The following is a 230,686-nucleotide window of genomic DNA, read 5'->3' on the forward strand; positions in this document are numbered from 1 at the left end:
GCCACCAGCCAGGATCTGCCCAGCCATCACCAGTTGCTGGCGCACGGCCTGCGTGTGCTGGAAAACCTGGTGCTCGACGAGGTGGCCGAGGGCGATTACGAACTGATCGCCCTGCCGCTCAAACTGACCCGGGCCGATGCGTCCCCCGTGCGCGCCGTGCTGCGCGAACTTCCCTGAAACCCAAAAACTTTAGCTATGACCACACTCCAGGACTGCCGCGCCCTTGACGCGCAAGACCCGCTGCGCACGCTGCGCCAACAATTCACGCTGCCCGAAGGCGTGATCTACCTCGACGGCAACTCGCTGGGCGTGCTGCCCGTGACGGCGGCCGCCCGCGTCGCCGAGGCCGTCACGGCCGAATGGGGCCAAGGCCTGATCCGCTCCTGGAACAGCGCCGGCTGGTTCGAGCTGCCGCAGCGCCTGGGCAACAAGATCGCCCGACTGGTAGGCGCGGCCCCCGGCGAGGTGGTGGCCACCGACAGCACCTCCATCAACCTCTACAAAGTGCTCAGCGCCGCGCTGCATATCGCGGCCCAGGACGCGCCCGGGCGCAAAGTGATCGTCAGCGAGCGCAGCAACTTCCCGACCGACCTCTACATCGCCGAAGCCCTGTGCCGCGAGCGCGGCTTTCGCCTGCAGCTCGTCGAGCCTGAGGAGATCGCGGCCGCCCTCACCCGCGAAGTGGCCGTGCTGATGCTGACCCATGTGAACTACCGTACCGGCGCCATGCATGACATGGCCGCTGTGACCGCCGCGGCCCATGCCGCCGGCGCGCTCACCGTCTGGGACCTGGCGCACAGCGCAGGCGCCGTGCCGGTGGACCTGAATGCGGCAAACGCCGACTTCTCGATAGGCTGCGGCTACAAATACCTCAACGGCGGCCCCGGCGCGCCGGCCTTTGTCTGGGTCAACCCCAAGCATGCCGACCGCTTCTGGCAGCCGCTGGCCGGCTGGTGGGGCCATGCCGCGCCGTTTGAATTCACGCCCGATTACCGGCCCGCGGCAGGCATCTCGCGCTACCTCTGCGGCACCCAGCCCATCCTGAGCATGACCGCGCTGGAATGCGGCCTGGACACCGTGCTGGCTGCCGAAGCGCTGGGCGGCATGCAGGCCCTGCGCAAAAAATCGCTGGCGCTCACCGACCTGTTTATCCGGCTCGTCGAAGAACGCTGCGCAGGCCACGGCCTGGGCCTGGCCACGCCGCGCGAACATGCCCAGCGCGGCTCGCAAGTCTGCCTCACAAGAACTGAGGGCGCGTATGCCATCGTGCAAGCGCTGATTGCACGCGGCGTGATCGGCGACTTCCGCGCCGGTGACAGCGGCGCCGGCAAGCACCTGGACATCCTGCGCTTCGGCTTCACCCCGCTCTACATCGGTTTTGAAGACGTGTGGAACGCCGTTGAGCATTTGAAGCAGGTGCTCGAAACCAGCGAATGGAAAAAAGCCGAGTTCAACCAGAAGCACGCGGTCACATGATGAATACCCACAGCAAACCCCAAGCCCCTGAAGACATCGTGCGCGACGAAAAAGCGCGGCTCGACTTCAGCAAGTCCATGAGCTACGGCGACTATTTGCAGCTGGACGCCATCCTGGGCGCGCAGAAACCGCTCTCGCCCGACCACAACGAGATGCTGTTCATCATCCAGCACCAGACCAGCGAACTCTGGATGAAGCTGATGCTGCACGAGCTGCGCGCCGCGATCGCCAACGTCGCGAACGACGAGCTGGGCGGCGCCTTCAAGATGCTGGCGCGTGTGAGCCGCATCATGGAGCAGCTGGTGCATGCCTGGGACGTGCTGGCCACCATGACCCCGCCCGAGTACAGCGCCATACGCCCCTACCTCGCCAACTCCAGCGGCTTCCAGAGCGCGCAATACCGCTGCATCGAATTCGCCCTGGGCAACAAAAACGCCGCCATGCTCAAGCCCCATGCCCACAGGCCCGACCTGCTGGCGCAAGTGCAAGCGGCTTACGAAGCCCCTTCGCTTTACGACGAAGCCCTGCGCCTGCTGGCCCGCCGCGGCCTGGCCGTGCCGGCCAGCCACACGCAGCGCGACTGGACCCAGGGCTATGTGGAAAGCGAGGCCGTCGAACAAGCCTGGCTGGTGGTGTACCGCGACCCGAAAAAATACTGGGACCTGTACCAGCTCGGCGAGGAACTCACCGACCTGGAGGACGCTTTCAGGCTCTGGCGCTTCCGGCATGTGACCACGGTGGAACGCGTGATCGGGTTCAAGCGTGGCACGGGTGGGACGGGTGGAGTGAGCTACCTGCGCAAGATGCTGGATGTGGTGTTGTTTCCGGAGATCTGGAAACTACGCACTGACTTATAAGCGCACCGTGGTCCGAACGGTAGGCAACGGGGCTTTGGTGATCAGCAAGCGCCGCCGGCGCGATGACGCACTGCGGCCGCCGTCCCGGAAATACCCCGGGTCGGTCTGGTATGCCTTTGGACTTCCTTGCCCGACAGGCGCCCCGAGCTGGCGAGGATTTCCGCCTGTTCACGCCGCAGGCTGTTGAGTGCGGCGATGGGGCCCATGCCGAAGCTTTCCGCAAACTTGCGCTGAAAAGTGCGCCGGGACATATTGCACATGTCCGCCATCGCGTCGACGGACCAGTCGTGGTCGAGCCGGGCCTGCAACAACTCGATCAACTGGCGGAAGGGCGCAGCGGCCCTATCCTGAATCCTCAGGGCCTGGCTGTACTGGCGCTGATCGCCGTCCCTGCGTAAATAGACAAGCAGCCGCCGCGCGACACGCTGCGAGATATCGGCGCCATGGTCGCGCTCGATCAGGGCCAGCGCGAGGTCGATGCCCGCCGTAACACCCGCCGTGGTCCAGTACTTGCCGCTTTCGCAGTAAATCTTGTCGTCATTGACCTTAAGGTCCGGGAAGTCCCGCTGCAACCTCCCGGCAGATCGCCAGTGGGTGGTGACCTCCCGGCCGCTCAACAGCCCGGCGGCGGCGAGCAGAAAGGCCCCCGTGCAAACGCTGCAGGTTCTGCGCGTGGACGGGTCTCTTTCCCGCAGCCAGTTGACCAGTTGAAGATCGGCACATGCGGCATGGACACCGCCGCCACCCGGCACCACCAGCGCATCGATAGTCAATGCCGCGGCAGCCCCCAGAGCATGGTCCACATGGATTTTCAGTGCGCCATCGGCGCTCGTGACGGCGTCCTTCTGTGCCACGGTGGCCAGGCGATACACGGGAACGCCCACCTCTTCATTGGCCGTGGCAAATGCCTGCCACGGTCCGGCCAGGTCAATGGGCTGGAAGCCGTCGAACAAAAGAAAGGCCACGCATTTTGGCGCACATTCGCCCGCTTTTGGCGCTGTCCCCGCGGCACTCGGCCTTACCTTCAGCGTCTTAAGGAGCGTGTTCATGAAAGTTAATATTATTCTCTTCAATGCCCTGACACAACTTGATTTGACAGGGCCTTTTGAAGTCCTGGCACGTGTGCCGGGAGTGCAGGTCGAGCTCGTGGGGAAGTCACTGGAGCCGGTCCGCTCGGACCGCGGCCTCACGCTGGTACCCACCACGACCATCGCAAACGCAGCGCCCTGCGACCTGCTGGTGGTGCCGGGGGGGCCTGGAACCGACGACGCCCTACTGGATGCCGAGTGGGTTGGTTTCACCCGCAGGCAGGCACAGTCGGCGAAGTACATCTTCGGCATCTGCACGGGCTCGCTGCTGCTCGGCGCCGCGGGTCTTCTCAAGGGCAAGCGAAGCACCTGCCACTGGCAGGCTATTGATTTTCTGCCGGCGTTCGGCGCCATCGTCACCCGGGAGCGTATGTGTGTGGACGGGAATATCTTCACCGCGGGCGGCGTGACATCCGGCATCGACATGGCCTTGAAGGTCGTCGCCATGCTGAGGGGAGACGAAGCGGCCAAGCAAATCCAGCTCCAGATCGAATACGACCCCAAGCCGCCCTTTCCAGGTGGCACACCCTTGACATCGGAGCCGGCCATCGTTGAAAAATGCCTGGCGGCGACGCAGGCGCGGCGGGCCCTGCGGGCCTCGGCCGTCGGCCATGCGGCCCTGCGCATGCCAGCTTGAAAAGCATCGCTAACCCTGGAGAAACCTATGAGCAAAAAAATGTTTTCACTGCTTGTGTGGGCCTTGCTGGCATGCGGTATGGGCGCGCAGGCACAAGGTGTTTATCCCTCGAAACCGGTGACATTGATTGTTCCCTATCCCGCGGGAGGTCCCATGGACAAGCTCGCGCGGGAGCTTGCCTTGCCGCTGGAAAAGCAGCTGGGGCAGCCCGTCATCATCCAGAACCTGTCGGGCGCCGGAGGCAACCTGGGCAGTGTCGTTGCCTTGCGTGCGCCTGCGGACGGCTATACCCTGCTGCTGAACCATATCGGGATGGCGACAGCCCCCGCGCTGTACCGCCGCCTCGGTTTCAGCCCGGAAACGGATTTCGAACCTTTGGGCATCATGGCTGAATCGCCACTGATGCTGGTGACGCGCCCACAGATCGCCGCGGGCTCAGCGGTTGAACTGGTGCGGTGGATAGCCACGCAACCACAGGTCAAGCTGGCCAACGGCGGCATCGGGTCGGCATCGCACCTGTGCGGCCTGCTGCTGCAGTCTTCGCTGGGCATCGGCATGACCACCGTTCCGTACCGCGGGACCGCCCCGGCATTGGCGGATTTGCTGGGAGGCCATGTAGACCTGATGTGCGATCTGACGGCCAATGTGCTTCCCCATGTATTCAGCGGAAAAACCAGGCCCGTCGGCGTGACATCGGCCAAGCCGCTCAACGTTCCCGGCGCCTCGGCGATCCCGACACTCGAGAAATTCGGGATTCCCTCCGTCCGGGTGGGTGTCTGGTACGGCTTGTATGCGCCGAAGAACACGCCTCAGGCGGTGCAAACCAGGGTCAACAGCGCATTGCTGGCCGCAATCCAGACGGACGCCTTCAAAAAGGCGCAACTCGCTTCAGGAATCGATGTGGTTCGAGACGCACGCAACACGCCGGCGGGCCATCGAGAATACCTGCGCAGTGAAATTGCCCGCTGGACGCCGGTGATCAAGGCGGCAGGGGCCTACGCGGACTAGGGCCTGTTAACGCTATTTATGCAAGATGCGTTGCGAGTCAAAAAGGCCTTGAGCAAGGCGCAAAACGCAGGCGGGGCAGACCCCGTCAAGGCTTTGCAACGCCGCGCAAGGCCTTTTTGATCGCAACCCGGAGGGAATGGGGTGAAAACGGCGCCACTCTGCGTTGTGCTCCTAGCGCAGACGCCCGGTCTGGGCGTCGTCGCACGCCTTGATTGGCGCCGTTTTCACCCCATTCGCATTTGCATAAATAGCGTTAACAGGCCCTAAGGCCGTGAGGACTGCGCGCTTGCGGCTCCATACAACCAGGGCAAATCCAGCAGCTTCTCCCCCAGCATCTTCATCGCCAAATCCCGCCCCCACCGAACCACGCCATCGGCATGGAAGATCTGCCCGTTGCGCAGCGCCCTCGCCTGCACGCGCGCATTGCGCTGCCAGCGGTTAAGCGCATAGCGCTGCAGCATGGTGGGCACGTCCAGGGCCGGGTCCAATGCCTGGGCCAGGGCGCGGCCCAGTTCAGCGGCGTCTTCAATCGCCATGCCGGCGCCTTGGGCCAGGTAGGGGCGCATGGGATGGGCAGCATCGCCCAGCAAGGCCACACGGCCCACGGCGTGCTGGTGGGCGCCCTGCATGGGCGCGCGGTCGTGCAGCACCCAGAGGCGCCAGCCTTCAATCGCGCCCATCACTTCGCGCAGGGCGGCGCAGCAGCCGGCCGTCGCGGCGGCCAGGTCGGCGGCGTTGGCGCTGTGGTCCCAGAGGTCGGCTTCGGCCGCGACCTCGCCGTGCACGATGGCCACCACGTTGAGTGATTCGCCGCCGCGCACCGGGTACTGCACCACGTGCATGCGCGGCCCGAGCCAGGCGGTGACCTGCTGGCTCCTGAGCAGCTCGGGCAGGTCCGCCTGCCGCACCAGTGCGCGATAGGCCAGGTGGCCGGTGCGGCGCGGCAGGCCGTCACCCAGCAATTCCTGGCGCACCGTGCTCCACAGGCCGTCGGCGCCTATGAGGGCGTCGCCCTCAATGCCGGGGCCGTCGTCGGCCTGCACCGTGACGGCTTGCGCGGTCTGGCTGAAGGATTGCAGCGGCCGGCTCAGGTGCAGCCTGACGTCGGCGTTTTGCTGCACGGCCTCCAGCAGCAGGCGGTGCAGATCGGCGCGGTGCAAGGTGGCATAGGGCGCACCATAGCGCTGGGCGATGGTGGCACCCAGCGGCAACTCGCCCAGCAGCTGGCCCGAAATGGCGCTGCGCACCTGCAGGCGTTCAGGAAACGCAGCCACGATCTGCAAGGCGCCGGCCAGGCCCCAGCCCTGCAGCACCTTGACGACGTTGGGGCCGAGCTGGATGCCGGCGCCGACTTCACTGAATGCGTTGGCGCGTTCAAACAGGCGCACATCCCAGCCGGCGCGCGAGGCCGCGAGCGCCGCCGCCAGTCCGCCGATGCCGCCGCCGGCTATCAGGGCTTGCCTGAACATCAAGCCAGCAACTGCCGCAACACAAAAGGCAGGATGCCGCCGTTGCGGTAGTAGTCGACCTCGATGGGCGTGTCCACGCGCAGGATCACGGTGACCTCCTCGCGCGAGCCGTCGGCGCGCGTGATGACCAGCTTGGCCTCGCTTTGCGGCTTGAGTTCGGGGTGCGGGATCACGTCTATGACTTCGGTGCCGGTGAGCTTGAGGGTTTGCCACGATTCGCCCGGCTTGAACTGCAGGGGCAGCACGCCCATGCCCACCAGGTTGCTGCGGTGTATGCGCTCGAAGCTGCGCGCGACCACGGCCTTGATACCCAGCAACTGCGTGCCCTTGGCGGCCCAGTCGCGCGAGGAGCCGGTGCCGTATTCCTCGCCGGCAAAAATCACCGTGGGCGTGCCCTGCGCCATGTACTTCATGGCGGCGTCGTAGATGAACATTTTTTCGCCACCGGGCTGGAACAGCGTGACGCCGCCCTCTTCGCGCGAGCCGTCGGCGCCGGGCGGGATCATCAGGTTCTTGATGCGCACATTGGCAAACGTGCCGCGCATCATCACGTCGTGGTTGCCGCGGCGCGCGCCGTAGCTGTTGAAGTCGGCCTTCTGCACGCCGTTGGCCTGCAGCCACAGGCCCGCGGGCGAACTGGCCTTGATGGAGCCGGCCGGCGAGATATGGTCGGTCGTGATGGAGTCGGCAAACAGCGCCATGATGCGCGCGCCCTTGACGTCGACGCTACCGGCCTTGCCGGCATCCATCGCGAAGTCCTTGAAGAAAGGCGGCTCGGCGATATAGGTGCTGGCGGGCCAGGTGTAGGACGTGCCCTTGACGCCCTTGATGTTTTCCCAGAGCTTGCCGGGCTCGGTTTTCACCTTGGCGTAATTGGCGCGGAAGGCCTTGCCGTTCATCGCGTACTTCATGAGCTTGTAGATCTCGTCGCTGCTCGGCCAGATGTCGCCGAGGTAGACGTCCTTGCCCCCCTTGCCCTTGCCGACGGGCTCGGTCATCAGGTCGCGCATCACCGTGCCGGCAATCGCGTACGCCACCACCAGCGGCGGGCTGGCCAGGAAGTTGGCCTTGAGGTTGGGGTGTATGCGCGCCTCGAAGTTGCGGTTACCCGAGAGCACGGCCGCGCAGACCAGGTCGCTTTTGGTGATGGCTTCGTTGAGTTCGGGCGTCAGGTCGCCGGCATTGCCTATGCAAGTGGTGCAGCCGTAGCCGGCCAATGCAAAGCCCAGCTTTTCAAGGTAGGGCAGCAAACCGGTTTCCGTGAGGTACTCGGTCACGATGCGCGAGCCGGGCGCCAGCGAGGTCTTGATGTGCGGCTGCACCTTGAGGCCCGCCTCCACCGCCTTCTTGGCCAGCAGGCCGGCGGCCAGCAGCACGCTGGGGTTGGAGGTGTTGGTGCAACTGGTGATGGCGGCGATCAACACGTCGCCGTTGCCCACCGTGACGCCAGGCGGCGAATGCACCACCTCGGTCTGTGCCGTGGCCGGTGCGTCGGTGGTGTTGCTGGCGCGGGCGTGGGCCAGCGTGGGCCGGTTGCCTTCCATCTCGACCACGGCGCGCGCGGCGCCCGCCGGTGTGGGCGGCGCGGCCGGCAGGGTGTCCTGGCGGCCTTCGTCGGTGCGGCGCACCAGGTGGCGCGTGTTCAGCATGGCCGGCGGCTGGTTGAAACCATTCTCGGCAATCGGCTTGCTGAACAGCGACTTGAACTGGCCGGCGACGTTGCCGAGCTCGATGCGGTCCTGCGGGCGCTTGGGGCCGGCCAGGCTGGGCGTGACGTCGCCCAGGTCCAGCTTGACCACATGCGAGTAGTCGATCTCGCCGGCTTTCGCCACGCCGAACAGGCCCTGGGCCTTGAAGTAGGCCTCGAAGGCTTCGATCTCTTCCTTGGTGCGGCCCGTGCCCTTGAAGTAGTCAATGGTTTTTTCGTCGACCGGAAAGAAGCCCATGGTGGCGCCGTATTCGGGCGCCATATTGCCTATGGTGGCGCGGTCGGGCAAGGCCAGCGTGCGTGTGCCTTCGCCGAAGAACTCAACAAACTTGCCGACCACCTTTTCCTTGCGCAGCTGCTCCGTCACGCGCAGCACCAGGTCGGTGGCAGTGACGCCTTCGCGCAGGCGGCCGGTCAGCTCAAAGCCGACCACGTCGGGCGTGAGGAAGTAGACCGGCTGGCCCAGCATGGCGGCCTCGGCCTCGATGCCGCCCACGCCCCAGGCGACCACGCCAATGCCGTTGATCATGGTGGTGTGGCTGTCGGTGCCCACCAGCGAGTCGGGGTAATAAACGCCGCCCGCCGTCTTATGCACGCCGCGCGCCAGGTATTCGAGGTTGACCTGGTGCACGATGCCGAAGCCCGGCGGCACGACGCCGAAGGTGTCGAAGGCCTGCATGCCCCACTTCATGAACTCGTAGCGCTCGCGGTTGCGCTGGAACTCGAGCTTCATGTTGAGGTCCAGCGAATTTTTCTTGCCGTAGTAGTCGACCATGATGGAGTGGTCCACCACCAGGTCCACCGGCACCAGCGGCTCTATGGCTTTCGGGTTCTTGCCCAGCTTGAGCGCCACGCTGCGCATGGCGGCCAGGTCGGCCAGCAGCGGCACGCCGGTGAAATCCTGCAGCACCACGCGCGAGACTACAAAAGGGATTTCCTCGCTGCGCTCGGCCCTGGGCAGCCAGTTGGCGAGCTGGCCCACGTGCTCAGCCGTGACTTTTTTGCCGTCGCAGTTGCGCAGCACCGATTCGAGCACGATGCGCATGGACACCGGCAGGCGCGCGACTTTGGGGAATTGTTTGGCCAGTTCCGGCAGGGAGTAGAACTTGCCGGTCTTGCCGGAGGCGGTCTTGAAGCTTTTGAGCGTGGAGGGAAAAGCGTGGGGAGGCGGTTTGGCCATGGCGGACTCCTTTTTTATTGACGGCAGCCCCCATTCTGGCAGGCACTGCGGCCCCGTGGGGGGCCGAGCCCGCATATCCTGCCCGCCTGCCCAGTCTTGGGCCTTGTCACCAGGCCGGTTGCGGCGCCGCGCGGCGCAGGCCGAAGTACTGCAGCTCGGCCAGCACCGCCACCGTCAGCGCCTGGACCACCACATAAGCCGCGCCCAGCATGGAAGGCGACACCCGGCCACTGGCCAGCAGCAGCACGCAGCCCAACGCCCAGCCCATATTGCCCGCCACCAATACCCAGACGATGGGCCGCGGCAAGGGCTTACGCGTTGAAACAAAAACGACGACCGCGGCGTAGACCAGCAGGAATTCGCCGGTGTAGACCAGCAAACCCTCGGGCAGGTTCAGCAAACGGGCCATCGCCGCCGGAAAGGCGACCTGCAATACGCCGCAGGCAATGCAGGACAGCGCGTCCACACGCAGCACGTTGCGCAGGAAGTTGGGGGAAGACAGCATGGAACTCGAAAACATGGCAAAACTCCTGATGCGGCAGCCGGTGATGTGAATCAGCGCGCCGGGCCGCCGGGTCGGTGCGCATGGAGGCCATCATTCCCGGACCCCGGCCGACCGTCGATAACCTGGCAGGTAATGGAAAACCGGCCACCTGCCTTTACGATGAGGGCCATGACCGCCAGCACCCACTCCCCAAGCCGCCAGGCGCCGCGCAGCGCGCCCCAGCCCTTTGGCGACCACCTGCGCCACTGGCGCCAGCACCGGCGCCTGAGCCAGCTGGACCTGGCCCATGAGGCCGACATCTCGACGCGCCACCTGAGTTTTGTGGAAACCGGCCGCTCGGTGCCCAGCCGCGAGATGGTGCTGCGGCTGTCGGAGCGGCTGGACATTCCGCTGCGCGAACGCAATGCGCTGCTGGTGGCGGCCGGTTATGCGCCCATGTACCGCGAGCGCCCGCTGGACGACCCTGCCCTGGCCTCGGCCCGGCAGGCCGTGGAGCTGCTGCTCAAAAGCCACGAACCCTACCCGGCCCTGGCGGTGGACAGGCACTGGAACCTGGTGGCCGCCAACCGCATGGTGCCTCACCTGATGGAGGGCGCCGACGCCTCGCTGCTGGAGGGACCGGTGAATGTGCTCAGGCTGAGCCTGCACCCCAAGGGCCTGGCGCCGCGCATCGCCAACCTGCCGCAGTGGCGCACGCATATCTTTGAGCGCCTGCGCCAGCAGATTGCGGCGACTGCAGACCCGTTGCTGGAGGCCTTGCTGGAAGAGCTCAAGGCCTATCCCATGCCTGAGGAAGCGAAAAGCGAACACCTCGAAGGCGAGCACCCGGGCGTGGTCATGCCCTTTTTGTTCCGCACACCCGCCGGCATGCTGAGCTTTATCAGCACCACCACCATCTTCGGCACACCCGTGGACGTGACGCTGCAGGAACTCGCGATGGAGACTTTTTTCCCGGCGGACGATTTCACGCGCCAGGCGTTGCTGGCGCTGGCCGCGCAGGCCTAGCGACGGTCAGAGTTCGACGATGGTTTTGAAGCCGCCCCAGATCATGCGTTTGCCGTCGAAGGGCAGGTTCTTCGGGTCCATCATGGCTTCCAGGCGCGGGTCGGACATGACTTTTTTATTGACGCTGTCGCGGTGCTTGCGTGACTTGTAGGTGATCCAGGAAAACACCACCACCTCGCCGGCCTTGAGCTTGACGCTTTGCGGGAAGGACGTGAGCTTGCCGGGCTGCACATCGTCGGCGAGGCACTCGGTGTATTCGATCGCGCCGTACTCCTTCCAGATCTTGCCGGCCTTGCGGGACAGCTTGCGGTAGTCCTCCACTTTCTTGGCGGGGACGGCAACAATGAATCCATCAACATAACGGGCCATGGGGAAATCTCCTGGTTAAAGGGCTTGCTGACATATTGTGTACGCCGTACACAATATAGCCAAAAACAGGCATTCCCTCTGCGGAAAAAGTAACAAAGCTTGTTGGCCCCGGCGGGTGGGCGCCCTCGGCGCCGGCCTCAGGCGCCGAAAACGTGGGCCTGGCCGGCCACCGTGATGCGCACCATGGCGCCCAGCGCCGGCGCATGCATGCTCGCGCTGTGCACCAGCAGCGGTTCATCCCAGGCGGCCGAGGGTGCCGGCGCCGTGGCGGCCGGGCCGGTGCCGCGCACCAGGCGTACCGACAGCACGCACACCGAGCCGCCGAAATCGGTGTCAGTGACCGCGCCGTAGCAGGCATCCCCACGCGCCGCCGCTTCGGCGGGCACTTCGGCCACCTGCAGTTGCTCGGGCCGCAGCATGATTTGCGCCGTGCCCCGGCGCCCGCTGTCGTTGACGGCGACGCGCCCCAGCGCGCAGTCGGCCCAGCCGCCGGCCAGTTGCGCGGGCAGCACGATGCTGTCACCCAGGAAGCCGGCCACGGCCGCATCGCGCGGCCGCAAATACAAATCAAGCGGACGGCCGGCCTGCACCAGCAGCCCCCCGCGCATTACCGCCACCTGGTCGGCAAACGAGAGCGCCTCCGCCTGGTCGTGCGTGACGAGGATGGTGGTGATGCCCGCCGCGCCCAGCAGCTGCGCCACCGCCTTGCGGGTGCTGGCGCGCAGGCCGGTGTCGAGTGCCGAGAAAGGCTCGTCCAGCAGCATCAGCCGCGGCCGCTGCGCCAGCGCGCGCGCCAGCGCCACGCGCTGCTGCTGGCCGCCCGAGAGCTCGTGCGGGCGGCGCGCCAGCATGGCGCTGTCCAGCGCGACCATGTCCATCAGCTCGGCAATGCGTTCGGCGCGCTTGGGTGTATTGCGCGGCAGGCCGAAGCCGACATTGCCCTCAATCGTGAGATGCGGAAACAGCGCGCCGTCCTGCGGCACATAACCTATGCCGCGCTCGTGCGCGGGCACGGCCTCAGGCCCATTGGCCAGTTGCCGGCCGCCCAGGGTGACACGGCCCGCGTCGGGCGCTTCAAAGCCGGCGATGATGCGCAGCAGCGTGGTCTTGCCCGAGCCCGAGGGGCCGACGATGGCGGTGCGGCTGCCGGGCGCGACGCTCAGGTCCACGCCGCCCAGCGCCTGCACGGCGCCGTAGTGTTTGCGTATGGCTTGCAATTCCAGGGAAGTCGTCATCGCGTCATCGTCCCGCCGTGCGTTTGGATTGTTGGTAAAGCAGCCAGGTCATGGGCAAGGAGAGCAGCACCATGATGAGCGCATAGGGCGCGGCGGCGGCGTAGTCGATCTCGCTGCTGTAGGCCCAGAAGGAGGTCGCCAGCGTGCGCGTGCCGTTGGGCGCGAGCATCAGCGTGGCGGTGAGTTCGTTGGTGATGCCCAGGCCCACCAGCGCCGCGCCGGCCGCAGCACTGGGCGCGGCCAGCCGCAAGGTGACGGCCCACAGCGCCTGCGCGGGTGTGCGGCCCAGGCTGCGCGCGGCCTGCTCCAGCTCCACCGGCGCCTGCGCGATGCCGGCGCGCAAGCTGATCAGGGCGCGCGGCAAAAACATCAGCAAATAGGCCAGCAGCACCGTCAGCGCCGTCTGGTAGATCGGCAGGCGCACGGTCACGGTGACCAGCGCCAGCGCCACCACCACGCCGGGCAGCGAGCCGACCATGTAGTTGCAGGCTTCCAGCACGCGCTGCAGCCGGCCCGGCGAGCGTATCGACAGCCAGGCCATGGGCACGGCGGCCACGGTGGTCAGCAGTGCGCCGGCCAACGCAAGGCCCAGGGTTTGCAACAGCGACGGACCGAGTTCATCGAAACGCCAGACGGCCGCGCCGCCCGCCAGCAGCCAGCGCCCCAGCGTGAACAGCGGCACGCCCAGGGCCAGCAGGCTGAGCAGCGCGGGCAGCAGCAGGCTCAAGCCGGCCAAGCGGCCCAGCTTGCGCTTGGATGGCATGCGCGCCGCGCCCGTGCCCACACGCGCATAACGCTCCTTGCCGCGCGCGGCCGCTTCCAGCCCCAGCAGCGCGAAACAGCAGACCACCAGCACACCCGAAAGCATGTTGGCCGCGGGCCCGTTGTAGGTGGACTGGAACTGGTCGACGATGGCGGTGGTGAAGGTGTCGAAGCGGATCATCACGTACAGGCCGTACTCGGCCAGCAAGTGAAGGCCCACCAGCAGCGAACCGCCGCACACCGCAAGGCGCAGCTGCGGCAGCACCACACGAAAGAACACGGCCCAGGGGCCCAGGCCCAGCGAGGCGGCGCTGTCTTCCATGCCCGGGTCCAGCCGCCGCAGGGCCGCCGCCACCGGCAAATACAGAAACGGGAAATAGGCAATCAAGGAAACCATCACGCCGGCTGGCAGGCCGTGCAGGCCGGGCGCCACCGTCATCCAGGCATAGCTGTGCACAAACGCCGGGACCGCCAGCGGCGCGACCAGCAGCCAGGCCCAGGTGCGCGCGCCGGGCAGGTCGCTGCGCTCGGTGAGCCAGGCCAGCGCCACCGCCAGCACCGCGCACAGCGGCACCGTGAGCGCCACCAGCAGCGCGGTATTGACCAGCAGCTCACCGACGCGGGGCCGGAAGATCAGGGCCGAGGCCGTGTCCCAGCCGGTCTGGACACCGACCCAGAGCACAAAACCCAGCGGCAGCAAGGCCAGCAGCGACACCACCAGGGCCGCGCCGCCCACCCAGGACAGGCGCCAGCCGCCGCGGCCGGCCGCCGGCGCGGGCAGCAGCACCGCAACCGCCGGCTTCAGGGCGGCATCGGCGCCGGCATCAAGGGGCAAGGCACTCACGGGAAGTGTCCGGTCGGCGGACTCAAAAACGGTTTACAGCAGGCCGGCCTGGGTCATCAGGTCGGTGACTTTTTTGCTGTTGAGCTTGGAGGGCTCGACCTTGGGCGCCTGCAGCTCGGCCAGCGGCACCAGCTTGGGGTTGGACTGCGCGCCCGTGCCGACGGCGTACTCATAGGCATCGCCGGTCTTCAGGATGTCCTGGCCGCCCTTGCCGGCGATCCATTTCACAAAGGCCTGGGCTTCGGGCTGGTGCTTGCTCGAGGCCAGCACGCCGCCACCGGAAATGCTCACAAAAGCGCCGGCATCCTGGTTGCGGAAATAGTGCAGCTGGGTGTTGTTGCTGTTCTCGCCGGTCTTGGCCTGGTCGCCGTAGTAGTAATAGTGGTAAATGACGCCGCCCTCGATCTGGCCGGCATTGACGGCCTTGAGCACCGTGCCGTTGCCCTTGTAAGGCGTGGCGTTTTCCTTCATGGCCTTGAGCCAGGCGGCGGTGGCGGCCTCGCCCTTGAGCTCAAGCAACGCGCTCACGATGGCCTGGAAGTCGGCGCCCGAGGGCGACGCGGCCCAGCGGCCCTTCCACGCGGGCGTGGCCAGGTCCAGCATGGACTTGGGCAACTGGGCCGGCGTGAGTTTGGCCTTGTTGTAGACAAACACGGTGCTGCGCGCGGCGATGCCTATCCAGCGGCCGTGCGCGGGGCGAAAGTTGGCGGGCACTTCAGACAAGGTGGCCGCGTCCAGCGGGGCAAACAGCCCGACGCTGTCGACCAGCGCCATGGCGGGCGAGTTCTCGGTCAGGAACACGTCGGCGGGCGATGCGGCGCCCTCCTGCACGATCTGGTTGCCCAGCTCGGTGTCGCTGCCGTTGCGCAGCGTGACCTTGATGCCGGTTTCCTTGCTGAAGGCATCGGCCCAGGCCTTGGTCAGGCTGGCGTGCTGCGCGTTGTAGACCACGATGCCTTCCGGCGTGGGCTTGACGCCCTGGGCGGTGGCGGCCAGGGGCGCTGCCAGCAGGCCGGCGGCCAGCGTGGCGGCGGCGGCAAGGGATGGGAGGGACAATTTCATGAAACACCTTTAGGGATGGAAAACGGCAAGCGCTGCGGGCGAGCCACGCCTGTAAGCCTACCGTAATACAAATGCGAATTACTTGCATCTGTATGGTAACCGCTTCCACAGCCCCGGGCATGTCTGGCGGGTAAACCTGCGCGTACTGTGAGGCTGTGGGCCCGCGCTGACAGGCGGCCGCGACCGAGGCTGATGCGCCGGCCCCGCATGCGGGCCTAGCATCAGCCAGATACCCGCATTTTGGAGGGAATTCCCATGAGCACACCCAAATCCGACCACGACACCCTGTGGGAGCTGATCCAGGGCATACGCTTCGGCATGCTGACGCACCGCCACGCCAACGGCATGCTGCACGCCCATCCGCTGACCACCCAGAACCAGTCGCTGGATGAGGATGCGCGGCTGTATTTCTTCATCTCGCGCAAAAGCGAACTGGCGCAGCGCCTGCAGCAGGACGGCAATGTCAATGTGTCTTATGCCGACCCCGGCGAGGACAGCTATGTGTCGCTGTCGGGCCAGGCGCTGATCGCCGAGGACCAGGACAAAAAAGAGGAGCTCTGGTCACCGCTGGCCCGCAGCTGGTTTCCCGCCGGCGTCCACGACCCGGACCTGGCTTTGCTCGAAGTGCGCGTCCACCACGCCGAATACTGGGACGTGAAGGAAAGCAAGATGGTGCAGTTGTACAAGATGGCCAAGGCGGTCATCACGGGCGAGCTGCCGCGCAAGCTGGGCGAGCACAAAGAACTGCACATTTCCTGAGAATCTCTTTCCAAGCCCTCTCAAAACAGCTACCCCCACCGGCCCACACCATGTCCTTTATCTCCTTCAATAAAGCCACCGAACCGACCGCCCCGGACGACCTGCGCATCAACACCGCCGCCGTGCTGTATGTGGAGGCCTCTCGTCCCGACCTGGTCGGCCAGACCACCATCCACATGCTGGGCCAAGGCACCACGGTCAATGCCGTCACCGAGTCGATAGGCACGGTGGTCTCTTCCATAGGCGGGCTGGTGGCGGTCAAACGCCATTACCTGGCGCCCCCGCCCGACGACGGTGCAAGCACGGTCTATGTGTTGCCGGCCAATGTCAGCCACACGCGCCCCAACCTGCCGCTGGCGCCAGAGTTCTGGTACTTGAAATTTGTCGATGGTTCGGAATTGCGGGTGGCGGACCCGCTGCCGCCGGGGCTATAGCCTCCCTCAATGAAAAAAGCCCCGCAAGAAACCGCGGGGCTTTTTTGCATGCGCACGGGGCAATCGCACTTCACTTCTTTTCAACCTGCACCGGTACATAGCGCACGGGCTCATCGCCCACACGCAGATAGTTCACAACCCCCATCACGTCGTCGACCAGCCAGACAGCTTTCTCCAGCGCCTCAGACTGCTCGCGCGTCTTGACGCAGCCTTTGAGAAACACCAGCCGCCGCTCGCCCTGCACCCAGACGCTGGTGTCGTCAAAACGGCCGTCGAGCTTGATGTATTGCGAGACGCGCGGAATGATCTCCTGGTCGTACCAATACGAGTTGGCCAGGCGGCAGCGGCCCACACGGTAGCAGCTGCCGCCGTGCTGCGCCCGCACATGCGCCACGTCGCGCACTTCCTGCTCGGTGTAGAGCGGCCCCTCAGGCACCGGGCACTGGGCGATGGCCGAGGTGACCTGCACAAAGGGGTCGTTGAAGGCGTTGGTGCGTGCCTCCTGGGCGCCCGCACCCGTGGCCGACGAAAGCGCAAAAAAAAGGAAGGAAAGAAGTGACGGTTTCATCATCACTTCATCCTTCCATTTCAGCTTGCGGGTGTCAAGCTCAGGCGGTGACGCCGTCCTTCACGGTATCGGCCATGTCGGTGTAGTCCTTGACCTGGTCGAAGTTGAGGTACTGGTAGACCTGCGCGCTGGCAGCCGTCAGCACGCCCATGTCGGCCATGTACTCGGCCTTGGTGGGGATGCGGCCCAGCTTGGAGCAGATCGCGGCCAGCTCGGCGGAGCCGAGGTAGACGTTGGAGTTCTTGCCCAGGCGGTTCGGGAAGTTGCGGGTGGAGGTGGAGAACACCGTCGCGCCCTCCTTCACCTGCGCCTGGTTGCCCATGCACAGGCTGCAGCCCGGCATTTCCATGCGCGCGCCGGCAGAGCCCAGCACGCCGTAATGGCCTTCTTCCGTGAGCTGCTTGGCATCCATCTTGGTCGGCGGCGCCATCCACAGCTTGACCGGGATGTCGCGCTTGTTTTCCAGCAGCTTGGAAGCCGCCCGGAAGTGGCCGATGTTGGTCATGCAGCTGCCGATGAAGACTTCATCAATCTTGCTGCCGGCCACGTCGGCCAGGGTCTTCACGTCGTCGGGGTCGTTGGGGCAAGCCACGATGGGTTCGTGGATGTCGGCCAGGTCGATCTCGATGACGGCGGCGTATTCGGCGTCCGCATCGGCCTTGAGCAGCTGCGGGTCGGCCAGCCAGGCTTCCATGGCGGCGATGCGGCGCTTGATGGTGCGCACATCCGAATAACCCGTGGCGATCATCCACTTCAGCATCGTGATGTTGCTGTTGATGTACTCGATGATGGGTTCCTTGTTCAGGTGCACCGTGCAGCCGCCGGCGGAGCGCTCGGCCGAGGCGTCGCTGAGCTCGAAGGCCTGCTCCACCTTGAGGTCGGGCAGTCCTTCGATTTCCAGGATGCGGCCCGAGAAGATGTTCTTCTTGCCCTGCTTGGCGACCGTGAGCAGGCCGGCCTTGATGGCGTAGAGCGGGATCGCGTTGACCAGGTCGCGCAGCGTGATGCCGGGCTGCATCTTGCCCTTGAAGCGCACCAGCACGGATTCAGGCATGTCCAGCGGCATGACGCCGGTGGCGGCGCCGAAAGCCACCAGGCCGGAGCCCGCGGGGAAGCTGATGCCGATGGGGAAGCGCGTGTGGCTGTCGCCGCCGGTGCCCACGGTGTCGGGCAGCAGCATGCGGTTGAGCCAGCTGTGGATGATGCCGTCGCCGGGACGCAGCGAAATGCCGCCGCGCGTGCTGATGAACTCGGGCAACTCGTGGTGCATCTTCACGTCGACGGGCTTGGGATAAGCCGCCGTGTGGCAGAAGGACTGCATGACCAGGTCGGAGCTGAAGCCCAGGCAGGCCAGGTCTTTCAGTTCGTCGCGGGTCATGGGGCCGGTGGTGTCCTGCGAGCCGACCGAAGTCATCTTGGGCTCGCAGTAGGTGCCGGGGCGCACGCCCTGGCCTTCCGGCAGGCCGACCGCACGGCCGACCATTTTTTGCGCCAGCGTGAAGCCGCGGCCGTTGTCTTCGGGGCTGACGGGCAGGCGGAACTGCGTGGACAGCGGCAGGCCCAGCGCGAAGCGCGCCTTGGCCGTGAGGCCGCGGCCGACGATCAGCGGAATGCGGCCGCCGGCGCGCACTTCGTCGAACAGCACGTCGCTCTTGAGCTTGAACTCGGCGATCACCTTGCCGTCTTTGAGCGCCTTGCCTTCGTAGGGACGCAGCTCGATCACGTCGCCCATCTCCATCTGGCTCACGTCGAGCTCAATCGGCAGCGCGCCGGAGTCTTCCATGGTGTTGTAAAAAATCGGGGCGATCTTGCCGCCCAGGCAGACGCCGCCGAAGCGCTTGTTGGGCACGTAGGGAATGTCTTCGCCGGTCCACCAGAGCACGGAGTTGGTCGCGGACTTGCGCGAGGAGCCGGTGCCGACCACATCGCCGACGTAGGCCACGAGATTGCCCTTGCCCTTGAGTTCTTCAATGAACTTGACCGGGCCGCGCTTGCCGTCTTCCTCGGGCGTGACGCCGGGCCGCGCGTTCTTGTGCATCGCCAGGGCGTGCAGCGGGATGTCGGGACGGCTCCAGGCGTCGGGCGCGGGCGAGAGGTCGTCGGTGTTGATCTCGCCGGCCACCTTGAAGACGGTCAGCTTGATGGACTGGGGCACTTCGGGGCGGCTGGTGAACCATTCGGCATCGGCCCAGCTTTGCAGCACGGCCTTGGCGTATTTGTTGCCCTTCTCGGCCTTTTCCTGCACGTCGTGGAACTGGTCGAACATCAGCAAGGTGTTTTTCAGGCCGCTGGCGGCCTGGGTGGCGACGCTGTCCTCGGCATCGTCGAGCAGCGCGACCATGGGGCTGATGTTGTAGCCGCCCAGCATGGTGCCCAGCAGCTGCGTGGCTTTTTCACGCGAGATCAGCGCGCATTTTTCCGTGCCGTGGGCCACGGCCGCCAGGTAACTGGCCTTGACCTTGGCGGCGTCGTCGACACCGGCGGGAACGCGGTGGGTGATGAGTTCGACCAGGAAAGCTTCTTCGCCCTTGGGCGGGTTCTTCAGCAGCTCGATGACTTCACCGGTCTGCTTGGCGGACAGCGGCAGCGGCGGAATGCCGATGGCCGCGCGCTCGGCGACGTGGTTGCGGTAGGTTTGCAAGAACTCGGATGACATGCTGGTTTCTCCTGTAATCGAAATCGTGGTGTGTAAAGAGCGGGTTTGTTTATTTGGCGGCCGAGGCGGCTTGCGCAGCGGCGGCGGCCGGCACATCGGAAACAACAGGTGCGGCGGCGGCAGGGGCCGCGGCGACGGCCGGCTTGGGCGCATCCAGCACGCTGGCGGGCGGGTTCAGCTTGATGGCTTCGGCCACCGCCAGCTGCGCCGGGCTCATGCACTCGTCGGCCAGGCGCACGCCCAGCTTCTGGTTCATCAGCATGGATTTATTCGCCAGTTGCAGCCAGACGGCGCCGGCCTTCTGGTCTTCCAGGCGGATCGCGCCGGTGGTGGTGGCCACGGGGAACATGCGGTACTTGAAGTTCTTGCCGCTGACATTGAAATAGCCGGGCGCCTTGGGGTCGGCCGTGAGGTCGACCGCCGCACCCAGTTCGCAGGGCAGCTTGCCCACATGCACGCGCTCGGCGATGGCCAGTTCGGCCGGCGTCAGCGCGGCTTCGGCGGCCTCAATGCCGGCGGCCACGTTCTTGGCGGCGCTCTTGAGGTTGGTGCGGCTGGACGGGTTGACGACGGGCTGCTTCTTGGCGGCGGGTTTTGCTGCGGGCTTGGCGGCCGCGTCAGTCTGGGCCAGGGAAAAACCGGAAGCGGCCAGCAAAACAGCGGCGGCCAGTGCGTGGACAACAGAGGGGGTATGGAGTTTTTGCATGGGGCTTTCGTACAGTGATGAGGGGGTGAACGTTCAGTGAAACGCGGTCTTGAAATAAGCTTGCGCCTCGGGGGGAAGCGCCCGGCCGGTCTGGTGCGCGCGCTCCAGGACCTGCCAGAAGTAACGGTAACTCGCGCGGTCGTGCAGCTTGCCTTCAAAGCTGGTGGGTGCCCAGTCGGCGCAGGCGGCGGCGGTGATGATTTTGGCGGCGTCCTCAATCTCGCCTTCGCCCGGCGCGAAGGCCTCCAGGATGGGACGGATCTGGTTCGGATGGATGCTCCACATCCGGGTGTAGCCCAGTTCGCGGGCGGCATGGCGTGCGGCGGCGGTCATGGCTTCAATATCGTTGAATTCCGTGACAACACAATGCGAGGGCACTTTGCCGTGGGCATGGCAGGCCGCGGCGATCTCCAGCTTGGCGCGCAGCACCAGCGGATGCGTGAACTGGCCCCGGCTGCTCATGCCGGCCGCAGGAATCGCGCCCGCATGGGCCGACACAAAATCCATGAGCCCGAAGCTCAGCGACTGCACGCGCGGGTGCGCCGCAATGTCAAAGGCGTTACGCACCGCCAGCGGCGACTCGATCAGCACATGCAGGGGCAGGTTGCCGGCGCCGGCGGCCAGCAGCGCCTCTTCGGCGCGCAGCACGTCGGCCAGCGATTCGACCTTGGGCACCATGATGTGCGAGAGATGGCGCGCCAGCTTGCCGGCGATCACCGCCATGTCGGCCTCAAAAGCCGGGTGGCCGACCGCATGCACGCGCACAGCGACGCGGGCCTTGTCGCCGGCCAGGGCCGCCAGCGCCACCACCATGGCCGCGTGCTCGGCCTCGCCGCCCACGGGGGCGCCGTCTTCACAGTCCAGCGTCACGTCGAACACGCAGGCGCCGAACTCCTCGATCATCTCGGCCTGCAGCTGCAAGCTTTTGCGCATGCGCACTTCCACGCCGCTGTAGTGGTCGCAGACCGGCAAAATCATGGCGCCGGCCTGGGCGCCCAGCAGCACTTGCGCGGGATGAACGGCGGTGGCGCTCATGGTTTGCGCTGCGCGACGATAAACATGCGCGGGAAAGCTAAAAGCAGCTTGCCATCGGTGCGCGCAGGGTAAGCCTTGGCAACGCGCCGCTCGTACTCGGCGAGGTAACTCGCTTGTAATTCAGGCGGAAGGCGGTCGACAAATGGCTTGAGGCCGGTTGCGCGCACCCATTCCACGATCGCCGCGGCCGAAGCCATGGGGTGCTGGTAGGCCGTGCGCCAGACATCGACATGCGCGGCTTTGTCGGCCAGCAGGTCGTAGTAGCGGTCTATGGAAAAAAGATCGGTGCGCAGCTTGGAATAGTCGCCTATGGCTTCGGCCCAGGGCGCCTCGGCCGCCAGCTCGCGCATCAGGCGGTGCGTGGGCTCATCGCGGTTGTCCGGCATCTGGATGGCCAGCACCCCGCCGGGGGCCAGCGCCGCGAACAGCCGCGGAATCAGCCTGGCGTGATCCGGCACCCATTGCAGGGCCGCATTTGCGTAAACCAGCTGGGGCGCGGCATCGCCGGAGGCGGGTTGCCAATCGGCGATATCGCTCAACTCGAAACGCGCGGCCGGCAGGCGCTTACGCGCGCTGGCCAGCATGGCTTCGGAATTGTCGGTGCCCGTAACCGTGGCGCCCGGAAAGCGGCGGACCAGCAACTCGGTGGAGTTGCCCGGCCCGCAGCCCAGGTCGAACACCGTGGCCGCCTGCGCCAGCGGAACCCGCGCCAGCAGCTCCTGGGCCGGGCGCGTGCGCTCGTCCTCATAGCGGCTGTAGAGTGCGGGGTTCCAGTCGCTCATGAGGGGCGGCGGTGGCGTGCGGGCAAGGTGCTGGGCGGCCTCAGTACTGGTTTACAGCAGGTGCTTGACGCCGTCCTGCTCGCCCTTGAGTTCGTCCAGGGTCTTGGTGATGCGTTCCTGGCTGAAGGCGTCGATTTCCAGGCCTTCGACCAGCTTGTACTCGCCGTTCTCGCAGGTCACGGGGAAGCCGAACATGATGTCCTTGGGAATGCCGTACTGGCCGTCCGACGGGATGCCCATGGTGACCCACTTGCCGTTGGTGCCCAGCGCCCAGTCGCGCATGTGGTCGATGGCGGCATTGGCGGCGGAGGCTGCCGAGGACAGGCCGCGCGCTTCAATGATCGCGGCGCCGCGCTTGCCGACGGTGGGCAGGAACACGTTGGCGTTCCATTCCTGGTCGTTGATCATCTTGGCGACGCTTTCGCCCTTGATGGTGGCGAAACGGTAGTCGGCGTACATCGTGGGCGAGTGGTTGCCCCACACGGTGAGCTTTTCGATGTCGGCCACGGGCTTGCCGGTCTTGGCGGCAATCTGGCTGGCGGCGCGGTTGTGGTCCAGGCGCAGCATGGCGGTGAAGTTCTTGCGCGGCAGGTCGGGCGCGCTCTTCATGGCGATGTAGGCGTTGGTGTTGGCGGGGTTGCCGACCACCAGCACCTTGACGTTGCGGCTGGCGACGGCATTGAGGGCCTTGCCCTGCGCCGTGAAGATGGCGCCGTTGACGGCCAGCAGTTCGGCGCGTTCCATGCCGGGGCCGCGCGGGCGCGAACCGACCAGCAGCGCGTAGTCGGCATCCTTGAAGGCCGTCATCGGGTCGCTGTGGGCTTCCATGCCGACGAGCAGCGGGAAGGCGCAGTCGTCGAGTTCCATCATCACGCCCTTGAGCGCTTTTTGCGGGCCTTCAACAGGCACTTCGAGCAGTTGCAGAATGACGGGCTGGTCCTTGCCGAGCATTTCGCCGGAGGCAATGCGAAACAGCAGTGCGTAACCGATTTGGCCAGCTGCACCGGTGACTGCAACACGGACGGGTTTTTTGCTCATGATCGAGGGCTCCAGGAAAGTTAAGAATCGGTTGATGAGGGGTGTGATGTGAGATGTCTGGCGCGAGCCTGGGATATTCAGGGATGGTTTGGCGGGGTCTCACCCCTCAAAATCACCGCAAAACGGCAGGCCATGCACTGGCTCAGCCCAAGATTTTACGCTTGAAAAGTGACAGGCGTCAATTTGTCTTATGTCTTATATAAGATATGATTCGGGCTTGATTCGGAGTTTATTTCCCGGGATGCCGCGCGCCCGCCGCGGCGTCGCCGCAACCTGCTGTTAACCGCCGCCAAACTGCTGCCATGGCCATCAATACGTCCTCATTGACCGATCCCGCCGCCCTCGCTGGCGATGCAGGCGCGGCGGCGGGCGTGGCGCCGGCCTTCAGCCCGCTGTACCAGCAGATCAAGGTGCTGATCCTGCAAAGCCTGCAGGCCGGCGAATGGAAGCCCGGCGAGGCCATCCCCAGCGAGATGGACCTGGCCGCGCGCTTTCGCGTGAGCCAGGGCACGGTGCGTAAGGCGATCGACGAATTGGCCGCCGAAAACCTGGTGGTGCGCCGCCAGGGCAAGGGCACCTTTGTGGCCACGCATGCCGAGCAGCATGTGCAGTACCGCTTCCTTCGCCTCATGCCCGACAGCGGCGACGCCAACAGCGAAGGCCCGGCCGAGCGGCAGATCATCGATTGCAAGCGCCTGCGCGCGCCCGCCGACATCGCGCGCCCGCTGTCGCTGCGCACCGGCGACGCCGTGCTGCAGCTGCGCCGCGTGCTGGCCTTCCAGGGCACGCCGACCATTCTCGAAGACGTCTGGCTGCCCGGCGGCCCCTTCAAGGGGCTGACCGCCGAGCGGCTGGCCACCCACCGCGGTCCGATGTACGCATTATTTGAAACCGAGTTTGGCGTGCGCATGGTGCGCGCCGAGGAAAAAATCCGCGCCGTCGCGGCCGATGAAGCATCCGCAACGCTGCTCGGTGTGCCGGTGGGCGGGCCGCTGCTCAGCGTGGAACGCACCGCCTTTACCTACAACGACCTGCCCATGGAATTGCGCCGGGGCCTGTACCGCACCGACACCCATCACTACAAAAACGACCTTAGTTGACGGGATTCATCAAGAAGCTGCAAACGTTTGTAAGCTTATTGTTGCGTTGCAATAGAATTCGGCTGTTTAGCTGTAATTGCACGCCCGGTTACCAACCAGTTACACCCCACGAAAGCCTAAAAATGACAGAGCTGGCCTCCAAACAGCGTCCCAAGCGGCCCGAGTTCCGCAACATCAACGCCCTTTCCGACCTTCCTTCCTACCGTCTGCCGCCTGCTGGCTGGGTGTCCATTCTTCACCGTATCAGCGGTTTCATCATGTTCCTGCTGATGCCCTTCATCATCTGGATGTTCGACACCTCGATCTCCTCTGAGATCTCCTTCGAAAAATTCAAGGCCGCCTTCAACATCGGCATGCTGGGCCTGCCCGGCTTCCTCTGGAAGCTCGCTGCCCTGGCCCTGATCTGGGCCTACCTGCACCACTTCATCGCCGGCCTGCGCCATCTCTGGATGGACGTGAGCCACGCCGCCGTCAGCAAGGAGTTCGGCAAGTCCTCGGCCATCTTCACGCTGGCCCTGAGCATCGCCCTGACGCTGGTGCTCGGCGCCAAGCTGTTCGGCCTTTACTGATCACAAGGAGCATCAAAAATGGCAGTTAACTACGGCTCCAAGCGCATCGTTGTCGGCGCGCACTACGGTTTGCGCGACTGGCTCGCGCAGCGCGTCACGGCCGCCCTGATGGCCCTCTTCACCGTGCTGCTGCTGGCCCAGGTCATCTTCAGCAAGGGCCCCATCGGCTACGACAAATGGGCCGGTATTTTTTCGGCGCAATGGATGAAGGTGCTGACCTTCACCGTCATCATCGCCCTGCTCTACCACGTGTGGGTCGGCATGCGCGACATCTGGATGGACTACATCAAGCCGGCCTCCATCAAGCTGGTCCTGAATGTGTTCACCATCGTCTGGCTGGTGGCCTGCGCCGGCTGGGGCATCCAGGTTCTCTGGCGCCTCTAGGCCGCCGCCCCGCAGATCCGACAAGAAGACCGACACCCCACAAAAATCATGACCGCAACTTCCCAACTCCCCAAGCGCAAATTTGACGTCGTCATCGTCGGTGCCGGTGGCTCCGGCATGCGCGCATCGCTGCAGCTGGCGCGCGCCGGCCTCAACGTAGCCGTGCTCTCCAAAGTGTTCCCCACGCGTTCGCACACCGTCGCGGCCCAGGGCGGCATAGGCGCCTCGCTCGGCAATATGAGCGAAGACAACTGGCACTACCACTTCTACGACACCGTCAAGGGCTCCGACTGGCTCGGTGACCAGGACGCGATCGAATACATGTGCCGCGAAGCGCCCAAGGTCGTCTATGACCTCGAGCACATGGGCATGCCCTTCGACCGCAACCCCGACGGCACGATTTACCAGCGCCCCTTCGGCGGCCACACCGCCAACTACGGTGAAAAGCCCGTGCAGCGCGCCTGCGCCGCGGCCGACCGCACCGGCCACGCCATGCTGCACACGCTGTACCAGCAGAACGTCAAGGAAAAAACCAGCTTCTTCGTCGAATGGATGGCGCTGGACCTGATCCGCGACGCCGCGGGCGACGTGGTGGGCGTGACCGCCCTCGAAATGGAAACCGGCGACGTCCACATTTTTGAAGCCAAGACCACGCTGCTGGCCACCGGCGGCGCAGGTCGCATCTTTGCAGCCTCGACCAACGCCTTCATCAACACCGGCGACGGCCTGGGCATGGCGGCGCGCGCCGGCATCCCGCTGGAAGACATGGAGTTCTGGCAGTTCCACCCGACCGGCGTGGCCGGCGCCGGCGTGCTGCTGACCGAAGGCTGTCGCGGCGAGGGCGCCATCCTGCGCAACAGCAACGGCGAGCGCTTCATGGAGCGCTACGCGCCCACGCTGAAGGACCTGGCGCCGCGCGACTTCGTCTCGCGCTCCATGGACCAGGAAATCAAGGAAGGCCGCGGCTGCGGCCCCAACAAGGACTACATCCTGCTGGACATGACCCACCTGGGCGTGGACGCCATCATGAAGCGCCTGCCCTCGGTGTTCGAGATCGGCCACAACTTCGCCAACGTCGACATCACCAAAGAGCCGATTCCCGTGGTGCCCACCATCCACTACCAGATGGGCGGCATCCCGACCAACATCCACGGCCAGGTCGTCACCCAGGACGCCAACAACCAGAGCCAGGTCGTCAACGGCCTCTACGCAGTGGGCGAATGCTCCTGCGTCAGCGTGCACGGCGCCAACCGCCTGGGCACCAACTCGCTGCTGGACCTGCTGGTCTTCGGCAAGGCCGCCGGCAACCACATCGTCGAGTTCGCCAAGACCACCACGCACAAGCCGCTGCCGGCCGACGCGGCCGACAAGACCCTGGCCCGCATCGCGCGCCTGGACAACGCGACCGACGGCGAATACGCGCAGGACGTGGCCAACGACCTGCGCGCCGCCATGCAGCAGCACGCCGGCGTGTTCCGCACCCAGGCCATCATGGACGAGGGCGTGACCAAGATCGCCGCCCTGCGCGAGCGCGTCAACCGCATAGGCCTCAAAGACAAGTCGAAGATCTTCAACACCGCGCGCATCGAGGCGCTGGAAGTGGAGAACCTGATCGAGGCCGCGCAAGCCACCATCGTGTCGGCCGCCGCCCGCAAGGAAAGCCGCGGCGCGCACTCCGTGGACGACTACGGCGACACGCCGGAGCACCCGAACGGCCGCAACGACACCGAATGGCACAAGCACACGCTGTGGTACAGCGAAGGCAGCCGCCTGGCCTACAAGCCGGTGCAGATGAAACCCCTGACCGTCGATTCCGTGCCGCTGAAGACGCGCACGTTCTGACACCACCGACGCACAGCCGGCCTGCGACCCCACAAGAAGCGAGAACCCCATGACCAAACGCACCTTCAAGATCTACCGCTACGACCCGGACACCGACGCCAAGCCCTACATGCAGACCATCGAGGTGGAACTCGACGGCCATGAGCGCATGCTGCTGGACGCGCTGATGAAGCTCAAGGCGCAGGACCCGTCCATCAGCTTTCGCCGTTCCTGCCGTGAAGGCGTCTGCGGCTCCGACGCGATGAACATCAACGGCAAGAACGGCCTGGCCTGCCTGACCAATATGCGCACGCTGCCTGAAGTCATCGTGCTCAAGCCGCTGCCGGGCCTGCCCGTGGTGCGCGACCTGATCGTCGACATGACGCAGTTCTTCAAGCAGTACAACTCGATCAAGCCCTACCTGATCAACGACAACGTGCCGCCCGAAAAAGAGCGCCTGCAGAGCCCCGAAGAGCGCGACGAGCTCAACGGCCTCTACGAGTGCATCCTGTGCGCCAGCTGCTCGACCTCCTGCCCCAGCTTCTGGTGGAACCCCGACAAGTTCGTCGGCCCGGCCGGCCTGCTGCAGGCCTACCGCTTCATCGCCGACAGCCGCGACGAGGCCACCGCCGAGCGCCTGGACAACCTGGAAGACCCCTACCGCCTGTTCCGCTGCCACACCATCATGAACTGCGTCGACGTCTGCCCCAAGGGCCTGAACCCGACGAAAGCCATCGGCAAGATCAAGGAAATGATGGTCTTGAGGACAGTCTGACCGTTCGCTGACCGACCCGACGATATGGAAACCGCCGACGCCCTGCTCGATGAGCGCGCCCTGAGCAAGCTCAAGTGGCGCTGCCGGCGCGGCCTGCTGGAAAACGACCTGCTGATAGCGCGCTTCTTCCAGGGCCACGAAGCCACCCTGACCGTCAGGCAGGCTAAAGGGTTGAGTGATTTAATGGATTTGTCCGACAACGACCTGCTCGACCTGCTGCTAAAACGGAAGGACGCCGGCCAGCTGGCGGACGAATCGGCCAAGGCAAGCGCCTCTACTTCTGAAGCCCATGACGTTTTAAAGTTGCTGCAGCCCTCGACCCCGGCTCCGTAATTCCCAGCCCGTCCCAATTTGACACTGATACGAAAGAAAGAAGCAAGAAATGAAGCTAGCTGACAACAAAGCCACCCTGTCCTTCAGCAACGGCAGCCCCAGCATTGAACTGCCGGTGTACCAGGGCAATGTCGGCCCGGACGTCGTCGACATCCGCAAGCTGTATGCCCAGACCGGCATGTTCACCTATGACCCCGGTTTCCTGTCGACCGCGTCCTGCCAGTCGGCCATCACCTACATCGACGGCGACAAGGGCGAGCTGCTGTACCGCGGCTACCCCATCGAGCAGCTGGCCACCAACTGCGACTACATGGAAACCTGCCACCTGCTGCTGTACGGAGAACTGCCCAATGTGGCGCAGAAAGCCGACTTCGTGCACCGCGTGACCAACCACACCATGGTCAACGAGCAGATGCAGTTCTTCCTGCGCGGCTTCCGACGCGACGCGCACCCCATGGCCATCATGACCGGCCTGGTCGGCGCGCTGTCGGCCTTCTACCATGACAGCACCGACATCAACAACCCGGAACACCGCGAAATCGCCGCGATCCGCCTGATCGCCAAGATGCCGACCCTGGTCGCCATGGCCTACAAGTACACCGTGGGCCAGCCCTACATGTACCCCAAGAACAACCTGAGCTACGCCGGCAACTTCCTGCACATGATGTTCGCCACGCCGTGCGAGGAATACAAGGTCAACCCGGTGCTCGAACGCGCGCTGGACCGCATCTTCATCCTGCACGCCGACCACGAGCAGAACGCCTCCACCTCCACCGTGCGCCTGTGCGGCTCCTCCGGCACCAACCCGTTTGCCGCCATCGCGGCCGGCGTGGCCTGCCTCTGGGGCCCGGCCCACGGCGGCGCCAACGAAGCGGCCCTCAACATGCTGGGCGACATCCAGAAGCAGGGCGGCGTCGAGAAAATCGGCGAATTCATCAAGCAGGTCAAGGACAAGAGTTCCGGCGTCAAGCTCATGGGCTTCGGCCACCGCGTCTACAAAAACTACGACCCGCGCGCCAAGCTCATGCAGGAAACCTGCAAGGAAGTACTCAAGGAAATGGGCCTGGAAAACGACCCGCTGTTCAAGCTGGCCATGGCCCTGGAAAAGATTGCCCTCGAAGACGACTACTTCGTCTCGCGCAAGCTCTACCCCAACGTCGACTTCTACTCCGGCATCGTGCAGCGCGCCATCGGCATCCCTGTGCCGCTGTTCACGGCCGTGTTCGCGCTGGCCCGCACCGTCGGCTGGATCGCCCAGCTCAATGAAATGATCGGCGACCCCGAGTACAAGATCGGCCGTCCGCGCCAGCTGTTCACCGGCTCCACGACGCGCCAGGTCCTGCCGTTGGCCAAGCGCTAAGCCAAGCCCCGCCCCGCACCTCGTGCAAAGCCCGCCTGATGGCAGCATCGGCGGGCTTTTTTACGCCCCGCCCGGAAAGCGCCCGTCGGCAAGCGGGTCATCGCGTATTGCGATGACAAAACCCGGTTCTTAGCGGCAAAATAGCGATTCACCGTCGTCTAACGCGATGACGACACGCCCTACGCCCATGAAAAGCTCAGAACGCAACTTCGCCCGCCGCATAGACCTGACCTCGCTTCAGCTCTTTGTGGCCGTCTGCGAGCTGGGCAGCATAGGCAAGGCCGCCGAGCGCGAATTCATCGCCGCCTCGGCTGTGAGCAAGCGCCTGTCCGACCTCGAAGCCACGCTGGACACCCCGCTGCTGTACCGCCACACCCGCGGTGTCGACCTCACGCCGGCCGGCGAAAGCCTGCTGCACCATGCGCGCTCGGTGCTGTTCAGCCTCGAAAAAATGCAGAGCGAACTCAGCGAGTACGCTGATGGCGTGCGCGGCCATGTGCGCGTGCACGCCAGTATCTCGGCCATCGTGCAGTTTTTGCCCGAAGACCTGGGCGCTTTCACGCGCGAGCATTCCGGCATCAAGATAGACCTCGAAGAGCACCTGAGCACCGAGGTCGTGCGCGCCGTGCAGGAAGGCGCGGCCGACCTGGGCATCTGCAACACCGCCGACGGCGCGGGCGACCTGCAGACCCTGCCCTACCGCAGCGACAAGCTGGTGCTCATCGTCCCCCGGGGCCACCCGCTACGCGCGCAAGGCGCCATCCGCTTCGAAGCGGCGCTCGACTACGACCAGGTCGGCCTGCACTCCAACAGCTCGATCTACCTGGCCATGCGCGAAGCCGCGGCCCGGCTGGGCCGCACCATCAAGCTGCGCATCCACGTGACCGGCCTGGACGCCATGTGCCGCATGATCCACAACGGCCTGGGCGTGGGTGTGATGCCGCAGCGCGCCTTTGAGCTGACGCATGGCGTCGGCGAGCTTGAATCCATACCGCTGCTGGACAGCTGGGCGGAGCGCCAGATCCAGCTCGTCGCCCGCGACTTTTCCACGCTGCCGCTGACAGCGCGGCTGCTGGTGGAGCACCTGACGCAGCCCGCGGCGCCGGCCGCCCGCGCCAGGCCGGCCCACACCGGGGCCGCCCCCGCCGGTGCGGCCGCCTAAAATCACCCCAACGACAAACACACACGGCAACGAGAGACCACGAAGGAAAACCATGGGACGCACCCTCTACGACAAGATCTGGGACGAGCACGTCGTTCATACCGAAGACGACGGCACGTCCATCCTCTACATAGACCGCCACCTGGTGCACGAAGTCACCAGCCCGCAGGCCTTTGAAGGCCTGCGCGAGGCCGGCCGCAAGGTCTGGCGCATCAGCTCCATCGTCGCCACCGCCGACCACAACACGCCCACCACCGGCTGGGAACTGGGCTACGACGGCATCACCGACCAGGTCAGCAAGGAACAGATCACCACGCTTGACAGCAACATCAAGGAATTCGGCGCGGCCGCCTTCTTCCCCTTCCTCTCCAAACGCCAGGGCATCGTGCACGTCATCGGCCCCGAAAACGGCGCCACCCTGCCCGGCATGACGGTGGTCTGCGGCGACTCGCATACCTCCACCCACGGCGCCTTCGGCGCGCTGGCGCACGGCATAGGCACCAGCGAGGTCGAGCACGTGATGGCCACACAGACCCTGCTGGCCAAAAAAGCCAAGAATATGCTGGTGAAGGTGGAGGGCAAGCTCGCCCCCGGCCTGACCGGCAAGGACATCGTGCTGGCCATCATCGGCAAGATCGGCACGGCCGGCGGCACCGGCTACACGATTGAATTCGCCGGCTCGGCGATACGCGCACTCAGCATGGAAGGCCGCATGACGGTCTGCAACATGGCGATTGAAGCCGGCGCGCGCGCCGGCCTGGTCGCCGTCGACCAGAAAACCATCGACTACGTCAAGGGCCGCCTGCTGTCGCCCACCGGTGTCGAATGGGACATGGCCGTCAAATACTGGAACACGCTGCACTCCGATGCCGATGCGAAGTTCGATGCCATGGTCGAGCTCGACGCCGGCCAGATCCTGCCGCAGGTCACCTGGGGCACCTCGCCCGAAATGGTGCTGTCGATTGACGACCGCGTGCCCGACCCCGACAAGGAAAAAGACGCCAACAAGCGCGATGCCATCGAACGCGCCCTGAAATACATGGGCCTGGAGCCCGGCAAGGCGCTGAACGACCTCTACATTGACAAGGTGTTCATAGGCTCCTGCACCAACAGCCGCATCGAGGACATGCGCGAAGCCGCCGCCGTGATCAAGAAGATCGGCCAGAAGGTCGCGAAAAACGTCAAGCTCGCGCTGGTAGTGCCGGGCTCCGGCCTGGTCAAGGAGCAGGCCGAGCGCGAAGGCCTGGACAAGATTTTTGTCGCCGCCGGCTTTGAGTGGCGCGAACCGGGCTGCTCCATGTGCCTGGCCATGAACGCCGACCGGCTGGAGCCGGGCGAGCGCTGCGCCTCCACCAGCAACCGCAACTTCGAAGGCCGCCAGGGCGCCGGCGGGCGCACCCACCTGGTCAGCCCCGCCATGGCAGCGGCGGCGGCCGTGCACGGCCACTTTGTCGATATCCGCAAGTTTGTCTAACCCGAGCCACAGGAGGAACTTCCCATGAAAAAAATCACCACCCTGCTCGCACTGTCGCTGGCGTGCGCGACCCTGCTGCTGGCCGGCTGCAACACCTTCCGCGGTGTCGGCCAGGACGTCCAGAAAGTCGGCGAGAAAATCGAAAACGCGGCGAAGAAGTAAATGAAAAATTTCACCATACACAAGGGCCTGGTGGCCCCCATGGACCGCGAGAACGTCGACACCGACGCGATCATTCCCAAGCAGTTCCTCAAGTCGATACGCAAGACCGGTTTCGGCCCCAATCTGTTTGACGAATGGCGCTACCTGGATGCGGGCTTTCCCGGCCAGGACCCGGCTACGCGCAAGCCCAATCCCGACTTCGTGCTGAACCAGCCCCGCTACGCGGGCGCCTCCATCCTGCTGGCGCGCAAGAATTTCGGCTGCGGCTCCTCGCGCGAACACGCGCCCTGGGCGCTGGACCAATACGGCTTTCGCGCCATCATCGCGCCCAGCTACGCCGACATCTTCTTCAACAACAGCTTCAAGAACGGCCTGCTGCCCATCGTGCTGCCCGAAGCGCAGGTAGCCCAGCTGTTCGACGAGGCGCTGGCCTTTCCCGGCTACCAGCTGACGGTGGACCTGGAGCGCCAGGTGATCGTCAAGCCGCAGGGCGGGGAACTCCCCTTCGAGGTACAGGCCTTCCGCAAATACTGCCTGCTCAACGGCCTGGACGACATCGGCCTGACCCTGCGCCAGAGCGACAAGATCAAGGCCTTTGAAGCCGAGCGCCTGGCGACCAAACCCTGGCTGAACCACACCGTCGCGGGCTGAACCCCGTTTCTTCTCCTTTTCACGCATACGCCGCGCGCCGCCCTCTGCGGGGTGCGCAGCCATTCAAAGACAGCACCATGAAAATCGCAATCCTGCCGGGTGACGGCATTGGCACCGAAATCGTCGCCGAGGCCGTCAAGGTCCTGAAGGCCCTGGACCTGAAGTTTGAAACCGAGAGCGCGCTGGTCGGCGGCGCCGCCTACGAGGCCCACGGCCACCCGCTGCCCGAGGCCACGCTCAAGCTCGCCAAGGACGCCGACGCCGTGCTCTTCGGCGCGGTGGGCGACTGGAAATACGACAAGCTGGACCGGCCGCTGCGGCCCGAACAGGCCATCCTGGGCCTGCGCAAAAACCTGGGCCTGTTCGCCAACTTCCGCCCGGCCATCTGCTACGCGCAACTGGTGGATGCCTCCAGCCTCAAGCGCGAACTGGTGTCCGGCCTGGACATCCTCATCATCCGCGAGCTGACCGGTGACATCTACTTCGGCCAGCCGCGCGGCCGCCGCGTCTCGCCCGACGGCCACTTCCCCGGCTCGGAAGAGGCTTTCGACACCATGCGCTATTCGCGCCCCGAGATCGAACGCATCGCCCACGTCGCCTTCCAGGCCGCCCGCAAGCGCGGCAAGCGCGTGACCAGCGTCGACAAGGCCAATGTGCTGGAAACCTTCCAGCTCTGGAAAGACGTGGTCACCGAAGTCGGCACGCAATACCCCGACGTCGCGCTGGACCATATGTATGTGGACAACGCCGCCATGCAGCTGGTCAAGGCGCCCAAGAAGTTCGACGTGGTCGTCACCGGCAATATGTTCGGCGACATCCTCAGCGACGCCGCCGCCATGCTGACCGGCTCCATCGGCATGCTGCCCTCGGCCAGCCTCAACGACAAAAACCAGGGCCTGTACGAGCCCAGCCACGGCAGCGCGCCCGACATCGCCGGCAAGGGCGTGGCGAATCCGCTGGCAACGATTTTGAGCGCGGCCATGATGCTGCGCTTTAGCCTGAACCAGCCCGAAGCCGCCGCCCGCATCGAAAAAGCCGTGGACGCCGTGCTGAGCCAGGGCCTGCGCACGCCCGACATCTACAGCGAAGGCACGACCAAGGTCGGCACGGTGCAGATGGGTGATGCCGTGGTCAAAGCCTTGGCCTGACGTTTTTTTGCCGCAAATTGCCTCAAACCAGCAGCAAAACCCAGGTTTGAGGCGGCTGTCAGCCTCGGCAAAGCCAAGCCTGGCTACAATCGACACTTATGCGCAAAAACCCCGCTTTCACCCACTGCCCCGCCGCCCTGCGCGCGGGTCATGGCGCGCCGGTTTTTGCCCAGACCACCAAAACGACCACCATTAAAGGCTAGCAAGCCTGGTTCGTCGTGCCCTGCCGGCTCGATGAGCCGGGCCCAAAAGCCATATTTTTGACTTTTTGAAGGGGCAGTTCCAATGAAACTCAAAGGCAATCTCACAGGGCTCGTCGGCTGGCGCGGCATGGTCGGCTCGGTGCTGATCGACCGCATGCAGGCCGAGGGCGATTTCGACCTGATCGAGCCGGTGTTCTTCTCGACCTCCAACGCGGGCGGCAAAGCCCCCGCCCAGGCGAAGAACGAGACCACCCTCAAAAACGCCTTTGACATTGAAGCGCTCAAGAAGTGCGACGTCATCATCACGGCCCAGGGCGGCGATTACACCTCCGAAGTCTTCCCCAAGCTGCGCGCGGCCGGCTGGAAGGGCCACTGGATAGACGCGGCCTCCACGCTGCGCATGAACGACGACGCCGTCATCATCCTGGACCCTGTCAACCTGCCGGTGATCCAGAACGCGCTGGCCAAGGGCGGCAGCAACTGGATCGGCGGCAATTGCACGGTCAGTTGCATGCTGATGGGCGTGGGCGCGCTGTACAAGGCCGGCCTGGTCGAGTGGATGACCAGCATGACCTACCAGGCAGCTTCGGGCGGCGGCGCGCAGCACATGCGCGAATTGCTGACGCAGTTCGGCACGCTCAACAGCGAAGTCCGCTCGCTGCTGGACAACCCCAAGTCCGCCATCCTTGAAATCGACCGCCGCATCCTGGCCAAACAACAGGGCCTTAGCACCAGTGAGACCGCCAACTTCGGCGTGCCGCTGGGCGGCTCGCTGATCCCCTGGATCGACAAGGATCTGGGCAACGGCATGAGCAAGGAAGAATGGAAGGGCGGCGCCGAGACCAACAAGATCCTGGGCCAGGGTGCCAGCTTCGGCACGGCCGAAACCCCTGTGGACGGCTTTTGCGTGCGCATAGGCGCGATGCGCTGCCACAGCCAGGCGCTGACCTTCAAGCTCAAGAAGGACGTGCCGCTGGCCGACATCGAGGCCATGATCGCGGCCGACAACGAGTGGGTCAAAGTCGTGCCCAACACGCGCGAAGCCTCCATCAAGGACCTCACGCCCGTGGCCGTCACCGGCACCATGCAGATCCCGGTGGGCCGCCTGCGCAAGCTGGCCATGGGCCCCGACTACCTGGGTGCGTTCACGGTGGGCGACCAGCTGCTGTGGGGCGCCGCCGAGCCGCTGCGCCGCATGCTGCGCATCCTGCTGCAGGCCTGAAATAATGGAGGTGAGCGGCTGCCAACATACAGCCGCTTATCAGTAACTACATGTCACAGGACGTTGTCGTCAGACAACATCCGAAACTTGTAAGTTGCTGCTAACTCGCTGTGTCAAAACTTAAGTGGTGTCTTAGCTTGTCAGCCTAATGCCTTGATGTTAAGGTTGTTTTTCGAAAATTCGCATCGAGGTTTTTGTGCGCATAAGCAGAATAAAGTTACATGCAGACCGAGCACTGGAGGCTCACAACCCCATGAATAATCGCGGTCGTTGGCGCATAGGCGCCCTGGCAAGTGCCATTGCACTGCTTGGCAGCCTGGCAAGTCTGGAAGCCCACGCGCTCGCGCTGGGCCGGATCACAGTTCAGTCGGCATTGGGCGAGCCCCTTCGCGCTGAAATCGAGATCGCCGACATCAGGCCCGAAGAAGCGTCCAGCCTCAAGGCCGGCGTGGCCCCGCCCGACACCTTCAAGGCCGCGGGGCTTGAATACGGCAGCGTGGTTTCCGGCGTCGAGGTCAGCCTGCAGAAGCGCTCCGACGGCCGCTCCTTTCTGCGCCTGAGCAGCAACCGCCCCGTCACCGAGCCGTTTGTCGACCTGATCCTGGAAGCCAGCTGGGCCAACGGCCGCATCACGCGTGACTACACCATGCTGTTCGACCCGCCGGTCCTGCGCTCCGGCAGCTCCGCAGCCGCGCCCACCGCGCCGGTCCTGTCGTCCCGCCCCGCGGCGCCGCCCGCCAAGGGCATTGCCTCCATTCCCTACTCGCCGCCTGCCGGCCCCAGCAGCCGGCCCGCGCCGGTCGCCAAGGCCCCCGCCGCGCCCCTCGAGAAAGTGCCCGCCGGCGGTGACAAACAAGTCACCGTCAAGACCGGCGACACCGCCGGCAAGATCGCCGCCCAGAACAAGCCCGCCAGCGTGTCGCTGGACCAGATGCTGGTGGCCCTGCTGCGCAGCAACCCGGACGCTTTCATCGGCGGCAACGTGAACCGCATCAAATCCGGCGCCGTGCTGGACATCCCGAGCGCCGAAACCGCCGGCGCGGTTGCCGCTGGTGAAGCCAGCCAGACCATCGTCGCGCAAAGCAAGGATTTCAACAGCTTCCGCCGCAAACTGGCCGAAGGCGTGCCGGCCACCCAGGTGGCCAGCGCCGACCGCCAGGCCGGCGGCAAGGTGCAGGCCAAGGTCGAAGACCGCGCGCCCGCCAGCAGCACACCCGACAAGCTGACCCTCTCCAAGGGCGCGGTCCAGGGCAAGGCGGCTCCGACGGCGGCCGAAGACAAGATCGCCAAGGAACGCCAGGCCAAGGAAGCCTCCACGCGGGTGGCCGAACTGTCCAAGAACATCAGCGAACTGAACAAGCTGGGCGCCGCTCCCGCGGCAGCGCCCGCAGCCAGCGCGGCCAAAGCCCCCGGCGTCGCCGTTCCCGCGCCCGCCAGCATGCCAGCCCCAGCGGCCGCACCGGCGCCTGCCGCGGCAACCACCCCTGCCGCATCCACCCCGGCCATCACGCCGGCCCCGGCCCCGGCTGTTGCCGCCGCCACACCGCCGGCACCCGCCGCCAGCAGCGCGCCGGCAGCCGCCGCGTCAGCGCCCGCATCGGCAGCCTCCGAGGCAGCCACCAGCGCAGCCCCGGCGGCCGCCGCTTCCCAGCCCGCGCCCGCCGCCAGCGTTGCGGCAACGCCGCCTGTGGCCGCTGCGAAAAAACCCGTGGCCGCGCCACCACCGCCACCTGAACCCAGCCTGCTCGACGAACTGCTCGACAACCCGCTGATACTGCCCATCGCCGGCGGCCTGCTGCTGCTGCTCGCCGGTTTCGGCTTTTACCGCTACCGCCAGCGCGGCGGCGCGGCCCAGGTCGACAGCTCCTTCCTCGAAAGCAGGCTGCAGCCCGATTCTTTTTTCGGCGCCAGCGGCGGCCAAAGAATTGACACGAATGAAGGCAACGCCACAGGCTCGTCCCTGGTGTATTCGCCCAGTCAATTGGATGCCGCTGGCGACGTCGACCCCGTAGCCGAAGCCGATGTGTACCTGGCCTATGGACGCGACCTGCAGGCCGAGGAAATCCTCAAGGAAGCCATGCGCACCAGCCCGATGCGCGTGGCCATCCATGCCAAGCTGATGGAAATCTACGCCAAGCGCCGCGACAGCAAGGCGTTTGAGACCGTCGCCATCGAGGCTTTCAACCTCACCCATGGCAGCGGTCCCGAGTGGGCCTACATCACCGAAATGGGCCGAGAACTCGACCCCGCCAACCCGATGTACCAGCCGGGCGGGCAACCCGCCGGCGCCGGCCATGGCGGCAGCACCTCGGCCTTCAGCCCGGGCGGCACCGTGGCCATGGTGGCGCAGCCGGCGCATGTCCCCGCGCCCACGCCTTCGGTGGATGTCGACCTCGACCTGGACTTCTCGCTCGGAGACGAACCCAGTGAGCCGACCACGCCAGCGGCCATCTCGGCCCCGCCGCCTCCGCCGCCGGCACCGGTGCGTGTCGAGCCCACGGTGGCCATGAAGGCGCCGGAACCCGCTCCCCTGAACATGGATTTCAGCAGCGCCACGGTGGCACTCCCGACGGCCACGCCGCCGGCCGCCAAGCCCGCTCCGGCCGCGGCCGACGCATCTTTCCTCGACGAAGGCCTGAACTTCACGCCCGAACCGTTCACACCGGCCCCCAAACCGGCAGCGGCACCCGCCCCCGTGAAAGCGGCGGCGCCCGCGCCGGCCCCTGCGCCAGTAGCAGCACCGGCACCGGCACCGGCGGCCGACAACGGCATGCTGGAGTTCGACCTCGGTTCGTTGTCGCTGGACCTGAACGGCCCCACCACGGAAAGCCCCGCCCATCCCGAGGAAGCCCTGTCCATGTCCGGAGACCCGCTGGAAACCAAATTCCTGCTGGCCGAGGAATTCCGTTCGCTCGGCGATTCCGATGGCGCCAGGTCCCTGGCCGAAGAAGTGATGGCCGAAGCCAAGGGCCCGCTAAAGGTCAAGGCACAGGCCTTCCTGAACGCCCTGTCGTGAGCGCAGCCTGAACGCGCTGCGTTCACTGCGTGCCCGCCTGTGAGGATCGCACTCGGCATCAGCTACAGCGGCAGCGGCTACGAAGGCTGGCAGAGCCAGCTTTCGGGCAACACGGTCCAGGACAAGCTGGAGCTGGCGCTCGGCAAATTCGCCGCCCAGCCGATACGCACCCTGTGCGCCGGCCGCACCGACGCCGGCGTGCACGGCCTCATGCAGGTCGTGCACTTCGACACCCTGCTGCAGCGCGACATCGCCTCCTGGGTGCGCGGCACCAATGCCTTTTTGCCGGCCGACATCGCGGTGCAGTGGGCGCGCGAAGTCCCGGACGAATTCCATTGCCGCGGCAGCGCCATTGCGCGCCGCTATGCCTACGTAGTGCTGGAGTCGCCGGTGCGCCCCAGCGTGGAAGCCGGGCGCGTCGGCTGGGTCTACCGGCCGCTGGACGAGGCAGCCATGCGCCAGGCCGCCGCCCATCTGGTCGGCGAGCATGATTTCAGCTCCTTCCGGGCCGCGCAATGCCAGGCCAAGTCCCCGGTCAAAACCATCAAGCGCATCACAATCTCGCACCGTGGGGAGCCGGGCGCCCGCTACTGGCGCTTCGAGTTCGAAGCCAACGCCTTTTTGCACCACATGATCCGCAACATCATGGGCTGCCTGGTCGCCATAGGCCAGGGCAGCTACCCGCCGGACTGGCTGGCCAGCGTGATGGCCGCGCGCAGCCGCGATGCCGCCGCGCCGACGTTTTCGCCGGACGGCCTGTATTTCCTGGGGCCGGTGTATGAAGACCACTATGGCCTGCCGGCCCACGCGGCGGCCTATGATTGGCTGCCATGACACCCATCCCCCCACCCGTACCCGCATCAAGATTTGCGGCCTGACCCGCGAGGAAGACGTGGATGCCGCCGTGGCGGCCGGGGCCGACGCGGTCGGCTTTGTGATGTATGAGGCCAGCCCGCGCCATGTGACGGCCGAACGCGCCGCCGAACTGGCCCGCCGCCTGCCGCCTTTTGTGACCCCGGTGCTGCTCTTCGTCAACGCGCCCGCGGCCCGCATCAGCGCCGCCTGCGCCCTCATGCCCGCGGCTTTCCTGCAATTCCACGGCGACGAAACGCCCGAAACCTGCCTGCAGGCAGGCCGGCCCTTTATGCGCGCCGCGCGCATTCCGCTGGATGAAAAAGCCGCCGAAAACACCCCGGGCAACCCGGGCGGCTTTGATCTCGTAAAATATGCCCAGGACTTCAAGGCCGCACAAGCCATCCTCCTCGACGCCCATGTCGAAGGTTATGGCGGCGGCGGGAAAACATTCAATTGGTCACTTCTTCCTCCAAACGTCAACGCTCACCTCGTTTTGTCTGGTGGATTGACGCCTGCAAACGTGATCGATGGCATTTCGCAAGTCAGGCCGCGTTGCACAACGCTGGCCGTTGATGTCAGTTCCGGCGTAGAGGTTTCCAAGGGAATCAAAAGCGCCGACAAAATCAACCAGTTCGTCGCGGCCGTGCGCGCCGCCGACGAGTTACTTGCAAAGAGTCCCCATCATGTACGAGTACCACCAGCCTGATGCTTCCGGCCATTTCGGAATTTACGGCGGCAGTTTTGTTTCGGAAACGCTGACCCACGCGATCAACGAACTCAAGGCCGCCTACGCCAAATACCAGCACGACCCGGAGTTCATCGCCGAATTCCATTCCGAGCTGGCGCATTTCGTGGGCCGCCCCTCCCCGATCTATCATGCCGCGCGCATGAGCCGCGAACAGGGCGGCGCGCAGATTTACTTGAAGCGCGAAGACCTCAACCACACCGGCGCGCACAAGATCAACAACACCATAGGCCAGGCCATGCTGGCGCGCCGCATGGGCAAGCCGCGCGTCATCGCCGAGACCGGCGCCGGCCAGCACGGCGTGGCCACCGCCACCATCTGCGCGCGCTACGGCCTGGAATGTGTGGTTTACATGGGCAGCGAAGACGTCAAGCGCCAAAGCCCCAATGTCTACCGCATGAACCTGCTGGGCGCCACGGTGGTGCCGGTCGAAAGCGGCAGCAAGACGCTGAAAGACGCGCTCAACGAGGCCATGCGCGACTGGGTCGCCAATGTGGACAACACCTTTTACATCATTGGTACGGTGGCCGGCCCGCATCCCTACCCCATGATGGTGCGCGACTTCCAGAGCGTGATAGGCGCCGAATGCCTGCAGCAGATGCCGGAATTCATCGGCAGCAAACAACCCGACGCGGTGATCGCCTGCGTGGGCGGCGGCAGCAATGCCATGGGCATCTTCCACCCCTATATCCAGCATGCCAAAACCCGGCTGATCGGCGTCGAGGCCGCCGGCGAGGGCCTGGAAAGCGGCAAGCATTCGGCCTCGCTGCAGCGCGGCCTGCCGGGCGTGCTGCACGGCAACCGCACCTATGTGCTGCAAAACGAGGACGGCCAGGTCACCGAGACCCACAGCATCAGCGCCGGGCTCGACTACCCCGGCGTGGGCCCGGAACACGCCTTCCTCAAGGACATAGGCCGCGCCGAATACGTCGGCATCACCGACAAGGAAGCCCTGGAGGCTTTTCACTACCTGTGCCGCACCGAAGGCATCATTCCCGCGCTCGAATCCAGCCATGCCGTGGCCTGCGCCATGAAGATGGCCCGCAGCATGCGCAGCGACCAGAGCCTGCTCGTCTGCCTTTCAGGCCGGGGCGACAAGGACATAGGCACGGTGGCCGACCTCTCGGGCGCCGATTTTTATGACCGGCCTTCGATGCGCGGCCTCTCCGTCAAGGGCGGCACCAAGGAAACATCATGAGCCGCATCGCCACCACTTTCTCCACGCTGAAAAGCCAGGGCCGCAAAGCCCTGATCCCCTACGTCACAGCGGGCTTTCCCTTTGCCGACGTCACGCCGGAGCTGATGCATGCCATGGTGGCCGGCGGGGCCGACGTGATCGAGCTGGGCGTGCCGTTTTCCGACCCCAGCGCCGACGGCCCGGTGATCCAGAAAGCCGGCGACAAGGCCCTGTCCTTCGGCATAGGCCTGGCCCAGGTGCTGGACATGGTGCGCCAGTTCCGCAGCAAAGACAGCAGCACGCCGGTGGTCCTGATGGGCTACGCCAACCCGGTGGAGCGCTACGACATCAAGCACGGCGGAGGCAAGACGGAAAGCGCCTTCATCCGCGATGCGGCCCAGGCCGGCGTGGATGGTGTGCTCATCGTCGACTACCCGCCTGAGGAATGCGTGGAGTTCGCCGCCCGGCTGCGCGCGCACAACATGGATTTGATCTTTTTGCTGGCGCCCACCAGCACCGACGCGCGCATGGCCCAGGTGGCTGAAGTCGCCAGCGGTTATGTCTACTACGTCTCGCTCAAAGGCGTGACCGGCGCCGGCACGCTGGACGTGGGGGCCGTCGAAGCCACGCTGCCGCGCATACGCAAGCATGTGAACGTACCCGTGGGCGTGGGCTTCGGCATACGCGATGCGGCCACGGCCAAGGCCATCGGCAAGGTGGCCGATGCCGTGGTCATAGGCAGCAAAATCATCCAGCTGATCGAAAACCAGCCGCGCGACAAGGTGGCCGCCACCGCGCAGGCGTTTTTGCAGGAAATCCGTACTGCTTTGGACTGACTTTCAAGCGGGCCGGCCTGGGGCCGGACACCGGGCAAACCGGCGCATAATTGCGCTTTTCGCCCGGCAAGCCCCAGGCGCCGCCCGACACTACAAGGACTGACTTCATGTCTTGGCTAGAAAAACTTCTTCCCCCCAAAATCAGCCCCACCGACCCGACGGAACGCCGCCAGGTGCCCGAGGGCCTGTGGATCAAGTGCCCGAGCTGCGAGGCGGTGCTTTACAAAACCGACCTGGAAAAAAACCAGAATGTCTGCCCGCAGTGCAGCCACCACCACCGCATAGGCGCCCGTGCCCGGCTGGACGCCTTCCTGGATCCGGAAGGCCGTTACGAGCTGGGCCAGGAAGTTCTGCCGGTCGACGCCCTGAAATTCAAGGACAGCCGCAAATACCCCGAACGCCTGAAAGAAGCCCTGGAAAACACCCAGGAAACCGATGCGCTCGTCGTCATGGGCGGCGCGGTGCACAGCATAGGCGTGGTGGTGGCCTGCTTTGAGTTCGACTTCATGGGCGGCAGCATGGGCAGCGTGGTCGGCGAGCGCTTTGTGCGCGGCGTGCACGCGGCCATCGAGCAAAAAGTCCCCTTCATCTGCTTTACCGCCACCGGCGGCGCGCGCATGCAGGAAGGCCTGCTCAGCCTCATGCAAATGGCCAAAACCAATGCCGCCCTGACGCGCCTGGCCAAAAAAGGCCTGCCTTACATCAGCGTGCTGACCGACCCGACCATGGGCGGGGTGAGCGCCGGCTTCGCGTTTGTCGGCGACGTGGTCATTGCCGAACCCAAGGCCCTGATCGGTTTTGCCGGCCCGCGCGTGATTGAATCGACCGTGCGCGTGACGCTGCCGGAAGGTTTCCAGCGCGCCGAGTTCCTGCAGACCAAGGGCGCGATCGACTTCATTTGCGACCGCAGGGAACTGCGCAAGACCGTGGCCAACTCGCTGGCCATGCTGCTGCGCCAGCCTGCGGATGCCGTCAGCTGAGAGACCGGCAAGCCCTGCCTCCCCCTCCCCCCGAAAAGCCCCTCAAGCAAGGCGTATTAGCCGCACGAAAAGTTCGCAGCGCGGGTCACATGGGATGATGTGGTTCACGGCACCCCAGAGCACGATGAGACCATGTCAGAAGCCTTGACCCTGAGCTCCCTTCCCCTGTTTCCGCTGGGTGCGGTGCTGTACCCCGGCGGTGTCCTGCCGCTGCGCATTTTTGAGGTCCGCTACCTCGACATGATTGGCAAGTGCCACAAGGCCGGCGCGCCCTTCGGCGTGGTGTCGCTCATCGAAGGATCCGAGGTTCGCCGCCCCGCCGATGCCGGCGCCCCGACCGGCGACGGCTTTGCGCAGGAGACCTTCAGCAGCGTGGGCACCCTGGCCACCATCACCGAGTTCTCCATTCCCCAGCCGGGCCTGATGGCCATACGCTGCACCGGCGCGCAGCGCTTTGAAATCTCCCGACGCGAAAAACTCAAGCACGGCTTGTGGATCGCCGACGTCACCCGGCTGGAAGACGACCAGCCTGTCGCCATTCCACCCGACCTGCAAGCCGCGGCCGACGCGCTGGGCAGGCTGATCAAAAGCCTGCAGGTGCGCGACATACCGCAGGCCCAGATGCCGCTGCAGTCGCCCTACCGGCTGGACGACTGCGGCTGGGTTTCCAACCGCTGGTGCGAACTGCTGCCCATCCCCCTGGAGCTCAAGCAGCGCCTCATGCAGCTGGACAACCCCCTGATGCGGCTGGAACTGGTCAGCGACATCCTGGAGCGCACCGGCATCGCGCTCTAGGGTCCTGTGGACGATCCCAAAGCCTTTTCAGGCGGCCGGGCCAAAACGCCCCTGTAAAAACTTAAAATCGACAATTCGGCGCTTTTCGGGCCCACCTCGCGTGGGCCGGGCGCCCGGCACCTTTCGACCTCTTTCCGGAAACCTTGACCTTATGTCCAACCAGCCGAACACGCCCACCGCCACCCCCGCGCCACAAGACGAGAACAAGCTGATCGTCGAGCGCCGCGAAAAGCTCAAGGCCTTGCGCAAAGACCAGGCGGACGGCAAAGGCGTGGCCTTCCCGAACGACTTCAAGCCGACCGACCATGCGGGCAAGCTGCACGCCGCGCACGGCGGCAAGGACGGCGAGGCGCTGGCCGCCGAAGCCATTCCCGCCAAGGTCGCCGGCCGCATGATGCTCAAGCGCGTGATGGGCAAGGCGAGTTTTGCCACCCTGCAAGACAGCACCGGGCGCATCCAGATTTTCCTCACGCGCGACGAGATCGGCGAAGAACTGTATGCCGCCTTCAAGCACTGGGACCTGGGCGATATCGTGGCGGCCGAAGGCAAGGTCTTCAAGACCAAAACCGGCGAGCTGTCCATCCATGCCACCAGCGTGCGCCTGCTGACCAAAAGCCTGCGCCCCCTGCCCGGCGATTTTTACGGCATGGCCGACCAGGAACAGAAATACCGCCAGCGCTATGTAGACCTGATCACCGACGAACAGGCACGCAAGCGCTTCACCGCGCGCAGCAAGGCCGTCAGCTCGATCCGCGAATTCATGGTCAAGCACGATTTTCTCGAGGTCGAGACGCCCATGCTGCATCCCATCCCGGGCGGTGCCAATGCCAAACCCTTCAAAACGCACCACAATGCGCTGGACCAGGAGATGTTCCTGCGCATCGCGCCCGAGCTTTACCTCAAGCGCCTGATCGTCGGTGGTTTTGACCGCGTCTTCGAAATCAACCGCAGCTACCGCAACGAAGGCATCTCGGTGCGGCACAACCCCGAATTCACCATGATGGAGTTCTATGCGGCCTACTGGGACTACAACGACCTGATGGACTTCACCGAGGCGCTGATCCGCGACGCTGCGCAAAAGGCCGTGGGCACGCTGCAGCTGAGCTACGGCGGCAAGGAAGAAAAAGTCGACCTCGCCAGACCCTTTGCCCGCCTGACAATCCGCGAAGCCATCCTCAAGCACACCGAAGCGGGCGACCATGTCGACGACGCCGCCTGGCTCACCAATGCCCTCAAAAAACTGGGCATGAACGAGGAAAAAGACCGCCTCTCGACGCGATCGCTCGCCGGCCTGCAGGTGCTGTATTTCGAGGAGCTGGTCGAGGAAAAGCTCTGGCAGCCTACCTTCATCATGGAGCACCCGACGGAAATCTCGCCGCTGGCGCGCGCCAACGACAGCCGGCCCGAAGTCACCGAGCGCTTTGAGCTCTACATCACCGGCCGCGAATTCGGCAACGGCTTCAGCGAGCTCAACGACGCCGAAGAACAGGCCGCCCGCTTCAACGCGCAAGTCGCGGCCAAGGACAGCGGCGACGACGAAGCCATGTTCTACGACCACGACTTCGTGCGCGCCCTCGAATACGGCATGCCCCCCACCGGCGGTTGCGGCGTGGGCATTGACCGCCTGATGATGCTGCTGACGGACAGCCCCAGCATTCGGGATGTCATCCTCTTCCCCGCTCTCCGCCGCGAGGCTTAACCTCAGTTCCAGCTGTCATACACGATGCCACGCCAGCAGGGGCCGCGGGACTGGCTTAGCCAGACCGCAGGCGCCGCCCCCTTGAGGGGGGAACAGGCTACACGCAGTGAGCCTGGACGGGGGTGAGCCTATGTCATTGAAATACCTCGCCGCTTATCCCGAAAACCTGCGGGTCCAGGTTCAGCAATTGCTGGACAGAGGGCGGCTGGGCGAAGTGCTGCTCGCCAAATACCCCCAGGGCCACGGCGTGCGGACCGACAAGGCGCTGTACGACTACGTGATGGATCTCAAAAACGATTTCCTGCGCAGCTCCGAGCCGCTGTCCAAAGTCGCGTTTGACAGCAAACTCCACGTGATCGCGCATGCACTGGGCACGCACACCACCGTCTCACGTGTACAAGGCAGCAAACTCAAGGCCAAACGAGAGATCCGCGTCGCCGCCTTGTTCAAGGAGGTGCCGGCAGAGTTCCTGCGCATGATCACGGTGCATGAGCTGGCCCACATCAAGGAAAAAGCCCATGACAAGGCTTTCTACCAGCTGTGCACCCATATGGAACCGCAGTACCACCAGTATGAGTTTGATTTGCGCGTCTACCTCACACATGTGGACGCGGTGGGGAAGCTGGCCTGGCCGGGAAGCCAGGCGGCCTGAGGCCCGGCCGCAGCGTCAGGGAATCAACCCCAGTGCGTGCATATACGCCGGCTGCACCATCAACTCATCCCAGCCAAACGCCCTGCCCTGCGGCAACAAGGCCAGGCGGCGCAATTCACTGGCTTCCATGGCTTCCCACTGGCCCTTGAGCAGCGCCTCGGACATGCCGTCCAGCAGTTCGTCGACGGGCTGGCCCTCGCCCACGGACTGGTTGCACAGCAGCACCATGTCGCAGCCGGCGTTGAGCGCCGTGACGGCTGCCTCGGTGTAGCTCACTTCCTTGCCGTCGATCAGGCGGGCACCGGCCATGCTGAGGTCGTCGCTGAAAATCGCGCCGCCGAAGCCCAGCTGGCTGCGCAGGATGAAGTTGAGCCACTGGCTGGAGAAACCAGCCGGCCTGGCATCGACCTTGGGATAAATCACATGGGCGGGCATCACGCTGCTGAGCGTGGTGTTGAGCCAGCCGTAAGGCGCGGCATCGTCGGCCAGTATGGCTTTGAGGCTGCGCTTGTCGACGGGGATGTCGGTGTGGGAATCGGCCTTGACAAAACCGTGGCCGGGGAAGTGCTTTCCGCAGTTGGCGACGCCGGCCTGCAGCAGGCCGTGCATCAGGCTCTTGGCCAGCAGGGTGACGACGCGCGGATCGCGGCCGAAAGCGCGGTCGCCGATCACACCGCTTTCACCGTAATCGAGGTCCAGCACCGGCGTGAAGCTGAAGTCGACGCCGCAAGCGCGCAACTCGGCGCCCAGCACATAGCCGCAGGCGGTGGCCGCATTGGTGGCGGCCAGCTGGTCTTTCATCCACAGCAGGCCCAGCTCGCGCATGGGCGGCAGGTGGGTAAAGCCATCGGTCTTGAAGCGCTGCACACGGCCGCCTTCGTGGTCCACGCAAATCAGCAAATCCTCGCGGATGTCCTTGATCTCGGCGCACAGGTCGGACAGTTGCCGGCGATCCTTCCAGTTACGGGCGAACAGGATGATGCCGCCGGTCAGCGGGTGTTTCAGGCGCCGGCGGTCGGCCTTGGTGAGCGCATGGCCGGCGATGTCGATGATGAGGGGAGCGTGCTGGGTCATAAGAAAAATCCGGAGTTGGGGGCTTCCGTTGAGGGGTCAGGAGAGCTTTTCCACCACGCAGAAACTGGCGGCGTAGTCGGTCTCGTCGGTCACGGTGACATGGGCGGTGAGCTGGCGCGCCTCGAACCAGGCCTTGAGCGTGCCGTGCAGCACGATTTCGGGCTTGCCGCTGGCGGCCTTGGCGATTTCGCAGGAGCGCCAGGTCATGGGCATGCGCATGCCCATGCCTATCGCCTTGCTGAAGGCCTCCTTGGCGGAAAAGCGGGTAGCCAGGTAGCTGACGCCGCGGTCCGGCCAGCGCGCGCTGCGGGCCTTCCAGGTGGCCAGTTCGCCGTCGGCCAGGATTCTCCTGGCAAAGCGCTCGCCATGCTTGTCAAGGCTGGCGCGAATGCGGCGCACATCGCAAATATCCGTGCCGATACCGTAAATCATGCGGCTGCAAACGCCCGGTCTATGCTGGCCAGATAGCTCCTGACAGTGGCGGCGTAGCCCAGCTCCAGCGCGTCGGCGATCAGGGCGTGGCCTATGGACACCTCCAGCACGCCCGGCACTTCGCGCACAAACTCCGTGAGATTGTCGCGGTTCAGGTCGTGGCCGGCATTGATGCCCAGGCCGGCGGCCGCCGCAGCCTGCGCCGCCGCAGTAAAGCGGGCCAGCACCTGCGCTTTTTCGGGGGTGGGCCAGGCGCGGGCATAGGTTTCCGTATAAAACTCCACGCGGTCGGCACCCACGGCTTTGGCGGCCGCCATGGCTTCGGGGACCGGGTCCATGAAGAGGCTGACGCGCACGCGGCGGTCGTGCGCCTGCTGGATCAAAGGGCGCAGGCGCTCGGCGTCCTCAGGAAAGCTCCAGCCGTGATCGCTGGTGAACTGGTCTTCGCTGTCGGGCACAAAGGTGCACTGGTGCAGCGGCAGGCCGCGGGCGGCCAGGTCGTGCACAAAACCCATGAGGTTCTGGAAAGGATTGCCTTCGATGTTGAATTCACGGTCGGGCCAGTCCTTCATCAGCGCCGCGAGCTCAAAGACGTCGTCGGGACGGATGTGGCGCTCGTCCGGCCGCGGATGCACCGTGATGCCCTGGGCGCCGGCCTCCAGGCACAGTTCGGCGGCGCGGAGCACGCTGGGAATGTCCAGGTGCCGGGAATTGCGCAGCAAGGCAACCTTGTTGACATTGACCGACAACGCGGTCTTGTCGTGGGCATGGGAAACGACGGGAACAGGCGAAAGGATTTTCATGGCGGTGGCTCGTTAAAAAGCTTGCAGGTCCATCATCATTTGCCGGGTTTTCAGGACCTTGACGCCACAATGGTAGTGCAGCAGGCCGCGCAGCTGGGTTTTAAGCTCATTGAAGCCGGGAATACAGGCCCGCACGGTGTCGGAAAACAGGGACTCTTCGCCCAGCGCCTGCTGCAGCGCCTGCCACTGCGCGCCGGGCAGGCTGACGCGGTCGTCGTCATGCGCCTGCCGCAGTCCCGCCTCGGGCACCAGCACATAGCGGGTGTCCGGGTCCAGCGGCGCCAGCGTGGCGGTTTCGGCGTCCAGCAACGGCAAAAGGCCGATATCGCGCAGCAGCCGCAGCTCGAAGGCGCGCAAGGCCAGCTGCAGGGTCTCGGCGCTCTGCGCGGCGAGCAACTGCACCGTGGCTGCGTAGGCGTCAAACAGCACGGGGTGCGGGTCGTCGCGGGCCATCAGGCGCATCAGGAGTTCATTGAGGTAATAGCCCGACAGCAAGGCATCGCCGGTCGGCATGACGTGCCCGCCCTGCCATTCGGCACTCTTGAGGGTGCGGATTTCGGCGTCGCCGCCGAAGGCAATATGCAGCGGCTGCAGCGGCAGCAAAATCGGCCGGAAACTGGAACTCGGCTTCTTGGCCCCCCGCGCCACCAGCGCCACCCGCCCATACTTGCGGGTGAACACCTCCAGGATCAGGCTGGACTCGCTCCAGTCGTAGCGGTGCAGGACATAAGCGGGTTCATCGCCGATGCGTTTGGTGGCCATGGTTCAGGAGGTCGTACAGGAAATGAGCTGCGAGCACTTTGCGGCCTCCCCTTTCAAGCCGGGGCCGCGGAACCGGCTTTGCCGGGCCGCAGGCGCAGCGGCCCCCTCGGGGGGCAGGAAGCTACACGAAGTGAGCGACCGTGGGGGCCACATTACTCGTAGCCAAAGGTTTTAACTCTCGCTTCATCATCGGCCCAGCCCGAGCGGACCTTGACCCAGATCTCCAGGAACACCTTGCCGCCCGTGAGGGTCTCGAGCTCATGCCGGGCTTCGGTGCCTATGCGTTTGAGCTTTTCGCCCTTCTCGCCAATGATCATGCCCTTGTGGCCGTCGCGCTCGACAATGATGGTGGCGGCGATCTTGCGCAGGGTGCCCTCTTCCTCGTACTGGTCGATAACCACGGTGGAGGTGTAGGGCAGCTCGTCGCCGGTCAAGCGGAACAGCTTTTCGCGGATGATCTCGGCGGCCATGAAACGGTCGCTGCGGTCGGTCAGTTCGTCGGCGCCGTACATCCAGGGCTGGACCGGCAGGTATTTTTCGCAGATGCCGAACAGGCGCTCGATGTCCCTGGCGTTGTTGGCCGACATGGGCACGAACTCGGCGAAATTGTGCCGCTCCTGCATCTCCCTGAGCCAGGGTGCGATCTCGGCGCGCCGGTGTATCAGGTCGAATTTGTTGGCCAGCAGGATCGCGGGCGTCTTTTCGGGCAGCAGGGCCAGCACCTTGGCATCGGCCTGGTTGAACTGGCCGGCTTCGACGACGAACACGATCAGGTCCACATCATTGACGGCGCCGACCACGGTGCGGTTCAGCGAGCGGTTCAGCGCGTTGCCGTGCCGGGTCTGGAAACCCGGCGTGTCGACGAACACATACTGCGTCGCCTTGACCGTGCGCATGCCGGTGATGCGGTGGCGTGTGGTCTGGGCCTTGCGCGAGGTGATGCTGATTTTTTGCCCCACCAGGGCATTGAGCAGGGTGGATTTGCCCACATTGGGCTTGCCCACAATGGCGATCAGGCCGCAGCGCTGCTCGCCGGCGGCCGGCACGGCCGCGCCGCGCGAGGACAGGGCCTGCGCCAGCATGGCTTCGAGCGCATCGGGCGGCTGGACGGGTTCCAGGGCCTTGGCGGGGCGCTTTTTCGGCGCGGCTGCCGGTATGGCCGCGGGTTTCTTGGCTTCTTTTTTACCTGTACTCATAATTTTGGTGTGTTGGCCCGCAGCCTCTGGGCGGCGGCAGGCGCGGAGTCAGGATTCCAGCGTCTTGACAAACATCAGCATGGCCGCAGCGGCAGCCTGCTCGCCGGCCCGGCGCGAACCACCTATGCCGCGCTCGGCCCGCCCGAACTCTGCGATTTCACACTCGACGTCGAATGTCTGCTTGTGGGCGGCACCCATGGTGCCCACCACGCGGTAGATGGGCAGGTTCATTTTGCGCCCTTGCAGCCACTCCTGCAATTCGGTCTTGGGATCCTTGCCGATGGCCTGCATCTGAGGGTTGATCTCGACATCCTTGAAGAGGCGGTGCACCAGCCGGGCGGCGGTGTCAAAGCCCGCGTCGAGGTAGACCGCGCCTATCACGGCCTCCAGCGCGTCGGCAAGAATGGAGGGCCGCTTGTGGCCGCCGGACTTGGCCTCGCCCTCGCCCAGGCGCACCATCTCGGGCAGGCCCAGCCCGACCGCCAGCTTATGCAGGGTGTCCTGCTTGACCAGGTTGGCGCGCACGCGGGACAGGTCGCCTTCGGGCAGCTCGCTCAGTTGTTCATAGAGCAGGCCGGCCACCGCCAGGTTCAGGACGGAGTCGCCCAGAAACTCGATGCGCTCGTTGTGGTCGGACGAAAAACTGCGGTGCGTCAGTGCCTGCAGCAGCAGCTTGGGGTTGGAGAACTCATGCTCCAGGCGCTTTTGCAGCGCCGGCAGGCCCGGGCTCGAGGTGGCGCTGGCTCGCACTTATTTGGATTTGCCGCTGTACTTGAGCAGCAAGAAGGCAGGGCCGGCCATGTGGATTTCCTTGTTGTAGGCGAAGGACACCACCGTTTTATCGCCGTCCTTGGTCACTTCCAGGTCCTTGCCGGTAATCGATTTGATGTCGTCAATCTGGGCCGCCTTGTCGAAGATGGTCCGGACTTCCACCACGGTGCTGCCTTCCTTGGCCTTGTTGGCGGCTTTGGTGATGGCCTGAAGCTCCACCAGCGTCGGGAAAACCTGGGCGGCCAGAATCCCCGCGCAGACCAGGATGACGCAGAAAAACAGAAGGCCGATGAAGGAAAGGCCGCGTTGCTGATGTTTCATTTTTTCTCCTGCTCTGACTAGAAAACCCTCCGGCCCGCCGCCCCGGACGGCGCTGCCGCACATATTGCTATTCAAAAGAGCCGATACGCTTGAGGTTGCCGAAATTCATCCAGACAAAAAAGGCCTTGCCCACGATATTGGCCTCCGGGACAAAGCCCCAATAGCGCGAATCCTGCGAATTATCGCGGTTGTCGCCCATCATGAAGTACTGCCCCTCTGGCACCTTGCAGACCATGCCCTCGCTACTGTAACGGCAATTTTGCTTGAAAGGAAAGTCCATGACCTCACGCTCATCCAGCCCGGCGCGCCGTGTGTCGTCATTGAGCAGGCGGTATTTCTTGCCGCCGTTGACCTCTTCGAACTGCTTGGCGTAGCGCAGCACGTCCTCGTCGAAGAAGTCCGGCAGCGGCGTCTTGGGCAGGGGTTTGCCGTTGATGGTCAGCTTTTTGTTGATGTAGGCCACCTCGTCGCCGGGCACGCCGACCACGCGCTTGATGTAGTCCAGGCTGGGTTTGGGCGGGTAGCGGAACACCATCACGTCGCCGCGCTGCGGGCTCTGGTTGTTGATGACCTTGATGTTCAGCACGGGCAGGCGCACGCCGTAGTGGAATTTGTTGACCAGGATCAGGTCGTTGATCAGCAGGGTCGGGATCATCGAGCCGGAGGGGATCTTGAAAGGCTCGAACAGGAAGGAGCGCAGCAGGAAAACCACCACGATCACCGGGAACAGGCCGGCGGTCCAATCCAGCCACCAGGGCTGCATGATGAGCCGGGCGCGGGCTTCACCGAGGTTGTTGTTGTCGACCTGGGTGATGCCCTTTTGGGCCAGCTCGGCCTGGCGCCTGGCGGCGCTTTCCTCGAGCGCCGCGGCGGCCTTGTAGCGCTGCGGCAGGAAATAAAAGCGTTCGGCCAGCCAGTAGATGCCGGTGACCAGCGATGCCAGGAACAGCAGCAGGGAGAAGTTGCCTTCAACGGCGCCGAAGTACCAGGCGGCGCCGTAACCCACAAAGGCCGCCAGCACCGCGGCCGTGATCGTGCTCATTGCGCCGCGCATCAGTCTTCCACCTGCAAAATGGCCAGGAAAGCTTCCTGGGGTACTTCAACGGAACCGATTTGTTTCATGCGTTTTTTACCCGCTTTTTGTTTCTCTAGGAGCTTGCGCTTGCGTGAAATATCGCCGCCGTAGCATTTGGCGATCACGTTTTTGCGAAGCGCCTTGATTGTCTCACGCGCAATAATGTTGGCCCCGATAGCAGCCTGGATCGCGACGTCGAATTGCTGGCGCGAGATGATCTCGCGCATCTTGGCGACCACCGCCCGCCCGCGGTAGGCCGACTGGCTGCGGTGGACGATGATGGACAGCGCGTCCACCTTCTCGCCGTTGAGCAGGATGTCGACCTTCACCACGTCCGAAGCCCGGAATTCCTTGAACTCGTAGTCCATGGACGCATAGCCGCGCGAGACGGACTTGAGCTTGTCGAAGAAGTCCAGCACGATCTCGCCCAGCGGCATCTCATAGGTCAGCATGACCTGCTTGCCGTGGTAGGCCATGTTCAGCTGGATGCCGCGCTTCTGGTTGGCCAGCGTCATGACGGCGCCCACGTAGTCCTGCGGCATATACAAGTGCACGGTCACGATGGGCTCGCGGATCTCGTTGACGCGCCCGGCGTCCGGGATTTTGGACGGGTTCTCGACCATGATGGTCTCGCCGTCGGACTTGAGCACCTCATAAACGACGCTGGGCGCCGTCGTGATCAGGTCCTGGTCGAACTCCCGCTCCAGCCGCTCCTGGACGATTTCCATGTGCAGCAGGCCCAGGAAGCCGCAGCGAAAGCCGAAACCCAGGGCTTCGCTGACCTCGGGCTCATAGTGCAGCGAGGCGTCGTTGAGCTTGAGCTTTTCCAGCGCATCCCGCAGGGACTCGTACTCGCTGGCCTCGGAAGGGTAAAGGCCGGCAAAAACGGCCGGCTGGATTTCCTTGAAGCCGGGCAGCGCCTCGGTGGCGGTGAAGGCCGCGCCGCCAGTGCCGGGCTTGACCAGCGTGACGGTGTCGCCCACGCGGGCGGCTTGCAGCTCCTTGATGCCGGCGATCACAAAACCCACTTCGCCGGGCTCCAGCGACTGGCGCGGCTCGGTATGCGGGGTGAAGACGCCCAGCTGCTCGGCGTTGTACATCGCCTCGCTGGCCATCAGCTTGATGCGGTCGCCCCTGGCGAGCCGGCCGTCGACCACCCGCACCAGCATGACCACGCCCACATAGGCGTCGTACCAGCTGTCGATGATCATGGCGCGCAGCGGGCCGTCCGGGTTGCCCTTGGGCGAGGGGATCCGGGCGACGATGGCCTCCAGGATTTCATCGATGCCCATGCCGGTCTTGGCGCTGCAGGGAATCGCGTCGGTCGCGTCGATGCCGATGACCTCCTCGATTTCCTGCTTGGCGTTCTCGGGGTCGGCCTGCGGCAAGTCCATCTTGTTGAGCACCGGCACGACCTCGACGCCGAGGTCCAGCGCGGTGTAGCAGTTGGCGACGGTCTGTGCCTCCACGCCCTGGCTCGCGTCCACCACCAGCAGCGCGCCCTCGCATGCGGACAGCGAGCGGCTGACCTCATAAGAGAAGTCGACGTGGCCCGGCGTGTCGATCAGATTGAGGTTGTAAACCTCGCCGTTGAGTGCCTTGTATTTGAGCGCAGCGGTCTGCGCCTTGATGGTTATCCCACGCTCTTTTTCGATGTCCATCGAATCCAGAACCTGCGCGCTCATCTCGCGGTCCTGCAAACCACCGCAGCGCTGGATGAGTCGATCGGCCAAGGTGGATTTGCCGTGATCAATGTGCGCAATGATCGAAAAATTTCTGATGTGATTCATCAACGAGAACGCCTAAGTACTTGAAAGTATTGCGAAGAGATTGGGTGCGATTCGCGAGGGGCCATAAAAAAGGGCGCGTCGATTAGCGACGCGCCCTGAACCAACAATCTATGGCAACTGCGATAGTTGGAACTTCATTGTAGGCAAAAAGCCAGAGCCGAACAGTCCCGAAATTGCCATATTTTTGTCGTTGCAGGCTAGCAACAGGAATCTTATACACAACTTATTCACATTTTTAAACTGCATGTCTCTGAACAACTTGTGGGTGATCTGTGGATCAGTGTGTATTACCCAAAATCAAGTTGGAAAGCGGGATTTTGGGGTCCCCGATATATCCAAAAGACACAGAGGCAAGCCCCTATTCTACCGAAATCCGTCCGTGACCCGATTTTGTTGTGAGCAGTCACTAACAAAAAGCAAGTACCGGGCCGCTGAAAAATATATTTTTGAGGGGGCTTAAAAAGGCCTGGATGCCGGCAAAACCCATAAACCCCAGCAGGGTATGGGGGCCTTCCAGGCCCGTTGGCGGCTCCCGGCGCCGGGGCGCGGGGAGGGCCTCAAGAGAACAGGCCCGGCGATCCAGCCTGGGCCCGCCCTGCGATGCCGGTTTAGCGCGCGGGCCGGATCAGCGCGTACTGCGCCCATTCGCCGCGGCGGAACAGCACGTTGATGGCCTTGGTCTTGTCGATCTTGGCAAGGGCCGCTTCGAACTCCTTGACGCTGGTGACTTCCGAGTTGGCGATCGCCACAATCACGTCGCCTTCACGAAGCCCGGCGCGCGAAGCCGCGGCTTCGGCCGTATCCACCTTGACGCCGCCCTTGATCTTGAGTTCCTTCTTCTGCGCGTCGCTCACTTCGCTGACCGCCAGGCCCAGCGCCTGGGCCGCGCCCACGGCCGGCGCCTTGGGTTCGGGACCCGAAGCCTTGCGCGCCGGTTTTTCGGGCTCGACCTCGCCGATGGTGACCGAGAGGTCCTTGCTCGCGCCGCGCCTGAAGACGGTCACCACGGCCTTGGTGCCGGGTTTCACGTTGCCGACCATGCGCGGCAGGTCGCTGGATTTTTCAATGGGCTTGCCGTCGAACTTGATGATGATGTCGCCGGCCTCGATACCGGCTTTTTCGGCGGGCGCGCCGCTTTCAACGCCGCGCACCAAGGCACCCTGCGCCTTGCCCAGGCCTATGGATTCGGCCACGTCCTTGGTGACCTGGTCGATCTGCACGCCGATGCGGCCGCGCGTGACCCTGCCGTTGCTGCGCAGTTGGTCGGACACGCGCGCGGCCTCGTCGATGGGAATGGCAAAGGAGATGCCCTGGAAGCCGCCCGAGCGCGAGTAGATCTGGCTGTTGATGCCAACCACTTCGCCGCGCATATTGATCAGCGGGCCGCCCGAGTTGCCCGGGTTGATGGCCACGTCGGTCTGGATGAAAGGCAGGTAGTCGCCGGTGTCGCGCTGCTTGGCGCTCACGATGCCCGCCGTCACGGTGTTCTCAAGGCCGAAGGGCGAACCTATGGCCATCACCCATTCGCCCACCTTGAGGCGGTTGATGTCGCCGATCTTGACGGCCGGCAGGCCGGTTGCCTCGATCTTCACCACGGCCACGTCGCTGCGCTTGTCGGCGCCGATGATCTTGGCCTTGAACTCGCGCTTGTCCGCCAGGGTGACGAGAACCTCATCGGCGCCCTCCACCACGTGGGCGTTGGTCATGACAAAGCCGTCTGCCGTCAGGATGAAACCGGAGCCCACGCCGCGCGGCTGGTCTTCGTCGGGCTGCCCGCGGTCGGGCCGCGGCACGCGCGGCATATTGGGCGGGACCGGGATGCCGAAGCGCTTGAAGAACTCCAGCATCTGCTCGTCGGCGCTTCCGCCGGCCGAGGGTTTGGCTTTTTCCAGGGTGCGGATATTGACCACCGACGGGCCCACTTGCTCCACCAGATCCGTGAAATCGGGCAAGGTGCGGGTTTGCGCCCATGCGGGCGCCACCGGCACCAGCGTGGCGACTGCGGCGGCCGCCACCAGACCGGCGGTCAGGCAGGAGCGCAGGGGTTTCCAGTTCAATTCAAGCATCGTCAGCCTCGTCAAAAATAGGGGTCGTCAGGCAATCCGGTCCATCGCCGGAACGCCAGGAGCATATTATTTCTTGCGCTCCAGGCCGTTGGCAAAGAGCTTGAGGGTGGCCATGGGAACCTCGCCCATGACGGTGACCCAATAGGCATCAAGCTGCCGCGTGATGGTCTGCGTGGCGCCCATCGACAGGCTGGACTCCCTGTCGTGGCGTTGCCGGTCGAAGGGCTCCACAAAGATCGACACCGAGGCCAAGCCGTCCGAAAAAATCCATTGCAGGGGTTCTTCGCCGGGCGCCGGGTTGGCCGTCGCCGGCCGCTTGTAGCAGCTCATGGGCTTGAAGCCGGCCACCGGCGCCTTCAGGACCCAGCCTTCGGCGCTGGCGGTGGTTTTCACCAGGACCGGTTTTTCGACCCGGTAGCCGTCGACCTTGCCCATCATCTGCAGCAGCTTGTCCATCTTGACCGGGGCATCGAGCTGCAGCTCGGAAAACGCCGCCTGCTCCAGCACCTTGCCGTCGGTGTCCAGCGTCTGCAGCTTCACGACCAAGCCTTTTTTCTGCTCGGTCCAGACGCGGTAGCCAAAGCGCATGCTGTCCTTGGGCACCAGCAGCACGATGTCGGCTTCGACGCCGGCCACGCGCTCGGCGCCCTCCTGCTTGACCTTGTAGTAATCGGCGATACGGCCGTCGGCCGACTGCAGCAGTTGCGGGAACATGCCCAGCGACTCGCGCTTTTCACTGCGGACCACCTTGTGGTCGGGCATGAAAGTGACCACCTGGTCGTTGTGGCGGAAGATGGAGCGCGGCGCGCCCGTGAGCGTTTCGACCCGCTCCATCTGCTGGTCGCCCTCGCAGACATGCCAGATCTTGGCGCTGGACATGGCGCCGCCTGAGGAGACCACAAAGGTGCCGATGTAGGAGCGTTTTCGGGAGGCCTCATGCATGCGCATCAGCCAGTCGTTGATGCTGCGGGATTCCACGGCCGATGCCGCGGGGGCAGGCGTGGCCTGCGCCGCCACATAGCCCACGGCGGGCAAGGTGCACCCTGCCAGCGCGAGAAGACGGAGTAGCTTGAGGTTCATGGTGTCGCCAAAGCCCGGTCGCGGTGCAGCCTGCGCTTAGCGCGCTGCATTGCGAGGCGTCTCAAAGGTGGCATTGCGCAGAAAGCCCGACGGCTCCTGCAGCGCCGAGGTGCCGCCCAGCTGTTTGTGCGCGGCCAGCAGTTCCTCAAGCCGCGCATCGCGCACCACCGGGCCTTGCGGCGAGGCGACCACCACCTGCTGGGCAGAAGTGGAAGGAGTGGGCGCCTGGGCTAGCTGCGGTGCGGCGGTGGGCGTCAGCAGGCCAGCGGCATTCCATGCAATGGCGGACACCGCCGCGAGCGAGGCAAAGCCCGCCACCAGCTTCCAGCGGAACTCGCCGTCGTTGGCAGCCTGGCCGCGGTGATCGTGATCAGGCAGGGCCGCGGGCAAATCCTGGACGGCCGGCTGGACGGAGCGAGGGACGGCGGCCGGCGAGGCCTCCTGTGCCAGGCGCTGGTTCAGGCGGCTCAGGAATGCCGGGTCCGCGCCGCGCGCGCCATGGGCGGAACGCAGCGCATCGCCGATCAGGTGGTAGGTATCCCAGCACGCCACCGCCGAATCATCGTGCCGGCTGGCGTGAAGCGCGGCCGCAAAGTCTTCCCCGTCCAGCTGGCCATCGGCCAGGGCGGACATGAGTTCGCTGGTTTGCATAGACGGTTTCATGATGTTCTTGGTGTTCGTGGGGTTCATGGATGGCTCCTGGGTGCCGCGGCCTTACCAGCGCTTGCCGCTCTGGTTCTCCAGCAAAGGCTTTACCTTCTGCGAAATCGCTTCACGCGCCCTGAAAATCCGGGAGCGCACCGTGCCTATGGGGCAATCCATGGCCTCCGAGATCTCCTCATAGCTCAACCCTTCGATTTCACGCAGGGTGATGGCCTGTCGGAGCTCCTCCGGCAAGGCTTCCATGGCGGCATTGATGATTTCCGCGATTTCCTTGCTGGCCAGCACGGCATCCGGCGTTTCCGAGCTTGTTAGTTCGTTTTCCAGCGGGGAAGTTTCATCGCTTTCCTCGCTTTGGCCCGATTTGAAGGCATTTTCTGAGACGGTCGGGTCCCGTTTGAGGTCCATCAGGGCCTTTTTCGCGGTATTCACGGCGATCCGGTACAGCCAGGTGTAAAACTGGGCCTCGCCCCTGAACTGCGCCAGGGCCCGGTAGGCCCGGATAAACGTCTCCTGGGCGATGTCCTCCACCAGGTCCACGTCGCGGACCATGCGGCCTATCAGGCGCTGGATGCGCCGCTGGTACTTGATGACCAGGAGCTCATAGGCTTTCTGGTCGCCCGCGACCGTGCGCTCGACCAGCATGGCATCGCTGTCGGTGGCTTTTTCCAGCGGCAAAAGTGGCAGGTCGGCGCTCATAAAGGGTTTGGCCCACCGTCTAGGGAGTGCATAGCCCCCGATACTGCCACAGCTGCTTTGTGCGGCGAATAAACCGCCCTGCGCAGGTCCAGCCAGCGATCGGGCATGCTGCGCCGCTCCATCCAGAGCCATAAACAGGCATGGGCCTGGTTTTCAAGCCGAAGCAGCAGGATATTCTGGAAATCGGCCAGGACCGACAGGCCGTATTCGGCAACCCCGGCCTGGTAGCCCGGGCTCTCCCAGCGCCAGACTTCGCCGTCCCAGGCGAGCTGGCCTGCCGGGGCGTTTCGCCAGCCGACATAGGCCGCCGCTCCGGCTGCGGCAACACAGACAAGCGCCAGCGCGATACGCCAGTCGAGCCGCCCGGTGCCCTGGAACAACCACAGCAGGGTCAGCAACAAGCCGCAAAGCCACAGGCCCAGCAAGAGCGCGCCCAGAAAAGGCGAACGCCCCAACGGATAAACAACCGGAGGGGCGTTGTGCGTGGCCAAGGGCTGCGGAGCGCGGGTAGAAATCAGGCGCGCTTGAAAACCAGCGTGCCGTTGGTGCCGCCGAAGCCGAAGTTGTTTTTCACGGCAACTTCGATCCTGGCGTCACGCGCGGTATTGGCGCAGTAATCGAGGTCGCACTCGGGGTCCTGGTTGAAGATATTGATGGTCGGCGGAATCTTCTGGTGGTGCAGCGAGAGCACGGTAAACACCGATTCGATGCCGCCGGCCCCGCCCAGCAGGTGGCCGGTCATGGATTTGGTGGAGCTGACCATCAGCTTTTTGGCATGGTCGCCGAAAGCCGCCTTGATGGCATTGGTCTCGTTGAGGTCGCCCAGCGGCGTGGACGTGCCGTGCGCATTGAGGTACTGGACCTCGTCGGCATTGACACCGGCGTTCTGCAGGGCCATCACCATGGAGCGGCGCGGGCCGTCGATGTCTGGTGCGGTCATGTGGAACGCGTCGGCGCTCATGCCGAAGCCGGTCAGCTCGGCATAAATTTTCGCGCCGCGGGCCTTGGCGTGCTCGTACTCTTCGAGCACCAGCACACCGCCGCCCTCGCCCAGCACAAAACCGTCGCGGTCCTTGTCCCAGGGGCGCGAGGCCGTTTTCGGGTCGTCGTTGCGGGTGGACAAGGCACGGGCCGCCGCGAAGCCGCCTATGCCCAGGGGAGACACGCAGGACTCCGCGCCGCCGGCCACCATCACGTCGCAATCACCGTACTCGATCATGCGGGCCGAGAGGCCTATGGCATGAAGGCCGGTGGTGCAGGCCGTGACGACCGCGATGTTGGGGCCTTTGAAGCCGAACTTGATGGACACATGCCCCGAGATCATGTTGATGATCGAGGCAGGCACAAAAAACGGGGAGATCCGGCGCGGGCCGCGATTGACCAGCTCGGTGTGCATCTGCTCGATCATCGGCAAACCGCCTATGCCCGAGCCGATGTTGCAGCCGATGCGCGTGGCCATCTCACCACCCAGCGCCTCGCCGGTCGGCAAGCCGCTGTCGGCAACCGCCTGGAAGGCCGCGGCCAAGCCCAGGTGGATGAACCGGTCCATGTGCCGGGCTTCTTTTTCGGGGATGTAGTCCGCGATGTTGAAACCCTTGACCTCGCCGGCGAATTTGCAGGCGAGGTTGCTGGCATCAAACCCGGTGACAAGATCAATCCCGGGCTTGCCGGCAAGAAGATTGGCCCAGGACTCGGCCACGGTATTACCTACCGGGCTGACGCAACCCAGACCTGTCACGACGACACGACGACGGCTCATTCAGAAATCCTGAAAAGAACCTGAAAAGGCCCTGTGGCTTTTCAGGCTTGGTGACGGCAGAGTCACAGGCGCAAACCTGCGGCCTCAGGCCTTTTGATGGGTGTTCGCGTAGTCAATCGCGTTCTGGACGGTGGTGATCTTCTCGGCGTCTTCGTCGGGAATCTCAATGCCGAACTCGTCTTCCAGAGCCATAACCAGTTCTACGGTGTCAAGGGAGTCAGCGCCCAGATCGGCCACAAAGGCTTTTTCATTGGTGACCTGGCCTTCTTCCACGCCGAGTTGTTCGGCAATGATTTTCTTAACACGTGCTTCGATATCGCTCATAGTTCCCTCTGAGGGTTGTAAATTAATCCGTGATTTTACCGCGTTAGAGTCGTTTCCCTAAGCACCGCGCCGGACGGATAAAAACCGGCTTCGATTTCCCGTGTTTTACCACTGTCAAGCCGCGGTTTTCATGAAACCGCTGCCTGACGGCCCCACGGCCTACATATACATGCCGCCGTTGACGTGAATCTCCTGGCCGGTGATGTAAGCCGCCTGCGGGCTGGCCACAAAGGCCACGGCGTGCGCAATGTCTTGCGGCTTGCCCAGGTGGCCCAGCGGTATCTGCCCCAGCAGCGCTTTTTGCTGCTCTTCGGGCAAACCGGCCGTCATGTCGGTCTCGATAAAGCCGGGCGCCACGCAATTGACCGTGATATTGCGCGAACCGAGCTCGCGCGCCAGCGCGCGCGTCATGCCGGCCACGCCGGCCTTGGCGGCCGCGTAATTGGACTGGCCCGCGTTGCCCGAGGCGCCGACCACCGAGGTGATGCTGATGATGCGGCCGTAGCGCTGCTTCATCATGGTGCGCATCACCGCGCGGCTCATGCGGAACACGGCCTTGAGGTTGGTGTCCAGCACCGCGTCCCAGTCTTCGTCTTTCAGGCGCATCGCCAGCATGTCGCGCGTGATACCCGCGTTGTTAACCAGCACCTGCAGGCCGCCGTGCTCCTTGACGATGGCCTCGATCAGCGCTTCGGCTGCGGCGGCATCGTTCACGTTCAGGTTCTTGCCGGCGCAGCCCGGGAAAGCCGCGAGGGCCTGGCCGATTTTGGCCGCGCCCTCGTCGCTGGTCGCCGTGCCTATGACCTTGAGGCCCTTCTGGGCCAGCTCGAGTGCAATGGCCGCGCCTATGCCGCGCGATGCGCCGGTGACCAGCGCAACCTGGCCTTCAAACTTCACTTCGCTCATGCCAGTAACTCCTTCACTTCCGCCAGCGAGGCGGGATCAAACAGGGGGATGCCCGTCAATTCGGGATCGATTCTTTTGGCCATGCCGGCCAGCACCTTGCCCGGCCCGCACTCGATGAGCGTCGTGAGGCCGCGCGCCTTGATGGCCTGCACGCACTCCACCCAGCGCACGGGACCGAAAGCCTGGCGGTACAGCGCCGCGCGAATGCGGTCCGCGTCTGTCTCCACGGCCACATCGATGTTGTTGACGACCGGGATTATCGGTGCCGCGAAATCGATGGCGGCCAACTTTTCGCGCAGCTTCTCGGCCGCGGGCTTCATGAGGCTGGAGTGAAAGGGTGCCGATACCGGCAGCGGCAAGGCGCGCTTGGCGCCGTTGGCCTTGAGCACTTCGCAGGCTTTCTCGACGGCAGCCTTGCTGCCCGCGATGACTGTCTGCATCGGGTCGTTGAAATTGACGGCCTCCACCACTTCGGCGCTGTTGCCGCCGAAGCTGCGCGCGGCCTCGGCGCAGCCTTCAATCACCTTGGAGGCTTCCATGCCCAGGATGGCCGCCATCGCGCCGACGCCGACCGGCACCGCATCCTGCATGGCCTGCGCGCGAAAGCGCACCAGCGGCGCGGCCTGCGCAAGCGTCAGCACGCCGGACGCCACCAGCGCGGAATATTCGCCCAGCGAATGGCCCGCCACGGCAGCCGGCGCCGCCCCGGTCTCGGCCATCCAGGCGCGGTAGGCCGCCACGCCGGCGACCAGCATCACAGGCTGGGTGTTGGTGGTCAGGGCCAGCGCCTCCTTGGGGCCTTCCTTGATCAGGCGGCCGACATCCTTGCCGAGCGCCTCCGAGGCCTCGGCCAGCGCCTGTGCAACCACGGGATGGTCGCCCCAGGCGTCCAGCATGCCGACCGACTGCGAGCCCTGGCCGGGAAAAACAATGGCAAACGATTTCAAATGATTACTCCATGGATCGAATTCTTGGATCGCCCAAAGGCGCCCGCATGCATTTTAAGAAGATGAACAGCCATTTTTGACGCGCGGCCTCTCAAGCCGAAGACGGCATGGCGCCATGGCGAGCAGCCCGCAGCCGCGCAAACACCCAGACGATGGCCGATTTGATGCACTGAAAAATCGCCGCAAGCGCGAGCCAGGGGTCTATGAGGTAATCCCATAGATTGGTGGACTCCAGCGCGCCGGCCACCCAGGCCAGCAAAGCCAAGACCACCAGCATGGGCAGCAGGCGCAAGCCCGCGCCCCAGCACGCCAGCGACAACGCCAGAAGTGCCGCCCAGAAAGCCGGCGAGCCCCAGCCCAGCCTGTAGGCATCCCAATCGCCCCAGCCCAGGGCCAACGGATACAGGAACAAGGCGCCAGCCGCGAAGGCAAGGCTCAGCGCCATGCGCTCACGCGGCGCCACGGGGGCCAGGCCGCGCAGGCGGCGGTACATGCCCAGGCAGGCGATGGCCACCAGGGAAATGCTCAGGTCCGAGCTGATGCCGCGCACATACGCGACCAGCGGCAAACGGGCAGGACCCACCGGGCACCACAGCAGCACAAACACCGCGGCACCGGCCCACTTGCCCCAGGGCGTGAGGCCGCGCCGCCAGCTCAGCAGGCGCAGGCAGCCGGCGCTGAGCACCAGGTTGATGCCGAGCAGGGCGATCAGGTCATTTGCCGGAGGAAACATGGCCGGGCGCCGCTTGCGCGGCCTCTAAGTTCTGTAGGGGATCCAGCCGCACATGCTTGATGCGCGTGCGATGCCAGGTATAGACAAGGTGCAGGTAGCCGTCGCGGCTTTGCAGCAGGTAAGGGTAGGAAAACTCCTGGGAGCAGCTCTGGCCGCCGCACAACTGGCGCCGGGCGCTGGCCACATAGGCCTGGGCCTCGCCATCGCTGGCACCGCGGGCCTTGAGTTCCTGGGTCAGCAGGCGTTCATAGTCGCCCATGGATGTGCGCGCCTGCGGATTGGCGGAGGACTCCACGATCCAGGGCGTCACGCCGTCAAATGAGCCACCCGCGGCGGTCTGCAGCAAGGCCAGTGTTTCGCGGTTGCGGGGCGCCGGGTTCAAGGCCAGCCATTGCGTGCCGCTGTTCGTCATGGTGCCGGCCAGGGCGGAATCCGGGTTGGGCCAGGCGCTTGCATGGGCCGGCAACCAGGTCTTGCCGGCATCGGTGGTGCTGGAGACCATCAGTGCCGTGGCATTGCCCGAGCGCATATAGACCTGCGCCTTCTCCGGCCCCGACACCAGGACCACCGGCTGCAGGCTGGTGCGGCTGCCGGGAATGCGAATTTTGTCGACAACCTGCCCCTGGGGGCTGATGCGCAGGACTTCACCGAACTTGGCGACGAACTCGTGGTACACCGGCAAGCCGGTTTCACCATTCTCGAAGATGACGGGTGTGCCCTTGACCAGGGTGCTGATGTTCAGGAAGGGCGAAGTCACCAGCCGGCGCGGCGCGCTCCAGCTTGTGCCTTCGTCGGTAGAACGCGCCCAGGTGATGGAACTGCCCGCCCACCCGCCCAGCGAAACATTGACCATCCACAGGTTCAGCGAACCATCGGGCGCGCGGGCAATCACCGGGTTGCCGAGTTTCTTGACATAGCGCCACAGGCCCTGCTGAAGCGTTTGCCGGTCGAACAGCGTGCTTTCCGCGCCCCAGCGCAAGCCGGTGGCGTCCGTCACGGCGCTCTGGATGGTGACGTCGCCGGCGCCCTCGCGCGAACCCGAAAACCATACCGCCCGCAAACGTCCGTCGCGCAGTTCCACCAGCGACGCGGCATGCACGGCCTGGCCGGGAGAGGACGACACAAACTGCGCGTCAAAACGAAAGCGGCCGTCGGGTGAGCGTTGCTGTGCCGGTGGATGCGCGCGAGGCGAGCCTTGGGGCGCATCAGCGGACGGCACCACAAATGGGGAAGCCGGCTGCCGCTGCAGGACCTTCCATCCGGCCAGGGCGAAGGCCAGCACCAGCAAGGCAGCTGCAAGGCGCTCCAGCGCACCGGACGGTTTGAAATTCAAGTGCCCACCTGTCTGTGAAAGCCTGGCGGATGGGTAGGGAGCCGCTCAGTATTTGAGAAGCACCGCACCCCAGGTAAAGCCGCCGCCCACGCCTTCGAGCATGAGGGTGTCGCCTTTTTGGATCTTGCCGCTGCGCACGGCCGAATCCAGCGCGAGCGGGATGGAGGCGGCGGAAGTGTTGCCGTGCTGGTCGACGGTCACGATCAGTTTTTCCAGCGGCATCTTCAGTTTTTTGGCCGTGCTCTGCATGATGCGGATATTCGCCTGGTGCGGGATCAGCCAGTCGATGTCGGCGTCGGTCAGGTTGGCTTTTGCCAGCGTGGCGCGCGCGGCGCTTTCAAGCACGCCCACGGCCAGCTTGAACACGGCCTGGCCGTCCATCTTGAGCAGCGGGTCACCCAGGATCTGGCCGCCCGAAACATTGCCCGGCACGCAGAGGATGCCGACATGCTTGCCGTCGGCATGCAGGTCGCTGGCGAGGATGCCGGGCGTCTCCGAAGCCTCGAGCACCACGGCACCGGCGCCGTCGCCGAAAAGCACGCAGGTGGTTCGGTCCGAAAAATCCAGGATGCGCGAGAACACTTCCGCACCGATCACCAGCGCCTTGCTGGCCGAACCAGTACGTATCATGGCGTCGGCCACGGTCAGCGCGTAGACGAAACCGCTGCACACGGCCTGCACGTCAAAGGCCGCGCAGCCGGCGATGCCCAGCTTGTTTTGCAAGATGCAGGCGGCCGACGGGAACACCATGTCGGGTGTCGAGGTCGCCACGATGATGAGGTCGATATCGGATGCCTGCAGGCCCGCGGCTTGCAGGGCATTTTTGGCGGCTTCCACGCCCAGGTCGCTGCTGGTCACGTCGGGCGCGGCAAAGTGGCGGGCCCGGATGCCGGTGCGCTCCACAATCCATTCGTCGGAGGTTTCCACGCCTCGGGTGGCCAGCTCGGCCGCCAGTTCGGCGTTGGTCAGTCGGCGCGGCGGCAAATAACTACCGGTGCCGGCAATGCGTGAGTAACGGGTCATTAATGAGTGGCCGGTGTTGAAACTGCTGAGTCAACTGGCATTGAGGAGGGCTTCGGCGGGCGCATCGGCGGGGGGGGCCGCCTGCGCCGCAACCAGCAAAGGGGCCGCATGGGCGATGCGTTCGCGGACTCTCTCAAGCAAATTGTTCCGAGCCGCATCATAAGCCCGATTCAGCGCCCTCTCAAAAGCAAAGGCGTCCGCCGAGCCATGGCTCTTGAAGACCAGGCCCTGCAGGCCCAGCAAGGCCGCACCGTTGTAGCGCCTGTGATCAACCCGGTTTTTAAATGCATTTAGCACCGGATAGGCAATAATGGCGGAAATTTTTGTGAAAATATTACGAGAAAATTCGGTTTTGATGAACCCGCCAATCATGCTGGCAAGGCCCTCGCTGGCCTTGAGCGCCACATTGCCCACAAAGCCGTCGCAGACCACGATGTCTGTCGTCCCCTTGAAAATATCGTTGCCCTCGACATTTCCATAAAAGTTCAAATCGCCGGAATTGGAAGCAGATCGCAGCAGTTCACCGGCTTTTTTGATCATTTCGCTGCCTTTTATCGCCTCTTCTCCGATATTGAGCAGGCCGACGCTGGGCGTGGGATTGGCGGTGATGGCGGCCACCAGGGCGGAGCCCATCACGGCGAACTGCAGCAGGTGGTCTTCGGTGCAATCGACATTGGCACCCAGGTCCAGCACGGTGGTGGCCCCCCCCAGGGCATTGGGCAATTGGGTAGCAATGGCCGGACGGTCTATGCCTTCCAGGGTCTTGAGCACGTAGCGGGCGATGGCCATGAGGGCGCCGGTATTGCCGGCCGACACGGCCGCCTGGGCCACGCCGTCCTTGACTTGGTTCATCGCAACCCGCATCGAGGAATTTTTCTTGCGCCGCAGCGCGATCTCGATGGGATCGTCCATGGTGACGATCTCGCTGGCCGCAACGATCTGGCAGCGCGGATGGGCCTGGAGCCGCGCGTGCAGGGGATGCGTCGCCAGCACTTCGGGCTGGCCCACCAGCACCACGGCGGCATCGGGGTGGCCGTCCAGGAAGGCCAGGCTGGCGGGCAGCGTCACGGCAGGGCCGATATCGCCGCCCATGGCATCGACAGCAATCCTGATCATGGGGCGACCGGTGCAGTCAAGATGTGGAATTCAGGCAAAAGAAAGGCCCGCAGGATGAGTGCGGGCCCATGCTCAAAGCGTGGAATTACGCTTCGGATTTGGTTTTCAGCACCTTGCGGCCACGGTAGAAACCGGTGGGGCTGATGTGGTGGCGCAGGTGGGTTTCGCCGGTGGTGGATTCCACGGCAATGCCTGGCACGGTGAGTGCGTTGTGCGAACGGTGCATACCGCGCTTCGAAGGTGACTTTTTGTTTTGCTGGACGGCCATGATCCGCTCCTGATGGGGTGTTAGGTTGGTAAATTACGCACCAAATTCCGAGTTCAGACAGCTGGACCTGAATATCGGTCCATGACCGCCTGGGCGCCATGTCACCGTATCCACCGCATTGGTACGCGAAGCCTTTGATTATAGCTTGATGCGGGGGCATTTTCATCACCCCGGCCTCAGACGGGCGAAATGTCCATGAATCCAGTGGTTTTTCGCATGAATTTAGTAAAACTAAATTACTACTTTTTATTCTTCAGCTGCGCCAGCACGGCAAAGGGATTGGTTTTTCCGGCAGGCTCACCCGCCGCACCCGGCTCCTCCACATCACCGGCCTGAAGCTTGGGCGCGACCGGGCATTCCTCGTGCATGGGCACCAGAGGCAAGGCCATCAGCAGTTCATCTTCCAGCACGGCGAGCAGGTTGAACTGGGGCTCCATCACCAGCAAGTCTTCTTCGGACTGGTCGTCCTCGGCCATTGCGATGTCTTCGCTGGCCACAAAACGGTACCACTGGTCCACCTCCACGGGCGTTTCGACCACGCCCATGCAGCGCTGGCAGGTCAGCGGAACGCTTGCCTGGGCCTGCAAGTGAAGCCACACCTCGTCATCGGCGCCGGTGCGCGGGCGCAACTCGCCGCGCGCCTCCCATTGAACGGCTGAATCGGCCTGCAGCCCCTGCGTTTCCTCGGCAAGGCGCTCCAGATTTTGTAGCGGAGTGGTTTCAGCGAGCGCCACGCCCTCCTGGGCAAACGCTTTCATGTTGAGCCGGCTGGGCTGAAGGGGTCTGGACATGGATGCAGTGTAAGAGAATCGGGGCCATGACCCTTGTTTCCCCTGCCGCCACAAACCGCCCTCTCGTCCTGGGTTCGACCTCACGCTACCGCCGCGAATTGCTGCAGCGGCTGCACATCCCGTTTGAGGTCGCCGCGCCCGAAGTGGACGAAACCCCGCAGCCCGGAGAAGCCCCGCAAGCCCTGGCCGAGCGCCTGGCCCTGGCCAAAGCCCGCGCGGTGGCCGCCGCCTTTCCGGGCGCGGTCGTCATAGGCTCCGACCAGGTGGCCGACCTGGACGGCAAGCCGCTGGGCAAGCCCGGCAGCCATGAAAAAGCCGTTGCGCAATTGCGCCGCATGCGGGGTCGCACCGTTATTTTCCAGACCGCCGTGGCCGTGGTGTGCCTGGAAAGCGGCTACGAGGCGCAAAGCCTGGCGCCGGTCAAGGTGAAATTCCGCGAGCTCAGCGACGATGAAATCGAACACTATTTGCGCATCGAGCAGCCTTACGACTGCGCGGGCAGCGCCAAAAGCGAAGGCCTGGGCATCGCGCTGCTGGAATCCATAGACAACGACGACCCGACCGCACTGGTCGGCCTGCCGCTGATACGCACCTGCCGGTTGATCCAGGCCGCGGGCATACGACTGCTGTCGGGGGGCCGGCCATGAGCGCCGCCGTGAAAGGCAAGCTCTACCTGGTGCCCGCGCCGCTGGATTTCGGCTGCGACACGCAGGCGCCGCTGCAGGACGTCATGCCGCTGCAAACCCTGCAGCTCGCATCGCGGCTGTCCTGCTGGATTTGCGAGAACGCCAAAAGCACGCGCGCCTACCTCAAGCGCATAGACGCGCTGCAGCCGCTGGCCGCGCCGCTGCAGTCGCTGCAGATCCAGGAGCTGCCGCGCGAAGTCCATAAAAAAGGCGACCACGGCGGCAACTTCGACGCGCGCCCCCTGCTCGCGGCCGCCCTGGAAGGCCACGACATGGGCCTGGTCAGCGAAGCCGGCATGCCGGCGATTGCCGACCCGGGTTCCTCCGTGGTGCGCGCGGCGCACGACCTGGGGCTGGACGTCGTGCCGCTCACGGGCCCGATGTCGCTGATGCTGGCGCTGGCCGCCAGCGGCCTCAACGGCCAGAGCTTCGCCTTTGCCGGCTATGTGCCGCAAACGCCGGCCGAGCGCGCGCAGCGCCTGCGCGAGCTGGAATCGCTGGCGTTGAAATCCGGCCAGACCCAGCTTTTTATCGAAACCCCTTACCGCAACGCCGCCCTGCTCCAGTCCTTGTTGCAAACACTGCAGGGCAACACCCGGCTGGCGCTGAGTTGCGGCCTGACCCTGGGCGCAGCCTGGTCGCGCAGCGCGCAGGTGAGCGTGTGGAAGCGCGACAAGCCCCAGGCGCCGCTGGATTTGCCGACCGTGTTTGCCATAGGCCGTTAAAAAAGCCGCCACAGCGCCCACAAAAAAGCCCGCACGAAGCGGGCTTTTTAGCAGGGGCGATGGATCGCTTAACGCAGCGCGGGAATGGCCTTGAAGGCCTTCATCGCGCCTTCACCCATGGCGGCGCCGAACTTCTTGGCCAGGCGCTCGGCCACGTTGTCGCGGCGCGTGTAGTCGATGATCTCGTCGGTCTTGACGACTTCGCGCGCGACGTAGTCGAGGTTGCCGAGCTGGTCGGCCAGGCCCAGTTCCACGGCCTGCTGGCCGCTCCAGAACAGGCCGCTGAACATCTCTGGTGTTTCCTTCAGGCGCTTGCCGCGGCCGGCTTTCACCACCGCGATAAATTGCTGGTGGATCTGGTCCAGCATGGCCTGCGCGAACACGCGCTGCTTTTCGTTTTGCGGGCTGAAGGGGTCCAGAAAGCCCTTGTTCTCGCCGGCTGTCAGCAGGCGGCGCTCCACGCCCAGCTTGTCCATCAGGCCGGTGAAGCCGAAGCCGTCCATCAGCACACCTATGCTGCCCACGATGCTGGCCTTATCGACATAAATCTTGTCGGCCGAGACGGCGATGTAATAAGCGGCGGAGGCGCAGGTTTCCTCAACCACGGCGTAGACCGGCTTTTTGTGTTTGGCCTTCAGGCGCAGGATCTCGTCGTTCATCATGCCGGCCTGCACGGGGCTGCCGCCGGGCGAGTTGATCAAAAGCACGACGGCCTTGGCGCCGTCATCCTCAAAGGCCGCGCGCAGGGCCGCATTGACGAACTCGGCGCTGGCATCGGCGCCCGCGGCGATCTCGCCCTTGATTTCCACCACGGCGGTATGCGGCACGGTCGCGTCGCTGGCGGGCGTGCCACGGTGCAGCAGCATCCAGACCAGGGCCACGAAAAACGCCAGCCAGGCCAGGCGCACAAAAGTCTTCCAGCGGCGCGTGGCCTTTTGTTCATTGAGCGCGGCGAAGGCCAGCTTTTCCAGCGTCGCGCGCTCCCAGCCGGGGGCGTTGGTCGGGTCTGCCGCGGATTTTTTCGCCTGGTTCACCGGGTTGTTATAGGGCGGAAGGGATTCCGGCTGGTTGGGCCGGAAGTCCGATTCGCGCAGCAAATCGGGATCGGTGGAGGGATCAGGGCGTTGGGGATCGTTCATGGTCACTAGTTTAGAGAGGTATTAGAACTGTAGCGGTTTAAGGTTGTAAGCAGAATGCCAATAAACAACCCCCTCAGCTTCGGAAAGCGTGATTTTGATCAGGCCGCCCTGGCAGGGCCCGCCCGCGCACTGGCCGGTGTCGGGACGGTAGGCGGCGCCATGGCTGGCGCACAGCAGCCACTGGCCCTGGTCGTCAAACACCCGGTTGGGCTGCCAGTCGAGTTCCATCGCGACGTGGCTGCAGCGATTGAGGTAGGCATGGACCACGCCCTCGAAACGCACGGCGAAGGCGCGGCAGGTCTGGCCGGCAAAGACCACGTCAAACGGCACGGCCAGCCCGCCTTCGAGCAGGTCGCGGCTGTTGCAGAGGGCTTGCCGTTCGTCCATGGCCTTTGGTGCCTCTTAATGCCGAATTTCAGCCATGGGCCAGCAGCCAGTCCTGCAGTTCCGGCACCGAATGCGCGACGTGGCGCGGCGCCAGCACGGCGAAGGTATCGGGTTCGTGCGCGCCGTAGCTCACGCCCACGCTGGGGCAGCCGGCATTGAGCGCCATCTGCAGGTCGTGCGTGGTATCGCCCACCATCAGCACGCGCTCGGGCGCGACGTCGAACTCGGCCATCAGCTCGTGCAGCATGCGCGGGTCGGGTTTGCCGGCCGTCTCGTCGGCGGTGCGCGAGCCGTCGAACATGCCCTTGAGCTCCACGGTGCGCAGCACCTCGTCGAGGCCGCGGCGCGACTTGCCGGTGGCCACCGCGAGCAGGTGGCCGCGCGCCTTCAAGGCGTCGAGCAGGGGCAGCACGCCGTCAAACAGGCTCAGGTCGTCGTAGTGCGCGGCGTAGTGGTGGCGGTAGCGCTCGCCGAGCTGGGGATATTTTTCAGGCGGCACGTCGGGCGCGGCATGGGCCAGGGCCTGCATCAGGCCCAGGCCTATGACATAGCCGGCCTCCTTGTCGGTAGGCACCGTGCCGCCCACGTCGCGCACCGCAGCCTGGATGCAGCGCACGATGATGCCGGTCGAATCAAACAGCGTGCCGTCCCAGTCAAAGGCGATCAGGTCGAAATTTCGGGTTTGCATGGGGATATTGTCTTAGGGACGGCCCGCATATTGGCGCATAGGGACAAAAGCCGCAATGCGCACGTCAGTTGTCCCGGCGTTGATTGAACCACCACGATGAGAGCCCGTACGCCGCCCCCAACAAGGCGCCGGCCAGGCCAAGTACAACAAGGTGGAAAAGTTGCCCGTATTTCTCAAGGAATCCCCACGCCGAGTCGTCGTATGAAGCCCGAATGTGGGGATTGTAAAAATACAGCGCGTCCCATCCCTGCGTCACTGTCGCCGGATTCAAGGCCACAAAAGCGCACACGCACACCAGCAGGCCGGCCACCGACCTGGACAAAACAAGACGAAAGGGGGACATGGCGCCCACAGAAGGCATCACCCTCTTGTTCAAGAGCCAGAAAACCACCGCAGCCAAAACGGTAGGCAGCGAAACCTGAAGCACCGCGTCAAGGCTGCCCAACGACACCCAGAACAAAAACTCCATCAGAAGCGGCCAGAACACCACTGAAGGCAGCTGGCTCCCGCGGAATTCGCCGCGCCCGAAGTCACCCGCCACCAGGTAATACGCCACACCGTACAGCGCGGGACCGGCAAAGACGAACATCAGCACCGTCGCGCCCAGGCCGCCGAGCTTTCCCCGAATCGGCCCGACTGCGCTCCTGGAATCAGGCGCCTCAGGAAGGTCATGAACCATTTGAATACCTATGCCGGCAAAAACTGCTGCAGCTCGGGCGGAAGGGGCGCCTGCAGGTGCACCACCTTGCGCAGCTTGGGGTGGTTGAACTTCAGGCTCCAGGCATGCAAAAACATGCGCTTGAGCGGCACCGCGCCGCCCGCGGTTTTCTGCAGCGCCCGGTTCAGCTCGAAATCGCCGTATTTGTCGTCGCCGGCAATCGGGTGGCCCTCGTTGGCCAGGTGCACGCGGATCTGGTGCGTACGGCCCGTCTTGATGGTGACTTCCAGCAAGGTAAAGGGCGTGGCCGGCGCCAGCGGGCTGGCGGGCACGGCCGCCCTCACCTTCACCAGCGTCACCGAACGCATGCCGTCGGGATGGTCGTTGTCGACCACCTTGACGCGCCGCTCGCCGTCGGGCAGCAGATACTTGTGCAGCGCCTTGTCAATCACGCGGTGTTTGGCCGGCCAGTCGCCACCGACCAGCGCGAGGTAGACCTTGTCGGTTTCGCGCTCGCGGAACTGCTCCTGCAGCAGCTTGAGCGCCATGCGCCGTTTGGCGATCAGCAAAATGCCGCTGGTTTCGCGGTCCAGCCGGTGCACCAGTTCCAGGAAGTCGGCCTCCGGCCGCGCCATGCGCAGCTGCTCGATCACGCCAAAACTCACGCCGCTGCCGCCGTGCACGGCCACGCCGGCCGGTTTGTCGATGGCCAGCACGAAGTCGTCTTCAAACAGGATGGGGAATTCACGCGAGGGCGCATAGCCCCCGGTGGTGGAACTCGCGCCGTGGCGGGCGATTTCCTGGGCCATGGCCTCGGCTTTCTGGCCGGCCCGCTCGGAGGTGCGCACCGGCGGCAGGCGCACCACGTCGCCGGCCTCCACACGGGTATCGGCCTGCGCCCTGCCCTTGTTCACCCTGACCTCGCCGCTGCGGATGATGCGGTAAACATGGGTTTTGGGCACGCCCTTGAGCTGGCGGATCAAAAAATTGTCCAGCCGCTGGCCGGCGTAGTCCTCGTCCACGGTCACCAGCGTGGCCTGGGGCGCTGCCGGGGCCGGCGCCTGGGGAATGGGCGGGGCTGAGGCGGCCTGAGGTTTGGGCCTGGCGGCGGCCGCGGGTGGGCGACCCGGTGTTTTCCCGGGTTTCCTTGCCAAGCCCCTGGCTGACCCTATAATGTGTTTCACTAGCGATGCGCTGTAAGTGGTTGATTTGTCTGGAGTTTAGTCCACACACGTCCCCGGCCCTGAAAAGGCGAACAAGCAGCCTCGCTGGAAGGTCGATGCCCACGCCGGCAATTGCCCGCAAGCGACGAGTGCCAGGCACCTCGCGGCGAGCGTCTTGCACGGTAGACGAGTCGACGTTTTGCGAACACAACTACGGAATACCATGTGCGCAGCCCAAGTCACGAACAACAGGCTGCTCACGGATCCAGCCGAGATCAAGTCCTTTAACGGGTAGCCCTCTGATGACAACACTGGTCAGTCTGATTTATATATGCCTGCGGCGCCTCACGACATTCGTGGGCCCCGCATTCGGCATGAATCAGCCGCCAGCCTTTGTGCAGTGGGCGCCAGCAGCCGCGCTTTGCGCGGCACCCACCCGTTTGACCCCTGCTCGCTCCATCCACGCGCCTACGCCCAGACCACGTCGCTGACCGATTCATTTCGGTCGGCCGCGCGCCGTCAAAAGCTCTCCGGCAATTCCTCCACGTTCGCACTGCGTCCCTCCGGCGTCGTTAGCCCATTTTGGGCATGTGATTGATGTTCGAGACACGACATCAAAACGAAGAACGATAAGGAAGGCTACCCATGAAACGGATGCTGGTAAACGCCACTCAGGCTGAAGAACGCCGCCTGGCGATCGTCGACGGACAAAAACTCCTCGACTACGAAATTGAAATCGAAGGGCGCGAACAGCGCAAGGGCAACATCTACAAGGCCGTCGTCACGCGCGTCGAGCCTTCGCTGGAAGCCTGCTTCGTCGACTACGGCGAAGACCGCCACGGCTTCCTGCCGTTCAAGGAAATCTCCAAGCAGTATTTCGCCCAGGGCGTGCCGGTCAGCCAGGCGCGCATCAACGACGTCATCAAGGAAGGCCAGGAACTGCTGGTCCAGGTCGAAAAGGAAGAACGCGGCAACAAGGGCGCGGCCCTCACCACCTTCGTCTCCCTGGCCGGCCGCTATGTGGTCCTGATGCCCAACAACCCGCGCGGCGGCGGCGTGAGCCGGCGCATCGAGGGCGACGACCGGGCCGAGCTCAAGGAGGCGATGGACCAGCTCGAGTACCCCAACGGCATGAGCATCATCGCGCGCACCGCCGGCATTGGCCGCAGCGCCCCTGAACTGCAGTGGGACCTGAACTACCTGCTCAAGCTCTGGACCGCCATCGACGGCGCCGGCAAGGGCGGCAAGGGCGCCTTCCTGATTTACCAGGAATCCAGCCTGGTGATACGCGCCATCCGCGACTACTTCAACAGCGACATCGGCGACATCCTGTTCGACACCGACGACGTCTACGAGCAAGCCAAGCAGTTCATGGCCCACGTGATGCCCGAGCACGAGCACCGCGTCAAGCGCTACCGCGACGACGCGCCGCTGTTCAGCCGCTTCCAGATCGAGCACCAGATCGAATCGGCCTACGCCCGCACCGTGCAGCTGCCTTCCGGCGGCGCCATCGTGATCGACCACACCGAAGCCCTGGTCTCGGTCGACGTCAACTCGGCCCGCGCCATCAAGGGCGGCGACATCGAGGAAACCGCCACCCGCACCAACCTGGAAGCCGCCGACGAAGTCGCGCGCCAGATGCGTTTGCGCGACCTGGGCGGCCTGATCGTCATCGACTTCATCGACATGGAAGAGTCGCGCAACCGCCGCGACGTCGAAAACCGCCTGCGCGACGCGCTGCGCCAGGACCGCGCCCGCGTGCAGTTCGGCACCATCAGCAAGTTCGGCCTCATGGAAATGAGCCGCCAGCGCCTGCGCCCGGCCCTGTCCGAAGGCGCGTCGATTCCCTGCCCGCGCTGCGGCGGTTCCGGCCATATCCGCGACACCGAAAGCTCGGCGCTGCAGATCCTGCGCATCATCCAGGAAGAGTCCCTCAAGGACAGCACGGCCTCGGTGCTGTGCCAGGTTCCGGTCGACGTGGCCTCCTTCCTGCTCAATGAAAAGCGATCCGAGATCGCCAAGATCGAAGTCAAGCAGCGCATCAACGTGCTGCTGGTGCCCAACAAGACGCTGGAAACCCCCAACTATCGCCTGGAACGCCTGAAACACGACGACCCGCGCCTGGACAACATCGCCGCCAGCTACAAGATGGCCGAGGAAGTCGAGGACCCGACCACCGTCACGCGCCGCAGCCAGGAAAAGCACAACAAGCAGGAGCCCGTCATCAAGGGCGTGCTGCCCGATGCGCCCGCCCCGGTGGCACCACCCAAGCCGGAACCCGTTGCGCATGCGGCGGCGCACAAGCCAGCCGCCCGCCCCGCACCGGCGGTGGCGGCACCGGCTGAAAAAGGCTTCTTCGGCTGGATCAAGAGCCTGTTCGGCGGCGCCGAAGCGCCGGCCCCGGCGCCTGCCGCCAAGGAAGTGAAAAAAGACGAGCGCGGCGAAGGCCGGCGCGAAGGTCGCGGTGAAGGCCGTGGCGGCGAGCGTGGCGAGCGCTCCGATCGCGGTGGTGAGCGCGGCGGCCGTGACGGCCGGCGCGGCGGCCGTGGCCGCAGCGAAGGCCGCGGCGGCGAGGGCCGTGGCACCGAAGGCCGCGAAGCACGCCCCGAAGGCCGTGGTGAACGCGGTGAAGGCCGCGGCGGCGAACGCCGTGAACGTAATGCCGAAGGCCGCCAGGAACGGCCGGCCGGTGAAGCCCGCCCCGAAGGCGCGGGCGAGCAGCCGCGCGGCGAGACGCCCAACCGTGAGGGCCGTGAAGGCGGCCGCAACCGCCGTGAACGCGGCGAGCGCGGCGGTGAACGCGGTGGCGAGCGCGGTGAACGCATACAGCGCGACGCCGTCGAGCAGGACCTCGCGCTGGCCAACCAGGCCGCCATGGCAGCCGCCATGGGTGGCGAAGCCGCCGAGCCGCGCCAGGAGCGCACACCCCAGGACGGCGAACGCCAGGGCAACCGCGAAGCACGCGGCGAGCGCGGCGAAGGCCGCCGTGAACGCGGCGAGCGCAATGGCCGCCGAGGCGAGCGCCGCGGTGCTGACCGCCCCGAAGGCGCCGCCGAAGGCCAGAATGCCGGCGCGGGCTTCAACCCCGAGGCCGCAGCGGCACCTGTGCTCGACGAAGCCGGCAATCCGGTCGCTCCCGTGCAGAACGGCCAGGGCGCCCCAGGTGATGAGCAGCGCCAGCCGCGCGAGCGCCGCAGCCGCGACCGCTACGGCCGCGACCGCCGCGACCGCGGTGAGAACGGCGAACGCGGCGAGCAGCAGCCCGCCGAAGGCGTTGACGCCGGCCAAGCCGGCCAGGCCGGTTTCGCGGAATCCCAGCCGCAGCCGCAAGCCCGCGAAGAACGCGCACCGGAAGCCGTCGCCAGCTACGCGGCACCCGCAGCCGCTGTAACGCCCGCCGCGCCTTTTGTGCCTGAAGCAGCGCCGGCGCCCGCCTACACAGCCCCCGTGGCTGTGGCCGCACCGGCACCCGCGCCCGTGGCGGCAGTGCAGCCCGCACCGGCCGCCGCGGCCATCAGCCTGCCCAAGGTCCAGTCCTACGCGCTGCCCCTCGATGAACTGGCCCAGGTGGCCCAGTCCTCGGGCCTGCAGTGGGTGAACTCCGACGCGGCCAAGATCGCCGAAGCCAAAGCCGCCATCGCCGCCGAGGTCAAGCCGGTGCACGTGCCGCGCGAGCGCCCGCCGCTGGTCGTGGCCGACGAAGGCCCGCTGGTGCTGGTCGAAACCCGGCGCGACCTGGGCGCGATGTCCCTGCCCTTTGAAAAATCGACCGGCCAGTAAGCGCCTTAGAACCTGTTCACGGTCTAAACGCGGCCGCTCCCCGAAAAAAGCCCGCCTGTGCGGGCTTTTTTTATGGCTTGAAACAAGCCCTAGAATCAGGCCAACAAAACCGACGAAAGAGGGATGACGATGGACCAGCCCACGCACGACGCGCGCTATGCGCCGCCGCAAGCCACGGTGGCGGATGTGGCCGATGCCAATGACGGCCCGCAGCTGGCCGGCCGCGTCGAACGGCTGGGTGCCGCCATCCTTGACACGGTTTTCCAGAGCCTGGTGCTCTGGCTGGTGTCGGTGCTCACCCCCTACAACCCCTGGGCCTCGCAAGGAACAGGCGCGTGGTCCTTCAACCCGCTGGGCATGGCCATCGGCGCCTTGATCTTCGTGCTGCTCAACGGCTACCTGCTCGCGACGCGGGGCCAGACGATTGGCAAGGTCCTGCTCAAGCTGCGCATTGTCCGGCCCTCGGGCGAAGCCGTTTCCCCCACGCGCCTGGCCTTGCGCTACGGCGCGGGCTTTGTGGCCGGCCTCGTCATGGCCGTGGTCTGGGTTTATTCCCTGATCGACTGCCTGATGATCTTTCGCAAATCCCGCCGCTGCCTGCACGACGAGATCGCGGACACCATCGTCGTCAAGGCCTGAGGCCCCAGCCTGTGGCCAACGCGCGCCTGGACACGATTTACACGGCTGAAACGCCCGAAGGCATCACCCTGTCCCTGCGGCCCGCCGGCATCGTCGCGCGCGGGCTCGCCTACCTGATAGACCTGGCCATACGCGTCTGCGTGTTCATCGCCGTGGCCATTGTGGTCGGGCTGATGGGCAAGGCCGGCATGGCCGTGCTGCTGCTTGCGTATTTCGCCCTCGAATGGTTTTACCCCGTGGTGTTCGAGCTGACCCGCGCGGCCGCCACGCCCGGCAAGCGGGCCATGGGCCTGCGCGTGGTGATGGATTCCGGCCTGCCGGTGACGCCCGCCGCTTCGCTGACCCGCAACCTGTTGCGCGCCGCCGATTTCATGCCCGCGCTGTTCGGCGCCGGGCTGGTGTCCATGCTCTGGCGGCGCGACAGCAAACGCCTGGGCGACCTGGCCGCCGGCACGCTGGTGGTGTTCACCGATGCCGTCAAGCTGCACGGCGAGGTGCCCCTGTCGGCCCCGCTGGCCCCGGCGCGGCCTTTGTCGGCCGCCGAGCAGGCCTCGGTACTGGCTTGGGCCGGCCGGGCCACGCGGCTCACGCCCGAGCGCCTGGGCGAACTCGCCGCCCTGGCCGAACCGGTGCTGGGCGCGGGCGCGCCGGGCAGCAGCCCCACCCAACGCCTGCTGGGCGTGGCGCAGTGGCTGATGGGCCGGCGCGAGGGAGAGGCCCGGCCATGACGCCCCTGCAGTTTGAAGCGGCCTATGCGCCGCTGTGGAACGAGCTCGAGAAGGTCATAGGCGTCGCCGAAACAGAGCGCAAGTTCGACGGCGCGCGGATGGCCACGCTGTACCGCCGCGTCTGCGAGCACCTGGCGCTGGCGCAGGCCCGCGCCTACCCGGTGCACCTGACGCAGCGGCTGGAAGCCCTGACACAAAGCGCCCACCGGCTGATCTACCGGCGCCACGACTACGGCCTGGCGCGCCTGGGCCTGCTGGTGCTGGTCGACTTCCCGCAGGCCGTGCGCGCGCACCGCGCCTACCTGCTGGTGGCGGCCCTGCTGTTCGTGGTGCCGCTGCTGGCCGCGGGCCTGGCTACTTACCGCGACCCGGGTTTCATCCTGCACCTGCTGGACGCGGGGCAGGTGCAGCAGTTCGACAGCATGTACAGCGACAGCGCCAAGTCCTTCGGGCGCAACCGCGACGCCAGCGGCGACTGGCAGATGTTCGGCTTTTACGTCATGCACAACATCGGCATCGGCTTTCGCTGCTTCGCCGCCGGCATTTTCGGCGGCATCGGCAGCGCCGGCGTGCTGCTGTTCAACGGCGTGCAGATAGGCGCCGTGGGCGGCTACCTGATCGCCTCAGGCCACGGGCAGAACTTCTGCTCCTTTGTCGTCACCCACGGTGCCTTCGAACTGACGGCCATCGTGCTGGCGGGCGCGGCCGGGCTGCGCCTGGGCTACGCCCTGATCGCGCCGGGCCGGCACACGCGCCTGGAGGCGCTGCGCCTGGCGGCGCGCCACGCCATCGTGGTGGTCTACGGCGTCATCGGCCTGCTGCTGATCGCCGCCGCCGTCGAAGCCTTCTGGTCCTCGGCGCGCTGGGTCACGCCCGCCGTGAAATACGGCGCCGGCGCGGCCTGCTGGGCCCTGGTGCTGGCCTACCTGGGCTGGCAGGGGCGGCCGCGCGCCGGCCAGGCGCCCGCCGGCGAAGGACAGCGCCATGCAGGTTGACGCGCTGGCCGTCGCGCTGCGCCCGCGGCCCATGGCCGAAGCCGCCGACCTGGGCGTCGCGCTGGTGCGCCGCCATGCCGCTTCCATCTGGCGCACTTTCCTGCCCATGTATGTGGTGGTCATCGCGCTGCTGCTGTGCACCATCGAGCTCGCCTACTGGCTGCCCGGCCTGCTGATCTTTTGCCTCAAGCCCTGGTTTGACCGCAGCCTGCTGTTCATCCTGTCGCGCGCGGTGTTCGGCCAGTCCACACACTGGAAAGACCTCTGGGAGCATCGCGCCCAGGTGTGGGGCGGGCAATTGCTGCGCACGCTGCTGTGGCGGCGGCTGTCGCCCTGGCGCTCCTACACCCAGGCCATAGACCAGCTCGAAGGCCAGCGCGGCGGCGCCAGGCGCAAGCGGCGCGAGCAGCTGCTGCGCGGGCGGCGCGGCGCGGGCGCGGGCATGCAGCTGATTTTTTCCAACGTCGAGATCGCGCTGGAGTTCGCCATTCTCTCGGTGCTGTTCTGGTTCGCGCCCGAGGGCAGCCTGTCGGAACTCTGGCGCTGGCTGATCGCCACGGAGTCGACGATGCAAAGCCTGTGCCTTGCCGTGGTCTACGCCTTCGCCGTCGGGCTGGTCGAGCCCTTTTTTGTGGCGGCCGGCTTCGCCATGTACCTGAACCGCCGCGTCGAGCTCGAAGCCTGGGACATCGAGCAGGAATTTCGCCGCGCCTTCACGCCCGCGCCGGCAAAGGCCGGCGCATGAGGGCCGCGTGCCGTGATGCCCGATGGCGGCAGGCCCTGGCCTGCGCGCTGGTCGCGGCTTGCGCGGCCGGCGCGGCCGCCGCGGCACCCGGCGAGCCGCCCTCGCGCCAGCAGGTGCAGTCGGCCGCCGAACGGGTGCGCGCCGACCCCAACCTGCCCGGCAGCAAGAGCGAAAAAAGCCTGCGCCTGAAAAACCAGGACAAAAAACCCGAGGACAAAAAGAAGGACAGCGACGGTTTCGGCTGGCTCAGGGACTTTGTGACCAGGGTCTCCGAAGCCGCGCGCCTGCTGGTGTGGGCGCTGGGCGCGCTGGCCCTGGCCTGGCTGGTGATCCGCATACGGCGCTGGGCGCTGGTGCGCGCCGGCGGCGGCCGGCACCGCATGGCGCCCCTGCCCAGCCACATCGGCAGCCTGGACATACGCCCCGAAAGCCTGCCCGACGACGTGGGCTCCGAGGTCGCCTCGCTGTGGCAGCGCGGCCAGCGCCGGCCCGCGCTGTCGCTGCTCTACCGCGGCGCGCTCTCGCGCCTGGTGCACCTGCATGCGGTGCCCATACGCAACGCCAGCACCGAAGGCGAATGCGTGGCGCTCAGCGAAGGCCGGCTGGCACCGCCCTCGCTCGATTTTTTCGCGCGCCTGGTGGCCGCCTGGCAACTCGCGGCCTACGGCGGGCGCCTGCCGCCCACGGCCGGCGTGCTGGCGCTGTGCGCCGAATTTGACGCGCGCCTGGGCGCGCCGGCCGCAGCGGTCACACCAGGGAAGGCGGCGCCATGAAAGACCGGCTGATCCTGGTCCTGCTGGGCGTGTTGCTGCTGGCGGGCGGCATCTGGCTGGTGTCGGCCACCGAATGGGTGGACGTCGACGTCCCCACGCCGGCCAAGGGTGAAGCCCTGACCAACCCGCTGTACGCAACCGAAAAACTGCTGGCCGCCCTGGGCGCGAAAGTCGTGAAGCACAAAAGCCTGGACGCCATGCCGCCGCAGCAGGCGCGCCTGGTGCTGGTGTCGCGCAACTGGGACCTGTTCCCCGAGCGCGCGCAGCGCCTGCGCGCCTGGGTGGCGCAGGGCGGGCACCTGGTCATCCCGGGCTTCCTGGCCCGGCACAAATCGCTCGCGGGCTGGCTGCCCGTCACCGAGGAAAACGCGATCAGCCCGCAGAAGATCACGCCGGCGCGGCCTTTCGACAGGGCCGCCAAGGACCTGGACTGCCGCGCGCTGGAGGAACCCGCCGAGGTGGCGGCCAGCTACGGCGACAGCCGCGTCTTTCGCGTCTGCGGCGCCTACTTCAGCCCGCAGTACCTGCCGGTGAACCGCCTGGCCGCGCCGCTGTGGTCGCTGCGCGGCACGGCCGGCACCGAGGCCGTGCGCGTGCAGGTCGGCCAGGGCACGGTCACCGTGCTCGGCGGCTGGGGCCTGCTGAACAACAGCAACCTGCTGCGCGCCGACAACGCGCAGGTGGTGGCCGCGGCGCTGCAGGCGCGCGCCGGCGCCGAGTTCTGGTTTGTCGCCGAAGAGGCCAGGGAGCCTTTCGCGCCCTGGCTCTGGCACCAGGCCTGGGCGGCGCTGCTGCTGGGCCTGCTGGCGCTGGCGCTGGCCCTGTGGCGCGCCGGCGTGCGCTTCGGGCCGCTGGCGCCGTCCGCTCCCTCGCACCGGCGCTCCATGGCCGAGCAGGTGCGCGGCACCGCGCGCTTTCTGCACATGCACGGGCCGAAAGCGCTGCACACGGCCCAGCTTCGCGCCCTGCACGCATCGGCCGCGCGGCAGCTGCCCCGGTTTTCGCAACTCGAGCCGGGGCGGCGCACCCGCGAAATCGCCAGCGCCACCGGCCTGGACGCGCAACTGCTCGAACGCGCGCAGGCCGACAGGGCGCGCAACCGCGCCGCGCTGGCCGCCGACCTCGAGCTGCTGGAAACCGCGCGCCGGCGGCTGGACGCGCGCGAGCCGGTCCAGCCGCCTGCTTCCTCCACCGCTTCATCCCCTTCCTCATCCTGAAACCGAGAAACCACCATGTCATCGATTCCCAACGACGAACTGATACGCGCGGCCGAATGGCTGCAGACCCTGCGCCACGAAGTCGGCAAGGCCGTGGTCGGCCAGAAGGAAGCCGTCGACCAGACCCTGGTGGCGCTGGTCGCGTCCGGCCATGTGCTGATCGAGGGTGTGCCCGGCCTCGGCAAAACGCTGCTGGCGCGGGCGTTGGCACAGGCCATGAGCCTGCGCTACGCGCGCGTGCAGTTCACGCCCGACCTGATGCCCTCGGACATCACCGGCCACTCGGTGCTGGACCCGTCCACCCGCGGCGAATCCGGCATAGGCACGCTGCGCGTGCACCAGGGGCCGGTCTTCACGCATTTGCTGCTGGCCGATGAAATCAACCGCGCGCCGGCCAAGACCCAGAGCGCCCTGCTCGAGGTGATGCAGGAATACCAGGTCACGCTGGAAGGCCGGGCCATGCCGCTGCCGCGCCCCTTCATGGTGATGGCCACGCAAAACCCGATAGACACCGAAGGCACCTACCCCCTGCCCGAGGCGCAGCTGGACCGCTTCTTGCTCAAGATCAACATCGCCTTCCCCAGCCACTCGGAGGAAAAGGCGGTGGTGCAGCTGACCACCGGCCAGCGCGCCGGCAACCAGCTGCCGCTGGACGCGGTCAGGCCCTGCCTGGACGACACCCAGGTGCTGGAGCTGCAGCGCCTGGCCAGCCTGGTGCAGGCGCATGAACAGGTGATCGACTACGCGGTGCGCATCGCGCGCGCCACGCGCGACTGGCCCGGCCTCTCATCCGGCGCGGGGCCGCGCGGCACCATGGCGCTGGTGCGCGCCGCGCGCGCCGGCGCGCTGATGGACGGGCGCGACTTCATCACCCCCGACGACGTGGCGCGCCAGACCCTGCCGGCCCTGCGCCACCGCGTGATGATTTCGCCCGACGCGCAGCTCGAGGGCCTGGGCGTGGACGAACTGCTGCGCAGCGCCCAGGGCAGCGTGCAGGCGCCGCGTCTCTGAGGCCGGCCCGCATGCGCTGGCTGGTGATTCCCACGGCAGGCACGGTTCAGGCGCTGGCCGGCGCCGCCGTGGCCGCTTGCCTGGCCCTGCTCGCGGGCCTCCCGGTGGGCACGCTGGCCCTGCTGGCCGGCGCCGTGCTGCTGGCGGCGCTGGCCGCCGCGCTGCTGGACCTCTGGCGCAGCCGGCGCCTGTGGCGCCAGGCGCCGCTGCGCATGGAGCGCACGCTGCCCGGCGCCTTTTCGCTGGGCGTGCCCACCGTGCTCACGCTGGTGCTGGTCAACGAAGGCCCGCTGGCCTGGTCCGTGACCGTGTTCGACGAAGTGGACCCGCGCTTTGCCTTCGAGGGCCTGCCGCAATCCCTGACCGTGCCGCCGGCCTCGCGCGCCGAATTGCGCTACACGGTGACGGCGCGCGAGCGCGGCGTGGCGCTTTTCGGCAGCACCCAGCTGCGCTGGCGCAGCCGCGGCGGCTGCTTCGAAGTGCAGCAGTCGCTGGGCCAGCCCGGCAAGCTGCGCGTGTACCCCAACTTCGCCGCGCTGGCGCGCTACGCCTGGCTGTCCGGCGACCGGCGGCTGGCGCAGATCGGCATCAAGACCTATGTGCAGCGCGGCCAGGGCACCGACTTCCGCCAGCTGGCCGACTACCGGACCGGCGATTCGCTGCGCCACATCGACTGGAAGGCCACGCTGCGCCACCAGCGGCCCATCGTGCGCGAATTCCAGGACGACCGCGACCAGTGCGTGTTCTTCCTGCTCGACTGCGGCCGCCGCATGCGCGCCGACGAAGGCGGGCCGGAGCAGGACGGGGCCCCAGGCAGCAGCCATTTCGACGAAGCCCTCAACGCGCTGATGCTGCTGAGCTACGTCGCCCTGAAAGAGGGCGACGAGGTCGGCGCCATGACCTTCGGAGTCCTGCCGGGGCAGCGCCGCGATTTCGCGCCGCGCAAGGGCGCGGCCACGCTCAACGCCCTGATGAACCGCCTGCACGACATCCAGCCCGGCGCCATGCATTCGGACTACCTGCTGGCCGCCCAGGAATTGCTGCGCGTGCAGCGCCGGCGCGCGCTGGTGATCGTGCTGACCAATTTCCGCGACGAGGACGCCGCAGAGCTGCGCCCGGCGATCAAGCTGCTGCGCCGCCAGCACCTGGTGCTGGTGGCCAGCCTGCGCGAGCGCGTGCTGGGCCGCATCGCCGGCCAGGCCCTGTCCACCCCCGCGGACGCGGTCGACGTGGCCGCCGCCCACCTGTTCACGCAGTCGCGGCGCGACGCCTTCGCGCGCGTGGTCGGCGCGGACCCGCTCTCCATGGACGTGGAGCCCGCGCAACTGGCCGTCTCGCTGGTCAACCGCTACCATGCGGTCAAGCGCGCCGGGCTGCTGTAAGAGCGGTTCAAAGAGGGGTCCACAGGCGCCCCGGCAACGGTTATCCTTCGGGTCTCAACAACAGGAGGGATGCGATGTCCGAAGCAATGAACCCGTATGCAGCGCCCAAGGCCGTGGTGGACGATGTTTTTGACAATGAGGCGGGCGTGCAGCCCGTCAAGCTGTTTTCGGCCAGGGGCCGGGTCGGCCGGCTGCGCTACCTGGCCTACAACCTGGGCGGCTACCTGCTGATGCTGGCAGCGGCCGTCGTGCTGGGCCTTATTGCCGGCGCCCTCGGTTTCGGCAAAGCGGCCGGCGTGCTCGGCATGCTGGCGACCATCCCCTACTTCATCTTCATTGTGCTGCTGAGCATACAGCGCAGCCACGACATGGGATGGTCCGGCTGGACCATACTGCTGGCCCTGATCCCGCTGGTGGGCCTGGTCTGGCTGTTCAACCCGGGCACCAAGGGCGGCAACCGCTTCGGTGCGCCTCCGCCGCCCAACACCACGCTGGTCAAGATAGGCGGCCTGGCCTTCCCCGTCATCATGGTCGTCGGCATCATCGCCGCCATCGCCTTGCCGGCTTACCAGGGTTATACGCAACGGGCCAAGGCGGCCCAGGTGGTCAAGCCTTAAACCGTCAACCGGTTTTAGATCTGCGCGGCGCGCTTGTAGGCCTGCGCGGCGGCGGCTTCGTCCTCGCGCTGCTCGGCCAGCACGGCCAGCGCGCGCCAGGCATTGCGGTGCAGCGCCACGTCCTGCAGGGCCGGCGCGGCCTGCGACAGCAGCTGGCGGGCCTTGCCCCAGAGCTGGCGGTTCAGGCAGGCCATGCCCGCCAGGTACTGCAGGTTGGCGTCGCGCGGCCGGCTCAGCTGGGCCGTTTCAATGCGCGCCAGCCAGGCGGCATCCAGCGAATCCAGGCCGGCTTCCAGCACGCCGATCAGCTTGATGCGCAGGTTGTCGCCGATGTCCGAGCGCGGCTGCATCATCGCGTCCCAGACCTGAAGCAGCCAGCTGCGCGCGAGCTCCGGCTCGCCGTGCAAGGCCATCAGGCGCGACGCGGCATGCACCACCAGCTCGGGCATGGCGCGCTCGCTCTGGTCGAGTGAAAACCAGGCCTGCTGCAGCTGCACCGGGTCATGCGCGTCGTTGAGCAGCTCCAGCGCCAGGCCGCGGATGATGCTTTGCGCCGCCGCCTGCGAAAACGCGCGGTGCTTGGCCAGCAGGCGCGCGGTTTCCAGCGCCTGCGAAGTCTGCCGCGCATGGCGCGAGGCGCGCAGCTTCATGCGCAGCGCCAGCGTGCGGCGCGAGGCACCCTGCGGCAGCTGGGCCAGCCAGTCAAGCGCGGCGCTAGCGTCGCGGTCGTCCAGCGCCCAGCGCGCCGCGCGGAACTGCACACCCTCGCGCACTTCCTGCGCATGGCGCGGCGCCGAGCTTTTCAGCGCCTGGTGCAGGTGCTGGTCGCGCAGGCCCTTGTTCTGCAGCGACTGCGCGGCCTCGGCCACCAGCAGGTGGGCCAGCGCGCGCAGCTGGGCGCCGCGGCTGGAACTGTGGCCGGTCACGTGGCTGTAGTGGTCGGCCAGCGGGCGCAGGCTTTTTTCCTGCGCCAGCGCGTTCTGCGCCGACTTGGTCGAGCGTATGTAGCGCCCGGCCAGCAGGTGGGCCAGCGAATCCATGAGGGCACCGTACATGGCGCGCTCTTTTTGCTGGGCGCGCCAGCGCCGCGCCTCGGCCGGCAGCGAAAACACCGCAGACACCGCGCGCAGCGCCAGGTAGAGCACAAAGAACAGCCCGGCCAGCAGCATCACCGCCAGGTTGAAGGAAATGTCGACCCGGTGCGGCGGCCAGAAAATAGTCACCACGGCCTGGTTGTTGCCCGCGAACAGCGCCACGGCAACCGCCACGCCAAAAAGGGCCAGTAGCCAGAGGGCGGCGCGCATGCGTGTGTCCTGCCTTTGCGAAGAATCAGCGGCCCGCGGCCGCCGTGGCCAGCGCGGCCATGGTTTCGTCAAGGCGCGGCAGCTCGCTGGTCTTGAGCTGGCCTTGCACCTGGGCCAGCAGCTGGGCCGCGGCCTGGGTCTTGCGCGAGGATGGGTCGAAATACTTGCCCAGCCAGGCGCTGGCGCTGGCGAGGTCGGCGCGCACCGAATCGGTCTGGCGCGACAGCAGGGCCAGGCGCGCATTGAGCAGGCGCAGCTTCAGGTTTTCGCGCAGGAAGAAGGACTGCTCGGGCGACAGCAGGGCCGCCTCGGGCTGCTCGATACGGCTCACGCGCAGCAGCTTGCGGGCTTCCTCGCGCAGGTTGTCCAGCGTGCGCTGCGACCAGGCGCTCAGCGAAAGTTTGTCGAACATCCCCTCCGCGGGCTTGTCGGCCGCCGGCGCGCTGGCGCGCGCGGCCGGTGCGTGCACGGCCAGGGCGGGCGCCGCGCGCAAGGGGCTGTTGGCCACCATGGCATTGGCCACCGGCAGGTCGTCGGCCAGGCGGGCCAGTTCGTCAAGTTTGAGCATCAGCACCGGCACGTCGGTCAGGGTCGCGGCCTTGATGCGGTCCATGTCGCGGGCGATGGCGCGCTGCAGCGGGTTCAGGCGCGGCTGGGCGGCGCGTGCCAGGCGCTGGTCGGCCGACTTGAGCGCGGCCAGCAGCGGTTCGGCGCTGCCGGTGAGCTGGGCCTGCTGCTGCGCCAGGCGCAGCGCGGACTCCACGTCCACCACCAGGTTTTCATCGCGCGAACGCGACAGGCTTTGCATCAGTTCTTCAAGCTGGGTGCGCTGCAGGCTGACTTCACTGATGCGGGTTTCCTGGATGGCCAGCCGCGCCGAGAGTTCGCGCGTGGCTTCCTGGGCCTGGCGCGCCAGCGCGCGCGCTTCGATGGCCTGCGCGCCGGAATCCAGGCTGCGGCGAGCCAGCTCCTCCTGGATGGTGGCCAGTTTTTGCCACAGCAGGCCGCTGGCCAGCAGGCCGCCGGCCGCCAGCGCGGCCACCCCCAGTGCCCATTTGCGCGGCACCAGCCAGGCATCAGGCGTGGGGACCAGCGGTTCGGCCACCACCAGAGCGCGCTCCAGCACAGGCTCCTTGTCGGGCGTGGAAGGCGTGGGCTGGGCTATATGGGGATCGCTCATGGATAAAGAGATTCTATCGAGGCCAATGTCTCCCTGATGTCCGTCAGGGCGGGGCGTGACGCCACAACAACACCCCAGCCCGCGGCACGCACCGCGTCCACGATACGCGGGTGCGTCGCCACCGCGCGGGCGCCGCGCCAGTCCACACCGGCCAGTGCCGGCTCGCGCAGGAGGTTGGCCAGCGCTTCCGAACTGCTGAACAGCCAGACCGAACCGTCCGCGCTGGCGGCGCGCGCGCGGGCCAGCTGCGCTTCGCTGAACCGGGGCGCGCGGCGCTGGTACACGCCGACAAAATCCACCTGGGCGCCTGCGCTTTCCCACTGGCGGGCAATCCAGTCGCGCCCCGAGGACACCGCGCCGCCCGCGGCGTCCGGGCTTTCACCGCGCAGCACCAGCACGCGTTTGCCTCGCCAGTCACGCTGCCCGACCACGGCCCACAGCGCCTCGGAGTCAAATTGCCGGGCGTCGGCGACCGGCGCATCGACCTGTGCGGCAGGCACACCCGCGGCCAGCAAGGCCGCCACGGTGCCGGGCCCGGGCGCCATCAGGCGCAGGGTGGGCGGCAAGCCACCCGCCAAAGGGGATTCGAAAAAAAACGCCACCGCATTGCCGCTGACAAACATGCAGGCCGCATAGCGGTCCAGCGTTTGCCAGGCCCGCGCCAGCGCGCCGGTGTCAAGCGCGGCCGCGATATCGATCAAAGGCAGCGCTTCGGCCGCGAAGCCGGCCTGCCGCAACTCGTGCACCCAGTGCTGCGCATCCGCCGCGGGACGCGTCACGATGATGGGGGCCGCACCGGCCGCAGGCGCCGGCATGGGCTGCATCAGGCCTGGCCCTTGCCGGCCCAGACCGCGCCGCCGGCGCGCAGTTGCGCCGCCACGGCTTCGCCCAGGGCTTCGGCCTCGGCGAAATTGCGCACCGGGGCGCTTTGTTTGACCTGCACCAGGGGCGCCAACGGGGCGGCGCTGCCGGACGGCGCCTCGGCCGTGGCCGGGTCGCCCCAGGCGGCGCTCAGCTGCATGCTGCCGCCCGCCGCCGCGCCCTGCGTGAAGGCCGCCAGCGGCATGGAGCAACTGCCGCCCATGGCGCGCGAGACCGTGCGCTCGGCCGTCACGGCCAGCCAGGTCGGCTGGTGCGCCAGCGTGGCCAGCGCGGCCAGCAGGTCCGCACGATCGGCGCGCACTTCAATGCCCAATGCGCCCTGCCCCGCGGCAGGCAGCATCTGGGCCGGCTCAAAAGTGGCGCGTATGCGCGACTCCAGCCCCAGGCGCTTCAGGCCCGCGGCCGCCAGCACGATGGCCTGGTACTGGCCTTCATCGAGCTTGCGCAAACGCGTGTCCAGGTTGCCGCGCAGCGGCTGTATCACCAGGTCGGGCCGCAAGGCCTTGAGCAGCACCAGCCGGCGCAGGCTGGAGGTGCCCACCACCGCGCCCTGCGGCAAATCGGCCAGGCCAGCGAATTGATTAGACACAAAAGCATCGCGCGGATCCTCGCGTTCCAGCACGCAGGCCAGCGCGAAGCCCTCGGGCAGGTCCATGGGCACGTCCTTGAGCGAATGCACGGCCAGGTCGGCCCGGCCTTCGCTGAGCGCCACTTCGAGTTCCTTGACGAACAGGCCCTTGCCGCCGACCTTGCTCAGCGAGCGGTCCAGGATCTGGTCGCCCTGGGTGGTCATGCCCAGCAGTTCAACCCGCCAGCCCAGGCGCGACTCGAGCAAGGCCTTGACATGTTCGGCCTGCCACATCGCCAGGCGGCTCTCGCGTGTGGCGATGACCACCTTCTTCATATCAGGGGGGTTGGATGGCTGAATCGCTGCTGACACTCGTAACCTGCTTGTAATAACTGGGGGAAGTGAATGCTAGCATGCAAGGCTCAAGACAAGACTCAGAACTAGAGGGTAGAAATGGTCACTTCCGCGCGCGCCAAGAAGGTTAAACACAACGTCAGCGAAGGCGCCAAAGACGCTGCCGCAGCCGTTGCCACCAAAACCTCCACACGTTCCAGAGACAACGAACGTCCTCTGGTGGAAGACATCCGCCTGCTGGGCCGCATCCTGGGCGACGTGATCCGCGAACAGGAAGGCGTGGCCGCCTATGAGCTGATCGAGCAGGTGCGCAAGCTCTCCGTCAGCTTCCGGCGCGACGCCGACCCCGAAGCCGACAAGGCCCTCAAAAAGCTGCTCAAGGGCCTGTCGGGCGACCAGACGGTCAGCGTGATACGCGCCTTCACCTATTTCAGCCACCTGGCCAACCTGGCCGAAGACCGCCACCACATACGCCGCCGCGCCGTGCATGAGCGCGCGGGCGACACCCAGGAAGGCAGCATCGAAGTGGCGCTGGCCCGCCTGCGCTGGGCCGGCATCTCGACCCGCACCATCTCCAATACGCTGGCGCACAGCTTTGTCTCGCCCGTGCTCACCGCCCACCCCACCGAGGTGCAGCGCAAAAGCATCCTGGACGCCGAACGCGACATCGCCCAGCTGCTGACCGCGCGCGACGACATCAAGGCGCTGGCCCTGGCCCACAACGCCGCCAAGGACGCCCTCACGCCGCGCGAACTGGCCGCCAACGAAGCCCAGCTGCGCGCCCGCGTCATGCAGCTGTGGCAGACCCGGCTGCTGCGTTTTTCCAAGCTCACCGTGGCCGACGAGATCGAGAACGCGCTCAGTTATTACGAAGCCACCTTTCTGCGCGAAATCCCCAAGCTGTACGCCAACCTCGAGCGTGAACTCGGCAACCAGCCGGTGCACAGCTTTTTGCGCATGGGCCAGTGGATAGGCGGCGACCGCGACGGCAACCCCAACGTCAGCGCCGAGACCCTCAACTACGCGCTGAGCCGGCAGGCCGAGGTGGCGCTGCGCCACTACCTGACCGAGGTCCACTTCCTGGGCGGCGAGCTTTCGCTGTCGGCCATGCTGGTCGATTTCAGCCCCGAGATGCGCGCCCTGGCCGAAAGCTCGCCCGACACCAGCGAGCACCGCAAGGACGAGCCCTACCGCCGCGCCCTGACCGGCGTCTATGCCCGCCTGGCCGCCACGCTCAAGGAGCTGACCGGCGGCGATGCCGCGCGCCACGCCGTCGCGCCGCAGAACGCCTACCTGAAGTCCGAGGACTTCCTGGCCGACCTGCGCACCATTGAAGCCTCGCTCAAGGCCCACCACGGCGAGGCCCTGATCGCCCAGCGCCTGCACCCGCTGATACGCGCGGTCGAGGTCTTCGGCTTTCACCTGGCCACGGTCGACCTGCGCCAGAGCTCCGACAAGCATGAGGAAGTGGTGGCCGAGCTGCTGGCCGTCGCGCGCATAGAGCCCCACTACGGCAAGCTTGATGAAGCCGCCAAACGCACGCTGCTGGTGGGCCTGCTCAACGACGCGCGGCCGCTGCGTGTGGTCGGCAGCGCCTACTCGGCCCATGCGCAAAGCGAACTCGCGATTTTTGAGGCCGCCCGCACGGCGCGCGCGCGCTTCGGCAAGGAAGCGATACGCCACTACATCATCAGCCACACCGAAACCGTCAGCGATTTGCTCGAAGTCTTGCTGCTGCAAAAAGAGGTCGGCCTGATGCACGGCACGCTGGACAGCAACGCGACGAACGATTTGATCGTGGTGCCGCTCTTCGAGACCATAGAAGACCTGCGCAATGCCGCGCCCATCATGCGCGAGTTCTACGCCCTGCCCGGCATCGCCCAGCTGGTCAAGCGCAGCGGTGCCGAGCAGGACATCATGCTCGGCTACTCCGACAGCAACAAGGACGGCGGCATCTTCACCAGCAACTGGGAGCTTTACCGCGCCGAGATCGCGCTGGTCGAGCTGTTCGACGTGCTCGCCAACTCGCACAACATCCAGTTGCGCATGTTCCACGGCCGCGGCGGCACCGTGGGCCGCGGCGGCGGCCCCAGCTACCAGGCCATCCTGGCCCAGCCCCCGGGCACGGTGCGCGGGCAGATACGCCTGACCGAGCAGGGCGAGGTCATAGGCTCCAAATACGCCAATCCCGAGATCGGCCGGCGCAACCTGGAAACCCTGGTCGCCGCCACGCTGGAAGCCACGCTGCTGCAGCCGACAAAACCCGCGACCAAGGCCTTTTTGCAGGCCGCGGCCGAACTCTCGCAGGCCAGCATGGCGGCCTACCGCACGCTGGTCTACGACACCCCGGGCTTCACCGAATATTTTTTCAGCGCCACGCCGATACGCGAAATCGCCGAACTCAATATCGGCTCGCGCCCGGCTTCGCGCAAGGCCTCGCAAAAAATCGAAGACCTGCGCGCCATTCCCTGGGGCTTCAGCTGGGGCCAGTGCCGCCTCACCCTGCCCGGCTGGTACGGCTTCGGCTCGGCCATCGCACACATGCTGGGCCAGGGCGGCACACCCGCCGCGCGCAAAGAGGCGCTGGCGCTGCTGCAGAAAATGTACAAGCAGTGGCCCTTCTTCCGCACCCTGCTCAGCAACATGGACATGGTGCTCGCCAAGAGCGACCTGGCCCTGGCCTCGCGCTATTCCGACCTGGTCGGCGACGCGCGCCTGCGCAAAAAAATCTTCAGCGCCATCGAGGCCGAATGGCACCTCACGGCCGACGCCCTGGCCCTGATCACCGGCGAAAAACAGCGCCTGGCCGGCAACGCCGCGCTGCAGCGCTCCATACGCCACCGCTTTCCCTATATCGACCCGCTGCATCACCTGCAGGTCGAGCTGGTGCGGCGCTACCGGGCTGGTCAGGCGGACCAGCGGGTGCAGACGGGTATTCATATTTCGATCAACGGGATCGCGGCCGGGCTTCGGAATACGGGTTAGGGGCCGGGTCTTGCTCCGGCGGGGGCGCTCTCTGCCTCCTCATCCTCCTCCTTCCTCTTCTTAGTTCTGCTGGCCGGGAGTGGCCCGGCGGCCAGTAACTTTCTTTTGCTTCGCCAAAAGAAAGTGAGTTGCCGCCGGGCAACCCCCGGCCAGCAGGCCTCAAAAGAGGTCGCATCGGCATCAACGACGCCACCCGCGCCGGGTTAGCAAACGGTAGGGGTATTCGAGAAGCGCATACTCCCCCTGTTGTGTAGGCTTTGTCCTAGACAAACTCCAGCGTCTTCCGATGGCACCTTGCGGTGCCGGGTCTTAGCATGGTGCTAGAAGCTGTTCATGGCTCCGTCTGGATCGTGAGCAGCTTCTTGAACTCGGAGCAATGCCGCATTCCGCACGCATTGCCCACCCCAGCCCGGAGCGCAAAATCATGACCACTTTGGAGATCATGGCCGACACACCGTCGGCCATTCATAACGATTTTGTTTCCACCGACGCCGCCGACCTGGCGTCGCACATGGACCAGTGCGCGCATTCGCGCGGCCGTTTCTTTACGCTCCAGAGCGGGCTGCAGTCCGCGCATTCGGTGGTCTCGCCGCGCATCGTGACGGTCGCGCTCATCATGGCGATCTGTGTCGGCTTGCTTGCCTTAGCCTGAGCGTGTGACTACGCCGGTCATCGAGCGGCTGGACACCTTAAGCGCCTACGCCCGGCACCTTCTCGCCTCCCCCCGCGGCGACATACAGCAACCCATACGCGCCGAACTGTTCGGCGCCCAGCGTTTTGAGGAACACGGCCGCAGCCTGGCCGCGGCGCAAAGCGTGCTGCCCGCCGGCAGCGCCGGCGCCGGCCCGCCGTTTTTCCCGCGCGTGCAGGAAAACATCGCCGCCATACGCCTGGCCTACGACTACATCGCGCTGACGTCCCGCAGCGGCCATTACGTCACGCCGGCGGCCGAATGGCTGCTCGACAACTTCCACCTGGTCGAGGCGCAGCTGCAGCAGATCCAGGACGGCGTGCCGCACCGTTACTACGCCGATCTGCCCAAGCTGGCCGACAAACCGCTGCAGGGCCTGCCGCGCGTCTACGGCATCGCCTGGGCTTATGTGGCCCACACCGACAGCGTGCTCGACCCCGTCCTGTTCACCGCCTTCCTGCACGCCTACCAGGAAGTCAGCGAGCTCAACCTCGGCGAACTCTGGGCCCTGCCCACCACCCTGCGCGTGGTGCTGCTGGAAAACCTGCGCCGCATGGCCGACCGCATCGCCTGGAGCAAGGTCGCGCGCGAGGTGGCCCACGCCGCCTGGGACAAGGCCGAAGCGCTGAGCCTGCGCGAGCTCGACGAGCTGCTGGCCTTGATGCAGGCCCACGGCCTGGAGCGCAGCTACCTGACCCAGCTCTGGCAGCGCATGCCGGCCGGCCACCCCGAGCCCGACGCGCCGCCACCCCTGCCGCTGGTGCGCTGGGCCGCGCAGCACTGCACCGACGGCCTGGGCATGATAGGTGAAGGCCAGACCGTGCAGGTGGCCGCCAACCTCACGGTCGGCAACATCATCACCACGCTGCGGCTCATAGGCCAGGTCGAATGGGCGGAGCTGATAGAGCCCGTGAGCCACTCGCTGCAGGTGCTGCGCCGCCTGCCGAGTTTTTCGCGCGAAAGCGAGGTCACGCGCCAGCAGATCACGCGCGCCATGGAAAGGCTGGCGCAGCAGGCCGGCAAGTCCGAACGCGCCGTCGCCGAAGCCGTGCTGGCCGCCGCACGCCAGCCCAACAACTCCATGGTGGCGCGCACCGCCGGCTACTACCTGATAGGGCCGGGCCGCCCGCTGCTCGAAGCCGCGCTGCGCCCGTCCGCCGGCCCGCGCAAGCCCCTGCCGCCCGCCCAGACACCGCGCGCCTGGCGTTTGCCGCTGTTCGCCGCGGCGTGGTTCGCCGGCACCGCCGCGCTGCTGGCCTGGGCCGCGCATCCGCTGGCCGCCCTGCACTGGACCGGCTGGGTGGCGGTACTGCTCATGGCCTTGCCGGCCTCGGAAGCCGTGGTCGCGCTGATGCACCGGCTGATCGCCGAGTCGACCCGCATACAGCCGCTGGCCCGCCTGGACTTCGGCGCCGGCATCCCGCCCGAGCACCGCGTGCTGGTGGTGATTCCCTGCATGCTCACGTCGGCAGCGGCCAACGCAGAACTGGTGCGCCGGCTGCAGCTGCACTGGCTGGCCAGCCGCGAAGCGAACGCGCAGTTCGCGCTGCTGAGCGATTGGGCCGATGCCGACACCGAGCGCGCACCCGGCGACCAGGCGCTGTTCGACGACGCGCTGGCCCGGCTGCGCGCCCTCAACGCCAGCTACCCCGCGGCCCAGGGCCAGCCCGCGCGCTTTGTGCTGCTGCACCGGCCGCGCAGCTGGTCGGCCACGGAGCGCTGCTGGATAGGCTGGGAGCGCAAGCGCGGCAAGCTCGAGATGCTGCTGCGGCACCTGGCCGAACGCGCGGCCTCCCCCTTCACGCCGGCGGGCGCCGAGATGCGGCTGGCCGAAGGCACGCCCTATGTGCTGACCCTGGACAGCGACACCGGCCTGCCCGCCGGCGCCCTGCGCGAGCTGGTGGCGATTGCCGCCCACCCGCTCAACACGCCGCAGGTGGACCGCAAGAGCCGGCGCGTCATCGCCGGCTACGGCATCCTGCAGCCGCGCGTGGCCACGCCCTTGCCGGCGCGCCGCGAGCGCTCGCCCTTTCACACCCTGTTCGCCGGCCAGCGCGGCCTGGACCCCTACAGCAGCGGTACCTCCGACCTCTACCAGGATGTGTTCGGCATGGGCAGCTTCACCGGCAAGGGGCTGCTGCATGTGCAAGCCGTGCACGCCGTGCTGGACCAGCGCCTGCCCGAAGGCGCCGTCCTGAGCCACGACCTGCTCGAGGGCAGCATCGCGCGCTGCGGTTATGCCGGCGACGTGGTGCTCATGGAGGAGCAGCCGCACCATGCCGGCGTGGCCGCCTCGCGCGTGCACCGCTGGACGCGCGGCGACTGGCAGTTGCTGCCGCTGATGCTGCGCGCCCCAAGCTTCGGCATAGATGCCCTGGGCCTGTGGCGCATGGCCGACAACCTGCGCCGCTCGCTGGTGGTGCCGGCCGGCTTCGCGCTGCTGGCCTTGGTGGTTTTCACCGGCGCGCTGCCGCCGGGAACGGCGATCGCCTTCACCTTCCTCGCCTTCCTGGTCGGCCCATTGACGGGCGCGCTCGCCGGGCTGGTGCCCACGCGGCGCGGCATCGCCTGGCTGCATTTCTTCGACATCGGCATGCGCGACGTGGGGCGCGCCCTGGCGCAGGCCCTGTGGCAGTTCAGCCAGCTGGCGGTGCAGGCCGCGCTGCTGCTGGACGCGATCACGCGCGCGCTCTGGCGCATGGCCGCCAGCCGGCGCCGCCTGCTGCAGTGGACCACCGCGGCCCAGGCCCAGGCCTCGGCGCGCTATACGCCGGGCGCTTTTGTGCGCGGCCATGCCGGCGTATCCGCGCTGTGCCTGGCGCTTGCCGCGGCCGCCTGCTGGAGCCCGCACCCGCTCATGGGCCCCGCGCTGTTTGTGCTCTGGGCCCTGGCGCCGCTGGCCGCGTGGTGGGGCAGCAAACCCAAGGCGCCGGACCCGGGCACCGTGCCCGGCGACCAGGACCGCGACTACCTGCTCAAACTGGCGCGCCAGACCTGGGGCTTTTTTGAGCGCGTCGTCGGCCCCGAGGACCATCACTTGCCGCCCGACAACCTGCAGATGGAGCCCGAGCCCACGCTGGCCCACCGCACCTCGCCCACCAACATAGGCCTGTACCTGATGGCCGCGGCCTGCGCGCGCGAGTTCGGCTGGATCTCCACCGCCGAGATGGCCGCGCGCCTGGCCGCCACGCTGGACACCGTGGAGGCCCTGCCCAAACACAAGGGCCATTTGCTCAACTGGTATGAAACCCGCACGCTGCAGGTGCTGCCGCCGGCCTATGTCTCCACGGTCGACAGCGGCAACCTCGCGGGCCACCTGCTGGCGGTGGCGCAGAACTGCCAGCTGCTGGCCGGGCAGCCGGACACCGCCGGGGCCGAATCCGCAACGCTCATGCAGCTGGCCGGGCGCTGCGAGCGCCTGTGCATGGCCATGGACTTCAGCGGCCTTTACAGCGCCAAGCGCCACCTGTTCCACATCGGCCTGCGCGTGCACGAGCAGGCGCTGGACGCGAGCTATTACGACCTGATCGCCTCCGAGGCGCGACTGACCAGCTTCCTGGCCATCGCCAAGGGCGACGTGCCGCGCCGCCACTGGCAGGCGCTGGGCCGCGCCTTCCTCACGGTGGGCGTGACGCCGGGCCTCAAATCCTGGTCGGGCTCCATGTTCGAATACCTGATGCCCTCGCTGGTCATGAGCGAACCCGATGAAGGCTTGCTGCATGTCTGCGGCCTGGCCGCAATCAGGGAGCAGCAGGCCTATGGTGAATCCCAGGGCCTGCCCTGGGGGGTGTCGGAATCGGCCTATTTCGCGCAGGACCACACGCTGGCCTTCCAGTACTCGCCCTTCGGCGTGCCGCGCCTGGCCCTGCGCCGCACGCCGCCCACAGACCGCGTGGTCGCGCCCTATGCCAGCATCATGGCCGCCCAGTTCATGCCGCGCCAGGCCGCGGCCAACCTGCGCCGGCTCGAGCAGCGGGGCGCGCGCGGCGAGTACGGTTTTATCGACGCGCTGGATTTCACCGTCGCGCGCCAGCCCGGCGCGCAGGCCCTGAGCCTGGTCAACACCTTCATGGCGCACCACCAGGGCATGTCGCTGGTGGCGCTGTGCAACCTGCTGTGCGACGAGGCGCCGCGCCGCTGGTTCGCCTCGGCGCCGCTGGTGCAGGCCTTTGACTCGCTGCTGCACGAAAAAACCCCGCGCCAGATCATCGAAAGCGCCGACCCGCGCGCGCTGCCCGAGCCCGAGGACGCCGCCGAAGCCCGGCTCTACCATTCGCGCGCGGTCGATCCCGCCGCGCCCGGCTGGCAACCCACGCAGCTGCTGTCCAACGGCCGCTACAGCGTGGCGCTGCGCGCCAACGGCGCCGGCGTCAGCCGCTGGCGTGCCGGCAACAGGACCTACAACATCACGCGCTGGCGCGACGACCCGCTGCGCGACGCCTGCGGCAGCTTCATCTACCTGCGGCTCGCCGGCCAGGACCGCGTCTCCTCGCTCACGCAGCACCCGGCGCCGCACCCGGACTGGCGCTACCAGGCCACCTTCCTGGCCGACCGCGTGCAGTTCGAGATGGCGTCAAGCACGCTGGAGGCGACGCTCACCGTGCTGGTCAGCCCCGAGGACGACACCGAACTGCGCACCGTCAGCTTGCGCAACGTCTCGGATGCCGAGCTGACGCTGGAGCTCGTTTCCTGCTTTGAGGCCGTGTTGACCGACCCGCGCGCCGACGAAGCGCACCCGGCGTTTTCCAACCTCTTCGTGCAAACCGAGTGGCATTCCGAATGGCGCGCCCTGCTGCTGTCGCGCAAAGCCCGGCTGCAGGGCGACCCGGCCATGGCGGTGGCGCATTTCCTGGCCGACTCCGAGGCCAACGTGCGCGCCATCGACTTCATCTCGGACCGGCGCGCCTTCCTGGGCCGCAACCGGGGGCCCGGCGAGCCGGCCCTGCTGGCCGAAGCCCACGGCGAGGGCGGCGCGCCCATCAACGGGCTGGACCCGGTGGCCGGCCTGCGCGTGCGCATACGCATTCCCGCCGGCGGCCTGGCCCGGCTCAGCTTTGCCACCGCCGCCGCGGCCGACAAGGACGAGCTGGCGGCACGCATCGACAAATACCTGCAACCCATGCACGTGGAGCGCGCCACCCGCATGGCCGCCACCCTGGCCCAGGTGCGGCTGCGCGACCTGGGCGTGGGCCCCGGCGAAAACGCCGCGCTGCAGGACATCAACACCGCGCTGATGTACAGCTGTGCCCGGCCGGCGGCCGGGCGCGGCCTGATCGACCAGCGCCAGCTCTGGCGCTTCGGCCTGTCCGGCGACAAGCCCATCGTGCTGGTGCTGATCCACTCGAGCGACGGCATGGCGCTGGTCCAGGCGCTGCTGCGGGCCCAGCCCTGGTGGAGTTTTTGCGGCCTGGCCGCCGATGTGGTCATCCTCAACAGCGAGGCCAACGCCTATTTGATGCCGCTGCAGCGCGACATCCTCGCGCTGCGCGACCGCACGCTGCAGCAGGCCGAGAACAGTTTCCCGCGCAGCGACGCGGGCGGCTTTTTCCTGCTGCGCGAGCAGGAGATCGTGCCCTCCGAAAAAGCCGCGCTGACCGGCCTGGCCCGCCTCATCCTCGCGGCCGACGGCCGGCCGCTGGAGCAGCAGGCCGGCGCCCTGCAAGCCTTGGGCGGCGCGCCCAGCCGCGCCGGCGCGGCCCCAATACCGCCGAGCCCGCGGGCGGCGCAGCTCCCGCAAACGCCGCAAGGCCGCTTTGACCCGGCCAGCGGCGAATTCCAGTTCGAGGCCGATGCCCTGCACCGCCCGCCGCGGCCCTGGGTCAACGTGATCGCCAACGCCTCCTTCGGTTTCCAGGTTTCAGAAACCGGCACCGGCTACACCTGGGCCGGCAACAGCCGGCTGCACCAGCTCACGCCCTGGTCCAACGACCCGGTCACCGACCCCAGCTTCGAGCACTACCTGCTGCAGGACCTGGACACCCAGCAACTGTTGCCGCTGGGCGCCTCCACCGAGCCCGGGGCATCCTGCCGCGTGCGCCACGGCCAGGGCTACAGCGTGTTGGAGCGCCTGCACGGCACGCTCAAGGTGCAGGCCACCTGGTTCGCCGACCTCCAGGACGCCGTCAAGTGCGTGCAGGTGCAGCTGCACAACCAGGGAAGCGACGTGCGCCGCCTGCGCGCCCTGGCCATGGTGGAGTGGCAGATGGGTGCGGCACGCCATGAACGCCGCACCGTACACACCTGGCGGGCCAAAGACGCCGAACTCCATGCCGTCTTCGGCCAGCAGCGCGAAAGCCGCGCCGGCTTCGGCGGCAGCACCGCCTTCCTGGCGCTGGCCGGTTTGCCGCAAGCGCCGCAATGGACTTGCGACCGCAGCGAGTTTTTTGACGCGGCCGGCCGGCTCGCGCCGCCCGCCACCCTGGGCCGCAACGCCGCCGGCGGCATAGACCCCTGCGCCGCGCTGGCCGGCGACTTCAGCCTGCAGCCGGGCCAAAGCCTCACGCTGAGCTTCGTGCTGGGCCACGCCGGCGATGCGGGCCAGGCCGGGGATCTGGCCCGCGCCTGGCAAGGCCGCGACACGCAGGCGGCGCTGCAAGAGGTCAAGGCCTGGTGGGCCGGCCTGCTGGGCAAGGTCCAGGTGCGCACGCCCGACCCGCTGTTCGACGCGCTGGTCAACCGCTGGCTGCTGTACCAGACCCTGGCGTCCCGCCTGTGGTCCAAGGCCGGCTTCTACCAGGCCGGCGGGGCCTTCGGTTTTCGCGACCAGTTGCAAGACGCCATGGCCTTTGCCCTCACCGACCCCGGCCGCCTGCGCCGGCAGATCCTGCTCAACGCCTCGCGCCAGTTCCCCGAGGGTGACGTGCAGCACTGGTGGCACGCCCCCGGCGGCGAAGGCGTGCGCACGCATTTTTCCGACGACCTGCTGTGGCTGCCCCATGCCTGCGCCTGGTATGTCGCGGTCACCGGCGACGCGGCCATCCTCGACGAGCAGATCGCCTTTATCGACGGCCCGGCGATTCCCGAAGGCGCGGAAGATGCCTATTACGCGCCGCAAGCCAGCGCGCAAAGCGCCACGCTGTTCGAACACTGCGCGCGCACGCTGGACCGCAGCCTGTCCACCGGCGCCCACGGCCTGCCGCTGATGGGCACCGGCGACTGGAACGACGGCATGAACCGCGTGGGCCATGAGGGCCGCGGCGAATCGGTGTGGCTGGCCTGGTTTTTATGCCGCGTGGTGCAGGACTTCGAGCCGCTGGCCCGCGCGCGCGGCGACACCCGCCGCGCCGACAGCTGGCTGGCCGCGCGCCAGGGCTGGATCGGCGCACTGCACAAGGACGGCTGGGACGGCGCCTGGTTCCGCCGCGCGTTTTTCGACAACGGCGCGCCGCTGGGCTCGGCCGCCAACAGCGAATGCCGCATCGACCTGATCGCCCAGGCCTGGGCCGTGCTCTCCGGCGCCTCCAGCGACGAATTCACGGTACCTGCGATGCAGGCCATGAATGATCAGCTGGTCGACCACGAGGCCGGCCTCTTGCACCTGCTCACGCCGCCGCTGCAACACTCGGCCAACAACCCCGGCTACATCCAGGCTTACCCGCCCGGTGTCCGCGAGAACGGCGGCCAGTATTCACACGCCGCCGTCTGGGCCATGATGGCCCAGGCCGCCACCGGCGACGCCGAGGCCGCGTGGGAGAGCTTCCAGGCCCTGAGCCCCGCCCACCGCGGCGCGCACCCGCTGCGCGGCCCGGCCTACGAGCTTGAGCCCTATGTGATGGCCGGCGACATCTACGGCACCGCGCCCTATGTGGGCCGCGGCGGCTGGAGCTGGTACACCGGCTCGGCCGCCTGGCTGCACCGCGCCGCGCTGGAAAACATCCTGGGCCTGCGTGTGCAGCAGGGCGAACTCTCGCTGGCCCCCTGTGTGCCGGCGCACTGGCCGTCGTTTGAGATCGCCCTCAATGTGCAGGGCCATGCGCTGACGGTTCGCTGGCAGCGTGAAGGCGCTGCGGCTCAAGACGACTTTCAGGCTGACCGCGTGGTGGCGCCAGGCCAAGTGTTGCAGCTGGCGGAGTTACCGGAACACACACGGTTGCTGGTACAAGCGGCGACCTGATCCGCGACGCGATCAGCTGCTGATGGCGTTCGTAAACATCAGCCAGTTGCCAAATGAGTCGCTGATGAACATATTCATCAAAACCCCTTGCCCTCCAATTCGATTGCCCGCCTCTTGAACGCTCGCTATCGTGCGCCCTCCACTTAGAGGATGTACCTTGAAGAAAGAGCCACCTAGAATTGTCCGATGCACAAGGGCGATTGGCCCGTCCGCAAGCCCGACAAAAATTTCACCCGAGATCAGGGCGAAATGCCATTCAATTGGTACCGTGGTCGGTATCCCCGCAATGAATATGAAAGATAAGAATGGGTAATCTGGAAGATGTATTCGGAGTCAGCGGGAAACTTGTAGCGAGCTATATCGAAAGGCCGCATGTTGACGATAACTTCAATGACGCGCTCCGCACTGATAAACAAATAATTGTGTACGGCGCGTCAAAGCAAGGGAAAACGGCGCTGGTCAAGAAATATATTGACTACGACAACAACATAGTAATAAGCCTGTCTCCGCGCACGACTCTAAAAGACATATACCAATCCATTCTCCGAAAATCAGACGTATCGCTAAAAACGTCTTACTCCGAAGGTACGGGCGATGCCAGCAAGGTGAAAGGGAAAGCATCCATACAGGGTGCAGTGGCACTTATCCTCAAAGGGGAAGTTGAAGCGGGGATAGAAAAAGAAAGAAATACGAAACTAGAAGACAAGTACGAGGAAATTGAATTCAACCTTGAGTTGCCTGATGACGTTGCGGATTTAATTACCCGAGTTGGAAACAAGAAGGTAGTCATCCTGGAAAATTTTCATTATTTGCCGGAAGATTTACAACGAGCTTTTTCCTATGATTTGCGCACTTTTCAAGACCTCAAAATAAGATTCATCATTCTTGGAATATGGAAAGAGGCAAACAGGCTTGCGCAATACAACGGAGAGCTGCAGGACAGAATACTGGAGGTTCCAGTCGAACCCTGGAGCGACGAAGATTTCAAACGGATTGCCGACAAAGGAGCGTCAATTCTGAACATATCCTTTGCTGATTCAATCATCTCGGACTGCATCAGCAACGCTTTTCACAGCGTAGGGGTATTTCAAGAATTACTCAAAACAACATGCCAGGAAAGCGGCGTGTCGAAGAGTTCCTTTGACAAAAAAAGCATTGATGATCCATCGGCATTTCAAAGAGCTGTGGCAAGAAAAACAGAGGAATATTCCGGCCGTCACCTGAGGAATCTTGAGGCAATCGCATCGGGCAATGGCGCACTCATACAAAAAGACGCGCCTCTGCCATATTTTTTGCAGTACTACATAGTGATGCACATCCTTGGAATCGGTTTCGAGGGATTTAATGGCGGAATTAGCAAGGAGGCACTCATGCACTCCATCAAGCAAATTCACCATCGAAAAGACGACCTGAAGGGCTCACAACTCACCGCCGTACTCAAGGGCCTGACGGAAGTTCAATCCAGCAAGGGCATTAGCCCACCGGTCATAGCTTATGACTCAAACTCCAGACAACTCAAGGTCGTTGACTCTACGTTCTACTTTTTTCTAAAGAATGCAAACCTGAAAGAAGTCATGGATGAAATTGTTTGTCCCATGGATGAGTTCGAAAAATAATCTATCCATGATTCAACTCATCTAGCTTTTTAGCAAAGCAGTTGCATCTGCAACACACGAGTGCTCTCGACGCTCCCGTGACATTGAAGCCCGGCGCCGCGTGGAGAGTCCGCGCGCCTGCGGACAGCATCGCGGTTGTATTCCAAGCCGGGGGCACTGGTGGTGCCGCTGTCGCCCGTGTCAGTCAGGCCGGGTTGCGGCCCAGGGCCTGTTTCTCTCGGACTCGGGCCTTCTAAATCCCATGACAAGAAGAAAGCCTCCCCCGAGCCCACCCATTCCCACGGCCATCGGAGCCCAAAAATAGACTGTCATTCCCATTAACCACCCCACCAGATCGGCGTAGTTTTTCGGAACGAGCCACGCCAAATTCGGCGGTGCCTCGCCTCGCATCACAAGCCGTGCAAGTTCCCAGTAGGTCCACGGAAGGCGCACCGCAGCGATAAAAAAATCAGCGCCAATAGCGTGAAAAGTATTTTTTTCATGGCTCGGGGATGGTTTCTTGCTTGAACGAAGCAATCAGCCGAGATACGGACCCTTGACCTCGCCCCAGCCCCAACGCGGCATGGGCGCGTCGGGATCGACAGTGGCCCCAGGCTGCGAATTGATGACCGCCAGCCGTGAGCCCCACTCCAGGTAGCCCACCAGGGCCGAGCGGAACTCGGGGTCATCGGGCATGCCCAGCTCGTCCGCCGTCTCCAGCAGCAGGCCGACCCAGCGGCGGCGCTGTGCCTGGTCAAGGTGCCGGTTCAAATGCTGGCGGATCATGTGCGGATGGCCGCCGTGCTGTTCCGAATACGTGGCCGGCCCGCCCAGCACTTCACCCAGAAAAGCGGCGACATGGGCCGGATGCTCGCAGCCCATGTGCGCAAAGACGGGTCCGAGCACATCATCCTTCTTCACATGTTCATAAAAGCGCGTGGTCAGGCGGGTCAGGGCGTCTATGCCGCCTAGCCATTCATAAAGGCTGGGGATGGTGCGATCTGGCATGGCTATTTCCTGGCAGGTTGCGGGGTACAGTCCGAAAATTCGCAGATTAACATCAGCGCTTGCTTCCGCCTCACCAGGTAGCGCCTACCAGACACCCCGCCGTGCTCATCATTAAAAACCTCAGCTTTCGCTACCCCAATCCCACGGTGGAACTCTTCGACCACCTGTCCGCCACCATTCCACCCGGCGTCACGCTGGTGCAAGGCGGCGATGGGCGCGGCAAAAGCACGCTGCTTCGCCTGATGGCGGGCGCCCTGGCTGCCGATGCGGGGCAGTTGCAGCTGAACGGCGTATCGCTGAAAGAGCAGCCTGAGGCCTATCGCCGGCTGCTGTTCTGGATGGAGCCGCGCAGCACCGACTTCGACCAGCTCACGCCGCCGCAATTTTTTGCATCCCTGGGCGACCGTTATCCCGGCTTTGATGAGATGGTGCTGGCCCCCTTGGTCGAAGGCCTGGGCCTGGAATCGCACCTGCACAAGCAGCTCTTCATGCTGTCCACCGGATCAAAACGCAAGGTCTGGCTGGCTGCGGCGTTTGCCTCGGGCGCGGCGCTGTTGCTGCTTGATGAACCCTTCGCCGCGCTGGATGCGCCTTCGATTGCCTTTGTCAAAGAACAGCTTCAGGCTATGTCGACACAAGCTGGCCGCGCGGCAGTGGTCGCGGACTATGCGGCCCCAAGCGGTGTTCCGCTGACCGGCGTGATCAACCTGGGCGACTGAACTACTTCGGAATAAAAGCCTGTTGCTGCGCCACAAAGCCGTCAAAGGCCTGGAGCAATGGCCGGTAGCGACCAGCATCCCCTTCAAGCTGCGCGAGTGCCGCGCAAGCCGCCTCCAGTGTCGACAGCTGCCCCGGCTTGTGGGCCTTGCGGATCAGGTAAGCCGACGCGGGCACATTCTCCAGCGACAGGCGCGGCAGCCGCCGCAGCAGCGGGTTGAGGTGCAGCATCTTGCGGCTCTTGCGCCAGGTCGCGTCCAGCACCACCAGGCGGACACGCGACGGGTCCTTAAGCTGTTCGGTGTCCAGGGCAGGCGCTTCATTGTCCTGCGGCGTGGGCGGGTACAGCAGCACTGTATAGGCAGGCGTTTCGGCCATCGCCGCGTGCAGGACGGCTTCTTCAAACGTTTCCCCCATCAGCATGCGGCTGCGCGGCAAACTCAGGTGCAGCAGGCGGCCGGTGTTCTTGGCATGGTCCGCTTCCATGGGGTGCTGCAGGACCAGCACCTCGGCTTCATGCGCCACCGGCGTGATCCAAGGGCAGGTGCAGGCGCTTTGCGGCCGCAGGCAGACGCCGCAGGCCGCGCGACCCGCCGGCTCAGTCACGGGGGCTGTCCGCCGCCTTATCACCCTCCGCCGAATAGGCGTTCCTCAGGTGCACAGGCTGGGCGGTCTTGCGCCGCATGCGGATATTGAGCATTTCCACCGCCACCGAGAAGGCCATGGCGAAGTAAACATAACCCTTGGGCACATGGTGGTCCAGGCCTTCGGCGATCAGCACCACGCCCACCACCACCAGGAAGGACAGGGCCAGCATCTTGATGGTCGGATGGGTGGAGACAAAGCGGCCTATGGCCGGCGCGAACAGCATCATGAGGCCGACCGAGGCGATAACCGCGGCGATCATGACCGCGATGCTGTCGACCATGCCGACCGCGGTGATGATGGAGTCCAGCGAAAAAATCATGTCGACGATCATGATCTGCACGATCACGGCGGCAAAAGTGGCCTTGACGGCGCTCGAGGCATGGCCTTCCTCGCCTTCCATGGACTGGTGGATTTCACCGGTGCTCTTCCAGATCAGGAACAGGCCGCCCGCGATCAGGATCAGGTCGCGACCCGAGATTTCCTGCTTGAACACGGTGAACAGCGGCTCGACCAGCCCGATGATCCACGACAGCACCAGCAGCAGGCCTATGCGCATGAACATGGCCATGAACAGGCCCAGGCGCCGCGCCAGCTCCTGCTTGGCCTTGGGCAGCTTGTCGACCAGGATGGAGATGAAGATGATGTTGTCTATGCCCAGCACCAGCTCCAGCGCGGTCAGGGTGGCAAAGGCAATCCAGGCTTGCGGGTCAGTCAGCAGTTCCATCATGGCATTACCTTTCTTTTCTCATTATCAGCAGAATTTCACACCAGCCGGGGCCGCGGGACTGGCTTTGCCAGACCGCAGGCGCAGCGGCCCCCTCGGGGGGCAGAGAGCCACACGCAGTGGGCGAACGTGGGGGCCACATCCATACCAGCATGAGCCGCGGAACCGGCTTTGCCGGGCCGCAGGGCGGGCGGCCCCTTTCGTGATGAAAGGGGCAGGGAGAAGCTGAAAGCTACGCGAAGCGAACGACCGTGGGGGCCCTATCCCGGCGTGGGGGCCTTCAAGACCCGAGAAATTCACCGATGGGTTTCAGGTCTTCCACCCGGTCGCAAATCGCCTTGACAATCATCAGGATGGGAATACCCAGCAGCAGGCCCCACACACCCCACAGCCAGCCCCAGGCCAACAGCCCGATAAAGACCGCCACCGGGTTCATGCGGCTGGCGCGGCTGGTCAACCAGGGTGTGAGCAGATTGCCGACCAGGGTGTGGATCAGCAGCGAGGCGCCGCCCACGGCCAGCGCCATGTTGAGCGAGCCGAACTGCAAAAATCCGACCAGCGCCGAGCCGGCCGCCGTGACCAGCGAGCCGACGTAGGGCACCAGGTTCAGCACGGCCGCCGCAACACCCCAGACCGCGGCATTGTCCAGGCCCAGGGCCAGCAAGGCCAGCCAGGTCATGAGGCCCACCAGCGCGCTGGTCAGCAGCTGCACCTGCAGGTAGCGCTGGATCTGGCCGGTGATTTCATTGAGCGCCTGCAGCGTGATCTTCTTGCTGCTCAGGCTGTCGCCCGCCAGCTTGAGCAGCTTGCGCCTGAAGGTGTCGCCCGAGATCATCAGGAAGTAGGTGAGGAAGACCACCACCGTGGCCTGGCCTATCAGCGCGATCAGGCCGACGGTGCCCGACCACAGGTAGTGCCTGATGTCGAAGCGCGCGGGCTCGACCACCACACGCATGGCGCCGCGCGTGGTGCCGGGTGCCGAGCTCTCCTGCGCGGCCTGCTCTATCTGCGATGCGGCTTTCTGCACGGTTTCCAGCGCGCTGTCGGAGCGGCCGCTGCGCGCCTTCACGGCCTGGCGGAACTTCTGCGCCGCCGCCGGCAGCGCCTCCACCAGCTGCGTCGCCTCGTCACCGAGCGACCAGGCGGCGCCGCCCAGGCCGCCCAGAATCGCCAGCAGCAGCACGGCCGCGCTGAGCCAACGCGGCACCCGCCTGGCTTCAAACCAGTTGACCACCGGCGAAAACGCATAGCTGAACAGCACGCCCAGCATCACCGGGATAAAAACGGCCTTGGCCCAGTGCAGCACGAACAGGAAAGCCAGGCCGGCCAGCACCACCAGCGACATGTTGCGGATATCGACCGGCATGTGAAGAAGCACACGCTGCGTTTCGGCGGCCAGGGCCGCGTCGGCCGGCCTCGTCGAGTCGGCTTCTTCCTGTGTCATGTGTCCCCCGTGTCCGTTCAAGTCGCCTGGCGCGAATAGCGAAACTTCCGCGATGGAAGCCCCAGGTAGTACTTACGCAGATATTCAAACCGGGCGGCCCAGGAAAACGTGTAGGACGCTTTCGCCGGAACGTACCAGCTGTTGAGGCCGGTTCGCAGCAGCAGCTGGTAGCCGTTGCGCTGCATCAGCGCATGTTTGTGGTGGTGGGTGACGTGGTCCTCGATCAGCACCAGCCGGGGCTGCCAGTGCGCGAAGTCAAAGCCCGACAGGGCGACCAGCTCATGCCCCTCGATGTCGATGGACAGCAAATCAAAGCCCACGGGCGCGCCGTGCTCGCGCAGCATGGTGTCCAGGGTTTCGCAGCGCACCGCCACGGTGGAGCGCACCACCGCGCCCAGCGCGATGGGCCGGTCTTCCAGCGTCGAGTGCGGGCCCGCGCGGTTCAGCTGCAGCAGCTTGCCGGCGTTCTCGGGGCTGGAGCAGGCCATTTCGATCACCGTGCCTTTGCGGCTTTGGCGCAGCAGCGCGCAGCAATCCGGGTCGGGTTCGACCAGCAGGCCGGTCCAGCCCAGCGCCTCCAGGTGCTGGGACTGGGAGTCCAGCACCGGGTCGTTGGCGCCCACATCCACGTAAAAACCGGGTTTGCCGGCAAAAAAGTCGCGCACCAGCTGCTGCTCGACGGCGGGCTGGTTGCTGAAGCGGTGGATGTGGCGCTGGGTGAAATCGGCGTGTGGGGGCATGTGGAGAGGGAAAACAGGAAACGGAAAAAATAGAACCGGGGAATGCAGTGGGACGGGCGCCGGGCGCGTCAGGTCGTGATGGCCTCGCGCACCGCGCTGAGCTGGCGGCGCGAGACCGCCAGCAGCTCGTCGATGCCGTTGAGCCGCACCGCCCAGCCCTCGCCCTCCTCGGGATCGAAATGTTTTTCGAGCGCGCGCACCGCATGCCGCGCGATCAGCGCGTTGCGGTGTATGCGCATGAAGCGCGCCGCGTGGCGCTCCTCCAGCTCGCTCAGCGAGCCGTCCAGGATGTAGCTGCGGCTGGCCGTGCGCACGGTGATGTACTTGAGCTCGGCCTTGAAATAAATCACCTCGGCCAGCGGCACGCGCTCGGTGCGGCCCCGGTCCTGGATGATGAGCATTTCCTCGGCGGCCGGCTGGCCGGGGCGCGCGGCCTGCGCCAGGCGCTCCACCTTCTGCAGCGCCTGCTGCAGGCGTTCCAGGCGCACCGGTTTGGTCAGGTAGTCGATGGCTTCCAGCTCGAAGGCCTGCACCGCATGCTCGGCATGGGCCGTGACAAACACCACGGCGGGCCTGCGCGGCAGCGTGGCGATCATCTGGGCCAGCGCGATGCCGTCGGCGCCCGGCATGCGGATGTCCAGCAGCACGGCGTCAAAGGCTTCGCGCTGCAGGGCCCCCATGGCCTCCGCGGCATCGGCCGCTTCCGCACCCACCACCGCGGCCGGCGCCGTGCAGTCGCCCAGCAGGGTGCGCAGGCGCGACCGGGCCAGCGCTTCGTCGTCCACCACCAGTACCTTGAGTTTCATGCGGGAATCTCCATGCGTACCTGAAATATGCCGTCCTTGAACACGGTCCTGAATTTCGCCTCGACATCATGCAGCAAGGCCAGCCGCTCCCGCACATTGGCCAGCGCCAGGCCGTGGCCGCGCTCGCCGGCGCCCGCCGGCGTCGAGTTGGTGACCTTGATCACCACCGTGCCGCCGCGCTTGAGCGTGGAAATCCTGAGCTGCGCGCCGGTGGCGCTGGGCTCCACGCCGTGCTTGACGGCATTCTCCACCAGCGGCTGCAGCAGCAGCGGCGGCAGCTTGGCCTGGTCGGCCTCGGCGTCCAGGCTCCACTGCACCTGCAGGCGCTCGCCGAAGCGCACCTGCTCTATGGCCAGGTAGCGCTGGGCCAGCGCGATTTCCTGGCCCAGGGTGACCGATTCCGCGGGGTCGGCCAGCGCGTGGCGGAACAGCTCGCTCAAGTCTTCCAGCACCGCCTCGGCCTTGGCCGGCTCGGCGCGCACCAGCGCGATGGCGCTGTTGAGGGTGTTGAACAAAAAATGCGGGCGTATGCGCGACTGCAGCTCGGCCAGGCGCGCCGCCGTGGCCGCCGGTGTGCGCGCCTTGGCGCGCCAGTACAGGCCCGCCAGCAGCATGGCCGACAGCAGGGCACCCGCCGCCGCGCTGGCCCACCAGGGCGGCCGCACCAGCAGCCCCATCACCGACAGCAGGCCGCAGCCGTAGAGGCCCGCGCCCGCGCCCAGCAGCACGCCGGCCGTCCACTGCAGCCAGGACCTGAGCCGGTTCAGCCGTGACTTGAGGGCGCAAGCCACGATCAGCCAGGCCAGCGTGGCCGGCAGCACCCCGCCGGTCAGCAAGGCAAAACGCAGCAGCCACTGGACGGCGGTGTCGGCGTCGAACATGGCGGTGACGCCCACCATGGCCTCCGCGAACAGCACGGCGCGCAGCACCACCCCGACCTGGCAGGCGTCAAACATGCCGGCGCGCGCGCTGCTTCGCCGCGCCGGCTCCTCGTCAACAGAGATGACGCTGCCCAGCAAGGTGGATTCCCCGAAGGTCTGCGGATCAAGCGAAGGCTTCATGGCGTGCATGCATGGATATCGAGGATTAGAACCTGTTTGCGGCCTAAACGAGGCCGCAAACAGGTTCTTAGGCACATGGATAAAATCACCGTGATGCCGAGTATTGCACCGGTCGCGCCCCCGCGGCGGCGGCCTGGAAGACAATTAAGGCCGTCGCCGGCCCGTGGCTGCCCAGAATAGCGCATCCGGCGCCCTGAATCCACGGCCCGGGACGGCCGGCACCCTGACCGCCACCCAAAGAAAGCCTGACGTGAACCAATTCGACAAAAAGTCCCAAGCCTGGTCTGCCCTCTTTTCCGAGCCCATGAGCGACCTGGTCAAGCGCTACACGTCCAGCGTGTTCTTCGACAAGCGCCTGTGGCAGGCCGACATCGCCGGCTCGCTGGCCCACGCCGAGATGCTGGCCGCGCAAAAAATCATCCCCGCGGCCGACTATGCCGACATCCAGAAGGGCATGGCGCAGATCACGTCGGAAATCGAGTCCGGCGCCTTTGAGTGGAAGCTGGACCTGGAGGACGTGCACTTCAACATCGAGGCGCGCCTGACCCAGCTGGTCGGCGATGCCGGCAAGCGCCTGCACACCGGCCGCAGCCGCAACGACCAGGTCGCCACCGACGTGCGCCTGTGGCTGCGCGGCGAGATCGACCTGATAGGCGGACTGCTGACCGACCTGCAAAAAGCCCTGGTCGACATCGCCGAGAAAAACGCCGAGGTCATACTGCCCGGCTTCACCCACCTGCAGGTGGCCCAGCCCGTGAGCTTCGGCCACCACATGCTGGCTTATGTCGAAATGTTCAGCCGCGATGCCGAGCGCATGCGCGAGATCAGGAAGCGCGTGAACCGCCTGCCGCTGGGCGCCGCCGCGCTGGCCGGCACCAGCTACCCGCTGGACCGCGAGCGCGCCGCCAAGACCCTGGGCATGGTCGACGAGGACGGCAAGCCCCAGGTCTGCCAGAACAGCCTGGACGCGGTGAGCGACCGCGACTTCGCCATCGAGTTCACGGCCGCCGCCTCGCTGGCCATGGTGCACATCAGCCGCATGAGCGAGGAGCTGATTTTGTGGATGAGCCAGAACTTCGGCTTTATCCACATCCCCGACCGCTTCACGACCGGCTCGTCCATCATGCCGCAGAAGAAAAACCCCGACGTGCCCGAACTCGCGCGCGGCAAGACCGGCCGCGTGGTCGGCCACCTGATGGGCCTGATCACCCTGATGAAAGGCCAGCCCCTGGCCTACAACAAGGACAACCAGGAAGACAAGGAGCCGCTGTTCGACACCGTCGACACACTCAAGGACACGCTGCGCATCTTCGCCGAGATGGTGGCCGGCATCACTGTCAAACCCGAAGCCATGGAGCAGGCCGCGCTGCGCGGCTACGCCACCGCCACCGACCTGGCCGACTACCTGGTGAAAAAAGGCATTCCCTTCCGCGACGCCCACGAAACCGTGGCCCATGCCGTGAAGGCCGCCACCACCCATGCGGTAGACCTGTCCGAGCTGCCGCTGGCCGTGCTGCAGGAATTCAACCCCAAGATCGAAAAAGACGTCTACGACTGCCTGAGCTTGCGCGGCTCGCTCAACGCCCGCAACATCCTGGGCGGCACGGCACCGGCCCAGGTCAAGGCGCAGATCGCGCGCCACCGTGCGCGGCTGGCCTAAGCCCCGGCTAAGCTGTCCTTTGTAGACTGAACGGCTGCAAAGGACACAACAATGCGTTTATTGCTCGTCGAGGACGACGCCATGATCGGCGAAACCGTTTTGCAGGTGCTGCGCGCCGAGCATTACGCGGTCGACTGGGTGCGCGACGGCCGCATGGCCGATGAGGTCCTGCGCAGCGAACACTACGACCTGGTGCTGCTGGACCTGGGCCTGCCCCAGCGCGACGGCCTGGAGGTGCTGCGCGCCCTGCGCGCGCGCCGCGACACCACGCCGGTGCTGGTGGCCACCGCGCGCGACGCGGTCGGCGACCGCATCGCCGGGCTGGACGCCGGCGCCGACGACTACGTCGTCAAACCCTATGACACCGATGAAATGCTGGCGCGCATACGCGCGCTGCTGCGCCGCAGCGCCGGCCGCGCCGAGCCGGCCTTTGAACACAAGGGCGTGAGCCTGAACCCGGCCACGCGCGAAGCCAGCCTCAACGGCCAGCCCGTGACCCTGTCGGCGCGCGAGTGGGCGGTGCTCGAACCCCTGCTGGCCCGCCCCGGCGTGGTGCTCTCGCGCGCCCAGCTCGAGGAAAAACTCTTCAGCTGGAAAGACGACGTCAGCAGCAATGCCGTCGAGGTCTATATCCACGGCGTGCGTAAAAAGCTGGGCAACGACATCATCCAGACGGTGCGCGGCCTGGGCTACCTGGTGCCCAAACAATGAACAGGCCGGTGACCCATTCCTTGAGGAAGCGCTTGCTCTGGTTTGTGCTCGCCGCGATCTTCCTGGCCGCCCTGCTGCAGGCGGCCACCGCCTACCGCGGCGCACTGCAGCAGGCCGATTCGATGTTCGACGAGCACCTGCGGCAGATGGCGCGCTCGCTGCGCAGCGGCGTGCCCTTCAACCTGCCGCTTGACGAGGCCGACGCCGATGACCGCTTCGAGGTCTATGTGCAGATCTGGGGCCAGGACGGCACACAGATCTTTCGCTCCACGCGCTCGGCGCTGCCGCCGCGCGCGGTGCTGGGCTTTTCCGACGTGGAGGCCCACGGCAACCGCTACCGCGTCTACACCCTGCAGACCGCGCTGCAGACGGTGCAGATCGCCCAGGACCTGGATGCGCGCTCGGCCCGCGCGCGCGCACTGGCGGTGCGCGCCGTGCTGCCTTTTGTGTTCCTGACGCCGCTGCTGATGCTGGCCGTCTGGTGGGTCATCAGCCGCTCGCTGGCGCCCATAGAACGCGCCCGGCGCCAGGTGGCGGGCCGGCGCGCCGACGACTTGTCGCCGCTGGCCGCCGAAGGCCTGCCCGACGAGGTGCGCCCCCTGGTGGACGAACTCAACCTGCTGTTCGGCCGGGTGCGCGGCGCTTTCGAGGCGCAAAAACATTTTGTGGCCGACGCGGCGCACGAGCTGCGCTCGCCGCTGACCGCGCTCAAGCTGCAGGCCCAGGCCCTGCGCCGCAATGGCGGCACGCCCGCCGAACACGAAGCCGGCATCGCCCGGCTCAACCAGGGCATAGACCGGGCGATACGCCTGGTCGAGCAGCTGCTGGTGCTGGCCCGCGAAGAAGCCGGCGAAACCGCCGGGGCAAGCGGCTCAGGCCAGGCCGCGGCCGCCGTGCTCGTGGACCTGCAGGACGTCATCAAGCTTGCCGTGGCCGACGTGCTGCCGCACGCCCTGCACAAGCAGATAGACCTGGGCATGGTGGCGGGCACCGCCTTGCCGCGGCCGCCGCAAGTCACGGGCCAGGCCGAGGCCCTGCGCGTGCTGCTGCGCAACCTGCTGGACAACGCCGTCAAGTACACACCGGCCGGCGGCCGGGTCGACGTGTCGCTGGCCCCGCGGGACGGTGAGACCGTGCTCGCGGTGGAAGACAGCGGCCCCGGCATAGACGAGCAGGACCGCGAACGTGTGTTCGACCGCTTCTTCCGCGCGGCCCAGGAGGGGGACGGCGCCGATGCCGCCCCGCCCACCGGCAGCGGCCTGGGCCTGGCCATCGTCAAGGCGATTGCCGGACGGCACGGCGCCACGCTGGAGTTGGTCCGCTCCGAACGCCTGGGTGGGCTCAGGGTTGAGGTGCGGTTTCCGGTTGTGCCGGATACTGGCTCCGCTTAAGCCCCGTCTAAGGCTGCGTCCCCATAGTTAGGTCCATCGGCACCGCGGAGTGCCGTAACCCAACCCAAGGAAGCACGCCATGTCATCCACTGCATTGAAGAACACCCGGCTTGTCGCCGCATTGCTGGCCGCGGGCGCCATTGGCGGCGCCGGCGTCGGCGCGATCAACATCCTGCATTCCGCCGCAACGGCCGCCACGCCGCCCGCCATCACGGCGCCCGCCGCCACGACCGGCGCGGCCCCCGTCCCCATGGCCCTGCCCGACTTCTCGCAGATCACCGAGCGCTACGGCCCGGCCGTGGTCAACATCAGCGTGACCGGCACCACCAAGGTCCGCAATGAAGTCGCCCAGGGTGACGATGATGACGATTCGCCTTTCTCCGGCGACCCCTTCTTCGAGTTCTTCAAGCGCTTCCAGCAAGGCCAGGGCCGCCCCGGCGGACGCAACGGCACGCCGCAACAGGAAATGCCCACACGCGGCCAGGGCTCGGGTTTTATCGTCAGCGCCGATGGCATCATCCTGACCAACGCCCACGTCGTGCGCGATGCGAAGGAAGTCACCGTCAAGCTCACCGACCGCCGTGAATACCGCGCCAAGGTGCTGGGCGCCGACCCCAAGACCGATGTCGCCGTGCTGCGCATCGAAGCCAAAAACCTGCCCGTGGTCACCCTGGGCAAGGTCAGCGACCTGAAAGTCGGCGAATGGGTGCTGGCCATAGGCTCGCCTTTCGGTTTTGAGAACACCGTCACCGCCGGCGTCGTGAGCGCCAAGGGCCGATCCCTGCCCGACGACAGCGCCGTGCCCTTTATCCAGACCGACGTCGCCGTCAACCCCGGCAACTCCGGCGGGCCGCTCTTCAACACGCGCGGCGAAGTGGTGGGCATCAACTCGCAGATCTACACCCGCAGCGGCGGCTACCAGGGCGTGTCCTTCGCGATCCCCATCGACGTGGCGGCCAAGATCAAGAACCAGCTCGTGGCCACCGGCAAGGTCGAGCATGCGCGCCTGGGCGTGGCGGTGCAGGAGGTCAACCAGGCTTTTGCCGACTCCTTCAAGCTCGACAAGCCCGAAGGCGCGCTGGTTTCCAGCGTTGAAAAAGGCGGCCCCGCCGACAAGGCCGGCCTGCAAAGCGGCGACGTGATCCGCCGCGTCAACGGCCAGCCCATCGTCTCCTCCGGCGACCTGCCCGCCCTCATCAGCCTGGCGGCGCCCGGCGACAGCCTCAAGCTCGACGTCTGGCGCCAGGGCTCGGCCAAGGAAATCAGCGCCAAACTCGGCAGCGCCGACGACAAAACCGGCCAGGTCGTAGCGAAGAAGGACAGCCCCAACCACGGCAAGCTGGGCCTGGCCCTGCGCCCGCTGCAGCCCGATGAAAAGAAAGAAACCGGCATCGACAACGGCCTGGTCGTCGAACAAGCCAGCGGCCCCTCGGCCCTGGCCGGCGTGCAGCCCGGCGACGTGCTGCTGTCCATCAACGGCGTGCCCGTGAAAAACATAGACCAGGTCCGCGCCACCGTGGCCAAGTCCGAAAAATCCGTGGCCCTGCTGATACAGCGCGGGGACAGCAAGATTTTTGTGCCGGTCAACCTGGGCTAAATGAAACTGCGGCTCCTGGCGTGTTGCCCGGGGCCGCTAGCCTTCCTGCCTGAAGGCGAGCCGGGTCCAGGTGACGTCGGCGGCAACATTGCCCGGCAGCAATGACCCGGTCCGGGTATTCAGCACGGCCCTGAGCCCGTGCCGGCGCGCAAGCGCCATCGTCTCCTCGCCCGACACCTCAAACATGCGCCGCCCGGCGGGAACGGGCCCGTGCCTGAGCGACAGCAGGATCAGCCCGCCCGGCGCCAGCAGCGACACCAGCCTGGGCATGCCGGCGCGGCGCTCCGCCTCGTCAAGATGCATCCACACCGCGCTCAGCATCACAACATCAAAGCGCTGCCCACGCGACAGCACAGCCTCCAGCCCGGGCAAGACATCGTCCAGCCATTCGATCAAGGGCGAGGGGTGGAGATGCATGGCCGCCGTGCGGAACTCCGCCGTCGGCTCCACGGCCAGGACACTATGCCCCTGCTCCGCGAACCAGGCCGCATCGACCCCGGTCCCCGCCCCTATGTCCAGGATGCGGCTTGGCGTCTTTGGCAACAGATGCAGCGCGACCTCGTGGCGTTTGGCAAAGGGAATGGACTCGTACTGCGGAATCAGCGCCTCGGCTTGCTCGGCGTAGCCTTGGGTGCTTGGGGGTTTGGAGTTGTCTGGCATCGTTCTTCTTAAGGTCCAAATTTTCGTCGATTGCAGCAGGTGCGGTCATCTCAGGTGCCTTGACCCTCTATCCAGTATCGAAGAAGCGGCCGGCGCACATCAAACACAGGCCGTAACCGCATCCATCGCCGTTCGGAAGAAAGCAGCAAACAATACGGCTCCCCGGCAAAAACGGGAGATGCCAATCGACTAATTCCGGCCTCTTGGGTTCTCAGAAAGCAATACATGTTCTGCCAGCGCTCGGATGTAGCCGACGCCCCAAAGCGATTGAGAGGGAAGTTCCGCGTCCGCTGTTCCCCGTACACGAAGCGGTTCAATACCCAACATCACCATCCCGTCTGGGTCACCGAGCCCCGAAAGCACACGCGTGGGAGAAATGCCGTCGAGCTCCAAAGGGCGCAAGCCCAGGATCTGGGTACCAAAGCTACTCAGTGATTTCACGTGGATTTTGCCTTGCGCGATGCATTTCGCCCCGGCAATGGAATCTCCAGTCGGCGGCTGCGGACCATGCCAATCCAGCAGCGCCCCATAGAACATCATCCGGGATGCGCCCGCATAGCTTGCCGCCGGTTGCAGCACACGACCGCATGCAAAAGACCCATCTTTCAGCGGCACGCCCCAGTATTGCCCTGGCTTGAGCGCCATCGCGGACTTCGGTGCAAACGGGTAGATTGGCGTGGCGGTCATCTGAGCTAAGGTTTAAGGTGAGCGGCAGTTGGGGCAAGGCCGGTCACACCACGGGATTTAAACGCCTCGACCAAAGCATAAAGCCGCCCCAAAGCCTGAGGCAACTCCGGCTCTGCCTCCAGAACATCTATCCTGTACCTCACAAGATGGAACTCGGCCTCGGTCCTGATTTCCCCCCGCGCCATCACCTTCTCGAGACGCGCAGCTTCAAGCAGCAGAAATTCGGGGTACTCCGCCGCCAGCGCATCGTGCAGCGCCTTTGACACCGCCCCACGCCACTGGCTATCCACTTCGCCAATAAGGTTGGGCATGTCCATCAAGCCCTGCTCCAGGCCGGAGACGACCTGCGAACTTGTGGGCTTGGCGCCCTGTGGACGGGCCTCGGCAACAAAGGTTGGAACCCCGGTGGCGACCAGTGCGAGTTCCCACGCCTTTTCATCCGGGATGGCGGAAATTGCCCGCGCGAATCCTGCATACGCCGCAATGAGTTTTTCCGATTTTGTCGCCAATTTATTTCCTTGCACGGCCTAGGGTACGAATTGAGCAGATCATCCGTGTCGGTCGCGAGGGCAAACCATGAGGTTCATTTCTGGTCAGGCGAATTAAGCGTGAGAGCGTTTTCGTCGCGCAGACTCCTGCTCTTCCTGGTCAGGCAGCGTGTCAGGTGGTCTCTCAGGAGCATTCATATCGAGATGCGGATACTGCGTCATGCATCCGATCGAAACCAAATGTCTTGAGCGCAATGGTAGCGATCATCAGGATCAGAGGCTCTCAGTGCGTAGACCCTCTCCCATGTGGAATCCCAATCAGCCTCCGTCGTAAGAGCCACGCCCGGATAAGGCCCCGCTCCTTGTTTGAAGACGCGCCATATCGGAAGATCGGTGACGGCTGCGGATTCAAAGAATGCTTCGACGAACGTGGAAAACCAGCCAGAATCCATTCCTAACGACTGATGGGCAGAGCCGGCCAGCCCCACTAGCCCCCATGGGCATTCAGGTCCAAATCCGAACTCACAGTAACCGATACCTGTTGATGACTTGACATGATCCAGCACAGACCAGCACGGATACGCCTCGCCATCCGCCCCGTAGTCCCATGAGCGCAAAAAAACCTGCGGTTCCACCAACAGGTTTCGAATATGTTTGACGACACGCGCGTCGCGAATGCCCTCAAGCTCTTTTTGGACCAATGCATGCAGCTGAGCAGGCGTGACTGTCACACTAAAGCCTATTGTTGAAAGTAGTCGGCGCCCGTCAGGACGTTCTTTAAATCTGTGTATCGAACCCGCATTTTGATACAACGCCATCCTCAACCGTACTTTGTCGCGCAAACGCCGCGCTCCCGCCCCCAAATCCCCGCATTTCCCAAGCCACCGCCTTAAAACCCCACAGCCCCCGCTATATTCCCCGCATGGCAACGACGACAAGCACAAGCAGCAGCCGAAACCAGGGCGGCCTGATCAGCCGGCTGCTGCGGCGTGGCCGGGAGGAGCGGCTGCCGCAGGCGGCGGGCGGCTTGACCTTCACCATGGTGATGTCCATGGTGCCCTTGCTGGCGCTGAGCTTTGCCTTGTTCGCGCGCATACCGGCCCTGCATGCGGCCGGGGATGCGATACGTGAGCACTTGCTGCGCGGGCTGCTGCCGGACGGCATCGCGCGTACGGTGCTCAAGTATCTCGCGCAGTTCGCGGGCAATGCCGGCGGCCTGACGCAGCTCGGCTTTGCATTGCTGCTGGTGTCGGCGCTGGCGCTGCTTATGAGTGTGGAGACCACGCTGAACCGGATCTGGCAGGTCAAAAAACCGCGCCCGCTGCTGCGCCGGCTGGGCCTGTACCTCGGCATGCTGCTGACCGGCCCCGTGCTCATAGGCGCCAGCCTGTGGGCCGCGTCCTATCTGGCGACCGCCTCCAGCGGGCTGCCGGTGGCGCGGCCCGGCTGGCTGCCGCATGCGCTGAACATCGGGCCCATGGTGCTCAGCGCCGCGGGTTTTGCCTGTTTGTTCCGCTTTGTGCCGCACACCGTGGTGCGCTGGCGCGATGCGATCGCGGGCGGCCTGCTGGCCGGTGTCGCCTTCGAGCTGGGCAAACAGGGTTTTGCGATCTACCTTGCCAATGTGCCGACCTACCGCACGATTTACGGCGCCTTCGCGCCGCTGCTGGCTTTCCTGCTGTGGGTGTATTACTCGTGGCTGGTCACGCTGGCCGCCGCGCTGCTCAGCGCCAGCCTGCCGCGCGGCGGCTCGCAGGCCACACGGCGGCTTTCACGCGCGTAGGTTTCCAGCCACAGCCGTTGTTTTCGGGCCGAATTACGGCGCACAAGGCTTTACCATTGCCGCATGAAAACAACTTACATCCTCGGCGCCATCCTGGCCTGCAGCGTGATCGGAACTTTGGTCGGTGGCCGCGGCGTCAAGACCGGCATGCTGGTGTTGACGGCCCTGCTGTCGCTTTACGGCCTGTTTCGCCTGCTCGGTTAAATCCCTGAGGCGGCCCAGCCAAGGGGCGCCGGCCTTCACACCCCGGCACACCCCGCTGGCCACCAGGCCGGTGACGGCCAGCATGGCCGCGGTGTGAAGCACCAAGGCCGCAAACGCCAGAGCCAACGGGCCCAAGCCGTCCATCCCGGCCAGCGATGCCTCTCCCGCGCACAGCGGCACCAGCGCAGGCACCAGCATCAGGCCCGCGCCCTGCGCGCTGGCCATCATGAAAGACCACAGCGCCAGGCCGGCATGGCCCGCGGGCGCGCGTGCCGCCCTGGGCGCGCGGCCCCACAGGTGAAGCACAAGGCAGGCAAGCAACAAGCTACCCACCAGGACTTGCAACACAAAGCGGTCCATGGCCAAGCCCCACACCACAGTGCCCGCCACCAGCGCAATCGAGGCGGCATGCCCCACGGCAACAGGCCATAGCGCCCGCAAGGCCTGCGCGCGGTCGCGCGAGCGCAGGCCCCAGGCGGCGGCGCAAGCCCAGCCATTGGCCGGGTTCAGCCCATGCAGGGCGCCAACACCCGCCACCACCAGCCAGGGCCAAAGGCTTGCCATGATGTTTTCGCCCGCCCGGCCCGCTCAGGCTTTTGCGCCGCAGCACGAAGCGGCTTCGGGCGCGGGCGTAAACACGGCCTGGGACTCGTAGCGGTCATGGTGGCGCACCCAGTCCATCTTGTAAAAGCCATCATGCTCATCGCGGCCCTTGGGCGTGAGGTCCAGCATGTTGTAGGTGCCCATCATCACTTCCACGCCGCGGCCGTAGGTCGAATAGGTGTGAAAGACCCGGCCCTCGCCGTCCTTGTAAAACAGGCTGATGCCGGGCGCCTCTTCGGCCGGGAATTCCGTCATGCCGTAGTTGTAGTTGACGGTGCCGTCGACGCGGTCCTGCGGCCTGAAGCTCACATGGAAGTCGTAGTTGAAGTCGCTGCCGTTGGACGACACCCAGGTGAATTGCCAGCCCATGCGCCGGCGAAAACGCTCAATCTCGGGCAGGGTTGCGCGCGAGACGGCCACAAACGTCACGTCGCGGTGTTCCAGGTGGACCTGCATGCCGGCCGTGTGGTCGGCCATGTAGGAGCAGCTCGGGCAGCCCTGCTCCCAGCCCGGGCCGAACATAAAGTGCTGCACCATGAGTTGGCGCCGGCCTTCAAACAGCTCGGCCAGCGAACGTTTGCCTTGGGGCGTGTCGAAGACGTAGTTCTTCTCGATCTGGACCCAGGGCAGCGCGCGGCGCTCGCGGGCGACCTGGTCGCGCAGGCGCGTCAGTTCCTTCTCCTGCGCGAGCAGGGTTTTGCGCTCGGCCAGCCATTGGTCCCTGGGCACGATGCTGTGCTGGGTGGTGGATGTTTCGGTCATGGTGCTGTTCATGCTGTGCTCCTTGATGATGAGTGGGGGTGGTGACGGAAAGGTTTTGCTCAGGCGCTGGCGGCCTGTTCACGGCGCATCGCTGCCTGCACGGCGGGCCGGTCGGCGATGCGCGCCTGGAAGGCCAGCAGCCTGGGGAAGGCCGACAGGTCCAGCTTGACGAACTCCGCCCAGCGGGTCATCACAAACAGGTAGGCATCGGCCACGGTGAAGCGCTCGCCCAGCAGGAAGGGCGCGCGGCCCAGCGCGGCTTCCAGCAGGCCGTAGTGTTTATGCAGGTGGGCCATGCGCGCGCCGCGCACCTCCTCGCTGCAGGCCGGGTTGAACAGCGGCATATAGCCCTGGTGCAGCTCGGAATTGAGGTAGCCCAGCATCTCCTGCAGGCGATAGCGCGCCATGCTGCCGTGGGCGGGCACCAGCTGCGCCTCAGGCTTGAGGTCGGCCAGGTATTGCACGACGGCCGGGCCTTCCGTGAGCACGCTGCCGTCATCCAGGCGCAGCGCGGGCACCAGGCCCTTGGGGTTGATGGCGAGGTAGTCTTCACCGTGCTCGGTGCGTTTGGCGACCACGTCGACCTTCACAAGCTCGATGGGCAGGCCCAGCTCATGGGCCACGATGTGCGGTGAAAGCGAGCAGGCTGAGGGGCTGTAATACAACTTCATGGTGATCTCCTGGGTGTGCGATGCGGTTTGCGTCAGTCAATGCGCTGCCCGACCCGTGCTGGTTCCGGGTGCGCTCGTTGTGGCCCTAAGGCCGGGGAAACTCTCGGCGCAAGGGCTCTAGCTGCCTTGCGCGCTGCGTTCTATGCGGCTTTACGCAGCCTTGGGCCGCCGCACGGCGCGGACCTTGCCGCTCTTGCCGCCGCCCGCGTAAAACAGGCCGGCGCCATCGGACTCCAGCCCGCTGACGCCCACGCCCTGCGGCATTTCGAGCCGCGTGATCACGGCGCCGCTCTGGGGGTCTATGCGGCGTATCTCGCTCTCGTCGCCCTCCCAGGTGCCGTGCCAGAGTTCGCCGTCCACCCAGGTCACGCCGGTGACGAAGCGGTTCGATTCAATCGTGCGCTGGATGGCGCCCGTCTTGGGATCGATCTGGTGGATTTTGCGGTCGCGGTACTGGCCCACCCACAGGCTGCCTTCGGCCCAGGTCAGGCCCGAGTCGCCACCGCCGCCGGGCGCCGGGATGGTGGCCAGCACCTTGCCGCTGGCCGGGTCTATCTTGGCGATGCGCGACTCGGCGATCTGGTACAGGTACTTGCCGTCAAAGGCGGTGCCGGCATCGCCCGCGCAGTCCAGCGTGCGGGTCTGCTCGCCGCTGGCCGGGTCGAAAGCGATCAGCTGGCTGCCCGCGGCGGCCCAGACGCGCTGGCCGTCGTGGGTGACACCGGCGATGTCATCGATGCCGGGGAAGCCGTATTCGCGCACGATCTCGGCGGGGCGCGCCTTGGGCTCGGGGGCTTGCTTGAGGGTCTTGCTTGTCATCGTGCTTCCTTGTCGCGCCGTCCATCGACGCCATGGAGACAACTCTATCCAATCGGCAGCGCAGCGGGGAGTAACAAGATCGTCGTGAATCCGGCGAGCGGCGGCGCCAGCCAGCGCTGGGCCCTTGCCCGCCCCAGGGAGCGCACCCGCCCCTCGCCTTCGAGCTCGGCCAGCGCGCGCTGCACCGTGCGCTGGCTGGCGCCCAGGGCCAGCGCCAGGGCCGAGGTGGACCAGGCCGCGCCATCCGACAGCAGTGCCAGCAGCGAGGCCTGGTCGCCGTCCAGCGGCGGCGCCAGCACGGCCACGTCGCGCCCGCCCAGCGGCCTCAGGATAAAACCCCGGCCGGTCGCCTCAATCGCCGCGAGCGGCTTGACCAGCGCGCGCAGCCGGCCTATTTCAACCCTGAGGCGCGCCCTGTGTGTCTCGTCAGGGTGCCTGGTGCGAAACACCTTCGCAATCAAGGCCTCGCGCTCCACATCGCCGGGCCAGGCTTCGGCCAGCGCCCGGGCCAGCGCAAACAGCACGGGCCGGCGCGCCAGCGGCCGCCACTGCCCGCCGGCGCCAACCCCATGCCGGCAGGCATCGACCACCAGCGCGTCCGAGGCCAGCAGCGCCGACACCTCGTCCAGGCGCAGCGCCTGCTCGCCACCCGGTGTGAGCCGCCGGGCCGCGGGCCTGTCGAGCGCGGCCCGTGCCTCGGCCACTTCGGCCTGCAGCGCAGGCACCTGCGCGCGCTCGGCCGCCGCCTGCGCGCGCGCCAATGCCAGGCGCGCCTCGCCGACCTGCAGCGAACGCAGCGCCAGCTCGGCCGCGGTCATTTCAGCCACCGCCCTCAGCGAAGGCCGCAGGCCCCGCGCATCGAGCCGCGCCAGCGCGGCCCTGGCCTCCTCGAGCCGGCCCAGCAGCAAATACCGGCGCGCCGTGACCAGCCAGGCCTGCAGCGCATTGGCATGGTCGGCAAGCGCGTCCAGCGTGGCGGAGGCCGCCGCCAGCGCGCGCGGCGAGCCCGTGAAGTCGCGCATGGCCAGCGCCACCTCGGCCTCGGCCACCACACAGCGGGCATGCGACAAGGCTTCATGCGCGCCAAAACCACGCGCCGCGCGCCGCAGCAATTCACGCGCGCGTGGGTGCTCACCGAGCTGGGCCATGGCAATGCCGCGCAAGGCCAGCGCCGGCGGGTCGTCGCGCAGCGCCACCCGTTTGAGCGCGCCCAGCGCGTCGCCGGCGGCCAGCGCGCGCGAGGAGGCGGTGATCAGGGAATCCATGGGCGTAGGCTACACCGTCCTGCGAATGTTGATAGACGCGCCGCAGGATCCGGAGCGGGCGCCATCACGCCGGGGACCGCCGCGCATAGCGACCCGGTGCCTGTCCCACATGGCGGCTGAACGCGGTGCTGAAGGTACTGGCCGAGCTGTAACCCACGCGCTCAGCCACCTCGACCAGCGCGACGTCCCCGCGGCTGAGCAGGTCTTTCGCGATGGCCATGCGCCAGGCCAGCAGGTACTCCATGGGCGGCAGGCCTACGGCGCGCGAGAAGCGTTCAAAGAAAGCCGACCGCGACAGCGCCGCCGTCTTCGCGAGCTCCACCACTGTCCATGCGCGCGCGGGCTCGCCGTGCATGTGCCGCATCGCGGCGGCCAGCCGGGTGTCGGCCAAGGCGCGCAGCAGTCCCGGCGGAGCGCCTTCGGTGGGCGCGCCACGCAGCGCTTCGATGAGCAGTACTTCGATGAGCCGCCCGAGCACCAGCTCACGGCCGGGCCGCTGCGCCGTGGACTCCTCCCTCACAAGCTGCACCAGCAGCGGCAGCCGCCCTATGCCGCGCACGTGCAGCACGGCCGGCAGCAGCGAGACCATCAGGGCCGCATCGGGTGAATCAAAAGCGAAATAGCCGCCCAGCATGCGCACGTCGGGCGGGCCTTCAGGATTGCCATGGCGAATTTCACCCTCGGGCGCGGGCCCTGCCTTGGGATCGATCCACACGGGAGCGGCCGGCGCCACCGCGGACATCGTGAACCCGGGAGTGGCCGGCATCAGCAAAAAATCGCCGGCCACCAGCGTGATGGGCTGCTGCCCGTCCACGGCCAGGACGCATTCGCCCTCCAGCATGGTGCAGAAGCTCGGCTGGCCGAATTCCGCATAGCGCACGGCCCAGGTGCCAGCGCCGCTGATCACCTTGGAATACACGGCGCGCGGCCTGAGCAGCGCGATGACTTCAGCGAGGGGGTCGACCATATCCGGACTTTCGCCAATTAATTACGGACTCTGAATTGTAGTAAGTCCTGCCTGCGAGCGATATCGTTACGCCACCTCAAACCCACACCCAAGGAAACACAGCATGAAAACCATTCTGATCACCGGTTGTTCTTCCGGCTACGGCCTGGAAACCGCGCGCCACTTCCACGCCCAGGGCTGGAGGGTCATTGCCACCATGCGAACGCCGCGAACGGAGGTGCTGCCGCCTTCGGAACACTTGCGCGTGCTGCCGCTGGACGTGACCCGGCCCGAGAGCATCGCCGCGGCGATCGAGGCCGCCGGGCCCATCGACGTTCTCGTGAACAACGCCGGCCTGGGCCTCTTCGGTGCCTTCGAGGCGACGCCCATGGCCACGGTGCGCGAGATCTTCGAAACCAACACTTTCGGCATGATGGCCATGGCCCAGGCCGTGCTGCCGCAGTTCCGCGCGCGCCAGGCCGGCCTGGTGGTCAACGTGACATCCACCGTGACGCTGGCGCCCATGCCGCTGGTGGCCGCCTATACCGCGAGCAAGACGGCGATCACCGGTTTTACCGAATCGCTCGCATTGGAGCTGGCGCCCTTCAATATCGGCGTGAAGCTGGTCGAGCCGGGTTACGGGCCGGGCACGCGCTTCACCGCGAACGGGGCCGAACGCATGCAGGGCCTGATTCCCGAGGCGTATGCGCCATTCGCGCAAAGCATTTTTGCCTCGCTGGGAACGATGACGGCCGTGACCACCGCGGCGGACGTGGCGCAGGCGGTGTGGCGCGCCGTGAACGATGCGGACGGCACGCTGCACTACCCGGCGGGTGCCGACGCGGTCGCGATTGCCCGGCAGTCCTGTTTTAAATCCGCGTAAATCCTAGCCGCAGCCGCTTCCCGCCTGGGTCTTGCTGCGATCCACAAGCACCACGCCCTTGTCGAGCAAGGGCTTGACCCTGGCCATAAAGAGCGCGAGGTCCTGCGGCGTGTCACTCCCCGGCATGGAGACTTCCAGAAGCCGGCCCTGGGGAAGCTGCCACTCCTCCACCTTGAACGCGCCGACGGCAACGCGTTTCATGCGGTTCTTGCAGCCCATGGCCTTCGCACGCATGGCTTCGGGAAAATCAAGCGTCTTCTTCGCTTCACGCTCGCAGGAAATCGAATAGGCCCGGCCGGGCTGCAGCGTCTGCAGCACCGATATGTCGGTCTCCTGCTTGACGCTGGTGTTTTTCCCGAGGGCGCAGGCCGTCTCGGTGTCAAAGCCGCTGCCGAAGGGCTGCGGGCTGCGGTATTTCAGCGTCAGCTCGACCTTGCCGTCGGACCGGATGCGCCTGCGGCCTATCGCCGGCGGGTCGGTGGCCACCGGCGGCGCCGACACCGTGAAGTACTCCACCTCGTATTCCGTGACCTTGCGGCTGCCCTCCAGGCCCATCACCGCCACGGCCTCCTCCGCGGACACCGGCCCGCCGCTGCTCCAGCGCAGCGCGAATTCCGCACCGCCGGCCCAGGAGAGCATGGGCATCAGCAGACATGCCAGGTTGGCCCAGGCCTTGCAGGCGGACAGGGACTTGGGGGATGAAAGGCCTGGTGAGGGGTTTGTGTTTGGCATTTGGATGCTTCCATTCGATGTCGACAGCTTACATATCCGCTTTGGGCCGCACCGACGACAGCGGTTTTGCCATCGGGTACGCCGCGGTGACCCGCGGTGAATGCCCCGGCAATTTTCCCCTCACCGTACATACCTTGTTACATATAAATCGGCTACGCTTGCCCTTCCGAAAGAGGAGGAAACGTGAGCCCAACCATAAAAAAAGCCGCCCTGGCACTGATCGCGGCGGCTTCGCTGCATGCCCATGCCCTGCAAGTCACCAGCCTCTCGCCCCAGGGCGAGGTCGCGCGTGTGCGGCAGATCGTCGCCAAGTTCGATGAAGGCGCCGTCAATTTCGGCGACCCGAAAGCGCCCGCCCCGCTGTCGCTGAGCTGCAGCGACGCCCAGGCCACCAAGGGCTCGGGCCGCTGGATCAACGAGCGCGAATGGGCGTTTGAATTCGAGAACGACCTGCCGCCCGGCGTCAGCTGCACGGTGAACCTGGTCGGCACCTTCAAGTCACCCAAGGGCCTGCCGGTGGCCGGCCCCTCTTCCTACAAGTTCAACACCGGCGGCCCGTTTATCCAGAACCTGCGCCCCGGCACCTACCAGCGAATCGACGAAGAGCAGTACTTCCTGCTGCAGCTCAACGGCCCGGCCACCTTGCAAAGCGTTCGCGAGAACGTCTGGTGCGCCGTCGAAGGCCTGGGCGAACGCGTGCCTGTCAAGCTGATCGAGGGCAAGGAGCGCGAGGAGCTGCTCAAGTCCCAGGGCCTGGACAAGGCCGCGGCCGGCGAGCCGCTGCGCTTCGTCACGCTGGCCTGCAACCGGCGCCTGAGCTCTGCCAGCAAGGTCCAGCTGGTTTACGGCAAGGGCGTGAGCACGCCCAGCGGCGTGCCCAACTCGGTCGAAAAACGCTACAACTTCCAGGTGCGCGAGCCCTTCTCGGCGTCCTTCAGCTGCGAGCGCGAGAACGCCCAGTCGGCCTGCCTGCCCATGCGGCCCATGAGCCTGTCTTTCAACGCGCCTGTGCCGCGCAAGCTGGCCGAGGGCATACGCCTCAAAGGCGATAAGGACACGCTCAAGCCCTCTTTTGAAGAAGGCAACAGCGACGGCGACAACGTGGTCACCAACATCACCTTCAAGCCGCTGTTTCCTGAGCAGGCCCAGTTCTCGCTGGAACTGCCCAGCAACTTCAAGGACGCCTCGGGCCGCACGCTGCGCAATGCCGACAGCTTTCCGCTGAAGGTGGCCACGGGCGCGATGCCGCCGCTGGCAAAATTCGCCGCCTCGCCCTTCGGCATCGTCGAGCGTTTTGCCGAACCCAATACCAAACCCGGCGACCCGGCCCTGCTGCCGGTCACGCTGCGCAATGTGGAAGCGGCCCTGCAGGTCAAGGGCCTGGCCCCGGGCGCCGGCAAGGTCAGCGACCTGCAGCCGCGCACCGATGCCGACATCATTGCCTGGTTCCGCAAGGTGCAGCGCTATGACGAATACGAAGTCCCGCGCAAGGCCGCCGCCGCCGACGTCAAGGGCCCGCTGCCCAAGCCGCTGGAAACGCGCGACAAGGACTATGTGCAGTCGCGCATGCTGTCTTTGCTGGGCGGCCAGGCCGGCGTGAAGACGCTGGACCTGCCCAAACCCGTGGGCGGCGACCCACGCCCCTTTGAAGTCGTCGGCATCCCGCTGGCGCCTGGTTTCCACGTGGTCGAGATCGCCTCGCAGAAACTCGGTACCTCGCTGCTGGACGAGCGCCACGGCGCGAGCCGGACCATGTATGTGCGCACCTCGGCCCTGGTGACCAACCTGGGCGTGCATTTCAAGCTGGGCCGCGAGAACTCGCTGGCCTGGGTCACCACGCTGGACAAGGGCACGCCGGTGGCGGGCGCCACAGTGCGCGTCTCGGGCTGCAACGGCACCGAGATCGCGAAAGCCGTCACCAACGCGCAAGGCATCGCGAATTTCAGCGAGCTGTCGTCCGAGCCGCCGCGTTGCTCGGGCAGCAACAACGACGACTACCGCAACGCCTATTTCGTCAGCGCGCGCAGCACAGTAGCGGGTGTCGAAGACCTGGCCTTTACCTGGAGCGACTGGCACAAGGGCATAGAGCCCTGGCGCTTCAACGTGCCGACCAGCCGCGACCCCATGCCCGACGAGCGGGCCCACACGATTTTTGACCGCACCTTGCTGCGCGCCGGCGAGACCGTGTCCATGAAGCATGTGCTGCGCACCGAAACCAGCAAGGGCTTCGGCCTGCCCGAGGGCACGCCGGCCACCCTGGTCGTCACCCATGTGGGCAGCGGCCAGCAATTCACCCAGCCCATCAGCTGGCGCAAGACGGCCACAGGCGGCCTGAGCGCCGAGAACACCTTCGCGATCCCGCCGGCCGCCAAGCTGGGTATTTACGAAGTCCAGCTCAAGGCCCCGAACGACAGCGGCAAGGGCCGCGGCAACCGCGCCCGCAGCTTCACCAGCGGCCAGTTCCGCGTCGAAGAGTTCCGCCTGCCGGTGCTCGAAGGCCGCATCAACCCTTCCGAGAAGAAGGCGCTCATCAACGTGAAGTCCGTGCCCACCGACGTGCAGATCAACTACGTCTCGGGCGGCGGCGCCGTCAACCTGCCGGTGCGCGTGTCGGCGCTGGTGCGCGCCAAGAGTCTGAGCTACGGCGACTATGAGGAATTCAACTTCATGCCGCCGCGCAACAACCGCGACAGCGGCGGCAACCAGGACAACGAGGAACGCACGGCCTCGCAGGACCAGCGCGTGATCGCCGACAAGCTGCCGCTCACGCTGGACCGCAACGGCGCGGGCAAGCTCACGATCAACGACATCCCCGCGCACAGGCAGCCGCAGGAGCTGCTGCTGGAAGCCAGCTATGCCGACCCCAACGGCGAGGTGCAGACCATTCGCAGCGTCTCCACCGTCTGGCCCGCCGCCGTGGTGGCCGGTATCAAAACCGAAGGCTGGGTTTCCTCCAGCCAGAAAATCAAATTCCAGGCGCTGGCGCTGGACCTCACAGGCAAGGTCGCCCCGGGCGTATCGCTCGAGGTGAAAGCCGTGGCGCGCATCACCACCACCAGCCGCAAGCGCATGGTGGGCGGCTTCTACACCTATGACAACAAGACCGAGACCAAAGACCTCGGCAGCGTCTGCAGCGGCAAGAGCGACTCGCGCGGCCTGCTGCTGTGTGAGACCAAGCTCGGCGAGCCGGGCGAGGTCGAACTCATCGTGACGGCGAAAGACAAGGACGGCAACAGCATCCAGGCCGCCAGCAATGTCTACGTCACGCGCCAGGGCGAGCTCTGGTTCGGCGGCGAGGACCACGACCGCATGGACGTGCTGCCCGAAAAGAAAAGCTACCAGCCCGGCGAGACCGCCAAGTTCCAGGTGCGCATGCCTTTCCGCTTTGCCACGGCCCTGGTCGCGATTGAGCGCGAAGGCGTGATCGAAACCCAGGTGGTGCAGCTCAACGGCCAGGACCCGACCGTCAACCTGCAGATCAAGGACGGCTGGGGCCCGAATGTGTATGTCAGCGTGCTGGCCCTGCGCGGCCGGCTGCGCGAGGTGCCCTGGTACAGCTTCTTCACCTGGGGCTACAAGGCGCCTCGCGAATGGTGGACCTCCTTCTGGTACGAAGGCCGCGAATACGTGGCGCCCACCGCGCTGGTTGATTTGAGCAAGCCGGCCTTCCGCCTGGGCGTGGCCGAGATTCGCGTGGGCACCAAGGCCCACCAGCTTGAGGTGAGCGTGAAGGCCGACAAGGAAAGCTACGCGGTGCGCGGCCAGGCCAAGGTCACCATCAGCGCCAAACTGCCCAACGGCCAGCCGGCCGCCAATGCCGAAGTGGCGCTGGCCGCGGTGGACCAGGCGCTGCTGGAACTGATGCCCAACGACAGCTGGGACCTGCTGGGCGCCATGCTGCAGCGCCGCTCCTGGGGCGTGGAGACCTCGACCGCGCAAATGGAAATCATAGGCCGCAGGCACTACGGGCGCAAAGCCGTGGCGGCCGGCGGCGGTGGCGGGCGCAGCAACACGCGCGAGCTGCTGGAAACCCTGCTGCTGTGGAACCCGAATGTGGTGCTGGACGCCAAGGGCCAGGCCGTGGTGACGGTGCCCCTCAATGACGCGCTGACCACCTTCAAGATCGTCGCGGTGGCCGATGCCGGCACCGGCCTCTTCGGCACCGGCCAGACCTCCATACGCGCCACGCAGGACCTGCAGATCATCAGCGGCCTGCCGCCGCTGGTGCGCGAGGACGACCAGTTCCGCGCGCAGCTGACCTTGCGCAACACCACCAAAGCCGCGATGAAGGTCGAAGTGAGCCCGCGCGCCACGCTGCTCGACCTGAAGCCGCAGACCGTGGACATCCCCGCCGGCGAGGCGCGCGAGGTGGCCTGGATGGTCACCGCGCCCGCGCAGCTGGCGCTCACACGCGCCGAAGCCATCCTGTGGGAAATCGAGGCGAAAGACACCATCAGCGGCGCGCGCGACGGCCTCAAGGCGCGCCAGCGCATCATCCCGGCCGTGCCGCTGACGGTGCAGCAGGCCACGCTGGTGCAGGTCGACGGAAGCTTCACGCTGGACGTGAACCCACCGGCCGACGCCCTGCCCGGCCGTGGCGGCCTGAAGATGTCGCTGCAGCCCAAATTGGCTGAAGGCATGGACGGCGTGCGCGATTATTTTGCGATGTACCCCTTTATCTGCCTGGAGCAGAAAACCAGCAAGGCCGTGGGCCTGCGCGATGGCAAGCTCTGGCAGACCGTGCTGGCGCAACTGCCCACCTACCTCGACAGCGATGGCCTGGCCAACTACTTCCCGCCGCGCGACGGCGAAGCCAACCGCGGCAGCGATGCGCTGACGGCCTACCTGCTGGCCGCCACGCATGAGGCCTCCGGCATCAACCCGGCCTTTGCCCTGCCCGACGAGGCCCGGGCGCCCATGGAGCGCGGCCTGATCGCGTTTGTCGAAGGCCGCATCCAGCGCGATTTCTGGAGCCCGCGCAAGGACCTGGACGCGCGCAAGCTGGCCGCGCTGGAGGCGCTGTCGCGCTACGGCAAGGCCCAGGGCCGCATGCTGGGCAGCATCACCGTCGCGCCCAACCAGTGGCCCACGCATGCGGTGATCGACTGGCTCAACATCTTGAAACGTGTGGCCGACGCGCCGCAGCGCGAGCAGCGCATTGCCGAGGCCAACCAGGTGCTGCGCTCACGCCTGTCCTTCCAGGGCACCAAACTCATCTTCAGCACCGAGAAGGACGACTACTGGTGGTGGCTGATGACCAACGGCGACGTCAACACCGCGCGCCTGATGCTGGCCGTGATGGACGACCCGGCCTGGAAGGACGACATGGGGCGCCTGGCCAACGGCTTTATCGCGCGCCAGCAAAAAGGCGCCTGGCACACCACCACGGCCAACCTCTGGGGCGGCCTGGCGCTCGACAAGTTCTCGGCCAAGTTTGAAGCCACGCCGGTGGCCGGTGTGACCAAGGCCACGCTGGCCGCGGCCGCCGCGAGTGCGGCCAGTGTGGAATGGGCCAAGGTCGACCGCGTCAAGACCACCGACGCGGCCGGCGCGCCCAACCAGACCACCTTCTTCGGCGCACCTGCTTCGCCCGGCAACCTGCGCAACAACAGCATGTTCCTGCCCTGGGGCAGCGCCGCGAAAGACACGCTGACGGTGACCCACCAGGGCCCGGGCAAGCCCTGGCTCACGCTGCAGTCCATCGCGGCCATCCAGCTCAAGGAACCGTTTAACGCCGGTTACCAGATCAAGAAGACCATCACGCCGGTGGAGCAGGCCGTCAAGGGTGTCTACACCCGCGGCGACGTGATCCGCATCTCGCTGGAAGTCAACGCGAGCGCCGACATGACCTGGGTGGTGATCAGCGACCCGGTGCCCGGCGGCGCGACCATCCTGGGCGGCGGCCTGGGCCGTGATTCGGAAATCGCGACCAGCGGCGAGAAAAAGACCGGCACCGGCTGGCCCGCGTTTGAAGAACGCAGCTTCGAGGCCTTCCGCAGCTATTACGAATACCTGCCCAAGGGCGTGGTCAAGATGGAATACACCGTGCGCCTGAACAACGTCGGCGACTTCGCGCTGCCGCCCAGCCGCGTGGAGGCCATGTATGCGCCCGAGATGTTCGGTGAATTCCCGAATGCGCGGGTCAAGGTGGAAGCCGCGAAATGATCCAGCGCCGCGCCGTAGCCGCTTCGCTCGCAGCCTCACTCGCCGCGGGCATGGCCCTGCCGCGCGTGGCGGCCGCGGCCGCGGCTGACTGGCAGCGCAGCCTGGGCTACCCCACGGGCTGGGGGCCCAACCGCAGTTGGACCGACAAGGACTACCGCATCGGCAATTATTCGGGCGGCTACGAGGCCATGTTCCGCGCGCGGCCCATCGCCGCGCCGGCACAGGCCTCCCCACTGGTGGCCGCTTCGGCTGAAAGCCTCAAGGCCTTTACGCCGGTTGCGGAATCGGCGGCGGACTACCTCAAGGCCTGGCCGGTGACCGGCCTGCTGGTGGCGCGCAAGGGCCAGGTGCTGCTGGAGTCCTACCAGTTCGATCGCAAGCCCGAGATGCGTTTGACCAGCTGGTCCATGGCCAAGAGCGTGACCTCCCTGTTGCTGGGCATCTGCCTGGACCGCGGCCTGATCCGCTCCATGGACGACACGCCGCAAATGTATGTCGATGACCTCAAGGGCACGCTGCACGGCGGCATCGCGCTGCGCCACCTGGCGAATATGTCCAGCGGCGCGGCCATACTGCACGACCGCGACAACCCCACGATCTACCCGCGCGCATTCTCCGGCGGCAACACCGACCTGGAGGCCGTGGTGCGCGGCTGGAATACCGTGCAGGAGCCGCCCGGCACGCGCTACAACTACAACGAGCTGTGCCCGCTGACCATAGGCATGGTGATTCGCCAGGTCACCGGCCAGCCTCTGGCCTCCTTTTGTGAGCAGGCCCTGTGGCAGCCCCTGGGCGCCGAGGGCGGCGCCAGCTGGCTGTGCGACAGCAAGGGCAAGGAGTTCAACTGCATAGGCTTTGGCGCCAGGCTGCGCGACTGGGCCCGGCTGGGCCAGTTGATCGCGCAGAACGGCGCCATTGAAGGCCGCCAGGTCGTCAGCAAAAAATGGATAGACGAATGTTCCTCCTGGTCGGCCGCCGATGCCCAGGGCCGGCACGGAACGGCCATGCGCTATTTCGGCTACAAGAATTTCTTCTGGCACCCCAAAGCCGACGGCAGCTGGATGATGATGAACGGCCACCACGGCCAGCGCGTGCTGGTGGACCGCGTGACCCAGACCGTGCTGGTGCAAACCGCCGTGGAGGCCGAGGGGCCCTGGCAGGCGCAGCTGCTGCAGCTTTTTAGTGCGGCGACCAAGGTGGGGTTGGCGGTATGAGCAGTCCTTCCGAAAACTGAATCCGCAGATGACGCAGATGAACACAGATACAGACAAACGTGATGCGCAGACTTTTGCGGTTATCGGCGCAGCCATGGCTGTTCAAAGTGAACTTGGTAATGGATTCTTGGAGCCTGTCTACCAGGAAGCACTTGCCTGGGAGTTTCAACAGCGGGGAATTGCATTTGAACGGGAAGCTGCTCTGCCCATTCATTACCGCAATGTCACACTGACCGCTGTTTATCGTGCAGATTTCGTTTGCTTCGGCGAACTGATCGTCGAGCTCAAAGCGCTCAGCGGGCTATCAGGGATTGAAGAGGCACAAGTCATCAACTACCTGAAGGCCGCAAAGCTTCAGAGAGCACTCCTCATTAATTTCGGTACTCCGCGTCTCGAATACAAACGTCTTGTTTTCAATCTGCGTTCATCTGCGTAATCTGCGGATGAATCTTTTATCCACAGATTGCATAGGTAGCAATAAAGATAAACCTCAATCAGAGTACAGATGTCTGGTCTTCAATCTGTGGAAGATTTTTTTATCCGCAGATGACGCAGATTTACACAGATTAAGAAATCCGGATGCGAAGTTGCAGGTTAAGCGTATGGAGATACAGGTGAAGAATAGGTTCAAGGCAGGTTTGCTTGTCTTTTCGTTCATGATGAGTTGTGCCTGCCCCGCCCACGCCATCGCCACCTTCGACGAAGTCAAACGCGGCTTCAAACCCTCAGAGACCCTGGTGCTGGACCGCAACGGTGAACTGCTGCAGCGCCTGCGCACCGACAAAGCTGTGCGGCGCGGCCAGTGGGTTGCCTTGCCCGATGTATCGCCGGCCCTGCGCACAGCGCTGGTGCTCAGCGAGGACAAGCGGTTTTATGAACACAGCGGCGTGGACTGGCGCGCGGTCTCGGCCGCGGCATGGGGCAATTTGTGGAACACCAAGACCCGCGGCGCCTCCACCATCAGCATGCAGCTGGCCGGGCTGCTCGACGAAGACTGGCGCGCCGGCGCGGGCGGGCGCAGCATCACGCAAAAAGTCGGCCAGACTGTCTCGGCGCAAATGCTGGAAGCACGTTGGCGCAAGGACCAGATCCTGGAGGCTTACCTGAATCTCGTGCCCTTTCGCGGCGAGATGGTGGGCATAGACGCGCTGAGCCGCACGCTGTTCGGCAAGGCCGCGCACGGCCTGGACGAACGCGAGGCGGCGATCGCAGCCGCGCTGGTGCGCGCGCCCAATGCCAAGGCCGCGCAGGTCTCACAGCGCGCCTGCGGCGTGCTTAAGGTCATGCAAGCACCCGCCAAGGTGGATTGCACGGGCCTGGATTTGTTTGCCAGCGCCGCGCTGCAGCGCAAGGCGTTTGACGCGAGTGAGGGCGTGGCGCCGCATCTGGCGCGCAGGCTGGTAGCCGCCCAGGCCGGCAACACCCAGGGCCGGGCTAACGCGCCCCGGGCATTGGCCTCCACCGTTCGCGCCCCGCTGCAACGCTTCGCCGTGCAAACTCTCACCCAGCAGCTGCGCGAGCTGCGCGGCCGCCATGTGGAAGACGGCGCCATCGTGGTGCTGGACAATGCCACGGGCGAGGTGCTGGCCTGGGTGGGCTCCTCGGGCGAGCTGAGCGACGCGGCCGAAGTCGACGGCGTGTTGGCGCTACGCCAGCCGGGCTCCACGCTCAAGCCCTTTTTGTACGCGCAGGCGATGGCCGAACGCCGCATCACCGCGGCCTCGCTGCTCGAAGACTCGTCCTCGCAGATACAGACCTCGGGCGGCCTTTACATCCCGCAAAACTACGACCGGCAGTTCAAGGGCCTGGTGTCGGCGCGCACCGCGCTGGGCGCCTCGCTCAATGTGCCGGCCGTGCGCACGCTGGTGATGGTCTCGCCCGACGCCTTCCACAAGCAGCTCAGGGCAGTCGGCCTGCCGCTGAAAGAATCGGGCGACTACTACGGCTACAGCCTGGCGCTGGGCAGCAGCGAGGTTTCGCTGCTGTCGCTCACCAATGCCTACCGCACGCTGGCCAACGGCGGGCGCTACAGCGCGCCTTCGCTCGCGAAGAATCCCAAACCCGTCTTCAAACCGGCGCTGGACGCGCGCGCCGCCTTTATCGCGACCGACATCATGGCCGACCCGCTGGCGCGCGCGCGCACCTTCGGCACCGACAGCGTGCTGGCCACGCGTTTCTGGACGGCCGTCAAAACCGGCACCAGCAAGGACATGCGCGACAACTGGGCCATGGGCTTTTCGCAGCGCTACACCGTGGGCGTGTGGGTGGGCAATGCCAGCGGCGCCCCCATGTGGGACGTGAGCGGCACCAGCGGCGCGGCACCCATCTGGGCGGCGCTGATGAATTACCTGCACAGGACAGAACGCAGCCGCGTCCCCACGCCGCCCGCCGGCCTGGTGCAAAGCCGCACGCAGTTCGGCAATCAGGGCGGAACGCCGCTGGAGGCCGCGCGCAGCGAGTGGTTTATCCAGGGCACGGAACAGGCGATGTTTGCCGCGAATTCCAGCACCGGCGATTTCGGCCCGGCCAAGGCCTCCAGGCCTGGTAAAAAACCCGCGGCCGAGCCCGACGCCCCGCCCCGCATCACCGCCCCGGCCTCGGGCACCATCATCGCGCTGGACCCGGACATCCCGCCCAAACACCAGCGCATCAGCTTCAGCGCCGAAGGCCGCGGCACACGCTGGCTGATGGACGGCAAGGAGTTCGCGCGCGGCCCGCAAGCCCAGTGGCTGCCCTGGCCGGGCCGCCATGTGGTGCAGCTGCTCGATGCCGGCGGCAAGGTCGCCGACGAGATCAAATTCGAAGTGCGCGGCGCCGGCGTGCGCGAGGCCAGCGCACGTGGCGGCGCGGCCGCCAAACGTTGACCTTCACCCATCCGCATGCCCCAACTCCAAACCGCCCTGCCCTCCCTACCTCTGCCGACCACACGGCGCCTCTTTCAAACCCTGCTGGTGCTCTGGGCGGCGCTGTGTGTGCTGACGGCCGGTGCCGGGCAGACAGCCCCGCCGGTCGATGCCGCGCAGACAGCCGTGTCGGCTGACGCCGCGCAGATGGCCGCGCCGACCGATGCCGTGCAGGTGCCCGTTCCGCCCTACAGCGCGCGCGTACTCGACACCAGCGGCACGCTGAACACCGCGCAGGTCGCGGCCTTGAACGAACAAATCCTGGCGCTGGAGGCCGACACCCGGGCGGCCGTGGTCGTGTTCATGCTGCCGACCACGGGCGTAGAAGCCATAGAGGAATACGCCATGCGCGTGTTCGAGAAATGGAAACTCGGTGACAAGGAGCGCGATGACGGCATCCTGATCCTGGTCGCCACAGAGGACAGGCGCATGCGCATCGAGGTCGGCCAGGGCCTGGAGGGCAGCGTGCCCGACGTGCTGGCGGGCCGCATCATCGACGAGCAGATGAAGCCGCGTTTTCAGGCCAGGGACTACGCGGGCGGGCTGCAAGCGGCCATCGACCACATAGGCGCAGCGGTCCGCGGCGACGCGCAGCCCGTGGAAGACACGGGCCGCGGTATCACGCCCTTTGGCTGGGCTTTTTTGGCCTCCTTGCTGTGGGGTTTCGCCGTAGGTGCGGCTCGTGCGCACCGCAAGTGGAAATGGAAGTGGCCGGTGACGATGGGCGTGGCCGCCGCCCTTCCGCTGATGGCGGCAGCCGCCCTGAAGGCGCCCGGCCTGGCGGTCATCCTGCTGACCTTCCCGGTGCCACTGGCGTTTGCGCTGGGTTTCGGCTGTGGCCGCTCGCGCACCCTGCGCAGGGTGGTGGGCGGTATCGCATTGGTGATCTGCCTGATGGCGGGCATGGCCTATGCGGTGGGCGCCAACAGCTTCGGCCTGGGCTTGCTCTACGTCGCAGGGGGCGCTGTTGCCTGCCTGCTGCTGGGCAGCATCGGTGCGGGTGCTTACATGGCCTTCAAGCGCAGCCTGCTGGAGTTCGGCGTGCGCTGCGCGCTAGTGGCCGGCATCGTGGGCTATGTGGCCTTCCAGAATCCACCGGACCTGCTTTTTATGGATTGGGAATCCTGGCTTCCCACGGGGCTCGCGGCCGGCCTGGCGATGCTCTTCGGGTTTTTCCCGGGCAGCGTCAGCACCAGCAGCGGGGGCGGCAGCTCATCGAGCAGCGGTTCGAGCTCCAGCTCAAGTTCCAGCAGCCGGAGCTCGTCGGGCGGCTCTAGCAGCGGCGGCGGGGCCTCCGGCAGCTGGTAGGAAGAGGGCTTTAGCCCCAGCCGGCACCCGTATTGAAATAATTTGGAAGCCGGCAAAATTTATTCAATCCCGCCCGGGCCCAAAGCTTTAGCATCAGAACCTGTTCACGGTCTAAACGGGGCCGCGTTGGGGTGCAATCGGGATGAGTGGGCCGACCGGGAACGCCGCATGGGCTAATGCCCATGCAAGGGCTCGGGTGGCTCAATCGCCCGATTTCACCCCAACCCGGAGGGCAAGCCCCTTCTCGGGCGGTCTGCGGCGTTGCGGCGCTAACCCATAGCGGTGCTATGGGCAGCGCACCGCGCCTTGCATCCCATCCCGAGAAGGGGCTTGCGCGGCTCCGTTTAGACCGTGAACAGGTTCTAGCCACTGAGGAGACTATCACCGTGCCCGTGATCACCAACATTGAAGACTTGCGCGTCTTGGCCCAAAAACGCGTGCCCCGCATGTTCTACGACTACGCCGATTCCGGCTCGTGGACCGAAAGCACCTACCGCGCCAACGAGAGCGACTTCCAGAAGATCAAGCTGCGCCAGCGCGTCGCCGTCAACATGGAAAACCGCAGCACGGCCACCACCATGATAGGCCAGCCGGTCGCCATGCCGGTCGCCATCGCGCCCACGGGCCTCACCGGCATGCAGCACGCCGACGGTGAAATCCTGGGCGCCCGCGCCGCCAAAAAATTCGGCATCCCCTTCACGCTCTCGACCATGAGCATCTGCTCCATCGAGGACGTGGCGGCCGGCACCGACCGCCACCCCTTCTGGTTCCAACTCTATGTGATGAAGGACCGCGCCTTTATCGAAAGCCTGATAGACCGCGCCAAGGCAGCCAATTGCTCGGCGCTGGTGCTCACGCTGGATTTGCAAATTCTCGGCCAGCGCCACAAAGACCTCAAGAACGGCCTGAGCGCACCGCCCAAGCCCACACTCTCCACCATCCTCAACCTCATGACCAAGCCGCGCTGGGGCCTGGGCATGCTGGGCACCAAACGCCACGGCTTCGGCAACATCGTGGGCCACGTCAAAGGCGTGGAGAACATGGGCTCGCTCTCGGAATGGACGGCCAAGCAGTTTGACCCGGCCCTCAACTGGGGCGACGTGGAGTGGATCAAAAAACGCTGGGGCGGCAAGCTGATCCTCAAAGGCATCCAGGACGTCGAGGACGCAAAACTCGCTGTCAACTCGGGCGCCGATGCGCTGATCGTCTCCAACCACGGCGGCCGCCAGCTTGACGGCGCGATGTCGTCCATTTCCTGCCTGCCCGAGATCATCGCGGCCGTCGGCAACCAGATCGAAGTGCACATGGACGGCGGCATACGCTCCGGCCAGGACGTGCTCAAGGCTGTTGCCCTGGGCGCCAAGGGCACTTACATAGGCCGCGCCTTCCTCTACGGCCTGGGCGCCATGGGCGAACAAGGCGTGACCAAGGCGCTGGAGATCATCCACAAGGAGCTGGACCTGACCATGGCGTTTTGCGGGCGGACGGATATCAAGGCGGTGGATAGCGGGATTTTTGTGCCTGGGACTTATTGAGGGCTAGGTGCGGGGGACTCAAAATCCCCCGCTGCAAGGCGTGCCGGTTCGATTCCGGCGTCGGGCATCATGGCTCTTCAGCCATGAGCACAGTTCTCGCCGGAGTTCAGCCTGGCGACTGATTCTTTAGAACGAACCTGATGCCGTAGCCATACGCGCCTAGAAAGACCACGATTAATAAGCACTTGACCAGAGTGGGATAGGACGACGCCCCAAGCGGGGCTATCAGCGCCAGCCCGCCGATGAACCAAGTGAACCACGCCGCCGGCTTCACGTTGATCATTTCAAGTTCAAGCGCTCCGATCACAAGCGAAGCCACTAGCACCACAAGACTGGCCAGGATCGGATAGTTGTGAAAGAAGGTCATGACATATCCTATTTCCGGCATGAGCAATGCAGCAACGCATCGGCGTTCGCGGTGGTCGCAAAAGTGAACGAGCCCGTTCCAAACAGAAGGAGCCCCTGACTGGTACGGGTGGCAGCCTTTTCAGCGAGGCCACCTGCGCTCACAAGGACGCGACTCGAGCTACCACCTGCGACGCCAGCCCCTGCAACGCCCATTGCGGAAACTGCCAGCGCGCCGGCTGCCGGGACAGCAACCCCCACCCCCTTAACCACAAGTGAGATCCCTGCACTTGTCCACGCCTGGCTAGCCGTTCCGCTGCCGGGGATGTAGCTCAAGCCGCTGAAGTTTGGCACCCAGAAATCTGCCACTGTCTCGCCGTATTTGCTACGCAGATACTCCTGCACACACGGATCAGTATTGAAATCTTTGGGTTCAGGGGGCCTTGAAACCGGGGAGCCGCTCGCGCGAAAAATTGTTTCCCAAGCTCCTGGGGATGCTAGCCCCGACGGGTCTGTGAACATTAAGGGATTGCCCTCCACATACAGGAAAGTATTTATACCACCCTGAAGTCCAATCGGATCGGACTGCATATACCGACCGATCCGTGGGTTGTATTCGCGATTCCAGTTTTGGAACAAGCCACTCTCTGCGTCGAACACCTGCCCAGGCAAACGCTGGTTAAAGCTGAAAACTCCCAAGCCACTAGGATTCTGGTCCGGAGTTGTCGCGCCAAATACCTCAGCCGAATCCCAACGCCAGGCAACTGCGTCATCGCTCTGGCGGGTAATGATGCGTGGCGTACCAAGCTGGTCTGTCGAAACGTTGTACAGGCCGATCGCAATGTTGCTTGCGCCTGCTGTGCCTGTCTGCTTGATCACGCCCACAGAGCTGTTCAAATAAATGGTTTCATAGAGCGGGACGCCATTGACATCGTATTCACCAAGCAGCTTTCCTTCTTCGTCATAAACGTAGTAGGCGGCACCGGTAGGCACCAGCGCCGCCGGCCCGGTCTTGCCAACCCGCAGCTCCAGCGCGTTGTAGCTGTAAGTGACCATGCCACCAGCATTCGTCATGGTCGCCATACGACCCCGGTCGCTGTAAGTGAAGGTATTGATACCGTCGCTCGTGATATTGCCAGCAGCGTCATGCGCCACAATGGCCGTGCCACCCATATCCTGGGTCTGAGTCAGCTTGTTGCTTGTGGCCGAGATGGTATTGGGGTAGCTTGTGCCGCTGATCACCTTGGCCGTACGGTTGCCCGTAGCGTCGTAGCTGTACTGGATCGCCGTGCTGCCCAGCGTCGCACTGATCAGTCGGTTCAGGTTGTCATACCCAAAGCTTTGGTCCAGAGCCGGAACCGGGCTTCCATTACTCACATGCGTGTAACCCGTGATGCGCCCCGCAGTATCACGAACGATGGTGCGGCGAATGCCGGTTGTTGTCGGATCACCCAGGTTGTAAGCACTGATCTGCCCATTGGCGTCATAGCTGATGGCTTGCGTTTTGGTGCTGGCCCAGGTCCAACCGGTCATCTTGCTTTCCGCATTGGTGGTGATGCCTGATAGCAGCGGCAATGTCGATCCGGTATTGGTTCCGACACCGTTGCTGTTCGGTGGGTTGACGGTAATGCCCGAAACCACACCCTGCGCGTCATAGCTGTAGTTAACACGTGTGCCGCTCGGGTAAGTAATCGCGGTCAGCTTGTCGAGCGCACTGCCACTATCGCCCCAGGTATAGCCCACGGTGAACGTCCTGGACCCCGTAACCTGGGTTTTTCCAGTCTTGCGGCCCATGCTGTCGTAGCTGTAGGTCACCTGGCCGCTGGCGTCAGTGATCTTGGTGAGTTCGCCCACGGTCGCCGGTGTGGGGGTCGCTCCGCCGTCGTATTCAAATGTCGTTCCCGTACCCGTGGCATAGCTGATGGTTTTAAGGCGGTCCAGGTTGTCATAGGTGTACTGGGTCAGCTTGCCTCTGGCGTCTGTCTTCGTGAGCATCTTGCCCAGCGCGTCATAGGTGTACTGGCTGGCTCCGGTGTCCGGGCTGGTTTGCGCGGTCACGTCGCCAAGGCCATTGGGGCTGTAAGTGGTCGCCAGGTTGCGCGGGTCGGTGACCTGGGTCAGGCCGTCGGCGGCGTTATAGGCAAAACCGGTAGTCGTGGGCGTGGCGCTACCGATATTGGCCGGCTGCTGGGTCTGGATGGGACGGCCCAGGCTGTCGTAGTAGGTGTAGGTCGCGAGGCCGTTGGGGTCCAGCACGGTGGTGGGCCGGCCCATGGCGTCATAGCCGTACTGCCAGGTCAGGGTGCCGGTGTTGATGGCAACTAACTGCCTTTGGCGTCTATGGCGCCGGTTAGGCGGTGAGCGGCAGCATACGCTCAGGCTAGGACGTGCTCAAGGCGATTGCCCTGGGCGCCAAGGGCACTTACATAGGCCGCGCTTTTCTCTACGGCCTCGGCGCCATGGGCGAACAAGGCGCTGGAGATCATCCACAAGGAGCTGGACCTGACCATGGCGTTTTGCGGGCGCACGGATATCAAGGCGGTGGATAGCGGGATTTTTGTGCCTGGGACTTATTGAGGGTGGAGTGCGGGGGACGCAAAAATCCCCTGCTGAGAGGCGTGCTGGTTCGATTCCGGCCCCGGCATCGTGGCTGGCGTCAAACACAGCCACTACTGTTGAATTCCACCGAGATTTCACCCGGTTAGAGCAGTAATTTCCATTCAGCCTCGATCCACGTAAGCCCTGCTCTGCTGGTTTGAAAACGGCGAAATGAGAATGATGCTCGTACACCCCGAGCGCCATTTGATCATAAGAAGTGTGGGACCGGCGTTGATGAAAAGCCCGGGTCAAACTGAACTGCAATTCAACAAGTTAGCTATTCATGATTTGGTTGCGTATATTTCGGCTCCGTAGGCAAAGTCTCCGGAGCATCACTAGCTGCTGCCACAAGGCGCTCCCAAATGTCATTTGGTATCGAGTTCTTCCATACTCCGGCAAGAAGCCAACGGAACCGTAAATCTGCCTCCGCGCGCGCCTCAATAAGATCTATAAATTTGTGACCATGTCTTGCCAATAAATCTTCTAACGGCCCCGCAGCTAGGTTTTCCAATGTCAATTCGTGGTCTGTGCTATTCAAAATTCTCAGAATCAACTTCCATGCAATATCTGGAGACTCTCGACCCAACACATTCAGTTTTTGCCACGCCCAGAAGTCCGGCTCAATCTCTGGATTAAGTCTGACAGCACTGCTGTAACGAATCCATGCCTCTAAGAGGGCATCCGACTGACTCTGATTGTCGTTTGTCATGGCTATCGCGCTGCAGGTCGCTCTGGTGGAACAATCATTGTTGCAAGAATTCGATCAAACGGGTCAACAGGACATGGAACTAAGTCCGCCTCGACAATTAGATTACGGAGCTCCACTTGCTTATTTCTAATTTGCTGTTGATGCCCTATCCAAGATCCTCCGCGGTTAGATATCTTCTCAATGTTAGCTTTATTGAAAAGATCCCGTGGATCATTGAGCGCCTTGTAGTATCGATCTCGAATTTCTTGGGCTACTTCTTTAATTTTCGCTTGAAGCGTGGCGCAATAATCCATCTTCTCAACCGCGCAAAAATCACCAACTGCACCTCCGACCACTTTACCAAAGTTGCGCCCGAGAATTCCACCTCCAATTGCACCTGCAACAGTACCTCCACCAGGTTCTATCAAAGTGCCAATTGCTGCGCCGCCTGCTCTTCCGCCCCAACTACCGACTACACCTCCAATTGCCTCTCCGACAGGATTCAAGCCACGGGGATCCGTAAATTGCAGGGCATTTCCCCCCACATACGCAAAGGTATTTATGCCGCCCTGAAGTCCAATAGGATCAGACTGCATATACCGCCCGACGCGCGGGTTGTACTCCCGGTTCCAGTTCTGGAACAAGCCACTCTCGGCATCAAGCACCTGACCCGGTAGCCTCTGGTTAAAGCTGAAAGTCCCTAGGCTGCTTGGATTCTGGTCCGGCGCGGTAGCCCCAAATACCTCAGTCGAATCCCAACGCCAGGCGAGCGCCTCATCGCTTTGACGCGTGATGGTTCTTGGCGTACCGACCTGGTCTGTCGAGACGTTGTACAGGCTGATCGCAATGTTGCTTGCGCCTGCAGTGCCCGTTTGCTTGATCACACCAACCGGAGTGCCGAAATAGATGGTTTCGTAAATCGGAGTGCCATTGGCGTCGTATTCGCCCAGCAGCTGACCTTCTTCGTCATAAACGTAGTAAGTCGCGCCGGTTGGAACGAGCGCCGTCGGGCCAGTCTTGCCAACCCGCAATTCCAAAGCATTGTAGCTATAGGTGACCGTACCACCCGCATTGGTCATGGTCGCCAGACGGCCACGATCGCTATAGGTGTAAGTGTTAGTGCCATCACTCGTGATATTGCCCGCCGCGTCATGCACCACAGTCGCCGTGCCCCCCACATCCTGAGTCTGAGTCAGTTTGTTGCTGGTGGCGGAAATGGTGTTGGGATAGCTCGTGCCGCTAATAACCTTGGCCGTACGGTTGCCCGTGGCGTCGTAGCTGTATTGAATTGCCGTGCTGCCAAGCGTGGCGCTGATCAGGCGATTCAGGTTGTCATAGCCAAAGCTTTGGTCCAGAGCCGGAACAGGGCTTCCATTGCTGACATGCGTATAGCCCGTGATGCGACCCGCAGTATCACGAACGACGGTCCGACGAACACCGGTGGTTGTCGGGTCACCGAGGTTATAGGCGCTGATCTGGCCGTTGGCATCGTAGCTGATGGCCTGGATTTTGGTGCTGGCCCAGGTCCAGCCGGTCAGCTTGTTTTCGGCATTGGTGGTGATAGCACTCAGCAGCGGGAGAGTGGATCCGGTATTGGTGCCGACACCATTGCTGTTCGGCGGATTCACGGTGATACCCGAGACCACGCCCTGCGCGTCATAGCTGTAATTGACCCGGGTTCCGCTGGGATAGGTAATCGCGGTCAGCTTGTCCAAAGCGCTGCCTGTGTCACCCCAGGTATAGCCCACCGTAAATGTTTTAGCCCCCGTGGTCTGAGTCTTGCCCGTCTTGCGGCCCATGCTGTCGTAGCTGTAAGTCACTTGGCCTGAGGCATCGGTGATCTTGGTCAGTTCGCCTATGACGGCGGGTGTGGGGGTGGCTCCGCCGTCGTATTCAAACGTCGTCCCCGTGCCCGTGGCATAGCTGATGGTTTTGATGCGATCCAGGTTGTCATAGGTGTACTGGGTGAGCTTGCCTCTGGCGTCTGTCTTCGTGAGCATCTTGCCCAGCGCGTCATAGGTGTACTGGCTCGCTCCCGTATCGGGGCTGGTCTGGGCCGTAACATCACCGAGGCCATTGGGGCTGTAAGTGGTCGCCAGGTTGCGCGGGTCGGTGACCTGGGTCAGGCCGTCGGCGGCGTTATAGGCAAAGCCGGTGGTCGTGGGCGTGGCGCTGCCGATATTGGCCGGTTGCTGGGTCTGGATGGGCCGGCCCAGGCTGTCGTAATAGGTATAGGTCGCCAGGCCGTTGGGGTCCAGCACGGTGGTGGGCCGGCCCATGGCGTCGTAGCCGTATTGCCAGGTCAGGGTGCCGGTGTTGATGGCAACCACGACAGCGCCAGAAGTCGACGGGTCGTTGTTGGTGTCGCCGGCGTATTCAGCACTCAGGGTGTGGCTCCCGAGGGCGAGCGAATTGGTGGCAAAGCTTGCCACGCCACCGCTCAAGGCGCTGCTGCCCACGGTGGTGCCACCATCCTTAAAGGTGACGGTGCCTGTCGGGCTCGCGCCCGTAACGGTCGCAGTCAGCGTGATGTTTTGCCCGACCGGGGCGGTGCCGGCGCTGCTTGAAAGCGCCGTGGTCGTCGGGCCGGCAAAGGCCATGGCCGGGGCCACAAGGAGCAGCAGAATTACGCGGCTTAGCCACGCGGTAAAGGTTCTGGTTAGGCTAAAGCTGCTCATGCGAACTCCTGCTTGGGTGGTGATGGTTGTAGTGTTCAATTGCTCGCTCCCGTGACTTGTTGCACGCGGTTCAGGGCGTCGTAGACGCGCGTGATATTTCTCTGCAGGTTGCCCGAGGGGTCTTTGACCTGCTCGCCGGTCTTGTTGCCGGCGTTGTCCAGGGTGTAGGTGATGGTGTTGCCTTTGGCGTCCGTCACACCGGTCAGCCTGTGTGCCGCGTCGTAGCTGTAGCCCAGCGTTGTGCCGTCAGGCAGCGTGGCACCCGTCATCTGGCCTGCGTTGTCGTAGGTGTAAGTCGTGATGCGCGCGGTGCCGCCGGGTGGCGTTACCGTTACGCTGCTGGTCCAGCCGCGTGGGGTGTAAACCATGTCGGTCACCACGCCTTTGGGGTCCACCATCTGTTTGACGCGCCCTGCTCTGTCATACAGCGTGAACTGCGTGACATGGCCGGCGGCGTTGGTGACGGTCTGCAGGTCGCCGGCGGCATGACCGGTTTCGTTGGGTGCCGTGCCGCTGAAAGCGGCTGCCGTGTAATAGGCGTAGGTCGTGGTGCGGTTCAGCGTGTCCTTGGCGGTCAGCACGCGGCCGGCGGCGTCATAGGTGTACTGGGTGGTGACGGTCGATGCATCGGCTGACAGTGTTGCCACATTAGGCGCAGCATAGGCCGAGGGAATAAACGTGCCCGTGTATCGGGCCTGCCCCTTGGTGATACGGATGTCGTCGTAGTAGACGGCATTGGATGTATTGTTGAAACCGAAAACCATAAAGCCGTTGGAACCGCTGAAGCCGGTAGTCCAGGCGCAGTTTCCGTAGCTTTTGCCGTTCACGTAGGAATAAACGGTCCCTGAAATCCTCACAAAGGCCACATGGGTCCACGCATTGGCCAAACCGGTAAGACTCTCGCTGAATACGCAGGATGGAGCACCAGTGCTGGTTTGGAGTACGAAGCGCTCATTGACAAAAACAAACTCCTGGTAGGGAATGCCGCTGCCGCCCAATCGAAGTGCAATTGTGGCGGGGGTTGTGCTGGCGGGCTTCATCCAGAACTCCACCGTAAAGTCCCCGGTCAGCGAGAAGTCACCATTCACTCTTCCGAAATTGCTGAAATTGGTCGCGCCGGGAACGTAAAAGGACGATCCACCAAACTTGCTTTCCGTGGTGCTAACCTGCGCGCTCCCGTTGAGCACGCCGGTAGCCGCCAGCGGACTGCTGTCCACAATGACCTGGGAGCCATGGGCACCGTCCGCGTGCAGCAGCAAGATATTTTTGGCGTAATGGGCGTCCGCCACTTTGGGCTGCGTGGGGTTGAGGTCCAGGGGATCGCCAAACTGCTGAACGGGTGGCGTGAAGGCGGCGCTATAGCGCGCAACGCCGTTGGTGATCCTGACCTCATCCAGGTAGCCATTCATGCTTCCGTAGGTCATATAGGTGCCGCGTCCCAATTCAAAGCGTCCATAGTTAAATGCATTCGAATTGTTGGAAACCACGGGGGCGCCGGCCTGCACACCGTTCAGGTGCAAGACCCAAGTGCCGTTGCTGCGGCTCAGCGCCACGTGGTGCCACACGCCGGCCGAGATGGCGGGGCCGTTGATGATGCCGCCACCCGACCAGGTCGCATAAAGGTTTCCTGACCCATCCACAGCAATAGCACCGGTGGCTTCGGACGACCAGGGGTCTCCGCCCCAGCCAATGATGGTCCGGGCCGGGTTGGCCTGCGCGTTGAGCTTCACAAAGGTCTCAATGGTGAAGTCACCGGTAATCTTGAAGTTGTTGTCGGGGCCAAAGCCAAAAGCCCCCCCACTGGTCGTGCTGTCCAGATTGAGGGAACCAGTGCCGAATTTGCTGTGCGCACTGGTGGCGGAGGCAGTGCCCCACCGGCTGGAATAGGTCCTCCGGTAGGTGCTGCTGTCCGCAATCGCGACCGAGCCATTGCCGTCTTCACCATGGAGCAGCAGCACCACCTTGTCGATCAGCGCATCGCTGCTGGCGGCCGCGGGATTGTCAAAGTAGGCGCCGCTCGCCATCTCGACCACCGATTTGCACAGCAGGCTCAGGGGCGCGCCGGTGGCCAATACGGCGGCGGGCGAGCAATTGGCAGCCGCACCGCCATTCTTGGGATCAGACTGGCCCTGGTAGACCAGGGTAGTGACGGAGCCAGGCTGGGTGGTCTGTTTGGGCACGCGCCAGTTGCTGTCCCAGCTTGTGGTGTACTTGCGCGCGCCTGCGGGCAAGGCAGCCGTGGTCGGCAGCACCGTGGCACACGCTACCGTGTTGGCCAGGCCCTCGACACGCGTGACCTCCTGGTTCTTGCCGTCATAGGCGTAGCAAGTGCGCACGCCCTGGAAGTTGTCGTGCGACAGCAGGTTGCCGCTCGCGTCATAGGTGGATGCATTGCTGGTCGCCGGTGAACCGGAGCCCGCGGGCTGGCTGATGCCGGCCAGCACGGGGTAGCCATTGGGCATCACGACGTTGGTCGTTGATGTTGTTCCGGTGGCGTCCGTGACCTGCAGCCCCGTCGGCGCCTGCCAGGTGTGGGTGCGGTAATAGGTGTTGGCATTGTTGAGCCAGTTGCCGACCACCAGGGTTTCGGTCACCACAGCCTGGGGCGGTGTGGTGTAAGTCGCGCTGTAGTGGTCGGTGCCCAGGGCACCGTCGCTGGAGATCGCGCGGCCTGCCGTGTCATAGGCCCAGGTCGCCAGGCGCACATTGTTCTCGTCGGTCTTGCCGGTCAGGGCCCAGGGCAGGCCGGTGTTCTCATACTGGAAAGTACTAACTTTGCCGTCCTGCCAGGTCAAGCTGCTCAGGTTCTTCGCGCCATCGTAGCCGGCCGTGATGGTGCGGCCGTCGGGCGCGGTGATGGTGGAGATCATGCCATCCGAAGTGGCGCTTCCGCCCACGGGCAGCGTGTAAGTAAAGCTGATAGCGCGGCCCATGTTGTCGGTCACCTGCGTCAAATAGCCCGCGGCCGGCACACCGGTACCCGCCGCCGTGCTATAGCTGTAGGTGAGGGTATTGCCCTTCTTGTCGGCGGACGACGTAAGGCGGCCCGCGCTGTTGTAAGTCTCGAGCACACCGGAGGCTGAATCGAAGAACCGGTAGCCGCCGGAAACCACGGTCACGGTGTCATTGATGCCGGCATTGGCCACATAGCTGCCGCCGGGTGCGCTCAGGCCAAAGCTGGTAATGCGGCCGGTGCCGCGGTAGGCTTCCATGCCCACGTTTCCGGCCTTGACGTTCAGGCGTTTATGGAAGCTGCTGCTCCACAAGGCGCCAAACGAGGGCAAGTCCTTCAGCTGGGCGGCCGAGGTCAATCCGTCGGCCTTGGCCACCATCTGGCGCATCGTGTCATAGGTGAGGTACAGCGGCTGGCCGCCTATGCTCAGCCCGGTGGGCACGACTTCCGCCTTGGCGCCTGTCATGGGATAGATCGGGTTACCTCCGCTAAGCCTGCCGACGCAAGCGGGGCAGTCCTGCAGCCCCGAATAGATATCGATGACGTTGGCGCAGGCACCTACCGTCTTGTTGACGCCGGTTTTGATCAGGCGCTCATCCTGGCATGTATAGCCGACATAAGCCAGCATGTTGGAATCAGCATGGTCGCTCACCTGCACAACCCCATCCCATCCCGTGCAGGAAGCGCTGGCGCAAGACCAGGTCATGGTGTCGGTTCTTTTGAGGCCGCAGTAAGTGCTGATGCCGGCAGTGATGGGGACGGTCGGCTCTTCGCAATTGTTGAGTTTTCCGCCTACGCCGGCCACCTGGCCATAGGCCTGCTTGGCAAAGGTCGAGGTGACCACATAGGTCGCGTCAGAACAGGAGCCCACGTCACACCGACCGGTCTTGCCCGCGGGGTTGGCCGCTGTGTAATTGACCTGGATGGTCGCCACCATCGCATCAAAAAATTCATTGGCCGTCGCAAAGCAGTTTTCCTGCAGCTTGCGGTCGCCATAAATTTCGGCATTGGTGTTGGTCACCGATGTTCCGTTGTTCCAGCAATAGTCCAGGCGCGGACTCGCCGTTGTCGTCGCGGCCAGGGCCGGCGCCATGCAGGCCAGCAAGACCAGGCCGCACAGCCAGCTCGCAAAAGTGGTGCCTTGGCGGCGGAGGTAGTGAGCTGGATTCTTCAATTGCTGGCTCCTGTGATTTGCTGGACTCGGTTCAGGGCGTCGTAGACGCGCGTGATATTTCTTTGCAGGTTGTTCGAAGCATCCTTGACCTGCTCGCCTGTCTTGTTGCCTGCGTTGTCCAGGGTGTAGGTCACCGAGTTGCCTTTGGCATCGGTCACGCCGGTCAGGCGGTGCGCGGCGTCGTAGCTGTAGCCCAGGGTGGTGCCGTCGGGCAAGGTGGCGCCTGTCATCTGGCCTGCGTTGTCGTAGGTGTAGGTGGTCGTGCGAGCCGCTCCACCGGGAGGCGTGACCGTCACACTGCTGGTCCAGCCGCGCGGGGTGTAGACCACGTCGGTGACCACGCCCTTGGGGTCGACTATTTGCTTGACGCGCCCTGCCCTGTCGTACAGCGTGAACTGGGTGACATGGCCGGCGGCATTGGTGATGGCCTGCAGATCGCCGGCCGCGTGGCCGGTTTCATTGGGTGCCGTGCCGCTAAAGGCGGCTGCCGTGTAATAGGCGTAGGTCGTGGTGCGGTTCAGCGTGTCCTTGACGGTCAGCACGCGGCCGGCGGCGTCATAGGTGTACTGGGTGGTGACGGTGGATGCGTCGGCCGACAGTGCTGCGACATTGGGTGCGGGGTAGGCCGAGGGAGTAAACGCGGCGGTGTAGCGGGCCTGCCCCTTGGTGACACGGATGTCGTCGTAGTAGACGACATTGGAGTTGTTGTTGTAGCCGAAGGCCATGCCGTTCGCGTTACCGACGGGGGCGTTCCAATCGCAGTCTCCGTTGGCCTGGCCATTGACATAGGTATAAATCTTTCCGCCGATCCTGACGTACGCCACGTGAATCCAGGTATTGGCCAGATTGCCCAGGCCGCCACCCGTCAAGCAGTTGACCCCGTCGCTACCGAAAATCCAGAGGCGGTTGCCTGAAAAAGTGAAATCGTGATATGTCGCGCCACCACCGCCAAGCCGTACGGCAATCGTGCCGGCCATGGTGCTGGTGGGTTTCATCCAGTATTCGACCGTGAAGTCCCCGGGAAGCGTAAAGTCGCCACTCAGGTTGCCATAGTCGCCGTAGTCGGTCGAGGCGGGAATGTAGATCGACGAGCCGCCAAACTTGCTCTCAGCGGTACCGACCTGCGCATTCCGCTTGAGCGTTCCGGTGGCCGCCCGCGGACTGCTGTCGACAATGGCCTTGGAGCCATTCGCTGCGTCGCCGTGCAACAGCAGTATGTTCTTCGCGTAGTGCGGGTCCGCCACCTTGGGCTGCGCCGGATTGAGGTTCAAAGGATCGCCAAACTGCTGGGTCGGCGGCGTGAAGGCGCCCCAGTAACGAGCCACACCATTGGTGATTCGCACTTCGTCCAGGTAACCATTCAAACTGCCCCCCACATTGAATTGCTGGCGGCCCAACTGGAAGCGCCCCAAAGAAAACGAATCCGTGTTGATTTGGCTCACGACAGCGCCCGCCTGCACCCCATCCAGGTGCATGATCCAGTTTCCGTTGCTTCGGCTCAGCGCAACGTGGTGCCACACGCCTGTCGATATGACGGGGCCGACGATGGAACGGCTTTCCGACAAATCACTCGTGGTCAAGTACGCGTTGAGTTTGCCTACTGAATCGACGCCCACACGACCAATACTTACCGAATTGTCTGATCCCCCCCAACCGAAGATGACCCGGTCCGCGCTTGCCTGCGCGTTGAGCTTGACAAACATTTCAATGGTGAGATCACCGGTCATTTTGAGCGTGTTGTCGGGGCCATAGCCGAAAGCGCCGCCGCCGGTGGTGCTGTCCAGGCTGATGGACGAGGCGCCGAATTTGCTATGCGCCGCCGTGATCACCGGATTGGCTGCTTTTCCCGAATAACTTTTCATGTACGAGCTGCTGTCCGCAAACACGGGCGAGCCTGCGCCGTCTTCACCGTGAAGCAACAAAACCACCTTGTCGATCAGGCTGTCGGTGCTGGCGGCCGAGGGATTGTCAAAGTAGGGGCCACTCACCATTTCCACCACCGATTTGCACAGCAGGTTCAAAGGGGTGCCGTTGGCAAGCGCGGCGGCGGGCGAGCAGCTAGCGATGGCACTGCCATTCTTGGGATCGGGCTGGCCCTGGTAGACCAGGGTGGTGACCGAGCCGGGCTGGATGATCGATTTGGGCGTCCTCCAATTCGAGTCCCAGGTTGTGGTGTATTTACGCGCTCCCGCTGGCAGGGCCGCCGTGGCTGGCAGCACCGTAGCGCAATCCACCGTAGTGGCCAGGCCTTCAACGCGCGCCACCTGCTGGTTCTTGGCGTCATAGGCATAGCAGGTCCGCTCGCCCTGGAAGTTGTCATGCGACAGCAGGTTGCCACGCGTGTCGTAGGTGGAGGCGTTGCTGACTGCCGGGGAGCCCGAACCCGCAGGCTGGCTGATGCCGGCCAGCACGGGATAGCCGTTGGGCATCACGACATTGGTCGTTGATGTTGTTCCGGTCGCATCCGTCACCTGCAGTCCCGTGGGGGCCTGCCAGGTGTGGGTGCGGTAATAAGTGTTGCCGACCAGGGTTTCAGTGACGATTGCCTGTGGCGGCGTGGTGTAGGTCGCGCTGTAGTGGTCCGTGCCCAGGGCGCCGTCGCTTGAAACTGCGCGGCCTTCGCTGTCGTAGGCCCAGGTGGCCAGGCGCACATTGTTCTCGTCGGTCTTGCCGGTCAGGGCCCAGGGTAGGCCCGTGTTCTCATACTGGAAGCTACGGACCTTGCCGTCCTGCCAGGTCAGGCTGCTGAGGTTCTTCGCGGCGTCATAACTGGCCGTGATGATGCGGCCGTCGGGGGCGGTGATGGTGGAGATCAGACCGTCCGAAGTGGCGCTTCCGCCTACGGGCAGCGTGTAGCTAAAGCTGATGGCGCGGCCCATGTTGTCGGTCACCTGCGTCAGGTAGCCGGCCGCTGGCACACCGGTACCCGCAGCCGTGCTGTAGCTGTAGGTAAGGGTGTTGCCTTTCTTGTCGGCGGAGGACGTGAGCTGCCCCGCGCTGTTATAGATTTCCAGCACACCTGAAGCCGAGTCAAAAAAGCGGTAACCGCCACCAGCGACGGTCACGGTGTCATTGATGCCCGCAGCGGCCACATAGCTGCTGCTGGGCGCGTTCAGGCCGAAGCTGGTGATGCGGCCGCTACCGCGGTAGGCCTCCAGGCCCGCGCTTCCCGCCTTGATGTTCAGCCGTTTATGGAAGCTGCTGCTCCACAAAGGGCCCAACGAGGGCAAGTCCTTCAACTGGGCCGCCGAGGTCAAGCCGTCGGCCTTGGCCGTCATCTGGCGCAGGGTGTCATAGCTCAGGTACAGCGACTGCCCGCCTATGCTGAGTTCGGTCGGTACAACTTCCGTCTTGGCACCCGTCATGGGATAGATAGACCCGCTGCCGCTGAGCCTGCCCATACAGGCCGGGCATTCCTGCAATCCCGGGTAGTGATCGACGATATTGGCGCAAGCCCCTCCGGTGGTGTTGGCACCCGTCTTTATCAGGCGCGAATCCTGGCAGGAAAATTTGACGTAGGCCTGCATCACAGCATCAAGGTTGTCTACCACCTGCACGCTGCCATCAGACCCCGTCACGGTGTCGGTCCTCCTCAGGCCGCAATAACCGTGGGAATTCACCACAGCCGGTCTTGCAGGTTCCACGCAATCAGCTGCGCCGGGGTAAGGGGCTTTGGCAAAGCTTGAGAAGGTGATGTACGTGACGCCATTACAAGCGCCGAAATCGCACCGCGAGGTTTTCCCCTGGGGCCAGGCCGCGTTGTAGTTCACCTGGACCGTCGACACCATCGCGTCATATAAGTCGTTGGCCGTTTCGAAGCAGTTGCCGGCCAAATACGCATCGCCATAGGTGTTGGCATTGGTGCCACTCTGCGCACCGCCGTTGGTCCAGCAATAGTCCAGGCGCGGGCTGGGCGTTGTCGTCGCGGCCAAGGCCGGCGCCATGCAAGCCAGCAAGACCAGGCCGCACAGCCAGGCCGAAAGAGTTTTCCCCAGACGATGAATCTGTGGTGCTGATGTCAATTGCTCGCTCCCGTAACTTGTTGCACGCGGTTCAAGGCGTCGTAGACACGCGTGATGTTTCTTTGCAGGTTGTTCGAAGCATCCTTGACCTGCTCGCCTGTCTTGTTGCCTGCGTTGTCCAGGGTGTAGGTCACCGAGTTGCCTTTGGCATCGGTCACGCCGGTCAGGCGATGCGCGGCGTCGTAGCTGTAGCCCAGGGTGGTGCCGTCGGGCAGCGTGGCACCTGTCAGCTGGCCTGCGTTGTCGTAGGTGTAAGTCGTGATGCGCGCGGTGCCGCCGGGTGGCGTTACCGTTACGCTGCTGGTCCAGCCGCGTGGGGTGTAAACCATGTCAGTGACCACGCCTTTGGGGTCCACCATCTGGCGCACACGTCCCATTCCGTCGTACAGGGGGAATTGCGTGACATGGCCGGCCGGGTTGGTGATCGACTGAAGGTCGCCTGCCGTGTGGCCTGTGGCGTTAGGGTCAATAACAAGGCCGGTACTTGCAAACGCTTGCGCGGGAGGCGTGAAATTGGCCGTGTAACGGGCCACGCCCTTGGTGATGCGAATATCGTCCAGATAGCCATTGAACTCACGATCACCTCCGGTGTAGCCTCCGCCAATGCGAAGCGGGTTGGGTGAATCCATCTTGAGCCAAGTTGCACGCGTAGCCTGCAGAACGCCGTTGATGAACAGTCTGGCGTTGGCGCCATCGTCTGCCAGCGCCACATGGCTCCAGGTGCCAACCTGCAATGCCGTTGTGCTCGAGAGCCCGGTTGTAAACAGCCAGGACACGTTATCTGACGAACCAAGGATGTTGATGAGACCGGTCGATGCAGTCATATCAATCCTGATTGGCGCGTATCCGATGTGATCGGTTTGCATCAACAACCACGTACCAATCGCCTTGAGGCTTGACGGCCGGATCCAAAATTCAATCGTATAAGCGCCGGGCAAATGGAAGTCGGGACTGTCAGCCACCGTGAGCGAGGTATTGGATGCATCAACCCCGTCAAAGTACAGCGAAGAGCCGCCGAATTTGCTCTGCGCGGCCCCTATGCTCGCGCCGCCCACCACCGTCACGGTTTTGGGATTCGGACTGCTGTCGACAATGGTGGTCGACCCATTGGCGCCGTCGCCATGCAACAGCAAGCTGACCTTGTTAAAGCTTAGATCTCCACCGACGCTGAAATTAGTGTCGGCATGGTAGCTATATACCGTGCTCGGCCCAGCGGTCTGATTGGTGTTTAAAAATGCCTGGGCGGGAGGCGTGAAATTGGCCGTGTAACGGGCCACGCCCTTGGTGATGCGAATATCGTCCAGATAGCCATTGAACTCACGATCACCTCCGGTGTAGCCTCCGCCAATGCGAAGCGGGTTGGGTGAATCCATCTTGAGCCAAGTTGCACGCGTAGCCTGCAGAACGCCGTTGATGAACAGTCTGGCGTTGGCGCCATCGTCTGCCAGCGCCACATGGCTCCAGGTGCCAACCTGCAATGCCGTTGTGCTCGAGAGCCCGGTTGTAAACAGCCAGGACACGTTATCTGACGAACCAAGGATGTTGATGAGACCGGTCGATGCAGTCATATCAATCCTGATTGGCGCGTATCCGATGTGATCGGTTTGCATCAACAACCACGTACCAATCGCCTTGAGACTTGACGGCCGGATCCAAAATTCAATCGTATAGGCGCCGGGCAAATGGAAGTCGGGACTGTCAGCCACCGTGAGCGAGGTATTAGATGCATCAACCCCGTCAAAGTACAGCGAAGAGCCGCCGAATTTGCTCTGCGCGGTCCCTATGCTCGCGCCGCCCACCACCGTCACGGTTTTGGGATTCGGGCTGCTGTCGACAATGGTGGTCGACCCATTGGCGCCGTCGCCGTGCAGCAGCAAGCTGACGTTGTCAAAGTTAGAGTCCCCATTGACGCCGGCACCGGTGTCGGAGTAATAGCTGCTCGCATCGGTGCGGCTAAGGAGACGGCCGCTTGCGTCATAGCTAAATACCGTGGCCCGGCCGGGAACGGCTGGATCGGGCGTGCCGTTGCCCAGGGTCGCCTGTACGACCTGCTTGCACACCAAAGGCATGGACTTGCCGTTGGGCAAAGCCGGCACGCTGCTGCAGTTGGCGGGGATGCTACCCTTAAACGGATCGGGCTGGCCGTGGTAAACCGTGCTGGTGAGCAGCAAAGGCTGGCTTACTTTGGCGGGCAGTCGCCAATCAGGATGCCAACTGGTTTCAGTCTTGCGGCTTCCAGCGGGCAAGATGGAGCCGCTAGGCAGGACACTGGTGCAGGCCACCGTGGTGGACAGGCCTTCGACTCGCACGGTCTCGCGGTTGCTGCTGTCATAGGCATAGCAGCTGCGCTGGCCGCTGAAGTCGTCGGCGGATGTCAGGTTGCCGCTGGCGTCAAAGGTAGAGGCATTGCTGGAGGGCCCATAGCCAGAGCCCGCAGGCTGTGAAAAACCCGTCGGCAACGGATAACCCAGCACATTGCTGTTACTGGCATTGGCAGTCCCCCCGTTAGGCCGGGTGAGTTGCACGCCGGCCGGGGCTTGCCATTCATGCGTACGGGTGGTGAGCTGTGTTCCGGTGTCGTAAGTCTGCGTCACGGTGACCTGCGGTGGCGTCGTGTAACTCACCGAAAATTTGTCCACGCCGCCGGCGTGCTCGGTCGACAGCGCACGGCCGGCCGTGTCATAGGCAAAGGTCGAGTAGCGTACGCCCAGCTCATCGACCACACCCGTCAGGGCCCAGGGCAAGGAGGTGTTCTCATAAACGAACTGGCGGGTCTTGGCGTCCGGCCAGGTCAACTGCTTCAGGTTGCCGTTAGCGTCAAAGCCGGTGGTAATGATGCGCCCTATGGAATCGCTCACGCTGGCGATCAGCCCATCGGTGGCGGCCCCGCCGGCCAGCAGGCTATAGGTAAAGCTCAGGCTGCGTCCGTTGTTGTCCGTGATTTTTTGCAGGTAGCCGGCCGCAGGTGCTGTGACGCTTGCGGCTGTGCTGTAGCTGAAGGCGAGTGTGTTGCCGCTGGTGTCCGCCCAGCTGATGAGCTGACCTGCCACGTTGTAGGTTTCGACGGTGCGCGACTTCGCATCGACATAACGATAGCCGCCGGAGACGGCCGTGAAAGTTCCATTCACATCCGCATCGGCGATATAGGCGCTACCCGAGTAACGAAAGCTGACCGTGTGGCCGTTGCCGCGGTACAAGGTTGCTCCCATGCTACCGGTTCCCAGCACCAGGTTTCGGTGCAGGCTGCTTTCCCACAAACCACCCAGCGCGGGCATGTTGCCGAAGGTCCTGGCGGTCTTGCCTGCGGCTATGGCCGCAGCTTGCTTCGCGCTGTTGTAGGTGAAGACCAGCGGCTGCCCTCCCACGCTCATGCCGGTGGCAACGGGCTCCACCTTGCCGCCTATCAGGGGGTAGATGGGGTTGCCTTCACACCAGGGGCAGCTTGACGCTTTGGTGGACCGAAAGATATCGACGACCGTGCCGCCCACACCACCCGGGGTGCATCCGTCGTGGGCGGCATTTTCTGCGTAATTGGCGTCGCAGACACAGCTGGTGCCAGACTGCGTCGAGTGGGCCGGACAGCTCACCGGTATGGTGCAGTAGCCTGAGTTGTACATGTAAACCCCTTTGTGCGAAACACCGCAAATTACCTGCTCTGGAGTCGTGTAATAGGGTTGAGGAACCAATACGTCATAGTTGACAGAGTCCTTAAGCAACATAAACGGGACCCCCTCAAACGATCCGTGCGCTTGGCAAGATGTCGCCAGATCCGTGGAGCATGGCCCATTCCCTGCATAGACGCCCTGATGGGCCGGGATCATCGGGAAAGCTGCCTGGACTGCGGGGGAAATCGCAAATGCCAGGACGAAAACCGCGAGAACGCGACGCATAAGGTTTTTCAACATAAGAAGCCTTAAAAACTGCTGGAATGATCTTGGGTACGGTGCGTCTGCGCTGTTCTCAATTACCCGCTCCCGTGACTTGCTGCACCCGGTTCAAGGCGTCGTAGACACGCGTGATGTTTCTTTGCAGGTTGCCCGAGGGGTCCTTGACCTGCTCGCCGGTCTTGTTGCCGGCGTTGTCGAGGGTGTAGGTGACGGTGTTGCCTTTGGCATCGGTCACGCCGGTCAGGCGATGCGCGGCGTCGTAGCTGTAGCCCAGGGTGGTGCCGTCGGGCAAGGTGGCGCCTGTCATCTGGCCTGCGTTGTCGTAGGTGTAAGTCGTGATGCGCGCGGTGCCGCCGGGTGGCGTTACCGTTACGCTGCTGGTCCAGCCGCGTGGGGTGTAGACGATGTCGGTCACGATGCCTTTGGTATCCACCATCTGGCGCACGCGCCCCGCCCTGTCGTACAGCGTGAACTGTGTCACGTGGCCCGCCGCATTGGTGATGGTCTGCAGGTCGCCCGCGCTGTGGCCCACTTCGTTGGGGTCGACGACGACGGAAGCGGCGTTGGGAAAGGCTTGCGCGGGCGGTATGAAACTGGCGGTGTAACGGGCCACACCTTTTGTGATGCGGACATCGTCGATATAGCCCAGCCATGCCGCACCGCCTGTGTGTGAAACGTAAGCCTGCGTGACGGACGTGATGCTGCTGCCGTCGACCCAGGACGTCACGGCGCTGCCCGAGAAGTTGTTGTTGCGCAAGGTCAACAGATTGCCGTCCAGAAAGGCCCGGGCGAGACCGCCGCTGCGCGTAAAGGCCACATGGTGCCAGGCGCCCGCAAGGCTTGCCTGCGTATGCTCCGAGCTGTAGAGCGGCGCGAATGAAGTGGACTCAGAGGCGAACTGCAGCCTTCCGCCAAATCCGCCGTCCCCGAAGCGAATGCTCATATAGGTCGAACCCCAGGGGATAACGACAAGATTGCGGTAGCCCGAACCCGCCGAGGTCATGTAGAACCATGCCTCGATGGTGAAGTCGCCGGTTCCAAAGCTGAAGTTGCTGCCTGGGCTTGCAGGCAGCGTCAGATAGTCGTCATCGCCGTCGAAAAGCATTGCCGAGCCACCAAATTTGTTCTGCGCCGTGCTGATCTTGACCGCACCATTGCGCATCACGGTCTTGGCGACCGAGGCGCTGTCCGTGATAGCGGTCGAATTATTGACGCCGTCGCCATGCAGAAGAACGCTCACCGAAGCAAAAGACGGGTCCACGCTGGCATTGGGATCGGAAAATCCCGTCGATGTGCTGTAGTAAGCATAGGTGGTCGCGCGGTTCAAAGAGTCGGTGCTGGTGAGCATCCGGCCCATGGCGTCATAGGTAAAGCTGGCGATGCGCGCGGCCACGCCGGCATCGATGGCAGCGGTAAAGCCCAGCGCCCCATCGGTATCCGTGGTGGCTCGCTCAAGCTGCTTGCACACCAGGGGCAGGGCTTTGCCGTCGGGCCATGCCGTCGCCGTGGTGCAGTTGGCCACGACGTTGCCGTTAGACGGATCAGGCTGGCCATGGTAGACCGTGGTGGTAAGCCGCAAAGGCTCGCTCACTTTAACGGGCAGCCGCCAATCCGGATGCCAGCTGGTTTCAATCCTGCGACTACCGGCCGGCACGGTAGAGCCGCCGGGAAGAACACTGGAGCAGGCCACGGTGGTGGCCAGACCCTCGACACGCACGGTCTCTCGGTTGCTGCTGTCATAGGCATAGCAGCTGCGCTGGCCGCTGAAGTCGTCCGTGGACGTCAGGTTGCCGCTGGCATCAAAGGTCGAAGCGTTGTTGGCGGCGGCACAGCCGGAACCGGCCGGCTGCGACTGGCCGGTCGTCTGCGGATAGCCCAGCACGGTGCTGGTGCTGGCGTTGGCGGTTTCTCCATTGGGCCGGGTGAGCTGCACGCCGGCCGGGGCTTGCCAGTCATGCGTACGAGTCGTGAGCAAGGTGGCCGGATCATAGGTTTGCGTCACCACGATCTGCGGTGGTGTGCCGTAGCTCACCGAGAATTTGTTCACGCCGCCGGCATGCTCGGTGGACAGCGCGCGGCCGGCCGTGTCGTAAGTAAAGGTCGAATAACGAATGCCCCGCTCATCAACAACTCCGGTGAGTGCCCATGGCAGGGAGGTGTTCTCATAGACAAACTGCCGAACCTTGGTGTCCGGCCAGGTCAGCTGGGTGAGATTGCCGTTGGTATCAAAGCCCGCGCTGACCGTGCGCCCCATGGAGTTGGTCACGCTGGAAATCAGGCCATCGGTGGCGGCAGCTCCGCCGGCCGGCAAGCTGTAGGCAAATTTCAGGCTGCGCCCAGTGTTGTCCGTGACTTTTTGCAGGTAGCCGGCCGCCGGCGTGGTGGCATCTGCCGCGGTGCTGTAGCTGAAAGTGAGCTTGTTCCCGACCGCATCAGCCCAACTGGTGAGTTGGCCTGCACTGTTGTAGGTCTCGATGGTGCGCGCCCTGGCATCAGCATACCGATATCCGCCAGAGATGGCCGTGAAGGTGCCGGCCACATCGGCATCGGCGATGTAGGCGCCGCCAGAGTAGCGAAAGCTCACCGTCTGGCCGTCACCGCGGTACAAGGTGGCCCCGTGGCCACCGGTCCCGAAGGAAAGATTGCGATGCAGGCTGCTTTCCCACAGGCCGCCCAGCGCGGGCATATTGCCGAAAGTTCTGGCTGTTTTTCCCGCGGCGATCGCGGCGGCCTGCCTGGCGCTGGTGTAGGTGAATACCAGCGGCTGCCCGCCCACGCTCATGCCGGTGGAAACCGACTCTACTTTGCCGCCTAGCAGGGGATAGATGGGGTTCCCTTCGCGCAGCGGGCAGCTTGAGGGCGATTTGGTGGCATGAAGAATATCAACGGTCGTGCCACCCATCCCTCCTGGAGTGCATCCATTGCCATAGGTGTTTTGCAGGTAATCGGCGTGGCAAGTGCAACTGGAACCCGACAGTGTTGTGTGGGCGGGGTCGGGACAGACATAGGCCGGGGGATCAGGGTTGCGTACCGTCAACGTGGCATTGACCAGTGGAGTCCGCTCGCCGAGCAGGGTGCCGTTGGGGTAAATGATCGTGGCATAGCAGGTGTATGGAGAGACGGCATCCACCGAGGCATTGCTGTAGCGGTAGCCGGAGGGGTTGTCCAGCTTGGTGACCAGGTCCCGGCAAGCAGCGATAGCGGTGGGTGCAACGATGCTTGAAGTGCTGCCGTGATATTGGTAGTTATAGCAAGGCCCGACCGTACAGGCCGTCGGATCAGGCGTTGCAGAAAACGAGGCAAAGGCATTTGTAACGGACAGGCAGCCAAACAGCACAATGGCGCGAGCAACGGCCAGTGATAACAGCGCCATGGATTTCATGATTGCCTCTATATTTTTTGATACCTCGCTTGGGAGGCATTGGACAGACAGCTTTGCGCTGTCATCCATAAAAGCTGGCAGGTGAAGATCCGCCGCCTCCGAACGCAGACGACCCACCCGCACCCCACCCGGCGCAAGCCCTTGAAACAATCCCATGGAATCCCTCGTTGATTTTTCTTGTCGCTCTTATCGCTTTTCGCGCGCGAGCACGCAAATGAGCCCGAAGTCTAGTGAGGGGCATGGTGCGTGTCACCCTTCATCTGGATGAGGCAATTCGTGAGTGTGCATATGAGACAACGAAATCTTCCGTTGTAAATATTTCGCCCTTATCAATGCCATGCTCTTCTGGCAGAATCCGACCGGCCTTGGCGTTGGTATGCGAGGCTTCAATTCAATTTCAATTTGAATTGAGTACCTTTTCAGTATCAAGCTGCGCAAAATTAAGAAGAACGCAGGCCACGCCAGCGGCACGGCCGCCCAGGCAAAAATAAATATTTATCGCATTGGCAACATGCGTCCAAGCATTTCCCTGGGAGGGGAAACTTTTTGAATCTCTTCATGCACCCGATGCAAACCCGTTCCGTGCCCGCGGGTCACCAACGCGCGCGCGGTTTCACGCTGCTGGAGCTGCTGGTGGTGGTGGTCATCATCGGCCTGCTGGCCGGGCTGGTCGCGCCGCGCTACTTTGACTCGGTCAGCAAATCCAAGTCCAAGATCGCCAAGGCGCAGATCGAATCGCTGGACAAGGCGCTGGACCAATACCGCCTCGATGTCGGCAGCTACCCGACGGCCGAGCAGGGGCTCAATGCGCTGAACACCCAACCTTCGGGCGTCAGCAAGTGGCAGGGGCCTTACCTCAAGAAAGCCCTGCCGGCCGACCCCTGGGGCAACGACTACGCCTATGTGCTGCAGCCGGGCGCGGCCGGCATCGACATCATTTCCTACGGCGCCGACGGCAAGCCCGGCGGCACCGGCGAGGCGCAGGACGTCTCGCTGCATTCGGCCAACTGACAGCGCTACCCCAAGCGCCGGAAGCTTTCACATGGCCGCGGCTCACGCCACCTATGAGGTCGTCACCCGCGACAGCGCGGGGCGCATCGCGTCGCGCCAGGTGCGCGCGGCCACGGCGGCCGAAGCGCTGGCGCAGACCGCGCGCGGCGGCTTCACGGTGCTGAGCTGCGAGGCCGCCCAAGAATCCGGTGCCGGCCTCGGCGGCCTTGGCAGTCTGGTGCGCGGCAAATCCGCGGCGCCCTCGCGCGCGGGACTGGACACCGCTTCTTTCTCGCAGGACTTCGCGGCGCTGATAGACGCGGGCCTCAGCGTCACCGAAGCGCTGCAGACCCTGAGCATCAAGGAGACCGCCGGCGCGCGGCGCGAACTCATGGAGCAGGTGACGCGCGCGGTGTCGGAAGGCCGCACCCTTTCCGCGGCCATGCAGCTGACGGGCGCGTTCCCCGAACTGCTGGTCGCCACGGTGGAGGCCAGCGAGCGCACCGGCGACCTCGGCAAGGGCCTGGCGCGTTACGCCGCCCACCAGCGTGAAATGCAGGCGCTCAAGGACAAGCTCATAGGCGCTTCGGTCTACCCCCTGGTGCTGCTGGTGGTGGGCGGGCTGGTGGTGATGTTCCTCATGGGTGTGGTGATACCGCGCTTCGCGGGCCTCCTGGACGGAACGCGCACGCAGCTGCCCATGCTGTCCTCGGGCCTGATGGCCTGGGGCCGGCTGGTGGCCGACCGGCCCTGGGTGCTGGCGCTGTTCTTCGGCGGTGTCTTCGCGCTGGGCACTTGGGTGGTCGCGCACTTTCGCGCGCACGGTGTGCGTTCGCGCTGGCTGCAGCGCATTCCCTATATCGCGGGCGTGATCCGCGAGTTCCAGCACCTGCAGCTCTACCGCACCATGTCGATTCTGGTTTCGCGCGGCATTGTGATCCACCGCGCAATGGCGCATGGCGCCAAGCTGCTGGGCGACGCGGACCGCGAACGGCTGGAGCGCGCCATCGTGCTGATGCGCGAAGGCCTGAGCATGAGCGCGGCGCTGTCGGGCGCGGGCCTGTCCGATGCCGTGGCCACCAGCATGCTCAAGGTGGCGGAGCGCACCGGCTCCATGTCGGAAATGCTGGAGCGCATCGCGCAGTTTTACGAGCGGCGGCTGCAGCGCTCCATCGACGTGGCCACGCGGGTTATCGAGCCCGCGCTGATGATCGTGATTGGCACCGTCATTGGCGCCATCGTGGTGCTCATGTATTTGCCCATCTTTGACCTGGCTTCCACCCTGTCCTGATACCTGAAGCGCCTTCCCCCATGAACGCCCCCCTCCCCCTTGTTTCTCTTGCGCCGCCGGCCGAAGCGGCCGCCGGCCAGGTCGGGCGCACGCTGATGCAGCAAGCGGTGCAGGCGGCGGCAGTGGGTTCGCGCCTGCAGTGGATGGTGCAACAAAGCGGGCTGGAGGCCACGCAGGTGCTGGCCGATGTCGCGGCCGCGCTGGGCCTGCGCGCCATGGCCACGCAAGAGCTGCAGGGCATAACGCCAGACTTCGAGCTGATCGCGTTTGCAGACTGCCAGGCGCGCGGCTGCCTGGCCGGCTGGTCCACAGCCCCCTCCGGCGACAAGCTGCGCACCGTGGTCGTCAGCGACCCGCTGGACCTCAAGGGCCAGGAGTGGATAGACCTGCAACTGGGCGGCACGGGCGCGGATGAAGTTGTGCGCGGCCTGGCGCTCATCGAAGACGTGCAGGCCTGGCTGGCCCATGCCGAACGCAACCTGATGGCCATGGGCAGCGCGCAAGAGGAAGACCCTGCCGGCCTGGTGCAGGCGGAATCCGTCGATGCCTCCGTGGTGGTCCTGTCCATCGCGGGCATAGAGACCACGGCCAACCCGCTGGTGCGCCTGGTCGATTCGATTCTGTACGACGCGCTCAAGATGGGTGCGTCCGACATCCACTTTGAGACCCAGCCGGTCGGCCTGCACGTCAAGTACCGCATCGACGGCGTGCTGGAAAACGTCAAGCGCATCGACAACGCCGAGATGGGGCAGCAGGCGATTTCGCGCATCAAGGTGCTGTCCGAGCTCGACATCTCGGAGCGGCGCACGCCGCAGGACGGCCGCTTCAAGGTGCGTGTGGAGCGGCGCGAGATCGACTTCCGCGTCTCCATCATGCCCAACCTGTTCGGCGAGGATGCCGTGCTGCGCGTGCTGGACCGCAAGCACCTGACCGGCCAGTTCCAGACCCTGAGCCTGGACACGCTGAGCTTCGCGCAAAGCGCCAAGGACTTTATCCGCCAGGCCTCGGGCCTGCCCTATGGCCTGCTGCTGGTGACCGGGCCCACCGGCAGCGGCAAGACCACCACGCTGTACGCGGCGATCTCCGAGATCAACACCGGCCTGGACAAGATCATCACGATCGAGGACCCCATCGAGTACCAGCTCAAGGGCGTGCTGCAGATTCCCGTCAATGAAAAAAAAGGCCTGACCTTCGCGCGCGGGCTGCGCTCGGTGCTGCGCCACGACCCGGACAAGATCATGGTGGGCGAAATCCGCGACGCCGAGACCGCCCAGATCGCGGTGCAGGCCGCGCTCACCGGCCACCAGGTGTTCACCACGGTGCACGCCAACAATGTGTTCGACGTCATAGGCCGCTTCAAGAACATGAACGTCGACAGCTACAGCCTGGTGTCGGCGCTGACCGGCATCGTCGCCCAGCGCCTGTTGCGCGCCGTGTGCGTGCATTGCGCGCTGCCCGCCGGCCTGGCACCCGAGCAGCTCACGCGTCTGGGCATTCCCGCGGAGCGCCTGGACCTGGGACAGGCCAAGTTCATGCAGGCCGTGGGCTGCGCGCATTGCCGGGGCACCGGCTACAAGGGACGGCTGGCGATTGCCGAGACGCTCGAGATGGACGACGACATACGCGACCTGCTGGTGCGGCAGGCGCCCATCTCGCAAATCAAGCAGGTCGCGCGCGGCAAAGGCTTTATGAGCCTGCGCGACTCTGCCGTGGCGCTGGCCATGGGCGGGCAGACCACGGTGGAAGAAATCAACCGCGTCACCCCGCGTGAAAACCTGCAGGCCGCGGCGCCCGCGGAGGCCGTCTCTTCATGAAACCGGTGATCGAGCTCGACATCAGCGCCTCCCACCTGCGGGCGACGCTCAGCCCGGCCGTGGCCGGCTGGGGCAGCCGCGTGGTGCGCAAACTTCAACGAAAGCCGGTTGAACCAACACCGGCCGCCGCGCTGACCGAAACAGCCAGCTGGACGCTTGGCGCCACGCGCGCCGACACCCTGGCCGACCTGCTCGAAGCCGGCGCGCAAGCCCTGCAGGCGCTGCGCGCGCGCCACCCGACATCACTCGACGGCAGCCGCCTGGTGGTGCGCACGGGCGTGAGCGCTTCTTATGTCGGCGTCGCGCCCATGGATCTGTCCTCGCCCTCGGCGCGCTCGGAGCCACAGCTGCGGGCCGTGGCGAAAGCGGTGACGCAAGAGGCCATAGGCGCGGAGGCGGCGGCGCACGACGTGCGCTGGCGCATGGAGGCCAGCCAGGCGCACCTGTGCGTGATCACGCTCGAATCAGCCCTGGTCGCCGGCCTGCAGGCACTGGCCCAGGCCCAGCGCATGGCACTGGCAAGCTGCCAGCCGGCGATTGTGGAACGGCTGGACAGCGAACTCAAAGCCAGCCGTCGCCGGCGCGATGCGCGCACGCTGGTGTGGACGGAGCTCGATCCCTCGGGCCGTCGCCATGCGGCGCTGGGTTTTATCCGCGTGGTGGAGGGCAGCGCCGTGAATGCCTGGCGCACCGTCACGCAGGCGCCGCCGGCCGACAGCGACCCCTGGCTGCAGCCCGCGCTGCAGCGTTTCCTGATCGCCTCGGGCGCGGGCCTGGAGGAACAGGTCGTCTCCTGCGCCTGGCCTGCCGCCGCCACCACCACCACGGAGCTTGCAGCATGAGCCGGCGCCTGGTCGAAAGCCCTTTTGAGTTTGCGCCAGACGCGCCGCGCTACCGCCCGCTGAGCTGGCTGATCCTGGCCGCGGGCGTTTGCATCGCGCTGGCCGGGCTCTATATCAGCTTGCGCACCGGCGCGCAGCTTGAAGGCGTTCGCTCGCAGCAGGCAAAAATTTCGAAACAGCAAAATGCGCTCAGCGAGCAGATGCGGCGGGCCGAGAACAACCCCGCCATGCTCGAGAAGATCAAGGCCAGGCGCCAGCTCGAAGCCTTGCTGCAAACGCCGTGGTCGCTGATGTTTGAAGCCCTGGAGGCCGCGGCCGACACCGTCGAAGGCCGGGTCACGCTGCTGTCCATGGTGCCCAACACCGCCAACCCGGCCAGCCGCAAGATAGAGCTCACCTTGATGGCGTCCAACTACCCGTCCATGCTGGCCTATACCGAGGCGCTCGGCACGGTCAGCGGTTTCTCCGATGTGCGCATCGTGAGCCACCAGCTCGACGAGCGCAGCAGCCCGGCCACTTTTCGCTTCCGGCTGACGGCGGGCTGGAACCGCTTGAACGAAGGTGTGTTCCTGGCCAAGGAGCCGCCCCCCGGGGCACTCCTCCCACAGACGCCGCTGACACCGCTGGTGCCGGCGCAGGTCTCGGCTCCCGTTCTGAAGCCCGGCATCAGCAAGGCGCCCACGCCATGACGCGCGGCCCTGCTTTGATCACCACGGCGCTCGGCCGCTTTGGCCGCCTTGGCGGCGGCGCGGGCCTGGCGCCGCTGCGCGCCCTGGGCTGGCCCGTGCTCTGCGGCCTTGGGCTGCTGCTGGTGGGCGCGCTGCTGCTGGGGCTTTCGCAGCAGTTGCGCCTGAAAAAAAACACGCTGCAGCTGGAGCTGCGCCAGGCCCAGAAGCCGGGCACCAAACCCATGGCCAGCGCTGTGCGCGGTGTGCCCGTGATCTTTCCGCCGGCCAGCGACTACACGGCCGACCTGGCGCAGATTTTTGACATCGCCAAAAGCCAGGGCATTGTGCTGGCCAGCGGCGACTACCGCGATGCGGACCCGACGGCCCTGGGCCTGGACACCCGCCTGGTGGACCTGCGCATCAATGAAAACTACAGCACGCTCAAGGAGTTTCTCGCGAGCGTGCTCAATGCCATGCCCCACGCGGCGGTGCAGGAGCTGCGCATAGAACGCAAGGACGGCACCACCGTGAAGCACCAGGTCTTCCTCAAGCTGGCACTGGTGTATTCACCGCGCACGGCCCCCGCCCAGGGCACGCAAGCCGCCGCCAGGAAGACGCCGGCCAGCGCCCCCGAAGCGGGCGGCACGAAAGGCATGCCGTGAGCGCTAGCAAACCCAAAACCGGCTGGAAAAAAGCCGCCATGCTGGTGGCGGCCGGCCTGGGTAGCTTTGTGCTGGCTGCCGCCATGCAGGGCAAATTGCAGGCGGGTGACGACGACCTGGACCTGGCGGCGGCGCCACGCCAGCGCCCGGCGCTGGCCGCCCCGCCGCAGGCCGGCACCGCGCCTGCATTCCCGGTAGAGGACGCATCGCAGCGCGTGGACGTCGCGATGAACAGCCCCAGCCTGCGCATGAACAAAATGGTGGTGCGCGATCCTTTCGGCCCGCTGGCGCCCGAGTTTGTGCCCCCGCCTCAGGTGGTGGCACCGCCCCCGCCGCCGCCCGCCCCCGTCAAGGCCCACAAGCCGCCAGCGCCGCCCGTGGCCGTAGAGCCCGCGCCGCCACCACCACCCATGGCACCGCCGCTGCCCTTTACCGCGGTGGGCGCCATCCAGGGCAAGAAGATCGCCAACGGCCAGCTGCAAGCCTTTATCCAGCATGGCGACAACCTCAGCGTCATCCAAAAAGGCGACACCGTCGCCGGCAGCTACCGGGTGGACGAGATCACGTCCGACCGCGTGGTGTTCACCTACCTCCCCCTGGGCCAAAAACAATCGCTTCAACTTCTGGACAACCCACGATGACAACCATTGAACACAATGCCGGGCTTTCCGGGAGGGCTGCCACAACAAGGGGCTTGGGCGAGCTACGCGGCCGCAGGACACCGGTGGCTTCCAGCGTGCTGGCCTGCCTGTTGCTGACGGCCTGCGCCGGCGCGCGCTACCACCAGGACGGCATGAGCCAGATCGGCGACGGGAACATAGACTCCGGCATCGCCTCGCTCAAAAAAGCGACCGAACTCGACGGTAGCCAGTCTTACAAGATCGACTACCTGGTGCAGCGCGACAGGCATGCCGACGCCTTCGTCAAGCAGGCCGACCAGCTGCGGGCCAGCGGCGACATCGCCGGCGCGCGCGACCTCTACGGCCGGGCGCTGGCACTGAATCCCAGCAACATCCGGGCCGCGACCGCGCTCAAGGCGCTGGACCAGGACGCGCGCAACGACCAGCTGCTGGCCGAGGGCGAGCGTTACCTCAAGGAGGGCAAGCTCGACGCGGCCGGCGAGCGCGCGGCGCGCGTGCTGGCCGACCAGCCCACCCACAAGCAGGCGGCGCAGCTGCGCAAAGCCGTGCTGGACGCCAGGGCCGCCGCCGAGCTGGAGCGCGAACGTTTCCGGGAGGCGAAGTCGGTCATGAGCTCGCCGGTGACGCTGCAGTTCCGCGATGCCACCATGCGCACGGTGTTTGAGGCGCTGTCGAAATCCACGGGCCTCAACATCCTGCTGGACCGCGAGGTCAAGGCCGACGGCAGGGTCACGATTTTTGTGAAGGACGTGGCGGTCGAGGACGCGATCGACCTGATCCTGATGCAGAACCAGCTCGAAAAACGCATCATCAACAGCAACACCATGATGGTCTACGCGGCCACGGCGGCCAAGCAGTCCGAGTACCAGGAGCTGACGGTGCGCTCCTTCCGCGTCACCAACAGCGACCTCAAATACCTCTCCGGCATGCTCAAGACCATGCTCAAGCTCAAGGACGTGTCGGCCGACGAGCGCAGCGGCCTGCTGGTGATACGCGACACGCCCGAGACCCTGCGCATCGCCGAAAAACTGATCGCCCTGCACGATGAGCCCGACCCGGAAGTCATGCTGGAAGTGGAAGTGCTGGAAATCTCCGAGGGGCGCAACAGCAACCTGGGTGTCCAGCCGCCCAACGCCATCACCATCAGCACGCCCACGGGCGGCGCGACTACGCCGGGCGGCACCGTCAGCAACCTCACCATCAGCCAGCTGCGGCAGCTGGGCGTGGGCGGCCTGACCGTGACGCCAATTGCCGGCACCCTCAACTTCAAGCTGCAAGACACCGAAACCCGCATCCTGGCCAGCCCGCGCATACGCGCGCGCAACCGCGAGAAAGCCAAGATCATGATTGGCGATCGCGTGCCCACCATCATCAACAACGTCACGCCGGTCAACGGCGGCTCCTCGGTCGTCACCGGCACCATCACCTACCAGGATGTCGGCCTCAAGCTCGAGTTCGAGCCCCAGGTGTACGCCAGCAACGACGTGGGCATCAAGATCAACCTTGAGGTCAGCAATATCGCGCGTGAGTTCACCGACACGCAGGGCAGCCGCTCGTACCAGATAGGCACACGCAATGCGAGCACCTTTTTGCGCCTGGCCGACGGCGAGACGCAGGTGCTGGGCGGCCTGATCACCGACGAGGAACGCAACACCGCCGACAAGATCCCGGGCCTGGGGCACCTGCCCGTGGTCGGGCGCCTGTTCGGCAACTCGAGCACCAACAAGTCCCGCTCCGAAATCGTGCTGGCCATCACGCCGCGCGTGCTGCGCAGCTATGCCAACCTGGGCAGCGACAGGTCCAGCGTGTTCTCGGGCACGGCGCTGACATTGCGCGACCGGCAGATCCTGGCCGACCCCGTGGGCGGCCTGAGCCTGCCCAACTCGACAGGCGCCCGCCCCGCGCCCGCACCCACACCTGTCAGCGGCATCTCGCCGGCGCCGCAGCCACCCGGTGCGCCTGGGGTGCCGGGGGCGCCATCGTCCGCACCATCCGTTCCGCAGCAGGCGCCCGCCATGCCGCTGGGCGGTGGCGGCCTGCCGCCGCCTCCGCCCATGATCCAGCGTTGACAAGAGGCGTCGTGGTTTTCCGTCCCAGCCGCCCGCGCACGGGCCATCGCCCTGAAGCCGGCTTCACGCTGATAGAGCTGCTGGTGGTGTTCTCCATCCTGGCGCTGCTGCTGACACTGGCCACGCCGCGCTACTTCAAGGCGCTGGACGGCGGCAAGGAAAAAGTCCAGGCGCAAAACCTCGCCACGCTGCGCGATGCGATCGACAAATTCCGCGCCGACCAGGGCAAGTACCCGGCGCAGCTGCAGGAGATTGTGGACAAACGCTATTTGCGTGAGATACCGCTGGACCCGGTCTCGGGCTCACGCGCCTGGGAGACCCTGCCGGTACCGAACAGCAGCGAGCCCGGCATTTACGACGTGCGCGCACCCAATATGCCCGGCCCCTTGCCGCCGGTAACAGCGGAAAGCACCGCGCCATGAGGCAGCCCGCGCAGCACGGCTTTACGCTGATAGAGCTGCTGGTCTCGCTGGCCATTGTGGGCCTGCTGGCCATGGTGGCCGTGCCGCTGACCCAGGTGGTGCAGACACGCGCCAAGGAGGCCGAACTCAAGCAGGGCTTGCGCGTGATACGCCAGGCGCTGGACAGCTACAAGGCGGCCTCCGACGCCGGCGTGATCGACAAAGGCGTGGGCGCCTCGGGCTACCCGCCCTCGCTGGAAGTGCTGGTCACCGGCGTGCCGCGTTCCGCGGCCTTTGGATTTTCGGCCCAACCCTTTGTGCTGCTGCGCCGAGTCCCGCGCGACCCGTTTGCCGAAGACCCGGCGCTCAGCGACGCGCAGACCTGGAACACCCGCGCCTACAGCAGCAGCGCCGAAGCGCCGCAGCCGGGTGCGGATGTGTTTGATGTTTCGTCGAAATCCTCCAGGCAAGGGCTGGACGGTACGGCTTACCGCAGCTGGTGAGGGCGAGCCGTGAAAGCCATCCGTTCGAGCAAGCCTTTGGCCGGCCAGTCCGGCTTGGTTCTGCTCGCGGTCTTGATTTTTCTGCTGCTTACCACCCTGGGCGCATCGGCCATGGTGGAGCTGCAACGCACCCACACCCAGCGCGCCAAGGAAGCCGAGCTGCTGTTTGTCGGCGACCAGTACCGCCGCGCGATCAAATCTTATTACAGCAGCGTGCCCGCAGGCAAAAGCCAGTCCCCGCCGCGGTCCCTTGAGGACCTGCTGGAAGACAAACGTTTTCCCATGCCGGTGCGCCATTTGCGCCGCCTGTATCCCGACCCCATGACGGGTGAGGCCGACTGGGTGCTGGTTCAAGGTGCGGGCGGCATCCTGGGTGTGCACAGCCGCTCCACACAAAGCGCGTTCAAGAGGCGGGATTTCCCGATCCAGTACCGGGATTTCCAGGACAAGGAGACTTATGCGGAGTGGGTGTTTGTGGCTGCGGTGAATTGAGGGGCGGTAGCCACTATCGCCGACTGTGTTTCCTGCCGTCGCATGCTGCGCGCCTTTTCGGGTAATAGGGGATGAGCCGGCACGTCGACCAGTCGAGACAGTAGCTATCCGCGTTAGCAATGCAGATGAATCATTGACTCCAGATTTGACCAGCTAATCGCGTTTTTCAAGAAGTATCTGCAGCATGCGCTGTGGATCGGATAAAAAATCGCGAGTAACCTGATAATGTTCTGTCTCGGTGTATTCAATACGGTGCACCCCATCTTTCGTGCATGCGTAAATCCATGCATCCGGGTACGCCATCAATATCGGCGAATGCGTTGCAATGATAAATTGAGAATTTTCCAGCACAAGATCATGCATTCTGGACAAAACCGTCAGCTGTCGCTGTGGTGAGAGCGCCGCCTCTGGCTCATCAAGGACATACAAGCCATGGGGACCAAAGCGATGGTTAATCAGCGCCAAAAAAGACTCCCCATGAGACTGCTCATGCAACGAACGGAATCCGTAGGAGTTGATCACGGGTGGACCAAAGGACGGTTCAGCATCTAGGTGTTCAATTTCCGTGGCGACGTTAAAGAAACTTTCCGCTCGAAGAAAAAACCCGTTCCTTGGACGTTTGAAACCCTTGGCAATACGTAAATATCGATCGAGATTTGAATGCGAAGCACGCGATTCAAAGTTGAAGTTTTTTGTACCGCCCTCTGGGTTAAAACCAAGTGAGACCGCGATAGCCTCAAGTAAAGTCGATTTTCCCGAGCCGTTTTCCCCGACAAAGAACGTCATCTTCGAATGGAGATCAAGGCTTTCAAGTGACCGAATTGCGGGCAAGTTAAATGGGAAATCATCAAACGACGTAATTTTTTCACGCAGCAAGGATATGCGACTGGCGAATTGGCTTGAAATGATGGAGGCCATCGACGATTAAATTCGAAAGAGCATTACGACGAACACCGGAGTTTTCATAAATACCAGTTCCATCCTCATTCGGCCCAAATTAATCCAATTCTTTCGGTTTCAAATTTGGATGCAGTTCGTATAGAGGATTCATGATGTCCAACAACATATAACCCATGATTTTCCCAACGGCGGTTCGATACGCCTCAAATTCTCTCGCACTGCATTTCGCCTCCACTTGCTCAACGCTCTGATCAAGCGTCTGGGCATAAGTCAGCATAAGCTGACTTATCTCTTTAGCAACAATTTCATCATTGATCATGATTTTCTCCTGTAGCTCACTCAGCCATACATCTGTTCACGCAATTCCAGAATTTAAAGCCGAAATCCCGCGTAGGCAGTGTTCCGATGCATCTTTCGATGCACATATTCTTTTTATTTTCACTCACATTATTGCCAATACCCAAATCAACAAGCGTTATTGAGGTTCTTGCTGGATTGAAGGAAGAGGAAGTTTCGCCACCTTGCTCGCAGGAAGCGTCTTTCGACACTGCCAATGCAGTAGTGTTCTTTGAAATCTGAGAGTAGGGGTCTGGATCATTGACTTTTGACAAGTCGATCTGCGGTTTCAATCCTAAGGTATCAAACCTTGAGAGAGGATCCCCTTCTACATAAGCAAACGTATTTATACCTCCTGCCAGTCCAATCGGATCCGACTGCATATACCGCCCAATACGCGGGTTGTATTCCCGATTCCAGTTCTGGAACAAGCCGCTCTCGGCATCAAACACTTGACCAGGCAAACGTTGATCAAAGCTAAATACTCCTAGCCCGCTCGGATTCTGATCCGGTGTCGTCGCACCAAATGGCTCTGCTGAGTCCCAGCGCCAGACAATCGCGTCATCTGATTGCCGCGTAATGATGCGCGGCGCACCGAGCTGGTCTGTCGAGACGTTGTATAGACTGATCGCAATATTGCTAGCGCCAGCCGTCCCCGTTTGCTTCACCACGCCGACCGGGCGTCCCAAGTAGATGGTTTCGTAGAGCGGAACTCCGTTGGCATCGTATTCGCCGATCAGCTTGCCTGACTCGTCGTAGACATAGTAGGTAGCACCGGTCGGAACCAATGCCGTCGGCCCAGTCTTGCCAACCCGCATCTCTAAAGCGTTGTAGCTGTAAGTGACCACGCCGCCGGTATTCGTCATGGTCGCCAGCCGTCCCCGATCGCTATAGGTATAGGTATTGGTCCCATCACTCGTAATATTGCCGGCCGCGTCATGCACCACGGTGGCCGTACCACCCACATCCTGGGTCTGGGTCAGCTTGTTGCTGGTGGCCGAGATGGCGTTGGGGTAACTCGTGCCGCTGATCATCTTGGCTGTGCGGTTTCCTGTGGCGTCATAGCTGTACTGGATCGCCGTAGCACCCAGCGTAGCGCTGATCAGGCGGTTCAGGTTGTCATACCCAAAACTCTGGTCCAGTGCGGGAACAGGGCTTCCATTGCTGACATGGGTGTACCCCGTGATGCGCCCCGCGGCGTCACGAACGATGGTGCGGCGGATGCCGGTGGTTGTCGGGTCGCCGAGGTTGTAAGCGCTGATCTGGCCATTGGCGTCATAGCTGATGGCCTGGGTCTTGGTACTGGCCCAGGTCCAGCCGGTCATCTTTCCTTCTGCATTGGTGGTGACGGCATTCAACATTGGCAGCGTGCTACCGGTATTGGTGCCCACACCATTGCTGTTCGGTGGATTGACGGTAATACCCGAAACCACACCCTGCGCGTCATAGATGTAATTCACCCGGGTTCCACTCGGATAGGTAATCGCAGTCAGCTTGTCGAGCGCGCTTCCACTATCACCCCAGGTATAGCCAACAGTGAAGGTTTTAGCCCCCGTGACCTGGGTCTTGCCGGTCTTGCGGCCCATGCTGTCGTAGCTGTAAGTCACCTGGCCGCTGGCGTCGGTGATTTTGGTGAGCTCGCCCATCACAGCTGGCGTGGGGGTGGCTCCGCCGTCGTATTCAAAAACCGTTCCCGTTCCCGTGGCGTAGTTGACAGTTTTGAGGCGGTCAATGCTGTCATAGGTGTACTGGGTCAGCTTGCCGCGGGCGTCGGTCTTGCTCAGCACATTGCCTTTGGCGTCGTAGGTGTACTGGCTCGCTCCGGTATCCGGGCTGGTTTGCGCAGTAACGTCACCCAGGCCGTTGGGGCTGTAGGTGGTCGCCAGGTTGCGCGGATCGGTGACCTGGGTCAGGCCGTCGGCGGCGTTGTAGGCAAAGCCGGTGGTGGTCGGGGTGGCGCTTCCGATATTGGCCGGCTGCTGGGTCTGGATGGGACGGCCCAGGCTGTCGTAGTAGGTGTAGCTGGCCAGGCCGTTGGGGTCCAGCACCGTGGTGGGCCTGCCCATGGCGTCGTAGCCGTATTGCCAGGTCAGGGTGCCGGTGTTGATGGCCACAACGACCGCGCCAGAAGTCGAGGGATCGTTGTTGCTGTCGCCCGCGTATTCAGCGCTCAGGGTATGGCTGCCCAGGGCAAAAGAGTTTGTACTCAAGGTGGCCACGCCACCGCTCAAGGCGCTGCTACCCACGGTGGTGCCGCCATCTTTAAAGGTGACGTTACCCGTAGGACTCGCGCCCGTAACAGTCGCAGTCAGCGTGATGTTTTGCCCAACCGGCGCGGTACCGGCACTGCTTGAAAGCGCCGTGGTCGTCGGGCCGGCAAAGGCCATGCCCGGGGCCATGAGGATGAGCAGCACCAGGCGGCTTAGCCACGCGGTAAAAGCTCGGGTAAGGCTAAGGCTGCTCATGCTGAATCCTCCTGCTTGAGTGATGGTGGTGGTGGTGGTTTTCAATTGCTCGCTCCCGTGACCTGTTGCACGCGGTTCAGGGCGTCATAGACGCGCGTGATATTTCTTTGCAGGTTGCCCGAGGGGTCTTTGACCTGCTCGCCGGTCTTGTTGCCCATGGCGTCCAGGGTGTAGGTGACGGTGTTGCCTTTGGCGTCCGTCACAGCTGTGAGGCGATGCGCCGCGTCGTAGCTATAGCCCAGCGTTGTGCCGTCAGGCAGGGTGGCGCCCGTCATCTGGCCTGCGTTGTCGTAGGTGTAGGCGGTGATTCGGGCAACTCCGCCCGGGGGTGTTACCGACACGCTGCTGATCCAGCCGCGCGGGGTGTAAACCATGTCGGTGACCACGCCTTTGGGGTCGACCATCTGGCGCACCCGCCCGGCGCCGTCATACAGGGTGAATTGCGTGACATGGCCTGCAGCGTTGGTGATCGACAGAAGGTCACCAATGCGATGGCCTGTGGCGCTCGGCTTCAGAACTGGGTCACCGTTGAGAAAAGCCTGCGTGGCCGGCGTAAAGTTGGCCAGATAGCGCGCAACACCCTTGGTAACGCGCACCTCATCAATGTACCCATTAAATGCCCGGTCAGCGCCCATCCCCTGACCACCGATCACGTGGGTTCCAGCGGCGGCAAGAGATGCCGTGCCCAACGTGGTCGTAACGACATTGCCGATACCGTCCACATAAAAGGTCACAGTACCGCCCGACCTTACCAGCGCCATATGCTTCCAGACGCCGTTGGGAATAAAAACGCCTGTCGGAAACGTCCAGGCGCTCCAGCTTGTGCCCGTGGTCGAACCGTAAGTCACAAGATTTCCGACGGTATCGATGCCAATGTTGATGTCCACCACGCCATCGGTGTTCCATATACGTGATGTCTTGGGATTGTTGGAAAGCTTGTAAATCCACATTTCAATCGTGAAATCGGAAGCCCCCATCGAGAGGGAAGCATCGGAGGGAGGGGAAAGATAGTCACGTGAACCATCGAAATAGATCGACGAGCCGCCGAACTTGCTCTGCGCCGTGCTGACCTTGGCATCGCCGCCGGTTACGATGGTCTTGGGAATCGGGCTGCTGTCAGACATTACTGTCGACGCATCCGCGTCGTCTCCATGCAACAGGAGGCTCACCGAAGAAAAGGACGCGTCCGGGCTGGCTGAAGGATCGGTGAAGTCCGTTGAGTTGCCGTAATAGGCATAAGTCGCCACCCGGCTCATCGGGTCGGTACTGGTGAGCGTGCGGCCGGCAGCGTCGTAGGTGTAACTTGAAATCCGCGACGGAATACCCGCATCCACTGTGGCGGACAAGCCCAGGCTGCCGTCGGCGTCGGTGGTGGCCTGCTCGACCTGCTTGCACAGCACGGCAATCGGTTTGCCATCCGGTGTTTTGGCGGCGGTCGGGGCGCAACTCGCAATCGCGTTGCCGTTAAAAGGATCGGGCTGGCCGTTGTAGACGCTGGTGATGAGCTGCAAGGGCCGCGCTTGCCTGCTCGCCAGCCGCCAGTCCGGGTGCCACTGCGTGCTGAGCTTTCGACTGCCAGCGGGCAAGCTGGCGTTGGCGATAAGCACGGCGGCGCAACTGGCCGTATTGGTCAATCCCTCCACCACGGTGACGGGCCGGTTTTTGCTGTCGTAGGCATAGCAGCTGCGCTGGCCGTTGAAGTCGTCCAGGCTGGCCAGGTTGCCGTTCGCGTCGTAGCTCATCGCATTGCTGGCCGCCGCGCAACCCGAGCCCGCAGGCTGGCTCATGCTGGTCAGCGCCGGCATGCCAAAACGGTTTTGCACGCCCATGGCCGCGCTAGCCCCATTGGGAGTGGTGAGCACCGGACTGACCGGCAGTTGCCAGGACCTGGTGCGGCTGAGCACATTGGTGCCGGCGTTGTAGCTGCTGGCCACCGAGACCGAAGGCGCCTGGGTGTAACTGACACTGAAATGGTCCACGCCACCCGCATGCTCGGTCGAGACGGCTCGGCCCTGGCTGTCGTAGCCGAAAGTCGCATAGCGGGTGTCGTTCTCGTCCACCACGCCCGTCAAGGCCCAAGGGAAGCCGGTGTTCTCGTAGAGGAACTGGCGGACCTTTCCGTCCTGCCAGGTCAGCGACACAAGATTGCCGGTTGAGCCGTAGCTGGCATTGATGGTCTGGCCGATGGTATCGGTGATCTTGGTAACGCGCCTGACGACGCCGGCGCTGGCATAAGCAAAGCGTATGACCCTGCCGTCGCTGTCCTGGATAGAGGCCAGGTCCTGCGCGATATAGGAGAAACTCAGGACTTTCCCACGGGCTGTGACCAGGCTGGTGAGTTTGCCGGTGCTGTCATAAATCTCCTGTGTGCCGCTGCCAGGGTCCGTCAAGCGGTAACCTCCGGCGATAGCGGTCAAAGTCTCGCTTCGGTTGGCCGCAGCACTGAAGACACCAGTCCCAGTCCCCGTAAAACTGAGGATGCGGCCGTTGCCCCTTGAAAGCATCGCCGTCTTGAGGGTAGGCGCCAGCACCAACTTGCGATGAAGGTTGGTGAACCACAATTCCCCGAATGAGGCCGGATGGTTGTATGCCGAGGAGATGGAGCCGGGCGCCTTGGATGTGCTGTCGTAGCTCAGGGTCAAGGCCATACCGCCTATTTCAATTCCCGTCGCGACCGGCTCCACCTTGCTGCCTGTCAACGGATAGATCGGGTTGCCAAACCCCGGATTGGGATCCACCGGTTTGGGGCATGACAGCGCAGGCGCAGGTTCCTGCGCGGCATTGCTTTCCTCAAGAATAGCGCAGGATTTATTGTCCGGTGCGTCGCCAAAACCATCCTTGCAGACGCATGAGTCGCCTATTTGTTTCGAGTCTGGAGGGCAAGGCGCGGGGCAGGACAATATGCCGGCTGTATAAGTCAAGCCGCCGTCGCATGAACCCATCAATTGCAGCACAGATAGCCAGTAGGGTTCCCCGCCCGAAGGGCCTATCGCCCAGCATCTTTGCTGGACGGTCTCATAGCCCGGCCTGGGGTCGACATGATGATAGACAGAGCCGGCGGGGCCATAACCTTGGCCCACCCAATAGGGAACGGACTTGACGCAGGCCGCTTCCGGCGTGGTGGTGTAGCCGGCGACGCCACTGTCATCCGCGGGATTCCACTTTATCAAGGGAGTTGTCGCGGGAAACGCCGCCATCGCTGCCGTCTGGCAAAGTACAAGCAGCATGCTCCCCAAACTCGGGAAACTCTTGGAGATGAATCGCAGTAGAAATTTCAATTGTTCGCTCCCGTGACTTGCTGGACTCGGTTCAATGCGTCGTAAACGCGCGTGATGTTTCTTTGCAGATTGCCCGAGGGGTCTTTGACCTGCTCGCCGGTCTTGTTGCCCATGGCGTCGAGCGTGTAGGTGACGGTGTTGCCTTTGGCGTCGGTGACGCCCGTCAAGCGGTGGGCGGCGTCGTAGCTGTAGCTCAGCGTTGTGGCATCCGGCATGGCTACGCCCGTGAGTTGGCCTGCGTTGTCATAGGTGTAGGTGGTGATTCGGGCGACTCCGCCCGGAGGCGTCACCGTCACGCTGCTGGTCCAGCCGCGTGGGGTGTAGACCATGTCGGTGACCACGCCTTTGGGGTCCACCATCTGCTTGACGCGCCCTGCCCTGTCGTACAAGGCGAACTGCGTGACATGCCCCACCGCGTTGGTGATGCTCTGCAGGTCTCCGGCCGTGTGGCCCATCTCATTGGGTGCTGTGCCGCTGAAGCTGGTGGCGCCGTAATAGGCATAGGTCTGTGAGATGACGCCATTGGTAGTCTGCGTGGCTACCTGGCCTTGGGGGTTGTAGGTCCAGCTGGTGGCGCGGGTCGCATTGGTGGCTGTGTCGGTCTCGGTCTGGCTGAGCTTGTTGCCTTGTGTGTCGTAGGTATAGGCAGTGCTTCTTCCAGCTTCCGTCACGAGAACGGGCAGCCTGAAGCTGGCATGCCATTGGGTACTTGTGGTCCGCGCTTCGGGCCGTGTGGCGGCCTGGGTGGTCGTCAAGGGCAGGCGCCGGTTGGTATCCCAGGTGTGCACCGTGGTCACACCCAGGAAGTCGGTCTCCTGTGTCACAAAGCCGTTGGAGTCCTGCACCCGGCTGGCGGCCGAATTTGCGCCTGTGCCACTGGGTTTGTCGGCGCCGGTAACAGCGAGCCGGCCGGCATTGGTGCCGTAGTGGTAAGTACGTGGCGTGCCCTGCGGGTCGGTTACCACCGCATCGCCTGCGCTGGCGTAGCTCACGCTGTACAGGTCCGCGCCGAGCGCATAGCCGCTGCTGGTGGCCCGGCCCTGGCTGTCGTAGGCGATGGTGGCCAGGCGGTTGCCGGTTTCGTCGATGATGCCGGTGAGCAGCTGCGGGAAAGCGGTGTTTTCGTACAGGTAAATCTTGCTGACGGTGCCGCCGGCATTGCCTGGGTAGCTCACGGTGGTCAGGCGTGAAGTGTCCGCCGTCCCGTTGTAGGTGTAGCTGGCAACCTGCTCGCCATTGGCTGTGACGCTCACCAGCTGGCTGGCGGCGTTGTAAGCAACACCAAGGCTGCGGCCAAAACGGTTGCCAACCGCGATCAACAGGCCGGGCGCCGGGGCAATGGCGCTGGGGGTGCCGCTGCTGCTGTAGGTGTAGGTGGTCGTCCAGCCGTTGCGCCGGGTCATCGTGAGCAGCTTGCCTATGGTGTCGAATTGCCACTCGCTGTCATCCTCCCGCCGCTTGTACAGCAAACCCGCGCTGTTGGCCGTCAGGGTGTCCACGCTGTTGGCCGGGATCCACGCACTGCTGCCGGTGTCCCAGCCGAAGATGCGCACGGTATCGTCGCCGAAATAAAGATTGACGGTGTGGCCGGGCGTTCCCGCTTCACCCTCCAACCTGAGGTAGACACGGTGGTTGTGGGACCAGGCCTGGCCCAGGCCCGCACCGGCCGCTCCCGTGACAGCGCCCACCACACGGCCGCTTCGATAGCTGAGCTGCAGGCTTAAGGCGTCCGGCCCGCTGCCAGCGTAGCCTTGATCGTCGAGCGCCTTTTCCCCGGTTGCCGGATTGATGGGCCTGGCGGTTTCCATTCCATCTTTCCCGCAATTGCAGGAATCCGCTTCGGGGCGGGGCAACTCCTCTACAACCGTGAAGGAGAAGCTGTCATCGAAGTTGCTGTTGTTCGAAACCTGCACACCGTGGTAAGTCGCGTTGCAAGTCATCCCCGTAAGGGTCGCGCTCGTCAAGTTGCGCACGGCCGCCGGCACCAACTTGTTCCCGCAGGCGACGATGGCGTTCGCGCCGGCAGTGCAAGCACCCGCCGCCGCCGGGTAATACCCCGAAGCCCCGCAGGCATTGGGCGGGAACCTGTAGGTTTGGGCGGCTTGCGCCGAAGCCGACAGCACCCATGCCGACAAAACGGCAAACCCGAGATTTCTGCAGTCTGTGCGGATACCGGTTTTCAATGGCTCGCTCCCGTGACTTGTTGCACGCGGTTCAATGCGTCGTAAACGCGCGTAATGTTTCTTTGCAGATTGCCCGAAGGGTCTTTGACTTGCTCGCCTGTCTTGTTGCCGGCGTTGTCCAGGGTGTAGGTGATGGTGTTGCCTTTGGCGTCGGTCACACCGGTCAGGCGATGCGCGGCGTCGTAGCTGTAGCCCAGGGTGCCTCCGTCAGGCAGGGTCGCACCTGTCAGCTGGCCTGCGTCGTCGTAGGCGTAAGTGGTCGTTCTGGCCGTGCCATCCGGAGGCGTGACTGTCACGCTGCTGGTCCAGCCTCTGGGCGTGTAAGTGATGTCGGTCGCGATGCCTTTAGGGTCCACCATCTGCCTCACACGCCCTGCCCTGTCGTACAGCGTGAATTGAGTGACATGGCCCGCAGCGTTCGTTATGCTCTGCAGATCGCCCGCACGGTGGCCTGTGGCGCTCGGGTCCAATAGCGGCCCGGTGTTGGGAAACGCCTGCGTGGGCGGCGTGAAGTTGGCCGTGTACCGAGCCACGCCCTTGGTGACGCGCACCTCATCGATGTAACCGTTCAGGGAGCGATCAGCGTGCACGCCCTGCCCGCCGACCGCATACGGCTGCCCCGCGTCATACAGGGTAGTGGTACCCAAAGCCGTGGTAATGACCGTGCCGACGCCGTCCACATACAGGGTCAAAGTCCCGCCGGCCCGTACAAGTGCCACGTGCTTCCAGACGCCGTTGGGAATGGCAACACCCGTCGCAAAAGCCCAGGCATCCCAACCCGTACCGGTCGACGAACCATAGGTCACCAGGTTGCCGTTGGGGTCGATCTGCAGATTGACATCCGTGTAGAAATCACCGTCTGGGTCCCACAGGCGTGAGTAATTCGCATTGTTTGCGAGCTTGTAAACCCACATTTCAATGGTGAAGTCGGCAGCCTGCAGGGCCAGCGACGGGCCGGACGGCACGGACACATAGTCGCGCACACCGTCCAGGCGCAGGGACGCGCCGCCGAATTTGCTTTGGGCCGTGCTGACCACGGTGTTGCCTACCACCGTTACGGGCTTGGCGGAAGCGCTGCCGTCCGTGACGACGCTGGAGTTGTTCGCCCCGTCGTTGTGCAGCAGAAGGCTCACCGAGCCGAAGAAGGCGTCGGTGTTGGCCTCATCCGAGAAGCCTGAATTGCTGTAGTAGGCGTAGGTACTCACGCGATTCATCGGGTCTGTGCTGGTGAGCACTCGCCCCTGGCCGTCATAGGTGAAGCGCGAGACGCGCTGCGCCACGCCAGTGTCAATCACGGCCGCCAGGCCCAGATGGCCATCGGCATCCGTGGTGGCCTGCACGACCTGCTTGCATACCAGGGGCATGGCTTTGCCGTCGGGCAAAGCTGGCGCGCTGGTGCAGTTTGCCGCAATGTTGCTGTTGAAGGGATCGGGCTGGCCGTGGTAAACCGTGGTAGTGATCAGCAAGGGCTGGCCCATCTTGACGGGCAGGCGCCAATCGGGGTGCCAGCTCGTTTCAATCTTGCGGCTCTCGGCAGGCAGCGCTGAACCGGCGGGAATCACACTGGCGCAGGCCACGGTGTTGGCCAGACCCTCGACGCGCACGGTCTCGCGGTTGCTGCCGTCATAGGCATAACAGGTACGCAGGCCGCTGAAATCGTCGGCGGACGCCACGTTGCCGCTGGCGTCAAAAGTGGTGGCGCTGTTCGCTGCCGCGGCGCCGGAACCGGCCGGCTGCGAGAAACCCGCCGGCAACGGGTAGCCCAGCACGGTGCTGATGCTGGCGTTGGTGGTTTCCCCATTGGGCCGGGTGAGCTGCACGCCAGTCGGGGCCTGCCAGTCATGCGTGCGGGTGGTGAGCTGGGTGGCCGGGTCATAGGCCTGCGTCACCGCGACCTGGGGCGGGGTGGTGTAGCTCACCGAGAATTTATAGACTCCGCCGGCATGCTCGCTCGACACCACGCGGCCGCCCGCATCGTAGGCAAATGTCGAATAGCGGATACCCCGCTCGTCAACCACGCCTGTGAGGGCCCAGGGCAAGGACGCATTCTCGTAAACGAATTGCCGGACTTTGGTGTCGGGCCAGGTCAGCTGCGTCAGGTTGCCATTGGTATCAAAGCCGACGCTCATGGTGCGTCCCGTGGAATCGCTCACGTTGGAGATCAGTCCGTCAGTGGCCGCTACCCCACCGGCCGGCAGGGTATAGGCAAAGCTCAGGAATCGGCCATTGTTGTCGGTGATTTTTTGCAGGTAACCGGCCGCTGGCGCTGCGGCACCGGCCGCGGTGCTGTAGCTGAAGCTGAGCGTGTTGCCCGCCGTGTCGGCCCAGCCGGTGAGTTGGCCCGCGGTGTTGTAGGTCTCTATGGTGCGCGACTTGGCATCGACATAGCGGTAACCGCCGGTGATGGCCGCAAAACTGCCGTTCACATCGGCATCGGCGATATAGGCGCCCGCTGAGTACCGGAAGCTCACGGTCTGGCCGTCGCCGCGGTACAGGGTGGCACCAAAACCGCCGGTGCCCATGACCAGGTTGCGGTGCAGGCTGCTGCCCCACAAGCCGCCGAGCGCGGGCATTTGGCCAAAGGTCTTGGCGGTCTTGCCCGCGGCAATCGCCGCGGCCTGCCTGGCGCTGCCATACGTGAAGACCAGCGCTTGCCCGCCCACGCTCACGCCGGTGGCAACCGGCTCGACCTTGCCGCCTATCAGGGGATAGATGGGGTTGGCGTCACACCAGGGGCAACTGGAAACCTTGGTAGAGCGAAAAATATCCACGACCGTACCGCCCACGCCACCGGGGGTACAGGTTTTATGGGAGACATCTTCCCTGAAGTTGGTGTCGCAGTTGCAATTGTTGCCGGACTGTGTGGAGTGGTCCGGGCAGGTATTGGGTTGAACAGCCACGGCATATTTCACAAAAGCACCGGGCCCGGACGCCGGGGTATTGATGACACGCATTTCGAGGCAGTAGGTTGGCTCCACCCCGCCCACGCTGGGACACACAGACAAAGGATACGGGTCCAGCTTCGCTTCGCAGATCACGTTAGGGGGGCCGATCTGGCCCCAAGACGGAGAAGTCCATGCATAGTTGCCCGCCTGGCAATTGGCAAGGTGCTCAGGCGTAAACACGGACGAGTAGGAAGATTCGGGGCCATAGGTGGCCGAGATTGAGGCGTTCGCGGGTGAGTTGAAGCCCAGACAAACACCCAATCCAAGCACCAAGAAAAAACCGCCACAGCGTGCAATCCGGTTGCTGAAACCGGTGCTGCCGGCAGAGATGGCTTGCCGTGCCGCTGATTGCCCGTCCGGGCAGGGAGCCCGCCACAGCCGACTCACCCGCACCCCACCCGGCGCAAGCCCTTGAAACACTCCCATGGAATCCCTCGTTGATTTGTTCTTGTCGCTCTTATCGCGCGCGAGCACGCGGTGAGCCCGCAGTCTAGTGACGGGCATTGCACCTGTCACCCTCCATCTGCATGAGGTAAATCGTGAGTGTGCGTATGAGGCAACGAAATCTTGCGCCTGGAAAATTTCGCGCTTATCAATTTCACAGGCTTCTGGCAGAATCCCGCCGGCTTATGCGATGCCGAGGCGATTTCAATTCGATCTCAATCTGAATTGAGTACCTTCTCAGTAGTTGAGTGCGCGAAGTTACGAAGAAATAATTTGCGCATCAACGTGCGCATCAAGGCAACCCAGGTTGGCTAAAAAATATTTTTTTGTTCGCGTGTATCGGGTGCGCTCAAGCCTGCGCCGCAATCTCATAGTCCATCACATACGAATGCCTGCCGTCGGCAATCTGTATGCCCAGTGTGCCGCTCAGGCCCGTGAGTTCATCAGTCCCTGAATCGGGCACCACGCTGACGCTCAGTTGCGGCGCACCTCGGTTCATGGTGCCGCTGTGCTGCAACACGAAGCTGCCGCTTTTGCCGTGCAGCGTGCCCGTCACGCGCTCGATCGCGACGTAACCGGCCGAGCCTTTCACGGCCGTGCCGGCGCTCAGCATCTCGCCCTGGCTGGTGGCCTGCAGGTCGCCGCTAAAGGTCTTGTTGATGGAGAGGCGTCCCATCAGCGGTCCGGCGTCCGCATTCGCGAGCGTTTGCGGAGCTAGCTTGACTTCAAAGGTTCCGGTGGCTTGGGGCATGGCGTGGCTTTCAGAGGGGGGTGGCAATACCGGCCATGATGCCAGAGCGCCCTTGGCTTTACCGCTGCCCAAAAGGCCTGGCCGGCACCGTCTGCAGATAGGCGTACAGCGCCTGCGCGTCAACGTCGTTGAGCGCGCGCAGCGACTCGAAGGGCATGACGCTGATGGCCGAGCCGTCGGGGCGCTTGCCGCTGCGCAGCATGGCGACAAAGGTGCTGGCATCCTTGTAACGCGGCATGGCGCTGCCCTCGCCCGGTGTCAGGTTGGCGGCGGGTGCCCAGTCGGGCGGACCGCCGGGGATCTTGCCGCCGGCCAGGCCCGCGCCGTGGCAGCCTATGCACATATTGGCAACGTAAGCGCCGTGGGCCGCGGTCACGCCTTCGGCAATCGGTTTGGCGGGCGGCAGCGTGTGGTCGATTTTTTGCGCGGCATCCTTGATGACATCAAAGGCATAGAGCACACGCACCGGCAGGGGCAGGTCCAGCACGGCGGCGCCACCCACCTTGGGCGGCATGGCCTTGACGTAGGCGACCAGCGCGCCCAGGTCTTCGTCGGTCAGGCGGTTGTAGTCTTCGCTGGGCATGACAAACACCGGCCGGCCGTCGGGCTTGACGCCGTGGCGCACGGTGCGCACCCAGTCTTCGGGCGTGTAGCGCGCCACCACATTGCCTTCGCCGGGCGTGATGTTGGGGCCGGCCAGGCGCATGCCCTTGCCGTCGTTCATGAATTCGCGGCCCGCGCCGTTGGCGCCGTGGCAATCCGCGCAGCCGCGCGAGTTGTACAGGTAAGCGCCGCGTTCCAGCGCCTGGGCTGCGGCCGGGATGGCCACGGGCTGCACAGCCACCTTGACCTGGCGCTGGCTTTTGCTGTCGGCCATCTGGCTTCCGACCACGGCCGTGCCGGCCAGCAACAGCACCACGGCGCCGGTGATGCCGGCGCTCCATTTGATCCATCGTTTCATCGTGTCTTTTCCGGGTCTTGTTGTGGGGTGCAGGCTGGGTCGCTTCATTAGCTACTTGTGCTGTTTTGGGCAAAGGCGGGATTTTAGAAGTCGCCTAAGGAAATAACAGCGGAAATATTTGCCTGCGCTGGGCTTGCGCGCGCTGGCATGCCGCAGCCGGATACCCGTTCGGCCCGCGGCGGCACGGACCAAATAGGGCCGAATCGTGTCGAACCGGCGGTGCCGGCTAGCCCGAATTGCTATGCTTGCCGGGTGAGCGACCCGTCCCCTTCCCCCGCCGCCAAGATTCGCCGCATTGCCCACCTCGACATGGACGCGTTTTTTGCGTCCGTCGAGCTGCTGCGCTACCCGCAGCTCAAGGGCTTGCCGGTGGTCATAGGCGGCGGCTGGCGCAAGGTCGATGAGGAACTGCGTGCCGCGCAGGGCGAGCGCCCGCTGCGTTTTATCCCGGTCGAAAGTTTTCCACTGCTCAAGGACTATGTGGGCCGCGGCGTCATCACCACGGCCACCTATGCGGCGCGGCAGTTCGGCGTGGGTTCAGCCATGGGCATGATGAAGGCTGCCAAACTCTGCCCGCAGGCGATTGTGCTGCCGGTGGATTTTTCGGAAATCCGCAAGTATTCGCAGCTCTTCAAGAGCACCATTACCGACATCGCGCCGCTGATGCAGGACCGCGGCGTGGACGAGGTGTACATCGACTTCACCGACGTGCCCGGCGGCCAGCGCGAAGGCGGGCGCGTGCTGGCGCGGCTGATCCAGAAGGCGATTTTTGAAAAGACGGGTCTGACCTGCTCGGTGGGCGTGGCGCCCAACAAGCTGCTGGCCAAGATGGCCAGCGAGTTCAACAAGCCCAACGGGATTTCCGTCATTTACGAATCCGACCTGCAGGAAAAGATCTGGCCGCTGCATGTGCGCAAGATCAACGGCATAGGCCCCAAGGCCGGCGAAAAGCTCGCGAAGCTGCACGTCCACACGATTGGCGAGCTCGCCGCGCAGGACCCGGGCTGGCTGGTCGACAACTTCGGCAAGGCCACGGGCGCCTGGATGCACGAGGCCGCCTGGGGCCGCGACGACCGCCCGGTGGTGACCGAGAGCGAGCCGGTCAGCATGAGCCGCGAGACCACCTTCGACCGCGACCTGCACGCGGTGCGCAACAAGGCCGAGCTGGGCGCCATCTTCACCGACCTGTGCCTGCGCCTGGGCGAGGACCTGCAGCGCAAGGGCTACGTCGCCAAGACCATAGGCATCAAGCTGCGCTACGACGACTTCAAGATCGCCACGCGCGACCAGACCGCTGACAGCTACACAGCCGACGGCGCCGCAATCCGGCGCCTGGCCGGCCAGTGCCTCAAGCGTGTGCCGCTGGAGAAAAAGCTGCGCCTGCTGGGCGTGCGCGCATCTACCCTGGCGCGCGCCGGCGAGGTGCCGCTTGCTGACGAGAAAAGAGATCCGGAACGCGCCGAATCAAACACCACCGACCAGTTGTTTTAGGGCCTGTTAACGCTATTTATGCAAATGCGAATGGGGTGAAAACGGTGCCAATCAAGGCGCGCGACGACGCCCAGACCGGGTGTCTGGGCTAGGAGTGCAACGCCGAGTGGCGCCGTTTTCACCCCATTCCCTCCGGGTTGCGATCAAAAAGGTCTTGCGCGGCGTTGCAAAGCCTTGACGGGGTCTACCCCGCCTGCGTTTTGCGCCTTGCTCAAGGCCTTTTTGACTCGCAACGCATCTTGCATAAATAGCGTTAACAGGCCCTAACGGGTCTGTACGACGATTTCGTCCTGGTGGTTGGCGATGTGGAAGGCATGGGCCAGCGCGAAGTCGGCCTTGCCGAGCGCGCCATAGGCAAAGTGCGGCTTGAGCGGGCCTTGATGGCGCGTGAAGCGCTCAATCGCGGCACGCAAGCGGGCCGATGCGGGCCGCCAGTCACCTTCACGCCGCAAGGCCGCCGCGCCGGGAATGGGTTCGCTGAGGCTATGGCTCATCTGCCCGCGCCATTTGAAAAAAGCAAACGCGGCCGCGCCGGCGGTGTTCTGGAAAAAAGCGCTTTTGGGCTGCGGAAAGCCGTCCAGGCTCATCTCCACGCTTTGCGCCATATGCTCCAGCACCGAGACCATGGGCCACTGGCCCGTGGTTTTGACGCCGGCCGCCTTGTCCAGGCTGTCCAGCCAGCGCAGGGCGTCATCGAGTGAGCCTACTTTGGGCAGGTCGGCCATGGCGAAATCTCCGGTCAAGGTTGCCGTTGCGGCGGCTAGGAAGTGGCGGCGGTTCATTGGTGGAATGCTAGCAGTCGAGGGGGCGACTGCGTGTTCCCCAGGTGACTGGTTGCCGGGTCTTGCTCCGTCGGGTGCGCTCTTTCCCTCTCTTTAATCTCCTCTGTGCTCTTGCTTAGAGCGGCTGGCCGGGGTTGCCCGGCGGCAACTCACTTTTCTTTTGCTTCGCCAAAAGCAAAGTAAGCAAAAGAAAAGGCGACCCTGGTTCCTGCGTCCCTCCGCTTCGCTGCGGGCAGCCTGCGGTGCTCGGTCCAGACGGGGTCAAAAACAACTCGCCTGCGGCTCAAACAAGTTTTTGCCCTGATCCGTCTGGCCCTGTGCTCCTCGGCGCATCCACAAGGGGTGGGGACAAAAATACCAATACCGAAAACCACAAGGACACGCCATGGCGTGTCCTTGTTTGTATTTGTCTTCTTTGTCTTTCGGTATTTGGTTCCCGCTCCCGATTGCCCCGTCCTGGCTGGGCCGAGGAGCGCAGAGACAAGCGGATCAGGGCTGGCGTTGTCTGAGCGGAGTGAAACGCAGCGAGTTTAGCCAGACCCCGCTTGGCTCGAGCACCGCAGGTTGCCCCGTAGCGAAGCGTAGGGGACCCAGACTGCGGGTCGCCTTTTCTTTGGTGACTTTCTTTTGGCGAAGCAAAAGAAAGTTACTTGCCGCCGGGCAACCCCGGCCAGCAGAAGCCAGCAGATATCACCCCGTTGGAAAAACAAAGAAAAAAAGCTGAATCCACCCCACCTCCCCGCCCGTATTCAACAAAACCCAACAAACCCAAGCCCCCACCATGCAAAAAACCTTTTACCCCCTCCTCACCGGTCTGCTCATGGCCGCGGCCGCCCACGCCGACACGGGCAAACTCCTCCTGACCGGCGGTGTCAGCAGCATTGAAGGTGCGGCCGGCGGCGGGTTGACGCCCTGGGCTGTCATCGGCAGCAATGCCACGGCGGGGGAGACGGGCGGCTCGGCCTACCTGACCCATGTTGGTACGCGCGACTACGGCCTGAATATCTATGGTGCGGCGCTGGGCATTGATGACCGTTATGAGCTGTCCATCGCGCGGCAGGACTTCAACACGCGGGACACCGGTGTGGCGCTGGGCCTGCCCGGTTTGCACCTGAAACAAACCATCGTGGGCGCCAAGTGGCGTGTGCTGGGCGATGCCGTGCTCGACAGCGACACGCTGATGCCGCAGGTGGCAGTCGGCGTGCAATACAAGAAGCTGGGCTCGACCGGGCTGGACGGCACCTTGGCCGCGCTGGGCGCCAAACGTTCGGGGGTGGATGTGTATGTGAGCGCCACCAAACTTTTCCTGGGCCAGAGCTTGTTGGTCAACGGCACGCTGCGCGCGACCAAGGCCAACCAGAACGGGCTGCTGGGCTATGGCGCGACGCTGGGCGGCAATGAAAACCGCTACACCCTGCAGCCGGAGTTTTCCGTCGCTTACCTGCTCAGCAAAAACGTCGCCATCGGCGCCGAATACCGCTTCATGCGCAACAAGCTCGAGGGCGCGGGCCGCGCCGCGGGCCTGGGCAATGGCTTGCGCTCGGAAGACTGGAAGGACATCTTTATTGCCTGGGCGCCCAGCAAAAACCTCTCGCTGACGCTGGCCTATGTGGACCTGGGCGTGATCGTGCCCGCCACCACCGGCAATCGCAAGCAGACCGGTTATTACCTCTCGGCCCAGGTCGCTTTCTAAATCCCTGCCCACCATTGAAGGACACGCCATGAACAAAACCCTGATCTGCCTGGCGCTTGCGGCCGGCAGCCTGCTGTCATCCGGCGCCTCGCTGGCGCAAACCGCCGCCCCTGGCGACCAGCTCTACAAAGCCTTTGGTGAAAAGCCCGGCCTGGTCGCGCTGATGGACGACTTCATGGTGCGGCTGCTGGCCGACCCGCGCACCGGGCCGCACTTCCAGCCGGCCAACCAGCAGCGCGTGAAGGAGCAGCTGGTGGAGCAGCTTTGCGCCCTGAGCGGCGGCCCCTGCGTCTACAAGGGCGCGGACATGAAAAGCGCGCATGCCAACCTGGACATCAAAAAATCCGACTTCCACGCGCTGGTGGAGGTGCTGCAGCAAAGCATGGACGCCAAAGGCATTCCGTTTCGCAAACAAAATGAAATGCTGGCGCTGCTGGCGCCCATGAACCGCGCCATCATCACGCCGGCGGAAAGCGCGGCCAAACCATGAACGCGCGTCTACACGCCATCAGCTTTGCTGCATTGCTGGCGCTCAGTGCGGCGGCGCAGGCCGGCACCCTGGTGGTGTCGGTGCTCGACAAGGAGGGCAAGCCGGTGCAGGACGCGGTGGTGGTGGTGACGCCGGCCAACAAAAACGCCAAACCCAAAAACCCGCTGCCGCCGCAAGCCACCATCAGCCAGGAAAAAATGCAGTTCATCCCGGCGGTGACGGTGCTGCCCGTGGGCGCGAAGCTGCAGTTCGTCAACAACGACCCCTGGGACCACCATGTGCGCAGCTCACCCGCGGGCATGGGCCAGTTCAACGCGGCGAATGCCGGCTTCGAGCTGCGCCTGGAAGGCAAAACCGAGGGCAAGCCCGCCAAGTCCGGCGAAGTCACACTGGACAAGGCCGGCGCGCTGGGCGCGACCCTGCTGGGCTGTTTTATCCACGGCTCCATGCGCGGCTACATCTATGCCAGCGAATCGCCCTGGGCCGGCAAGACCAGCGCGGAAGGCATTGCCACCTTCGAGGACCTGCCCGAGGGCACGGCCCAGGTGAAGGTCTGGCAGGCCGACCAGCTGATAGACATCGCGCCGCAGCAGGTGACGGTGGGCACGGTGCAGGCCAAAAACGTCATGCAGCTCACGGTGGTGCCGCGGCGGCGCAGGCCCTGAGTCCCCCTTAACGCTGGCTGTCGTCCTTCTGGGAGTCCGGCTCCAGCGGCGCCAGGTCGGATGAATAAACCCGGTCGCCAATTTGCATGGCCCGGCCCTTCTCCCAGGCAGCCTCAAAGGCCGCGAGCTCTTCCGCGGTGGCGCGCTCATGGCGCCGCACCGGCGGCCGCGAATCGCCCGCGTCCTGGCCCGCGCGGAGCACGGCGGGACGGCTGGCCGAGAAGCCCTGGATCTGCTCATTGACCTGCCAATACACGCCGCTGACCAGCAGGTTGTAGCGCGCGACGGCATTTTTGGCGATAGCCGCACCGACCTCGGCCAGCCGGGCGGGCGCGCCCTCCCGGCTGTCCAGAAAGTCGGTGGAAAGGTCCACCAGCACCAGGTACTGGTGGCCCCGCTTGTCGTTGCGCACCACGCGGAATTTGTAGCTGGCCGACAGGATCCCGTGGGCCTGCATGGTCACCCGTATCGCTTCATACAGCAGCTCGCGCCTGAACTCCATGCGCTCGTCAAGGTTCATCTTGACCGGGCCTGTCTCAGGCCCCGTGGCCCCGGGCTTGGGGCTTTTGCTGGCGCTAAAGAGGTTCTTGAGCACGGACATGCTGCACTCGCTTCAGGTGTTTTTGGCGGCAAAGAACACGTAGTCGGCGGTATAGCCTTCCTTGACGCGTTTGCCGGCGTCGGCCTGCGTGGCGCAGCCCCTGGCCGGTGCATTGCCGCCCTCGGTGTTCAGGCGCTGCACGCTGGTGACGGCAGCCATCTTGCCGGGCATGCCGGCGGATTTGGCCGTCAGCAAAAGCAGCGGGATGTCGGCGGGGCGTTCGCCGTCGGCCCTGGCCTTCACCGTGCCCACGGTCTTGCTGCCGTCCAGCGCGGTCCAGTGCGGGCCGGCGCCATGCGTGCCGACTTTTTCATCCTTCTGGTTGAACAGGTCCGCCTCGGGCGCGACAAACACCCAGGCCCAGCCGCCCTTGTCGCTGGCGCGGCATTCATAGATTTGCGAGCCCACCGCATGCCAGGTGAAGGCCGCGTGCTCGTTGTCGGCCGGCTTGAGCGCGGCGGGCGCCGGCTTGCCGGCGTAGGCCTGTGCGGCCGGGCCGCCGGCGCAGGCGCTCAAGAGGCCCGCGCACAGGGCGGCGGCCACAAGGCCCGCGTTGAGCCTGGGTTGGGCGACAGCAGTTGCAATCGATGTCATGGCGATCTCCTGGAAGGAGTCCTGCCCATATTGACAGGTCTCCGGGTTAAAGAAAAGAAAAATGACGGGTAAAAATGCCCCAACAACCCCACGGGCGGAAGGGGTGTGGGCCGGCGCGGCGCCCGGCCTACCGGGGACAAACGCCGGCCGGCGCAAATCGGATGCGTTTTTCCGCAAAAAATGCCCATTCCCGCCGGCTTTTGCCGCCCAGGCGGAACTCCCTATACTCAGCCGCATGAAATTGGCCGACACGGACACCCGCAGCCTGCAAGCCCTGATCGCCGGCGCGGCGCAAGGCGACCACGCCTGCTTTGCCGATATTTATGAACGCACCCACACGCATCTGTTTGGCGTCGCCGTTCGTATATTGGGACAAGGACAGGCGGCCGAGGATGTGCTGCAAGAGGCGTATGTGAGTATCTGGAAAAGCGCGGCCGGCTACCGAAGGGAGGTGGACGGCCAAGCCATTCAACCCATGACGTGGCTGATCGCCATCGTTCGCAACAAGGCGCTGGACGCCTTCCGGGCACGCGCGCGCCGCAAGGAAAGCGAGCTGCCCGAATCGGATGAGCTGGACGAGGACGCCATCGAAAGCAGCGCCGCGCCCGCCCCCAGCGCCATGCAGCTGCTGGAGCAGGCCACCGAGGCCCTGCATATAGAAGGCTGCATGAACGCGCTCGAGGGCAGCCACCGGCAAAGCCTGGCGCTGGCCTATTACCAGGGCCTGTCGCACACCGAGGTCGCCGCGCAAATGGGCGCGCCGCTGGGCTCGGTGAAGGCCTGGATACGGCGCGGCCTGGAAAAACTCAAGGGCTGCCTGGCCGCGCAAGGGGTGGTGGCGTCATGAGATATACCAACCCCGAACTGCTGGAGCATCTTGCATCGGCCTATGTGCTGGGCACGCTGGCCGGCGGCGCGCGACGCCGCTTTGAACGCCTGCAGCGCGACCGCATCGACGTGCGTGTGCGCGTCACGCAGTGGGAGGCGCGCCTGGGCCAGCTGGCCCTGTCGGTGCCGGCGCACAAGCCTTCACCCCGGGTGTGGGCCGCGATCGCGGCGCGCACGCAGCCCGCGGGTACGCGGCAGGCGCCGAGGGGCAAAAGCTCCTGGCTGGGTTGGCTCAAGCCTGCGGGTTTTGGTGTTGGCGGCCTGGCGGCCGGTGTGGTCGCGGCCAGCGTATTTTTTATGGCCATGCCCACCCTGTTCATGTCCAGCGACCAGCTCGCCATGCGCTCGGGCGAGAAGCTGCCGCAGAGCTATGTGGGCCTGCTGACCGACGCCCAGGGCAACGGCAAGCTGCTGGTCAGCTCGCTGCGCCACGGCAAGACCATGACGGTCAAGGTCATAGGCTCCATCACACCGCCCGCTGCCGGCAAGCTGGTGCTCTGGGCCGTGCCGGCCAACGGCCCGGCCTTCTCGCTGGGTACGGTCCCGACCAGCGGTTCGGCGGTGTCCATACTGCCCGACACCTCGGAGAAACTGCTGTCCAAGGTCGGCAAGCTGGTGGTGACGCTGGAGGCGGACGCCAACCCGGCCAAGCCCGGCGAGACCGTGGTCTTCAGCGGCAATTGCGCCAAGCTGTGGTGAGCCCCCACGGCCAACACCCCCACCCATGGCGCGCGCGGTGACGATTTTTGTAGCGGTCCTGCTGCTGGCTTACCTGGCCCTTTGCGCGGCGCTGTTTGTGTACCAACGCTCGCTGATTTATTTTCCCCAGCCCAAATCCTGGGGCGGCCCGGCCACGACACAGCAGTTCCAGGTCAAGGATGCTGAACTGGTGCTCACCACGCGGCAAACCACCGGGCCCAAGGCCATCGTCTACTTCGGCGGCAATGCCGAAGATGTTTCGGCCAATCTGCCGTCTTTCGCGCAGGCCTTTCCGGGCCATTCCATTTACCTGCTCCATTACCGCGGCTACGTCGGCAGCAGCGGAAGCCCCAGCGAGGCGGCATTGCAAAGCGATGCCCTGGCCTTGTTCGACCACGTCGGCAAAGCCCATGCGGAGGTCACCGTGGTCGGAAGAAGCCTGGGTTCGGGTGTGGCTGTCTGGGTGGCCAGCCAGCGGCCAGTGTCGCGCCTGATCCTGGTGACGCCTTACAACAGCATCCAGGAACTGGCCGCGCAACGTTTTCCCTGGTTTCCCATCTCCTGGCTGCTGGTCGACAAGTTTGAGTCCTGGAAGTACGCGCCCCAGGTCACGGCGCCCACGCTGCTGATTGCGGCCGGGCAGGACGAGCTCATCCCGGCGGCCAGCACCGAAAAGCTGTATGCGCAGTTCAAGAAGGGGACGGCCGCGCTCAAGGTGCTGCCCGGAACCTCGCACAACACGATTTCGCAGCACCCGCAGTACCTGCCCTTGTTTCAATCGATGCTGTGAGCGCCGCGTCCAGCCGGCCAAGGATGCTGCACTTTTTATTTGGTCCGCGCATACTGCCATGTGGCCTTCATTGGCAACAGGCGCTTTGAGCCGGCGTTCAAGGGAGGGGGCCACCTCCGTCTATCAAATGGAAGAGAAAAGGGAAAGAAAAAATGAATGTCTTGAAGATCGCAGCGTTTTCTGACGGAAGCACAGGCGGCAACCCGGCCGGCGTGATGATCACCGGCTCCTTTCCCGCCGACGCGGAAATGCAGCGCATCGCCGCGGAAGTGGGTTTTTCGGAGACGGTTTTTGCCGTCCCGGCGGGCGCCATCTGGCGGGCGCGCTATTTCTCGCCGGAATCCGAAGTACCCTTCTGCGGCCACGCAACGATTGCCCTGGGCGCGGCGCTGGCTCTTCAACACGGCGATGGCGTGTTTGCCCTGAGCCTGAACAAGGCCGACATCACGGTTGAAGGCCGGCGCAACGGAGACACCATTGCCGCCGCGCTGCAATCGCCGCCCACGCGCAGCCAGGCTGCGCCGGAAACGCTGGTGCAGGCCACCCTGGAGCTGTTCGGCTACGGGCCGCCCGACCTGGACCCGCGCATTGCGCCGGCATTGGCCCATGGTGGCGCGGATCACCTGGTGTTGGCCCTGAACAGCCGCGAAAAGCTGGCGGCCATGCAATACGACCTGGATGCGGGACGCGAACTGATGAACAAGGCGGGTTTGGTGACCATCCTCCTGGCTTACGCGGAAACGCCCCGGCTTTTTCACACGCGCAACCCCTTTGCGTCGGGCGGTGTGTACGAAGACCCGGCGACAGGCGCGGCCACCGCCGCTTTTGCGGGTTACCTGCGTGACCTGGATTGGCCGCACGGAGGCGCGATCAACATCGTGCAGGGTGAGGACATGGGTATGCGTTCGCGCTTGCATGCCCAGATTCCGCCTGCCCCGGGAGCCTCGATCAAGGTTTCCGGGACGGCGCGCATCATGCACGAGCTGGCTTAAGCCCATTACAAATAAATACGAATTCCCCCGCATCCGATTTCCTTTTCACGTCGTTTGTATAAGGTGCTGATTTGCAGCGCATCCCATTGACCCACATTTCAAGGAGCCCGACATGAACGCTTTTTCCATCCGCAACTTCATTGCCCTGCCCGTTGTCGCCCTGGCCCTGGCCGGTGCTGCCGTCGCAGCCGATATCCAGACCACGCCGGTGCAGAACGCGCAGATCGACGACTTCGCGGCCGGCAAAAAAGCCATAGACGCCAAGAACTGGTCCGAAGCCGTGAGCAGCTTCAACAAGGTTGTGGCCAAGAACCCGAAGAATGCCGACGCCTACAACTACCTCGGTTATTCCAACCGCTGGCTGGGCAAGTACGACGAGGCTTTTGCCGCCTACGGCAAGGCCCTGGCGCTGGACCCCAACCACAAGGGCGCGCTCGAATACTCGGGCATCGCCTACCTCAAGACCAACCAGAAGGCCCAGGCCGACGCCCAACTGGCCAAGCTGCAAGCCATTTGCGCCAACTGCGAAGAAACCCGCGACCTGGCCAAGGCCGTGGCTGACTACAAGCCGGCCGCCAAATAAAGAAGCACCCAAAACCCTCCCGGCGCCGCCGTGCCGCCGGGAGGGTTTTGCCAGCGGTTTGACATGCGCGGCCTGAGCCGATTCGAAAGAGAAAAACCATGACCGACACCAACCGCCTCAAATACCTGCGCATCGCGCTGCTGCTGATGGGGCTGACCTTTATCTTCGCGCTGTGGCCGCTCACCATGGTCTGGCCTTCGGGCTGGTCCTGGCATGCCGAGGGGCGCTCCTACTACCTGGAGATGATCCTCGGCCTCTACGCGACGCTGGGCGTCTTCCTGCTGCTGGCGTCGCGCAATCCCCTGGCCCACCTCAGCCTGATCTGGTTCACCGTCTGGTCCAGCATCGTGCACGGCGGGATCATGGCGGTGCAGTCCTTCAGCGGCCAGCACACCATGGGCCACCTCTGGGGCGATGTGCTGGCGCTGTTTGTGGTGGCGGCCGTGCTGGCCGTATTGACACCTCGCCAAGCCTGAGACGAAAGAAATTCCATGACACACGCTTTTTCATCGCGGATGCTGGCATCCACCCTCTGGTTGCTGGCCGGCCTGGCCTTTTCCGCGGGGGCCGGCGCCGCAAGCCTTTCCGTCCTGGTGCTCGACAAGGAGGGCAAACCGGCGCCCGATGCGGTTGTGGTGGTCGTGCCCTCGGCCAAAACCGGTGCACCGCCCAAGCCCCTGCCCGACCAGGTGACGATTTACCAGGAGAAAATGCGTTTTGTGCCGGCCGTCAGCGTGGTGGGCGTGGGCGCCAAGGCCCAGTTCGTCAACAACGACCCCTGGGAACACCATGTGCGCGCCTCGGCCGCCGGCGCGGCGCAATTTAATACGGCAGCGGGCGAAGGCTTTGAGCTGCGCCTGGACGGCAAGCCCGAAGGCAAGCCGGCCAAAACCGCCGATGCCACTTTCACCAAGGCCGGCGCCGTGCTGCTGGGCTGCCACATCCACGGCTCCATGCGCGGCCATGTGTATGTGAGCGATTCGCCCTGGGCCGTGCTGACGAATGCCGAGGGCGTGGCACAGATCGAGCAATTGCCCGAAGGCGCAGCGCAGATCAAGGTCTGGCACGCCGACCAGCTGATAGACATCGCGCCGCAAGCCCATACCGTGACGGCCTCGCCGGGCAAGCTCACGCTGCAGCTCAGCGTGGTGCCGCGCCGCCGCCGGATCTGAGGGAAGCGGGCGCACACCCGCCCCCTGCCGGCCAACAGGCCGCAGCCATGGCGACACATGCCTGACATGTCCGGCGGATACAACCGCTGGCACCAGTCACTCGCAAGGATTCGTCTCATGCTGCATGCCAATCGCCGCGGTTTTGTCATGGGCCTCATGGCCACCGCCTCGATCACTGCCGTCAAGGCCCAAACCCAAACCCCAGCCGCCGCCCGCAGCCTGCCGCCCCTGCCCGCGGGCGAAGCGCAGGCCATCGCCACCGACCGTGGCTACTGGGCGGCCGTGCGTTCGCTCTACACCGTGACACCCAAAACAGTGAACCTGGAAAACGGCTACTGGGGCATCATGGCCGACCCGGTGCGCAGCGAGTACCAGGCCAAGACCGACATGGTGAACCGCGAGAACTCCTACTACGCGCGTTCGCAGTTCGACGGCGACGCGGGCGAGGCCCGCAAGCTGCTGGCCGCCGCCGTGGGCGCCGCCCCCGGCGAAATCGCCTTCACACGCGGCGCCACCGAAGCCCTGCAGCTGCTGATAGGCGGCTACAACAAGCTCAGCCCCGGCGACAGCGTGCTGTTTAGCGACCTGGACTACGACTCCATGCAGTACGCAATGAACTGGCTCAAGGACAGGCGCGGCGTGAATGTGGTGAAGTTCAACATCCCCGAACCCGCCACGCGCGAAGCCGTGCTGCAGGCCTATCGGGACGCCCTGGCGAACAACCCCAAAACCAAGCTGTTGCTGCTCACGCATGTGAGCCACCGCACCGGGCTGGTGATGCCGGTGGCCGAGATCGCCGCCATGGCCAGGGCGCGCGGCGTGGACGTGGTGCTGGACGCCGCGCATTCCTGGGGGCAGATCGACTTCAAGGTGGCGGACCTCGGCGTGGACTTTGTCGGCTTCAACCTGCACAAATGGATAGGCGCGCCCGTCGGCCTGGGTTTTATGTACATCGCCAAAGGGCGCCTGGCCGACATAGACCGCGCGATGGCCGACGAGGACTGGCCGGCCGACGACATCCGCTCGCGCGTGCACAGCGGCACCTCCAATTTCGCGGCCCTGCTGACCCTGCCCAGGGCGCTGGCCCTGCATGCGGAAATCGGCCCCAAGGCCAAGGAGCTGCGCCTGCGCTACCTGCGCGACTACTGGGTCAGCCGCGCCCGTGAATTCAAGGGCGTGGACATCCTGACGCCGGACCAGCCCGGCATGGCCGCGGGCATCACCTCCTTCCGCCTGGCCGGCAGGAGCACTCCGGACGACTACAAGGCGCTGGTGGCGCAGCTGCGCGACAGCTACGGCGTGCTGACGGTGCGCCGCACCGGCGTGGCCAGGGGGCCTTGCATACGCGTGTCGCCGGCGCTCTACACCACCGAGGCCGACCTGGACCGCCTGGTCTCGGCCTTGAAGGCCTTGGGCACGGCCTGAGCCGGCTTGCCGGGATTTGCCCCCCTTGAATTGCGAGATGCCGGTGTGCGCTCAATTCATGGAGTGGGCAATAGGAGCGCCCGGCGCGCTCGCTTTACCTGGGTTCGCGTGACACATTCCTTCGCGTGGTCATTGATCAGCCCCACGGCTTGCATGAAGGCGTATACGGTAGTCGGCCCCACGAACTTCCAGCCCAGTTTTTTCAACTCCTTGGACAACGCCTGTGACGCCGCCGAAGTCGAAATGGTTTGCGGCTCCGCAAGCTGCGTGGCCTTCGGCTCGCGGCTCCAGAAAAAGGATGCCAGCGAGCCTTCGCGATCCACCAACGCCTCGGCCATGCGGGCGTTATGAATCACTGCCTCGATCTTCCCGCGATGACGCACGATTCCGCTGTCGGCGAGCAATCGCTTGACATCACGTTCATCAAAGCGGGCAACACGCCGGTAGTCAAAGTTCAGGAAGGCCGCTCGGAAATTCTCGCGCTTGGCGAGAATGGTGCGCCAGCTCAGGCCTGACTGGAAGCCCTCCAGGCACAGCTTCTCGAACAGGCGCAGGTCATCGGTGACCGGAAAGCCCCATTCAGTATCGTGGTAATGGAGGAACTCCGGGGCGGCGGCACACCAACGGCAACGTGGCTGTCCATCGGGCCCTGGAAAGATCGCATCCATGTCAAGCGTGACCCAGCAGGAACTGCAGACGTTCGTCGGTCCTGTTGAGGGCTATTTCCGCAATTTCGGCCTCGACCACGTTTTCCGCCACAAAGGGATCGAGCGCCACACGCGCTTGCAGCGCTTCGCGTGTGGTGTTGTGCGCCAGAACCATACCGCCCTGATTACCTGCGAGGCTACCCGTCGCAAGAAAGACCTCATCGTCGAACCCTTGGCCTATCCAGCGCTTGTGCTCCGCCATGTGCTGCGCCGCCTGGCCCTTGTTGCTTGAAAACCTGAGAAAAATACAGAACATGAACAACCCTCTTGAAGTGATGACTAGCGCGAACCGCTTGAGACGGCCTTTTTTGCGGTGGCACAAGACCGGACCCAGGCTGTCATGAGGTCCACCTCATGCCGCACGAAGTCTTCGTCGTGCAGAGACTGCGCCAGCACAGCCACACCCTGGCTGCGCGCCAGGAGATGCAGGGCAAGGGCATCCGCGTCTTTGCCGCGGCCCATTTCCTGGAACTGGCCTCGCAGCCACACCCGGAAGATATCCAGGATGGCATCGGCGTCACCCTGCCCCGGATGCCCGAGCTTTGCCAGTTCCATGCACAGGGTGCCGACCGGACAGCCGTGGCGCATGATCTTGGACTGATTGCGTATCAGCAGGGTAACGAAGAGCTGGATGCGACCCTGCGCGCTTTGGCCATCGGCCTCCCATTGCGCCAGCATCGCGCGCGTGCGCTTGAGCCGCTCGGCAATAACTGCCGCCAGGATTTCATCCTTGGTCTTGAAGTGATGGTAGAAGTTGCCCCGCGAAATCTTCACGGCATCCGCAATGTTCGAGAAGGATGTGTGTTCGAACCCTTGCTCATAGAACAAGGTGTCTGCAGCTTGGACGATGCTGTCGCGGGTCGGTGTGGCCATGAATAAGGCAATGAATCTGAATTTCGCGGAATTCTAGGACGGTCATCCTAATTCGTCAATTGCAGATCGGCAGAATCCCGGCGTATTCATCGCGGGCCGGATAGTCGTTCTTGATGCCGAAGTCCGGCGTTTGGACTAACTCGCCGGAGTTCGGCCGTTGACAGAAGCTTTCACGAAACTTACATTGAAGCCTCGCACGGAGGCTTTATGTTTGATCCCTCTGATCCTTCCAACCCTTCTTCAACACCAGTCCGGTCGCTGTACTGGCACCACATCACGCTGGCCCAGCTGCAGCGTGTCAAAGACTGGCGCGAGGCGCAGCGGGGGGCGCACCCCCTTGAATGCCAGATCTGGGAAGCGGTGCTGACCGCCTGGCTCATGGGCTGGACGGGCTGGCTGCCGGCCTACGCTTTTGAGGCGGCCTGGGCTTACCCGCTGTGCGTGCTGGGCATACTGGCGCCGCGCCTGTATGTGTATGCCAGGGCGCGCGCGCACCTTGCGCGGCGTCTCAGGTGTGACTGGCTGGAATTGGTCGTCTGAACTAGAGTGGTGGGATGAATGCTCCTACCCCACCCTCCCTGACCTGCTTCACCCTCAACACCAGCCATCACATCGCCCACCTGGTGCTCAACCGCCCCGAGGCGATGAACACCATGCACCCGATGTTCTGGCGCGAGCTGGACGCGGCGCTCACGCATATCCACCAAAGCGGCGAGGCGCGTGTATTGGTGATCTCGAGCACCGGCAAACATTTCAGCGCGGGCATGGCGCTGGAGACCTTTGGCAGCGAGATCGCCTTGGACGACAGCAGCCCCGAAGGCCGTGCCGCCATCTTCGACCTGCTTGCCGGCATGCAAGCCACCTTCAGCAAGCTCGAGAGCCTGCGCATCCCGGTGATCGCGGCCATCCAGGGCGGCTGCATAGGCGGCGCGGTCGACATGGTGACGGCCTGCTGCCTGCGCTACGCCACGGCCGACGCGTTTTTCTGCATCCAGGAAATCAACATCGGCATGGTGGCCGACGTGGGCACCTTGCAGCGCCTGCCCAAGCTGCTGCCGCTGGCCGTCGTCAAGGAGCTGGCCTACACCGGGCGCCGACTGCCCGCCGCCAGGGCGCAGGGCTATGGCCTGGTCAACGAGGTGTTTGAGTCCAGCGAAGCCATGCTGGCCGCCGCCATGCAGTGCGCGAACGAAATCGCCGCCAAGCCGCCGGTGGCTGTCTGGGGCACCAAGCAGGCCGTGCACTATGCGCGCGACCACTCGGTGGACGACGCGCTCAAACAGATGGGCTGGCTGCAGGGCGCGATCTGGAGCAACGCGCATGTGCGCGAATCCGTGACGGCCATGAAGGAAAAGCGCGCGGGGCAGTTCCCGGGGCTGACGCCGCTGAAAAACTTCAGCGAGTTCGGGCAGTAAACGCAAGCCGCCTATTGGCGCGCGGTGCGCACGCTGGACGGCAGCGCCTGCGGGTGGCTGGTGCGGAAGGGATTGATGTCCAGCCCGCCGCGGCGCGTGTAGCGCGCATAGACCGAGAGCTTGAGCGGTTTGCAGCGCGTCCAGATGTCCATGAAGATGCGCTCCACGCACTGCTCATGGAATTCGTTGTGGTTGCGAAAGCTCACCAGGTACTGCAGCAGGCCTTCCTGGTTGATCTGCGGTCCCGCGTAGCGTATCTGCACGCTGCCCCAGTCGGGCTGGCCGGTGACCAGGCAGTTGCTTTTGAGCAGGTTGCTGGTCAGGGTTTCCTCGACGGGCGGCTCGTCGAACTCGGCGAACAGCAGTTCGGGCGCGGGCTGGTAATGGATGCACTCCACGTCGAGGCGATCCAGGTTCAGGCCGTCGAGTTCATGCACGGGTTCGCGGTCGAACAGCTCGGGGCCCAGGGTGGTGATGCCTACGCCGGTGCCGACCACGGCATTGAGGTCGGCGCGTATGCGTTCGCGCACCTCGCGCGCGTCGGCAAAACGCGTGTTGTTAAAGCTGTTGAGGTAGAGCTTGAAGGACTTGCTCTCGACGATGTTGGGCGACTCGCAGGGCACGGTGATGTGGGCCAGCGCCACTTGCGGCTTGCCGCGCAGGTTGAGCCAGCTCAGCTCAAACGCCGTCCACAGGTCGGCGCCGAAAAACGGCGGCGTGCCGGTGACGCCGATTTCGGCGCGCTTGCCTTCGCGCGGGATAGGGAAGAGCAGCGAAGCGTCGTACTGGTCGATATAGGCCGAGGTCTTGCCCAGCTGGGATTGTTCAGGGGTGTTCATGTGGACTCGATTGTCTTCTAACCCGCAGTTGTGGCCCTGAAGTGGGGAATCAAGAGGGCCAATAAACGCTCCACCACCCCGGGCGGCAAATCATGGCCCATGCCTTCAATGCTTTCAAAGCGCGCGCCGGGAATGCGCCTGGCCGTGTCCTGGCCGCAGGCCATGGGCACCAGCGGGTCGGCGCAGCCGTGCACCACCAGCGTGGGCGCCCTCACCTGGGCCAGCGCCGCCGCGCGGCTGCTGTCGGCGGCAATCGCCACCATCTGGCGCACAACGCCCTGCGGGTGGAAGCTGCGCCGCGCCGCGGCGGCGACTTTTTCGCGCAGCTCGGCGTCGGGCGTGGGAAAGCCGGGGCTGCTTATGGCCTTGAGCAGCCGCGCGGTGTGGTCCACCGCAGCCTGCACGCCCTTGCCCGGGCGGCTGAGCAACACACGCGTGACGGCCGGGCTGGCTTCGGGCAGGCCGCGCGCGCCGCTGGAGCTCATGATGCTGGTCAGGCTGAGCAGGCGCGAGGGCGCCAGCACCGCCACGCGCTGCGCGACCATGCCGCCCATGCTGACGCCCACCACATGGGCCTTGGCGATGTGCAGCGCATCGAGCACACCCACGGTGTCGGCGGCCATGTCCTGCACGCCATAGGGCGGGCGTATGCGCCAGCCCAGGCGGAACTTGAGCCCTTCCCAGAGCAGGCTGGGCGAGCCCAGGTGATCGAAGTGCTGCGACAGGCCTATGTCGCGGTTGTCAAAGCGCAGCACCCGAAAACCCGCATCGGCAATCGCCTGCACCATGGCCGGCGGCCAGGCGATCAGCTGCATGCCCAGGCCCATGATGAGCAGCACCACGGGCCGGCCGGTGGAGTCGCCGGGGTGGGTGTCTTCGATTTCGATATCGATGTTGTTCGCTTTGATCTTCATGAGGCATTATGGTCTTCGCCCCTCAAAACGCATCAATCTCGCGTCGCCTACGTGTCTCGATATCCGCTTTCAATCTGCGTCATCTGTGGACAAGAGAATTCATCCGCAGATTACGCAGATTTGCGCAGATAAGACATTCATGAGGCAAGGTGGTCTGTCAAACAAACTCTCTTTCGCGGAGCCACTTGGTGGCAATCCATTTTTCGCCTGATTTCACCGGTTCGCCGCCATGCAGTGTCAAGCTGGTGGGATGGGCCAAGGCATAACTGAAAAACACCGCACTGCCCTGCTGCGGCCGCACACGCAGGCCTATGTCGGGGAATACCGTGGCGCCGCCCTCCTCGGGCTCGCGCAAATACATGATGAGGCTGGCCACGCGCTGGCCGCCGCGCCGCAGTATGGCCGCGGTGCCGGGCTCGCCGGGGTCGAAGTAGTCGTAATGCGGCTTGTACTCGGCGCCGCGCCGGTAACGCAGCACCTGCAGCCCTTCGCCGTTTCGCACCGGCCAGTTCAACAGCCTGGCGACGCGGGCCTCGATGCGGCGAATCGCCTCGTTCTCGCCGCGCGTGTAAAACATGCCGTGGCTGGTGCGGTCGTGGTTGAGCTCTTCGCCGCCGGTGCGTATGTCCACGGTCAGCGAGCGTGCCAGGCGCGATTCGGCCGCCGCGATGAGTGCCTCGCATTCTGCGGCGCTGAGCAGGTTGTCGAACACCCAGAGTTCGGGCGCGCTGCGGTGTTCGCGCACCGTCACCCACTTGTCGCCCGCGTCCACCATGGCGCCTGCGGCGTCGGCCCGGACACGGGGCACGGCCTGCGCGGGCTGCGGCAGCGCTGCTTCGCCGGCGGCCTGCAAGCCCAAGGCCCGGTTGGCGGCGGCGGCATGCCAGCCGGCGTCCAGCAGCGCCTGGAAAACCTCGTGCTGCCCATGCCCGGCCGCGAGCTGCTGCGCCACCCAGTCCTGCATCTCGCGCGTGATGGCCTGGGTTTGCATGGTGGCGGGCTGGGGGGCGTGGCCTCAGGCGGCCTGTTTGCGCCGGAACACCAGCCGGTCGGGTTCCGAGGCCTTGGGGTCGAAGCGGTAACCCTCGGCGTCAAAGCTCTCAAGCTTTTTGACCGTGGCGATTTTTTTCTCGATCGCATAACGCAGCATCAGGCCGCGCGCGCGTTTGGCGTTAAAGCTGATGATTTTGTACTTGCCGCCCTTGAACTCCTCGAACACGCAGCTCACCACGCGCGCTTTGAGCACCTTGCGGTCCACAGCCTTGAAGTATTCCTCGCTGGCCAGGTTGATGACCACGGGCGTGGTGTCGGCGGCGGCGCGTTCATTGAGGTAGTCGGAGATTAACGAGCCCCAGAACTGGTAGAGATTTTTGCCCTGGGGCGTGGCCAGCGCCGTGCCCATCTCGAGCCGGTAGGGCTGCATGCGGTCCAGCGGCCGCAGCACGCCGTAAAGGCCGCTCAGGATGCAGACGTGGTCCTGCGCCCAGTCGAGTTGCGCGGCGCTCAAGGTCCTGGCGGCGAGGCCGCCATACACATCGCCGTCAAAGGCCAGCGCGGCCTGTTTGGAGTTTTTTGCGGTGAATCTGGGCGACCAGGCCTGGTAGCGCGCCACGTTCAGGCCCGCGAGCGCGTCCGACAGCTTCATCAGGCTGCTGATCTGCTGCGGGGTCTTGGTCTTGAGCACTTCAATCAATTGCGCCGACTGGCGCGTGAACAGGGCTTGGGTGTGGGTGTCTACGTGCGGCGGCGTGTCGTAGTCCAGCGACTTGGCCGGCGAAATAAGAAACAGCATGCTTTGAGTTATTAAGGCGAAACCCCCACTTTACGACAGCCGGGTTGCACTTCCGGCCGCGAACGGCAAAGTCCCCGGCTAATGCAGATCGCTGGCCAATGAAGCCAAGGTCTCCGCGGGAATGCTCACATGCGCCGGGTAATGTGTATGGTCGCAGCCGAGCTTGACGCCGGCGCCGGCTTTGACCGCCGCGCGCATGGCCGGGTCCAGCTCGAAGCGCACAAAGTGCACGGCCGAGGTTTTTTCGTCGTTCTCGCGGTCCATGTCTTCGTCGGCGATGGCATAGACACGGGCATGGCCTTCGACCTCGATGAACATGCGGTCTTCCACACCGATCAGCCGGGCCAATTCACGTTTTCGCTCGCTGACGTCGGGGTACTCCAGCATCAGCGTGCCCTTCCAGTTGGTCCCGTCGGGCATCAGGGGGGCGTAGGCCTCTATCTCCTGCTCTATGCCTTCCTCTTCAAAGATTTTCTCTATGCGCAGCATCTCCTGGATCTGGTAGCGGATGCTGGTCTCGCTTTCAAACTGCAGGTTGACATGCTCGCCCAGACGCACGCTGCGCAGCTTGCGGTGGGCGATGATGGCGGGCTTGTTCTCCTTGCGGTATTTGCTGTAGGCCTCCAGCGTCATCAGGGATTCGCGGGTGATTTTTCCGATGGTCTTCATGGCGGCGTCCTGCTGGTCGGGGCTTATTTCAGGCCGTAGGCCGTGCGTATCAAGGTGAGCGGGTGTTTTTGCTGCGGCGCGCCCAGGCTGTTGACCTCAAAGCCCTGAGCGATGTGGTGGCCGCCCAGCGGGCAGTCGCTGCTGATGACGTCGGGCAGGCCGCCGTCCTTGTGGCTGGCCATGGCCTTGAACAGCGGCTTGCCGATTTTCATGGCCTGCTGGTGGTAGGGCACTTTCACGCCAAAGGTGCCGGCATGGCCGGAGCAGCGCTCATGCGTGTGCACGCTGGTGCCGGGCACCATCTTGAGCATCTCCTCGGTCTTCTTGCCGATGTTCTGCACGCGGCCGTGGCAGGGGATCTGGTAGCTGATTTTGCCCAGCGGCGTGGGAAATTCCGTCTTGAGCAGGCCGTCGCGCCTGCGCGCCATCAGGTATTCGAACGGGTCCCACATATGTTCCTTGACGAGCTGCACCTCGGCATCGTCGGGGTACATCAGCGGCAGCTCCTGCTTGAACATCAGGGTGCAGCTGGGCACGGCGCTCAGGATGGCGTAGCCCTCTTTTGCGTATTTCACCAGCACGGGGATGTTGGCCTCCTTGCTGGCGTTGACCGAGGCCAGGTCGCCGAGCTCCAGCTTGGGCATACCGCAGCATTTTTCCTTTTCCACCAGCACATAGGGCACTTCGTTGTGGTCCAGCACCTTGAGCAGGTCGTGGCCTATGCCGGGCTCGTTGTAGTTGATGTAGCAGGTTGAATAAATGACCACCTTGCCGGGCGTCTTGGCCCCGTCCTTGACGGCATGCGGCGGCGATTCGGGCGCGCCCGAGCGGAATTTCTTCGTCGCCAGGTCCGGCAGCCAGGCGTTTTTGTCCACGCCCAGCACTTTTTCCATCACGGCGCGCGCCGGTTTGGTCTTGTTGACCGCATTGGCCACCTGGACCACGATGGGAATGCCGGCGAACTGGCCGTGCACGTCGGTGGACGACAAAAACCTTTCACCGGCGCCGACCTCGCCCTTCTTGAACTTGATGGCCTTGGCGCGCAGCATGGTGTGGGGAAAGTCGAGGTTGAACTCGTGCGGCGGCACATAAGGGCACTTGGTCATGTAGCAGAGGTCGCACATATAGCACTGGTCGACCACTTTCATGTAGTCCTTCTTGTCCACGCCGTCGACCTCGCCGGTCTTGCTTTCGTCGACCAGGTCAAACAAGGTGGGGAAAGCGCCGCACAGGCTCACGCAACGGCGGCAGCCATGGCAGATATCGAAGATGCGCTCCATCTCGTGCAGGGCCGCTTCTTCGTGATAGAAGTCCGGGTTTTTCCAGTCGATCGCGTGGCGCGTGGGCGCCTGGAGGTTGCCTTCTGTGGCCATGCTTGCCTCTTCTTTTCGGTTTCTCGTGGGGTTTGGGGAAAGGCTCTCGCGCGTAGCCTTTTCCAAAACCCGCCACGCCTTGCGGCGCAGCGAGGGACGGCTTAATCGACCAGTTCGGCCAGCGCTTTTGAATAGCGATTGGCGTGTGAGCGCTCGGCCTTGGCCAGGGTCTCAAACCAGTCAGCCACCTCATCATGGCCTTCGTCGCGCGCGGTCTTGGCCATGCCGGGGTACATGTCGGTGTACTCGTGGGTTTCGCCGGCGACGGCGGATTTGAGGTTGTCGCGCGTGCCGCCGAAGGGCAGGCCGGTGGCGGGGTCGCCGCACTGCTCCAGCCATTCGAGGTGGCCGTGGGCATGGCCGGTTTCACCTTCCGCGGTGGAACGGAACAGCGCGGCCACATCGGGCTGGCCTTCAACGTCGGCCTTGTTCGCGAAATACAGGTAGCGGCGGTTGGCCTGCGATTCGCCGGCAAATGCGGCTTTCAGGTTCTCTTCCGTCCTGGAGCCTTTGAGAGCAGCCATGGAAATCTCCTTCGTGGGTTGATGGATGAACAAATCGCCAATGCTTCAAGCCCCCGTCGCCAAAGTCCAGGTGCGAAGACCGAAGACCAGGACACCTTAGACCCGTTCAGCCGCTTCGTCTAATTGCCGGAATCAATGCATGGAATTGATAAAAACTATCTGCATAAAGTCATTAATAATTATTTTTAATTACAAAACATGCCGCCATGGCACCCGCTCCCCGAGAGCGGCCAGGCCCGCGCATTAATTACGTTATGGTAGATTGATTACGAATAGGTAAACAGAACAAGAGGCGCAGACCCATGCCGGAGACAATGCAAATGCCCGACAAGATGCCCGCCGCGCTGGCCGCCACCTTCACCAACGGCTATGAATTCGCCCAGGGCGCGGGTTATGCCCTGCCCGAATACCCTTTTGTGGAGCCGCCGGAGCTGCGCACGGGCGAAATCAAACGCCACGCCGTCGCCATCGTGGGTGGCGGCATCACCGGGCTGACGCTGGCCTGCGCGCTGGCGCAGTACGGCGTGCGCGCCGTGCTGCTGGACGAGGACAACACCGTGGGTGTGAAGGGGGCGTCCTCGCGCGGCATCTGCTATGCGCAAAAAAGCCTGGAAATCTTCAAGCGCCTGGGTATTTACGAGCGTATCGCGGCCAGGGGCGTGCAGTGGAGCGTGGGCCGCACCTTCGCGGGCAAGGACGAGGTCTACGCCTTCGACCTGCGCCAGCAGCAAAGCCATTCGCTGAGCCGGCAGCCGCCCTTTATCAATATCCAGCAGTTTTATGTCGAGGGCTTTCTGGTCGAGCAGCTCTACAGCCCCGCGCCCGAAGACCGCCCGGTCGACATCCGCTGGAGCCACCGTGTCACCGGCTTTGAGCAGAACGCGGACTTCGCGACGCTGCAACTCGAAACGCCGGCCGGCGCCTACGTCCTGGAAGCCGAACATGTGATCGACTGCAGCGGCTCGCGCAGCCCGTTTCGTGCCTGGTGCGGCGCCACGGTGACGGCGCAGCAGGGTGACGACCGCTGGTGCATTGCCGACGTGCGCTTCAAGAATCCGCCGCCGGCGGAGCGCCACACATGGATAGAAGCGCCCTTCAACGAGGGCCGCGCCGTCTGGCAGCACCTGATGGCCGACGGCGTCTGGCGCATCGACTACCAGATGCCGCCGCAGGCCAAGCCCGAGGAGGTCAGCCGAGAGGACGTGGTGCGCGCCCGCCTCAAAGCGCAGTTCAAGAGCCAGTCGGGCCAGGCTTTGGACGACAGCGACTACGAGATCGTCTGGGTCGGCCCCTATGCCTACCGCAGCGAATGCCTGGACAGCCTGCGCCACGGCCGCGTGTTTTTCGCCGGCGATGCCGCCCATGTGATGAGCCCCTTCGGCGCGCGCGGCGGCAATTCGGGCGTGCAGGACGCCGACAACCTGGCCTGGAAGCTGGCCGCCGTGCTGCAGGGCCGCGCCGCGCCCGCCCTGCTGGACAGCTACCACCACGAACGCCATGAGGCGGCCACGCACAACGTACGGGTCACCAACCGCACGGCGCGCTTTTTGCGGCCGGCCGACGGCGCTGAGCGGCTGTTTCGCAGCGCGGCGCTGGGCCTGGCGCGCGAGCATGTGTTTGCCAGACAGCTCGTCAACACCGGCCGCATGTCCACGCCCAGCCACTACACGCACTCCAGCGCCTGCGGGCCGGCCGGCGGGCGCGCGACACAGAACGTGGGTTTTGCCTGGGCCGACGGCCGCCCCGGCGAACTGCTGGACCTGCTGGGCTGGGCCCACGGCCGTTTGCTGCTGCTGAGCTTTGGCGATGTCTCCGCCGCCGCGCTGGCGCGCCTGGCGGCGCTGTCGGTGGAGGCCGGCCTGCGCTGCGTGCAAGTGGTCAGCCCCGGCGAGAAAGCCGCGGCCGTGGAGCATGTCATCGACGAGCACGGCCACCTGCAGGCGACCTGCCATGTCTTCGGCCATGCTTGGGCGCTGCTGCGGCCCGACGGCCATGTGGCCGCCACCGGCGAGAGCGTGGACGCCTCGCTGGTCCATGCGGTGGCCGCCGCGCTGGGCGCCGGCACCAGCGGAAAGGAAACCCCATGAAAACCGACAGCCCCCTGAGCACCCGCCTGCATTTTCAGGACGCCGATGCCTTTTACGAGTGCCTGCTGGACGCCCACCGGGGCCTGAGCCGCGAGGAATCCGAGCTGCTCAATGCCCGGCTGATCCTGCTGATGGCCAACCAGCTGGGCGACACCGCCGTGCTGCGGGCCTGCGTGGCGGCAGCCGCAAAGACCGCGCCCGCGCCGGGATAGGCGAGGCCCAGCGGCCGCGGGCCGCCCAGTCGAATAAAATCGGGGCAGTTTCCCCCAACCCCAAGGCGGCATCCCCTCGATGCCGTTTTTCATTGCCCCCATGACCAACGCTGCCGCCCCCGCCCCTGCCGATACCGCCACTCCCGCCGCGGAGGCCGTCAAAGTCCCCACACCGGGGCTGGACAGCCTGGCCAAATCCTTCGAGCCGGCCGCCATTGAAAGCCGCTGGGGCCCCGAATGGGAGCAAAGCGGCCAGTACGAACCCACGCTGGACGCGGCCAAGCCTTCGTTCTCCATCCAGCTGCCGCCGCCCAACGTGACGGGCACGCTGCACATGGGCCACGCCTTCAACCAGACCATCATGGATTCGCTCACGCGCTACCACCGCATGCGCGGCCACAACACGCTGTGGGTGCCCGGCACCGACCACGCCGGCATCGCCACGCAGATCGTGGTGGAGCGCAAGCTGCAGGGCGAAGGCAAGAGCCGCCACGACCTGGGCCGCAAGAACTTCGTCGCCAAGGTCTGGGAGTGGAAGGAAGAATCCGGCACCACCATCACGCGCCAGATGCGCCGCATGGGCGACTCGGTGGCCTGGAAGCACGAATACTTCACCATGGACCCGAAGATGTCCACGGTGGTCACCTCGACCTTTGTGAAGCTCTATGAGCAGGGCCTGATCTACCGCGGCAAGCGCCTGGTGAACTGGGACCCGATCCTCAAGTCCGCCGTGTCCGACCTGGAAGTCGAGAATGAAGAGCGCGACAGCTTCATGTGGCACATCGAGTACCCCTTCAGCGACGGCCCGCAAAAAGCCGCCGACGGCACGCCGCTGCGCGGCATGCACATCGCCACCACGAGGCCCGAAACCATGCTGGCCGACGGTGCGCTGGCGGTGCACCCGGACGACGAGCGCTACAGGCACCTGGTCGGCAAGATGGTCGACCTGCCGCTGTGCGACCGCCAGATCCCGGTGATCACCGACGACTACGTGGACCCGGCTTTCGGCAGCGGCGTGGTGAAGATCACCGGCGCGCACGACTTCAACGACTACCAGGTGGCCCTGCGCCACGACCTGCCGCTGATCACCATCTTCACGCTGGACGCGAAGATCAACGAAAACGGGCCTAAGCAGTACCAGGGCCTGGACCGCTACGACTGCCGCAAGGCCGTGCTCAAGGACCTCGAGGAACAGGGCTTCCTCGAAAAAGCCGTGCCGCACAAAAACATGGTGCCGGTCTGCGCTCGCACCGGCGCGGTGGTCGAGCCCATGCTGACCGACCAGTGGTTTGTCGCGCTCAGCAAGGTCAGCGAGCAGGACCCGACCGGCAAATCGATCGCGCAAAAGGCGCGCGACGCCGTGAGCAGTGGACAGGTCAAGTTTGTGCCCGAGCAGTGGGTCAACACCTACAACCAGTGGATGAACAACATCCAGGACTGGTGCATCTCGCGCCAGCTCTGGTGGGGCCACCAGATCCCGGCCTGGTACGACGAGGACGGCAAGGTCTATGTCGCCACCAGCGAGGAAGAAGCTCAGAAACAGGCGCCCGGCAAAAAACTCACGCGCGACGAAGATGTGCTGGACACCTGGTACTCGTCGGCCCTGGTGCCCTTCTCTTCCTTGGGCTGGCCCGATAAGACCAAGGAACTGGACCTCTTCCTGCCCTCCAGCGTGCTGGTCACCGGCTACGACATCATCTTCTTCTGGGTCGCCCGCATGATCATGATGACCACCCATTTCACCGGCCAGGTGCCTTTCAGGGACGTGTACATCCACGGCCTGGTGAAGGATGCGCAGGGCAAGAAGATGAGCAAGTCCGAAGGCAATGTGCTGGACCCGGTCGATTTGATCGACGGCATCGAGCTCGCGCCCCTGCTCGAAAAGCGCTCGCAAGGCCTGCGCAAGCCCGAGACCGCGCCGCAGGTGCGCAAGAACACCGAAAAGGAGTTCCCCGCGGGCATTCCGGGCTACGGCGCCGACGCGCTGCGTTTTACCTTCGCCTCGCTGGCCAGCCTGGGCCGCAGCATCAACTTCGACAGCAAGCGCTGCGAGGGCTACCGCAACTTCTGCAACAAGCTCTGGAACGCCACGCGCTTCACGCTGATGAACTGCGAAGGCCAGGACTGCGGGCTCGAAGAACACACCAAGGAACAATGCGCGCCCGGCGGCGAGTTCCACAACTACCTGAGCTTCTCGCAGGCCGACCGCTGGATCTCGTCGACCATGCAGCGCGTGGAAGCCGACGTGGCCAAGGGCTTTGCCGACTACCGCCTGGACAACGTGGCCGGCAGCATCTACCAGTTTGTCTGGGACGAGTTCTGCGACTGGTACCTGGAAATCGCCAAGGTGCAGATACAGACCGGCAACGACGCGCAAAAACGCGCCACGCGCCGCACGCTGATACGCCTGCTCGAGGCCATACTGCGCCTGGCGCACCCGGTGATTCCTTTCATCACCGAAGAGCTGTGGCAAACCGTGGCGCCCATCGCCGGCAAGAGCGGCAAGTTCATAGGCACCGCGCCCTACCCGCAAAGCCAGCCCGAGAAGATCGACGAAAAGGCCGAAGCCCATGTCGCCAAGCTCAAGACCCTGGTGGACGCCTGCCGCAACCTGCGCGGCGAGATGAAGGTCTCGCCGGCCACGCGCCTGCCGCTGTTCGTGCTGGGCGATGCAGCCTTCATGAACAGCGTGGCGCCGGTGCTCAAGTCGCTGGCCAAGCTCAGCGAAGTGAAGGTGTTTGAAGACGAAGCCAGCTGGGTCGCCGCGGCACAGTCAGCGCCCGTCGCCATCGTCGGTGAAGCGCGTCTTTGCCTCTACATGGAGGTCGACCTCGCCGCCGAAAAAATTCGCCTGCAAAAGGAAGAGACCCGCCTGGTGGGCGAGATCGCCAAGTCCGAGACCAAGCTCGCCAACGAAGCCTTCGTCAACAAAGTGCCGCCGGCCGTGCTGGAGCAGGAACGCAAACGCCTGGCCGACAACCAGGCGGCACTGGCCAAAATCCGCGAGCAGCTGGCACGGCTTAAATAAGCGCGAACGCCGCCCACAAAAAAGCCCCGCTTACCGGGGCTTTTTTATCAGCGGGTGTCCCGTCATCAGCGGACGGTTTCGGGCTCTGACCATTGCGAGGGCGGAACGCTCCCCGGCATCTCCAGGTCCATGGGCGCACTCGGCAACTGGTCCATCCCGCTGTGCTGCGTGCTGATGGCTTCATGCATGCGGTGCGCCACATACCAGCTCGAGCGCAGGCGCGCCTCGCGTGTGTGCGAGCCCAGGCGCGGCGTGACGAACAGGTTCTTCAGGCCCTTGAGCGGCGAAGTGTCGCCCAGGAAGCTGGCTTCGGCGCCGTCCAGGATGCAGGCCTCGATGCGGCCGTCGCACAGCGCCGCGGCCAGCGCGGCTTCGTCAAACAGCTCGCTGCGGCTGATGCCCACCCACAGCTGGTTGCGCCTGCAGGCGGCCAGCAGTTTTTCATTCACAAAACCGCGAAAACGCGTGGCGTACAGCATCTGCACCGAGACCGCGTCGGCCTGGCTGACAAGCTCAGACAGGGACACCGGCTGTATGCGCAGGCGCTCCCAGATGGGCGCCGTGTGGTGCACCGCCGGGTCGTAGCCTATGAGGCGCACGCCCAGGCCGTTGAGCATGCCGGCCAGGGTGTGCGCCGTCGGTGCCAGGCCCAGGATGCCCACGGTGCTGCCGTGCAGTTCGCGCCCCATCTGCGTCGTCGGGTGGCGCCGCCCCATCAGGGCCGAGACCAGGCCGCGGCGATACAGCAGCAGCAGGCTGCTCAGCAGGTATTCGGCATTGGAGCGCACGTTGGCGCTGCTGGCGTGCACGACCTTGATGTCGCGCTCCTTGCAGGCCTCGAGGTCGGTGTTGTCCGTGCCCACATGCAGGCGGCCCACGGCCTTGATCTTGGGCAGGAAGTCGAGGAACTCGCGTGTCACCACGGTCTGCCGCGGGAACACAATGCCCTTGGTCTTGTAGGCGATCTTGCGCAGCGAAGTCAGGTCGTCGGCGAGCTCGGGGTGGTAACCCACGCTGTGGCGGGTTTCCAGCCAAGCCATTGCCTCGGGCACCAGCGCGTCAAGAAGTAAGATGTCCACCCAGTGAGTCCTTTTTTCCCGCAGACCGCAATTCGCGCGGTTTGACCACGTCAAGTCGAGCCTTTGTCCGACCTGAGTCATGTATCAACAACGCAACACTCTAGTCTTTTCCCCGATCAAAGTCGATGCAAAAATTTACATTACACAAAGCTGTATTCCCGGTTGCCGGCCTTGGCACCCGGTTTCTCCCGGCCACCAAGGCCCAGCCCAAGGAAATGCTCCCCGTTGTCGACAAGCCGCTGATCCAATACGCGGTGGAAGAGGCTTACGCGGCAGGCATCCGTCACATGATTTTTGTGACAGGACGCAATAAACGGGCCATAGAGGACCACTTTGATACTGCTTACGAGCTCGAAAACGAGCTGGAGGTAGCTCAAAAGCTCGCTTTGCTGGATTTGGTGCGCTCCGTCCAGCCCGAAGACATGAACTTTTCCTATGTGCGCCAGCCCCGCTCCCTGGGCCTGGGCCATGCCGTGCTGTGCGCCGAACACCTGGTCGGCCAGGAGGCTTTCGCCGTGCTGCTGGCCGACGACCTGATGGTCGGCCCCAAGGGCGGCAAACCGGTACTGGCCCAGATGGCCGAGCAGTTCAAAGAGCTGCAGCAGTCCATTCTGGCGGTGCAGGAAGTGCCCCAGGACCAGACCCGCCGCTACGGCATCGTCGAGACCGACGGCGGCGCCAGCGCCGGCCTCATGAAAGTGAAAAAAATCGTCGAAAAACCGGCGCCCGAAGTGGCCCCCTCACGCATGGGCGTGGCCGGCCGTTACATCCTGACGCCGGCGATTTTTGAGCACATCCGCAGCCAGAAGGCCGGCGTGGGCGGTGAACTGCAGCTGACCGACGGGATCTCCAGCCTGCTCGACAAGGAAACCGTTTACGCCCTGCAGTACGAGGGCAAACGTTATGACTGCGGCAGCAAGGAAGGCTTTCTGGAAGCCACCGTCGAGCTGGCGCTGCAGCACCCCGAGGTGGGCGTGCACTTCCGCAATTACCTGGACAACCTGCAGATAGGCTGGTCGGGCCGGGAACGCCGCAAACAGGCCTGAAAACCTGGGCGCCCGGCGGCGCCTCAACGGTACTTAACGCCGTTTCAGGACGTGGATAAAGTCGCTGCCGGCGACCTGCTGCTCGACCAGCTCGTTGCCGGTCTGCTTGGCAAAGGCCTGGAAATCGCGGGTCGAGCCGGCATCGGTGGACACCACCCGCAGCAGCTGGCCGCTCAGCATTTCCGTCAGCGCTTTTTTGGCTTTCAGGATGGGCAGCGGGCAGTTCAGGCCGCGGGTGTCGAGTTCTTTGTCGATGTTCATGAAAATCCTTGGGTTGCCGCGATTTTAAGCAAAGCGTAAAGGCCCTTTTGCCCGGTTATACCCGGCCTCATTCGGCTTCATTCACCCCTACCCGCCTCCGGCTCGACCTTGCTCAGCACGGTGGCCCAATCCACAAACTCCGGCTCATGGCCCCGCGTGCGCAGCCAGTCAGCCAGCGCATAGCCGGTGCCGGCGGGCCAGCATTTGAGCTTGTCCAGGTCGTACAGCCGGTAATCCACCAGCTCGGGCGACAGGCTGACCTCCCCGGTGCAAACCGCGTGGTAGGCGATGATGACCTGGTTCATGCGCTGGAAGTCGTAAACGCCTATCAGGTCCAGCGAGCTGGTTTCCAGGTTGGTTTCTTCCTTGATTTCGCGCTCGATGCCGCCCTGCGGCGTCTCGCCCGCCTCCATAAACCCCGTGATCAGCGCATACATCTTGCCCGGCCAGGCCGCATTGCGCGCCAGCAGCACCTGGCCGTGGTATTCGATCACTGCGGCCAGCACCGGCGTGGGGTTGTTCCAGTGGGTGAACCCGCAGGCCGGGCAGCGCAGGCGCGCCTTTTCACCGCCGTCCTCCATCTGCGACATCATGGCCAGAGGCGTCGCGCAGTTCGGGCAAAACCGGAATTCATGGGTCATGGCAGGCGATCAGAAGGGAAAATAAAAGAAAGAAAACGCGGCCACCGCTATTTTTTCAATAGCGGCAGGCCCTCGTCAGTTGGGCGTCAAGCCGGAAACACGCCGGTAGACAGGTAACGGTCGCCGCGGTCGCAGACCACAAACACGATCACCGCGTTTTTCACGGTTTTGGCGATTTCCTGCGCCACCCAGAGAGCGCCGGCGGCCGAGATTCCGGCAAATATGCCTTCCTCGCGCGCCAGGCGCCGGCACATGTCTTCGGCGTCGGCCTGGCTGACCAGCACCAGTTCATCGACCTGGCGCGGGTCGTAAATCTTGGGCAGGTACTCCTGCGGCCACTTGCGGATGCCGGGGATGCGCGAACCCTCGCTGGGTTGGGCGCCAATCACCTTGATGGCCGGATTTTTCTCTTTCAGGTAGCGCGAAACCCCGGTAATCGTGCCCGTCGTACCCATGGCACTGACAAAATGTGTCACCTTGCCTGACGTATCTGTCCATATTTCGGGGCCCGTGGTCTCGTAATGGATGCGCGGGTTGTCGGCATTCGCGAACTGGTCCAGCACCCTTCCCTTGCCTTCTTTCTGCATCTGGTCGGCCAGGTCGCGCGAGTATTCGATGCCCGCGCTTTTGGGCGTGAGGATCAGTTCGGCGCCAAAAGCCTTCATGGTCTGGGCCCGCTCGATGCTCAGGTCCTCGGGCATGATCAGGACCATCTTGTAGCCCTTGATCGCAGCCGCCATGGCCAGGGCAATACCCGTATTGCCCGAAGTGGCTTCGATCAGCGTGTCGCCCGGCTTGATGTCGCCGCGCTCCTCGGCGCGCTTGATCATCGAGAGCGCCGGCCTGTCCTTGACCGAACCGGCGGGATTGTTGCCTTCAAGCTTGCCGAGGATCACATTGCCGCGTGCGGCGTTCTCGGCGGCGTAAATACGTTGCAGCGCGACCAGAGGCGTCTTGCCAATCGCGTCTTCAATGGTGGGATAGTTCATGACCACACTGTGCCATAATTTGAGGCTTCGCTCATTCCAGCCCGGGTGGTGAAATTGGTAGACGCAGGGGACTCAAAATCCCCCGCCGCAAGGCGTGCCGGTTCGATTCCGGCCCCGGGCACCACATCCCGAAAGCCGTCTCATGACCCTCGTTCATGGACGGCTTTTTTGTTTTTTCATCCACGGCGGCGGGCAACACCACGTTGTCATTTTCCGCAGCCGGATTTTTGACCCTGCCGCTTGCAACGCCATTTAATAAGGCGCATTCTTCAAACGCGGTCGGCCCCTTTTTTTCGTGTGCCCCCAGCCCTCTCGCCGCGTCTGGAGTCCATCATGTGCAGCTTGCGTCATTGGCTCTGTCTCCTTCTCTCCAGCACTTTGCTGCTGGGCACGGCCCACGCGGCCACGGCACCGCCACCTGCGGCGCAGGCCATGATCGATGCGCTGAACCGGGCCACGGCGGCGGTGGTGGGCGTCAAGGTCACGGCGATGGAGGACGCGCGCTCCGCCGAAACCCTGGGCCTGCGGCGCGCGGGCTCGGGTGTGCTGATCAGCCAGGACGGGCTGATCCTGACGATTGGCTACCTGATGCTGGAGGCCGAGCAGATCGAGGTCGTGACCCAGGACAACCGGACACTGCCGGCCCGCGCCGTGGCCTACGACCTGGCCACGGGTTTCGGCCTGCTGCGCCCGCTACTGCCGCTGCGCAATGTGGCGGTGGCGACGCTGGGCAGCGGCAGGGACCTGCAGCCGGGCGAGCCGCTGATGGCCGTGACCGGCCCGCAGCCCGATGACGACGGCGACGTGAGCATGACGCGGCTGGTCAGCCGGCGCGCGTTCTCGGGCAGCTGGGAATACCACATCGAATCGGCCCTCTTCACCAGCCCGCCGGTGCTGGCCAGCGGCGGCAACCACAGTGGCGCGCCGCTCTTCAACCAGCGCGGCGAACTGATAGGCATAGGCTCGCTGTTCGTGTCGGATGCAACCAATGAAAACCGCCGCCTGCCGGGCAATATGTTTGTGCCGGTGGATTTGCTGCGCCCCATACTCGCGGAGCTGCAGCGTTCGGGTTACAGCGCCAAGAGCCGCAGGCCCTGGCTGGGCATCACCTCCAACGACCAGGGCGGGCGCATACAGATATTGCGCGTGAGCAAGGAAAGCCCGGCGGAGCTGGCCGGGCTGTCGGCGGGCGATGTGGTGCTGGCGGTGGACGACGCGAAGGTCGCGACGCTGGAGGCCTTTTACAAAAAACTCTGGGACCATGCCGCGCCCGACGCGGAAATCCGGCTCACGGTGCTGCAGGGCGCCGAGGTCAAGACCATCGTGCTGCGCGCCCAGGACCGCATGCTGACGCTCAAAAAGCCACCGGGCATCTGAATCAGGCTAGGCTGGGAGCGGCGCTGTACGGTGCAAGTCCCGGCCTATCGCCTGGAAGTGCAGCGCAGCCGACGGCGCGGCTTCAGGCTCTGCGTCCAATTTAAATTCATCGACCGCCGCCTGCAGCTGCAAGGTCTGCTCGGCCAGCGAGGCGGCCGCGGTGGAGGCCTGCTCGACCAGCGCGGCGTTTTGCTGCGTCGCCTTGTCCATCAGCACCATGGCCTGGTTCACATGCGCGATGCCGTTGCTCTGCTCGACCGAGGCGGCGGAGATCTGCTCGAGCAGGCTGCTCACGCGCTTGACGGCCTGCACGATGTCCTGCATGGTGCGGCCGGCCTGGCCGACCAGTTCGGAGCCGCTCTCGACATGCGCGACGGAGTCCGCGATCAGCGCCTTGATTTCGCGCGCCGCCCCGGCGCTGCGCTGCGCCAGGCCGCGCACCTCGCTGGCCACCACGGCAAAACCGCGGCCCTGCTCGCCGGCGCGCGCGGCTTCCACGGCGGCGTTGAGCGCCAGGATGTTGGTCTGGAAGGCGATGCCTTCGATGACGGCGATGATGTCCACGATTTTTCGCGAGCTGCCGCTGATGGCCGCCATGGTGTCCACCACCTGGGCCACCACCGCGCCGCCGCGCTCGGCCGTGCCCGATGCGGTGGCCGCCAGGCCGCTGGCCGAACGCGCATGCTCGGCGTTGAGCCTGACGGTGGAGGTCAGCTCTTCCATGCTGGAGACGGTTTCTTCCAGCGAGGCCGCCTGCTCTTCGGTGCGGCGCGACAGGTCGGCGTTGCCGGCCGCGATGTCGCCGGAGGCCAGGGTGATGGAATCGGTGGAGGCCTTGATGCGGCTGACCAGGTCGGTCAGCGTGTCTTCCATGTCGCCCAGGGCGCCCAGCAGGCGGCCGAAATCGCCGCCGCGCTCGGTGGAGAACTCCTGGCTCAAGTCGCCGGCGGCCACGGTTTCGGCGATGTAAATCGCTTCATTGAGCGGCTGCGCGATGCCGCGGCCCAGGCGCCAGGCCACGGCCACGCCCACCAGCAACGCAGCCAACCCCAGGCCCAGCATCCAGCGCTGCGCCGATGCGATGCCGGCCTCGACCGCCTGGCCGCCGGCTCTGGCCTGCCGTGCCTGCGTTTCGGCCAGCGCGGCCAGTTCCTGCTGCAGCTTGCCCAGCGACGGCGCGGCCTCGCCGGCCCAGGCGCGGACAGCACCCTCGCGGTCGCCGGTTTCGATCTGTCTTGCCACCTTGGCCAGCGCCTGCGCATAAGAGGCCTGCACGCCGCGCACGCTTGCCAGCAAGGCCTTTTCTTCCGCTGGCGGGGTGCCGGCTTCCAGCACCGCCAGGGCATCCGTCATGTTCTTGTCGCCAATCGCAATTTGCCGGCGCGCGGCGCCCGCCAACGCGGGATCCGCCGCGAGGGACAGCTCCAGGGTGGCGCGCGCATTGGATTGCGACCAGCTGCCCAGCGCTGCCGCGGCGCCGGCGCGCGACCAGGCATCGCCGCTCAGGTCGCGGCTGAAGGCGCCGGCGGCAGCCAGCTGGCCCAGCCCCACCGCCATCAAGCCGCCCGCCAGCAGCAATACCAGCCCAAAGCCCGCGCCCAGCCGCGTGCTGATTTTCAGATTGTCCAGTTGCATGGTGTGTCTCCTGCAAGCCGCTTCCGCCTGAAGCGGCGGGAGAGGGCTTGCTCATGGACGGTATCAAGAAAGGCTGCCCTGCTTGCGGCCGAACAGGGCGCGAAACAGGGCTTTGTTTATTGAATTGATTGGTCGGGGTGCTGACCGGGTCTTGCGCCGGCGGGCGCGCTCTCCCCCCTTCTCTCCTTCTCCTCTCTTCGTCTTTCTGCTTACTCTGCTGAGGCTTGCTGGCCGGGGGTAGCCCGGCAGCTACTCACTTTTCTTTTGCTTCGCCAAAAGAAAAGTAAGCAAAAGAAAAGGCGACCCTGGTTCCTGCGTCCCTCCGCTTCGCTACGGGCAACCTGCGGTGCTCGGTCCAGCCGGGGTCAAAAACAACTCGCCTTCGGCTCAAACAAGTTTTTGCCCTGATCCGTCTGGCCCTGCGCTCCTCGGCGCATCCACAAGGGGTGGGGACAGGAATACCAAACAGCCAAATACCTAAACCCACAAGGACACGCCTTGGCGTGTCCTTGTTTGTATTTGTTTTCTTTGTCTTTCGGTATTTGGTTCCCGCTCCCGATTGCCCCGTCCTGGCTGGGCCGAGGAGCGCAGACGTAGGCGGATCAGGGATCGCGCTTGTCTGAGCCGAAGGCGAGTTTGCGCGAGACCCCGCCGTAGTCGAGCACCGCAGGTTGCCCCGCAGCGCAGCGGAGGGGACCCAGACTGCGGGTCGCCTTTCTTTTGCTTACTTTTCTTTGGCGAAGCAAAGAAAAGTAAGTCGCCCGCCGGGGCGAGACCCGGCCAGCAGAACCAAGAAGAGGAAAGAAGAGGGTGAAGAGGGAGAGCGCGCAAGGCCGGAGCAAGACCCGGCCGCAAGAACCTCAGAACCGGTAAGCCAGCTCCGTCCACATCCGCATAGCGTCGGGCGCCTTGACCAACTCGGGCGCGGTGCCCAACGGTGAAGCCAGGTAGGCCCGGGCCCGCCACTGGTTGTAGCCGCTCCAGTCGAGGCCGACGCCGGCGCCGCTGAAGGTCGCGGTGTTGGTGCCGGGGGTCCAGGGGCGCTGGTTGACCTTGAGGTAGGCCCCGTCCCAGAAGGCCAGTGCCTGCAGCCTTCCGCCGCCGACCGCGCCCAGGTCGTAGCGCAGCTCTATGCTGCCGCGGTAACCCGCATCGCCCGACAGCGCGCTGACGTCGTAGGCACGCACGGAATAAGGCCCGCCCACCGACATTTTTTGCGAGGAGTCGAGGTTGGTGTTGGCCCACTGGCCGGCCCAGGACACATACAGCGAGCCCCTGTCGCCCCAGCGCTGCAGGCGGGAGAAATTCAGGTTGGTCTTGGAGAACCAGCCTTCTGTTCTGGCGCTGGCCGCATCGCTCAGCCGGGCTTCCGCGACGTCGAAGCCCAGCCGGCCGCGGGTCCATGCCAGGCTCCAGATGTTGATGCCGCCGGACAGCAGGGTGTCGCGCCAGTCTCCGCTCAGGCTCGAAGTCCAGCTGCCCAGGTGCCGGTCCGTCTTCATGCCCGCCATGTCGATGCGCTCGCGCAGCTGCAGGTTGTCGTACTGGACCTGGCCGTAAACATTGGCCGCCTGGCTGCGCAGCAGCGGGTGCCTGCCCCAAAGGCTTTCGGTTTCGGCCGAGCCATGCGCGCCCAGCTCCTGCAGCGATCCGCCGATTTTGTAGTTCAGCATGGAATAGGCGGCCCCGCCGCGCGTGCCCTGCCCGTTCAACAGGGATTCGTAGCTCACGCGGCCGTAGTTGACCCCGGCGCCTGAACTCAGGCCACTCACACCCAGGACATCGCCACGCCGCAAGGGATTGTTGAAGAACACCGTGCCGCCGAGCCGGCCCCTGCCGGTATAGCTGTTGCCGTAGTCGTCCAGTACCAGGCTTCCGGAAGTCCCCGGGCCGGGCGTGGCCTGGATCACCAGATCGGAGCTGCCCAGCCCTTCGCCGGGCCTTAAGGTGGCCTGCACCATCACGCCGGGTATGTCCGACATCAACAGCAGTGACCTGTCGAGCAAGGCCTGCTCGACCGGCTGTCCGCCCTGCAGCGGCGCGGCCGTCGCCTGCAGCAGGAGGTCGTTCACGCGCGTCTGGTTGTCTATGCCGACCTTGCCGTAGCGCGCCTCTATCACCAGAAAGCGCACAACGCCCGACGAGATCACCTGCGCGGGCACCACGGCTCGCGCGAAGCTTTGGCCCCGGCCGCGGTAGTACCTGCTGATGCGTGTCGCCATTTCATCGAGTTGGTCGAGCGTGAGGGTTTTGCCTTCCGCGTCGGCCACCAGTCCATGCAGGGTGTCCGTCTCGACCAGGGTGTTGCCGAGGATCTGGATCGATTTGACGTCCACTGAAACCGGTGGACGTACGGGCGGTGCCGGGGCATTTTCCTGGTTGTTGAGGGTCGGCGCTTCCCCGCGGGGCGGCGGCGCGAAAGGCTGGGACGGCTGGACCTGCTGCAGGATGGTGCCGATATCGACCGGCAGCGGATCAGCCGCGTGAGCCGTGAACAGGGGCGCGGCGGCCAGCAGCAGTGCTGCGTGCTTCGCGGATACGTAGCATTTCATGAAATAGCTTCCCTGGGACGGCCGGGTCATTTCCGGCCTGCCGGCACGGCGTTCAGCAACTGCACGCCACCGTCAACGATATGCAGGCGTGGGTCTTTTCTTGCCATGGCAAGGGGCGCGTCCGCCACCCCCTCGGCGAACTGGCTGGAAGGCTCCGGCGCTTCGCCGCCCGATGATGCATCGGCGCTTGCACTGTGCGTCACGCGCAGGGTTGACGATGCCTCGGTCGAGTTGGCGTTGGGATTGGATTTGGCATTGGAACTCGAGCTGGCGCTGGAGTTGAATAGAGAGCGCTCCGTATCCAGGGCCTCTTGCGTGGCGGAACGAATGCCTTCACCATCCGCTCCCAATCCCCGCCCGGACGTCGTCGTAGTCGTAGTCGTAGTCGTCGTCGGTGTCGGTGTCGGTGTCGGCGTCGGCGTCGCGGGCGCAGGCGCCGCCGGCAAAGGCGTGATGGCCGCAGTCAGCCCGGTGGGCTGCACCACCGCGTAATTGCCGGCATCGGCGCCGCTCAGGGTAAAACCGGTCACGGTCACGGCCTTGCCGTTACCCACGTTCGGGTCGGCAAAAGCCCCGTGGCCGCCGCCGACGCTGACCACATCGCCGGCCAGGGCCGTGACGGCGGCGGTGCCGCCCAAGGTGGCGGCGGTCGTGCCGTCAAACACCTTGTTCTGGGCATTCACCCCGGTGATGGCCAGGGTGGCGGGCGTGATGTTGGCGGTGACACCGCTGGGCTGCGCAATGACGTAGTTGCCGGCATCGGCACCGCTCAGGGTATAGCCGGTGACGGTGACGGCCTTGCCGTTGCCCACATTCTTGTTGGAGAAGGTGCCGCTGCCCGTTCCGCCCAAGGCCACAACATCGGCGCCCAGGGCGGTGATGCTGGCCGTGCCGTTCAGGGTCGCGGTGGTGGTGGTGTCGTAGACCTTGTTGTTGGCGCCTACGCCGGTGACGGCCAGAGCGGCAGGCGTGATGTTGGCCGTGACGCCGGTCGGCTGCACGACGGTGTAATTGCCGGCGTCGGCACCGCCCAGGGTGTAGCCGGTGACGGTCACAGTCTTGCCATTGCCGACATTCTTGTTGGCGAACGTGCCGCTGCCGCCGCCAACCGTCACCACGTCACCGCCCAGGGCCGCAACGCTGGCCGTGCCATTGAGCGTGGCCGTGGTGGTGGCGTCATACACCTTGTTGTTGGCACCCACACCCGTGACGGCCAGGCTGGCCGGTGTGATGTTGGCCGTGACGCCCGTGGGCTGAGCTATGGTGTAGTTGCCGGCGTCGGCACCGCTCAGCGTATAGCCGGTGACGGTCACAGCCTTGCCATTGCCCACATTCTTGTTGGCGAAATTGCCGCTGCCGGTGCCGCCCACGGCCACCACGTCGCCGCCCAAAGCCGTGACCGCCGCCGTGCCGCTCAGCGTGGCGGTGGTGGTGGTGTCATAGACCTTGTTGTTGGCGCTCACGCCTGTGACGGTGATGCTGGCCGGCGTGATGTTTGCCGTCAGCCCCGTGGGTTGCACGACGGTGTAGTTGCCGGCGTCGGCGCCGCCCAGCGTGTACCCGGTAACAGTCACGGCCTTGCCATTGCCCACATTCTTGTTGGCGAAAGCACCGCTGCCGCCGCCAACCGTCACCACATCGGTGCCCAGGGCCGCAACGCTGGCCGTGCCGTTGAGGGTGGCGGTCGTGGTCGTGTCATAGACCTTGTTATTGGCGCTCACACCTGTGACCGTGAGGCTGGCGGGCGTGATATTCGCGGTCACTGCCGTGGGTTGCACCACGGTGTAGTTGCCGGCATCGGCGCCACTCAGCGTGTAACCGGTGACGGTGACAGCCTTGCCATTGCCCACATTCTTGTTGGCGAAGTTGCCGCTGCCCGTTCCACCCACCGTCACACTGTCGCCGCCCAAGGCCGTGACGCTGGCCGCGCCGTTCAGCGTGGCCGTGGTGGTGGCGTCATAGACCTTGTTGTTGGCGCCCACACCCGTGACCGTCAGGCTCGCCGGCGTGATGTTGGCTGTGACCCCCGTGGGCTGAGCTATGGTGTAGTTGCCGGCGTCGGCCCCGCCCAGCGTATAGCCGGTCACGGTCACGGTCTTGCCATTGCCCACATTCTTGTTGGCAAAAGTTCCGTTGCCGGTGCCGCCTACAGTGACGGTATCGCCACCCAGAGCGGCAACGCTGGCCGTGCCAGTGAGCGTGGCGGCGGTCGTGGTGTCGTACACCTTGTTGTTCGCGCCCACACCCGTGACCGTGAGGCTGGCGGGCGTGATGTTGGCGGTCAGCCCCGTGGGCAGGACCACGGTGTAGTTGCCTGCGTCGGCCCCGCCCAGCGTGTAGCCCGTGGCGGTCACGGATTTGCCGTTGCCCACATTCTTGTTGGCGAAGGTGCCGGTGCCGCCGCCAACGGTCACCACATCACCGGCCAGGGCCGTGACGGCCGCGGTTCCGCCCAGCGTGGCGGCGGTCGTGGCGTCGTAGACCTTGTTGTTGGCGCTCACACCCGTGACCGTCAAGCTGGCTGGCGTGATGTTGGCGGTCACTGCCGTGGGTTGCACCACGGTGTAGTTGCCCGCATCGGCGCCGCCCAGCGTGTAGCCCGTGACGGTCACAGCCTTGCCGTTGCCCACGTTCTTGTTGGCGAACGTCCCGCTGCCAGTCCCGCCCAAGGTGACGACATCGCCGCCCAAGGCTGCAACGCTGGCCGTGCCATTGAGCGTGGCTGTGGTCGTGGTGTCGTACACCTTGTTGTTCGCGCCCACACCCGTGACCGTGAGGCTGGCGGGCGTGATGTTCGCCGCCAGCCCGGTGGGTTGCACCACGGTGTAGTTGCCGGCGTCGGCACCACCCAGCGTGTAGCCGGTAACAGTGACCGCCTTGCCGTTGCCCACATTTTTGTCGGCGAAAGTGGCGCTACCGCCGCCAACAGTCACCACGTCGCCGCCCAGGGCCGCGACGGCGGCCGTACCGCCAAGCGTGGCAGCGACCGTGGTGTCGTAGACCTTGTTGTTTGCGCTCACGCCCGTGACCGTCAGGCTGGCAGGCGTGATGTTGGCGGTCACACCCGTGGGCTGCACGACTGTGTAGTTGCCCGCGTCGGCGCCGCCCAGCGTATAGCCCGTGACGGTCACAGCCTTGCCATTGCCCACATTCTTGTTGGCGAAAGTGCCGCTGCCCGTCCCGCCCACGGTCACAACATCGCCGCCCAAGGCTGCAACGCTGGCCGTGCCATTGAGTGTGGCTGCGGCGCTCGCGTTGTACACCTTGTTATCCGCACCAACGCCCGTGACCGTCAGGCTGGCCGGTGTGATGTTGGCCCTGACACCGGTGGGCTGCACCACGGTGTAGTTGCCGGCATCGGCACCGCCCAGCGTAAAGCCAGTGACATTGACCACCTTGTTGTTGCCCACGTTTTTGTCGACAAACCGGCCGCTGCCGCCGCCCACTGTCACCGTGTCACCGGCGATTGCCGTGACGCTGGCTACGCCATTGAGTGTGGCTGCGTCGCTGGCGTTGTATACCTTGCTGTCCGCGCCCACACCGGTGACTGTCAAGCTGGCTGGTGTGATGTTCGCCGTCCCCGTTGGCTGGACGATGACATAGTTGTTGGCGTCGGCGCCGCCGAGGAAGTAGTTGGTGCCGGTGACGGTCTTGCCGTTGCCCACGTTCTTGTCGATGAACATGCCGACGTTGCCGCCGCCCACAAGCACCACATCAGTGCCCAGGGGCGTAACGGTCGCGGTGCCATTGAACGTGGTGGCACGGGTGCCGTCATACACCTTGCCGGCCGCGCTCACGCCGGTGACAGCGAGGCTGGCCGGTGTGATATTTGCCGTCAGCCCCGTGGGCTGCACCACGGCATAGTTGCCGGCGTCGGCTCCGCTCAACGTGTAGCCGGTGACAGTCACGGCCTTGCCATTGCCCGCGTTCTTGTCGGCGAAGGTGCCGCTGCCCACACCGGTCACGCTCACCGTGTCACCGGCAATGGCCGTAACGCTTGCTGTTCCGTTCAAGGTGGCGCCCACGCCGGCGTCGTACACCTTGTTGGCTGCGCTGACGCCCGTGACCACCAGGTTGGCGGGATTCACGGTCAGAGTGCCATTGGCGTAACTGATGTCGTAGCCCTGCTGGTTGGAATACAGGCCCGACCCTGTCACCGCATAGCTGCCGGCATTGACCGCTCCCTGGGCGTTTCCGCCGAAGCTGACGCTCCCCGACAGACTGCCGCAGGCCACGTTGGAGCAACTGATGCCGGTCCCGCCATTCCAGGCCAGCTTGTCGTAGGTCTTGCTGGTATTGCCGACGGTGACCGTGACCGGCGTCATCAATGATTTGAGGAGCGGACGGCTGTGCCCGTCATAAATCCGCCAGACGTTGGCCAAATCCCAGTTCGGGTTGACGTTGCCGTTGGCGGCCGTGGCTGAGTTGAAATTGGCCTGTTGCTGCATCTGGGCCGTGGTCATGCCAGTGCCGCCGCCCGCGCTGGTGGCCTGCCCGGTCGTCGTGGTGTCCCAAAAACTGCCGCTGATCGTTCCGGCCGTCTGGCTGCCTACCAAGCCGCCCACGCTGCCGGCGGTGCCCGTCACCTGTCCGGCGGCATAGCTGTTGGTGATCGTGCCGCCGCTATTGCTCATGTCTCCCACCAGCCCGCCTGTCTTGGTGGTGCCGGTGACGGCGCCCGTGGCATAGCTGTTGCTGATGCTTCCGCCGCTGCCGCTCCACAAGCCAACCAGGCCGCCGTTGGTATCGCCTGAGCTGTTGACGGTGGCACTGGAATAACTGCTGCTGATGGTGCCGACATGGAGCATGTAGCCAACGAGTCCACCGGCAGCCTGACCGCTGGTTACGGTACCGGTGGAATAGCTGTTGCTGATGTCACCTTGGTTGTAGCCCGCCAGCCCACCGGTGAAAACCGATCCATTCACATTGCCTGTCGCGTAACTGTGGTCGATTTTTGAGTTGCCGCTGGTCCCCCCCACCAGCCCACCGGAATCGGCGCCTCCGGTCACGGTGGTGCTGGCGTAGCTGTTGCTGATGATGCCGTCGTTCCATCCCGCCAGTGCACCGGTATCGTTGTTGGTACTCCTGACTGAACCGCCCACCAGGCCGACATTGCGGATAACGCTGGCCGAAGAGGTGGAACCGAACAGGCCGGTGAACCGCGTCGTCCGGTCTATGGTGAGGCCGGTGATGGTGTGGCCCAGGCCGTCAAAGGTACCGTAAAAACAATTGGGGGTGCAGCCGCTGTTGCCTGTTCCGATAGGCGCGAAGCCCGCACCGCCGTTCCAGGCGCTGGTGGGCGCGGCATCGATGTCGGCCCCCAACACATAGCGCCCGCCGAGATTGCCGCTAATGCCCTGCAGATCGGTGGTGGTGGTGCTGCCCGCGGCGCCCAGGTCGGTGATGACGGTATACGCGAGGGTGGCGCCGGTGCTGCCTCGTTTGGTGCTGAAGTTGTTACCCGCCGGCAGGTTGACCTTCGCGCCGTTGTTGACGTTGTAAGAGCTGCCGGCGCCGCTGGTGGTGCCCTGGCCGTATTCAAGCGCCAGCTTGCCCGTGCCCGAGGCGTTGAGGTTGGCGTTGATGTTGATGTTGTTCTGCGCGTTGAGCGTCAGCTGATTGGCGCTCCAGCCCACCGCGTCGTTGACGTTGACATCGCCCGCCGTGCCCGCGGCGCCGCTGCTGCTCTGGATGACGACGTTGCCCGCGCCAAGGTTGGTGCCCAGCGCCGCGCCCGTGATGTCCCCGCCCGAGGCGGCGACGGTGAAGTTCACCGGGTCGATCAACCAGGTGCCGCTGCTGCCGGCGGGTGCTGCCGTGGTGATTCTGGCGTCATCCGCAATCTTCACCTGCGCGCCCGAGGTCTCGATGAAACCGCCGTTGCCGCCATTGGGCGCCGAGGCGTCCAGCGTGCCCGCAACCTTGGCGGTGCCGGCGGCCATACCGCCCAGCAGGATGATGGTGCCGTTGCGGTTTTCCACCGTGCGCGCCTGGATCACGCCGCTGTTGTTGACCACGCTGGCCAGCAGCGAATCCCGCGCGCCGGCGCTCAGGAACACCTGCCCGCCGTCGGCCCGGATCAGCCCGCCGTTTTCGGCCAGGCTGTTGAGCACGCTCTGGTCGACGACGACCTTGAGCAACTGGTTGTCCTGCAGGGTCAGGGTGGCCGCGCTGCCGGCCGCCAGCGCCACGCTGCCCTTGGGGGCGTTGATGCTGCCCTGGTTGCGCACCGTGTTGCCGATCAGGGCGATATAGCCGCCCGGGGCCGCATTGAGGGTGCCCAGGTTGACCACGCTGCCCGGGCCGCTGCCGCTGAAAGTGCGCTGGGCACTGCCCAGGTCCGCATCCTTGACGTCCAGCGTGGAGGCGACCAGCCCGCCCACATTGACCTGGGCGCCGGCACCGAAGAGCACGCCGTTGGGATTGATCAGGTAGACCTGCCCGTTGGCATTGAGCTGGCCCATGATCTGGCTGCCCTGGGTGTCCAGGATGCGGTTCACCGCGATCGCGCTGGCCGAGGGCTGCACGAACTTGACGCTTTCCTGCGCGCCGACGTTAAAGCTCTTCCAGTTCAGGGAGGCGTTTTGGCTGGACTGGGTGATGGTGGTGTTGGCCCCGCTCTGGGAGATGCTGGCCGCGCCCGAGGTGACCTGGCCGTCCAACGGCCCGGCCTGGGCGGTGGCCGCCCCGAGCAGCAAAACCGCCGTTGCGGGTTTGCGCAGCGCCCATCGGCCTGCCGTGCGGCCGGCGGCCCGGCTCAGCGCGTCAAGAAATGGCGGAGCCGCGAGGGCCTGCTGGCCAATTTTTGTTACAACTCCTGCAGCTTTTGCGCTGCCCCTCGAATTTTTTTTGTGCATTTTTCACACTCCGCAAGACCCCCTTTGTCAGTCGATTGAAAGAGAAGGGTCGGTCGAAGTGATGGTATGCAGAAAGGAATCGCAGCAGATCAGCTCAAAAAAAGATCTTTTTACGGTTAATAGAAACGGTTCCGGGTCGGAGCCTTTTGTTTCAAATGGTTACCTCTTTGGTTGTAACATTTGACCGCCACGTCGTTGCAAAAAACATACAGTTACAAAAGGCGAAGTGGCGCGAAAGCGGGCCACATTGCTTCAACCCGGCGTTTTTCAGCGATCGCGCAGGCCGATTTCCACCGTCGGGTAGCGCAGGCGAAGCCGCAATTCGCGCTTGAGGCGGCTGTTGTCCAGCCGGCGCGATTCACTCATGAAACTCAGGAGCACCCCGGGCAGCTCTTGCTGGGCGCTGCCGCGTGCCAGGCGCGGCGGCCGCGGCAGGCCGTAAAGGCCGGCGGCCAGGTCAAAGTAGTCGCCCATCTTGAGCTGGGTGTCATCGCTGGCATTGCTGGCGCGTTGCGGCTTGCCGCGCCACAGCGCCGCGAGGCAGGCGCGGGCCAGGTCGTCGGCGTGGATGTGGTTGGTGTAGACGTCGTCCTCGGCGCGCAGCACCGGCGTGCCCTTGAGCAGCCGGCCGCGCGGCGTGCCGCCTTCGCGGTCGGGTGCGTAAATGCCCGGAATGCGCAGCAGGTGCACCCGGGTGCCGGTGGCCCGGCCGAACAGCCGCACATGCGCCTCGGCATGCACGCGGCGCTCGGCGCGCGGCGTGAGGGCGTTCAGCGGCCGGGTTTCACGCACCCATTCGCCGCCGCAGTCACCGTAAACCCCGCTGGTGGAGGCATAGACCAGGGAGCGCGGCAGGCCGCGCAGCCGCAGGGCGCGCAGCAGGGCCAGTGTGCGCGGGTCGCTGCGCAGCTCGGCTTTGTCGTTCGGGGGCGGCGCCAGGTGCAGCACCCGGGTGGCCAGGCCCGCCAGGCGGCGCAGCGAGGCGCCGTCGTCCAGGTTGCCCCGCAGCGGCGTGATGCCCCGGGACCGGAGTTCGGGCACGCGCACGGCCGAAGAAGTGAGCGCCACGAGCCTGGCGTTGCGCGGCAGTTGCCGGGCCGCGCGCAGGCCCACGTCGCCGCAGCCGATGATCAAAATGCGCTCCCGGCGGAAGCGGGAAGGCAGTGCACCTAAAGGACTTAAGTTTGAGGGCAAAATTGGGGGTTGCCGGGAAAACC

191 protein-coding genes, 2 tRNA genes and 1 pseudogene (1 of these 194 only partly in view) are annotated in these 230,686 nt (G+C 64.7%); 92 read left to right on the forward strand and 102 right to left on the reverse strand.

All coding sequences use genetic code 11. The features are described 5' to 3' along the window. The 3 genes in view from kynB to kynA are tightly spaced (at most 18 nt apart) and all read left to right on the forward strand, a layout consistent with a single transcriptional unit that may run on beyond the window. On the forward strand, nt 1–177 hold the 3' portion of the coding sequence (kynB, locus tag ACEN9P_RS03555; protein WP_495621103.1) for an arylformamidase. The gene continues 471 nt to the left of window position 1, outside the view; only the last 177 of its 648 coding nucleotides appear in the window; its start codon lies beyond the left edge, outside the window; the stop codon is at nt 175–177. A gap of 18 nt (nt 178–195) precedes the next feature. Then, nucleotides 196–1,476: a kynureninase gene (gene kynU / locus ACEN9P_RS03560; protein ID WP_495621104.1), complete on the forward strand. Its 1,281-nt coding sequence runs from the start codon at nt 196–198 to the stop codon at nt 1,474–1,476. Beyond that, the gene (gene kynA / locus ACEN9P_RS03565) at nt 1,476–2,333 is read left to right on the forward strand and encodes a tryptophan 2,3-dioxygenase (RefSeq protein ID WP_495622134.1); all 858 of its coding nucleotides are present in this window, start codon (nt 1,476–1,478) and stop codon (nt 2,331–2,333) included. The genes kynU and kynA overlap by 1 nt, the downstream gene beginning before the upstream one ends. Nucleotides 2,334–2,374: 41 nt before the next feature. Here the strand turns inward: kynA and ACEN9P_RS03570 are convergent, their stop codons facing one another. Next, nucleotides 2,375–3,298, reverse strand: coding sequence for a GlxA family transcriptional regulator (locus tag ACEN9P_RS03570; protein ID WP_495622135.1), 924 nt, complete (start codon nt 3,296–3,298; stop codon nt 2,375–2,377). Between the two features lie 82 nt (nt 3,299–3,380). Here ACEN9P_RS03570 and ACEN9P_RS03575 point away from each other — a divergent pair, with 82 nt between their 5' ends. Both ACEN9P_RS03575 and ACEN9P_RS03580 read left to right on the forward strand, forming a co-directional pair. Continuing rightward, a complete protein-coding gene (locus ACEN9P_RS03575; protein ID WP_495621105.1) occupies nt 3,381–4,058 on the forward strand; it encodes a DJ-1/PfpI family protein in 678 nt (225 codons plus the stop codon). A 27-nt stretch (nt 4,059–4,085) separates the two neighbouring features. Continuing rightward, on the forward strand, nt 4,086–5,066 hold the full coding sequence (locus tag ACEN9P_RS03580) for a tripartite tricarboxylate transporter substrate-binding protein (RefSeq protein ID WP_477661897.1): 981 nt from the start codon (nt 4,086–4,088) through the stop codon (nt 5,064–5,066). Between the two features lie 263 nt (nt 5,067–5,329). Here the strand turns inward: ACEN9P_RS03580 and ACEN9P_RS03585 are convergent, their stop codons facing one another. From ACEN9P_RS03585 to ACEN9P_RS03595, 3 genes are all read right to left on the reverse strand, one after another. Beyond that, on the reverse strand, nt 5,330–6,535 hold the full coding sequence (locus ACEN9P_RS03585; protein WP_495621106.1) for an FAD-dependent monooxygenase: 1,206 nt from the start codon (nt 6,533–6,535) through the stop codon (nt 5,330–5,332). Continuing rightward, nucleotides 6,535–9,423, reverse strand: coding sequence for an aconitate hydratase (locus ACEN9P_RS03590; RefSeq protein ID WP_495621107.1), 2,889 nt, complete (start codon nt 9,421–9,423; stop codon nt 6,535–6,537). The genes ACEN9P_RS03585 and ACEN9P_RS03590 overlap by 1 nt, the downstream gene beginning before the upstream one ends. Before the next feature lie 106 nt (nt 9,424–9,529). Beyond that, the gene (locus tag ACEN9P_RS03595; protein ID WP_495621108.1) at nt 9,530–9,943 is read right to left on the reverse strand and encodes a hypothetical protein; all 414 of its coding nucleotides are present in this window, start codon (nt 9,941–9,943) and stop codon (nt 9,530–9,532) included. A 153-nt stretch (nt 9,944–10,096) separates the two neighbouring features. Between ACEN9P_RS03595 and ACEN9P_RS03600 the strand changes: the two genes are divergently transcribed. Further along, entirely contained in the window at nt 10,097–10,933 is an 837-nt protein-coding gene (locus ACEN9P_RS03600) for a helix-turn-helix domain-containing protein (RefSeq protein WP_477661901.1), read from the forward strand. 6 nt (nt 10,934–10,939) lie between these two features. Here the strand turns inward: ACEN9P_RS03600 and ACEN9P_RS03605 are convergent, their stop codons facing one another. The 4 genes from ACEN9P_RS03605 to ACEN9P_RS03620 form a co-directional block, all read right to left on the reverse strand. Continuing rightward, complete coding sequence (locus ACEN9P_RS03605; protein ID WP_074577619.1) at nt 10,940–11,302, reverse strand: DUF1428 domain-containing protein; 363 nt, start codon at nt 11,300–11,302, stop codon at nt 10,940–10,942. 137 nt (nt 11,303–11,439) lie between these two features. Continuing rightward, the gene (locus tag ACEN9P_RS03610) at nt 11,440–12,537 is read right to left on the reverse strand and encodes an ABC transporter ATP-binding protein (RefSeq protein ID WP_495621109.1); all 1,098 of its coding nucleotides are present in this window, start codon (nt 12,535–12,537) and stop codon (nt 11,440–11,442) included. Between the two features lie 4 nt (nt 12,538–12,541). After that, complete coding sequence (locus ACEN9P_RS03615) at nt 12,542–14,143, reverse strand: ABC transporter permease (protein WP_495621110.1); 1,602 nt, start codon at nt 14,141–14,143, stop codon at nt 12,542–12,544. A 33-nt stretch (nt 14,144–14,176) separates the two neighbouring features. Next, on the reverse strand, nt 14,177–15,205 hold the full coding sequence (locus ACEN9P_RS03620) for an iron ABC transporter substrate-binding protein (protein ID WP_477661904.1): 1,029 nt from the start codon (nt 15,203–15,205) through the stop codon (nt 14,177–14,179). A gap of 255 nt (nt 15,206–15,460) precedes the next feature. On the opposite strand from ACEN9P_RS03620, the gene ACEN9P_RS03625 reads away from it, so the two are divergent. Together ACEN9P_RS03625 and ACEN9P_RS03630 are read left to right on the forward strand one after the other, a co-directional pair. Then, on the forward strand, nt 15,461–15,964 hold the full coding sequence (locus tag ACEN9P_RS03625) for a pyridoxamine 5'-phosphate oxidase family protein (RefSeq protein WP_495621111.1): 504 nt from the start codon (nt 15,461–15,463) through the stop codon (nt 15,962–15,964). 50 nt (nt 15,965–16,014) lie between these two features. Continuing rightward, complete coding sequence (locus ACEN9P_RS03630) at nt 16,015–16,398, forward strand: hypothetical protein (protein ID WP_477661906.1); 384 nt, start codon at nt 16,015–16,017, stop codon at nt 16,396–16,398. A gap of 70 nt (nt 16,399–16,468) precedes the next feature. Here ACEN9P_RS03630 and ACEN9P_RS03635 read toward each other — a convergent pair whose 3' ends face one another. Genes ACEN9P_RS03635 through ACEN9P_RS03660 form a run of 6 tightly spaced genes read right to left on the reverse strand, consistent with a single transcriptional unit; the run spans nt 16,469 to nt 23,183 of the window. After that, nucleotides 16,469–16,969, reverse strand: coding sequence for a BON domain-containing protein (locus ACEN9P_RS03635; RefSeq protein WP_495621112.1), 501 nt, complete (start codon nt 16,967–16,969; stop codon nt 16,469–16,471). Nucleotides 16,970–17,006: 37 nt separating this feature from the next. Next, entirely contained in the window at nt 17,007–19,622 is a 2,616-nt protein-coding gene (locus ACEN9P_RS03640) for a bifunctional aconitate hydratase 2/2-methylisocitrate dehydratase (protein WP_495621113.1), read from the reverse strand. A gap of 49 nt (nt 19,623–19,671) precedes the next feature. Continuing rightward, nucleotides 19,672–20,328: a hypothetical protein gene (locus ACEN9P_RS03645; protein WP_495621114.1), complete on the reverse strand. Its 657-nt coding sequence runs from the start codon at nt 20,326–20,328 to the stop codon at nt 19,672–19,674. 33 nt (nt 20,329–20,361) lie between these two features. Beyond that, on the reverse strand, nt 20,362–21,363 hold the full coding sequence (locus ACEN9P_RS03650; RefSeq protein ID WP_495621115.1) for an HpcH/HpaI aldolase/citrate lyase family protein: 1,002 nt from the start codon (nt 21,361–21,363) through the stop codon (nt 20,362–20,364). Beyond that, complete coding sequence (gene tam, locus ACEN9P_RS03655) at nt 21,360–22,145, reverse strand: trans-aconitate 2-methyltransferase (protein ID WP_495621116.1); 786 nt, start codon at nt 22,143–22,145, stop codon at nt 21,360–21,362. The genes ACEN9P_RS03650 and tam overlap by 4 nt, the downstream gene beginning before the upstream one ends. Nucleotides 22,146–22,196: 51 nt before the next feature. Continuing rightward, nucleotides 22,197–23,183 (reverse strand): malate dehydrogenase, encoded by a 987-nt coding sequence (locus tag ACEN9P_RS03660; RefSeq protein ID WP_007866656.1) that lies wholly within the window; start codon nt 23,181–23,183, stop codon nt 22,197–22,199. A 302-nt stretch (nt 23,184–23,485) separates the two neighbouring features. Between ACEN9P_RS03660 and ACEN9P_RS03665 the strand changes: the two genes are divergently transcribed. From ACEN9P_RS03665 to ACEN9P_RS03770, 22 genes are all read left to right on the forward strand, one after another. After that, nucleotides 23,486–24,283, forward strand: a complete 798-nt coding sequence (locus ACEN9P_RS03665) for a GntR family transcriptional regulator (RefSeq protein WP_477661912.1) — start codon at nt 23,486–23,488, stop codon at nt 24,281–24,283. A 122-nt stretch (nt 24,284–24,405) separates the two neighbouring features. After that, nucleotides 24,406–24,852: a succinate dehydrogenase, cytochrome b556 subunit gene (sdhC, locus tag ACEN9P_RS03670; RefSeq protein ID WP_477661913.1), complete on the forward strand. Its 447-nt coding sequence runs from the start codon at nt 24,406–24,408 to the stop codon at nt 24,850–24,852. Between the two features lie 18 nt (nt 24,853–24,870). Further along, complete coding sequence (gene sdhD, locus ACEN9P_RS03675) at nt 24,871–25,236, forward strand: succinate dehydrogenase, hydrophobic membrane anchor protein (protein WP_007866650.1); 366 nt, start codon at nt 24,871–24,873, stop codon at nt 25,234–25,236. A 48-nt stretch (nt 25,237–25,284) separates the two neighbouring features. Beyond that, a complete protein-coding gene (gene sdhA, locus ACEN9P_RS03680; RefSeq protein ID WP_477714824.1) occupies nt 25,285–27,078 on the forward strand; it encodes a succinate dehydrogenase flavoprotein subunit in 1,794 nt (597 codons plus the stop codon). A 49-nt stretch (nt 27,079–27,127) separates the two neighbouring features. Continuing rightward, the gene (locus ACEN9P_RS03685) at nt 27,128–27,832 is read left to right on the forward strand and encodes a succinate dehydrogenase iron-sulfur subunit (RefSeq protein WP_007866645.1); all 705 of its coding nucleotides are present in this window, start codon (nt 27,128–27,130) and stop codon (nt 27,830–27,832) included. A gap of 24 nt (nt 27,833–27,856) precedes the next feature. Continuing rightward, the gene (locus ACEN9P_RS03690; RefSeq protein ID WP_477661915.1) at nt 27,857–28,165 is read left to right on the forward strand and encodes an FAD assembly factor SdhE; all 309 of its coding nucleotides are present in this window, start codon (nt 27,857–27,859) and stop codon (nt 28,163–28,165) included. 49 nt (nt 28,166–28,214) lie between these two features. Beyond that, the gene (gene gltA, locus ACEN9P_RS03695) at nt 28,215–29,525 is read left to right on the forward strand and encodes a citrate synthase (RefSeq protein WP_477661916.1); all 1,311 of its coding nucleotides are present in this window, start codon (nt 28,215–28,217) and stop codon (nt 29,523–29,525) included. 187 nt (nt 29,526–29,712) lie between these two features. Further along, nucleotides 29,713–30,687, forward strand: coding sequence for a LysR family transcriptional regulator (locus ACEN9P_RS03700; RefSeq protein ID WP_477661917.1), 975 nt, complete (start codon nt 29,713–29,715; stop codon nt 30,685–30,687). A gap of 52 nt (nt 30,688–30,739) precedes the next feature. Then, nucleotides 30,740–32,161: a 3-isopropylmalate dehydratase large subunit gene (gene leuC, locus ACEN9P_RS03705; RefSeq protein WP_477661918.1), complete on the forward strand. Its 1,422-nt coding sequence runs from the start codon at nt 30,740–30,742 to the stop codon at nt 32,159–32,161. A 24-nt stretch (nt 32,162–32,185) separates the two neighbouring features. After that, nucleotides 32,186–32,323 carry an entericidin A/B family lipoprotein gene (locus ACEN9P_RS03710; protein ID WP_477661919.1) on the forward strand — a complete coding sequence of 46 codons (138 nt, stop codon included), beginning with the start codon at nt 32,186–32,188 and terminating at the stop codon, nt 32,321–32,323. Further along, nucleotides 32,324–32,974, forward strand: coding sequence for a 3-isopropylmalate dehydratase small subunit (leuD, locus tag ACEN9P_RS03715; protein ID WP_495621117.1), 651 nt, complete (start codon nt 32,324–32,326; stop codon nt 32,972–32,974). 77 nt (nt 32,975–33,051) lie between these two features. Continuing rightward, entirely contained in the window at nt 33,052–34,122 is a 1,071-nt protein-coding gene (gene leuB / locus ACEN9P_RS03720) for a 3-isopropylmalate dehydrogenase (RefSeq protein WP_495621118.1), read from the forward strand. 285 nt (nt 34,123–34,407) lie between these two features. Continuing rightward, nucleotides 34,408–35,547 (forward strand): aspartate-semialdehyde dehydrogenase, encoded by a 1,140-nt coding sequence (gene asd, locus ACEN9P_RS03725; protein WP_495621119.1) that lies wholly within the window; start codon nt 34,408–34,410, stop codon nt 35,545–35,547. A 253-nt stretch (nt 35,548–35,800) separates the two neighbouring features. Then, nucleotides 35,801–38,563: a FimV/HubP family polar landmark protein gene (locus ACEN9P_RS03730; protein WP_495621120.1), complete on the forward strand. Its 2,763-nt coding sequence runs from the start codon at nt 35,801–35,803 to the stop codon at nt 38,561–38,563. Between the two features lie 39 nt (nt 38,564–38,602). Continuing rightward, nucleotides 38,603–39,397, forward strand: a complete 795-nt coding sequence (gene truA, locus ACEN9P_RS03735) for a tRNA pseudouridine(38-40) synthase TruA (protein WP_477664839.1) — start codon at nt 38,603–38,605, stop codon at nt 39,395–39,397. Next, a complete protein-coding gene (locus ACEN9P_RS03740; protein WP_495622136.1) occupies nt 39,381–40,124 on the forward strand; it encodes a phosphoribosylanthranilate isomerase in 744 nt (247 codons plus the stop codon). The genes truA and ACEN9P_RS03740 overlap by 17 nt, the downstream gene beginning before the upstream one ends. Beyond that, the gene (gene trpB, locus ACEN9P_RS03745) at nt 40,102–41,361 is read left to right on the forward strand and encodes a tryptophan synthase subunit beta (RefSeq protein ID WP_477664838.1); all 1,260 of its coding nucleotides are present in this window, start codon (nt 40,102–40,104) and stop codon (nt 41,359–41,361) included. Before ACEN9P_RS03740 ends, trpB begins: the two co-directional genes overlap by 23 nt. Continuing rightward, entirely contained in the window at nt 41,358–42,176 is an 819-nt protein-coding gene (gene trpA / locus ACEN9P_RS03750) for a tryptophan synthase subunit alpha (protein WP_477664837.1), read from the forward strand. Before trpB ends, trpA begins: the two co-directional genes overlap by 4 nt. A gap of 107 nt (nt 42,177–42,283) precedes the next feature. Next, nucleotides 42,284–43,156, forward strand: coding sequence for an acetyl-CoA carboxylase, carboxyltransferase subunit beta (gene accD, locus ACEN9P_RS03755; RefSeq protein ID WP_007866591.1), 873 nt, complete (start codon nt 42,284–42,286; stop codon nt 43,154–43,156). Nucleotides 43,157–43,288: 132 nt separating this feature from the next. After that, nucleotides 43,289–43,951 (forward strand): LON peptidase substrate-binding domain-containing protein, encoded by a 663-nt coding sequence (locus tag ACEN9P_RS03760; RefSeq protein ID WP_477664836.1) that lies wholly within the window; start codon nt 43,289–43,291, stop codon nt 43,949–43,951. 151 nt (nt 43,952–44,102) lie between these two features. Further along, entirely contained in the window at nt 44,103–45,650 is a 1,548-nt protein-coding gene (lysS, locus tag ACEN9P_RS03765; protein ID WP_495621121.1) for a lysine--tRNA ligase, read from the forward strand. 130 nt (nt 45,651–45,780) lie between these two features. Continuing rightward, a complete protein-coding gene (locus ACEN9P_RS03770) occupies nt 45,781–46,302 on the forward strand; it encodes a YgjP-like metallopeptidase domain-containing protein (RefSeq protein ID WP_495621122.1) in 522 nt (173 codons plus the stop codon). A 15-nt stretch (nt 46,303–46,317) separates the two neighbouring features. On the opposite strand, the gene nagZ is transcribed toward ACEN9P_RS03770, so the two are convergent. The 24 genes from nagZ to ACEN9P_RS03890 all read right to left on the reverse strand — a co-directional run bounded on the left by nagZ (nt 46,318) and on the right by ACEN9P_RS03890 (nt 68,231). Continuing rightward, nucleotides 46,318–47,376, reverse strand: a complete 1,059-nt coding sequence (nagZ, locus tag ACEN9P_RS03775; RefSeq protein ID WP_074577663.1) for a beta-N-acetylhexosaminidase — start codon at nt 47,374–47,376, stop codon at nt 46,318–46,320. Between the two features lie 36 nt (nt 47,377–47,412). Beyond that, nucleotides 47,413–47,808 (reverse strand): holo-ACP synthase, encoded by a 396-nt coding sequence (gene acpS / locus ACEN9P_RS03780; protein WP_074577664.1) that lies wholly within the window; start codon nt 47,806–47,808, stop codon nt 47,413–47,415. Continuing rightward, nucleotides 47,805–48,611: a pyridoxine 5'-phosphate synthase gene (locus tag ACEN9P_RS03785; RefSeq protein ID WP_495621123.1), complete on the reverse strand. Its 807-nt coding sequence runs from the start codon at nt 48,609–48,611 to the stop codon at nt 47,805–47,807. The genes acpS and ACEN9P_RS03785 overlap by 4 nt, the downstream gene beginning before the upstream one ends. 12 nt (nt 48,612–48,623) lie before the next feature. Then, nucleotides 48,624–49,373 carry a DNA repair protein RecO gene (recO, locus tag ACEN9P_RS03790; RefSeq protein ID WP_477664057.1) on the reverse strand — a complete coding sequence of 250 codons (750 nt, stop codon included), beginning with the start codon at nt 49,371–49,373 and terminating at the stop codon, nt 48,624–48,626. A gap of 152 nt (nt 49,374–49,525) precedes the next feature. Further along, nucleotides 49,526–50,569, reverse strand: a complete 1,044-nt coding sequence (gene era / locus ACEN9P_RS03795; protein WP_495621124.1) for a GTPase Era — start codon at nt 50,567–50,569, stop codon at nt 49,526–49,528. A 48-nt stretch (nt 50,570–50,617) separates the two neighbouring features. Further along, nucleotides 50,618–51,319, reverse strand: a complete 702-nt coding sequence (gene rnc, locus ACEN9P_RS03800) for a ribonuclease III (RefSeq protein WP_007873895.1) — start codon at nt 51,317–51,319, stop codon at nt 50,618–50,620. Beyond that, the gene (locus ACEN9P_RS03805; protein ID WP_495621125.1) at nt 51,320–51,661 is read right to left on the reverse strand and encodes a DUF4845 domain-containing protein; all 342 of its coding nucleotides are present in this window, start codon (nt 51,659–51,661) and stop codon (nt 51,320–51,322) included. It lies immediately after the preceding gene. A 67-nt stretch (nt 51,662–51,728) separates the two neighbouring features. Beyond that, nucleotides 51,729–52,703 (reverse strand): signal peptidase I, encoded by a 975-nt coding sequence (gene lepB / locus ACEN9P_RS03810; RefSeq protein ID WP_477664060.1) that lies wholly within the window; start codon nt 52,701–52,703, stop codon nt 51,729–51,731. A gap of 11 nt (nt 52,704–52,714) precedes the next feature. Beyond that, nucleotides 52,715–54,526 carry a translation elongation factor 4 gene (lepA, locus tag ACEN9P_RS03815; RefSeq protein WP_074577666.1) on the reverse strand — a complete coding sequence of 604 codons (1,812 nt, stop codon included), beginning with the start codon at nt 54,524–54,526 and terminating at the stop codon, nt 52,715–52,717. 608 nt (nt 54,527–55,134) lie between these two features. Then, entirely contained in the window at nt 55,135–56,592 is a 1,458-nt protein-coding gene (locus tag ACEN9P_RS03820; RefSeq protein ID WP_495621126.1) for a DegQ family serine endoprotease, read from the reverse strand. Between the two features lie 66 nt (nt 56,593–56,658). Further along, nucleotides 56,659–57,672, reverse strand: coding sequence for a MucB/RseB C-terminal domain-containing protein (locus tag ACEN9P_RS03825; protein ID WP_495621127.1), 1,014 nt, complete (start codon nt 57,670–57,672; stop codon nt 56,659–56,661). 36 nt (nt 57,673–57,708) lie between these two features. Further along, the gene (locus tag ACEN9P_RS03830) at nt 57,709–58,362 is read right to left on the reverse strand and encodes a sigma-E factor negative regulatory protein (RefSeq protein WP_495621128.1); all 654 of its coding nucleotides are present in this window, start codon (nt 58,360–58,362) and stop codon (nt 57,709–57,711) included. A gap of 24 nt (nt 58,363–58,386) precedes the next feature. After that, entirely contained in the window at nt 58,387–59,031 is a 645-nt protein-coding gene (gene rpoE, locus ACEN9P_RS03835) for an RNA polymerase sigma factor RpoE (protein ID WP_074577668.1), read from the reverse strand. Beyond that, the gene (locus ACEN9P_RS03840; protein ID WP_495621129.1) at nt 59,028–59,522 is read right to left on the reverse strand and encodes a hypothetical protein; all 495 of its coding nucleotides are present in this window, start codon (nt 59,520–59,522) and stop codon (nt 59,028–59,030) included. The genes rpoE and ACEN9P_RS03840 overlap by 4 nt, the downstream gene beginning before the upstream one ends. Nucleotides 59,523–59,545: 23 nt before the next feature. Then, nucleotides 59,546–60,790, reverse strand: coding sequence for a beta-ketoacyl-ACP synthase II (gene fabF / locus ACEN9P_RS03845; protein WP_477664065.1), 1,245 nt, complete (start codon nt 60,788–60,790; stop codon nt 59,546–59,548). A gap of 84 nt (nt 60,791–60,874) precedes the next feature. Beyond that, nucleotides 60,875–61,114: an acyl carrier protein gene (gene acpP / locus ACEN9P_RS03850; protein WP_007873885.1), complete on the reverse strand. Its 240-nt coding sequence runs from the start codon at nt 61,112–61,114 to the stop codon at nt 60,875–60,877. Between the two features lie 159 nt (nt 61,115–61,273). After that, nucleotides 61,274–62,020 (reverse strand): 3-oxoacyl-ACP reductase FabG, encoded by a 747-nt coding sequence (gene fabG, locus ACEN9P_RS03855; RefSeq protein WP_007873884.1) that lies wholly within the window; start codon nt 62,018–62,020, stop codon nt 61,274–61,276. Next, on the reverse strand, nt 62,017–62,967 hold the full coding sequence (fabD, locus tag ACEN9P_RS03860) for an ACP S-malonyltransferase (protein ID WP_495621130.1): 951 nt from the start codon (nt 62,965–62,967) through the stop codon (nt 62,017–62,019). Before fabD ends, fabG begins: the two co-directional genes overlap by 4 nt. 91 nt (nt 62,968–63,058) lie before the next feature. Continuing rightward, nucleotides 63,059–63,700, reverse strand: coding sequence for a hypothetical protein (locus tag ACEN9P_RS03865; protein WP_495621131.1), 642 nt, complete (start codon nt 63,698–63,700; stop codon nt 63,059–63,061). Then, the gene (locus ACEN9P_RS03870; RefSeq protein ID WP_495621132.1) at nt 63,681–65,033 is read right to left on the reverse strand and encodes a sialidase family protein; all 1,353 of its coding nucleotides are present in this window, start codon (nt 65,031–65,033) and stop codon (nt 63,681–63,683) included. The genes ACEN9P_RS03865 and ACEN9P_RS03870 overlap by 20 nt, the downstream gene beginning before the upstream one ends. Before the next feature lie 45 nt (nt 65,034–65,078). Continuing rightward, nucleotides 65,079–66,056: a beta-ketoacyl-ACP synthase III gene (locus ACEN9P_RS03875; protein WP_477664070.1), complete on the reverse strand. Its 978-nt coding sequence runs from the start codon at nt 66,054–66,056 to the stop codon at nt 65,079–65,081. A 30-nt stretch (nt 66,057–66,086) separates the two neighbouring features. Then, on the reverse strand, nt 66,087–67,172 hold the full coding sequence (plsX, locus tag ACEN9P_RS03880) for a phosphate acyltransferase PlsX (protein WP_495621133.1): 1,086 nt from the start codon (nt 67,170–67,172) through the stop codon (nt 66,087–66,089). An 85-nt stretch (nt 67,173–67,257) separates the two neighbouring features. After that, entirely contained in the window at nt 67,258–67,440 is a 183-nt protein-coding gene (gene rpmF / locus ACEN9P_RS03885; RefSeq protein ID WP_007873878.1) for a 50S ribosomal protein L32, read from the reverse strand. Between the two features lie 239 nt (nt 67,441–67,679). Continuing rightward, complete coding sequence (locus ACEN9P_RS03890; protein WP_495621134.1) at nt 67,680–68,231, reverse strand: YceD family protein; 552 nt, start codon at nt 68,229–68,231, stop codon at nt 67,680–67,682. 26 nt (nt 68,232–68,257) lie between these two features. Between ACEN9P_RS03890 and ACEN9P_RS03895 the strand changes: the two genes are divergently transcribed. Both ACEN9P_RS03895 and ACEN9P_RS03900 read left to right on the forward strand, forming a co-directional pair. Further along, nucleotides 68,258–68,878, forward strand: a complete 621-nt coding sequence (locus tag ACEN9P_RS03895) for a Maf family nucleotide pyrophosphatase (protein WP_495621135.1) — start codon at nt 68,258–68,260, stop codon at nt 68,876–68,878. Beyond that, nucleotides 68,875–69,642, forward strand: a complete 768-nt coding sequence (locus ACEN9P_RS03900; protein WP_495621136.1) for an SAM-dependent methyltransferase — start codon at nt 68,875–68,877, stop codon at nt 69,640–69,642. The genes ACEN9P_RS03895 and ACEN9P_RS03900 overlap by 4 nt, the downstream gene beginning before the upstream one ends. Nucleotides 69,643–69,710: 68 nt before the next feature. On the opposite strand, the gene ACEN9P_RS03905 is transcribed toward ACEN9P_RS03900, so the two are convergent. From ACEN9P_RS03905 to ACEN9P_RS03925, 5 genes are all read right to left on the reverse strand, one after another. Next, complete coding sequence (locus ACEN9P_RS03905) at nt 69,711–70,781, reverse strand: S49 family peptidase (RefSeq protein ID WP_477664075.1); 1,071 nt, start codon at nt 70,779–70,781, stop codon at nt 69,711–69,713. Between the two features lie 21 nt (nt 70,782–70,802). Next, nucleotides 70,803–71,168 carry a Rieske (2Fe-2S) protein gene (locus ACEN9P_RS03910; protein ID WP_495621137.1) on the reverse strand — a complete coding sequence of 122 codons (366 nt, stop codon included), beginning with the start codon at nt 71,166–71,168 and terminating at the stop codon, nt 70,803–70,805. A gap of 28 nt (nt 71,169–71,196) precedes the next feature. Then, the gene (locus tag ACEN9P_RS03915; RefSeq protein ID WP_477664077.1) at nt 71,197–71,856 is read right to left on the reverse strand and encodes an HAD family hydrolase; all 660 of its coding nucleotides are present in this window, start codon (nt 71,854–71,856) and stop codon (nt 71,197–71,199) included. Nucleotides 71,857–71,920: 64 nt separating this feature from the next. Then, nucleotides 71,921–72,535, reverse strand: a complete 615-nt coding sequence (locus ACEN9P_RS03920; protein WP_495621138.1) for a hypothetical protein — start codon at nt 72,533–72,535, stop codon at nt 71,921–71,923. 8 nt (nt 72,536–72,543) lie between these two features. Next, nucleotides 72,544–73,698, reverse strand: a complete 1,155-nt coding sequence (locus ACEN9P_RS03925) for an RluA family pseudouridine synthase (protein ID WP_495621139.1) — start codon at nt 73,696–73,698, stop codon at nt 72,544–72,546. Between the two features lie 624 nt (nt 73,699–74,322). On the opposite strand from ACEN9P_RS03925, the gene ACEN9P_RS03930 reads away from it, so the two are divergent. From ACEN9P_RS03930 to ACEN9P_RS03975, 10 genes are all read left to right on the forward strand, one after another. Then, nucleotides 74,323–77,457 (forward strand): Rne/Rng family ribonuclease, encoded by a 3,135-nt coding sequence (locus tag ACEN9P_RS03930; protein ID WP_495621140.1) that lies wholly within the window; start codon nt 74,323–74,325, stop codon nt 77,455–77,457. Between the two features lie 129 nt (nt 77,458–77,586). Then, a complete protein-coding gene (locus ACEN9P_RS03935) occupies nt 77,587–78,096 on the forward strand; it encodes an RDD family protein (protein ID WP_495621141.1) in 510 nt (169 codons plus the stop codon). Nucleotides 78,097–78,107: 11 nt separating this feature from the next. Next, on the forward strand, nt 78,108–78,824 hold the full coding sequence (locus ACEN9P_RS03940; RefSeq protein WP_477664082.1) for an RDD family protein: 717 nt from the start codon (nt 78,108–78,110) through the stop codon (nt 78,822–78,824). Continuing rightward, entirely contained in the window at nt 78,821–79,819 is a 999-nt protein-coding gene (locus ACEN9P_RS03945) for a stage II sporulation protein M (protein ID WP_495621142.1), read from the forward strand. The genes ACEN9P_RS03940 and ACEN9P_RS03945 overlap by 4 nt, the downstream gene beginning before the upstream one ends. Continuing rightward, entirely contained in the window at nt 79,809–80,564 is a 756-nt protein-coding gene (locus ACEN9P_RS03950) for a hypothetical protein (RefSeq protein WP_477664084.1), read from the forward strand. The genes ACEN9P_RS03945 and ACEN9P_RS03950 overlap by 11 nt, the downstream gene beginning before the upstream one ends. Further along, entirely contained in the window at nt 80,561–81,337 is a 777-nt protein-coding gene (locus ACEN9P_RS03955) for a DUF4129 domain-containing protein (RefSeq protein WP_495621143.1), read from the forward strand. The genes ACEN9P_RS03950 and ACEN9P_RS03955 overlap by 4 nt, the downstream gene beginning before the upstream one ends. Further along, nucleotides 81,334–82,554: a DUF4350 domain-containing protein gene (locus tag ACEN9P_RS03960; RefSeq protein WP_495621144.1), complete on the forward strand. Its 1,221-nt coding sequence runs from the start codon at nt 81,334–81,336 to the stop codon at nt 82,552–82,554. The genes ACEN9P_RS03955 and ACEN9P_RS03960 overlap by 4 nt, the downstream gene beginning before the upstream one ends. 15 nt (nt 82,555–82,569) lie before the next feature. Then, complete coding sequence (locus ACEN9P_RS03965; protein WP_495621145.1) at nt 82,570–83,565, forward strand: AAA family ATPase; 996 nt, start codon at nt 82,570–82,572, stop codon at nt 83,563–83,565. A gap of 11 nt (nt 83,566–83,576) precedes the next feature. Further along, nucleotides 83,577–84,947, forward strand: a complete 1,371-nt coding sequence (locus ACEN9P_RS03970; RefSeq protein WP_477664088.1) for a DUF58 domain-containing protein — start codon at nt 83,577–83,579, stop codon at nt 84,945–84,947. Between the two features lie 74 nt (nt 84,948–85,021). Next, complete coding sequence (locus ACEN9P_RS03975) at nt 85,022–85,564, forward strand: DUF805 domain-containing protein (RefSeq protein ID WP_477664089.1); 543 nt, start codon at nt 85,022–85,024, stop codon at nt 85,562–85,564. A gap of 14 nt (nt 85,565–85,578) precedes the next feature. Here ACEN9P_RS03975 and ACEN9P_RS03980 read toward each other — a convergent pair whose 3' ends face one another. Genes ACEN9P_RS03980 through hemC form a run of 4 tightly spaced genes read right to left on the reverse strand, consistent with a single transcriptional unit; the run spans nt 85,579 to nt 89,834 of the window. Further along, nucleotides 85,579–86,868, reverse strand: a complete 1,290-nt coding sequence (locus tag ACEN9P_RS03980; protein WP_495621146.1) for a heme biosynthesis HemY N-terminal domain-containing protein — start codon at nt 86,866–86,868, stop codon at nt 85,579–85,581. A gap of 25 nt (nt 86,869–86,893) precedes the next feature. Continuing rightward, the gene (locus tag ACEN9P_RS03985; protein ID WP_477664091.1) at nt 86,894–88,048 is read right to left on the reverse strand and encodes a uroporphyrinogen-III C-methyltransferase; all 1,155 of its coding nucleotides are present in this window, start codon (nt 88,046–88,048) and stop codon (nt 86,894–86,896) included. Continuing rightward, nucleotides 88,045–88,872, reverse strand: coding sequence for a uroporphyrinogen-III synthase (locus ACEN9P_RS03990; RefSeq protein WP_495621147.1), 828 nt, complete (start codon nt 88,870–88,872; stop codon nt 88,045–88,047). Before ACEN9P_RS03990 ends, ACEN9P_RS03985 begins: the two co-directional genes overlap by 4 nt. Further along, entirely contained in the window at nt 88,872–89,834 is a 963-nt protein-coding gene (hemC, locus tag ACEN9P_RS03995) for a hydroxymethylbilane synthase (RefSeq protein WP_495621148.1), read from the reverse strand. The genes ACEN9P_RS03990 and hemC overlap by 1 nt, the downstream gene beginning before the upstream one ends. A 117-nt stretch (nt 89,835–89,951) precedes the next feature. Between hemC and ppc the strand changes: the two genes are divergently transcribed. The 4 genes from ppc (at nt 89,952) to ACEN9P_RS04015 (ending at nt 103,257) form a co-directional block, all read left to right on the forward strand. Next, nucleotides 89,952–92,837, forward strand: coding sequence for a phosphoenolpyruvate carboxylase (gene ppc / locus ACEN9P_RS04000; RefSeq protein ID WP_495621149.1), 2,886 nt, complete (start codon nt 89,952–89,954; stop codon nt 92,835–92,837). Between the two features lie 424 nt (nt 92,838–93,261). Then, on the forward strand, nt 93,262–93,489 hold the full coding sequence (locus ACEN9P_RS04005; protein ID WP_477661167.1) for a hypothetical protein: 228 nt from the start codon (nt 93,262–93,264) through the stop codon (nt 93,487–93,489). 4 nt (nt 93,490–93,493) lie between these two features. Beyond that, nucleotides 93,494–101,641: a glycoside hydrolase family 94 protein gene (locus tag ACEN9P_RS04010; RefSeq protein WP_495621150.1), complete on the forward strand. Its 8,148-nt coding sequence runs from the start codon at nt 93,494–93,496 to the stop codon at nt 101,639–101,641. 305 nt (nt 101,642–101,946) lie between these two features. Continuing rightward, nucleotides 101,947–103,257: a P-loop NTPase family protein gene (locus ACEN9P_RS04015; RefSeq protein WP_477661169.1), complete on the forward strand. Its 1,311-nt coding sequence runs from the start codon at nt 101,947–101,949 to the stop codon at nt 103,255–103,257. A gap of 516 nt (nt 103,258–103,773) precedes the next feature. Here the strand turns inward: ACEN9P_RS04015 and ACEN9P_RS04020 are convergent. After that, the gene (locus tag ACEN9P_RS04020) at nt 103,774–104,244 is read right to left on the reverse strand and encodes a group II truncated hemoglobin (protein ID WP_495621151.1); all 471 of its coding nucleotides are present in this window, start codon (nt 104,242–104,244) and stop codon (nt 103,774–103,776) included. A 101-nt stretch (nt 104,245–104,345) separates the two neighbouring features. On the opposite strand from ACEN9P_RS04020, the gene ACEN9P_RS04025 reads away from it, so the two are divergent. Continuing rightward, nucleotides 104,346–104,963 (forward strand): ABC transporter ATP-binding protein, encoded by a 618-nt coding sequence (locus tag ACEN9P_RS04025; protein WP_495621152.1) that lies wholly within the window; start codon nt 104,346–104,348, stop codon nt 104,961–104,963. Nucleotide 104,964: 1 nt separating this feature from the next. On the opposite strand, the gene ACEN9P_RS04030 is transcribed toward ACEN9P_RS04025, so the two are convergent. The 6 genes from ACEN9P_RS04030 to ACEN9P_RS04055 form a co-directional block, all read right to left on the reverse strand. After that, nucleotides 104,965–105,567, reverse strand: coding sequence for a tRNA-uridine aminocarboxypropyltransferase (locus tag ACEN9P_RS04030; RefSeq protein ID WP_477701093.1), 603 nt, complete (start codon nt 105,565–105,567; stop codon nt 104,965–104,967). Further along, nucleotides 105,560–106,336: a TerC family protein gene (locus ACEN9P_RS04035; protein WP_477661173.1), complete on the reverse strand. Its 777-nt coding sequence runs from the start codon at nt 106,334–106,336 to the stop codon at nt 105,560–105,562. Before ACEN9P_RS04035 ends, ACEN9P_RS04030 begins: the two co-directional genes overlap by 8 nt. Before the next feature lie 277 nt (nt 106,337–106,613). Then, on the reverse strand, nt 106,614–107,777 hold the full coding sequence (locus ACEN9P_RS04040; RefSeq protein ID WP_477661174.1) for an AI-2E family transporter: 1,164 nt from the start codon (nt 107,775–107,777) through the stop codon (nt 106,614–106,616). Nucleotides 107,778–107,794: 17 nt separating this feature from the next. Beyond that, on the reverse strand, nt 107,795–108,517 hold the full coding sequence (locus ACEN9P_RS04045) for an FkbM family methyltransferase (RefSeq protein ID WP_477661175.1): 723 nt from the start codon (nt 108,515–108,517) through the stop codon (nt 107,795–107,797). A gap of 68 nt (nt 108,518–108,585) precedes the next feature. Further along, complete coding sequence (locus ACEN9P_RS04050; protein ID WP_477701094.1) at nt 108,586–109,323, reverse strand: LytR/AlgR family response regulator transcription factor; 738 nt, start codon at nt 109,321–109,323, stop codon at nt 108,586–108,588. Next, the gene (locus ACEN9P_RS04055) at nt 109,320–110,384 is read right to left on the reverse strand and encodes a sensor histidine kinase (RefSeq protein WP_477661177.1); all 1,065 of its coding nucleotides are present in this window, start codon (nt 110,382–110,384) and stop codon (nt 109,320–109,322) included. The genes ACEN9P_RS04050 and ACEN9P_RS04055 overlap by 4 nt, the downstream gene beginning before the upstream one ends. A gap of 250 nt (nt 110,385–110,634) precedes the next feature. Here ACEN9P_RS04055 and argH point away from each other — a divergent pair, with 250 nt between their 5' ends. From argH to ACEN9P_RS04075, 4 genes are all read left to right on the forward strand, one after another. Further along, complete coding sequence (gene argH, locus ACEN9P_RS04060) at nt 110,635–112,044, forward strand: argininosuccinate lyase (protein ID WP_495621153.1); 1,410 nt, start codon at nt 110,635–110,637, stop codon at nt 112,042–112,044. 51 nt (nt 112,045–112,095) lie between these two features. Further along, nucleotides 112,096–112,755, forward strand: coding sequence for a response regulator (locus tag ACEN9P_RS04065; RefSeq protein ID WP_074577708.1), 660 nt, complete (start codon nt 112,096–112,098; stop codon nt 112,753–112,755). Beyond that, nucleotides 112,752–114,146, forward strand: a complete 1,395-nt coding sequence (locus ACEN9P_RS04070; protein ID WP_495621154.1) for an ATP-binding protein — start codon at nt 112,752–112,754, stop codon at nt 114,144–114,146. Before ACEN9P_RS04065 ends, ACEN9P_RS04070 begins: the two co-directional genes overlap by 4 nt. A gap of 79 nt (nt 114,147–114,225) precedes the next feature. Continuing rightward, nucleotides 114,226–115,743 (forward strand): DegQ family serine endoprotease, encoded by a 1,518-nt coding sequence (locus tag ACEN9P_RS04075; RefSeq protein WP_495621155.1) that lies wholly within the window; start codon nt 114,226–114,228, stop codon nt 115,741–115,743. A gap of 36 nt (nt 115,744–115,779) precedes the next feature. Here ACEN9P_RS04075 and ACEN9P_RS04080 read toward each other — a convergent pair whose 3' ends face one another. The 4 genes from ACEN9P_RS04080 to ACEN9P_RS04095 form a co-directional block, all read right to left on the reverse strand. After that, nucleotides 115,780–116,403 carry a class I SAM-dependent methyltransferase gene (locus ACEN9P_RS04080; protein ID WP_495621156.1) on the reverse strand — a complete coding sequence of 208 codons (624 nt, stop codon included), beginning with the start codon at nt 116,401–116,403 and terminating at the stop codon, nt 115,780–115,782. A gap of 189 nt (nt 116,404–116,592) precedes the next feature. Beyond that, nucleotides 116,593–117,090, reverse strand: coding sequence for a hypothetical protein (locus ACEN9P_RS04085; RefSeq protein WP_495621157.1), 498 nt, complete (start codon nt 117,088–117,090; stop codon nt 116,593–116,595). A 5-nt stretch (nt 117,091–117,095) separates the two neighbouring features. Further along, nucleotides 117,096–117,599 (reverse strand): hypothetical protein, encoded by a 504-nt coding sequence (locus ACEN9P_RS04090; protein ID WP_495621158.1) that lies wholly within the window; start codon nt 117,597–117,599, stop codon nt 117,096–117,098. A gap of 197 nt (nt 117,600–117,796) precedes the next feature. Continuing rightward, the gene (locus ACEN9P_RS04095; RefSeq protein WP_495621159.1) at nt 117,797–118,420 is read right to left on the reverse strand and encodes a hypothetical protein; all 624 of its coding nucleotides are present in this window, start codon (nt 118,418–118,420) and stop codon (nt 117,797–117,799) included. 80 nt (nt 118,421–118,500) lie between these two features. Between ACEN9P_RS04095 and ACEN9P_RS04100 the strand changes: the two genes are divergently transcribed. Beyond that, complete coding sequence (locus ACEN9P_RS04100) at nt 118,501–119,361, forward strand: YihY family inner membrane protein (protein WP_495621160.1); 861 nt, start codon at nt 118,501–118,503, stop codon at nt 119,359–119,361. A 33-nt stretch (nt 119,362–119,394) separates the two neighbouring features. Here ACEN9P_RS04100 and ACEN9P_RS04105 read toward each other — a convergent pair whose 3' ends face one another. The 6 genes from ACEN9P_RS04105 to ACEN9P_RS04130 all read right to left on the reverse strand — a co-directional run bounded on the left by ACEN9P_RS04105 (nt 119,395) and on the right by ACEN9P_RS04130 (nt 124,652). Then, complete coding sequence (locus tag ACEN9P_RS04105) at nt 119,395–120,129, reverse strand: hypothetical protein (protein ID WP_495621161.1); 735 nt, start codon at nt 120,127–120,129, stop codon at nt 119,395–119,397. A 24-nt stretch (nt 120,130–120,153) separates the two neighbouring features. Further along, nucleotides 120,154–120,942 carry a DUF899 domain-containing protein gene (locus tag ACEN9P_RS04110; protein WP_495621162.1) on the reverse strand — a complete coding sequence of 263 codons (789 nt, stop codon included), beginning with the start codon at nt 120,940–120,942 and terminating at the stop codon, nt 120,154–120,156. 47 nt (nt 120,943–120,989) lie between these two features. After that, nucleotides 120,990–121,601, reverse strand: a complete 612-nt coding sequence (gstA, locus tag ACEN9P_RS04115; RefSeq protein WP_477714757.1) for a glutathione transferase GstA — start codon at nt 121,599–121,601, stop codon at nt 120,990–120,992. Nucleotides 121,602–121,751: 150 nt separating this feature from the next. Further along, nucleotides 121,752–122,420, reverse strand: a complete 669-nt coding sequence (locus ACEN9P_RS04120) for a Vgb family protein (protein ID WP_495621163.1) — start codon at nt 122,418–122,420, stop codon at nt 121,752–121,754. Nucleotides 122,421–122,464: 44 nt separating this feature from the next. Further along, nucleotides 122,465–123,685 carry a helix-turn-helix domain-containing protein gene (locus ACEN9P_RS04125; RefSeq protein ID WP_495621164.1) on the reverse strand — a complete coding sequence of 407 codons (1,221 nt, stop codon included), beginning with the start codon at nt 123,683–123,685 and terminating at the stop codon, nt 122,465–122,467. Nucleotides 123,686–123,749: 64 nt separating this feature from the next. Continuing rightward, entirely contained in the window at nt 123,750–124,652 is a 903-nt protein-coding gene (locus tag ACEN9P_RS04130; protein WP_495621165.1) for an AraC family transcriptional regulator, read from the reverse strand. 103 nt (nt 124,653–124,755) lie between these two features. Between ACEN9P_RS04130 and ACEN9P_RS04135 the strand changes: the two genes are divergently transcribed. Then, nucleotides 124,756–125,514, forward strand: coding sequence for an SDR family oxidoreductase (locus ACEN9P_RS04135; protein WP_495621166.1), 759 nt, complete (start codon nt 124,756–124,758; stop codon nt 125,512–125,514). Between the two features lie 3 nt (nt 125,515–125,517). Here the strand turns inward: ACEN9P_RS04135 and ACEN9P_RS04140 are convergent, their stop codons facing one another. Continuing rightward, entirely contained in the window at nt 125,518–126,246 is a 729-nt protein-coding gene (locus ACEN9P_RS04140; RefSeq protein ID WP_495621167.1) for a hypothetical protein, read from the reverse strand. 183 nt (nt 126,247–126,429) lie between these two features. Here ACEN9P_RS04140 and ACEN9P_RS04145 point away from each other — a divergent pair, with 183 nt between their 5' ends. From ACEN9P_RS04145 to ACEN9P_RS04175, 7 genes are all read left to right on the forward strand, one after another. Further along, on the forward strand, nt 126,430–132,411 hold the full coding sequence (locus tag ACEN9P_RS04145; RefSeq protein WP_495621168.1) for an alpha-2-macroglobulin family protein: 5,982 nt from the start codon (nt 126,430–126,432) through the stop codon (nt 132,409–132,411). Further along, entirely contained in the window at nt 132,408–133,625 is a 1,218-nt protein-coding gene (locus tag ACEN9P_RS04150) for a serine hydrolase domain-containing protein (protein WP_495621169.1), read from the forward strand. Before ACEN9P_RS04145 ends, ACEN9P_RS04150 begins: the two co-directional genes overlap by 4 nt. A 28-nt stretch (nt 133,626–133,653) precedes the next feature. Next, nucleotides 133,654–134,061, forward strand: coding sequence for a GxxExxY protein (locus ACEN9P_RS04155; RefSeq protein WP_495621170.1), 408 nt, complete (start codon nt 133,654–133,656; stop codon nt 134,059–134,061). A 166-nt stretch (nt 134,062–134,227) separates the two neighbouring features. Continuing rightward, nucleotides 134,228–136,489, forward strand: coding sequence for a penicillin-binding protein 1C (pbpC, locus tag ACEN9P_RS04160; protein WP_495621171.1), 2,262 nt, complete (start codon nt 134,228–134,230; stop codon nt 136,487–136,489). A 15-nt stretch (nt 136,490–136,504) separates the two neighbouring features. Then, nucleotides 136,505–137,836: a TPM domain-containing protein gene (locus ACEN9P_RS04165; protein WP_495621172.1), complete on the forward strand. Its 1,332-nt coding sequence runs from the start codon at nt 136,505–136,507 to the stop codon at nt 137,834–137,836. 386 nt (nt 137,837–138,222) lie between these two features. Beyond that, nucleotides 138,223–139,371: an alpha-hydroxy acid oxidase gene (locus tag ACEN9P_RS04170; RefSeq protein WP_495621173.1), complete on the forward strand. Its 1,149-nt coding sequence runs from the start codon at nt 138,223–138,225 to the stop codon at nt 139,369–139,371. After that, nucleotides 139,356–139,438: transfer RNA gene (locus ACEN9P_RS04175), tRNA-Leu, on the forward strand. Before ACEN9P_RS04170 ends, ACEN9P_RS04175 begins: the two co-directional genes overlap by 16 nt. Nucleotides 139,439–139,477: 39 nt before the next feature. Here the strand turns inward: ACEN9P_RS04175 and ACEN9P_RS04180 are convergent. Next, on the reverse strand, nt 139,478–139,738 hold the full coding sequence (locus ACEN9P_RS04180; protein ID WP_495621174.1) for a hypothetical protein: 261 nt from the start codon (nt 139,736–139,738) through the stop codon (nt 139,478–139,480). 8 nt (nt 139,739–139,746) lie between these two features. Further along, nucleotides 139,747–142,095 carry an RHS repeat-associated core domain-containing protein gene (locus tag ACEN9P_RS04185; RefSeq protein ID WP_495622137.1) on the reverse strand — a complete coding sequence of 783 codons (2,349 nt, stop codon included), beginning with the start codon at nt 142,093–142,095 and terminating at the stop codon, nt 139,747–139,749. Between ACEN9P_RS04185 and ACEN9P_RS04190 the strand changes: the two are divergent. Beyond that, nucleotides 142,074–142,293 (forward strand): annotated as a pseudogene (locus tag ACEN9P_RS04190) (alpha-hydroxy-acid oxidizing protein); the annotation flags it as partial. The gene ACEN9P_RS04185 and the pseudogene ACEN9P_RS04190 overlap by 22 nt on opposite strands. 298 nt (nt 142,294–142,591) lie before the next feature. On the opposite strand, the gene ACEN9P_RS04195 reads toward ACEN9P_RS04190, so the two are convergent. From ACEN9P_RS04195 to ACEN9P_RS04220, 6 genes are all read right to left on the reverse strand, one after another. Continuing rightward, entirely contained in the window at nt 142,592–143,023 is a 432-nt protein-coding gene (locus tag ACEN9P_RS04195; RefSeq protein WP_495621175.1) for a DUF6869 domain-containing protein, read from the reverse strand. 2 nt (nt 143,024–143,025) lie between these two features. After that, nucleotides 143,026–145,680, reverse strand: a complete 2,655-nt coding sequence (locus ACEN9P_RS04200; RefSeq protein WP_495621176.1) for an Ig-like domain repeat protein — start codon at nt 145,678–145,680, stop codon at nt 143,026–143,028. 35 nt (nt 145,681–145,715) lie between these two features. Further along, a complete protein-coding gene (locus ACEN9P_RS04205) occupies nt 145,716–149,807 on the reverse strand; it encodes a LamG-like jellyroll fold domain-containing protein (RefSeq protein ID WP_495621177.1) in 4,092 nt (1,363 codons plus the stop codon). Continuing rightward, nucleotides 149,804–153,739: a LamG-like jellyroll fold domain-containing protein gene (locus tag ACEN9P_RS04210; protein ID WP_495621178.1), complete on the reverse strand. Its 3,936-nt coding sequence runs from the start codon at nt 153,737–153,739 to the stop codon at nt 149,804–149,806. The genes ACEN9P_RS04205 and ACEN9P_RS04210 overlap by 4 nt, the downstream gene beginning before the upstream one ends. A gap of 86 nt (nt 153,740–153,825) precedes the next feature. Next, on the reverse strand, nt 153,826–157,446 hold the full coding sequence (locus ACEN9P_RS04215; RefSeq protein ID WP_495621179.1) for a LamG-like jellyroll fold domain-containing protein: 3,621 nt from the start codon (nt 157,444–157,446) through the stop codon (nt 153,826–153,828). 343 nt (nt 157,447–157,789) lie between these two features. Next, on the reverse strand, nt 157,790–161,098 hold the full coding sequence (locus ACEN9P_RS04220; protein ID WP_495621180.1) for a LamG-like jellyroll fold domain-containing protein: 3,309 nt from the start codon (nt 161,096–161,098) through the stop codon (nt 157,790–157,792). A gap of 567 nt (nt 161,099–161,665) precedes the next feature. Between ACEN9P_RS04220 and gspG the strand changes: the two genes are divergently transcribed. Genes gspG through ACEN9P_RS04275 form a run of 11 tightly spaced genes read left to right on the forward strand, consistent with a single transcriptional unit; the run spans nt 161,666 to nt 171,471 of the window. After that, nucleotides 161,666–162,109: a type II secretion system major pseudopilin GspG gene (gene gspG / locus ACEN9P_RS04225; RefSeq protein ID WP_495621181.1), complete on the forward strand. Its 444-nt coding sequence runs from the start codon at nt 161,666–161,668 to the stop codon at nt 162,107–162,109. 31 nt (nt 162,110–162,140) lie between these two features. Then, the gene (locus ACEN9P_RS04230; RefSeq protein ID WP_495621182.1) at nt 162,141–163,379 is read left to right on the forward strand and encodes a type II secretion system F family protein; all 1,239 of its coding nucleotides are present in this window, start codon (nt 162,141–162,143) and stop codon (nt 163,377–163,379) included. A 20-nt stretch (nt 163,380–163,399) separates the two neighbouring features. Beyond that, nucleotides 163,400–165,193, forward strand: coding sequence for a GspE/PulE family protein (locus ACEN9P_RS04235; RefSeq protein ID WP_495621183.1), 1,794 nt, complete (start codon nt 163,400–163,402; stop codon nt 165,191–165,193). Then, entirely contained in the window at nt 165,190–166,035 is an 846-nt protein-coding gene (locus ACEN9P_RS04240) for a hypothetical protein (RefSeq protein ID WP_495621184.1), read from the forward strand. The genes ACEN9P_RS04235 and ACEN9P_RS04240 overlap by 4 nt, the downstream gene beginning before the upstream one ends. Next, entirely contained in the window at nt 166,032–166,724 is a 693-nt protein-coding gene (locus ACEN9P_RS04245) for a hypothetical protein (RefSeq protein ID WP_495621185.1), read from the forward strand. Before ACEN9P_RS04240 ends, ACEN9P_RS04245 begins: the two co-directional genes overlap by 4 nt. Beyond that, a complete protein-coding gene (locus tag ACEN9P_RS04250) occupies nt 166,721–167,365 on the forward strand; it encodes a hypothetical protein (RefSeq protein WP_495621186.1) in 645 nt (214 codons plus the stop codon). Before ACEN9P_RS04245 ends, ACEN9P_RS04250 begins: the two co-directional genes overlap by 4 nt. Continuing rightward, the gene (locus ACEN9P_RS04255; RefSeq protein ID WP_495621187.1) at nt 167,362–168,006 is read left to right on the forward strand and encodes a hypothetical protein; all 645 of its coding nucleotides are present in this window, start codon (nt 167,362–167,364) and stop codon (nt 168,004–168,006) included. Before ACEN9P_RS04250 ends, ACEN9P_RS04255 begins: the two co-directional genes overlap by 4 nt. Beyond that, nucleotides 168,003–170,075 carry a secretin GspD/PilQ domain-containing protein gene (locus tag ACEN9P_RS04260; protein WP_495621188.1) on the forward strand — a complete coding sequence of 691 codons (2,073 nt, stop codon included), beginning with the start codon at nt 168,003–168,005 and terminating at the stop codon, nt 170,073–170,075. The genes ACEN9P_RS04255 and ACEN9P_RS04260 overlap by 4 nt, the downstream gene beginning before the upstream one ends. Nucleotides 170,076–170,086: 11 nt before the next feature. Then, nucleotides 170,087–170,497, forward strand: coding sequence for a type II secretion system protein (locus tag ACEN9P_RS04265; protein ID WP_495621189.1), 411 nt, complete (start codon nt 170,087–170,089; stop codon nt 170,495–170,497). Continuing rightward, nucleotides 170,494–170,979: a type II secretion system protein gene (locus ACEN9P_RS04270; protein ID WP_495621190.1), complete on the forward strand. Its 486-nt coding sequence runs from the start codon at nt 170,494–170,496 to the stop codon at nt 170,977–170,979. The genes ACEN9P_RS04265 and ACEN9P_RS04270 overlap by 4 nt, the downstream gene beginning before the upstream one ends. 9 nt (nt 170,980–170,988) lie before the next feature. Next, nucleotides 170,989–171,471: a type II secretion system protein gene (locus tag ACEN9P_RS04275; protein ID WP_495621191.1), complete on the forward strand. Its 483-nt coding sequence runs from the start codon at nt 170,989–170,991 to the stop codon at nt 171,469–171,471. 153 nt (nt 171,472–171,624) lie between these two features. Here ACEN9P_RS04275 and ACEN9P_RS04280 read toward each other — a convergent pair whose 3' ends face one another. The 8 genes from ACEN9P_RS04280 to ACEN9P_RS04315 all read right to left on the reverse strand — a co-directional run bounded on the left by ACEN9P_RS04280 (nt 171,625) and on the right by ACEN9P_RS04315 (nt 185,734). Beyond that, a complete protein-coding gene (locus ACEN9P_RS04280; protein ID WP_495622138.1) occupies nt 171,625–172,380 on the reverse strand; it encodes an AAA family ATPase in 756 nt (251 codons plus the stop codon). An 88-nt stretch (nt 172,381–172,468) separates the two neighbouring features. Next, entirely contained in the window at nt 172,469–172,690 is a 222-nt protein-coding gene (locus ACEN9P_RS04285) for a hypothetical protein (RefSeq protein WP_495621192.1), read from the reverse strand. 16 nt (nt 172,691–172,706) lie between these two features. Continuing rightward, nucleotides 172,707–175,217 (reverse strand): Ig-like domain repeat protein, encoded by a 2,511-nt coding sequence (locus ACEN9P_RS04290; protein ID WP_495621193.1) that lies wholly within the window; start codon nt 175,215–175,217, stop codon nt 172,707–172,709. Further along, a complete protein-coding gene (locus tag ACEN9P_RS04295) occupies nt 175,214–178,399 on the reverse strand; it encodes a LamG-like jellyroll fold domain-containing protein (protein WP_495621194.1) in 3,186 nt (1,061 codons plus the stop codon). The genes ACEN9P_RS04290 and ACEN9P_RS04295 overlap by 4 nt, the downstream gene beginning before the upstream one ends. 47 nt (nt 178,400–178,446) lie before the next feature. Beyond that, nucleotides 178,447–180,258 (reverse strand): DUF6531 domain-containing protein, encoded by a 1,812-nt coding sequence (locus tag ACEN9P_RS04300; RefSeq protein ID WP_495621195.1) that lies wholly within the window; start codon nt 180,256–180,258, stop codon nt 178,447–178,449. 371 nt (nt 180,259–180,629) lie between these two features. Then, nucleotides 180,630–183,533 (reverse strand): LamG-like jellyroll fold domain-containing protein, encoded by a 2,904-nt coding sequence (locus ACEN9P_RS04305; RefSeq protein WP_495621196.1) that lies wholly within the window; start codon nt 183,531–183,533, stop codon nt 180,630–180,632. Between the two features lie 838 nt (nt 183,534–184,371). Then, the gene (locus ACEN9P_RS04310) at nt 184,372–184,773 is read right to left on the reverse strand and encodes a DUF3224 domain-containing protein (protein ID WP_495621197.1); all 402 of its coding nucleotides are present in this window, start codon (nt 184,771–184,773) and stop codon (nt 184,372–184,374) included. 58 nt (nt 184,774–184,831) lie between these two features. After that, entirely contained in the window at nt 184,832–185,734 is a 903-nt protein-coding gene (locus tag ACEN9P_RS04315) for a c-type cytochrome (RefSeq protein WP_495621198.1), read from the reverse strand. A gap of 309 nt (nt 185,735–186,043) precedes the next feature. Here ACEN9P_RS04315 and ACEN9P_RS04320 point away from each other — a divergent pair, with 309 nt between their 5' ends. Then, nucleotides 186,044–187,225, forward strand: coding sequence for a Y-family DNA polymerase (locus ACEN9P_RS04320; RefSeq protein ID WP_495622139.1), 1,182 nt, complete (start codon nt 186,044–186,046; stop codon nt 187,223–187,225). Between the two features lie 263 nt (nt 187,226–187,488). Here ACEN9P_RS04320 and ACEN9P_RS04325 read toward each other — a convergent pair whose 3' ends face one another. Further along, nucleotides 187,489–187,950 (reverse strand): DUF1569 domain-containing protein, encoded by a 462-nt coding sequence (locus ACEN9P_RS04325; RefSeq protein ID WP_477661202.1) that lies wholly within the window; start codon nt 187,948–187,950, stop codon nt 187,489–187,491. An 838-nt stretch (nt 187,951–188,788) separates the two neighbouring features. Between ACEN9P_RS04325 and ACEN9P_RS04330 the strand changes: the two genes are divergently transcribed. The 3 genes from ACEN9P_RS04330 to ACEN9P_RS04340 are packed head-to-tail and all read left to right on the forward strand — an operon-like array spanning nt 188,789 to nt 190,855. Beyond that, nucleotides 188,789–189,700 (forward strand): DUF3034 family protein, encoded by a 912-nt coding sequence (locus ACEN9P_RS04330; RefSeq protein WP_495621199.1) that lies wholly within the window; start codon nt 188,789–188,791, stop codon nt 189,698–189,700. 28 nt (nt 189,701–189,728) lie between these two features. Continuing rightward, nucleotides 189,729–190,190 (forward strand): group I truncated hemoglobin, encoded by a 462-nt coding sequence (locus ACEN9P_RS04335; RefSeq protein ID WP_495621200.1) that lies wholly within the window; start codon nt 189,729–189,731, stop codon nt 190,188–190,190. Continuing rightward, the gene (locus ACEN9P_RS04340; RefSeq protein ID WP_477661205.1) at nt 190,187–190,855 is read left to right on the forward strand and encodes a cupredoxin domain-containing protein; all 669 of its coding nucleotides are present in this window, start codon (nt 190,187–190,189) and stop codon (nt 190,853–190,855) included. The genes ACEN9P_RS04335 and ACEN9P_RS04340 overlap by 4 nt, the downstream gene beginning before the upstream one ends. 7 nt (nt 190,856–190,862) lie before the next feature. Here ACEN9P_RS04340 and ACEN9P_RS04345 read toward each other — a convergent pair whose 3' ends face one another. Both ACEN9P_RS04345 and ACEN9P_RS04350 read right to left on the reverse strand, forming a co-directional pair. Further along, nucleotides 190,863–191,456: a hypothetical protein gene (locus tag ACEN9P_RS04345; protein ID WP_477661206.1), complete on the reverse strand. Its 594-nt coding sequence runs from the start codon at nt 191,454–191,456 to the stop codon at nt 190,863–190,865. A 12-nt stretch (nt 191,457–191,468) separates the two neighbouring features. After that, on the reverse strand, nt 191,469–192,050 hold the full coding sequence (locus tag ACEN9P_RS04350; protein ID WP_477661207.1) for a DUF3455 domain-containing protein: 582 nt from the start codon (nt 192,048–192,050) through the stop codon (nt 191,469–191,471). Nucleotides 192,051–192,285: 235 nt separating this feature from the next. On the opposite strand from ACEN9P_RS04350, the gene ACEN9P_RS04355 reads away from it, so the two are divergent. The 8 genes from ACEN9P_RS04355 to ACEN9P_RS04390 all read left to right on the forward strand — a co-directional run bounded on the left by ACEN9P_RS04355 (nt 192,286) and on the right by ACEN9P_RS04390 (nt 198,599). Continuing rightward, on the forward strand, nt 192,286–192,897 hold the full coding sequence (locus ACEN9P_RS04355; protein WP_495621201.1) for an RNA polymerase sigma factor: 612 nt from the start codon (nt 192,286–192,288) through the stop codon (nt 192,895–192,897). Continuing rightward, entirely contained in the window at nt 192,894–193,637 is a 744-nt protein-coding gene (locus tag ACEN9P_RS04360; RefSeq protein ID WP_495621202.1) for an anti-sigma factor, read from the forward strand. Before ACEN9P_RS04355 ends, ACEN9P_RS04360 begins: the two co-directional genes overlap by 4 nt. Nucleotides 193,638–193,662: 25 nt before the next feature. Beyond that, nucleotides 193,663–194,427, forward strand: a complete 765-nt coding sequence (locus ACEN9P_RS04365) for an alpha/beta hydrolase (protein ID WP_495621203.1) — start codon at nt 193,663–193,665, stop codon at nt 194,425–194,427. Nucleotides 194,428–194,579: 152 nt separating this feature from the next. Beyond that, nucleotides 194,580–195,419 (forward strand): PhzF family phenazine biosynthesis protein, encoded by an 840-nt coding sequence (locus ACEN9P_RS04370; RefSeq protein WP_495621204.1) that lies wholly within the window; start codon nt 194,580–194,582, stop codon nt 195,417–195,419. Nucleotides 195,420–195,531: 112 nt separating this feature from the next. Beyond that, entirely contained in the window at nt 195,532–196,002 is a 471-nt protein-coding gene (locus tag ACEN9P_RS04375; RefSeq protein WP_495621205.1) for a tetratricopeptide repeat protein, read from the forward strand. 98 nt (nt 196,003–196,100) lie between these two features. Beyond that, nucleotides 196,101–196,478, forward strand: coding sequence for a DUF6632 domain-containing protein (locus tag ACEN9P_RS04380; protein ID WP_477661213.1), 378 nt, complete (start codon nt 196,101–196,103; stop codon nt 196,476–196,478). Between the two features lie 15 nt (nt 196,479–196,493). Then, a complete protein-coding gene (locus ACEN9P_RS04385) occupies nt 196,494–197,174 on the forward strand; it encodes a cupredoxin domain-containing protein (RefSeq protein WP_477661214.1) in 681 nt (226 codons plus the stop codon). A 117-nt stretch (nt 197,175–197,291) separates the two neighbouring features. Next, a complete protein-coding gene (locus ACEN9P_RS04390) occupies nt 197,292–198,599 on the forward strand; it encodes an aminotransferase class V-fold PLP-dependent enzyme (RefSeq protein WP_477661215.1) in 1,308 nt (435 codons plus the stop codon). A 56-nt stretch (nt 198,600–198,655) separates the two neighbouring features. Here the strand turns inward: ACEN9P_RS04390 and ACEN9P_RS04395 are convergent, their stop codons facing one another. Genes ACEN9P_RS04395 through ACEN9P_RS04405 form a run of 3 tightly spaced genes read right to left on the reverse strand, consistent with a single transcriptional unit; the run spans nt 198,656 to nt 200,179 of the window. Continuing rightward, the gene (locus ACEN9P_RS04395) at nt 198,656–199,267 is read right to left on the reverse strand and encodes a DNA-3-methyladenine glycosylase I (RefSeq protein WP_477661216.1); all 612 of its coding nucleotides are present in this window, start codon (nt 199,265–199,267) and stop codon (nt 198,656–198,658) included. A 1-nt stretch (nt 199,268) separates the two neighbouring features. Continuing rightward, nucleotides 199,269–199,562, reverse strand: coding sequence for a YciI family protein (locus ACEN9P_RS04400; protein ID WP_477661217.1), 294 nt, complete (start codon nt 199,560–199,562; stop codon nt 199,269–199,271). A gap of 23 nt (nt 199,563–199,585) precedes the next feature. Continuing rightward, a complete protein-coding gene (locus ACEN9P_RS04405) occupies nt 199,586–200,179 on the reverse strand; it encodes a TetR/AcrR family transcriptional regulator (RefSeq protein WP_477661218.1) in 594 nt (197 codons plus the stop codon). Nucleotides 200,180–200,386: 207 nt separating this feature from the next. Between ACEN9P_RS04405 and ACEN9P_RS04410 the strand changes: the two genes are divergently transcribed. Together ACEN9P_RS04410 and ACEN9P_RS04415 are read left to right on the forward strand one after the other, a co-directional pair. Continuing rightward, nucleotides 200,387–200,719 carry a hypothetical protein gene (locus ACEN9P_RS04410; RefSeq protein WP_477661219.1) on the forward strand — a complete coding sequence of 111 codons (333 nt, stop codon included), beginning with the start codon at nt 200,387–200,389 and terminating at the stop codon, nt 200,717–200,719. 14 nt (nt 200,720–200,733) lie between these two features. Then, on the forward strand, nt 200,734–201,594 hold the full coding sequence (locus ACEN9P_RS04415) for an enoyl-CoA hydratase-related protein (RefSeq protein WP_477661220.1): 861 nt from the start codon (nt 200,734–200,736) through the stop codon (nt 201,592–201,594). Between the two features lie 11 nt (nt 201,595–201,605). Here ACEN9P_RS04415 and queF read toward each other — a convergent pair whose 3' ends face one another. The 7 genes from queF to ACEN9P_RS04450 all read right to left on the reverse strand — a co-directional run bounded on the left by queF (nt 201,606) and on the right by ACEN9P_RS04450 (nt 207,705). Then, the gene (gene queF / locus ACEN9P_RS04420; protein ID WP_477661221.1) at nt 201,606–202,433 is read right to left on the reverse strand and encodes an NADPH-dependent 7-cyano-7-deazaguanine reductase QueF; all 828 of its coding nucleotides are present in this window, start codon (nt 202,431–202,433) and stop codon (nt 201,606–201,608) included. Nucleotides 202,434–202,450: 17 nt separating this feature from the next. Continuing rightward, complete coding sequence (locus ACEN9P_RS04425) at nt 202,451–203,347, reverse strand: alpha/beta fold hydrolase (protein WP_495621206.1); 897 nt, start codon at nt 203,345–203,347, stop codon at nt 202,451–202,453. A gap of 157 nt (nt 203,348–203,504) precedes the next feature. Further along, nucleotides 203,505–204,338 (reverse strand): 2OG-Fe(II) oxygenase, encoded by an 834-nt coding sequence (locus ACEN9P_RS04430; protein ID WP_495621207.1) that lies wholly within the window; start codon nt 204,336–204,338, stop codon nt 203,505–203,507. A 24-nt stretch (nt 204,339–204,362) separates the two neighbouring features. Then, on the reverse strand, nt 204,363–205,139 hold the full coding sequence (gene yaaA, locus ACEN9P_RS04435; protein ID WP_477661224.1) for a peroxide stress protein YaaA: 777 nt from the start codon (nt 205,137–205,139) through the stop codon (nt 204,363–204,365). A 78-nt stretch (nt 205,140–205,217) separates the two neighbouring features. Further along, nucleotides 205,218–205,808 carry a DUF3501 family protein gene (locus tag ACEN9P_RS04440; protein WP_477661225.1) on the reverse strand — a complete coding sequence of 197 codons (591 nt, stop codon included), beginning with the start codon at nt 205,806–205,808 and terminating at the stop codon, nt 205,218–205,220. A 23-nt stretch (nt 205,809–205,831) separates the two neighbouring features. Then, nucleotides 205,832–207,181 carry a (Fe-S)-binding protein gene (locus ACEN9P_RS04445; RefSeq protein ID WP_477661226.1) on the reverse strand — a complete coding sequence of 450 codons (1,350 nt, stop codon included), beginning with the start codon at nt 207,179–207,181 and terminating at the stop codon, nt 205,832–205,834. Between the two features lie 101 nt (nt 207,182–207,282). Beyond that, entirely contained in the window at nt 207,283–207,705 is a 423-nt protein-coding gene (locus tag ACEN9P_RS04450; protein ID WP_074580377.1) for a rubrerythrin family protein, read from the reverse strand. A 320-nt stretch (nt 207,706–208,025) separates the two neighbouring features. Here ACEN9P_RS04450 and ACEN9P_RS04455 point away from each other — a divergent pair, with 320 nt between their 5' ends. From ACEN9P_RS04455 to ACEN9P_RS04465, 3 genes are all read left to right on the forward strand, one after another. Further along, nucleotides 208,026–209,792, forward strand: a complete 1,767-nt coding sequence (locus ACEN9P_RS04455) for an FAD-dependent oxidoreductase (protein WP_495621208.1) — start codon at nt 208,026–208,028, stop codon at nt 209,790–209,792. Beyond that, nucleotides 209,789–210,004, forward strand: a complete 216-nt coding sequence (locus tag ACEN9P_RS04460) for a DUF2783 domain-containing protein (RefSeq protein WP_477661228.1) — start codon at nt 209,789–209,791, stop codon at nt 210,002–210,004. The genes ACEN9P_RS04455 and ACEN9P_RS04460 overlap by 4 nt, the downstream gene beginning before the upstream one ends. 79 nt (nt 210,005–210,083) lie before the next feature. Continuing rightward, on the forward strand, nt 210,084–213,032 hold the full coding sequence (locus tag ACEN9P_RS04465; protein WP_495621209.1) for a valine--tRNA ligase: 2,949 nt from the start codon (nt 210,084–210,086) through the stop codon (nt 213,030–213,032). Nucleotides 213,033–213,097: 65 nt separating this feature from the next. On the opposite strand, the gene ACEN9P_RS04470 is transcribed toward ACEN9P_RS04465, so the two are convergent. Then, nucleotides 213,098–214,111, reverse strand: coding sequence for an NAD(P)-dependent oxidoreductase (locus ACEN9P_RS04470; protein WP_495621210.1), 1,014 nt, complete (start codon nt 214,109–214,111; stop codon nt 213,098–213,100). Nucleotides 214,112–214,236: 125 nt separating this feature from the next. Between ACEN9P_RS04470 and galU the strand changes: the two genes are divergently transcribed. Then, on the forward strand, nt 214,237–215,157 hold the full coding sequence (gene galU / locus ACEN9P_RS04475) for a UTP--glucose-1-phosphate uridylyltransferase GalU (RefSeq protein WP_477661231.1): 921 nt from the start codon (nt 214,237–214,239) through the stop codon (nt 215,155–215,157). A gap of 33 nt (nt 215,158–215,190) precedes the next feature. Here the strand turns inward: galU and ACEN9P_RS04480 are convergent, their stop codons facing one another. The 3 genes from ACEN9P_RS04480 to cysM all read right to left on the reverse strand — a co-directional run bounded on the left by ACEN9P_RS04480 (nt 215,191) and on the right by cysM (nt 217,048). Beyond that, on the reverse strand, nt 215,191–215,418 hold the full coding sequence (locus ACEN9P_RS04480) for a sulfurtransferase TusA family protein (RefSeq protein WP_007867181.1): 228 nt from the start codon (nt 215,416–215,418) through the stop codon (nt 215,191–215,193). A gap of 77 nt (nt 215,419–215,495) precedes the next feature. After that, nucleotides 215,496–216,059, reverse strand: a complete 564-nt coding sequence (locus tag ACEN9P_RS04485) for an NUDIX hydrolase (protein ID WP_495621211.1) — start codon at nt 216,057–216,059, stop codon at nt 215,496–215,498. Nucleotides 216,060–216,145: 86 nt separating this feature from the next. Then, nucleotides 216,146–217,048 carry a cysteine synthase CysM gene (cysM, locus tag ACEN9P_RS04490; protein ID WP_007867183.1) on the reverse strand — a complete coding sequence of 301 codons (903 nt, stop codon included), beginning with the start codon at nt 217,046–217,048 and terminating at the stop codon, nt 216,146–216,148. Nucleotides 217,049–217,087: 39 nt separating this feature from the next. On the opposite strand from cysM, the gene ACEN9P_RS04495 reads away from it, so the two are divergent. After that, nucleotides 217,088–217,172 (forward strand) — tRNA-Leu (locus ACEN9P_RS04495). A 209-nt stretch (nt 217,173–217,381) separates the two neighbouring features. Beyond that, nucleotides 217,382–218,425, forward strand: coding sequence for a S1C family serine protease (locus ACEN9P_RS04500; protein WP_477661234.1), 1,044 nt, complete (start codon nt 217,382–217,384; stop codon nt 218,423–218,425). A 6-nt stretch (nt 218,426–218,431) separates the two neighbouring features. Here ACEN9P_RS04500 and ACEN9P_RS04505 read toward each other — a convergent pair whose 3' ends face one another. From ACEN9P_RS04505 to ACEN9P_RS04520, 4 genes are all read right to left on the reverse strand, one after another. Next, nucleotides 218,432–220,060 carry a methyl-accepting chemotaxis protein gene (locus ACEN9P_RS04505; RefSeq protein ID WP_495621212.1) on the reverse strand — a complete coding sequence of 543 codons (1,629 nt, stop codon included), beginning with the start codon at nt 220,058–220,060 and terminating at the stop codon, nt 218,432–218,434. An 860-nt stretch (nt 220,061–220,920) separates the two neighbouring features. Next, nucleotides 220,921–222,612 carry a ShlB/FhaC/HecB family hemolysin secretion/activation protein gene (locus tag ACEN9P_RS04510; RefSeq protein WP_477661236.1) on the reverse strand — a complete coding sequence of 564 codons (1,692 nt, stop codon included), beginning with the start codon at nt 222,610–222,612 and terminating at the stop codon, nt 220,921–220,923. A gap of 26 nt (nt 222,613–222,638) precedes the next feature. Next, the gene (locus tag ACEN9P_RS04515; RefSeq protein ID WP_495621213.1) at nt 222,639–229,310 is read right to left on the reverse strand and encodes a YDG domain-containing protein; all 6,672 of its coding nucleotides are present in this window, start codon (nt 229,308–229,310) and stop codon (nt 222,639–222,641) included. A gap of 426 nt (nt 229,311–229,736) precedes the next feature. Next, nucleotides 229,737–230,663, reverse strand: coding sequence for an NAD-dependent epimerase/dehydratase family protein (locus ACEN9P_RS04520; protein ID WP_495621214.1), 927 nt, complete (start codon nt 230,661–230,663; stop codon nt 229,737–229,739). Between the last annotated feature and the right edge of the window lie 23 nt (nt 230,664–230,686).

It is taken from the genome of Polaromonas sp. Polasp52 (assembly GCF_059491565.1).

Coding starts and splice junctions, on each gene's coding strand:
- ACEN9P_RS04005 (WP_477661167.1), top strand. CDS start 93,262: ATGACCACTTTGGAGATCATGGCCGACACACCGTCGGCCATTCATAAC.
- ACEN9P_RS04340 (WP_477661205.1), top strand. CDS start 190,187: ATGAACGCGCGTCTACACGCCATCAGCTTTGCTGCATTGCTGGCGCTC.
- ACEN9P_RS03990 (WP_495621147.1), bottom strand. CDS start 88,872: ATGCAGCCCATGCCGGCGCCTGCGGCCGGTGCGGCCCCCATCATCGTG.
- ACEN9P_RS03640 (WP_495621113.1), bottom strand. CDS start 19,622: ATGTCATCCGAGTTCTTGCAAACCTACCGCAACCACGTCGCCGAGCGC.
- ACEN9P_RS04200 (WP_495621176.1), bottom strand. CDS start 145,680: ATGAGCAGCTTTAGCCTAACCAGAACCTTTACCGCGTGGCTAAGCCGC.
- hemC (WP_495621148.1), bottom strand. CDS start 89,834: ATGAAGAAGGTGGTCATCGCCACACGCGAGAGCCGCCTGGCGATGTGG.
- ACEN9P_RS04085 (WP_495621157.1), bottom strand. CDS start 117,090: ATGACCGCCACGCCAATCTACCCGTTTGCACCGAAGTCCGCGATGGCG.
- ACEN9P_RS03770 (WP_495621122.1), top strand. CDS start 45,781: ATGTCATTGAAATACCTCGCCGCTTATCCCGAAAACCTGCGGGTCCAG.
- ACEN9P_RS04355 (WP_495621201.1), top strand. CDS start 192,286: ATGAAATTGGCCGACACGGACACCCGCAGCCTGCAAGCCCTGATCGCC.
- acpP (WP_007873885.1), bottom strand. CDS start 61,114: ATGAGCGATATCGAAGCACGTGTTAAGAAAATCATTGCCGAACAACTC.
- sdhC (WP_477661913.1), top strand. CDS start 24,406: ATGACAGAGCTGGCCTCCAAACAGCGTCCCAAGCGGCCCGAGTTCCGC.
- ACEN9P_RS03690 (WP_477661915.1), top strand. CDS start 27,857: ATGGAAACCGCCGACGCCCTGCTCGATGAGCGCGCCCTGAGCAAGCTC.
- lepB (WP_477664060.1), bottom strand. CDS start 52,703: ATGAGCACGATCACGGCCGCGGTGCTGGCGGCCTTTGTGGGTTACGGC.
- ACEN9P_RS03785 (WP_495621123.1), bottom strand. CDS start 48,611: ATGAAAATCCTTTCGCCTGTTCCCGTCGTTTCCCATGCCCACGACAAG.
- queF (WP_477661221.1), bottom strand. CDS start 202,433: ATGAACACCCCTGAACAATCCCAGCTGGGCAAGACCTCGGCCTATATC.
- ACEN9P_RS04285 (WP_495621192.1), bottom strand. CDS start 172,690: ATGATCAATGATGAAATTGTTGCTAAAGAGATAAGTCAGCTTATGCTG.
- ACEN9P_RS04390 (WP_477661215.1), top strand. CDS start 197,292: ATGCTGCATGCCAATCGCCGCGGTTTTGTCATGGGCCTCATGGCCACC.
- ACEN9P_RS04180 (WP_495621174.1), bottom strand. CDS start 139,738: ATGACCTTCTTTCACAACTATCCGATCCTGGCCAGTCTTGTGGTGCTA.
- ACEN9P_RS03890 (WP_495621134.1), bottom strand. CDS start 68,231: ATGTCCAGACCCCTTCAGCCCAGCCGGCTCAACATGAAAGCGTTTGCC.
- cysM (WP_007867183.1), bottom strand. CDS start 217,048: ATGAACTATCCCACCATTGAAGACGCGATTGGCAAGACGCCTCTGGTC.
- ACEN9P_RS04295 (WP_495621194.1), bottom strand. CDS start 178,399: ATGCTGCTTGTACTTTGCCAGACGGCAGCGATGGCGGCGTTTCCCGCG.
- ACEN9P_RS03660 (WP_007866656.1), bottom strand. CDS start 23,183: ATGAGCAAAAAACCCGTCCGTGTTGCAGTCACCGGTGCAGCTGGCCAA.
- ACEN9P_RS04120 (WP_495621163.1), bottom strand. CDS start 122,420: ATGACAAGCAAGACCCTCAAGCAAGCCCCCGAGCCCAAGGCGCGCCCC.
- ACEN9P_RS03630 (WP_477661906.1), top strand. CDS start 16,015: ATGTCCTTTATCTCCTTCAATAAAGCCACCGAACCGACCGCCCCGGAC.
- ACEN9P_RS04370 (WP_495621204.1), top strand. CDS start 194,580: ATGAATGTCTTGAAGATCGCAGCGTTTTCTGACGGAAGCACAGGCGGC.
- trpA (WP_477664837.1), top strand. CDS start 41,358: ATGAGCCGCATCGCCACCACTTTCTCCACGCTGAAAAGCCAGGGCCGC.
- ACEN9P_RS03585 (WP_495621106.1), bottom strand. CDS start 6,535: ATGTTCAGGCAAGCCCTGATAGCCGGCGGCGGCATCGGCGGACTGGCG.
- ACEN9P_RS04150 (WP_495621169.1), top strand. CDS start 132,408: ATGATCCAGCGCCGCGCCGTAGCCGCTTCGCTCGCAGCCTCACTCGCC.
- plsX (WP_495621133.1), bottom strand. CDS start 67,172: ATGATCAGGATTGCTGTCGATGCCATGGGCGGCGATATCGGCCCTGCC.
- fabG (WP_007873884.1), bottom strand. CDS start 62,020: ATGAGCGAAGTGAAGTTTGAAGGCCAGGTTGCGCTGGTCACCGGCGCA.
- acpS (WP_074577664.1), bottom strand. CDS start 47,808: ATGATTTACGGTATCGGCACGGATATTTGCGATGTGCGCCGCATTCGC.
- ACEN9P_RS04100 (WP_495621160.1), top strand. CDS start 118,501: ATGGCAACGACGACAAGCACAAGCAGCAGCCGAAACCAGGGCGGCCTG.
- ACEN9P_RS03620 (WP_477661904.1), bottom strand. CDS start 15,205: ATGAAATTGTCCCTCCCATCCCTTGCCGCCGCCGCCACGCTGGCCGCC.
- ACEN9P_RS04315 (WP_495621198.1), bottom strand. CDS start 185,734: ATGAAACGATGGATCAAATGGAGCGCCGGCATCACCGGCGCCGTGGTG.
- ACEN9P_RS03760 (WP_477664836.1), top strand. CDS start 43,289: ATGTCAGAAGCCTTGACCCTGAGCTCCCTTCCCCTGTTTCCGCTGGGT.
- kynU (WP_495621104.1), top strand. CDS start 196: ATGACCACACTCCAGGACTGCCGCGCCCTTGACGCGCAAGACCCGCTG.
- ACEN9P_RS04430 (WP_495621207.1), bottom strand. CDS start 204,338: ATGCAAACCCAGGCCATCACGCGCGAGATGCAGGACTGGGTGGCGCAG.
- ACEN9P_RS03915 (WP_477664077.1), bottom strand. CDS start 71,856: ATGCAAACCCGAAATTTCGACCTGATCGCCTTTGACTGGGACGGCACG.
- ACEN9P_RS03930 (WP_495621140.1), top strand. CDS start 74,323: ATGAAACGGATGCTGGTAAACGCCACTCAGGCTGAAGAACGCCGCCTG.
- ACEN9P_RS04320 (WP_495622139.1), top strand. CDS start 186,044: ATGGACGCGTTTTTTGCGTCCGTCGAGCTGCTGCGCTACCCGCAGCTC.
- ACEN9P_RS04415 (WP_477661220.1), top strand. CDS start 200,734: ATGAATGCTCCTACCCCACCCTCCCTGACCTGCTTCACCCTCAACACC.
- ACEN9P_RS03875 (WP_477664070.1), bottom strand. CDS start 66,056: ATGACCCGTTACTCACGCATTGCCGGCACCGGTAGTTATTTGCCGCCG.
- ACEN9P_RS04330 (WP_495621199.1), top strand. CDS start 188,789: ATGCAAAAAACCTTTTACCCCCTCCTCACCGGTCTGCTCATGGCCGCG.
- ACEN9P_RS03635 (WP_495621112.1), bottom strand. CDS start 16,969: ATGATGAAACCGTCACTTCTTTCCTTCCTTTTTTTTGCGCTTTCGTCG.
- ACEN9P_RS04325 (WP_477661202.1), bottom strand. CDS start 187,950: ATGGCCGACCTGCCCAAAGTAGGCTCACTCGATGACGCCCTGCGCTGG.
- ACEN9P_RS04230 (WP_495621182.1), top strand. CDS start 162,141: ATGGCCGCGGCTCACGCCACCTATGAGGTCGTCACCCGCGACAGCGCG.
- ACEN9P_RS04020 (WP_495621151.1), bottom strand. CDS start 104,244: ATGCCAGATCGCACCATCCCCAGCCTTTATGAATGGCTAGGCGGCATA.
- ACEN9P_RS04055 (WP_477661177.1), bottom strand. CDS start 110,384: ATGAAGCCTTCGCTTGATCCGCAGACCTTCGGGGAATCCACCTTGCTG.
- ACEN9P_RS03965 (WP_495621145.1), top strand. CDS start 82,570: ATGTCATCGATTCCCAACGACGAACTGATACGCGCGGCCGAATGGCTG.
- ACEN9P_RS03905 (WP_477664075.1), bottom strand. CDS start 70,781: ATGAACGATCCCCAACGCCCTGATCCCTCCACCGATCCCGATTTGCTG.
- ACEN9P_RS04510 (WP_477661236.1), bottom strand. CDS start 222,612: ATGAAATGCTACGTATCCGCGAAGCACGCAGCACTGCTGCTGGCCGCC.
- pbpC (WP_495621171.1), top strand. CDS start 134,228: ATGGAGATACAGGTGAAGAATAGGTTCAAGGCAGGTTTGCTTGTCTTT.
- yaaA (WP_477661224.1), bottom strand. CDS start 205,139: ATGCTGTTTCTTATTTCGCCGGCCAAGTCGCTGGACTACGACACGCCG.
- ACEN9P_RS04395 (WP_477661216.1), bottom strand. CDS start 199,267: ATGGATGCGATCTTTCCAGGGCCCGATGGACAGCCACGTTGCCGTTGG.
- ACEN9P_RS03825 (WP_495621127.1), bottom strand. CDS start 57,672: ATGAACCTCAAGCTACTCCGTCTTCTCGCGCTGGCAGGGTGCACCTTG.
- ACEN9P_RS03685 (WP_007866645.1), top strand. CDS start 27,128: ATGACCAAACGCACCTTCAAGATCTACCGCTACGACCCGGACACCGAC.
- ACEN9P_RS03600 (WP_477661901.1), top strand. CDS start 10,097: ATGACCGCCAGCACCCACTCCCCAAGCCGCCAGGCGCCGCGCAGCGCG.
- trpB (WP_477664838.1), top strand. CDS start 40,102: ATGTACGAGTACCACCAGCCTGATGCTTCCGGCCATTTCGGAATTTAC.
- ACEN9P_RS03945 (WP_495621142.1), top strand. CDS start 78,821: ATGACGCCCCTGCAGTTTGAAGCGGCCTATGCGCCGCTGTGGAACGAG.
- ACEN9P_RS03645 (WP_495621114.1), bottom strand. CDS start 20,328: ATGCAAAAACTCCATACCCCCTCTGTTGTCCACGCACTGGCCGCCGCT.
- ACEN9P_RS04040 (WP_477661174.1), bottom strand. CDS start 107,777: ATGACACAGGAAGAAGCCGACTCGACGAGGCCGGCCGACGCGGCCCTG.
- ACEN9P_RS03865 (WP_495621131.1), bottom strand. CDS start 63,700: ATGTTTCCTCCGGCAAATGACCTGATCGCCCTGCTCGGCATCAACCTG.
- ACEN9P_RS04140 (WP_495621167.1), bottom strand. CDS start 126,246: ATGCCAAACACAAACCCCTCACCAGGCCTTTCATCCCCCAAGTCCCTG.
- ACEN9P_RS04465 (WP_495621209.1), top strand. CDS start 210,084: ATGCCGTTTTTCATTGCCCCCATGACCAACGCTGCCGCCCCCGCCCCT.
- ACEN9P_RS04135 (WP_495621166.1), top strand. CDS start 124,756: ATGAAAACCATTCTGATCACCGGTTGTTCTTCCGGCTACGGCCTGGAA.
- ACEN9P_RS04075 (WP_495621155.1), top strand. CDS start 114,226: ATGTCATCCACTGCATTGAAGAACACCCGGCTTGTCGCCGCATTGCTG.
- ACEN9P_RS04235 (WP_495621183.1), top strand. CDS start 163,400: ATGAACGCCCCCCTCCCCCTTGTTTCTCTTGCGCCGCCGGCCGAAGCG.
- ACEN9P_RS03595 (WP_495621108.1), bottom strand. CDS start 9,943: ATGTTTTCGAGTTCCATGCTGTCTTCCCCCAACTTCCTGCGCAACGTG.
- ACEN9P_RS03650 (WP_495621115.1), bottom strand. CDS start 21,363: ATGAGCGCCACCGCCGTTCATCCCGCGCAAGTGCTGCTGGGCGCCCAG.
- ACEN9P_RS04105 (WP_495621161.1), bottom strand. CDS start 120,129: ATGGCAAGCCTTTGGCCCTGGCTGGTGGTGGCGGGTGTTGGCGCCCTG.
- ACEN9P_RS03830 (WP_495621128.1), bottom strand. CDS start 58,362: ATGAACCCCACGAACACCAAGAACATCATGAAACCGTCTATGCAAACC.
- ACEN9P_RS04110 (WP_495621162.1), bottom strand. CDS start 120,942: ATGAACAGCACCATGACCGAAACATCCACCACCCAGCACAGCATCGTG.
- nagZ (WP_074577663.1), bottom strand. CDS start 47,376: ATGACCCAGCACGCTCCCCTCATCATCGACATCGCCGGCCATGCGCTC.
- ACEN9P_RS03605 (WP_074577619.1), bottom strand. CDS start 11,302: ATGGCCCGTTATGTTGATGGATTCATTGTTGCCGTCCCCGCCAAGAAA.
- ACEN9P_RS03820 (WP_495621126.1), bottom strand. CDS start 56,592: ATGCTTGAATTGAACTGGAAACCCCTGCGCTCCTGCCTGACCGCCGGT.
- ACEN9P_RS04345 (WP_477661206.1), bottom strand. CDS start 191,456: ATGTCCGTGCTCAAGAACCTCTTTAGCGCCAGCAAAAGCCCCAAGCCC.
- ACEN9P_RS04440 (WP_477661225.1), bottom strand. CDS start 205,808: ATGAAGACCATCGGAAAAATCACCCGCGAATCCCTGATGACGCTGGAG.
- lysS (WP_495621121.1), top strand. CDS start 44,103: ATGTCCAACCAGCCGAACACGCCCACCGCCACCCCCGCGCCACAAGAC.
- ACEN9P_RS04195 (WP_495621175.1), bottom strand. CDS start 143,023: ATGACAAACGACAATCAGAGTCAGTCGGATGCCCTCTTAGAGGCATGG.
- ACEN9P_RS03805 (WP_495621125.1), bottom strand. CDS start 51,661: ATGAAACATCAGCAACGCGGCCTTTCCTTCATCGGCCTTCTGTTTTTC.
- ACEN9P_RS03960 (WP_495621144.1), top strand. CDS start 81,334: ATGAAAGACCGGCTGATCCTGGTCCTGCTGGGCGTGTTGCTGCTGGCG.
- ACEN9P_RS03910 (WP_495621137.1), bottom strand. CDS start 71,168: ATGGACGAACGGCAAGCCCTCTGCAACAGCCGCGACCTGCTCGAAGGC.
- ACEN9P_RS03700 (WP_477661917.1), top strand. CDS start 29,713: ATGAAAAGCTCAGAACGCAACTTCGCCCGCCGCATAGACCTGACCTCG.
- ACEN9P_RS04455 (WP_495621208.1), top strand. CDS start 208,026: ATGCCCGACAAGATGCCCGCCGCGCTGGCCGCCACCTTCACCAACGGC.
- ACEN9P_RS03665 (WP_477661912.1), top strand. CDS start 23,486: ATGGCCATCAATACGTCCTCATTGACCGATCCCGCCGCCCTCGCTGGC.
- accD (WP_007866591.1), top strand. CDS start 42,284: ATGTCTTGGCTAGAAAAACTTCTTCCCCCCAAAATCAGCCCCACCGAC.
- asd (WP_495621119.1), top strand. CDS start 34,408: ATGAAACTCAAAGGCAATCTCACAGGGCTCGTCGGCTGGCGCGGCATG.
- ACEN9P_RS04380 (WP_477661213.1), top strand. CDS start 196,101: ATGACCGACACCAACCGCCTCAAATACCTGCGCATCGCGCTGCTGCTG.
- ACEN9P_RS04485 (WP_495621211.1), bottom strand. CDS start 216,059: ATGACCCATGAATTCCGGTTTTGCCCGAACTGCGCGACGCCTCTGGCC.
- ACEN9P_RS04155 (WP_495621170.1), top strand. CDS start 133,654: ATGACGCAGATGAACACAGATACAGACAAACGTGATGCGCAGACTTTT.
- ACEN9P_RS04065 (WP_074577708.1), top strand. CDS start 112,096: ATGCGTTTATTGCTCGTCGAGGACGACGCCATGATCGGCGAAACCGTT.
- ACEN9P_RS03575 (WP_495621105.1), top strand. CDS start 3,381: ATGAAAGTTAATATTATTCTCTTCAATGCCCTGACACAACTTGATTTG.
- gstA (WP_477714757.1), bottom strand. CDS start 121,601: ATGAAGTTGTATTACAGCCCCTCAGCCTGCTCGCTTTCACCGCACATC.
- recO (WP_477664057.1), bottom strand. CDS start 49,373: ATGGCCACCAAACGCATCGGCGATGAACCCGCTTATGTCCTGCACCGC.
- ACEN9P_RS03625 (WP_495621111.1), top strand. CDS start 15,461: ATGAGCACACCCAAATCCGACCACGACACCCTGTGGGAGCTGATCCAG.
- ACEN9P_RS04500 (WP_477661234.1), top strand. CDS start 217,382: ATGTGCAGCTTGCGTCATTGGCTCTGTCTCCTTCTCTCCAGCACTTTG.
- tam (WP_495621116.1), bottom strand. CDS start 22,145: ATGAGCGACTGGAACCCCGCACTCTACAGCCGCTATGAGGACGAGCGC.
- ACEN9P_RS04130 (WP_495621165.1), bottom strand. CDS start 124,652: ATGGTCGACCCCCTCGCTGAAGTCATCGCGCTGCTCAGGCCGCGCGCC.
- ACEN9P_RS04350 (WP_477661207.1), bottom strand. CDS start 192,050: ATGACATCGATTGCAACTGCTGTCGCCCAACCCAGGCTCAACGCGGGC.
- ACEN9P_RS04125 (WP_495621164.1), bottom strand. CDS start 123,685: ATGGATTCCCTGATCACCGCCTCCTCGCGCGCGCTGGCCGCCGGCGAC.
- ACEN9P_RS04300 (WP_495621195.1), bottom strand. CDS start 180,258: ATGGAAACCGCCAGGCCCATCAATCCGGCAACCGGGGAAAAGGCGCTC.
- ACEN9P_RS04250 (WP_495621186.1), top strand. CDS start 166,721: ATGACGCGCGGCCCTGCTTTGATCACCACGGCGCTCGGCCGCTTTGGC.
- ACEN9P_RS03900 (WP_495621136.1), top strand. CDS start 68,875: ATGAGCGCCGCCGTGAAAGGCAAGCTCTACCTGGTGCCCGCGCCGCTG.
- era (WP_495621124.1), bottom strand. CDS start 50,569: ATGAGTACAGGTAAAAAAGAAGCCAAGAAACCCGCGGCCATACCGGCA.
- leuD (WP_495621117.1), top strand. CDS start 32,324: ATGAAAAATTTCACCATACACAAGGGCCTGGTGGCCCCCATGGACCGC.
- fabF (WP_477664065.1), bottom strand. CDS start 60,790: ATGAGCCGTCGTCGTGTCGTCGTGACAGGTCTGGGTTGCGTCAGCCCG.
- sdhA (WP_477714824.1), top strand. CDS start 25,285: ATGACCGCAACTTCCCAACTCCCCAAGCGCAAATTTGACGTCGTCATC.
- ACEN9P_RS04080 (WP_495621156.1), bottom strand. CDS start 116,403: ATGCCAGACAACTCCAAACCCCCAAGCACCCAAGGCTACGCCGAGCAA.
- gspG (WP_495621181.1), top strand. CDS start 161,666: ATGCAAACCCGTTCCGTGCCCGCGGGTCACCAACGCGCGCGCGGTTTC.
- ACEN9P_RS04050 (WP_477701094.1), bottom strand. CDS start 109,323: ATGAAACTCAAGGTACTGGTGGTGGACGACGAAGCGCTGGCCCGGTCG.
- ACEN9P_RS04445 (WP_477661226.1), bottom strand. CDS start 207,181: ATGGCCACAGAAGGCAACCTCCAGGCGCCCACGCGCCACGCGATCGAC.
- ACEN9P_RS03740 (WP_495622136.1), top strand. CDS start 39,381: ATGATTGGCTGCCATGACACCCATCCCCCCACCCGTACCCGCATCAAG.
- ACEN9P_RS03950 (WP_477664084.1), top strand. CDS start 79,809: ATGCAGGTTGACGCGCTGGCCGTCGCGCTGCGCCCGCGGCCCATGGCC.
- kynA (WP_495622134.1), top strand. CDS start 1,476: ATGAATACCCACAGCAAACCCCAAGCCCCTGAAGACATCGTGCGCGAC.
- leuC (WP_477661918.1), top strand. CDS start 30,740: ATGGGACGCACCCTCTACGACAAGATCTGGGACGAGCACGTCGTTCAT.
- ACEN9P_RS03610 (WP_495621109.1), bottom strand. CDS start 12,537: ATGACGACTTCCCTGGAATTGCAAGCCATACGCAAACACTACGGCGCC.
- ACEN9P_RS03935 (WP_495621141.1), top strand. CDS start 77,587: ATGGACCAGCCCACGCACGACGCGCGCTATGCGCCGCCGCAAGCCACG.
- ACEN9P_RS03920 (WP_495621138.1), bottom strand. CDS start 72,535: ATGGTTCATGACCTTCCTGAGGCGCCTGATTCCAGGAGCGCAGTCGGG.
- ACEN9P_RS04450 (WP_074580377.1), bottom strand. CDS start 207,705: ATGGCTGCTCTCAAAGGCTCCAGGACGGAAGAGAACCTGAAAGCCGCA.
- ACEN9P_RS04240 (WP_495621184.1), top strand. CDS start 165,190: ATGAAACCGGTGATCGAGCTCGACATCAGCGCCTCCCACCTGCGGGCG.
- galU (WP_477661231.1), top strand. CDS start 214,237: ATGCAAAAATTTACATTACACAAAGCTGTATTCCCGGTTGCCGGCCTT.
- ACEN9P_RS04360 (WP_495621202.1), top strand. CDS start 192,894: ATGAGATATACCAACCCCGAACTGCTGGAGCATCTTGCATCGGCCTAT.
- ACEN9P_RS04410 (WP_477661219.1), top strand. CDS start 200,387: ATGTTTGATCCCTCTGATCCTTCCAACCCTTCTTCAACACCAGTCCGG.
- ACEN9P_RS04365 (WP_495621203.1), top strand. CDS start 193,663: ATGGCGCGCGCGGTGACGATTTTTGTAGCGGTCCTGCTGCTGGCTTAC.
- ACEN9P_RS04505 (WP_495621212.1), bottom strand. CDS start 220,060: ATGCAACTGGACAATCTGAAAATCAGCACGCGGCTGGGCGCGGGCTTT.
- rpoE (WP_074577668.1), bottom strand. CDS start 59,031: ATGAGCGCCGACCTGCCACTTTTGCCGCTGGAAAAAGCCACCGACAGC.
- ACEN9P_RS03710 (WP_477661919.1), top strand. CDS start 32,186: ATGAAAAAAATCACCACCCTGCTCGCACTGTCGCTGGCGTGCGCGACC.
- ACEN9P_RS04405 (WP_477661218.1), bottom strand. CDS start 200,179: ATGGCCACACCGACCCGCGACAGCATCGTCCAAGCTGCAGACACCTTG.
- ACEN9P_RS03955 (WP_495621143.1), top strand. CDS start 80,561: ATGAGGGCCGCGTGCCGTGATGCCCGATGGCGGCAGGCCCTGGCCTGC.
- ACEN9P_RS04070 (WP_495621154.1), top strand. CDS start 112,752: ATGAACAGGCCGGTGACCCATTCCTTGAGGAAGCGCTTGCTCTGGTTT.
- rpmF (WP_007873878.1), bottom strand. CDS start 67,440: ATGGCCGTCCAGCAAAACAAAAAGTCACCTTCGAAGCGCGGTATGCAC.
- ACEN9P_RS04220 (WP_495621180.1), bottom strand. CDS start 161,098: ATGAAATCCATGGCGCTGTTATCACTGGCCGTTGCTCGCGCCATTGTG.
- lepA (WP_074577666.1), bottom strand. CDS start 54,526: ATGAATCACATCAGAAATTTTTCGATCATTGCGCACATTGATCACGGC.
- ACEN9P_RS04460 (WP_477661228.1), top strand. CDS start 209,789: ATGAAAACCGACAGCCCCCTGAGCACCCGCCTGCATTTTCAGGACGCC.
- ACEN9P_RS04035 (WP_477661173.1), bottom strand. CDS start 106,336: ATGATGGAACTGCTGACTGACCCGCAAGCCTGGATTGCCTTTGCCACC.
- ACEN9P_RS03985 (WP_477664091.1), bottom strand. CDS start 88,048: ATGAGCGATCCCCATATAGCCCAGCCCACGCCTTCCACGCCCGACAAG.
- ACEN9P_RS03970 (WP_477664088.1), top strand. CDS start 83,577: ATGCGCTGGCTGGTGATTCCCACGGCAGGCACGGTTCAGGCGCTGGCC.
- ACEN9P_RS04215 (WP_495621179.1), bottom strand. CDS start 157,446: ATGTACAACTCAGGCTACTGCACCATACCGGTGAGCTGTCCGGCCCAC.
- ACEN9P_RS04245 (WP_495621185.1), top strand. CDS start 166,032: ATGAGCCGGCGCCTGGTCGAAAGCCCTTTTGAGTTTGCGCCAGACGCG.
- ACEN9P_RS04270 (WP_495621190.1), top strand. CDS start 170,494: ATGAGGCAGCCCGCGCAGCACGGCTTTACGCTGATAGAGCTGCTGGTC.
- sdhD (WP_007866650.1), top strand. CDS start 24,871: ATGGCAGTTAACTACGGCTCCAAGCGCATCGTTGTCGGCGCGCACTAC.
- ACEN9P_RS04480 (WP_007867181.1), bottom strand. CDS start 215,418: ATGAACATCGACAAAGAACTCGACACCCGCGGCCTGAACTGCCCGCTG.
- ACEN9P_RS04260 (WP_495621188.1), top strand. CDS start 168,003: ATGACAACCATTGAACACAATGCCGGGCTTTCCGGGAGGGCTGCCACA.
- ACEN9P_RS04165 (WP_495621172.1), top strand. CDS start 136,505: ATGCCCCAACTCCAAACCGCCCTGCCCTCCCTACCTCTGCCGACCACA.
- ACEN9P_RS04425 (WP_495621206.1), bottom strand. CDS start 203,347: ATGAAGATCAAAGCGAACAACATCGATATCGAAATCGAAGACACCCAC.
- ACEN9P_RS04385 (WP_477661214.1), top strand. CDS start 196,494: ATGACACACGCTTTTTCATCGCGGATGCTGGCATCCACCCTCTGGTTG.
- ACEN9P_RS04310 (WP_495621197.1), bottom strand. CDS start 184,773: ATGCCCCAAGCCACCGGAACCTTTGAAGTCAAGCTAGCTCCGCAAACG.
- ACEN9P_RS03730 (WP_495621120.1), top strand. CDS start 35,801: ATGAATAATCGCGGTCGTTGGCGCATAGGCGCCCTGGCAAGTGCCATT.
- ACEN9P_RS04045 (WP_477661175.1), bottom strand. CDS start 108,517: ATGCCCCCACACGCCGATTTCACCCAGCGCCACATCCACCGCTTCAGC.
- ACEN9P_RS03980 (WP_495621146.1), bottom strand. CDS start 86,868: ATGCGCGCCGCCCTCTGGCTACTGGCCCTTTTTGGCGTGGCGGTTGCC.
- ACEN9P_RS03590 (WP_495621107.1), bottom strand. CDS start 9,423: ATGGCCAAACCGCCTCCCCACGCTTTTCCCTCCACGCTCAAAAGCTTC.
- ACEN9P_RS04400 (WP_477661217.1), bottom strand. CDS start 199,562: ATGTTCTGTATTTTTCTCAGGTTTTCAAGCAACAAGGGCCAGGCGGCG.
- ACEN9P_RS03975 (WP_477664089.1), top strand. CDS start 85,022: ATGTCCGAAGCAATGAACCCGTATGCAGCGCCCAAGGCCGTGGTGGAC.
- ppc (WP_495621149.1), top strand. CDS start 89,952: ATGGTCACTTCCGCGCGCGCCAAGAAGGTTAAACACAACGTCAGCGAA.
- leuB (WP_495621118.1), top strand. CDS start 33,052: ATGAAAATCGCAATCCTGCCGGGTGACGGCATTGGCACCGAAATCGTC.
- ACEN9P_RS04375 (WP_495621205.1), top strand. CDS start 195,532: ATGAACGCTTTTTCCATCCGCAACTTCATTGCCCTGCCCGTTGTCGCC.
- ACEN9P_RS03580 (WP_477661897.1), top strand. CDS start 4,086: ATGAGCAAAAAAATGTTTTCACTGCTTGTGTGGGCCTTGCTGGCATGC.
- ACEN9P_RS04335 (WP_495621200.1), top strand. CDS start 189,729: ATGAACAAAACCCTGATCTGCCTGGCGCTTGCGGCCGGCAGCCTGCTG.
- ACEN9P_RS03895 (WP_495621135.1), top strand. CDS start 68,258: ATGACCCTTGTTTCCCCTGCCGCCACAAACCGCCCTCTCGTCCTGGGT.
- gltA (WP_477661916.1), top strand. CDS start 28,215: ATGAAGCTAGCTGACAACAAAGCCACCCTGTCCTTCAGCAACGGCAGC.
- ACEN9P_RS04015 (WP_477661169.1), top strand. CDS start 101,947: ATGGGTAATCTGGAAGATGTATTCGGAGTCAGCGGGAAACTTGTAGCG.